The organism is Caldisericia bacterium (genome assembly GCA_030018355.1).
GTDB lineage: Bacteria > Caldisericota > Caldisericia > B22-G15 > B22-G15 > JAAYUH01.
The window spans coordinates 57,672-288,357 of the sequence record JASEFN010000001.1; the positions used below are offsets into that span (position 1 = coordinate 57,672).

At 28.1% G+C, this 230,686-nt stretch carries 211 protein-coding genes, 6 tRNA genes and 1 riboswitch (2 of these 218 only partly in view); of the genes, 105 read left to right on the forward strand and 112 right to left on the reverse strand.

What is annotated here, in order from left to right; genetic code table 11:
• The 3 genes from QMD25_00300 to QMD25_00310 form a co-directional block, all read left to right on the forward strand.
• Positions 1–624, forward strand: the 3' portion of a protein-coding gene (locus QMD25_00300) for a Ni/Fe hydrogenase subunit alpha (GenBank protein ID MDI6860444.1). Its footprint begins 804 nt before the window's first position; 624 of the gene's 1,428 nt are visible here — the last part of the coding sequence; its start codon lies beyond the left edge, outside the window; it ends in the stop codon at positions 622–624.
• Positions 608–1,051, forward strand: a complete 444-nt coding sequence (locus tag QMD25_00305) for a hydrogenase maturation protease (protein ID MDI6860445.1) — start codon at positions 608–610, stop codon at positions 1,049–1,051. The genes QMD25_00300 and QMD25_00305 overlap by 17 nt, the downstream gene beginning before the upstream one ends.
• 97 nt (positions 1,052–1,148) lie before the next feature.
• Positions 1,149–3,512 carry a phosphoketolase family protein gene (locus QMD25_00310; protein MDI6860446.1) on the forward strand — a complete coding sequence of 788 codons (2,364 nt, stop codon included), beginning with the start codon at positions 1,149–1,151 and terminating at the stop codon, positions 3,510–3,512.
• On the opposite strand, the gene QMD25_00315 is transcribed toward QMD25_00310, so the two are convergent.
• Genes QMD25_00315 through murJ form a run of 7 tightly spaced genes read right to left on the reverse strand, consistent with a single transcriptional unit; the run spans position 3,509 to position 11,275 of the window.
• Positions 3,509–4,804 (reverse strand): nucleotide sugar dehydrogenase, encoded by a 1,296-nt coding sequence (locus tag QMD25_00315; protein MDI6860447.1) that lies wholly within the window; start codon positions 4,802–4,804, stop codon positions 3,509–3,511. The two genes, QMD25_00310 and QMD25_00315, sit on opposite strands and share 4 nt — an antisense overlap.
• Positions 4,804–6,087, reverse strand: a complete 1,284-nt coding sequence (locus QMD25_00320; protein MDI6860448.1) for a hypothetical protein — start codon at positions 6,085–6,087, stop codon at positions 4,804–4,806. The genes QMD25_00315 and QMD25_00320 overlap by 1 nt, the downstream gene beginning before the upstream one ends.
• Positions 6,084–7,154 carry a glycosyltransferase family 4 protein gene (locus tag QMD25_00325; protein MDI6860449.1) on the reverse strand — a complete coding sequence of 357 codons (1,071 nt, stop codon included), beginning with the start codon at positions 7,152–7,154 and terminating at the stop codon, positions 6,084–6,086. The genes QMD25_00320 and QMD25_00325 overlap by 4 nt, the downstream gene beginning before the upstream one ends.
• Positions 7,151–8,446 carry an O-antigen ligase family protein gene (locus tag QMD25_00330; protein ID MDI6860450.1) on the reverse strand — a complete coding sequence of 432 codons (1,296 nt, stop codon included), beginning with the start codon at positions 8,444–8,446 and terminating at the stop codon, positions 7,151–7,153. The genes QMD25_00325 and QMD25_00330 overlap by 4 nt, the downstream gene beginning before the upstream one ends.
• Positions 8,439–8,849 carry a hypothetical protein gene (locus tag QMD25_00335; GenBank protein MDI6860451.1) on the reverse strand — a complete coding sequence of 137 codons (411 nt, stop codon included), beginning with the start codon at positions 8,847–8,849 and terminating at the stop codon, positions 8,439–8,441. The genes QMD25_00330 and QMD25_00335 overlap by 8 nt, the downstream gene beginning before the upstream one ends.
• Positions 8,830–9,729, reverse strand: coding sequence for an LCP family protein (locus QMD25_00340; protein ID MDI6860452.1), 900 nt, complete (start codon positions 9,727–9,729; stop codon positions 8,830–8,832). The genes QMD25_00335 and QMD25_00340 overlap by 20 nt, the downstream gene beginning before the upstream one ends.
• Positions 9,716–11,275 carry a murein biosynthesis integral membrane protein MurJ gene (murJ, locus tag QMD25_00345; GenBank protein MDI6860453.1) on the reverse strand — a complete coding sequence of 520 codons (1,560 nt, stop codon included), beginning with the start codon at positions 11,273–11,275 and terminating at the stop codon, positions 9,716–9,718. Before murJ ends, QMD25_00340 begins: the two co-directional genes overlap by 14 nt.
• Before the next feature lie 313 nt (positions 11,276–11,588).
• Between murJ and QMD25_00350 the strand changes: the two genes are divergently transcribed.
• Positions 11,589–15,881 (forward strand): pre-peptidase C-terminal domain-containing protein, encoded by a 4,293-nt coding sequence (locus tag QMD25_00350; GenBank protein MDI6860454.1) that lies wholly within the window; start codon positions 11,589–11,591, stop codon positions 15,879–15,881.
• Here the strand turns inward: QMD25_00350 and QMD25_00355 are convergent.
• The 4 genes from QMD25_00355 to QMD25_00370 all read right to left on the reverse strand — a co-directional run bounded on the left by QMD25_00355 (position 15,856) and on the right by QMD25_00370 (position 22,127).
• Positions 15,856–19,965, reverse strand: a complete 4,110-nt coding sequence (locus QMD25_00355; protein MDI6860455.1) for a stalk domain-containing protein — start codon at positions 19,963–19,965, stop codon at positions 15,856–15,858. The genes QMD25_00350 and QMD25_00355 overlap by 26 nt on opposite strands.
• 3 nt (positions 19,966–19,968) lie before the next feature.
• Positions 19,969–20,802 (reverse strand): stalk domain-containing protein, encoded by an 834-nt coding sequence (locus QMD25_00360; GenBank protein ID MDI6860456.1) that lies wholly within the window; start codon positions 20,800–20,802, stop codon positions 19,969–19,971.
• Positions 20,803–20,850: 48 nt separating this feature from the next.
• The gene (locus QMD25_00365; GenBank protein MDI6860457.1) at positions 20,851–21,363 is read right to left on the reverse strand and encodes a hypothetical protein; all 513 of its coding nucleotides are present in this window, start codon (positions 21,361–21,363) and stop codon (positions 20,851–20,853) included.
• A 77-nt stretch (positions 21,364–21,440) separates the two neighbouring features.
• On the reverse strand, positions 21,441–22,127 hold the full coding sequence (locus QMD25_00370) for a nuclease-related domain-containing protein (GenBank protein MDI6860458.1): 687 nt from the start codon (positions 22,125–22,127) through the stop codon (positions 21,441–21,443).
• 86 nt (positions 22,128–22,213) lie between these two features.
• Between QMD25_00370 and QMD25_00375 the strand changes: the two genes are divergently transcribed.
• From QMD25_00375 to QMD25_00410, 8 genes are all read left to right on the forward strand, one after another.
• Entirely contained in the window at positions 22,214–25,150 is a 2,937-nt protein-coding gene (locus QMD25_00375) for an AAA family ATPase (GenBank protein ID MDI6860459.1), read from the forward strand.
• A 34-nt stretch (positions 25,151–25,184) separates the two neighbouring features.
• Positions 25,185–25,352, forward strand: a complete 168-nt coding sequence (locus QMD25_00380; GenBank protein MDI6860460.1) for a hypothetical protein — start codon at positions 25,185–25,187, stop codon at positions 25,350–25,352.
• Positions 25,349–27,094 carry a clostripain-related cysteine peptidase gene (locus QMD25_00385; protein ID MDI6860461.1) on the forward strand — a complete coding sequence of 582 codons (1,746 nt, stop codon included), beginning with the start codon at positions 25,349–25,351 and terminating at the stop codon, positions 27,092–27,094. Before QMD25_00380 ends, QMD25_00385 begins: the two co-directional genes overlap by 4 nt.
• 26 nt (positions 27,095–27,120) lie before the next feature.
• Positions 27,121–28,020: an FHA domain-containing protein gene (locus QMD25_00390; GenBank protein ID MDI6860462.1), complete on the forward strand. Its 900-nt coding sequence runs from the start codon at positions 27,121–27,123 to the stop codon at positions 28,018–28,020.
• The gene (locus QMD25_00395; protein ID MDI6860463.1) at positions 28,020–28,802 is read left to right on the forward strand and encodes a protein phosphatase 2C domain-containing protein; all 783 of its coding nucleotides are present in this window, start codon (positions 28,020–28,022) and stop codon (positions 28,800–28,802) included. The genes QMD25_00390 and QMD25_00395 overlap by 1 nt, the downstream gene beginning before the upstream one ends.
• Complete coding sequence (locus tag QMD25_00400; GenBank protein MDI6860464.1) at positions 28,799–31,072, forward strand: PEGA domain-containing protein; 2,274 nt, start codon at positions 28,799–28,801, stop codon at positions 31,070–31,072. Before QMD25_00395 ends, QMD25_00400 begins: the two co-directional genes overlap by 4 nt.
• 11 nt (positions 31,073–31,083) lie before the next feature.
• Positions 31,084–33,246 (forward strand): stalk domain-containing protein, encoded by a 2,163-nt coding sequence (locus tag QMD25_00405; GenBank protein ID MDI6860465.1) that lies wholly within the window; start codon positions 31,084–31,086, stop codon positions 33,244–33,246.
• Positions 33,247–33,332: 86 nt separating this feature from the next.
• The gene (locus QMD25_00410; protein ID MDI6860466.1) at positions 33,333–34,193 is read left to right on the forward strand and encodes a DegV family protein; all 861 of its coding nucleotides are present in this window, start codon (positions 33,333–33,335) and stop codon (positions 34,191–34,193) included.
• Positions 34,194–34,197: 4 nt separating this feature from the next.
• On the opposite strand, the gene QMD25_00415 is transcribed toward QMD25_00410, so the two are convergent.
• Together QMD25_00415 and QMD25_00420 are read right to left on the reverse strand one after the other, a co-directional pair.
• Positions 34,198–34,602, reverse strand: coding sequence for a HEPN domain-containing protein (locus QMD25_00415; protein ID MDI6860467.1), 405 nt, complete (start codon positions 34,600–34,602; stop codon positions 34,198–34,200).
• The gene (locus QMD25_00420) at positions 34,602–35,084 is read right to left on the reverse strand and encodes a nucleotidyltransferase domain-containing protein (GenBank protein MDI6860468.1); all 483 of its coding nucleotides are present in this window, start codon (positions 35,082–35,084) and stop codon (positions 34,602–34,604) included. The genes QMD25_00415 and QMD25_00420 overlap by 1 nt, the downstream gene beginning before the upstream one ends.
• A 107-nt stretch (positions 35,085–35,191) precedes the next feature.
• Here QMD25_00420 and QMD25_00425 point away from each other — a divergent pair, with 107 nt between their 5' ends.
• The 3 genes from QMD25_00425 (at position 35,192) to QMD25_00435 (ending at position 36,581) form a co-directional block, all read left to right on the forward strand.
• A complete protein-coding gene (locus tag QMD25_00425) occupies positions 35,192–36,019 on the forward strand; it encodes a hypothetical protein (GenBank protein ID MDI6860469.1) in 828 nt (275 codons plus the stop codon).
• 72 nt (positions 36,020–36,091) lie between these two features.
• On the forward strand, positions 36,092–36,397 hold the full coding sequence (locus QMD25_00430) for a hypothetical protein (protein MDI6860470.1): 306 nt from the start codon (positions 36,092–36,094) through the stop codon (positions 36,395–36,397).
• Between the two features lie 40 nt (positions 36,398–36,437).
• Positions 36,438–36,581 (forward strand): hypothetical protein, encoded by a 144-nt coding sequence (locus QMD25_00435; protein ID MDI6860471.1) that lies wholly within the window; start codon positions 36,438–36,440, stop codon positions 36,579–36,581.
• Positions 36,582–36,709: 128 nt separating this feature from the next.
• Here the strand turns inward: QMD25_00435 and QMD25_00440 are convergent, their stop codons facing one another.
• Positions 36,710–37,180 (reverse strand): hypothetical protein, encoded by a 471-nt coding sequence (locus QMD25_00440; GenBank protein ID MDI6860472.1) that lies wholly within the window; start codon positions 37,178–37,180, stop codon positions 36,710–36,712.
• 129 nt (positions 37,181–37,309) lie between these two features.
• Here QMD25_00440 and QMD25_00445 point away from each other — a divergent pair, with 129 nt between their 5' ends.
• Genes QMD25_00445 through QMD25_00465 form a run of 5 tightly spaced genes read left to right on the forward strand, consistent with a single transcriptional unit; the run spans position 37,310 to position 41,795 of the window.
• The gene (locus QMD25_00445; protein MDI6860473.1) at positions 37,310–37,810 is read left to right on the forward strand and encodes a hypothetical protein; all 501 of its coding nucleotides are present in this window, start codon (positions 37,310–37,312) and stop codon (positions 37,808–37,810) included.
• 10 nt (positions 37,811–37,820) lie between these two features.
• Entirely contained in the window at positions 37,821–39,329 is a 1,509-nt protein-coding gene (locus QMD25_00450) for a nitrilase-related carbon-nitrogen hydrolase (GenBank protein MDI6860474.1), read from the forward strand.
• 26 nt (positions 39,330–39,355) lie between these two features.
• Positions 39,356–40,555 (forward strand): sensor histidine kinase, encoded by a 1,200-nt coding sequence (locus QMD25_00455; GenBank protein ID MDI6860475.1) that lies wholly within the window; start codon positions 39,356–39,358, stop codon positions 40,553–40,555.
• Positions 40,552–41,205, forward strand: a complete 654-nt coding sequence (locus QMD25_00460; GenBank protein ID MDI6860476.1) for a response regulator transcription factor — start codon at positions 40,552–40,554, stop codon at positions 41,203–41,205. The genes QMD25_00455 and QMD25_00460 overlap by 4 nt, the downstream gene beginning before the upstream one ends.
• Positions 41,202–41,795, forward strand: coding sequence for a 5-formyltetrahydrofolate cyclo-ligase (locus tag QMD25_00465; GenBank protein MDI6860477.1), 594 nt, complete (start codon positions 41,202–41,204; stop codon positions 41,793–41,795). The genes QMD25_00460 and QMD25_00465 overlap by 4 nt, the downstream gene beginning before the upstream one ends.
• Positions 41,796–41,828: 33 nt before the next feature.
• Here the strand turns inward: QMD25_00465 and QMD25_00470 are convergent, their stop codons facing one another.
• The 3 genes from QMD25_00470 to QMD25_00480 are packed head-to-tail and all read right to left on the reverse strand — an operon-like array spanning position 41,829 to position 43,533.
• Positions 41,829–42,818, reverse strand: a complete 990-nt coding sequence (locus tag QMD25_00470; protein ID MDI6860478.1) for a radical SAM protein — start codon at positions 42,816–42,818, stop codon at positions 41,829–41,831.
• A gap of 15 nt (positions 42,819–42,833) precedes the next feature.
• On the reverse strand, positions 42,834–43,220 hold the full coding sequence (locus QMD25_00475) for a DUF4760 domain-containing protein (GenBank protein ID MDI6860479.1): 387 nt from the start codon (positions 43,218–43,220) through the stop codon (positions 42,834–42,836).
• A gap of 46 nt (positions 43,221–43,266) precedes the next feature.
• Complete coding sequence (locus QMD25_00480) at positions 43,267–43,533, reverse strand: hypothetical protein (GenBank protein MDI6860480.1); 267 nt, start codon at positions 43,531–43,533, stop codon at positions 43,267–43,269.
• 92 nt (positions 43,534–43,625) lie between these two features.
• Between QMD25_00480 and QMD25_00485 the strand changes: the two genes are divergently transcribed.
• Genes QMD25_00485 through QMD25_00505 form a run of 5 tightly spaced genes read left to right on the forward strand, consistent with a single transcriptional unit; the run spans position 43,626 to position 47,901 of the window.
• Positions 43,626–44,951, forward strand: coding sequence for a sulfite exporter TauE/SafE family protein (locus QMD25_00485; GenBank protein MDI6860481.1), 1,326 nt, complete (start codon positions 43,626–43,628; stop codon positions 44,949–44,951).
• Positions 44,952–44,969: 18 nt separating this feature from the next.
• Positions 44,970–45,227 carry an SHOCT domain-containing protein gene (locus QMD25_00490; protein MDI6860482.1) on the forward strand — a complete coding sequence of 86 codons (258 nt, stop codon included), beginning with the start codon at positions 44,970–44,972 and terminating at the stop codon, positions 45,225–45,227.
• A complete protein-coding gene (locus QMD25_00495) occupies positions 45,196–45,507 on the forward strand; it encodes a metal-sensing transcriptional repressor (protein ID MDI6860483.1) in 312 nt (103 codons plus the stop codon). Before QMD25_00490 ends, QMD25_00495 begins: the two co-directional genes overlap by 32 nt.
• A gap of 4 nt (positions 45,508–45,511) precedes the next feature.
• A complete protein-coding gene (locus tag QMD25_00500; GenBank protein ID MDI6860484.1) occupies positions 45,512–47,713 on the forward strand; it encodes a cation-translocating P-type ATPase in 2,202 nt (733 codons plus the stop codon).
• Between the two features lie 14 nt (positions 47,714–47,727).
• Positions 47,728–47,901: a YHS domain-containing protein gene (locus tag QMD25_00505; GenBank protein MDI6860485.1), complete on the forward strand. Its 174-nt coding sequence runs from the start codon at positions 47,728–47,730 to the stop codon at positions 47,899–47,901.
• Position 47,902: 1 nt separating this feature from the next.
• Here the strand turns inward: QMD25_00505 and QMD25_00510 are convergent, their stop codons facing one another.
• The 5 genes from QMD25_00510 to QMD25_00530 form a co-directional block, all read right to left on the reverse strand.
• Positions 47,903–49,438: a DAK2 domain-containing protein gene (locus QMD25_00510; protein MDI6860486.1), complete on the reverse strand. Its 1,536-nt coding sequence runs from the start codon at positions 49,436–49,438 to the stop codon at positions 47,903–47,905.
• Positions 49,435–50,040 (reverse strand): glycerol-3-phosphate acyltransferase, encoded by a 606-nt coding sequence (locus QMD25_00515; protein ID MDI6860487.1) that lies wholly within the window; start codon positions 50,038–50,040, stop codon positions 49,435–49,437. The genes QMD25_00510 and QMD25_00515 overlap by 4 nt, the downstream gene beginning before the upstream one ends.
• On the reverse strand, positions 50,027–50,884 hold the full coding sequence (locus QMD25_00520; protein ID MDI6860488.1) for a DegV family protein: 858 nt from the start codon (positions 50,882–50,884) through the stop codon (positions 50,027–50,029). The genes QMD25_00515 and QMD25_00520 overlap by 14 nt, the downstream gene beginning before the upstream one ends.
• 25 nt (positions 50,885–50,909) lie before the next feature.
• Entirely contained in the window at positions 50,910–51,674 is a 765-nt protein-coding gene (locus QMD25_00525; protein MDI6860489.1) for a M15 family metallopeptidase, read from the reverse strand.
• A 64-nt stretch (positions 51,675–51,738) separates the two neighbouring features.
• The gene (locus QMD25_00530) at positions 51,739–52,974 is read right to left on the reverse strand and encodes a DUF819 family protein (protein ID MDI6860490.1); all 1,236 of its coding nucleotides are present in this window, start codon (positions 52,972–52,974) and stop codon (positions 51,739–51,741) included.
• An 80-nt stretch (positions 52,975–53,054) separates the two neighbouring features.
• A riboswitch (Fluoride riboswitch) is annotated at positions 53,055–53,118 on the forward strand.
• Between the two features lie 8 nt (positions 53,119–53,126).
• Here QMD25_00530 and QMD25_00535 point away from each other — a divergent pair.
• On the forward strand, positions 53,127–53,366 hold the full coding sequence (locus tag QMD25_00535) for a hypothetical protein (protein MDI6860491.1): 240 nt from the start codon (positions 53,127–53,129) through the stop codon (positions 53,364–53,366).
• A gap of 2 nt (positions 53,367–53,368) precedes the next feature.
• On the opposite strand, the gene QMD25_00540 is transcribed toward QMD25_00535, so the two are convergent.
• The gene (locus tag QMD25_00540; GenBank protein ID MDI6860492.1) at positions 53,369–53,926 is read right to left on the reverse strand and encodes a flavin reductase family protein; all 558 of its coding nucleotides are present in this window, start codon (positions 53,924–53,926) and stop codon (positions 53,369–53,371) included.
• Positions 53,927–53,974: 48 nt separating this feature from the next.
• Here QMD25_00540 and QMD25_00545 point away from each other — a divergent pair, with 48 nt between their 5' ends.
• On the forward strand, positions 53,975–54,448 hold the full coding sequence (locus QMD25_00545) for a hypothetical protein (protein MDI6860493.1): 474 nt from the start codon (positions 53,975–53,977) through the stop codon (positions 54,446–54,448).
• Positions 54,449–54,583: 135 nt separating this feature from the next.
• Here the strand turns inward: QMD25_00545 and QMD25_00550 are convergent, their stop codons facing one another.
• Genes QMD25_00550 through QMD25_00600 form a run of 11 tightly spaced genes read right to left on the reverse strand, consistent with a single transcriptional unit; the run spans position 54,584 to position 64,722 of the window.
• Entirely contained in the window at positions 54,584–55,126 is a 543-nt protein-coding gene (locus tag QMD25_00550; protein MDI6860494.1) for a 2-oxoacid:acceptor oxidoreductase family protein, read from the reverse strand.
• 1 nt (position 55,127) lies between these two features.
• Positions 55,128–55,880, reverse strand: coding sequence for a thiamine pyrophosphate-dependent enzyme (locus tag QMD25_00555; GenBank protein ID MDI6860495.1), 753 nt, complete (start codon positions 55,878–55,880; stop codon positions 55,128–55,130).
• 1 nt (position 55,881) lies between these two features.
• Positions 55,882–56,946 carry a 3-methyl-2-oxobutanoate dehydrogenase subunit VorB gene (locus tag QMD25_00560; protein MDI6860496.1) on the reverse strand — a complete coding sequence of 355 codons (1,065 nt, stop codon included), beginning with the start codon at positions 56,944–56,946 and terminating at the stop codon, positions 55,882–55,884.
• Positions 56,943–57,179: a 4Fe-4S binding protein gene (locus QMD25_00565; protein ID MDI6860497.1), complete on the reverse strand. Its 237-nt coding sequence runs from the start codon at positions 57,177–57,179 to the stop codon at positions 56,943–56,945. The genes QMD25_00560 and QMD25_00565 overlap by 4 nt, the downstream gene beginning before the upstream one ends.
• Positions 57,180–57,190: 11 nt before the next feature.
• The gene (locus QMD25_00570; protein ID MDI6860498.1) at positions 57,191–57,880 is read right to left on the reverse strand and encodes a hypothetical protein; all 690 of its coding nucleotides are present in this window, start codon (positions 57,878–57,880) and stop codon (positions 57,191–57,193) included.
• Positions 57,873–58,940, reverse strand: a complete 1,068-nt coding sequence (gene buk, locus QMD25_00575; GenBank protein MDI6860499.1) for a butyrate kinase — start codon at positions 58,938–58,940, stop codon at positions 57,873–57,875. Before buk (QMD25_00575) ends, QMD25_00570 begins: the two co-directional genes overlap by 8 nt.
• A 53-nt stretch (positions 58,941–58,993) precedes the next feature.
• Positions 58,994–60,247 (reverse strand): Glu/Leu/Phe/Val dehydrogenase, encoded by a 1,254-nt coding sequence (locus tag QMD25_00580; GenBank protein MDI6860500.1) that lies wholly within the window; start codon positions 60,245–60,247, stop codon positions 58,994–58,996.
• 16 nt (positions 60,248–60,263) lie between these two features.
• Positions 60,264–61,163, reverse strand: a complete 900-nt coding sequence (locus QMD25_00585) for a bifunctional enoyl-CoA hydratase/phosphate acetyltransferase (GenBank protein MDI6860501.1) — start codon at positions 61,161–61,163, stop codon at positions 60,264–60,266.
• Positions 61,164–61,178: 15 nt separating this feature from the next.
• The gene (gene buk, locus QMD25_00590) at positions 61,179–62,237 is read right to left on the reverse strand and encodes a butyrate kinase (protein ID MDI6860502.1); all 1,059 of its coding nucleotides are present in this window, start codon (positions 62,235–62,237) and stop codon (positions 61,179–61,181) included.
• Positions 62,230–63,951 (reverse strand): DNA repair protein RecN, encoded by a 1,722-nt coding sequence (gene recN / locus QMD25_00595; GenBank protein MDI6860503.1) that lies wholly within the window; start codon positions 63,949–63,951, stop codon positions 62,230–62,232. Before recN ends, buk (QMD25_00590) begins: the two co-directional genes overlap by 8 nt.
• 42 nt (positions 63,952–63,993) lie before the next feature.
• Entirely contained in the window at positions 63,994–64,722 is a 729-nt protein-coding gene (locus QMD25_00600; GenBank protein MDI6860504.1) for a 3-oxoacyl-ACP reductase family protein, read from the reverse strand.
• Positions 64,723–64,784: 62 nt separating this feature from the next.
• Between QMD25_00600 and QMD25_00605 the strand changes: the two genes are divergently transcribed.
• The 7 genes from QMD25_00605 to QMD25_00635 all read left to right on the forward strand — a co-directional run bounded on the left by QMD25_00605 (position 64,785) and on the right by QMD25_00635 (position 73,367).
• Positions 64,785–65,708, forward strand: coding sequence for a MoxR family ATPase (locus QMD25_00605; GenBank protein ID MDI6860505.1), 924 nt, complete (start codon positions 64,785–64,787; stop codon positions 65,706–65,708).
• 116 nt (positions 65,709–65,824) lie between these two features.
• Complete coding sequence (locus QMD25_00610) at positions 65,825–66,565, forward strand: DUF58 domain-containing protein (GenBank protein ID MDI6860506.1); 741 nt, start codon at positions 65,825–65,827, stop codon at positions 66,563–66,565.
• Complete coding sequence (locus tag QMD25_00615; GenBank protein ID MDI6860507.1) at positions 66,558–68,468, forward strand: DUF3488 and transglutaminase-like domain-containing protein; 1,911 nt, start codon at positions 66,558–66,560, stop codon at positions 68,466–68,468. Before QMD25_00610 ends, QMD25_00615 begins: the two co-directional genes overlap by 8 nt.
• 100 nt (positions 68,469–68,568) lie before the next feature.
• Positions 68,569–70,098: a carbon starvation CstA family protein gene (locus tag QMD25_00620; protein MDI6860508.1), complete on the forward strand. Its 1,530-nt coding sequence runs from the start codon at positions 68,569–68,571 to the stop codon at positions 70,096–70,098.
• On the forward strand, positions 70,079–71,416 hold the full coding sequence (locus tag QMD25_00625; GenBank protein MDI6860509.1) for a TrkH family potassium uptake protein: 1,338 nt from the start codon (positions 70,079–70,081) through the stop codon (positions 71,414–71,416). The genes QMD25_00620 and QMD25_00625 overlap by 20 nt, the downstream gene beginning before the upstream one ends.
• Positions 71,417–71,420: 4 nt before the next feature.
• Positions 71,421–72,080 (forward strand): TrkA family potassium uptake protein, encoded by a 660-nt coding sequence (locus QMD25_00630; GenBank protein MDI6860510.1) that lies wholly within the window; start codon positions 71,421–71,423, stop codon positions 72,078–72,080.
• 57 nt (positions 72,081–72,137) lie between these two features.
• Entirely contained in the window at positions 72,138–73,367 is a 1,230-nt protein-coding gene (locus QMD25_00635) for a trypsin-like peptidase domain-containing protein (GenBank protein MDI6860511.1), read from the forward strand.
• A gap of 2 nt (positions 73,368–73,369) precedes the next feature.
• On the opposite strand, the gene QMD25_00640 is transcribed toward QMD25_00635, so the two are convergent.
• The 5 genes from QMD25_00640 to QMD25_00660 are packed head-to-tail and all read right to left on the reverse strand — an operon-like array spanning position 73,370 to position 79,237.
• A complete protein-coding gene (locus QMD25_00640) occupies positions 73,370–74,161 on the reverse strand; it encodes an SDR family oxidoreductase (protein ID MDI6860512.1) in 792 nt (263 codons plus the stop codon).
• A 14-nt stretch (positions 74,162–74,175) separates the two neighbouring features.
• Positions 74,176–75,270, reverse strand: coding sequence for a DUF362 domain-containing protein (locus QMD25_00645; protein ID MDI6860513.1), 1,095 nt, complete (start codon positions 75,268–75,270; stop codon positions 74,176–74,178).
• Positions 75,239–77,617 (reverse strand): DNA topoisomerase 3, encoded by a 2,379-nt coding sequence (locus QMD25_00650; protein ID MDI6860514.1) that lies wholly within the window; start codon positions 77,615–77,617, stop codon positions 75,239–75,241. Before QMD25_00650 ends, QMD25_00645 begins: the two co-directional genes overlap by 32 nt.
• Entirely contained in the window at positions 77,610–78,377 is a 768-nt protein-coding gene (surE, locus tag QMD25_00655) for a 5'/3'-nucleotidase SurE (protein MDI6860515.1), read from the reverse strand. The genes QMD25_00650 and surE overlap by 8 nt, the downstream gene beginning before the upstream one ends.
• Entirely contained in the window at positions 78,374–79,237 is an 864-nt protein-coding gene (locus tag QMD25_00660) for a hypothetical protein (protein MDI6860516.1), read from the reverse strand. The genes surE and QMD25_00660 overlap by 4 nt, the downstream gene beginning before the upstream one ends.
• Before the next feature lie 112 nt (positions 79,238–79,349).
• Between QMD25_00660 and QMD25_00665 the strand changes: the two genes are divergently transcribed.
• The 15 genes from QMD25_00665 (at position 79,350) to QMD25_00735 (ending at position 90,512) form a co-directional block, all read left to right on the forward strand.
• A tRNA-Val gene (locus QMD25_00665) sits at positions 79,350–79,424 on the forward strand.
• A 17-nt stretch (positions 79,425–79,441) separates the two neighbouring features.
• Positions 79,442–79,518: transfer RNA gene (locus tag QMD25_00670), tRNA-Asp, on the forward strand.
• Between the two features lies 1 nt (position 79,519).
• A tRNA-Gly gene (locus QMD25_00675) sits at positions 79,520–79,594 on the forward strand.
• 38 nt (positions 79,595–79,632) lie between these two features.
• A tRNA-Thr gene (locus QMD25_00680) sits at positions 79,633–79,704 on the forward strand.
• A 24-nt stretch (positions 79,705–79,728) separates the two neighbouring features.
• On the forward strand, positions 79,729–81,759 hold the full coding sequence (locus QMD25_00685; GenBank protein ID MDI6860517.1) for a sodium-translocating pyrophosphatase: 2,031 nt from the start codon (positions 79,729–79,731) through the stop codon (positions 81,757–81,759).
• Positions 81,760–81,773: 14 nt separating this feature from the next.
• Entirely contained in the window at positions 81,774–83,168 is a 1,395-nt protein-coding gene (gene rho / locus QMD25_00690) for a transcription termination factor Rho (protein ID MDI6860518.1), read from the forward strand.
• Positions 83,165–83,749: a thymidine kinase gene (locus tag QMD25_00695; protein ID MDI6860519.1), complete on the forward strand. Its 585-nt coding sequence runs from the start codon at positions 83,165–83,167 to the stop codon at positions 83,747–83,749. The genes rho and QMD25_00695 overlap by 4 nt, the downstream gene beginning before the upstream one ends.
• A 2-nt stretch (positions 83,750–83,751) precedes the next feature.
• Positions 83,752–84,228, forward strand: coding sequence for a hypothetical protein (locus QMD25_00700; GenBank protein ID MDI6860520.1), 477 nt, complete (start codon positions 83,752–83,754; stop codon positions 84,226–84,228).
• Between the two features lie 2 nt (positions 84,229–84,230).
• Complete coding sequence (prfA, locus tag QMD25_00705) at positions 84,231–85,292, forward strand: peptide chain release factor 1 (protein MDI6860521.1); 1,062 nt, start codon at positions 84,231–84,233, stop codon at positions 85,290–85,292.
• Positions 85,273–86,091 carry a HemK/PrmC family methyltransferase gene (locus QMD25_00710; GenBank protein MDI6860522.1) on the forward strand — a complete coding sequence of 273 codons (819 nt, stop codon included), beginning with the start codon at positions 85,273–85,275 and terminating at the stop codon, positions 86,089–86,091. Before prfA ends, QMD25_00710 begins: the two co-directional genes overlap by 20 nt.
• A 25-nt stretch (positions 86,092–86,116) precedes the next feature.
• Positions 86,117–86,755 (forward strand): uracil phosphoribosyltransferase, encoded by a 639-nt coding sequence (gene upp / locus QMD25_00715; protein MDI6860523.1) that lies wholly within the window; start codon positions 86,117–86,119, stop codon positions 86,753–86,755.
• The gene (locus tag QMD25_00720; GenBank protein MDI6860524.1) at positions 86,752–87,717 is read left to right on the forward strand and encodes an MraY family glycosyltransferase; all 966 of its coding nucleotides are present in this window, start codon (positions 86,752–86,754) and stop codon (positions 87,715–87,717) included. The genes upp and QMD25_00720 overlap by 4 nt, the downstream gene beginning before the upstream one ends.
• Entirely contained in the window at positions 87,714–88,817 is a 1,104-nt protein-coding gene (gene wecB, locus QMD25_00725) for a UDP-N-acetylglucosamine 2-epimerase (non-hydrolyzing) (protein ID MDI6860525.1), read from the forward strand. The genes QMD25_00720 and wecB overlap by 4 nt, the downstream gene beginning before the upstream one ends.
• Complete coding sequence (gene murA / locus QMD25_00730) at positions 88,804–90,066, forward strand: UDP-N-acetylglucosamine 1-carboxyvinyltransferase (protein MDI6860526.1); 1,263 nt, start codon at positions 88,804–88,806, stop codon at positions 90,064–90,066. Before wecB ends, murA begins: the two co-directional genes overlap by 14 nt.
• Positions 90,042–90,512, forward strand: a complete 471-nt coding sequence (locus tag QMD25_00735) for a DUF4330 domain-containing protein (protein MDI6860527.1) — start codon at positions 90,042–90,044, stop codon at positions 90,510–90,512. Before murA ends, QMD25_00735 begins: the two co-directional genes overlap by 25 nt.
• On the opposite strand, the gene nadE is transcribed toward QMD25_00735, so the two are convergent.
• Both nadE and QMD25_00745 read right to left on the reverse strand, forming a co-directional pair.
• On the reverse strand, positions 90,502–91,440 hold the full coding sequence (nadE, locus tag QMD25_00740) for an NAD(+) synthase (protein MDI6860528.1): 939 nt from the start codon (positions 91,438–91,440) through the stop codon (positions 90,502–90,504). The genes QMD25_00735 and nadE overlap by 11 nt on opposite strands.
• Positions 91,440–93,014 (reverse strand): NAD(P)H-hydrate dehydratase, encoded by a 1,575-nt coding sequence (locus QMD25_00745; protein ID MDI6860529.1) that lies wholly within the window; start codon positions 93,012–93,014, stop codon positions 91,440–91,442. The genes nadE and QMD25_00745 overlap by 1 nt, the downstream gene beginning before the upstream one ends.
• A 49-nt stretch (positions 93,015–93,063) precedes the next feature.
• On the opposite strand from QMD25_00745, the gene QMD25_00750 reads away from it, so the two are divergent.
• The 7 genes from QMD25_00750 (at position 93,064) to QMD25_00780 (ending at position 99,405) form a co-directional block, all read left to right on the forward strand.
• On the forward strand, positions 93,064–94,026 hold the full coding sequence (locus QMD25_00750; protein ID MDI6860530.1) for a metallophosphoesterase: 963 nt from the start codon (positions 93,064–93,066) through the stop codon (positions 94,024–94,026).
• Positions 93,992–94,999, forward strand: a complete 1,008-nt coding sequence (locus tag QMD25_00755) for a DNA double-strand break repair nuclease NurA (GenBank protein ID MDI6860531.1) — start codon at positions 93,992–93,994, stop codon at positions 94,997–94,999. The genes QMD25_00750 and QMD25_00755 overlap by 35 nt, the downstream gene beginning before the upstream one ends.
• Entirely contained in the window at positions 94,996–96,765 is a 1,770-nt protein-coding gene (locus tag QMD25_00760; GenBank protein ID MDI6860532.1) for an ATP-binding protein, read from the forward strand. The genes QMD25_00755 and QMD25_00760 overlap by 4 nt, the downstream gene beginning before the upstream one ends.
• On the forward strand, positions 96,755–97,924 hold the full coding sequence (locus QMD25_00765) for an AAA family ATPase (protein MDI6860533.1): 1,170 nt from the start codon (positions 96,755–96,757) through the stop codon (positions 97,922–97,924). The genes QMD25_00760 and QMD25_00765 overlap by 11 nt, the downstream gene beginning before the upstream one ends.
• 3 nt (positions 97,925–97,927) lie before the next feature.
• Positions 97,928–98,206, forward strand: a complete 279-nt coding sequence (locus QMD25_00770; protein ID MDI6860534.1) for a hypothetical protein — start codon at positions 97,928–97,930, stop codon at positions 98,204–98,206.
• Positions 98,178–98,849 carry a hypothetical protein gene (locus tag QMD25_00775; protein MDI6860535.1) on the forward strand — a complete coding sequence of 224 codons (672 nt, stop codon included), beginning with the start codon at positions 98,178–98,180 and terminating at the stop codon, positions 98,847–98,849. Before QMD25_00770 ends, QMD25_00775 begins: the two co-directional genes overlap by 29 nt.
• A gap of 76 nt (positions 98,850–98,925) precedes the next feature.
• Entirely contained in the window at positions 98,926–99,405 is a 480-nt protein-coding gene (locus tag QMD25_00780; GenBank protein MDI6860536.1) for a GerMN domain-containing protein, read from the forward strand.
• Between the two features lie 108 nt (positions 99,406–99,513).
• Here the strand turns inward: QMD25_00780 and QMD25_00785 are convergent, their stop codons facing one another.
• The 9 genes from QMD25_00785 to dnaX form a co-directional block, all read right to left on the reverse strand.
• On the reverse strand, positions 99,514–108,318 hold the full coding sequence (locus QMD25_00785) for a stalk domain-containing protein (GenBank protein MDI6860537.1): 8,805 nt from the start codon (positions 108,316–108,318) through the stop codon (positions 99,514–99,516).
• Positions 108,319–108,410: 92 nt separating this feature from the next.
• On the reverse strand, positions 108,411–109,820 hold the full coding sequence (locus QMD25_00790) for a sigma-54 dependent transcriptional regulator (GenBank protein ID MDI6860538.1): 1,410 nt from the start codon (positions 109,818–109,820) through the stop codon (positions 108,411–108,413).
• A 22-nt stretch (positions 109,821–109,842) separates the two neighbouring features.
• Positions 109,843–111,528, reverse strand: a complete 1,686-nt coding sequence (locus QMD25_00795; GenBank protein ID MDI6860539.1) for an ATP-binding protein — start codon at positions 111,526–111,528, stop codon at positions 109,843–109,845.
• Entirely contained in the window at positions 111,529–112,548 is a 1,020-nt protein-coding gene (locus QMD25_00800; GenBank protein MDI6860540.1) for an ATP-dependent 6-phosphofructokinase, read from the reverse strand.
• A 15-nt stretch (positions 112,549–112,563) separates the two neighbouring features.
• The gene (locus tag QMD25_00805; GenBank protein ID MDI6860541.1) at positions 112,564–115,956 is read right to left on the reverse strand and encodes a DNA polymerase III subunit alpha; all 3,393 of its coding nucleotides are present in this window, start codon (positions 115,954–115,956) and stop codon (positions 112,564–112,566) included.
• Positions 115,953–117,353: an Asp-tRNA(Asn)/Glu-tRNA(Gln) amidotransferase subunit GatB gene (gene gatB / locus QMD25_00810; GenBank protein ID MDI6860542.1), complete on the reverse strand. Its 1,401-nt coding sequence runs from the start codon at positions 117,351–117,353 to the stop codon at positions 115,953–115,955. Before gatB ends, QMD25_00805 begins: the two co-directional genes overlap by 4 nt.
• 2 nt (positions 117,354–117,355) lie before the next feature.
• A complete protein-coding gene (gene argS, locus QMD25_00815; protein ID MDI6860543.1) occupies positions 117,356–118,951 on the reverse strand; it encodes an arginine--tRNA ligase in 1,596 nt (531 codons plus the stop codon).
• Complete coding sequence (locus QMD25_00820; protein MDI6860544.1) at positions 118,952–119,836, reverse strand: BON domain-containing protein; 885 nt, start codon at positions 119,834–119,836, stop codon at positions 118,952–118,954.
• Between the two features lie 24 nt (positions 119,837–119,860).
• On the reverse strand, positions 119,861–121,351 hold the full coding sequence (gene dnaX / locus QMD25_00825; protein MDI6860545.1) for a DNA polymerase III subunit gamma/tau: 1,491 nt from the start codon (positions 121,349–121,351) through the stop codon (positions 119,861–119,863).
• Between the two features lie 87 nt (positions 121,352–121,438).
• On the opposite strand from dnaX, the gene QMD25_00830 reads away from it, so the two are divergent.
• The 13 genes from QMD25_00830 to QMD25_00890 all read left to right on the forward strand — a co-directional run bounded on the left by QMD25_00830 (position 121,439) and on the right by QMD25_00890 (position 131,025).
• Positions 121,439–121,840 (forward strand): cobalamin B12-binding domain-containing protein, encoded by a 402-nt coding sequence (locus QMD25_00830; GenBank protein MDI6860546.1) that lies wholly within the window; start codon positions 121,439–121,441, stop codon positions 121,838–121,840.
• Positions 121,812–122,714: a GTP-binding protein gene (locus tag QMD25_00835; protein MDI6860547.1), complete on the forward strand. Its 903-nt coding sequence runs from the start codon at positions 121,812–121,814 to the stop codon at positions 122,712–122,714. The genes QMD25_00830 and QMD25_00835 overlap by 29 nt, the downstream gene beginning before the upstream one ends.
• On the forward strand, positions 122,701–123,552 hold the full coding sequence (locus QMD25_00840) for a radical SAM protein (protein ID MDI6860548.1): 852 nt from the start codon (positions 122,701–122,703) through the stop codon (positions 123,550–123,552). Before QMD25_00835 ends, QMD25_00840 begins: the two co-directional genes overlap by 14 nt.
• Positions 123,553–123,569: 17 nt before the next feature.
• Positions 123,570–124,661 carry a hypothetical protein gene (locus tag QMD25_00845; GenBank protein ID MDI6860549.1) on the forward strand — a complete coding sequence of 364 codons (1,092 nt, stop codon included), beginning with the start codon at positions 123,570–123,572 and terminating at the stop codon, positions 124,659–124,661.
• On the forward strand, positions 124,654–125,235 hold the full coding sequence (locus QMD25_00850) for a sigma-70 family RNA polymerase sigma factor (GenBank protein MDI6860550.1): 582 nt from the start codon (positions 124,654–124,656) through the stop codon (positions 125,233–125,235). Before QMD25_00845 ends, QMD25_00850 begins: the two co-directional genes overlap by 8 nt.
• 31 nt (positions 125,236–125,266) lie before the next feature.
• Entirely contained in the window at positions 125,267–125,950 is a 684-nt protein-coding gene (locus tag QMD25_00855) for a hypothetical protein (GenBank protein ID MDI6860551.1), read from the forward strand.
• Positions 125,947–126,375 (forward strand): hypothetical protein, encoded by a 429-nt coding sequence (locus QMD25_00860; protein ID MDI6860552.1) that lies wholly within the window; start codon positions 125,947–125,949, stop codon positions 126,373–126,375. The genes QMD25_00855 and QMD25_00860 overlap by 4 nt, the downstream gene beginning before the upstream one ends.
• Before the next feature lie 21 nt (positions 126,376–126,396).
• Entirely contained in the window at positions 126,397–126,885 is a 489-nt protein-coding gene (locus tag QMD25_00865; protein MDI6860553.1) for an HIT domain-containing protein, read from the forward strand.
• Entirely contained in the window at positions 126,869–128,092 is a 1,224-nt protein-coding gene (locus QMD25_00870) for an endonuclease Q family protein (GenBank protein ID MDI6860554.1), read from the forward strand. Before QMD25_00865 ends, QMD25_00870 begins: the two co-directional genes overlap by 17 nt.
• 61 nt (positions 128,093–128,153) lie before the next feature.
• Positions 128,154–128,912 (forward strand): basic amino acid ABC transporter substrate-binding protein, encoded by a 759-nt coding sequence (locus QMD25_00875; protein ID MDI6860555.1) that lies wholly within the window; start codon positions 128,154–128,156, stop codon positions 128,910–128,912.
• Between the two features lie 8 nt (positions 128,913–128,920).
• On the forward strand, positions 128,921–129,586 hold the full coding sequence (locus QMD25_00880; GenBank protein MDI6860556.1) for an amino acid ABC transporter permease: 666 nt from the start codon (positions 128,921–128,923) through the stop codon (positions 129,584–129,586).
• Complete coding sequence (locus QMD25_00885) at positions 129,583–130,332, forward strand: amino acid ABC transporter ATP-binding protein (protein ID MDI6860557.1); 750 nt, start codon at positions 129,583–129,585, stop codon at positions 130,330–130,332. Before QMD25_00880 ends, QMD25_00885 begins: the two co-directional genes overlap by 4 nt.
• Positions 130,333–131,025 carry an amino acid ABC transporter permease gene (locus QMD25_00890; protein ID MDI6860558.1) on the forward strand — a complete coding sequence of 231 codons (693 nt, stop codon included), beginning with the start codon at positions 130,333–130,335 and terminating at the stop codon, positions 131,023–131,025. It abuts the gene before it with no gap.
• 2 nt (positions 131,026–131,027) lie between these two features.
• On the opposite strand, the gene ftcD is transcribed toward QMD25_00890, so the two are convergent.
• The gene (gene ftcD, locus QMD25_00895) at positions 131,028–131,927 is read right to left on the reverse strand and encodes a glutamate formimidoyltransferase (protein ID MDI6860559.1); all 900 of its coding nucleotides are present in this window, start codon (positions 131,925–131,927) and stop codon (positions 131,028–131,030) included.
• Positions 131,928–131,978: 51 nt separating this feature from the next.
• Between ftcD and QMD25_00900 the strand changes: the two genes are divergently transcribed.
• On the forward strand, positions 131,979–132,830 hold the full coding sequence (locus QMD25_00900) for a patatin-like phospholipase family protein (GenBank protein MDI6860560.1): 852 nt from the start codon (positions 131,979–131,981) through the stop codon (positions 132,828–132,830).
• 1 nt (position 132,831) lies between these two features.
• Here the strand turns inward: QMD25_00900 and QMD25_00905 are convergent, their stop codons facing one another.
• From QMD25_00905 to QMD25_00915, 3 genes are read right to left on the reverse strand one after another with little or no spacing between them, the layout of a single operon-like run.
• The gene (locus QMD25_00905) at positions 132,832–135,558 is read right to left on the reverse strand and encodes a UPF0182 family protein (GenBank protein MDI6860561.1); all 2,727 of its coding nucleotides are present in this window, start codon (positions 135,556–135,558) and stop codon (positions 132,832–132,834) included.
• Positions 135,559–135,912 (reverse strand): metallopeptidase family protein, encoded by a 354-nt coding sequence (locus QMD25_00910; protein MDI6860562.1) that lies wholly within the window; start codon positions 135,910–135,912, stop codon positions 135,559–135,561.
• Positions 135,909–136,613, reverse strand: coding sequence for a DedA family protein (locus tag QMD25_00915; GenBank protein ID MDI6860563.1), 705 nt, complete (start codon positions 136,611–136,613; stop codon positions 135,909–135,911). The genes QMD25_00910 and QMD25_00915 overlap by 4 nt, the downstream gene beginning before the upstream one ends.
• On the opposite strand from QMD25_00915, the gene ssnA reads away from it, so the two are divergent.
• Together ssnA and QMD25_00925 are read left to right on the forward strand one after the other, a co-directional pair.
• Positions 136,588–137,919: a putative aminohydrolase SsnA gene (gene ssnA / locus QMD25_00920; GenBank protein MDI6860564.1), complete on the forward strand. Its 1,332-nt coding sequence runs from the start codon at positions 136,588–136,590 to the stop codon at positions 137,917–137,919. The genes QMD25_00915 and ssnA overlap by 26 nt on opposite strands.
• Positions 137,920–139,128, forward strand: coding sequence for a DUF401 family protein (locus QMD25_00925; GenBank protein ID MDI6860565.1), 1,209 nt, complete (start codon positions 137,920–137,922; stop codon positions 139,126–139,128).
• Here the strand turns inward: QMD25_00925 and QMD25_00930 are convergent.
• The 3 genes from QMD25_00930 to QMD25_00940 form a co-directional block, all read right to left on the reverse strand.
• Complete coding sequence (locus QMD25_00930) at positions 139,125–142,388, reverse strand: S-layer homology domain-containing protein (GenBank protein ID MDI6860566.1); 3,264 nt, start codon at positions 142,386–142,388, stop codon at positions 139,125–139,127. The two genes, QMD25_00925 and QMD25_00930, sit on opposite strands and share 4 nt — an antisense overlap.
• Positions 142,389–142,505: 117 nt before the next feature.
• On the reverse strand, positions 142,506–142,709 hold the full coding sequence (locus QMD25_00935) for a cold shock domain-containing protein (GenBank protein ID MDI6860567.1): 204 nt from the start codon (positions 142,707–142,709) through the stop codon (positions 142,506–142,508).
• A gap of 65 nt (positions 142,710–142,774) precedes the next feature.
• Complete coding sequence (locus QMD25_00940; GenBank protein MDI6860568.1) at positions 142,775–143,296, reverse strand: DUF5698 domain-containing protein; 522 nt, start codon at positions 143,294–143,296, stop codon at positions 142,775–142,777.
• Positions 143,297–143,365: 69 nt separating this feature from the next.
• Between QMD25_00940 and QMD25_00945 the strand changes: the two genes are divergently transcribed.
• From QMD25_00945 to QMD25_00965, 5 genes are all read left to right on the forward strand, one after another.
• Positions 143,366–143,809: a hypothetical protein gene (locus QMD25_00945; protein ID MDI6860569.1), complete on the forward strand. Its 444-nt coding sequence runs from the start codon at positions 143,366–143,368 to the stop codon at positions 143,807–143,809.
• Between the two features lie 16 nt (positions 143,810–143,825).
• On the forward strand, positions 143,826–144,308 hold the full coding sequence (locus QMD25_00950; protein ID MDI6860570.1) for an adenosine-specific kinase: 483 nt from the start codon (positions 143,826–143,828) through the stop codon (positions 144,306–144,308).
• Positions 144,305–144,643, forward strand: a complete 339-nt coding sequence (locus QMD25_00955; GenBank protein ID MDI6860571.1) for an MTH938/NDUFAF3 family protein — start codon at positions 144,305–144,307, stop codon at positions 144,641–144,643. The genes QMD25_00950 and QMD25_00955 overlap by 4 nt, the downstream gene beginning before the upstream one ends.
• 65 nt (positions 144,644–144,708) lie before the next feature.
• A complete protein-coding gene (locus QMD25_00960) occupies positions 144,709–145,005 on the forward strand; it encodes a hypothetical protein (protein MDI6860572.1) in 297 nt (98 codons plus the stop codon).
• 11 nt (positions 145,006–145,016) lie between these two features.
• Positions 145,017–146,585 carry a CTP synthase gene (locus QMD25_00965; protein MDI6860573.1) on the forward strand — a complete coding sequence of 523 codons (1,569 nt, stop codon included), beginning with the start codon at positions 145,017–145,019 and terminating at the stop codon, positions 146,583–146,585.
• Here QMD25_00965 and QMD25_00970 read toward each other — a convergent pair.
• From QMD25_00970 to QMD25_01045, 16 genes are all read right to left on the reverse strand, one after another.
• The gene (locus QMD25_00970) at positions 146,556–147,467 is read right to left on the reverse strand and encodes an RluA family pseudouridine synthase (GenBank protein MDI6860574.1); all 912 of its coding nucleotides are present in this window, start codon (positions 147,465–147,467) and stop codon (positions 146,556–146,558) included. The genes QMD25_00965 and QMD25_00970 overlap by 30 nt on opposite strands.
• Positions 147,449–147,892, reverse strand: a complete 444-nt coding sequence (gene lspA / locus QMD25_00975) for a signal peptidase II (protein MDI6860575.1) — start codon at positions 147,890–147,892, stop codon at positions 147,449–147,451. The genes QMD25_00970 and lspA overlap by 19 nt, the downstream gene beginning before the upstream one ends.
• Positions 147,893–147,912: 20 nt before the next feature.
• Complete coding sequence (locus tag QMD25_00980; GenBank protein ID MDI6860576.1) at positions 147,913–148,170, reverse strand: DUF167 domain-containing protein; 258 nt, start codon at positions 148,168–148,170, stop codon at positions 147,913–147,915.
• A gap of 37 nt (positions 148,171–148,207) precedes the next feature.
• On the reverse strand, positions 148,208–149,179 hold the full coding sequence (locus QMD25_00985; GenBank protein ID MDI6860577.1) for an ABC transporter ATP-binding protein: 972 nt from the start codon (positions 149,177–149,179) through the stop codon (positions 148,208–148,210).
• Between the two features lies 1 nt (position 149,180).
• Entirely contained in the window at positions 149,181–150,179 is a 999-nt protein-coding gene (locus QMD25_00990; GenBank protein ID MDI6860578.1) for an ABC transporter ATP-binding protein, read from the reverse strand.
• 14 nt (positions 150,180–150,193) lie between these two features.
• On the reverse strand, positions 150,194–151,099 hold the full coding sequence (locus QMD25_00995; GenBank protein ID MDI6860579.1) for an ABC transporter permease: 906 nt from the start codon (positions 151,097–151,099) through the stop codon (positions 150,194–150,196).
• A gap of 17 nt (positions 151,100–151,116) precedes the next feature.
• Entirely contained in the window at positions 151,117–152,085 is a 969-nt protein-coding gene (locus tag QMD25_01000) for an ABC transporter permease (protein ID MDI6860580.1), read from the reverse strand.
• Positions 152,086–152,174: 89 nt separating this feature from the next.
• The gene (locus QMD25_01005) at positions 152,175–154,385 is read right to left on the reverse strand and encodes an ABC transporter substrate-binding protein (protein MDI6860581.1); all 2,211 of its coding nucleotides are present in this window, start codon (positions 154,383–154,385) and stop codon (positions 152,175–152,177) included.
• A 119-nt stretch (positions 154,386–154,504) separates the two neighbouring features.
• Positions 154,505–156,088: an NADH-quinone oxidoreductase subunit NuoF gene (nuoF, locus tag QMD25_01010; GenBank protein ID MDI6860582.1), complete on the reverse strand. Its 1,584-nt coding sequence runs from the start codon at positions 156,086–156,088 to the stop codon at positions 154,505–154,507.
• On the reverse strand, positions 156,085–156,543 hold the full coding sequence (gene nuoE / locus QMD25_01015) for an NADH-quinone oxidoreductase subunit NuoE (protein ID MDI6860583.1): 459 nt from the start codon (positions 156,541–156,543) through the stop codon (positions 156,085–156,087). The genes nuoF (QMD25_01010) and nuoE (QMD25_01015) overlap by 4 nt, the downstream gene beginning before the upstream one ends.
• Positions 156,544–156,567: 24 nt before the next feature.
• Complete coding sequence (gene nuoF, locus QMD25_01020; protein MDI6860584.1) at positions 156,568–158,211, reverse strand: NADH-quinone oxidoreductase subunit NuoF; 1,644 nt, start codon at positions 158,209–158,211, stop codon at positions 156,568–156,570.
• A 2-nt stretch (positions 158,212–158,213) separates the two neighbouring features.
• The gene (locus QMD25_01025; GenBank protein MDI6860585.1) at positions 158,214–158,579 is read right to left on the reverse strand and encodes a (2Fe-2S) ferredoxin domain-containing protein; all 366 of its coding nucleotides are present in this window, start codon (positions 158,577–158,579) and stop codon (positions 158,214–158,216) included.
• A gap of 1 nt (position 158,580) precedes the next feature.
• Positions 158,581–159,123, reverse strand: a complete 543-nt coding sequence (locus QMD25_01030; GenBank protein MDI6860586.1) for an ATP-binding protein — start codon at positions 159,121–159,123, stop codon at positions 158,581–158,583.
• On the reverse strand, positions 159,116–159,628 hold the full coding sequence (gene nuoE, locus QMD25_01035; GenBank protein MDI6860587.1) for an NADH-quinone oxidoreductase subunit NuoE: 513 nt from the start codon (positions 159,626–159,628) through the stop codon (positions 159,116–159,118). Before nuoE (QMD25_01035) ends, QMD25_01030 begins: the two co-directional genes overlap by 8 nt.
• Before the next feature lie 3 nt (positions 159,629–159,631).
• Entirely contained in the window at positions 159,632–160,354 is a 723-nt protein-coding gene (locus tag QMD25_01040; protein MDI6860588.1) for a PHP domain-containing protein, read from the reverse strand.
• A 4-nt stretch (positions 160,355–160,358) separates the two neighbouring features.
• The gene (locus QMD25_01045; protein ID MDI6860589.1) at positions 160,359–160,691 is read right to left on the reverse strand and encodes a DRTGG domain-containing protein; all 333 of its coding nucleotides are present in this window, start codon (positions 160,689–160,691) and stop codon (positions 160,359–160,361) included.
• A 95-nt stretch (positions 160,692–160,786) separates the two neighbouring features.
• On the opposite strand from QMD25_01045, the gene QMD25_01050 reads away from it, so the two are divergent.
• Positions 160,787–161,596 (forward strand): formate/nitrite transporter family protein, encoded by an 810-nt coding sequence (locus QMD25_01050; GenBank protein ID MDI6860590.1) that lies wholly within the window; start codon positions 160,787–160,789, stop codon positions 161,594–161,596.
• Positions 161,597–161,598: 2 nt separating this feature from the next.
• Here the strand turns inward: QMD25_01050 and QMD25_01055 are convergent, their stop codons facing one another.
• The 3 genes from QMD25_01055 to QMD25_01065 are packed head-to-tail and all read right to left on the reverse strand — an operon-like array spanning position 161,599 to position 163,637.
• Positions 161,599–162,843, reverse strand: a complete 1,245-nt coding sequence (locus tag QMD25_01055; GenBank protein MDI6860591.1) for a [Fe-Fe] hydrogenase large subunit C-terminal domain-containing protein — start codon at positions 162,841–162,843, stop codon at positions 161,599–161,601.
• Positions 162,833–163,273 carry an ATP-binding protein gene (locus QMD25_01060; GenBank protein MDI6860592.1) on the reverse strand — a complete coding sequence of 147 codons (441 nt, stop codon included), beginning with the start codon at positions 163,271–163,273 and terminating at the stop codon, positions 162,833–162,835. The genes QMD25_01055 and QMD25_01060 overlap by 11 nt, the downstream gene beginning before the upstream one ends.
• The gene (locus QMD25_01065; GenBank protein ID MDI6860593.1) at positions 163,248–163,637 is read right to left on the reverse strand and encodes a DRTGG domain-containing protein; all 390 of its coding nucleotides are present in this window, start codon (positions 163,635–163,637) and stop codon (positions 163,248–163,250) included. The genes QMD25_01060 and QMD25_01065 overlap by 26 nt, the downstream gene beginning before the upstream one ends.
• A 115-nt stretch (positions 163,638–163,752) precedes the next feature.
• On the opposite strand from QMD25_01065, the gene ileS reads away from it, so the two are divergent.
• From ileS to QMD25_01100, 7 genes are all read left to right on the forward strand, one after another.
• Positions 163,753–166,866, forward strand: a complete 3,114-nt coding sequence (gene ileS / locus QMD25_01070; protein ID MDI6860594.1) for an isoleucine--tRNA ligase — start codon at positions 163,753–163,755, stop codon at positions 166,864–166,866.
• 19 nt (positions 166,867–166,885) lie between these two features.
• Positions 166,886–168,469, forward strand: a complete 1,584-nt coding sequence (locus QMD25_01075) for a methylmalonyl-CoA mutase family protein (protein ID MDI6860595.1) — start codon at positions 166,886–166,888, stop codon at positions 168,467–168,469.
• 12 nt (positions 168,470–168,481) lie between these two features.
• The gene (locus QMD25_01080; protein MDI6860596.1) at positions 168,482–169,468 is read left to right on the forward strand and encodes a 2-hydroxyacid dehydrogenase; all 987 of its coding nucleotides are present in this window, start codon (positions 168,482–168,484) and stop codon (positions 169,466–169,468) included.
• An 82-nt stretch (positions 169,469–169,550) separates the two neighbouring features.
• Entirely contained in the window at positions 169,551–170,735 is a 1,185-nt protein-coding gene (locus tag QMD25_01085) for a BMP family ABC transporter substrate-binding protein (GenBank protein ID MDI6860597.1), read from the forward strand.
• 58 nt (positions 170,736–170,793) lie between these two features.
• The gene (locus QMD25_01090; GenBank protein MDI6860598.1) at positions 170,794–172,320 is read left to right on the forward strand and encodes an ABC transporter ATP-binding protein; all 1,527 of its coding nucleotides are present in this window, start codon (positions 170,794–170,796) and stop codon (positions 172,318–172,320) included.
• Between the two features lie 18 nt (positions 172,321–172,338).
• A complete protein-coding gene (locus QMD25_01095; GenBank protein MDI6860599.1) occupies positions 172,339–173,415 on the forward strand; it encodes an ABC transporter permease in 1,077 nt (358 codons plus the stop codon).
• On the forward strand, positions 173,408–174,343 hold the full coding sequence (locus tag QMD25_01100; GenBank protein ID MDI6860600.1) for an ABC transporter permease: 936 nt from the start codon (positions 173,408–173,410) through the stop codon (positions 174,341–174,343). Before QMD25_01095 ends, QMD25_01100 begins: the two co-directional genes overlap by 8 nt.
• A 59-nt stretch (positions 174,344–174,402) precedes the next feature.
• Here QMD25_01100 and QMD25_01105 read toward each other — a convergent pair whose 3' ends face one another.
• The 12 genes from QMD25_01105 to QMD25_01160 form a co-directional block, all read right to left on the reverse strand.
• The gene (locus QMD25_01105) at positions 174,403–174,948 is read right to left on the reverse strand and encodes a biotin transporter BioY (protein MDI6860601.1); all 546 of its coding nucleotides are present in this window, start codon (positions 174,946–174,948) and stop codon (positions 174,403–174,405) included.
• Between the two features lie 7 nt (positions 174,949–174,955).
• Complete coding sequence (locus tag QMD25_01110) at positions 174,956–176,083, reverse strand: sodium ion-translocating decarboxylase subunit beta (GenBank protein ID MDI6860602.1); 1,128 nt, start codon at positions 176,081–176,083, stop codon at positions 174,956–174,958.
• A gap of 1 nt (position 176,084) precedes the next feature.
• On the reverse strand, positions 176,085–176,498 hold the full coding sequence (locus QMD25_01115) for a biotin/lipoyl-binding protein (protein ID MDI6860603.1): 414 nt from the start codon (positions 176,496–176,498) through the stop codon (positions 176,085–176,087).
• Complete coding sequence (locus QMD25_01120) at positions 176,491–176,865, reverse strand: OadG family protein (protein ID MDI6860604.1); 375 nt, start codon at positions 176,863–176,865, stop codon at positions 176,491–176,493. The genes QMD25_01115 and QMD25_01120 overlap by 8 nt, the downstream gene beginning before the upstream one ends.
• Positions 176,866–176,875: 10 nt before the next feature.
• Positions 176,876–178,423: a carboxyl transferase domain-containing protein gene (locus tag QMD25_01125; protein MDI6860605.1), complete on the reverse strand. Its 1,548-nt coding sequence runs from the start codon at positions 178,421–178,423 to the stop codon at positions 176,876–176,878.
• Between the two features lie 89 nt (positions 178,424–178,512).
• Entirely contained in the window at positions 178,513–179,934 is a 1,422-nt protein-coding gene (gene gatA, locus QMD25_01130; protein ID MDI6860606.1) for an Asp-tRNA(Asn)/Glu-tRNA(Gln) amidotransferase subunit GatA, read from the reverse strand.
• Entirely contained in the window at positions 179,935–180,348 is a 414-nt protein-coding gene (gene gatC, locus QMD25_01135) for an Asp-tRNA(Asn)/Glu-tRNA(Gln) amidotransferase subunit GatC (GenBank protein ID MDI6860607.1), read from the reverse strand.
• A complete protein-coding gene (gene madM / locus QMD25_01140) occupies positions 180,306–181,064 on the reverse strand; it encodes a malonate transporter subunit MadM (protein ID MDI6860608.1) in 759 nt (252 codons plus the stop codon). Before madM ends, gatC begins: the two co-directional genes overlap by 43 nt.
• Positions 181,065–181,085: 21 nt before the next feature.
• Positions 181,086–181,445: a malonate transporter subunit MadL gene (locus QMD25_01145; GenBank protein ID MDI6860609.1), complete on the reverse strand. Its 360-nt coding sequence runs from the start codon at positions 181,443–181,445 to the stop codon at positions 181,086–181,088.
• Positions 181,446–181,447: 2 nt separating this feature from the next.
• The gene (locus QMD25_01150; protein MDI6860610.1) at positions 181,448–182,677 is read right to left on the reverse strand and encodes a CaiB/BaiF CoA-transferase family protein; all 1,230 of its coding nucleotides are present in this window, start codon (positions 182,675–182,677) and stop codon (positions 181,448–181,450) included.
• A gap of 213 nt (positions 182,678–182,890) precedes the next feature.
• Positions 182,891–183,304, reverse strand: coding sequence for a HutP family protein (locus tag QMD25_01155; protein MDI6860611.1), 414 nt, complete (start codon positions 183,302–183,304; stop codon positions 182,891–182,893).
• 37 nt (positions 183,305–183,341) lie between these two features.
• A complete protein-coding gene (locus QMD25_01160) occupies positions 183,342–184,232 on the reverse strand; it encodes a DUF4349 domain-containing protein (protein ID MDI6860612.1) in 891 nt (296 codons plus the stop codon).
• Between the two features lie 114 nt (positions 184,233–184,346).
• Between QMD25_01160 and QMD25_01165 the strand changes: the two genes are divergently transcribed.
• From QMD25_01165 to oraE, 7 genes are all read left to right on the forward strand, one after another.
• Positions 184,347–185,042, forward strand: coding sequence for an ABC transporter ATP-binding protein (locus QMD25_01165; GenBank protein MDI6860613.1), 696 nt, complete (start codon positions 184,347–184,349; stop codon positions 185,040–185,042).
• A 1-nt stretch (position 185,043) separates the two neighbouring features.
• Positions 185,044–187,734 carry a CARDB domain-containing protein gene (locus tag QMD25_01170; protein MDI6860614.1) on the forward strand — a complete coding sequence of 897 codons (2,691 nt, stop codon included), beginning with the start codon at positions 185,044–185,046 and terminating at the stop codon, positions 187,732–187,734.
• Positions 187,734–189,011 carry an ABC transporter permease gene (locus tag QMD25_01175; protein ID MDI6860615.1) on the forward strand — a complete coding sequence of 426 codons (1,278 nt, stop codon included), beginning with the start codon at positions 187,734–187,736 and terminating at the stop codon, positions 189,009–189,011. The genes QMD25_01170 and QMD25_01175 overlap by 1 nt, the downstream gene beginning before the upstream one ends.
• A gap of 68 nt (positions 189,012–189,079) precedes the next feature.
• Positions 189,080–189,373, forward strand: coding sequence for a 2-amino-4-oxopentanoate thiolase subunit OrtA (gene ortA, locus QMD25_01180; protein MDI6860616.1), 294 nt, complete (start codon positions 189,080–189,082; stop codon positions 189,371–189,373).
• A 3-nt stretch (positions 189,374–189,376) separates the two neighbouring features.
• Entirely contained in the window at positions 189,377–190,792 is a 1,416-nt protein-coding gene (gene ortB, locus QMD25_01185; protein MDI6860617.1) for a 2-amino-4-oxopentanoate thiolase subunit OrtB, read from the forward strand.
• Entirely contained in the window at positions 190,785–191,162 is a 378-nt protein-coding gene (locus QMD25_01190; protein MDI6860618.1) for an ornithine aminomutase subunit alpha, read from the forward strand. Before ortB ends, QMD25_01190 begins: the two co-directional genes overlap by 8 nt.
• Complete coding sequence (gene oraE / locus QMD25_01195; protein MDI6860619.1) at positions 191,146–193,338, forward strand: D-ornithine 4,5-aminomutase subunit OraE; 2,193 nt, start codon at positions 191,146–191,148, stop codon at positions 193,336–193,338. The genes QMD25_01190 and oraE overlap by 17 nt, the downstream gene beginning before the upstream one ends.
• 1 nt (position 193,339) lies before the next feature.
• On the opposite strand, the gene acpS is transcribed toward oraE, so the two are convergent.
• Both acpS and QMD25_01205 read right to left on the reverse strand, forming a co-directional pair.
• On the reverse strand, positions 193,340–193,678 hold the full coding sequence (gene acpS / locus QMD25_01200; GenBank protein ID MDI6860620.1) for a holo-ACP synthase: 339 nt from the start codon (positions 193,676–193,678) through the stop codon (positions 193,340–193,342).
• Positions 193,679–193,800: 122 nt separating this feature from the next.
• Positions 193,801–195,408 carry an ATP-dependent DNA ligase gene (locus QMD25_01205; protein MDI6860621.1) on the reverse strand — a complete coding sequence of 536 codons (1,608 nt, stop codon included), beginning with the start codon at positions 195,406–195,408 and terminating at the stop codon, positions 193,801–193,803.
• A 42-nt stretch (positions 195,409–195,450) separates the two neighbouring features.
• Here QMD25_01205 and QMD25_01210 point away from each other — a divergent pair.
• The 6 genes from QMD25_01210 to QMD25_01235 all read left to right on the forward strand — a co-directional run bounded on the left by QMD25_01210 (position 195,451) and on the right by QMD25_01235 (position 200,087).
• Positions 195,451–195,535: transfer RNA gene (locus tag QMD25_01210), tRNA-Leu, on the forward strand.
• Positions 195,536–195,549: 14 nt separating this feature from the next.
• Positions 195,550–196,680, forward strand: coding sequence for an HD-GYP domain-containing protein (locus QMD25_01215; GenBank protein ID MDI6860622.1), 1,131 nt, complete (start codon positions 195,550–195,552; stop codon positions 196,678–196,680).
• The gene (locus tag QMD25_01220) at positions 196,667–198,142 is read left to right on the forward strand and encodes a ribonuclease J (protein MDI6860623.1); all 1,476 of its coding nucleotides are present in this window, start codon (positions 196,667–196,669) and stop codon (positions 198,140–198,142) included. The genes QMD25_01215 and QMD25_01220 overlap by 14 nt, the downstream gene beginning before the upstream one ends.
• A gap of 13 nt (positions 198,143–198,155) precedes the next feature.
• Positions 198,156–198,239, forward strand: a tRNA-Leu gene (locus QMD25_01225).
• A gap of 10 nt (positions 198,240–198,249) precedes the next feature.
• The gene (locus tag QMD25_01230; GenBank protein MDI6860624.1) at positions 198,250–199,374 is read left to right on the forward strand and encodes an alanyl-tRNA editing protein; all 1,125 of its coding nucleotides are present in this window, start codon (positions 198,250–198,252) and stop codon (positions 199,372–199,374) included.
• Positions 199,356–200,087 (forward strand): metallophosphoesterase family protein, encoded by a 732-nt coding sequence (locus QMD25_01235; protein ID MDI6860625.1) that lies wholly within the window; start codon positions 199,356–199,358, stop codon positions 200,085–200,087. Before QMD25_01230 ends, QMD25_01235 begins: the two co-directional genes overlap by 19 nt.
• Here the strand turns inward: QMD25_01235 and QMD25_01240 are convergent.
• Positions 200,070–200,732, reverse strand: coding sequence for an HAD family hydrolase (locus QMD25_01240; GenBank protein ID MDI6860626.1), 663 nt, complete (start codon positions 200,730–200,732; stop codon positions 200,070–200,072). The genes QMD25_01235 and QMD25_01240 overlap by 18 nt on opposite strands.
• 69 nt (positions 200,733–200,801) lie before the next feature.
• Here QMD25_01240 and cdaA point away from each other — a divergent pair, with 69 nt between their 5' ends.
• Genes cdaA through hutU form a run of 6 tightly spaced genes read left to right on the forward strand, consistent with a single transcriptional unit; the run spans position 200,802 to position 209,042 of the window.
• Positions 200,802–201,638 (forward strand): diadenylate cyclase CdaA, encoded by an 837-nt coding sequence (gene cdaA / locus QMD25_01245; protein MDI6860627.1) that lies wholly within the window; start codon positions 200,802–200,804, stop codon positions 201,636–201,638.
• Positions 201,625–202,815: a CdaR family protein gene (locus QMD25_01250; protein MDI6860628.1), complete on the forward strand. Its 1,191-nt coding sequence runs from the start codon at positions 201,625–201,627 to the stop codon at positions 202,813–202,815. The genes cdaA and QMD25_01250 overlap by 14 nt, the downstream gene beginning before the upstream one ends.
• A gap of 4 nt (positions 202,816–202,819) precedes the next feature.
• Positions 202,820–204,817 (forward strand): NAD-dependent DNA ligase LigA, encoded by a 1,998-nt coding sequence (ligA, locus tag QMD25_01255; protein MDI6860629.1) that lies wholly within the window; start codon positions 202,820–202,822, stop codon positions 204,815–204,817.
• Entirely contained in the window at positions 204,804–207,020 is a 2,217-nt protein-coding gene (locus tag QMD25_01260; GenBank protein ID MDI6860630.1) for a C25 family cysteine peptidase, read from the forward strand. Before ligA ends, QMD25_01260 begins: the two co-directional genes overlap by 14 nt.
• Before the next feature lie 9 nt (positions 207,021–207,029).
• The gene (locus QMD25_01265; GenBank protein ID MDI6860631.1) at positions 207,030–207,371 is read left to right on the forward strand and encodes a roadblock/LC7 domain-containing protein; all 342 of its coding nucleotides are present in this window, start codon (positions 207,030–207,032) and stop codon (positions 207,369–207,371) included.
• A gap of 15 nt (positions 207,372–207,386) precedes the next feature.
• The gene (gene hutU / locus QMD25_01270; GenBank protein MDI6860632.1) at positions 207,387–209,042 is read left to right on the forward strand and encodes a urocanate hydratase; all 1,656 of its coding nucleotides are present in this window, start codon (positions 207,387–207,389) and stop codon (positions 209,040–209,042) included.
• On the opposite strand, the gene QMD25_01275 is transcribed toward hutU, so the two are convergent.
• Both QMD25_01275 and QMD25_01280 read right to left on the reverse strand, forming a co-directional pair.
• Positions 209,039–210,463 (reverse strand): radical SAM protein, encoded by a 1,425-nt coding sequence (locus QMD25_01275; GenBank protein MDI6860633.1) that lies wholly within the window; start codon positions 210,461–210,463, stop codon positions 209,039–209,041. The two genes, hutU and QMD25_01275, sit on opposite strands and share 4 nt — an antisense overlap.
• A 71-nt stretch (positions 210,464–210,534) precedes the next feature.
• Complete coding sequence (locus QMD25_01280) at positions 210,535–211,767, reverse strand: PLP-dependent aminotransferase family protein (protein ID MDI6860634.1); 1,233 nt, start codon at positions 211,765–211,767, stop codon at positions 210,535–210,537.
• A gap of 168 nt (positions 211,768–211,935) precedes the next feature.
• On the opposite strand from QMD25_01280, the gene QMD25_01285 reads away from it, so the two are divergent.
• Positions 211,936–212,670, forward strand: a complete 735-nt coding sequence (locus QMD25_01285) for an N-acetyltransferase (protein MDI6860635.1) — start codon at positions 211,936–211,938, stop codon at positions 212,668–212,670.
• A 26-nt stretch (positions 212,671–212,696) separates the two neighbouring features.
• Here QMD25_01285 and QMD25_01290 read toward each other — a convergent pair whose 3' ends face one another.
• The 19 genes from QMD25_01290 to QMD25_01380 all read right to left on the reverse strand — a co-directional run.
• Positions 212,697–213,770 (reverse strand): lipoate--protein ligase family protein, encoded by a 1,074-nt coding sequence (locus QMD25_01290; protein ID MDI6860636.1) that lies wholly within the window; start codon positions 213,768–213,770, stop codon positions 212,697–212,699.
• Entirely contained in the window at positions 213,718–214,410 is a 693-nt protein-coding gene (locus QMD25_01295) for a DUF5714 domain-containing protein (protein ID MDI6860637.1), read from the reverse strand. The genes QMD25_01290 and QMD25_01295 overlap by 53 nt, the downstream gene beginning before the upstream one ends.
• The gene (locus tag QMD25_01300) at positions 214,400–214,723 is read right to left on the reverse strand and encodes a hypothetical protein (GenBank protein ID MDI6860638.1); all 324 of its coding nucleotides are present in this window, start codon (positions 214,721–214,723) and stop codon (positions 214,400–214,402) included. The genes QMD25_01295 and QMD25_01300 overlap by 11 nt, the downstream gene beginning before the upstream one ends.
• Positions 214,724–214,765: 42 nt before the next feature.
• Positions 214,766–217,138, reverse strand: a complete 2,373-nt coding sequence (locus QMD25_01305) for a molybdopterin-dependent oxidoreductase (GenBank protein ID MDI6860639.1) — start codon at positions 217,136–217,138, stop codon at positions 214,766–214,768.
• A 12-nt stretch (positions 217,139–217,150) separates the two neighbouring features.
• Entirely contained in the window at positions 217,151–217,609 is a 459-nt protein-coding gene (locus QMD25_01310; protein ID MDI6860640.1) for a (2Fe-2S)-binding protein, read from the reverse strand.
• A 9-nt stretch (positions 217,610–217,618) separates the two neighbouring features.
• A complete protein-coding gene (locus QMD25_01315; GenBank protein MDI6860641.1) occupies positions 217,619–218,515 on the reverse strand; it encodes a xanthine dehydrogenase family protein subunit M in 897 nt (298 codons plus the stop codon).
• 64 nt (positions 218,516–218,579) lie between these two features.
• Positions 218,580–220,217, reverse strand: a complete 1,638-nt coding sequence (locus QMD25_01320) for a cyclase family protein (GenBank protein MDI6860642.1) — start codon at positions 220,215–220,217, stop codon at positions 218,580–218,582.
• Positions 220,218–220,245: 28 nt separating this feature from the next.
• The gene (locus QMD25_01325) at positions 220,246–221,490 is read right to left on the reverse strand and encodes a DUF1116 domain-containing protein (GenBank protein ID MDI6860643.1); all 1,245 of its coding nucleotides are present in this window, start codon (positions 221,488–221,490) and stop codon (positions 220,246–220,248) included.
• A 25-nt stretch (positions 221,491–221,515) separates the two neighbouring features.
• Positions 221,516–222,328, reverse strand: coding sequence for a cyclase family protein (locus QMD25_01330; GenBank protein ID MDI6860644.1), 813 nt, complete (start codon positions 222,326–222,328; stop codon positions 221,516–221,518).
• A gap of 11 nt (positions 222,329–222,339) precedes the next feature.
• Entirely contained in the window at positions 222,340–222,519 is a 180-nt protein-coding gene (locus QMD25_01335) for a fdrA domain protein (protein ID MDI6860645.1), read from the reverse strand.
• A gap of 2 nt (positions 222,520–222,521) precedes the next feature.
• Positions 222,522–224,075, reverse strand: a complete 1,554-nt coding sequence (fdrA, locus tag QMD25_01340) for an acyl-CoA synthetase FdrA (GenBank protein ID MDI6860646.1) — start codon at positions 224,073–224,075, stop codon at positions 222,522–222,524.
• Entirely contained in the window at positions 224,053–224,922 is an 870-nt protein-coding gene (locus tag QMD25_01345; protein MDI6860647.1) for a DUF2877 domain-containing protein, read from the reverse strand. Before QMD25_01345 ends, fdrA begins: the two co-directional genes overlap by 23 nt.
• 15 nt (positions 224,923–224,937) lie before the next feature.
• Positions 224,938–225,387, reverse strand: a complete 450-nt coding sequence (locus tag QMD25_01350; GenBank protein ID MDI6860648.1) for a HutP family protein — start codon at positions 225,385–225,387, stop codon at positions 224,938–224,940.
• Positions 225,388–225,441: 54 nt separating this feature from the next.
• Complete coding sequence (locus QMD25_01355) at positions 225,442–225,933, reverse strand: hypothetical protein (protein ID MDI6860649.1); 492 nt, start codon at positions 225,931–225,933, stop codon at positions 225,442–225,444.
• On the reverse strand, positions 225,920–226,330 hold the full coding sequence (locus QMD25_01360; protein ID MDI6860650.1) for a hypothetical protein: 411 nt from the start codon (positions 226,328–226,330) through the stop codon (positions 225,920–225,922). The genes QMD25_01355 and QMD25_01360 overlap by 14 nt, the downstream gene beginning before the upstream one ends.
• A 65-nt stretch (positions 226,331–226,395) precedes the next feature.
• Positions 226,396–227,943: a solute carrier family 23 protein gene (locus QMD25_01365; protein MDI6860651.1), complete on the reverse strand. Its 1,548-nt coding sequence runs from the start codon at positions 227,941–227,943 to the stop codon at positions 226,396–226,398.
• Between the two features lie 142 nt (positions 227,944–228,085).
• Complete coding sequence (locus QMD25_01370) at positions 228,086–229,030, reverse strand: M23 family metallopeptidase (GenBank protein ID MDI6860652.1); 945 nt, start codon at positions 229,028–229,030, stop codon at positions 228,086–228,088.
• 13 nt (positions 229,031–229,043) lie between these two features.
• On the reverse strand, positions 229,044–230,066 hold the full coding sequence (locus tag QMD25_01375) for a transporter substrate-binding domain-containing protein (protein MDI6860653.1): 1,023 nt from the start codon (positions 230,064–230,066) through the stop codon (positions 229,044–229,046).
• On the reverse strand, positions 230,063–230,686 hold the end of the coding sequence (locus QMD25_01380; GenBank protein MDI6860654.1) for a hypothetical protein. Its footprint extends 1,461 nt past the window's final position; only the last 624 of its 2,085 coding nucleotides appear in the window; its start codon lies off the right edge, out of view; the stop codon is at positions 230,063–230,065. The genes QMD25_01375 and QMD25_01380 overlap by 4 nt, the downstream gene beginning before the upstream one ends.

The window sequence follows — 230,686 nt, forward strand, 5'->3', positions numbered from 1 at the left end:
GAAGATTGGAGTTACCTTAAATTCCCATATTATAAACCCTTTGGATGGCCAGAAGGAGTCTATAGAGTTGGACCATTGGGAAGATTAAATGCTTCTGATAAAATATCAACTCCACTAGCAAATGAAGAGTTTAAGAAATATAAAGAAATGGATAATGGTAAACCAGTTGAAGGTTCAATTTACTATCATTATGCAAGATTAATTGAAACAATTTATGCACTTGAAAGAGCAAGAGAAATTTTAGAAGATCCAGAAGTGATGTCGAAAGACACATTTGTTACTGGAAAACCAACAAATGAGGAAGGAATAGGAGTTGTTGAGGCACCACGTGGAACACTTATTCACCACTATTGGGTTGATGAAAAAGGAACAATTGAAAAAGTAAATCTTATTGTTTCAACAGGACACAACAACTGGGCAATGAGTAAAGCAGTTGAACTTGTTGCAAAAGGTTTTATTGATGGTAAAAATTTAACTGAAGGAATGTTAAATAGAGTTGAAGGTGCAATTAGATGTTATGATCCATGTTTATCTTGCTCTACTCATGCAATAGGAAAAATGCCAATTGTTATTGAACTTTATGATAGTAAAGGAAATTTAATAAATTTTGTTAAAAGAGACTAAAAGAGTAATTTTAGTCGGATTTGGAAACGAATTTAGGAGAGATGACAGTTTAGGAATAAGGCTCCTGGACCTTATAGAAGATGAGAGAGTAGAAAAAATTAAGGTTCAGGAGCTTTCATATTCTATAATTGATGAGATAAAAGATTTTGACATTGTAATTTTCATTGATGCAAGCATTGAAGGGAATGATATAAATTTTAAAAAAATAGAAAAAAAAGAAAAATTTTCTCCATTAACACATCATATACCTCCGGAAGAACTTTTAATTTGGGCAGAATTTATAAATAAAAAAAAGTATGATTTTTATGTTTTATCAATAAGGGGTTATGATTTTGATTTTGGTGAAGAGTTATCGGAGAATGCAAAAAAAAATTTACAAAAAGGAGTCATATTTTTAAAAAATTTCTTAAAAAGTTTAAACATTTAATTTTAATAGATCCAAATCTTAAATATTAGATAAAATTAATTTAAGAAGATTTAGATTTATAATTTATTTGATTTAATTCTTTTTTTGGAGGATTTAGATGATTAATAAAATTAATGATTATTTTAAAGCGTGTTGTTATATAGCAGCAGGAATGATATACCTTCAGGATAATCCTCTTCTAAAGGAGCCATTAAGAAAAGAACATATTAAAAATAGATTACTTGGACATTGGGGAGCAAGTCCAGGTTTAAGTTTTGTTTATGTTCACTCAAATAGAGTCATTAATAAATATGAGATAAATGCTATCTTCATTCCAGGGCCTGGTCATGGCGCACCTGGTGTAATTGCGCCAGTTTATCTTGAGGGAACCTTAAGTGAAATTTATTCTGAATTTAGTCAAGATGAAAGAGGTCTTAAAAACCTATTTAAAGCATTTTCTTTTCCAGGAGGCTTCGGTAGCCATTGCACACCAGAACTTCCGGGATCAATTCAAGAGGGTGGAGAGTTAGGATATTCACTCTCACATGCATTTGGCGCAGTATTTGATAATAAAGATCTTATCGCTATAACTGTTGTTGGTGATGGAGAAGCAGAAACAGGGCCTCTTGCAACTTCATGGCATTCAAATAAATTTTTAAATCCAGTTACAGATGGAATGGTTTTACCAGTTTTACTTTTAAATGGTTATAAAATAAATAATCCAACTGTTTTATCAAGAATTGAAAATGAAGAACTTTTGTCTTTATTCAAAGGTTATGGATATGAACCTATTTTAGTGGAAGGAGTAGAAATATTAGATCTTCATGAAAAAATGATTAAAGCAATGGACTATTCAATTGAAAAAATTTTTTCAATTTGGGATTCAACAAGAAAAAGTGGAAATCCTAAAAGATATCCATATCCTATGATAATTTTAAAAATTCCTAAAGGTATTACTGCTCCAAAAAAATATAGAAACTACTTTATTGAAGGGTATTGGAGATCACATCAAGTTCCATTCCAAGACGCAAAAGAAAATGAAGAAAGTTTAAAAAAGTTAGAAGAGTGGCTTTTAAGTTATGAACCAAATAAATTATTTGATGAGAAGGGATCTTTAAGAGAAGATTTAAAAGAGTTATCACCAAAAGGAAACAAAAGAATGAGTGCAAATCCGATTACAAATTGTGGATTAATTCGAAAAAGTTTAATTTTACCAGAAGTTTATAATTTTAAAGTTGATGTAAAAGAAAGGGTTAAAGACACATTTGAAAATACAAAACCTCTTGGTTTATTTTTAAAAGAGGTGATAAATTTAAATAGAAATAATTTTAGAGTTTTTGGACCAGATGAAACAAAATCAAATAGGTTAGATGCAACTTTTGAATTTGGAAAAGTTTGGATGGCAAAAACTCTTCCAGAAGATTTAGATGAAGGATATCTTTCACCTTATGGTAGAGTTATGGAATATCTTTCAGAACACACTATTGAGGGATGGCTTGAAGGATATCTTTTAACAGGAAGACATGGTTTTTTAAACACTTACGAAGGTTTCTCTCAAATTATCTCTTCTATGGTTAATCAATTTGGCAAGTGGATTGATATATCAACTGATGTATCTTGGAGGGCACCAATTTCATCTTTAAATTTACTCCTAACATCTGTTGTTTGGAGGCAGGATCATAATGGTTTTACTCATCAAGATCCAGGATTTATAAATTCAATTGTGGATAAATGGCCAAATGTTGTGAGAGTTTATTTTCCACCAGATGCAAACACTCTTTTATGGGTTGTATGGCATGCACTTCAAACAACAAACAGAATTAATATTATAGTTATTGATAAACAAAAACACCCTCAATATCTTACAATTGATGAAGCAAAAAAACATGCAACAAAAGGTATTGGAATTTGGGATTTTGCATCAACTTATCCAAATGAAGAACCAGATGTTTGCATTGCAAGTTGTGGTGATATACCTACAAAAGAGGCAATATACGCAGTAAATATTTTAAAAGAGAATTTTAAAGATTTAAAAATTAGATTTATTAATGTTTTAAATCTTTTTACTCTAACCCCTAATTCAGAACATCCAGATGGACTAAGTGATAAAGAGTTCGACTCATATTTTACAAAAGATAAGCCAATAATTTTTAATTTTCACGGTTATCCATGGTTAATTCATAGGTTAACTTATAGAAGAACAAATCACAAGAATCTACATGTAAGAGGATATAGAGAAAATAGAAAAATTGGAATTGACTCATCATATCTTGCCTCATTTCTAAAAGGAAGAGGAGGAATTACAACTCCACTTCAACTTGCAATTTTAAATCAAATAGATAGATATAGTATCGCAATTGATGTTATTGAGAGAGTAGAAAAAATTAGGGAAAAGGGTGCAAATTTAAAAGACAAATTAAAAGACATGCAAATAGAAGCACTTGATTATGCATATAAAAATGGAATAGATAAAGAGAGTTAAAAAATAATTGAATCAAAATTTTCTTGAAGTTCTTTTTTGTTGAATAAACCTTTTATATCAACAATTAAAGCATCTTTTTTTATAAAGTTTTTTAAATCTTCTATTTTTAAATTTTCATAATCTTTTTGAATTACACTTATTACAACAACATCTGCATCTTTAATTGCTAAATTTAAATCACTTATTTTTTCTTTTAGATCAATTTCAACCATATTATCATAAGCAACTATCTCTTTGAAATATTTTTTTGAAATTTTTAAAAATTTTAAAGATGGACTCTCTCTTGTATCTTTTGAATAATCTTTCATTGCAAGACCAATAAGAGCAAGTTTTGAATTTTTAGGATCTTTTCCTTTTTTATTTAATTTATCAATAATCAATTTTAAAACTCTTTTTGGCATATTATCATTTATTTTTCTTCCTAATTCAAAAATAGAAAGGTCTTTTTTATTTATTTTTACGCTCTCTTTTAAATAGTAATAAGCATAAGGTAGGCAATGACCTCCAACTCCAAGTCCAGGAGAAAGAAGACTTTTCACTCTTTTATGAGTTTTTGCAGCCTCAATAACTTCATTTGGAATTATATCCATATTTAATAAAATATTTGCTAAAGAATTTACCATAGCAATATTTAAATCTCTTTGAAGATTTTCAATTATTTTTGATGCTTCTGCAATTTCAACTTTGTTAACAATATGATATTCTCCATTAAAGTTTGACTTAAAGAAATTAAGGGTTTTTTCAATGCTCTTTTCTCCTATACCACCAATCAATGTTGTCATATTAATTAATTCCTCAAACGCTTTTCCTTCTGCCATTCTTTCAGGAACATAAGATAAATAAAAATCTTTCTCAACTTTTAATCCAGAATAACCTTCAAGAAGGGGTAAAACCAATTTTCTTGTTGTGCCTATTGGAACTGTGCTTCTTAAAATAATAAGAGTATCCTTTTTTAAATTTTTCCCAATATTTTCAATTCCATTAATTAAAAAATCATAATTAATCTCTTTGTTTCTTTTTAAAGGAAGAGGAATTGTTATCATAATAATTTCAGAATTTAATATTGCTTCTTTAAAATCTATTGTTGGAATAAAATTTCCTTTTTTAATTTCATCTAAAACTATCTCATCAATGCTTTTATCATTATAAAATTCAAAAAGTGAAGTTTTTCCAGATTTTATATCTTCAATTCTTTTCTTATTTATATCAACTCCATATACTTTAAGACCCTTCATACTTAAAATAAGCGAGAGTGGAAGACCAACAGCGCCAAGACCAAAAACAGAAATCATTAAAGAACTCCTCCTTCTTTTAAAGATTCTATAAAAATTTTTGATAAGTTTTCCATTGAAAATTTATCTATCTCTTCTTTATTATATTTAACTTCAACTCCATTTAAATAATCTAAATAGATTTTTTTCAAAGTCTCCTTTATTTTATCAACATCATCGGGTTCAACAATATCTTTTACGCCACATCTTGATAAAATATCTTTACACTCTCCATCTGGTACAAGTGCAATTATTCTTCTTCCACTACCTAAATATTCAAAAGTTTTTTGTGGAACAGTTACCTCACCGCCTCTTCCAAGGAATAAGAAAAGTAGGCTTGATCCAAGAATATAACTTATTGCATCTTTATGTGGAAGAAACCCAGAAATTTTAACAAAATCACTTAAATTCATCTCATCTACAATTTTTTTAACATTCTCTTCAAATGGCGAAAGTATATAAACTTTTGCATCTTTTTTAAATTTTTCATTTTCATTGATTAGAAGTTGAAATGCTTTTAAAAAGAAAACTGGAGTTTGCAAAGAGTAAAAACTTCCAATGTAAGAGATTGAAAAACCATCTAATTTTTTACTTTCAACTTCAAAATCTTTTTTATCAAACCCTCCATAAACAATTTTTATCTTATTTTCATTTAGAAATGCAAACTCTTTGAGTAAAACTTTCTTAAATGATTCTGTTACAACAACTATTAAATCACACTCTTTCAAACATTTTTCTTCAACTTTTCTATTTTTAATTTTTGATGATAGAGAATATTCTATAAATGGATTCTCAGACCAAAGATCTCTTAGATCCATAACCCATTTAATATTTATTCTTTTCTTTAAATTTAAACCAATAAGATGAGTTGAGTGTGGAGGACCAGATGTTATAACAATATTAATTTTCTCTTTTTCAATAATTTTCTTTGCTTCTTTAAAAGCATCTTTTACCCATTTTATCTTATCATCTGGGATAAATAATTTTAATCTTAACTTTGTTAAAAGAGAACTCTTTAATACTCTATATTTATCCAAGATATCTTTCTCTTCCTTTTTTTCTCTTTTTAAAACTCTATATAAAAATTTAGGTATAAAAATTCGTGGATCTTTAAATTTAACTCTAATCACCTTTACATCTTCTGGAATTCTTGAAGAGTCATCTCTATATTTATATGTTGGATAATCGCTTGTTAAAAGATATTTTTCATAATCTTTTATATATTTTAAAAGTTTTATGACTCTTTCACCACCACCACTTCCAATTGGGGGAGAAAAAAATGAAACAAAAAGAATTTTTTTCATCTAATAACCTCTTTATAAACATTAAATGTTTTTTCAATCATATTTTCTTTTGTAAATTTTTCTGATACCTTTTTTCTATTTCTCTCTCCAAACTCCTTTCTTTTATCTTCATCTAAAAAATATAATATCTTTCCAACAAAATCCTCTTTATTCAACTTTTTTATTATAAATCCATTTATTCCATCTTCAACAATATCTCTTACACCTAAGGAGTCAAAAGTGATAACTGGAAGAGAAGATGACATTGCCTCAAGAGTCACGATTGAAAAACCCTCTTTAATTGATGGAAGAACAAATACATCAAAAATTCCATAAATTTTTCTCACATCACTTCTAAATCCAAGCAAAAGAACATTTTTAGATAAATTTAACTTTTCGATTCTCCTTTCAACATCTTTTCTTAAAGAACCATCTCCAACAATAATAAGTTTTGCATTTTTAATCTCTTTTGAGATCAAAGAAAAGATTTCAATTAAAAAGAGTGGATTTTTTACTCTCTCAAGCCTCATAACAGTTCCAATAACAAAATCACTTTTTTTCAAACCAAAATCTTCCTTTTTATAAAAATTATCATTTAATTCTATACCAAGATTAATTAATTTAATTTCTTTTTTATATCCTCTATTTAAAATATATTCTTTTAATGAATTAGAAGGAACAATTATCAACTCTGCGACTTTAAGAGTAAGATCATCAATTTTTTCAAAAAAGAGACCTTTAATTTTTGTGCTATAATCTTCATTCATAAAACTTGTATAAGATGAAATAGATTTTATATTTAATTTTTTAGATATAACTCTTCCATAAAAATTTCCTCTAAAACCATAAGTGTGAATTAGATCAAGTCTTTCATCTTCTACTACTTTTCCTATTTCTTTAAAATTTAAAATTTCCTTAAATAAGTATTGTCTAAAACCACTCTCCTTTATTTCATTAAAAAGAACCCCTTTATAAAAATTAAAAAACACAAATTCAAATTCTTTTCTTAACTCTTTTGCTATAGACATAACTTGATATCTTGACCCCCCTTTTTCACCACCACTTATAAAAATTCCAATTTTTTTCATTCTTTTTTAAATGAAAATAAAATAGAAACTAAACTCCACATTGTCGCACTTAATATTGGAATTTCCCATAGGTTTTCTGTAATATTGTTTAAGAAAAACGCAACTAAACCTAAAAAAATCCCTAAAGAAATCATCTTTTCTTTTTCATTTTTTAAGTTTATCAAATTTGAAACTCCTTTTCTTAAAATTGAAAAAATAAGATAAATAAAAGATATAAAACCAACAAATCCTGTTTCAACAAGTGTTTTTAAATAGTAGTTATCAACATAAAGACCTTCAAACATTCCTAACCTACTTGCAACTGCTCCTCCAAATCCACCTGGACCAACACCAAAAATTGGTTTTAATGAGAAAATCATTATTGCAAGATTCCATCTAAAAAGTCTCCCATAAGTTTTTGCTTTTTCAAGATAAATTGGAGATAAAAGATTTAAAAATCTAATTCTAATTTGGGGTATGGAAAATGCAATTATAATAAAAAATATTAAAACAAGAAAGTATCTTTTATCTTTATACAAAAGGGTAAAAAGTAAAAATGAAAATATAATTGAGATTTGTGCTGCCCTTGTTAATGTGAAAAGAAGAGCAAATAAAGATAAACCAAGAACAAAAAGATAATATAATTTTTTAATAAGTTTTTTTTCTGAAAGAAACATTGTAAATATAAGAGGAATTAAAAGAATCAGATATCCTGCAAAAGCATTTGGTGAACCAAAAATTGAATATGCCCTTGTTGAAATTGTAACCTCAAGATCTTTGTCAACCCAAGACGAAGGAATTGGAACTCTTGCAATATATTGATAAATTCCATAAAGAGAAAGAAAAAGGAGTGAGATTGATGATAAATTAATGAAAATTTCAACATCCTTTTTATCATCTATAAAATTAACTACAATTAAAAAGAAAAGAAACATTTCTAGATAACTTCTTATTCCATCGAAAGCAATTCTTGTATCAATTTTTGTAAAATAAGAGGATAAAAGAAGAACAAAAAGAAAAACAAATACTGGATAAATAATTTCTGTGAATTTTATCTTTTGAGTTTTGGATCTTAGTAAAAAAATTAAAATTAAAAGAAAAATGAAGGCTTCATCCCATATAGATGAAAATGGGGGAAAAGAGTTTCTTATAAAAAAATCAAGTAGAGGATAGAAAGGAATTAAATAAAATAAAAATTTATATGGAAAATAGTAAAAAAGAAGTGGTAGCGAAAAAACAAATCCAAATTGAGGTTTAATTAAAAAAGAAATAACTGTTAAAAAGGTGAAAAAAATTGTTCCTATTTCAATCATTCTTGCCGCCAAATAATCTAAAGATAAAAGAGTTCTTTATTAAATCTTCATTTATAAAAATAGAAATAAAAATAAAATACAAAAGAAAAAGAAGTAAAAGTTTTATCATAAAAGATTGAATCTTTAAAATATATGGAATAGATAAGATTATAAAAAATATTAAAACACTTTTATAATTACCATTATATTTAATTTTAAAAATATTTAAATTTAAAGAGAGATCTTCGTCTTCTTTTTTTAAAATTTTAAATATAAAACTTTCATAATAAAAATCCTTAATTAAATTAAATACCTTTGATATAAAACTTTCACTGTATAACTCTCCTAAAAGTGTCAAAAATTTATTGATAAAACTCTCATCTATTAAATTTCTTAAATTTTCATTAATCTTTAAGGTATTCATCTACTATATTTTTTATTTTATCATAGTCTAAAATATAATATGAAAGACCGTTTTTCCAATCAATAGTTCCTGGAAGAGTAAAAGATATCATGTCTTCTTCCTTAATATTTTTAACAATAAGACCCAATTTTATTATTTGAGTTGGCTCAAGATTCGTTTTAACCCAATTTTTAAGTTCTAGTAAAGCCTTTTGAAGTCTTAAAGTATTTGAAAGTCCAAGTGCTTGTTTTATTAGTGCCTTTATAAATTTCTGTTGTCTCTCCATTCTTCCAATATCTCCAGTTTCATCCATTCTGAATCTAACATATTCAAGTGCTTTCTCGCCATTTAAATGTTGCAACCCCTTTTTAAGATGAATTTTTACATCTCCAAGATAAGATTCATAATCCATATCTTTTTCTACATCAATTGTTATGCCACCAATTAAATCTATCATTTTTACAAACCCTTCAAAGTTAACTTCAACATAATATGGAATTTCTATACTTAAAATAGATTCTACTGTTTTAATTAAAAGTGGAACTCCTCCATAAGAGTGAGCATGAGCCAATTTTTCATCTCCTTCATAACCTGGAAGTGTAACAAGAGAATCTCTTGGAAGAGAAATAAGAACTAACTTTTTATTGACTGGATCAATAGATAAAAGTAAATTAGTATCAGATCTTGACATCTCATCTTCATATCTTTGATCTATTCCAACAAGCAAAATATTAATTTTTTTACTCCAATCAATTTCTTTTGGAGGAACTATATTTTCATCATTTTCATCAACCTTTGGATTTATTGAAGATAAAATGTAATATGTGTAACCAATAAATGACACAATTAAAACAATTAAAACTATTAAAATAATAGTTAATATCTTTTTAACTTTTTTCATCTATTCCACCTCTAATTCTATCAAGTTCTAACTTTAAACTTTTATAATCTTTAAAATATAATACTGAAAAATATATTAAAAGTGTTACAAAAATCACTATTCCAACTTGCATAAGTTGTCCATATTTTGAAATTGTATAACCATTTTTATCTAAATAGTTTGATATTAAAAGGGAAATTAAAGTTGCTATTAGAGAGTATGCTGAAATTTTTATAAAATTTATTAAAAACTCTTTTAAACTTAATGTTTTAAGTTTTTTAAATAAAATTCCAAATAAAAGAATAAATTGAAATATGCTTGCAAGAGATGCTCCAAGCGGAATTCCTGAAAGACCAATTATTTTTGAGTTTAATAAATATAAAGAAATCTGTATAATAATTGTTATGATGCTTATTATAACTGGTGTTATTGTGTCTTTAAATGAATAATAAACTCTTACAAGAAGCGATGTCATACCCCAAAATGGTAGACCTATTGAATAAAAAATAAGAAGAGATGAAACAACTTTTGTTGCGTTTTCAGTAAACATGCCTTGTTCAAAAAGAAGTCTTATAATAGGATATGAAAATAAAATTAAACCAACTGATGATGGAATCATAAGATAAAGAATAAATTTTAAACCAAATTGTATTGTTTTTGAAAGTCTCTCGAACTCTTTTTTTGACACAAGTTGAGAAAGTGTTGGAAAGATTATTAATGATACAACGAAAGCAAAAATTCCAAGAGGAAGTTGAGATACTTTAAAAGCATAATCAAGCGAAGATATTGCTCCTTCGCCAAAATATGAACCAATTGATTTTTCAAAAATTGGAGTTATATATCCAAAAGTTGAATTTATTAAAATTGGAACTGCAAGAATTCCAATTTTTCTTACATATTGATTCTTTAGATTAAATATTAATTTATATTTCCAACCCTTTTTTATAACAAAAGGAACTTGTATTAAAAGTTGGAGTATTGCACCAATTATAGCACCATAAATAATTGCATATGGACCATAAAATTTAGTTAAAAAAATAAGAGATGCAACTATTGAAATATTATAAAGGACACCGCCTATTCCAGGAATTATAAAAGATTCATAAGTGTTGTGAAATCCACTAAAAAGTGATGCCCATGCAAGAATTAACATTTGAGGTATAAGATATAAAAATAAAGAATTTGCTAAAGTTTTCATTTCTTCACTTGCATGTGGTGCCATTAGATGAATTAGCTCTTTTGAAAAAATAAAAAATAAAAATGATAAAATAACAAAAATAATTCCAATAACATTAAACAAGATATTGAAAGTTTCCCACATATCTTTTTCTTTTTTCTCAATAAGAAAATCTGTAAAAACAGGAATGAATATTGCAGACAAAAGTCCTGCCACAAGAAGGTGAGAGATTGTTAAAGGAATGTATGTTGAAATTTTAATTGCATCAGATTGAAAGGTTGTACCAAAAAAATAAGCAATAACTTCTTCTCTTATAAAGCCTAAAATTCTTGTAATTAGGGTGATAAGAATCATTATGAAACTAATTGAAATTAACCTTTTACCTCTCAAAAGTGACTTCCTCCAAAAATTTTTGGATAAAAATAATCAATATCTTTTTCTCTCTATTCATCACTCATAAAATTTTATTCAATTTCTCCCCCTTTGTCAAATAATATAAAAACCTAATATAAATTATTTAATATTCTATAACACTAAAAGATAAAACGAGCATCTATTAATTACAAATCAGAATCACAAATCAGATGACACAATATATGATAGATTATTTTAAATTTTCAAATATGTTATGGATTTATATATTTGCTTGACAAATTTTAAAAATTTTATTAAAATATTTAAAATAAAACATTGGAGGTATAAAATGAATAAAAAATTAATTTTTGTTTTGATATTATTAATAATTTTAATAACTTTTAATTTTTATTTTATTAATGCAGAAAATACTAAAAATTCTGTTATTGCAAAAAAAAATGATAATATAGAATATATTATATTACGACCTCCATGGGATTTTACGAAATATTATTTACATCCCTCAACATATGATAACCATAAAGAAGGTACTAAGGACAAAGCAGTTGATTTTTATTTTAAGCCTGATTATAATAAACCAAATATATATATATATGAAAGAGAGGGTGAGTCAGGTATTGAAGTTTTATCTTCAAATAAAGGTAAAGTTTATATTAATTTATATGTACAATTTACAAAAAATGAAAACGAATATCAAGGAGGAAAATGGGATGATATTCAAATAATTAAACAAAACGATAATTTATTAAGTATTAATAAGTTTCCAGAGGGTTCATTTAAATTTAAAAAAGATAATAAAATTTATTATATAGATATGGAATTATTTGTTGAAGATGAAAGTTCAAACCTTAGAACTTATTATGTTCATTTAAAAATAGATCCCAAGTTTTTTGAGTATATTAAAGAAAAAATAAAATCAAAAATAATAGAATGTTTTATAAATAATGGGAAATTTAGTAATTTACAAAATTATATTAAAATTTATACAGAGAAAGATATAAATAGTGGTGAAATTTTAGGTACTATTGACAAGTTTGGTAATGCAGATAAGCCTCATTTACATTTTGAAGTTTGGACAAAGACAGATAATTATTCTATTTCTGCTATTTCTTTAAATAAAATAAAATTTAAATATACTGATCAATATTATGAAAAAATTTTTGAAAATGAAGAAAAAAAAACTATTAATAATAAAAATTATTATTTTTATCCTTCTATGCCTCGTAAATATCAATTATTTATATCCTCAAATTTTACAAGCCAAATTAAAGGTTATCCATTAACTATAACTGCAAAAGTTGTTGATTTTAAAAATCAAGGTATCCCAAATGTAAAAATATATTGTGATGATCCAATTATGCAACAATGTGGTATTTTTGGAATAACGAATATAGATGGAACTATTACTAAAACATATATTACTTCTATTATTGAACCAGGTATATATACTTTTAAATTTTATTCGAATATTACTAATGAAATTTTTTATACAATTAATATTAAAAATTATTATTCTTTATATAATACTAATAATACAAAAATTTGCAATTCTAATGATAATGAAATAATTTTACCCAATATAAAAATTACTTTAGGATCTTATTCAAATTTGACTGAAGATAATATTATTTATAGCAAAAAATGTGGTAGTGTACCAAGACCTAATTCTAATCAAATGAGAGATTCTTTATTTACTAATATATTACCCTTTTTAGATGATTGGATGAAAAATTTTAATAAAAATCCAGCAAATAATGTTGCAGTTGCACTTGCTATTACTGCTTGTGTCTCAGAACCTGTAAGTATACCAATATCTTGTCCTGCTGCTGTTATAATGGCTATAAAAGCAGGTATAAAAAATACAATAATTACTTATGGAAATAGAATTATAGATAATTCAAATCTTTCTAATGAAGAAAAAAATAATATTAAATTATTTTTATCAACTCAAACAACATTACTTTCTCTTATAACTCTTGATCCCGATTCTGTAATAGCACCTTTAGGTGTAATAGGTTCAAGTTGGTCTGCAGTTCAATCAATTGTTGAATATAAGAAAGATGATTTTGGTAAAATTATATCTTTAATATTAATTGGTATTACTAAAAATGATGGACCGCCCAATTCAGTTATTGGTATAAGAGCAATATCAACTACTTCAAATATATCAACTCAAATAACAACGCTCTCCAATAATACCCCTATACCTAATTTATCTGATAGTAAAGATGGTAAGAAATATTTTAAAATTACTGTTCCATCAGGTTCATCTAAACTTGTAATAAAAACATCAGGTGGCTCAGGGGATGTAGATCTTTATGTTAAATATGGTTCAATTCCTGATTTAAATAATTATGATAAAAGACCATATTTAAATGGGAATGATGAATTGGTTGAAATAAACAATCCTCAGTTAGGCGATTGGTATATAATGCTTCATGGTTATAAAGCGTACTCTGGGGTAACACTTGTGGCTTATTATTCTTCTACTACTAATTATGGTATTATGTCAGTATCACCACCATCTTGGTCACCAACGGTTAATTCTGGAACTTCAACTTATCAAACATTTAATGTATCAGCATCCAATGGAAATTTAGTAAAAGTTACTATTGAGAAAATAGAAGGTCCTAACTGGTTAACAATATCAAATGTAGATCTTGGAGACATTATAAGTGGCACAAATAAAACATTTAATTTAATAATCTCACCACCTATAGGTTTGAGTGGAAATTATCGGTATAAAGTTGGAGTAAAATGTTTGTATGGAACACCAACAAATATTGATATAACTGGAAATATAAATGTAGTATCTCAAAATCAAATACAAATAACAACGCTCTCCAATAATACCCCTATACCTAATTTATCTGATAGTAAAGATGGTAAGAAATATTTTAAAATTACTGTTCCATCAGGTTCATCTAAACTTGTAATAAAAACATCAGGTGGCTCAGGGGATGTAGATCTTTATGTTAAATATGGTTCAATTCCTGATTTAAATAATTATGATAAAAGACCATATTTAAATGGGAATGATGAATTGGTTGAAATAAACAATCCTCAGTTAGGCGATTGGTATATAATGCTTCATGGTTATAAAGCGTACTCTGGGGTAACACTTGTGGCTTATTATTCTTCTACTACTAATGTGACACTTGGACAGGTTCAATTATTAAGCCCTGCAAATGGAGTAACGCTACCACCTGGTAATATAACTTTTAAATGGAGTTCAGTTAATAATGCAACAAAATATGAATTTATACTATACAATCACTTAGGACAAATTGCATTAGATACAACCACTACTAATTTGTATATAACTGTTACCCTTAATATTGAAGAAACAGTTACTTGGAAAGTGAGAGCAGGTGATAATAGTGGTAATTGGGGACCCTGGTCTAATATATGGAGCGTGATTATAAAATCTAATGTGACACTTGGACAGGTTCAATTATTAAGCCCTGCAAATGGAGTAACGCTACCACCTGGTAATATAACTTTTAAATGGAGTTCAGTTAATAATGCAACAAAATATGAATTTATACTATACAATCACTTAGGACAAATTGCATTAGATACAACCACTACTAATTTGTATATAACTGTTACCCTTAATATTGAAGAAACAGTTACTTGGAAAGTGAGAGCAGGTGATAATAGTGGTAATTGGGGACCCTGGTCTAATATATGGAGCGTGATTATAAAATCTAATGTGACACCTAATGTTACACTAACACTTTATATTCATGAAAATAGTGTAAATGGTCCTATTTTAGCAGGAGCTAGAGTAACTGGTAAAGACGGAGGAGGTAACTATTTTGACCAAACAACAAATTCAAATGGTTATGTGAAAATAACAGGAGCTCCTGGTAATTGGACTTTTACAGCATCTAAAAGTGGTTATAAAACAACTACTTGGAATCAGGATATAACTACTGATTGTGAGAAACATGGTTATTTAGTGAAAGATGTACAAATAACCAAACCATCACCTCCTCAAAATTTAACTGCTGAAGTAGTTTATGATAAAACAACAAGAAAAGCGGGTATTAAAATTTCTTGGAGCCCACCGTCAAATGATGGCGGCTCGTCAATAATAAAATATAAAGTGTATAGAAAAGAAGAAAATGGATCTTATGTATTTATAAAAGATATAGATTCTCAAGATATATATTTTAGGGATTGGGGTGTAACTCTTGGAAAAAAATATTTTTATAAAGTAACTGCTGTAAATTCTGCCGGTGAAAGTGAACCTTCAAATGAAAAAGATATTTATGTTGGTGTTTTAGTAAAGACAACAGCAAATTTAAATGTAAGATCTTCTCCAAGTTTAAATGGTTCAATTATAATTACATTGCCTCCAAACTATTACGGTTTAGTTGTGGGTGGTCCAATTTTTGCAGATAATTATTGGTGGTGGTATTGCTTATGGGTGTATAATAATAATACATATTACGGTTGGTCTGTAGAAAACTATTTATGGTTTTATAGCGGAAATTTAAATAAAATCTTATACATAAATAAAAATTTTATTATAATAACTTATATTTTAAATAAAAAGAGTAGAGATTTTCTCTGTTATAATAATAAAATTACTCTTTCGGATATATTATTTTAATTGTTTTTGTTATTGGATCCCAACTTACATCACAACCAAGGTTTTCTGCAACAAAACGCACTGGAAGCATTGTTCTGCCATTAACAATTAAAGGTGTAACTTTTGGATTGTTTGGATCAATTGGTGTATTAAATCCATTAACTTTTGCAATGTTTTTTCCTATCCATAGTTCAATTAAAATATCTTTAAATAAAATTGTAACTTTTTTCTCTTGAGAATCCCATAAAGTTTCACCACCAAGTGGTTCCACTATATATCTTATTGGTAGATAAGTTCTTCCTTCTATTATTTTTGGCGCAACATCTATCTCTTTATCTAGACCATTAATATTTATGTATCTATTTCCTACTTGTAATATAATAGTAATTCTCTTAATATATTTTATTGTATATTTTTTACTTATCTTATTCCCTGCATTATCTTCTGATTCAATTAGAATATTATTTGTTCCTTCAGATAGATTTAAAGAATATGAGAATTTATTATCTAAAGAGATTGAGATGTTAATATTGTTGATTTTAAGATATTTTACTCCAGAAATGTTATCTACTATTGAACCAGATATAAGAAGAGTTGGTTCATTTGTCTCATTTGGTATATTAACTGAAATTTGAGGAGGGGTAAGATCACAGATTATTTTAATTATCTTTCTTGTTTCATTGTTCTCTTTATCTGTTGAGATTATTAAGAAACTATTTTCTCCTTCATTAAGATTTGCTTGATAATTGAAGTATCCTTGTTGGTTTATAGGAATTTCATTGTTGTTTATCAATAATTTTTTTATTCCAGATTCATTATCAATTGTTTTTCCTGATATTGTTATTTTAGAGTTATTTGTTAGATATGTTTCTGTTTGAGGAGAAGTGATTTCTAAGAGAGGAGGGGTAGTGTCTTTAAGAGTTATATTAATAGTTATTATATTTGATTTTTCTGAAAGATTACCTTGAGTATCAAATGATTGGATATAATATGAATATGTTTTTCCAGGCTCAATGTCGAAATCTTCATATTCAAAAGTATCTTTACTAAAATTTCTTAAAAGGTACCAATCGAAATTTTCTTTTTTCTTATAAAGAGAATAACCTGAAACTGGATAAGAACCATCTTGAGATTTAGTCCATTTAAGTAAAATAGAATTGTCTTTTATTTGATAATCCAGAGTAGGAGAAGAAGGTGGAACTAATTCTTTTTCTGTCTCTAATACACTGTATTTATAAATTCCACAACCATCAGTGCCAATATATACTGAGTTTGGATCATTAATATCAATTGAGAGATAGGTTATTTTTGAAAATTTAATAAAGTTAATTGAGTAATCCCATGTTATATATTTCCAAGTTAAACCATTATCTTCAGACTTTATTAAATTTCTTCCTCTATTTGCAAAAATAACTGGTTTGTTTGGATGGAAAGTCATTGTATCAACATTTTCATTAAACAAATTCTTCCAAGTTAAACCTCCATCATTTGATCTTTTAAAACCCTTATTTGTAGAAACATAAACATTTTTACTATCCTTTGGATCAATAAAAATTTTATAAATACCTATCTCTTTCAAAGAGATCAATTTCCAATTTTTTCCTGAATCAGTTGATTTATAAAGACCTCCTCCCTTGATCACCCAATTTCCGCTTGAATCTCTATCCCAATATGTTTCCATCCCAATATATAAAATTTGGGGATTGTTTGGATCTATTGTAATAAACATATTATAAGGTGGATAATTTAAAGGTAAGTTTTGTGGCTCAATTTTTTGCCATTCATTGAATAGATTAACTTTATAAAGTATAAATTTTCTATTCTCCCAATTATAAACAATAGCATATATTAATTTATTACCAAAATCAACAGTGAATGAAATAATATAAGTATTCTCTGGTGGATAAATTGGTTCAAACCAACTAATTCCTGAATTATTGGAATAATAAACATTATAATCATTAAAATAATAAAATTCGTCAGGATATTTAATATTTATAAATAAATTTCCATAATTGCTATATTCTTTATTTATTTTACTCCAATTTTTTTCCTCAAGTTTATATAAACCACTATTTGTCTGAACAAAAGTATCTTTAAAATTTGAAATACCTAAAATTTTGTTTGAGTTTATACCAATATTTGCTACATTCCACGATAAACCATTATTTTCAGATACGAATAACCCCTCATTACAATTTTTCACTAAGTAGATAAAATCCTCGTTCTGAAAATCATTAATAAAATCTCGTATATTATCTGAACTATTATATATTGTAATCCAACTATCTCCATTATTTTTACTTATCCACAATTGAGAATAAGAACTACAGTATAAAATATTTGTATTTATTGAATTTATTTTTATTTTTTCTAACCATTTATATGGAGAATTTACACTATTAAAACTTTTTCCACCATCATTTGATTTAAATAATCCATCTCCATCAGTTGCTAAATAAATAATATCTGAATTATTTGGATCAATGATTATAGAGTCTATATCACTATATTTAGATAAATTTATTTTAATCTCACTCCAAGATGAACCACCATTATTTGTTTTAAATAACTTTGATTTGCTATCATTATAAAAGTAACCACTTAAAAAAATTATATCTTTATTTTTGAAATCAACACAAAATTCAAGAAAGTAGTAATTATAATCACTAAATTTTGGTGTTATATCTATCCATGTTTTCCCATAATCACCTGATTTATATAAATTATAAGAAGATAATGCAAAAATTGTTGTGCTATCATAGGAAATTTTAATTTTTTTGATGTTTGATAAACCATAATTTGTCCAAGAGTTTCCTCCATTAAAAGATATATAAACTCCACCATTTGTTGCTGCTAAAATTATATTTGTATTATTTTTATCTATATCAAGTGAATTAACATAAAGGGATTCAAGCCCAAAAGATGCTCTAAACCATGTCTTTCCTTTATCAATTGATTTATAAACTCCTCCACCATAACTCCCTATATATAAAATATCAGGATTTTTGGGATCTTGAACAATTGAAGTTAAATTTCCACCATATAAATTATAATTTATATCAATAAATGAATAGATCTTTTTACTTGAGTCTTTCAAAAAAACAACAATATCTGACCAGTCACTCTCTTTATACTCTTCTTTTGCTTTTGCCCTTAAATAATAAGTCACTTTTTCTTTTGCAAATTTGAATTCATATTCATTTGTTTCGCTTTCTTGATCAACTAAAATATTTGAGAAATCTTCTTTATCACTTATTTGAAATTTAATTTTTTTGCTATTTGATAAAAATTTAATTAAAGGATCACCTACAAATATTTGTTGATTTTTCGGTGATATTATCACTGGAGGAGTCAAATTTGAAATAATATTTATGTTACTACTCTCAGCCTGAATAACTTCTAATGTTTGAAAATCTTGAATCCAAACTGCAATTCCAAAATCGTTTGGATTTACATTTTGTTTTAACTTGAATGGAAAATTAAATTTTAAAATATCACCCTTTTTTAAATTTAAAACCTCTCCAGCATCATCATAAATATAATCTCTAATAACAAATTTATGAGTTTTTTCTTTGTTTGGCCCTTCATAGTTTACTAATTTTTCATAAAGAGTAACTAAAAGATGAGGTTCCTTTAAATTAATATTATCAAGAACTTCAATTGTAATATATAGGTTTCCTAATGTTGCACCAGAAGTGATAATAGGATTCAATTTAATTGAAATTGGAGAATTTGTTTTTAAAATATCATCAATTTTTTTTCTATAATCTTGATAATTTGCAGGATGATATTCATATTTTCCATTAACATATAAAGTTGGAACACCATCAACTCCATAAAAACTACATCTATTGTTTGTTTCTTCTGTATCTAATCCATCATTCCAAACTTGATTTCTCAATAAAATTACTTTATCAGAACCATAAATATTATATGTTTCATCTGCATAAGGTCCATATTTAGCACATGGGCCACACCAAGTTGCAGTAAATAACTCAAGAAGAACTTTTCTTTTTGTTCCACTTTCAATTCCAAGAGATAAATTTAAAAAAGATGTTAATGTTAAAAAGGTTAAAAGTAGAAATAAAATTAATTTTTTCATATTTTAACCTCCATTTATATTAAATTTTATACATTCCATATAATCTAAATATTTTAAACAAAAAATAAATTCTCCAAATCCCCTTTCTCTGATATAAAAATATATTTCTAATTCAATTTCTTCTTTCTCTTTTAACTCAATTTCAGCCTCATTAAAAAAACATACATCTTTTATGCAAAATTCTGAAAACCAACTCTTTGGTTTATTAATTGTATTAAGTGTGATTTTTAGTTTAATTTTCTCATTTAATGGATTTTTAATTTTTATTTTATATACTCCCTGTTCCTCAAGATTAAAAGATAAATTAACCTCATTTTTATAATTCAAAATAAATTTTTTATTATATGTTATTATAATCATTTTATCTTTATTTATCCATTCAACTTTACATCCGATATTCTCTGCAACAAATCTAATAGGAAGCATAGTTCTTCCATTTATAATTAATGGCATAACAGAGTGATTATTTTCATCAATCCACTTTATTTCATTATTAACTTTTGCTTGTGGTTTATTTATCCATAGTTCAATTATATTCTCATCAAGAACTACTTTTACTTTTCTCTCATCTTGATACCAAAAAACTTCACCACTTAAATTTTCAATTATACTTCTTATAGGCAAAACAACTCTCCCCCACTCTTTAACTAAAATAGGTTTTGTTCTTCTTCCAGGGTCTATCTCTTTTTTAATACCATTAACTATCATATATTCTGAATTAAGTTGTAAAATTATTTCATAATTTAATTGGAAGGTGTGAGAGTCTAAAATTTTAAAATTAAAATTTAAATTTAAAAAATATAAAAAAATTAATAAGAAAATTATTAATTTTTTCATTATTTTATTTCAAATAAATTATATTTTATTTTTTAAATTTGGTCAAGTTTACACATTAAAGGCTTGATTTAGAGCACCTCTTACTTTTCCAAAATTTGTATTAAATGTAAAAACCATTTTGCCAGTTTTTGTTGTAATTATAAGTTCATGAGGAGTTTCTAGATCATCTATATCTCCACCTCCACCAATATTTACTCCAACCTTTACATTTATTATTGCTCCACCCTTGCCCCTTCCTTTTTTCATATCAACTTTTACTATATCTTCTGGTGTAAGAGCAAAGTTTTCATTATGTTCATTAATAATTTCATCTGGTGTCATCTCATAATATTTCTTATAATATGTAAAGCTTGTTCCCATCTGAGAAAAAAATTGTTTTAATTTTCCTCCTCCTGCCTCTTTTGTTTCTTCTTTTCTTTTTTCAGACTCTTTTTTAAAAAGTTCCTGAGTCCACTTTGCAAATAATAATCTTCTATCTGTAATAATAAGTGCCCAAGGTTCTTGTTTAAACATACTTTTTTTCCAGTTGGCTGGAATTACTTCAATAATTTTTTCATTCATAATAATCCTCCAAATATTTTCAATCAAAAATTTTTCAAATTTTTGATTTATCGACTTATTGCCTATTATAACACTTTTTAAAAATTTTTAAATAAATTGTATATTTTTTCAATATAATCTGAATCTATTTTTGTTTTTTGATTTAATAAATAACTCTTTAACATTCTTATTGAAATAGTTTTAACACCTTTTACTTCATAAGACTTAACATAAGCTTTTGGATTTGCGAAAACAATAACAGGTTTAACAAAAATATTTAAATTTAATGAACTCTTTATTTTATCTTTTATATAATATGACTCATCTAAAGTTTGTTTTATTATGTCTTTTTCAAACAATCTATTATTGATCAACAATGTATCTCCGATATTTGTAATAACTCCTTTATGATTTTTTGTCTCAATTACAAATACGCCAGTTGGTCCAATTACTAAATGATCAATGTTAAATTTATCTTCAACATTGATATCATTTATCACTTTAAAATCTTTTGGAAGTTCATTTAAAACTTTTGCTACATCTATTTCGCCTTTATAACCATAATCAATCCTATCTACTTTATTTAATTGAAAATTACCAAAAATATAATAAATTAAACTTAAAACCATAGTGAAACCTCCTAATGATTTTAAAAAGGATACTTTTTGAGTGACTAGAATTACTCCAACTATAAAGATAATTGAACCAATAATAAAATTTTTAAAACTTAATTTCAAGACTCTCTTTCTCATTTTTTTTAAACTTTTTCCTGCTTCGTTTGTCATACTTTGGCCTCCGTATTAAATTTGTGATAATATCTAACATTAATTATATTTTAATTTTTGTAATAAAATAAAAGTAATAAACTAAAATGAAAACTATTAGATCTTCTTTTAATTTTAAAGTTTTTAAGACAAAGAGAATTTTAGATAAATTAAATCTTTTGTTAGATAAAAAATTAATTTTTATTGAAGGTAGAGCAGGTTCAGGAAAAACTACTTTAATAAAATTACTTTTTGAATCAAAAGATAACTTTATATATTTTTCTTTTAATGAAGAACAAAAGGATTTTAGATTTTTCTTAAATAGTTTATTAGGAAAATTAACAAAAGATAATTTTTCTATACCAGAGAAAGATAAATTAAATTTTATATTGAATCTTTTAGAAGACTATGAAGAAGAGTTTATCATCATTTTAGATGATGTCCATTTTATTTATGAAAACAAAGAATCTATTGAACTCATCAAAAAATTAATTGAAAATACAAACCAAAATATAAAGTTTATTTTAGCATCAAGATATAAATTAAAAGAAAAATTTTATGATCTGATTTTAAAATTTGAAGTTGGAATAATAGATGATAAAGATTTGATGTTAAATGAAAAAGAGATAAAAGAGTTTTTTGAATTTTATAACATAAAAATAGATAAAAGAAAATTAGATGAAATATATAAAAAAAGTTCTGGTTGGATTTTATATTTAAATCTTATATCAAAATATTACAAAGGAGATTTAAAATTATATGATTTAAATCTTATTGAGAAATTTTTTGATGAACAAATCTTATCAAAATTAAGTGATAAAGAAAGTGATGCATTAAAAATATTTACTTTAAATGAGACATTAAATAAATATATCATTCAAAATTACAACTCAAATATTTATGAAATTATTAAAGAAATTGTTTCTAAAAATCTTTTTATAGAAGAGGTAGATGATAGTTTCAAAATTCATCCTGTTTTAAAAGAGATTCTAATTAAAAAATTTGGCTTATTAGAAAAAAATTTTGCTTTTAAAATAGGAGAATTATATGAAAATAATAACCTTTTTATAGATTCCTTAAATATATATTTCAAATATAACGAATTTTATAAAGCAAAAGAAGTTATAAAGAGATGGGGAAGACAACTTTTTGTAAAAGATGAAGTTAATTTAATTGAGAATTATTTAAATAAATTACCAACAAATATTTTTGATGATGATCTCTTTTTAATAAAAGTAGAGATTGAAAAAAATAGAGGAAATTTAAAAGAGGCGGAAAATTTAATTAAAAAAATTAATACTAAAAATTTAAATTTAGACTTCAAAAAATTTTATTTTATTACAAAAGGGGAACTTCTATATAAACTCGGAAATTATAAACAAAGTTTAAAATTGCTAAAAAGATTTAAATTTGAAAACAACCTTGAAATAAAGAGAATGCATCTCTTGGCTGTTGTTAATTTTTTTCTTGAAAAAATTCAAGATTTTGAAAAATATATAAATAAAGCAATAAAATTAGCAAAAGAGACAAAAGAGGTATATAGAGAAATAAAACTTCTTAATGATATGGCTGTTGGTTTATATGAACCAAGAGGAATGATTCATGAATTTGATTTAACTTTCAAAAAAATAGAATATTTAATGAATAAAAATAATATCCCAGGTGATCCTATTATATTTGGAAATATTGGATATATAAATCTTATTTTAGGAAATTTAAATTTAGCAGAAAAATATGCTACTCATGGTTTGAAATTTGCAAGAAAAGAAGATAATAAATTAAAAATTATATTTAATCTAAGAGTACTTGGGACTATTTATATAAGAAAAAAAGAGTTCAATAAAGCAAAAAATTGTTTAGAAGAGGCTCTACTTTTATCAGAACAGTCTCCAGATCCTTCAAGAAAAATTGGAGTTTTATATATTCTCTCTATGTTATATGAAAAATTGGGTGATTTTGATAAATCTATATATTATGCAATGGAGGATTATAAAATTGTAAATAAGTTATCAAATAGTCTTTTTATTGCTCAATCAAATCTAAATTTAGGAAGAATATACTTTAGTTTTAAAAAGTTTGAGGAATCAAAAAAACATTTAAAAGAAGCAGCAAAAATATTTGAAAAATTAAATGCAAATTTATATTTGTTTGAAACCTATCTTTATCTTTTTTTGAACCCACTCAATTTTCCTGCAGAAAAGGAAATATATAAAGAAAAAATCATAGAAATGATTAAAACTTATGGTTATGGTTTTTTCATAAAGTCTAATTTTGATAAAGATTTATCTAATTTAATTTTGAAAGAGATCGAAAGTGATCTTAAAAAATGTTATGTTGTACAAACTTTCGGAACATTTAAACTCATAGTAGATGGAATTGAAATTAAAGATAAGGAGTGGAAAAGAGAAAGAGTAAAAAATCTCTTTAAATATTTACTTATAAAAGGTGGGAAAGCGCTTAAAGACGAAATTTATGAGGAACTCTTTTTAGATTTACCATCAAAAACAAGAGAAATTAATCTCAGAGTTTCTCTCTCTATACTAAGGAAAATACTCGATAAAGAATCAAAAAAGCCATACATTCTTTTTCAAAAGAGAGACTTAATATACCTTAATCTTGATGAATTTTACATTGACTTCTATATTTTTGAAAAGTTAGGCAATGAAGGTCTTGAGGAAAATAATAAACAAAAAATTCTTGAAGCATTAGATATTTATAAAGGAAAATTTTTGTATGAAGATAGATATAAAGACTTTGTTATTTATAAAACAAATAAGTTAGAAGATCTTTATGTTAAATTACTGAATCGGTTGGCTTTTATTTTAGAAAATGAAAACAAAATCGAAGAATCAATTAATTTACTAAAAAAATCTTTAGAAATTGATCCATTTCAAGATGATATATTAAAAAGATTTTTTGATCTTTTGAAGTTAAAAAAGAAAAAATTTGAGTATTTAAAAATTTATAAAGAATTTTATGAAAAATATAAAACAAATTGGGATATAGACATAGACGAAATAATTAAAAATTCCAAAATTTTGTAACAAATTTGTAACAAAATTTCAATTCAATTTAAGTATGAAAAATCAAATTAAGAAAAATTTGTTAATAAAGATTACAAAAATGGGTGATAAATATTTTGGTTATGTTGAAGATTTAAATATGAAAACTAAATTTAATTTTAAAAATTTAGAAGAGATTAATATTTTAATAAAAGAGATCTTAGAAAAAGGAGATGAGAAATGAGTTCTAAAAAGTTTTTAATTTTGATTTTTTTATTAATAATAACTTTTTCAATCATAGGATGTAAAAGAAATGTTACTAATCCTGTTGGTGTTCAAACAGAACCCATTGCAAATTGGACTCTTTTATTTTATATGGGTGGAACAAATAATTTAGAGGATTTAATGTTCTATAATATAAATCAACTTGAAAAAATTGGATCTAATCCAAAATTTAACATTCTTGTTCAATTTTCAAAACTTTCTGAAAATGGAAAAGCCACAAGATATTACATAACACAGGATAATGATATGGAAAAAATTAACTCAAAGCCAATAGAAATTGGAGAAGTGGATTCAGCAGATTATAGAGTTTTAAAAGATTTCATAATTTGGGGAATAAAAAACTATCCTTCAAATCAATATGCCTTAATAATTTCATCACATGGTGGAGGATGGACTGGAATTATTGAAGATGAAATTCACAAATCTTTTATGTCTGCGATTGACCTTCAAAAAGCGTTAAGAGAAGCAAGATTTGAAACTGGAAGAAAATTTGATGTTATTCATATCTATTCTTGTCTTATGGGTATGACTGAAATTTTATATCAATTGAGAGACGAGGCCAATTTTATAATTGCATCTGAAATATCACAATATGTTTTTATTAATTTAGATAAAGCAATTAAACCTTTAAGTGAATTTCCAGGAGTTACTCCAAAAGATTTTGCAATCTCATTAGTAAAAAATTTCATTGAAGGATGGAAAAATCCACCATTTGGTTTAGAGTCAAAACCACAAATTTATACTGCCTTTAATATGTTGGAAATTAAAAACTTAAAGGACACTATTGATAGACTATCAACTGCTATTCTAAGAAATTTTCTTTTTTATGGAGATTATATAATTGAAGATATTTTATCAGTTCCTCCAATTGAAAAAGAGGGTCTTTATTCAACATATCTTGATCTAAAATATGTTTTAGAGACTTTAAATAAAGATATAAGAATTACAAGTTATGAAATAAAAAGCTCTATAAATGAAGTTTTAAATGTCCTCAATAGATTTATTCTTTATAAAGAGATAAGTCCAGGTTATGTTCATAAAGATCCAAAACTACTTAATCTCCAAGATGCAAGTGGTTTATCAATTTGGTTACCCATTCAAAAATTTAGTACACAATTTGTAATTGATTATTCTAAACTTGACTTCTCAGTTGATACTGCTTGGCTACCAGTGTTACATAATTTAAACCCAAACCTTCCAAGATTTTTGCAAAAAGCAAGATTCAGAAATTGGGCTCTTTATAGTGACGATGAATTTAGTTTTGAATTTAAATATCCAAATGATGAAGATTTTAAACCAATAAAAGAAGGGAATTTTATTTATATCTTTGGTGGAGAATTTGTTGGATTTAGTGGAGAAAGAAGATATTTTGGTGGAGATGCATATATGTTTATTGAGATACAAAAAAATTTAGCAGAAAATGATATTGAGTTATGGGCAAAAAGAGAAATAGCCAAAATTGTACCTCTTTATGTTGAATATAAAGATGTACATAAAGAGGTAACAGAAATTAATGGACAAAAGGCATTTATATCAATTTCATCTGGAATTGATAGAGTTGGAGAAAAAATAACTGAGGCTCATTTCTATTTCTTATCAGATAGAACAGGATATAATCTTACATATATAGCAGATAGTGCTCTATTCCCTGAATTTATTGATATTTTTATTTCAATTGCTAAAAGTTTTAAAATTTATTAATTTTAATAATTTTTTAGGAGGTTAATATGTTTAAAAAATTTAGTTTAATTTTAGTGTTGATTCTTCTTGCATTGGGTTTATTTTCTTGTAAGGCTTATCCAGAAAATCCAAGTATTGTGAAAACAGCAGATATTAATAACAATCCGTTAAATTATGATCAACATTTTATAGCAGTTAAGGGTAGAGTTGTTGCAAATGGAACACAACCATCACTTCAACTTGGATGGTATGATCTTGCAGATGAAACAGGTACTATTGCAATTTTAACAACTCCAGATGTACCAAAAGTTGGGCAGGAGTTATGGGTATCTGGAACAGTAATATATGCTACTAAAGTTGTTGGTGCAAGAACACTTTCTATTGTAATTCAAGAAAAAGAAAGAAGAGTAATTGGTGGAATTAACACAACTTTTATAATAATTATTGCAGTAATTGTATTAGTAGCATTAACCTTACTCTATCTCTTTGTTTTCCAACAAAGAGTTAAGCCAACTTATATACCAATTAAAAAGGAGACTCCAAGAAGAGAACAAGTAAGATATGAAGAACCTATAAAACAATCAACAATTATCTCTGAACCACCAGTATCAAAAAAAGCAAGTGAAACTATTATAGATGAAGGAGCAACAGAACCCGTTTTAGCATATTTAATAGTTAAAAGTGGAAGAAGAGTTGGAGCATCATATCCACTTAGAAAGAAGGTTATAAATATAGGAAGAGAAAGTGATAATGATATTGTATTAGATGATCCAAAAGTATCGAGACAACATGCTAAAATGAAAATTGAAGGCGATACTTTTGTTATTTATGATCTTGCTTCATCTAATGGAACTTTTGTAAATAATCAAAAAATCACAAATGAACTTCTTCATGATGGAGATGAAATTAAAATTGGTGATACAATCTTTGTTTTTAAGAAAATTTGATGAAATTAAAAGTTGAAGTTTTTGGAAACACAGATAGAGGTAATTTAAGAGAAAATAATGAAGATAGTTTTAAGATAATAGTTAAAGATGATTTTTATGCATTTGCTGTTTGTGATGGTATGGGTGGTCATAATGCAGGTGAGGTTGCATCAAGTTTAGCAGTAAAATATTTTGAAGATTATGTAAATCAAAAAGGAGATTTTGCTATTACCCTAGGTGATGGAACGCTTCCATCACCTAGGGATTTATTAAAAAATGAAAATTTAAAAGAATTTATAACTAAAACAAATTATAAAATATTTAAAGAATCTATCAAAAATGAAAATTATATCGGAATGGGAACAACATTTACAGGTGTCTTTATTTATGGAAATATTGCAAAATTTATTAATATTGGAGATTCAAGAGGCTATTTAATCAGAGATAAAAATATTTTAAGAATTACAAAAGATCATTCTCTTTTACAACAAGAGATAGATAAAGGATTAAGTGAATTAGATGCAAAAAAGTATATTCCAAAAAATGTAATTACAAAGGCATTGGGAATAAAAGAAAGTGTTGATGGTGATATTTATGAAATTGAATTGTTAGATAAAGATAAAATAGTGCTTGTAACAGATGGAGTTCATGATCTTTTAAGAGATGATGAAATTTTAAAAATTTGTAGAAAAAATAAAGTAAAGAATGCTGTTGAAAAAATTATAAATAGAGCAAAAAAACTTGGTGGATTTGATAACATAACAGTCATAGTTTCTGAAATTAGGTTGGAGAAAGAAACATGATTGGAAAAATAATTAAAAATAGATACAAAATTTATGATAAAGTTGGAAGCGGTGGTGTAGCAACTGTTTATATAGCAAGAGATTTATTAACAAATGAAGTTGTAGCAATTAAAATTTTAAAAGAAGAACTCACAACTTCACCAAATTACGTAAAAAGATTTCTCAGAGAAGCAGAGATTGTTTATAATATGAACCACCCCAATATTGCAAAAGTTAAAGATTTTGGGGTAGAAGAAGGAATTTATTTTATTGTGATGGAATACATAGAAGGTAAAACTCTCTCTCAAATCCTCGAGGAGAAAGGTGTTTTTTCAATAGAAGAGGCAATGAAAGTTATAATTCAAGTTCTTGAAGCGCTTCAATATGCATATGAAAAGGGGGTTGAGGCACATAGAGATATTAAACCTCAAAATATAATGATTGATAAAAATCAAAATGTAAAAGTAATGGATTTTGGGATTGCAAGAGTTTCATTTTCTCACACAATGACACAAGAAGGATCATTTCTTGGCACACCATATTACATTTCTCCTGAGCAAGCACAAGGTAAAGATGTAGATATAAGGAGTGATATATATTCTGTTGGCATAACTCTATATCAATTAATAACTGGAAAACCGCCTTTTGATGCAGATACTCCTTGGGCTGTTGTTAATATGCATTTAACTAAAGATGTGCCAAAAATAAAATTACCTGAAAAATATGAAAAATTGAATTTCATTTTAAAGAAAGCATTAGATAAAAATAGAGAAAATAGATATAGAACTCCAAGAGAATTTATTGAAGATCTTAAAAAATTAATCGATTACAAAGTAGAAGAGAAACCTATAATTGAAAAGGCAATAATAGAAGAGGGTAAAGGAGAACTATTTGTAGAGACAGAACCTTCCCATGCTGATATTTTAATTAATGGAGAAAAAAGAGGTATATCTCCAATACTTATAGAAAATTTACCTAATGGAAAATATGAGATAACAATTTTTAAAGAAGGATATGAGAAAAAAGTAGTCAATATTGACATAATTGAAGGTAAGAGAGCAGTTGTAAAGTTAAAATTAAAAAGAAGTTCTATTGAAAAAAAACCTAAAAAACTTTCCTTATTACCTATTTTTGCTTTATCTATATTTATTATTGTAACTTTATCAATTTATTTTATAAATAGATCAAAAGGCCCTACAAATAAAAATTCAAATATAGTTACTTTAGGCTCAATAACAGTAAAATCTGATCCGACTGGACTTGATATATATATTAATGGAAATCCAACCGGAAAAAAGACACCTTTTACATTTTCTTCTCTTGAACCAGGAAATTATAAAATTGAAGTTTTCTATCAAAATGAATCAAAAAGTGAATCAATTAATTTAAATAGTGGAGAAAATAGAGAGATTTATTTTAATTTTTTAATTTTTGGAAAATTAATTATTGAATCTGAACCAAGGGGGGCAAAAATTTTTTTAGATGGAATAGATACAAATATAACTACTCCAGGTGTTTTAGAAAATGTAAAATTTGGTAAACATCAAATAAAACTTGTTTTAACTGGTTATGAAGATTATTTAATTAATATAGATCTCAATCAAAAAGAGAAACAAATAAAGGCTAAATTAAATAAAATTTTAAGTCAAAACGGAACTTTAGAAATATCAACAATACCAGAAGGAGCAACTGTTTTTATAAATGAAGAAGAAGTTGGAGAAACTCCTTTAAAATTAAGTTTAGAAAAAGGGATATATAATATAAAAATCTCATTAGAAGGATATAAAGATTATATAACAGAAGTGACTATTGAAGAAAATAAAGTAACTAAACTTGAAGTTAAAATGGAAGAAATAAAAAAAGAGGGTGTTTTGATAATAAAATCAACACCTTCAGCAAATGTTTATATAAATGGAAAATATAGAGGCACCACACCATTAAAAATAAACTTACCTGAAGGTGAATATACTCTTTCATTAATATTGGAAGGTTATGAAAAGTATGAAAAAGTGGTAAAAGTTTATAGTGAAAAGGAGGAAGTGATTGAAGTTAATTTAAAAAAACTACCTATTACTAAAAAGAGTTATGTTGTTATAAATTCAACTCCTTCAAAAGCAGAGGTATACATTGATAAAAAATTTGTTGGTTTATCAAATGGTAAATTTGAAGTAACCCCTGGAAAACATGAAATATTACTTAAATTAGAAGGCTATCTTGATTATTTAATAGATATAGACATAAAAGAAGGTGAAACAAAAGAATTAAATATTATTTTAACTAAAAATCCATAAAGGAGAAAGAAATGAAGAAAGTTATTTTATTTTTGCTAATTTTAACTTCATTATTTTTAAATATTTTTAATATAAACTCACAAGAGACAACTCAAGTAGTTGGAAAAGGAGTTTCTTCTTCTAATTTAATTTTTCCAACTGGAATATATTATGCTTTCAATAAAGTTTTTATTTCAAATTATTATGGTAATACAATAACTATTTATGATCTTCCAACTGGAACATATCAAGAGTTTGGTTGTTTTGGTAGTGAAAAAGAAAAACTAAACCATCCGAACTCTCTTTTAGTAACCACAAATGAAAAAATAGTTGTTATAGATAGCGGAAATAATGCTGTAAAAGTTTTTGATTTTATGGGTAACTTCGAATTTTCTTTTGGAGAAAATGTATTACATGCACCTGTAGATTTAGATCTTTTTGGAGGTTTCTTTTATATAACAGATTATGAGGATTCGAAAATATATATTTTTGATACAACAAATTTTAATTTATATGATTCTTTTGGTAGTAGAGGGACAAATCCCAAAGAATTTAATGGACTCCTTGGTATATTTATTGATAATAATGGTTATATATATGCATGTGATTCAGAAAACAAAAGGGTGCAAATTTTTGATATAAATTTTAATTTTATAAAAGCAATAAATATAAGTGGTAAACCTTCAGATGTCTTCGTTGATAGAGATGGTAAAGTTTATGTTTCTGATTATGATACTTTGAAAATTCATGTTTTTGATAGAATGGGTGTATCCAAAATTAAAGAAATAAAATTAAATACTGATGCTGATTGGTTTTTCTTTAAAGCGATACCATCAATTTTTATAACAGAGGATAATTATTTAATGTATTCTATACCTTGGGAAAATAGAGTTGAAATTATTGATGAAAATGGAAAATTGATAAGAGTAATTGGAGAAGAAGATAAAGTTGGAAATTTATGTTATCCAATTTCAATATCAATTTCAAATGATAAAAGAATTTTTATTGTTGATAATATGTCAAATTCCGTCAATATTTATAACCAAAATGGCTCTTTTTTAAACAAAATCAATTACGCTTTTGAACACCCAAATAAAATCTTCATTGATGAAAATGATAACATCTATGTTATATCAAGATATTCAGGTGAAATAGTCTGTTTTGATAAAAACTTAAATTTCAAATTTAAAATAAAAAATTTCTCAAATTCTGATTCATTTTATTTTCCATACGATATTTTTATAAAAAATGACAAAATTTATGTAGTAGATACATTAAAAGATAGAATTGTTATTTTTTTAAGAGATGGGAAATTTTTGAGTTCATATGGAAGTAATGAGAAAAATTATTTAGCATTAGACAAACCGATTTCTATTTTTATAGATGAAGATAACTCTATTTTTATCTTAAATTATGGAGATAAAACAATAAATTATTATGACTCATCTTTTAACTTAATAACTTCCTATAAAGATTCAAATCTTAAATCACCCTCATCAATTCAAAAATATTTAGATTACTTGTTTATCTCTGATGATGAGGAAAATAAAATTTATGTTTATAGATTAAATAATAATAAAATAGAATTTTTAAAAACTTTTGGTGAAACTGGTGGTCCTCACCATCACTTTTGCACATTAAGAAAAACAATTGATAACTATAATTTTGAAACTGAAAAGTTCTTAGGAATTTCTGATATATACATAAAAGAAAATCATTTATATGTTGTTGATTCATTTAATAGACGTGTTCAAATTGTAGATATAAACAAAATAATTGGAAATAGTTATAAAAAATTTGTAATAACTCTTTGGATAGATAAACCAAAAGCACTCATAAATGAAAAGGAAGTATACATAGATCCTCAAAATCCTAAAGTTGTTCCTTTTGTTGTCCCACCTGGAAGAACAGTTGTTCCAATTAGATTTATCTCAGAATCTTTTGGAGCACAAGTAACTTGGGAGGGTGACACAAAAACAATAAGAATTTATTTGAATTCAAAAAATATCAAAATAACACTTCAAGTAGGAAATAAAATTGCAAGAGTTAATGATAAAATTATAACTCTTGATGCGGCGCCATTGATAAAAGAAGGAAGAACTTTTGTTCCTTTAAGATTTATTTCTGAATCTTTTGGTGCAGATGTTAAGTGGTTTGGAGAAGAAAAGAAAATTGTTATAGAATTTACTCCCTAAGTAGAAGTCAAACAAGAAAAAAGACAAAATAAAAATTATTTAAGAAATTTTTAGATTTTTATAAAATTTTTGATAAAATTTTGAATATGAATATAAAAATTGTAACTGATTCAACATGGGATTTTGACGAGGAGACAAGAAAAGAACACGACATTGAAGTAGTTCCTCTATATCTAACAATTAAAGGAAAAAGATACAGAGAAGGAGTTGATATTTCAAATGAAGAATTTTATGAAATAATGAAAACAAGCGAAAAACTCCCACAAACATCTCAACCAACACCTTTTGATTTTGTAGATGTATATAAAAAACTTCTAAAAGAATTTGAAAAAATAATATCAATTCATATATCATCAAAACTTTCAGGGACATATAATTCTGCACTTATTGCAAAAAATGAAATAGATAAAGATAATAGAATAACTGTTATAGATTCGAAAAATGCTTCAGGTGCTTTAGGTCTTATTGTTTATTTTGCATCACTTTTAAAAAAAGAGGGTAAAGCATTTAATGAAATAGTTGAAGGAGTTAAGAAGGCAATAGATAAAATAGTTACTATTTTTGTTCTTGATAACCTTAAAGCACTCGAAATGGGTGGAAGAATTGGAAAAGCTAAGTATCTTATTGGTACAATTTTAAATTTCAAACCAGTTTTATCTTTAAAAAATGGAATAATTGAACCTTATGGTTCAGGAAAAATTATGGGTACAAATTATATTATTCCCACATTATTAAAATTTTTAAAAGAAAACTATAAAGGTGGAGAATTTATTGGTGGAATAGCAAATAATATTGTAAATAATGTCTATCTAAAAAAAATGAACATTCTTAAAGATGAAATTTTAAAATATGTAAAACTTGGAACATTTTTATCACTAAAATTTGGCGCAACTATAACATCACACATTGGACTCAATTCAATTGGTTTCAGTTTTTTAGAAAAATAAATTTTTATTTAATCACAATTTCCCCTATAGAAACAACAAATTCTGCATCTTTTAAAGCTTTAAGAGCATCTTCTTTTGTGTATTCTTCAGTTGGTATAAAATCAACATCTCCATAAAAAGCAAACTCCCTTTCTTTTCTTAAATATTTAGATATCTCTCTTATTTTTTCGAAATTTTTTGAAATTTCGTCATCAAAAAAATCTTTGTATTCAATTAATAAATCACTTACATCATGTTTTTTTGGGACATCTACACCTTTGTATCTCAAAATTCCTTTAACTACCAATTCAACAATTTCTTGAGCTTCTCTAATTACGTCTGAATATGCCTCTTCTTCAAATAAAACTTTTAAAGCCTTTAACCTTTTTTTTGATTTAATTAAATAGCTTTTTGCAAGATCAATGTTCATTAAATTTCCACACCGTCTTTTTTGTTAACTTTCTCTTTATAAACCCAGTATCCATTCTTTCTAATTGATTTCAACTCTTTAAGTTTTTCATCTAATTTTTTTAAATAATCATTAAAAAAGTTATCTTTATCATAAACAATTTTTACTCCTCTAAGCATTTCAATATATAAAGGACTTCCATAAAGAACCTCATCTTTTGATCTAATAATTGGTGAAATAAAAGTATCAATAGAGTAATTTTTGAGATTTTTTATTTTATCTTCGATCTCCTTCTCAATATTTTGATAAAATTCTTCCATCCTTTTTAATCTATTTATTTTTATCTCATTTAAAATTATTAATATATCAATATCTGATTCATTCGTTGGAGTACCTCTACCACATGAACCAAACACAACAAAAGATACTAAGTTTTCTTTATAAAATTCCTTTGTTTTTTCAAAAATTAAATTAATTAGCTCATCAAATTTTTCTCTTATCACAATTAAATTATATCATCAACTTTTTTCTAAAAACAGCTTAATAATTCCTTAACAATGTTTTTTTATAGTTTTTAAAGACACTTTAAGATAAAGAAAGGAGGTGTCAAGTGAAAAGAGGATTAAAGATTTTAGTGGTTTTACTTGTTGCTGGAGTGCTTATTTTTGGAGGTGTAGTTTACACAATTCTCTCTCAAAAAAATATAACAACTTTGTCCTTTATGAAAACTACTTTCGCAGAAGAAGTGCTTCAATGCAATAACCATCCTAAAGGAATATACTTTAAAATTTTAGGACCAGGAATAATAGAAGAAGTTTTAAAAACATTAAATCTTTCAGAAGATGAATTAAAAACATATTGGGATCAAGGAAAAACTTTGCTTGATTATGCACAGGATAAGGGAATAACAAAAGAAAAACTTATTGAAGCATTTAAAAAAGTAATAGTTGAAAAATTGAATCAACTTGTTTTAGAAGGAAAAATTACTGAAACAGAAAAAGAGAATTTTCTTTCAAATATTGAATCAAGAATAGAGGAATTTATAACAAAAACACCACCCTTTAAAAATGGAAAAGGAATGCCAAAAGATAATCTACCATTTGAACAAAAATTTCTTTGTGATGGTAAAAATTTAATTGAAGAGGTTCTTACAAGACTTAATCTCTCTTTAGATGAATTTCAAAATGCAATGAAAGACAAAAAATCACTTCTTGAGTTTGTAGAATCAAAGGGAATCACAAAAGATGAACTAATAAAAGTTGTTAAAGAGGTTGTAATAGAAAAAGTTAATCAACTTGTAAAAGATGGTAAGATTACAGAGGATCAAAAAACAAAATTTATTGAAAGGCTTGACGAATTTGTTGAAAGATTCATAAATGGTCCTGGTCATAGAAGAGGTAGAAAAGGAAATAACTCAATCTTTACCCCAGATATTTAGGAAAATTTTAAATTACCTCACCTCTAAGGGGTGCAATATTGCACCCCTTTTTTATTAAATTTATAATTAAATATGGATACATTCAAAATAGTTTTGGGATTAATTAGTTTTGTTTTATTGTTTATATTTTATTTTCTAATCTCAACTTTTATTAAATTTATAAAAAGAAAAGAGAGTTTTAAGAATTTATTCACTTCATTTATTACTTTTTTCATTATTTTATTAATCTCAATTATTCTTCTTCTCTTTTTCTCTCCTCTTCAAACTTTTTCAAGATTTTCTTATGAAGAGAAAATTGGTGAAGTTTATGCAACAAAAACAGATAATTTAATAAAAATAATTTATGCTGAGTTAAAAACAACAAAAATATGTGTTTGATTTAAATGGTGACCAGTGGATGATTGGGGGAGAAATTATTGTGTTTGAAAAATGGTTAAGATGGCTTGGTGCAGAAAGTTATTATAGAGTTTCAATATTTTCTGGAAGATATGAAGAAAATTTAAATGAAGTTCCAACAATTTATGTAATAAATAAAAAAACTCTTTTTGGAAATTTATTTTAAAAAATTATGAAAAGTTATCCTTTTATTGACACTGCATATGGAATAAGAGCATTTCAATATGCTGGGTCAAATTTTGAAATTTACTTTTGCGATACAGGTTTTATAATTAGAAAAATTAAAAAATAGATCTATCTTATTCTTCTATTATGTACCTTAAGATAAGTTTTATAATCTTCTTCTTTGTTCATTCTCCAAGAGTAAATCTCTTCAAATTCATCATCATCAAGAATTTTTATAATAATTTTTGCTTCAAGAGTTTCTGGCAAATTTGCTGAATCTTTAAGTTCAAATTCAAATTCTTGCTTTAATGGATTAAAATTGCCAATATATTTTTCAATATAACCTTCACTCATAAAAAGAGTTAAAACAAAATTCTTTTTAACTTTATCAAAATTTATAAAACCAACTCCTCTAACAAAATCTCCAAGAGGGTTTTTTTCTTGTCTTGGATAAGAAATTTCCCATTCAAGTTTTATAAAGTTTCCACTTAAATTAAATGGATATGTAAAGGTAGACCTTTTATTACAGTATCCCCAATCGCTATTTCCTTCTCCAGAAAATTCTCCTAAAAAATATCTAAAAATATTCAACTCTTTCATAAAATCTCCTTATAAAAATTATAAATCAAATAAAAAAATTATATGACCCATAATATGACTTTTGGCACTTGTGAATATGACTAGTCAAATTTTATTCTTATTCTGAAACTTAATTTAAGGAGGTTTAAGATGGAAAAGAAAGATTTTGGCAAACTTTTTTTAGGAAGCATACTTATTATAGCTGGTTTATTTGCGGTTTTAGCAAACTTTTTTAAATTAACAATTTTTGGAGTTCTATTTCTTCCCACACTTGGTTTACTTTTTATAATTTGGTCAATAATTTTAAAAGAGGAAGAATTAATAATTCCTGGTGGAATAATAGGAGGTGTTGGATTAGGAATTTTGTTTATTAATTTATTTGAAAATGTTAATGATATATCAAAAGGTGGTTTATTTTTTATTGGCTTCTCAATAGGTTGGATTTTAATTACTATTATATCAAAATTGATTTTCAAAAAAACAATATTATGGCCACTTATTCCATCTTCAATTTTATTTATCTTAGGAATTATTTTGTTTCTTGGTGATAAAGGTATAATATTTTTGCAAAATTTTAGTTTAATATGGCCCTATCTATTGATTATTGGTGGATTTTTCATTATTTTAAAAAGTTTCATAAGAAAAAAATAGGAGGTTCAAGATGAACAGTATTAAGTTAAGAATAATTTTAGGAATTTTTTTATCAATTTTAAGTGCGCTTCTTATATTGCTTTCTTTTTCACCTTACAATTTATCTTTTTTAATTTTAATAAGTTTTATTCCAATGGTTATTTCTCAATATCTTCTTTTTCCAGAAAAAATTTCAAGTTTAGCTAAAGCAATAACAATTGGAGGGTTTTTATTTTTATATCTAAATGGTCTTTTTTCAGGTTTTGGACCGAAAGCTTGGCATATGAAATATCTTCCTATAATTATAGGTTTTTTAACATTTTTTATTGATAAAAATTTAAGAAAAAGTGATGAGAAGACAAATTTTAAATATTTTGTAATTGATGGAGTTTTCTCTTGGGTTGGAGTTGAATTGATAAGATCATTTATACCTGCATTTGGTACATGGGCTTTCCTTTCTTATACATTTTATAACATACCTTGGTTTATTCAACCTATTAAAATTTTTGGAATATTTGGTTTAAGTGTATTAATTGTTTTAATTAATTTCTCCTTAGGTTTTTTTATACTTAAATGGTTAAATAACAAATGGAGATTAAATGAAAAATTAATGGAAGTTTCTTTTTCTTTTGTAAAAAAATGGGTATCTATTTCTATCATAATTTTAATTTTTTGGGGGTTTTTAAGCTTAATTTTATGTAAAAAACCAAAAGGGGAGAGTATTAAAATTGGTATAACTCAAACAAATCCATTTGATTTAATTTCTTTAAAAAATTTATGGAGTGGTAATTTTACTGAAGAAGAGTTTGAAAATTTTAAATCAGAGAGTTTTAAAAGATTAATTGAAGATACAAAAAAAGCGAAGGAGTTTGGTGCTAAAATTGTAGTTTGGCCTGAAGGTGCTTTAAGTTATGATCCAAAAATTGAAAATAGCGAGACTTTTAAAAATCTTGTTAAGGAACTTAATATATATCTTGTTATTCCGTATGGAGTTATTGAAAAAAATGGTTATAGAAATGAAGTAACAATATTAACACCAGATGGTGAATTTTTAGGAGTTTTTGGAAAAGATCATCCTGTTGTTTTTGCACAAGAAACAAGTATAACTCGAGGAAAATATCCAGTTTATGAAACAGAACTTGGTGGTCTTGGAACTATAATTTGTTATGATCTTGATTTTACTGATACAGCAAGAAAAGTTGCAAAAAATGGAGCTCAAATTCTTTTAATTCCTTCTGCAGATTGGCCTCAAATTGCTAATAAACATTATACACATGCAATCTTTAGAGCAGTTGAAAATGGTGTTTCAATTGTAAAAAGTGAATGGGCTTATGATTCAGCTTTTATTGATCCATTTGGAAGAGTTTTAAAAAAGAGCGTAAGTTTTGATGGTTTAAGAAAAGTCATAGTTCAAGATGTTCCTCTTGGAGGATTAAAACCAATTCAAGTTTATCTTGGAGATTATATAGGATGGTTTTCTTTTATAGGAATGATTGTTATTATGATTTTAAAGTCAAGAAAAGATAAAAAAATTATATAATTTAAATGTAAATTATTGAGGCTTTAATGGAAAAAAGAGCGGAAACAGAATCTAAAAAAATAAATAAAATAACAAATCTTGTAGCATACATAACAATATTGATTTTCATAATTTTACAAGTAAATATTGTTCAAAGCATTAGAGAAAAAATAATAAGTTTTGTTATTATGGTTTTATTTGTAATTTTATGGAGATTTTGGCTTCCAAAAATTGAAAATTCAAAATTCTATTTGAATCTTTTTATTTTAGTTGAAACAATATTAATTCTAACTCCTTTAATTTTGAATATAAATTGGGGCATATTTCCTTATATATTTTTTGTTTTAAGTGTATTTTCTCTTATGGAACTCTCTTTTCAAAATGGAATAATATGGATATTAATTTTTTCTATTATTTCTTTTTTTGTTTTTTCTTATCAACTTGGAGTTTATCAAGGTATACTTTTTGGTTTACTTTATGGAGCAGGATCACTATTTTTTGGTGGATTTGGTTATGCTTTATCAATTGTTATAGAATCAAAGAGAAAACAAGAAGATTTAGTAAATGAATTAAGTGAAGCTAATAAAAAATTAAAAGAGTATGCTTCAAAAGTTGAGCAATTAACACTTATAGAGGAGAGAAATAGATTATCAAGAGAAATGCATGATTCTCTTGGACACCATCTTGTTTCTGCATCCCTTCTTTTAGAGATAGTTAAAAGGATGATTAAAGAAAATCCAGATGAAGCATATAAAATAATAGAAACTATTAAAAAGGAGATTAGCGAATCACTTGATGAATTAAGAAATGTTGTAAAAACTTTAAGAAAACCATATGAATTTGATATTCCTTTAGAAGAATCTATTAAAAATTTAATTAATAATTTCTCAAAAATAGAAAATATAAAATTAGATTTTGAAATGGATGAAGATATAAAAGATTTAACATTTGATTATAAAATAACAATATTTAGGGTTTGTCAAGAAGCATTAACAAATATAGAAAAACACTCTCATGCAACAGAAGCAAAAATCAGTTTGAAAAAGATAAATAATGAAATTGTTCTTATAATAGAAGATAATGGTGTTGGATTTCCAAAAAATATAAAAGATGACTCTTTTGGTCTTAAAGGAATAAAAGAGAGGGCAAAAATTTTAGGTGGGAGGGTGAGTTTTGAAAATAGAGAAGAGGGTGGTGCAAAAATTATCTTTTCTCTTCCTTTAATTCAAGGAGGAAACTCACCTTGAGTGAAAAAATAAAAATTTTAATTGTTGATGATCAAAAACTAATAAGAGAGGGTCTTAAAGTTCTTCTTGAATTAGAGAAAGATTTTTTAATTGTAGGGGAAGCATCAAATGGATTAGAAGCATATGAAGCTTATATTAAATTAAAACCAGATGTTGTTTTGATGGATATCCAGATGCCAGTTATGAATGGAGTTGAAGCAATTAAAAAAATAAAAGAGTTTGACGAGAATTCAAAAATAATAATTCTTACAACTTTTGATGATGACCAATATGTATATGATGGATTAAAAAGTGGTGCTTTAGGTTACATTTTAAAAGATACTTCAATTGAAAAACTCTCAGAAACAATAAAAATTGTTTATAGTGGAGGGGCTTTAATTGAACCATTCATTACTAAAAAAATCCTTTCAGAACTATCTAAATTTGAAAAAACCAAAAAGAGCAAAGATGAATTAATTGAAGAGTTAAATTTAAGAGAATTGGAAATTTTGAGGTTAATTTCAAAAGGTTATACAAATCAGGAAATTGCCAATAAATTAAATCTTTCAGTTGGAACAGTAAAAAATTATGTAACTACAATTTTACAAAAAATTGGAGCGAAAGATAGAACTGAAGCAGCAATTTTAGCAAAAGAGATCGGAATTATATGAAATCTAAAGAAGAGATAAGAAATTTTGTTTGGGATAAAATGGAGAGAGAAAATGTTGCATCTTTTCCAAGACCAGTTTTTGGAAGAATTCCAAATTTTGTTGGTTCAGATAAAGTATGTGAAAAAATAAAAGAGTTAAATGAATTTAAAATTGCTAAGGCTATTTTTGTTGCACCTGATTCCCCGTTAAGAAGAGCAAGAGAAATAGTTCTTGAGGAAGGAAAAATTTTAGTTGTTGCTCTTCCACATATAAAAGATATTGTTGAAATTCATGAGAGAGTTAATATAAAGGAAGCATCAATTATTCGTGGATTTGAAAAGTATGGGAAACCTTTAAAATCAAAAATTGATCTTATGATTGAGGGAAGTGTTGCAGTTGATCTTAAAGGAAATAGAATTGGAAAAGGAAAGGGTTATGGAGATAAAGAGTATGAAATTTTAAAGAATAGGAGGTTTTTGAAAGAGAGTTTAAAAATAGTAACAATTGTTCATGAGTGTCAAATTTTTGAAGATTTCTCATATCTTATGAATGAAAGGGACATCAAGGTTAATTATATAATCACAAATAAAAGAATAATTAAAACTTTTTAACATGTTAAAAAGGTGTCAGACACATTTGTAACATCATGGTAAAAAACATTGAGGGTCTTCATTATAAAGGTCGCCTGAAATAGCATAAGTTAATGCTCTGCATCCAATACAATTTTCTACATTACATTTACTACATTTTCCCTTGAGTCTTTCTTTTACCCCATTTCTAAAATCCTTTAGTTTTTTTAAAATCTCATTAAAATCATCATTTAAAATATTTCCATAAGATATAGGTAGTCTTCTACACGGAAAAATTGTTCCATCTGGCATAATTGCCATTGACTCATCTCCAAGATTGCAAAGTGCTCCTTTTATTTTATTATTTTTAAGATCAATCCAGAAGGCTTTGTATGGAAGGAGATCAATGGGTGAGATATTTAAATCAAGAAAATAAATTATCTCTCTCATAACCTCCTTCCATTCTTCTTTTTTTAAATAATAATTAAATAGACTCCTTCCTCTTCCAAGTGGAACAAACCTTTCAATGATAACTCCGTCAACATTTAAATCTTTTGCAAATTCAAAAAAGGATATTAAATCTTTATAATTTAGAGAGGATAATGTGATCATAATCAAAATTTTTTTGTTTAATAACTTAAGGAAATATTTTATATTCTCAGTGACTTTTTTAAAATTTCCTTTTCCTCTTATAAAATCATTTTTGATCTCATCATATGATTCAATTGAAACCTTAAGATACTTAAATTTATCTGTTTTATTTAAAAAAATTATAATCTCTTCATTTAATATTGTTCCATTAGTTATTATATTTATTTCTTTAAAATTTTCTTTTTCATTTATATAAGAGATTATATTTAAAATATCATTTCTTAAAAATGGCTCTCCACCAGTTAAATTTACTGAAATTTTTTTATCTTTTAGAGTTTCGCTTATTTTATCAACAATAAAAATAATTTTTTCAAAAGAAAGTTCATTTTCCTTATTAAATTTACTTTGATAACAATGTTTACATCTTAAGTTACAGAAATCTGTTATGTGCCATTGAAAACCAAATTCTTTCACAAAAAGAATTATATACTATTTTAATTTTGGTGGATTTCTCTTTAACCATTCCTCATGTTTTTGGTATAAAAGTTCAAAATTTTCATACATTCTTACATTTGTCTCTTTTCTAAAACCTTCCATCATTGGCTTTACCTTTTTCCACATAACATCAAGACCAAAACTAAGATCAAAAAATAGATCTTCATCTAAATGTCCTCTTAAAACAAGAACACCACACAATTCAAAGAAATTACACACTGTTGTGAAATATTTTCTTTCCTTTGTACCTCTTGGATATTTTTCTTTAAACTCTTCATATGAATCTGCTTTGAATTGAGTGTACATCCATATGAAAGCATCATCGATTTTTTCCCACATTCTCATTTCAGTTAATTTTAAAATGATTTCGGCTTGACTCATAAAATTTCACCTCCCTTATTTTTTAATATATTTATTTTATCAATTTTTAAAAATTTTTTAACTCTTTATACAAAATCCACTCTCTTTTTCTAAAACCTAAAGATTTGTATATTTCAAAAATTCTTCCTTCAGTTGTTTTAACTATATAAATTTTTTTATGTCTTCTTTGATACCACTTTCTTTTTAAATCAATTTTTCTCTCTTCATATAAAATTTTATCTATTAAAAATTTTTCATTCTTCCAAATAAAACTAACAGGAACACCAATGTTATTCAACTCAACTAAAATTTTTTCACTAATAAAAATATCCATTTTAATTTAATTATAAATTACCTATTGACAAAATTTAATATTTCTATATAATGTTATTATCCTACCCTATAGGGTAGGATTAAGAGGTGAATATGAAAGTAAAGAAAGTTTTTATTGATGGAATGCATTGTAGTGGTTGTGTGAATTTAATGGAAAAAGAATTAAGTAAAATTAAAGGAGTTAAAAAGGTCGAAGTATCTCTTTCTGGTGGTTTTGCAAAAATTTATTATGATAATCTTGAACCTGATTTTGAAGAGATCCAAAAAATTGTTACAAATAATGGTTATAAGGCATATGATAGTTTAGATGATAAAAAAAGGAATCAAAAATTGAAATACAGAGAATGGTTGATAACTTTATCTATTTTCTCAATAATACTTTTAATATTCATCTTTTTAAAGAAAACTAATATTATAAACAATATAAGTTTTTTAAATAAAGAAATCTCTTATACTTTTTCTTTTATGATGGGAGTTGTTGCATCTATTAGCACATGTTTTGCAGTTGTTGGTTCAGTAGTATTAACTTTTAACCAAAGACATAATTTTTCAAATAAAAATAAAACAAGTGATATTTTATTACCAAATATACTTTTTCAAATTGGAAGAGTAGGTGGATTCTTTATATTAGGTGGACTTCTTGGTATGATAGGTGGAACTCTTAAATTAGAAAATAAGTTTTTCTCAATTTATACTATTTTAATAGGTGTAATACTAATATTTCTCTCTTTAAATATGATTGGCATAACACTTCCTTTTAAAGTAAATATATTTAAAAATTTTACATTAATAGAAAAAACAAAAAAATCTAAAGGCATTTTTTCACCATTATTATTGGGAATTTTTACTTTCTTTCTTCCATGTGGCTTCACACAGAGTATGCAAGCCTTAGCACTATTAAGTGGAAGTTTCTTAAAAGGAGGCCTTTTGCTTTTTCTTTTCTCTTTAGGAACTTTACCTGTCTTATTATTACTTGGAATATTTTCAAGAACTGTGAAAGTAGGTAATTTTAAAATTTTACAAAAAACTTTAGGATTAATTATAATATTAATGGCATTTTATACAATTTCTTCTGGAATAACTATTTATAAAAATACATTGATTTCAAATTCTTTGAATAAAGAAAATATAGTAGAAAATATTGAAAGTTTTAAAGATTTTCAAATTGTAGAAATGCATATAAAATATAGTGGCTTTGAGCCAAATGTTATTAAAGTTAAAAAGGGTATTCCAGTAAAATGGATAATTTATGGAGACGAAGTAACTGGTTGCACTGATAGAATAATTGTTCCAAGTTTAAACATAAAAAAAGACATCACCTCTTACGAAACAATAATAATATTCACTCCAAAAGAAAAAGGGGTAATACCTTTTTCATGTTGGATGGGTATGGTAAGAGGAAAATTTATAGTTGAATAATTTAAAAAGGAGGTTAACATGTGTCACTTATTTTATTGGTTCCCATTTTTTATGGGTGGTTTTGGATGGTTATGGATAGTAATAGGATTAATTTTGATCGTTGGTTTAATAATTCTTTTTACAAGAAAATTTGATTTTGGCTGCATGATGCACGATTCTGGGCACACTCATCGTATACATGATGAAGATCCTATAACAATTTTAAAAAGAATGTATGCTAAAGGAGAAATTAGCGAAGAAGAATATGAAAAGAGAAGAAAAAACATCGAAAAATAATCATCATTTACATCATAAACACGAAGGTGTTTTAAAGTTACTAAATATTGCAAAAGGGCATATTAGTGGAATTGAAAAGATGATTCTTGAAGATAAATATTGTATTGATATTTCAAAACAGATTCTTGCTGTAATCTCAATTTTAAAGAAAGTGAATCTTGAAGTTTTAAAAAAGCATATTGAGACATGTGTAAGAGAATCAAGAGAAACTGAAAAATTTGAAGAAAAACTTGAGGAATTAAAAGGTGTTATTGATTATTTGACAAAAGGAGTGGATTAAAAATATGAAAAAAAGAGTAAATATAGAAGTTGAAGGGATGCATTGTGCATCCTGTGTAAATACAGTTAAAAAAGCAATTGAAAGTGCACAGGGAGTTTCAGATGTTGATGTTAATTTAGTAACAAACACTGCTACTTTTTATTATGATCCTGAAATAATAACTTTAAAGGAAATTCAAGAAAAAGTAAAAAAAGTTGGATATTCACTTAAATTAAATATTGAAGAAGAGGAAAAAGAACTTAAAAAGGCGAAAAATCTTTTAATTTATTCAATTATTTTTCTTATTCCAATAGTTACAATAATGGTAATTCATATGTTTAATATTTTTATGATTCCACAAATATCAATCATTGAAACAACTCTTTCTTCTTTAATTATTTTTGGAATAGGATACAGAATACATAAATCTGCTTTTTTCTCGCTTTTAAATAAAACAATAAATATGGATTTACTTATTTCTCTTGGAACAATTTCAAGTTTTATTACTGGTATTTTTGAATTGTTTGGAATTAAAATTTCAAATTTCTCTTTTGTTGGTGCAATGATAACATTTTTCTTCCTTCTTGGAAAATATCTTGAGGCACTTGCCAAAGGAAAAGCATCTAAAGAAATAAAATCTCTTCTTGAAATTGGAGCTAAAAAAGCAAGAATAATAGTTGATGAAACCGAAGTGGAAGTAGACATTAACCAGATAGAACCAGGTGATATTATGGTTGTAAAACCATTTGAAAAAATTCCAACAGATGGAGTAATAATTGAAGGCAAAACAACCATAAATGAATCAATGGTAACCGGTGAATCTAATGAAGTGTTTAAAAAAGAGGGAGACGAAGTAATTGGTGGAACTTTAAATGGAAGTGGAAAAATTTTAGTTAAAGTTATTAAAAGAAGCGATGAAACATTTTTAGCAAATCTAATTAAACTTGTTGAGGAAGCACAAAAATCAAAAGTTCCTATTCAACAACTTGCAGATAAAATAACAACTTATTTTGTTCCTTCTGTTTTAATAATTTCTCTTTTATCATTTCTATTTTCTTTTTTCTTCTATGAAACATCAAGGACAATTCTTATTAATGCATCAAAATTTATTCCTTGGATAAATCCTGAAATTAATAGAATTTCGTTATCTATCTATTCGATGATTGCAACCCTTGTTATTGCATGTCCATGTGCGTTAGGCCTTGCAACACCTACTGCAATAATGGTGAGTAGTGGTATAAGTGCAAAAAGAGGAATTTTTATAAGAAATGGTGAAGCAATTCAGAGAATGAAGGATATTAACACAATTGTTTTTGATAAAACAGGAACTTTAACTTATGGAGAACCTGAAGTTATAGATATTTTTGATTTTACATCACAAAATGATGGATTTAGGATTTCTGCTTCTTTAGAAAATAATTCAAGTCATTCACTTGGGAAAAGTATCATTAAAAAATATTTAGAGACAGAAAAAGACTTTTTCTCTGTTTTAGATTATGAAGAAATTCCAGGAATTGGGGTTAAAGGAAAAATAGAAGGCAAAGAATATATTTTAGGCAAACCAAAAGAAATTTTAAAATTAATTAAAAATGGTAATGACAAAATTAATTTAATTGAAAATTTAGAAAAAGATGGAAAAACTGTAATACTTTTAAGTGATTTCAAAGAAATCTTAACAATAATTTCATTGAGAGACAAATTAAGAGAAGAATCAAAAGAACTCATAAATGAATTAAAGAGAATGAATATTGAACCAATACTTGCGACAGGAGATAACATAAATTATGCTTTATGGGTAAGAGATGTACTAAAAATAGATAGATTTTTTGCAGAAGTTCTTCCAGAAGATAAATTAAAAATTATAAAAGAGTTACAGAATGAAGGAAGAATTGTTGCAATGGTTGGTGATGGAATAAATGATGCACCAAGTTTAAAACAAGCAGATGTAGGAATTGCAATGGGAACAGGAAGTGATACTGCTATAGAAACAGGCGATATTGTTCTTCTAAAAGGATCACTTTCTAATGTTATAAAAGCGATTAAAATATCTAAAGCAACATTTAAGAAAATAAAAGAAAATTTATTTTGGGCATTCTTCTATAACATAATAGCAATTCCACTTGCTTTTTTGGGTCTCCTTCATCCAATCATTGCGGAAATTGCAATGGCTTTAAGTTCAATAAATGTGATAACAAATTCTTTAAGATTGAATAAAATAAAAATTTAAAAAGGAGGTTATTTATGAAGCATATTGATCCTGTATGTGGGATGATAGTTAAAGAAGAAGATAGCATAAGTTTTGAATATAAAGGTAAAATATATTATTTTTGTAGTGAATTTTGTTATGAAAAGTTTAAAGAGAATCCTGAAAAGTATCTAGATTCAAATTATAAAAAAGACATGAAAAAAGATTAATTTATTTTATGCTATATATGATAGTATAAATTTTCTGTCCGCCATCATAGGCTATTAAATCAACTAAATTATATTCATTCAATATTTTAAATCTTATCTCTTCTTGAGAGTTATAATGTAATTCTTCTCCAAATACAACAACAATTTCTTGTATTTTTGAATTAATCTTTTTTAAAAGTGAAATAAAAAGTTTAGATGGATCATCACCCTTTAAAATAATTTCATTATTTAGCGTTGCAAAAAATTCTCCTCTCGAAATTTCCAAATTATTGAATTTTGTGTCTCTATCTGACCTTGCTATATAACCTGATTTAATGTTTTCAATAGATTTCATCATATTAATAATATTTTCCTTAAAACTTAAAGAACCATCAAAATTCAAAAGAGCAATAATTCCTTCTGTAATAAATTTTGTTTCTAAATATTCTAATCTTTTAAAAGTTTTATCTTTTAAATTCTTAATTGTTAAAATCAGATCCTTATCATTAGGAAGAATTATAATTTTTTCACTTGGTATATCATTCACAGTTTCAAGAATTTCTTCTAATGATGGCTTCTCATTTATATCCATAACAATAGTTGATCCAAGAGAATAAAAGAGATCTGTTATTTTATCGCTTAAAGAAAATGTTACAATTCCAATATCAATATCATATAAAAACCTCAGTTGTTGTTTTCTCATATCTCTTGATATTACTTCTTTTACTTCTCCTAAATTTTTGAAGAATTCATTTATTTCATTTAGTTTATTTGTATGAATGTGAATTTTTAATTCACTATCTTCTTTTAAAACAATAATTGAATTACCAAATTCTTTTAATTTTTTCTTTAATTGAGGTAACTCAATAAAATTTGTTATGTATGCTTCTACACAATATCTAAAACTGGGCTTTCTTCTCCACAACGAAGGAATAAGTTCGTCAAATTTTATCATTTCTCTTTGATAAAATTCATTATTAAAAGTCTTAAGGAGTGCCTCAAGAAACAAAACAAAACCCTCTCCACCCGCATCAACAACATGTGCATCTTTAAGAATTGGAAGAAGATCCGGAGTTTTCTTTAAAGCCTCAACCCCCTTAAAATAAGCATTTCTAATCATCTCATTTATATCATTACCTTTCTTTAAACCTTCAAGTGCTTCCCTAATTACTGTTATAATTGTTCCTTCAACTGGATTATCTATAATTTCATAAGATAATTTATATCCTTTTTCAAAACCCTCTTTAATTTTTCTAATTTCATCACAGTCCTCTTTAAGTATCTCTTCCAAAAAACCTTTTATAAATTGGGAAAAAATTATTCCTGAGTTTCCGTGTGCCTTTAACACTATTCTTTCTTTTACAAAATTCAAAAATTCTTTATCACTTAAATTTTCTTTTGATTCAATTGTCTCTTTTAAGGTTTTACACATGTTTGTTCCAGTATCACCATCTGGAACAGGGAAAACATTTAAATTGTTTATATATGCCTCTTTTTCTTCAAGTTTTCTTAAAGTCAAAAAGAGTGTTTCTTTTATTTTTCTATAAATTTCACTCATCTCATTCTCTTTTTTTGAAAAAGTATTACTTGAAGACCTCTAAAAAGCAAAAGTATACCTGCAATTATTACAAGTAAAGGAAATGGATAGAATGGATATTTTCTACTTAAAATAATAAACATGGTTATTAATCCAAATACAGCACCAAATGGAACTGCTCCCATAAATTTTATTAGCCTATTTAATTTTAAAAATTTATATAGAATTGCAAAAAGTGAGCCAACTAAAAATGAAATAAGTGTCTCAAAAGGGAAAAGAGTCAACGCAAATCCTATTGTTGCACCAACTCCTTGTCCTCCTCTAAAACCAAAATAGATTGGATAATTATTTCCAAGAATTAAAAAAATATACGAAAGAATAATTGTGATTTCATTTTTACTAAATGAAATAACAAGAAAAGCAATAAATGCACCTTTTAAAATATCAAGTAGACCAACAAGTGATCCAAAGCCAATTCCATATTGTCTTACTGCTCCTGATCCTCCTGGAAAATCTTTGTTTCTTATATCTTCTTTTTTTATTAATTTCGCTAAAATAATTCCAGATGTTAGTGAACCAATAAAATATGAAAGAGTAATTAATATAAAATCAATGACCCTCATTCTCTTTTTCACCTCCTATAAATGAAACACCAAAGGCACCAGTTAAAACTGCATAACCCATAATCGGAGTGAATGGTACAGTATAAATTTTTTTCTCTTTAAATACTTTATTTATTTCATTTTTAAAAAACTCAATTTCTTCATCTTTAAAATTTATATGCATGCAAAAAATTAAATTTTCTTTTATCTCTCTTTTTATAATTTCAATTAGTTTTAAAATTCCATCAAATCTATCTTTTGAAAGTGTCACTTTTTTTATTTTTCCAAAGTCAATTGAAACAATAGGCTTTAAAGATAAAAGTGCTCCAAAATCAGATAAAATTTTTGGAATTCTTCCTGTTCTATAGACATCCTTTAAAGAATCAATGTAAACATAAGTTTTAATTTTATTAACCAAATCTTTGATGTTTAAAATTATTTCATTAAAAGGTATATTATTTTCAATTAATTCAATAACTTTATAAGTTAAAATACCTTCACCACTTCCTGCATTTAACGAATCTATAACTTCTATTTGTTTATTCAAAACTAAATCTTTTGCGATTAAGGCATTTTTATAACACCCACTAATTGTTGAGGATATCGTTATACATATAATTTTTTCTTCCTCAATTTTATTGTAAGTGTCTAAAAAATCTTCAACTTTTGGAGGATATGCTTTAAATTCTAAAAATTTTTTACTCTCAAATATTTTAAAAATTTCTTCATTTGTTATATCAATTGAATCTCTATAAACTTTATTTTCTATCTCAAAATAAAATGGAACTTGTATAATATTATATTTCTTTATTAATTCTTTAGGTAAATTAGCAGTTGAATCAGTTATAACTCTAATCCTTTCCATCAATTACATTTTATCACCTACCATTTTAAACATGCCAAAAGAATTTTGGTTTTGTTCTACCATAAATTGCAAAACTTTTTCCCTTATGATATGCCCAAAGTTGGTCACCATAATCATAATGCCACCATTCATTAGAAAAATTTGAAAAATCAAAATAATTCATTAAATGAAAAAGGAGTCTTCTATTTTTTAATATTTCAAATTCTTTTTCATTTAATTCTTCTCCTCTTTCTAATTTTTCTTCAAAATATCTTGTTTTTGCAATATCACTCATTTCATCAAAATATGTTCCCATTTCAAGCATTCTTCCTTTATCATCACATATAGAAAGATCTATTGCGCCACCTGTATTATGTGGAGATGGTTTTGTTTCATCAAAAGAAGGTAAAGCAACAAAATTTAAAGTCAATTTTATTAATTCTTCTTCGACCAAATCTGGATTCTCTTTTCTTAATTTTTCTTTGTATGTATCAAAAAGAGATTGTTGTAATTCGACAGGTCTATAGGCATCAAAAATGACAAATTTATAACCTTTTGGTAATAGTTCACTTGCCTTAATTAGTTTTTCATATATAGATATCCTTGTATAACAAACAGATATTGCATTTTTTAATCCTTGGATAAAATATTCTGGGTGATTTATTATTTTTTCTGGGTAAAGATCAAGAGATACAAGATCTTCATTACATTCAATAATTTTTATTTTTCTTATCTCTTCCCAATTTTCCTTTTTTAAGAGAGGTATTGGAGTTTCAATAAATTTTAAAATTAATTCATTTGAATTATTCATAGTTGACTCCTTAAAAATAAAAAAGCCCTCAGCTCTCTGCTGAGGGCATAAATTTAAAATTTGTTTAGAAGTGGAAAATACCTTTTAATAGATACCCAACAAATGTGCCTAAATAATTCCCTATAATATATCCCCATATCCCAACAAGAATTGCAGGAACAATTAATTTTGTCCATCCTTTTGCTATAGCCATACCTGCAGCAGTTGATGGTCCACCAAGGTTTGCATTTGAAGCGAGAACACACTCTTCAACACTATATTTAAATGCTTTTCCGACTCCTAAAGTAAAAACAATATTTATAATTGCCATAACAAGGCAGAAAAGAAGCAGCACGGGTGCTTTTGTAATAATCTCATATAAACTTGCTGGAATTCCTATAACTACAAAGAATAAATAAATCATAAACATTCCAATTTCATTTGAACCCGGAATTTTTGGTAAGAAATTGGGGAAAAGGGTAGCAAGAATGAGTGTAATAATTGGTATTATCAAATAAATCTGTCCAAAAATTAATCTTATAATAAAAAGAAAACCAGTAGCATCTCCAGGGATAACTGTTTTAACCCATGTTGTAAATTTAACAGAAATAAAAACAATAACAAATGCTATTGCAAGGTTTTTTGCAATATCAAGTAAAGAAATTTCTTTTCTTTTCCAATACATTGCTGCTCTTGTTTTCTCTTGCAAATCTTTTGACTCATTTTCTAATTTTTCAACTTCATCTTCATATGGATGAGGAAATCTTTTCCTAAAGAAGGTCCATGATGGAATTGCAAGAAGAATTATGAATGCAATTGCCATATTTAAATTATCCGCAACAGTTAGAGCACCTATTAAATTTTCACTTGCTTCAAAAATTTTAGAAAGAGCAACAAAGTTAACTCCTCCTCCAATATAAGATCCAGTCATCATTCCTGCAGCCTTAAAGTACTCAGGAATAAATGTCCCGAAAAGAAGGGTTGCAATAAAAGCACCAAGAATTGTACCAACTGCAGAAATATTGAAAATCCCAAACATTCTTCCAGATTCTTTAAGAATTTTTTTTAAATCTGCTTGAAAGAGAAGTAATGTTACAGCAAGAGGTAAAATATAAGTCCAAACATTATCCCATACAGGTGAATCCGTTGGAACAATTCTTAAATTTGTTGCAGCAAGACCAAAAATTAAAGCAATAACTGCTCCACTAATTTTTGATGCCCATTTGTACTTCTGTTCAAGATAAATTGAAAGAGATGCAGCAACAACAAGAAATGTCCATAGAGCCCATGTGTCATCAGGTTTAAACAATGTTGTCACTATCCACCTCCTTAAGATTTTGAATTGTTTATATTATAACAAATTTTAAGTTGACAATTAAATCTTTGGGTATAAAATTATATAAAAATTAAGGCAATGGAGTCTGCCTTATAAATCTCTTTTAAGAGTGATGACTCCTATTAAAAGGAGTGTATATGGAAAAAGAGACTCTTTCATATGAAGAACTTAAAGAAAAAGTTGAAAATTTAATTCAAGAAAATATGAAATTATCAAAACTGAATGCAACACTTAACTTTAAATTATATTCTGCTCTGAAAGAGATAGAAAAACTTAATTTTGAAATAGGAGCACTTAAAGGAGAAATACTTTTTTTAAAACAAGCACTTGAAAATGCAAAAAACAAATTAAAGAAATATAATGAAGAGATATTTTAAATTTAAATTTTTATTTTCTTTATCTCATTTTTATTTGTTGTAAATAAATTTCCGCCAACATGTAAAAGTAAATTAATTTTAGTTAGATCCCAATGTTTATCAAAAAAATCCTCTTCTACTTTAACATTTAAAACTTCACCTAAAATAATTACATGATCTAACTCTTTTTTATCAATAATATCAATAACTTTACACTCGATGTTTGCGATACACTCTTTAATTGATGGCACACTCACAAAATCAGATTCAATTGGTGTAAAACCAGTTAATTCAAATTTATCTTTTTCTCTTCCACTATAAGTTCCACAAATAAGAGACTCTTTTGAATATCTTATATCTGGAATATTTACAACAAATTCTTTATTCTCAAGAAGAAGTTTATATGAATATCTTTCTCTTCTTAATGCAAAAGTTAAAACTGGTGGCGTTATGCTTAAAGGAGTAATCCATGCAATTGCTATAATATTTGGTTTTTTGTCATTTCCCATTGTTGTTATAAGTGTTGTCGGGTAAGGATGAAGTATTGATGTAAAATTATTAACTTTTATAACTTTTTTCATATTTCCCTCCTTATTTAAATTTTATTATCATTATATAAGGAGGTAAAGATGAAAGGAATAATTTTATATTATTCAAGAACAGGAAATAATAAAAAATTAGCTAAAATTTTAAAGGAAAAATTAAGTTTTTCTTTAGAAGAAATTATTGATAGGAAAAGAAGAGATGGAATCATTGGTTTTATCATTTCAGGGTATGATGCTTTAACCAAAAAATTAACTAAAATAGAAAAATTAAACTCTAATATCGAAAATTTTGAACATATTGTTATTGGAACCCCAATTTGGGCAGGGAACATAACTCCAGCAATCAGAACTTTCCTTTTAGAAAATAAAGATAAAATAAGAAGTTATTCAGTTTACTCAGTTTCTGAATTTGGAGAGAAAAATTTGAAAATTCTGGATGATTTTGAAAAAATTATTGGATTTAAAGCGAAATCTTATCTTTTCTTAAAAGATAGTGAGTTAGAAAAAAATATATTTGAAAATAAAGTAAATAAATTTATAGATAATATTTTGAAATGAAAATTATTTCACAAATGAGATACATGAAAAAATTAAAAGTTAACTATGTTAAAGGTGTAATTATTGATAGGGTTATTTGAAAGTATTATAAATTTTTTAAAAAATTTGGGAGGCCCGGGTTGGCCTCCCAAAAGTTTATTTAATTAATTTTGCTCCTTCGTCAAGTGCCTTAAGGTTTATCTCAATAAGTTCCTTTTTTCTTTCACTTAAAAATTTCTCAACAACCTCTTTTATTGTATCAATTGGAAGAAATTTTGTTTTCTCAATAAATGCTCCTAACATCACCATATTTGCAACAACTGTCTTTCCTAATTTATCTGCAATTTCATTGGCTGGAATTTTTATTATTTCAATATCATTTCTTGTTGGCTCTTTATCAATCAAAGAGGAATTCATAAAAAGTATCCCTTTTTCTTTAACTCTACTTTCAAATTTATCAAGAGAAGGTTTATTCATAACAATTATATTTTGACTTGTGGCAAGTACAGGAGATGCAATTGGTTTATCTGAAACAATAACATTACAATTTGCAGTTCCACCTCTCATTTCAGGACCATAAGATGGAAAGAACGTCGCAAAGAGATTCAATTTAGTTGCTGCTTCACAAATTAGTTCTCCCATTAACATAACACCTTGGCCACCAAATCCAGCAATTATCGCCTCAAGCCTTCTCTCCATATCACTCTACCCCCTCTTTTACTTTAAATTCTCCAAGAGGATAGTATGGAATTAATTCATTTTCAATTCTTTCAAGTGCCTTAAGTGGTGTCATATGCCACTGAACAGGACATGCTGATAAAAATTCTACAAGAGAGAATCCTATTTCTTTAAGTTGAGCATTAAATGCTTTTTTCAAAAATTTTTTTGCCTGAGTTATTCTTGTAGGTTTATTTACTGCTGCTCTTGCAATGTACGCAGCACCTTCAAGGTTTGATAAGAGTTCTGCAACTTTTATTGGATAACCAGAAACCTTTGGATCTCTTCCATAGGGTGATGTTGTTGTTTTCTGTCCAATAAGGGTTGTTGGTGCCATTTGTCCTCCAGTCATTCCATAATTTGTGTTATTTATAAACACAACTGTTATTTTTTCACCTCTTGCTGCTGCATGAACAATTTCTGCCATACCTATTGAAGCAAGATCACCATCTCCTTGATATGATAAAACAAAATTTTCTGGATTTGCTCTTTTAATACCTGTTGCCATTGCTGGTGCTCTTCCATGTGCTGCTACACATGAATCAACTTTAAAATATTCATAGCCTAAAACAGAACAACCAATTGGCCAAACAATAATTGTTTTTTCAAGTAAATTCATTTCATCAATAAGTTCTGCAATTAATTTATGTATTATTCCATGATGGCAACCAGGACAGTAGTGAGTAACTTTCTTCTCAAGAGAATCTGGATATTTATAAATTGTTTTAACTTCCATTTTATCCTACCTCCTTCATTTTCTTTTCAAAAAATTCCTTTATCTCAACTGTTGTTGGAACAACTCCTCCTGTTCTTCCATAGAAAAAGGTTGGTTTCCTATCTAAAATAGAAAGACGAGTATCTTCCAACATCTGACCTAAACTCATTTCAACATTTATGAAAAATTTTGCTTGATCAACAAATTTTCTTAATTCTTCATATGGAAAAGGCCACAATGTTATTGGTCTAAAAAGACCAACTTTAATTCCTTTTTCTCTTTCTTCATCAACAACTGTTTTTATAATTCTTCCAACAGTACCATAAGCAACAAAAATATACTCTGCATCTATTAATTTATACTCTTCCCACATCTTTTCATTCTTTTCAATCTCATCATATTTTTTCTTAAGTTCCAAATTCATCTGTTCAAGTTTTTCAGGATCAAGATTAAATGAAACAATTGTGTTTTTCTTCCTTCCTTTTGCACCAGTTAAAGCCCAAGGTTTTTCAGGAAGAGAGTTAGGATCTATATCATAATTAAATTCAACAGCCTCCATCATTTGACCAAGAACACCATCCAAAAGAAGTTCAACAACAGTTCTATATTTATCTGCAATTTCAAATGCTTTAGGAACAAGATCAACTATCTCTTGTACTGATGAAGGTGCAATTACAACAACTTTATAATCACCATGTCCTCCACCTTTTGTTGCTTGAAAATAATCAGATTGTGCAGGCGAAATTCCTCCTAAACCTGGTCCTCCTCTCACTACATTTGCAACTACAACAGGAACATTAGAACATGCAATATAAGAAATGCCTTCCTGCATTAGAGAAAATCCCGGAGAAGATGTTGAAGTAAAAACTCTTTTTCCAGCACATGCAGTTCCATAAACCATATTTATTGCAGCAACTTCACTTTCTGCTTGAAGGTAAAGACCACCAACTAAAGGAAGTTTTCTTGCAAAATATTCAGGTGTTTCATTTTGTGGAGTTATAGGATATCCATAAAAAAATCTACATCCAGATCTAATTACTGCTTCTGCCAACGCTTCTGCACCTTTCATAAAAACTCTTTCGCTCATTTCTTAACCTCCTCTTTAATTCTAAATACCTCAATTGCACCTTCTGGACAAACTTGAGCACATATTCCACACATAATACAACCATCTTCATTTACTAGTTTTGCAGGATGAAAACCTCTTGAATTAAATTTAGTAAGATCACTTTCCAATACATGAGTTGGGCAAAAATTAATACAGTAAAGGCACTCTTTGCAAAACTCTTCATTAATTAAAACCTTTGTGATTTTATCCATAATACCTCCTCTTAATCTACCTCATATGGGTATCTTATAAAAATTTTTACAGGCAAAATTAATTTTTTTAAATTTTCATCTTCAATTTTATCAATCAAATCTTCTTTAACTCCCACATATTTTATTGGTATTTTTATCTTTTCTGAAATTTTTTTTGCAATTAAATATCCCTCTATTATATTTTCAACTTTTGTCTCAAATCTCAAATTTGTGTTTGAAACTAAGCCTGTAATTGAAAAACCAGAGGCAATTTCTATATCTTTAATGTTTTTTTCAATATCTTTTAAAGTTCTTGTAAAAGGTCTATAAACATTTAAAACATAAAATATATCATAATCAAAATCTTTTATTTCAGGAAATTGTCTTAAAACAAAAGTTGAATTTTCGCCACCTCCTATATCATAAATACAAATTTTATTCTCTTCATAAATACATCTTTTTGAAGCATGAACTATAAGTGGAAGATCAGATTTTGAAATTTCTTTTGGAGGAGCAACAATATTTACTCCAAATTTCTCAACTTTATCTTTTAAATCTCTTAATCTTATATATGGTTTATAAATATCTAAATCAATAATATCTATACTTTTGCCATCTTTTCTTATATTTATTCCAAAATTTATTGATATTTCTGTTTTTCCGCTTCCAATCTCTCCGATGAAAATATTTATCTTTTTAATTCCATCTATTCCATCACTCATAAATCTTTGGTTCCTCTTCTTTTCTTAAAACTCTCAACGCTCCAAGGGCTAAAGCCTCCATCTCATCTTCACCAGGATAAATTAAAACTTTTCCAAGAAAACTCACTCTCTCTTTAATTAAATTTGTAAGCATTTCAGAATAGGCAATACCACCTGTTAAAACTATCGCATCAATTTCACCCTTTAAAACTGCTGCCATCTCACCAATTGTTTTTGAAACTTGATAAGCCATTGCTTCATAAACAAGTTTTGCATAACTATCTCCTTCTTCAATTCTTTTCTCTACTTCTCTTGCGTCATTTGTTCCAAGATGCGAAACAAGACCACCCTCACCTGCTAATTTCTTTTTCATCTCTTCAAAAGTGTATTTTCCACTAAAGCAAAGTTCAACTAAATCTTGAGTTGGAAGTCCACCTGCTCTTTCTGGTGCAAATGGTCCATCTCCATTTAGAGCATTATTTACATCAACAACTCTTCCTTTTCTATGTGCTCCAATTGAAATTCCACCACCAAGATGTACAACAATTAAATTAACTTCCTCATATTTTTTTCTGAGATCACGGGCTGCTCTTCTTGCAACTGCCTTTTGGTTTAGTGCATGAAAAATACTTTTTCTTTCTATTCCCTTTAAACCAGAAATTCTTGCAATATCATCCATTTCATCAACAACAACTGGATCAACTATAAAAGCAGGAATTCCTAATGGTTTTGCAATTTCATAAGCAATTATTGCTCCAAGATTACTTGCATGTTCTCCTCTCTTTGCCTCTTTAAGATCTTCTATCATTTGTTCATTAACTAAATAAGTTCCACTTTTAAGAGGTTTAACAAGCCCGCCCCTTCCAACAACACATGACAAAGTTTTAGGATCTATATTTTTATTTTTAAGAAACTCTAAAACACTATTTTTTCTAAATTCATATTGATCAAAAATTCTTTTAAACTTTTTTAACTCTCCTGAATTATGTCTTAAAACTTCAATAAAAAGAGGTTTTTCTCCTTCAAAAATTCCTATTTTTGTTGAAGTTGAGCCAGGATTAATAACAAGGATTCTCTCCATGCATTTCCTCCATATATTTCAAGGGGCCCATCTACAGGGCCCCTTTTTAGGTTTTATACCCATCCTCTTAATTTCATTGCTTCAACTACTCTATTTATACTAACAGCACCTGCGGAAGTTCTCATATCTATTTTTTTCTCTTTATGCATCTCATATACATTCTTAAATGCATTTACCATTATTCTTTCGAGTCTCTCTAAAACTTCTTCTTCGCTCCAGTAATATCCATAATTATTTTGTACCCACTCAAAATAAGAAACTGTAACTCCTCCTGCATTTGCTAAAATATCTGGAAGCATAAGAATACCCTTTTTAACAATAACTTCATCTGCTTCTGGAGTTGTTGGTCCATTTGCAGCCTCAGCAATTATTTTTGTTTTAACCTCATTAACATTTTCTGTTGTTATCTGATTTTCAAGAGCAGCAGGAACAAGAATATCACATGGAACTGTTAATGGATCTTTAGGACCAATCTCTTTTGTACCAGGATAACCTACAACACTTCCTGTCTTTTGTTTATATTCAAACACTTTATCTGGATCAATACCATCTTCACAATATATTCCACCTTTTGAATCACTCACTGCAATAATCTTTGCACCATCCTCATAAAGAAGTTTTGCAGCAAAATATCCAGCATTTCCATATCCTTGAATTGAAACTGTTGCTCCTTTAAGTGATAAACCAATTGCTTTCGCTCCTTCTCTAATTGTGTAAAGTGTTCCCATTGCAGTTGCCATATTTCTTCCTAAAGAGCCACCTAAAAGAATTGGCTTTCCTGTAATAACTCCAAAAACATTATGACCTTTTAATTTTGAATATTCGTCCATCATCCATGCCATAATTTGAGGATTTGTATATACATCAGGAGCAGGAATATCTTTTTCAGGGCCAATTATATGTGCTATTGCATCAATATAACCTCTTGATAATCTCTCTAACTCACCCTCACTCATCTCTTTGGGATTACATCTGACTCCTCCCTTTCCGCCACCATAAGGAATTCCAACAACACCACATTTAAGAGTCATCCAGATAGATAAAGCAATAACTTCATCCATTGTTGTTTCAGGATGAAAACGAATTCCACCTTTTGTTGGTCCTAAAGCATCATTATGTTGTGATCTCCATCCCAAAAAAGTTCTTACACTTCCGTCATCCATTCTAACTGGAATTGAAACTTGTAGAACTCTTTTTGGCCACTTTAAAACTTCAATTAACTCTTTTGAAAGATTAAGCACTTCTCCTACTTTTTCGATCTGCTCCTGAGCAATTTTAAATGGGTTTAATGTTAACTCTTTCTCCATAAACACTCCTCCTTATTTATTTAATTTCTGATACTAAACAACCCAATGCTATTGAATAAAATTTTGACTCTTTTGTATCTGATCTTGATGGTAAAATAACAGGTGCTTTTGCACCAATTACAACACCTGCACTAACTCCATCAGAAAGATAGTTTAAAATCTTAAAGAAAATGTTTCCTGCTTCGATATTTGGTACAATAAAAACATCTGCATCACCTGCAACATCTGATTTTATTCCTTTAACATCGGCAGCCCATTTTGAAATAGCATTATCAAAAGCAAGAGGCCCATCAACAATTGCTCCTTTGATTTGGCCTCTTTTAGCCATCATTGTAATAAGTGCTGCATCAAGAGTTGATGGCATATCTGGATTTACAATCTCAATTGCAGAAAGAAGTGCAACTTTTGGCATATCAATTTTTAATGCTTTTGCAACAATTAAAGCGTTTTTTAAAATTTCGACCTTCTGCTCAAGTGTTGGAGCAATAACCATGCCTCCATCACTCATGATTATTAACTTTGGATATCTTGAACATTGTAAAACTCCAACATGAGATAGAAGTTTTTCTTTCCTAATACCTTTTTCTTTATCAAGAACTGCATGAAGAAGTTCAGGTGTTTTTACTAAACCTTTCATAACTAAATCTGCTCTTCCATCTCTAATATATGAAATTGAGAGTTCAATTGCTTTAAAGTAATCTTTCTCATCAACTATTTCTGCTTGTAATTCTATGTTCTCTTTCTCGAGAAATTTATTGATCTCCTCTTTGCTACCAATTAATATTGGTTCAATAATTCCCTCGTCTTTTGCAAATTTAATTGCTTTTAAATCTTCGGCTTCATATGGATTTGCAATTGTTAATCTTTTTTTACCAAGTTTTTTAACTTCAACTAATAATTCGTTGAAATTTTTAATCACTTTAAACCTCCTTTAATACTCCTTTGGCTTTTCTTCTCCTCTCAATACACTCAATGCACCAAAACATAGTGCTTCTTGCTCCATCTCACCTGGAAATACAAAAATCTTTGAAATGAAAGAAACTCTTTCTTTTATTAAATTTGTTAACCTTTCAGACTTTGATGCGCCTCCAGTTAGAATTATTTCATCCACTTTTCCCTTTAAAACAACAGCACACGCTCCTATATCTTTTGAAATTTGGTATGCCATTGCCTCATAAATTAATTTTGCATAAGAATTTCCTTCATCAATCATTCTCTCAACTTCTTTTAAATCATTTGTACCAAGATATGACACAATTCCGCCCTCTCCCATTAAAAGTTTTTTGATTTTCTCTTTTGTGTATTTACCACTATAACACATTTCAACAATATCAATTGATGGAAGACCGCCTGGTCTTTCTGGAGAAAATGGTCCAGATGAACTTGGATCATTAACATCAACTGCTCTTCCCGCCTCAAATGCAACAACAGAAATACCCCCACCAATATGAGCAACAATGAAATTGAAATCAGTAATCTTTCCGCCTAACATTTCTGCCCTTTTCTTTGCAACATATCTTGTGTTCAAAGCATGAAATCTAGATTTTCTTTGAATCTCTTTTAATCCACAAATTCTTGCAATACTAGGAAATTCATCAACAACAACTGGATCAACTATAAAAGCAGGAATTCCTAATGGTTTTGCAATTTCATAAGCAATAGGTGCTCCTAAGTTTGATGCATGTTCAATTTGAGCATTTTTTAAATCCTCAATCATTTTTTCATTTATAATGTAGGTTCCTGCAGGGATTGGTCTTAGTACCCCACCTCTACCTACAACTGCAGAAAGTTCTTTTTCATCTATTAAATTTTCTTTTAAAAACTCCAAAACTGCCATTTTTCTAAATTCATATTGATCAAAAATTCTTTGAAACTTTTTTAACTCTTCAATTGAATGTTCAATTTTTTTTGTTTTAACTTCCCTCTCATCTTCAAAATATGAAACTTTTGTTGAGGTTGAGCCAGGATTTATAACAAGAATTTTATACACCCTTTACCTCCTTTCCTTTAATTAAAAGTTCTTTTGCATGATTTATTGCACTTTCTGTTATTTCAATTCCTCCTAACATTCTTGCAATTTCATAAACTCTCTCATCCTCTGAAAGGACTCTTGCTATAAGATAAGTTCTTTCATTTATTACATTTTTTGAAAGCACTATATGATGATCACCTAAACTTGCAATTTGTGGAAGATGAGTTATTGATATAACTTGTACATTTTTTGAGAGTTCAAGAAGTTTCCTTCCAACCATCTCACCAACTCTACCACCTATACCCTGATCTATTTCATCAAAAACAATACAAGGCATTTCATCTAATTTTCCAAAAATTGTTCTTAATGCAAGCATAACTCTTGAGAGTTCACCGCCTGATGCAATTTTAATTAATGGTTTTTCAGATTCACCTGGATTTGGAGAAATATAAAATTCAACTGATTCAAAACCAAACTCATTGGGTTCTAATTTTTTACCATCAAAGAAAATGCCTTCCTCACTCTCCTTTTCAAAAAATTTGATAAAAAATTTTGCTTTTTCCATTGCAAGAGATGAAAGTTCATGTTCAATAAGTTCTTTAAGTTTAAGTGATGCATCTTCTCTTTCTTTTCTCAAAATTTTTCCAATTTCAACTAATTCTTTTTCTATCTCTTCAAATTCACTTTTGAGTTCTTCAAGCCGCTCAAAACTTGTATCTATATTTTTTAATTCTTCTTTCGAAGTTTCAAGGAAATTTAAAATATCCTTGACACTTTTTCCATATTTTCTCTTTAAATCTTCATATGTTTTTAATCTACTCTCAATAAAATCTAAATCTTCAGGAGAAAAATCAATTTCACTTTTTCTTTTCTTAATCTCTTGAGAAAGTTCACTTATTTTAACCTCAATTTCCTCTATTTCTTTTTTGAAATTCTCAGCAAAGGAATCTATTTTTGAAATCTCACTTAACTTTTTTTCAATTAAAACTATTCTATCAATAATGCTTAAATCGCTACTTTCGCCTTCAATTAGATTATATGACTCACTATACACTTCTTTTAATTTTGACACATTTTTTAATATTTCTCTCTTTTTTGTTAATTCTTCTTCTTCCTCTTCGCTTATTTTCGCTTTTTCAATTTCGTTTATAACATAACTTAAATAATCCTTTCTTCTTTCTCTTTCCTCTTTTTTATTTATTATTTCTTCAATTTCTTTTTTTAAATTTTTTGCTTTTTCAAGTTTTGCTCTAAAGATTTCTCTTTTCTTTAAAAAATCTTCTCCTATAAATCTATCTAAAAGTTCTAAATGTTTTGACTTATCAAGAAGAGATTGTGGTTCATGTTGGCCATGAATATCAATTAGTTTTTCACCAATTTCTCTATAAATTGAAAATGGAACAACCATTCCATTTATTTTTAATTTCTGTTTTCCATCACGTGTTATTTCTCTTTGAAAAAATAAAATATCTTCATCAATTCCTTTTTCAATTAAAAAATTTTTAATTTTTTGGTTTCCACTAATATCAAAAGTTGTAGTTAAATAAACTTTATCCTCACCCTCCCTAAACATTTCTTTGGAAAATTTATTTCCTAATGCTACTCCAAGTGCTGTTATTAAAATTGATTTGCCCACCCCCGTTTCACCTGTAATTACATTTAAACCCTTATCGAATTCGATCGATAAGTCCTCAATAATTGCAAAATTTTTAACGGTAAGATTTTTAAGCATTCAATTTTATTTTATCAAATTTTTGAATATTTAGTAGTTTTATTAATCCATATATCTTCCACCATTAACATCAATAACTTCGCCATGTACAAAATCATTTTCAATTAAATAAATTATTGTATGAGCAATCTCATATGGTGTTGCTATTCTTTTTAATGGAGTTAACTCACTCAATCTTTTCTTCACATCTTCACTTACAAGTTCTGTATCAACAGGTCCTGGTGCAATTGCATTTACATTAATTTTTCTTGGAGCAAGTTCACTTGCAAGTGCAAATGTAAAACCAATAATACCTGCTTTACTTGCAGCATAATGGGGTCCTATTGTTCCACCCATTTTACCAGCAATTGATGAAAGATTTATAATTTTACCACCATCTGGAATAAAAGGAAGTGCCTCTTTTGTAACAAGAAACATACTTTTTAAATTTACATCTATAATTTCATCCCATTCTTCTTCACTTATTTCAAGAAGTTTCGTATGAGGTGGTGCAATTCCAGCATTGTTAACAAGAATATCTATTTTTCCAAATTTATCAACAAAATCTTTTATAATTTTTTTAACATCATGAGATTTACTAACATCTCCTTGTAATAAAATTCCATTCACACCAAAACTTTCACAAATTTCCAAAACTTTTTCTGCTTCATCTCTTCTTGATCTAAAATTAATCCCAACATTTCCTCCTCTTTTCGCTATTTCAATTGCAGCCTCTCTTCCGATTCCTCTGCTACCTCCAGTAATCAAAGCACATTTTCCCTTTATTTCCATATTGACCTCCTTTATCAAATCAATTAAAATTATAATACTCATAAAACAAAAAGGAGAATATTATGAACCAAAAAATAAGTTTAATCATAGATTTTCTTTTAAACTATCTACAGGGAAAGAAAAAAGCAATTGAACTTTCTCTCATAACTTTACTTTCAAATGGACATCTATTAATTGAAGATTTACCAGGTTTAGGTAAAACAACACTTGCAATAGGGCTTGCAAAAACACTTGGACTCTCTTTTGGAAGAGTGCAAGCAACTTCTGATCTTCTTCCATCAGACATAACAGGACTCTCTGTTTTTAACAAAAATACAGGAGAATTTGAGTTTCATCCTGGGCCAATTTTTAATAATATTCTTCTTGTTGATGAAATAAACAGAGCAACACCAAAAACTCAATCTGCACTTCTTGAGGCAATGGCAGAAAGACAAGTAACTATTGATGGAAAAACATATGATCTTCCTAAACCATTTTTTGTAATAGCAACACAAAATCCATATGAACTATTTGGAACATTTCCTCTACCTGAATCACAACTTGATAGATTTATGATGAAAATTTCTTTAGGTTATCCTCAAAAAGAAGAATTAAGAGAAATTTTAAGAATTGGAAGTACAAGAGAAGAAATAATTAAAATAAACCCAATATTATCAAAAGAAGAAATACTAAAAATTCAAGATTTTATAAAAATTGGAATTTATATATCAAGTAAAGTTATAGATTATATTATTGATATAGTTGAGGCAACAAAAAGGAGTAAATTTTTATATTCAGGAATTTCAACAAGAGGCTCTCTTTCTCTTCTTCTTGCAGCAAAGGCAAATGCTTTTATAAAAGGAAGAGACTATGTAATACCTGAAGATGTAAAAGAACTTATTGAATACATTATTCCTCATAGGGTTCTCTTTAAAGAAGAGTATGAAAATATAAACAAAAAGGAGATTATAAAATCAATAATAGAAGAAGTACCTACCCCAGTGTAATTAAAATCACTGGGTCAGGTTATTTTTATATTTTAATTACAATATTTTTAGGTGTATCAGCAATTAATACAGGAAATAATCTACTTTTTTTAATTACTTCTTTTCTATTGAGTTTTATGGCAATTTCGGGTTTTTATGGAAGATATAATATTCAAAACCTAGATTTTGATATTGAAATTCCTCAGGAAATTTATGCGAAAAAGGAGACTCCTTTTATAATTAAACTGATAAATAAGAAAAAATTTCCCTCATTTTTAATAAAATTAAAAATATTTGATAAAGTAATTCTATTTCCATATTTTGAAAAAACTATTTCAAAAAGTGAGATCTTTTTATTTCAAAAAAGAGGTCTTTATAAAATAAAAGATATTCAAATCTCATCTCCTTTTCCATTTAATTTTTTTGTTAGATTTTATAATTTTAAAAAAGAAGTAGAGTTTTTTGTTTTTCCAGAACCAAAAAGATTTTTATTTTATGAAGATCTATCTAATCAAAAAGAAAAAAACGGAGAATATGAATCTCAAATTAAAAGTGGATATGATGGAGATATAAAATCAATAAAAGATTATATTGACGGAACTCCAAAAAAGTATATAGATTGGAAAAGTAGTGCAAAAACAGGTTCACTCAAAATAAAGGAATTTGATTCACTCTTAAATAAACCAGTTATAATTGAATTTGATAAAATCAGAATAAAAAATATTGAAGATAAAATATCTTTTATAACTTTTCTTATAATTGATAATTATAAAAAAGGTGTTCCGGTTGGATTAAAAATAAAAGATAAACTTTTTAAACCAGAATTTTCATACACACATAAATTAAATTTATTAATGGAACTTGCTCTATATGAATAGAATTGAGATTAAAAAAGTTTTAAACATATTAACATATTTAATTGGATTTGAAATGTTTATTTTCTCTTTTAAAAATATCTCTTATCCATATTTTTTAATTTCATCTTTTATTTTTTTAATTTCAATATATAGAGATTTTATAAAATATTTTAGATTAAATAGAGTTCTATTAAATATAGTTGCAATAATTTTTATAATTCTCATTTTTTTAAGAGTAACACTACAAGACATAATAACTCCAGCGCTTGAATCTCTAATTGTTCTTCTTTCAATTAAATTTTTAGAAGATAAAGAGAAAAGAGACTATCTTCAAATTTTTCTCATATCAATTTTAATATTTACTGGTGCAACAATTTTTTCTTTTGAAATATCATTTCTTGTTTTCTTTTTAATTTTTATTCTATTAATAAACTTTTCAATAATATTTTTGACATATTATTCTGAAGATAAAAATCTTAAACTTAAAACAAATGAAGTGATAAAAATAGTAAAGAAAGCAATTTTAATACCAATTATTGCTCTTCCATTTTCAGCAATTTTATTTTTTGGTCTCCCAAGATCTCCAAATCCGCTTTTCTCATTCTTTGGATCAACATTAACAGCAAAAACTGGTTTTTCTGAAACAGTAAAACTTGGAACTGTTTCAGAAATTCAAGAGGATGATTCAGTTATATTTAGAGTTTCAACTGAAAAGTTAAATGACTCTGAACTATATTTTAGGGGAATTACATTGAATTATTATGAAAATAATGAATGGAGTTATGTTAGGGGTTTTGAGAATACAAAAAATATTGAAATAACAGGTAAATTAGTTGAACAGACAATTTATCTTGAACCGTATGGCGGAAATTATCTTTTTTCTTTAGATAAACCTATTGCAATTTATTCATTTTTAAGATATGAAACTGAAGGGTTAAATTTTAAAACAAGAGAGATAATTTCAAATAAGGTTAAATATGAAGCAAAATCAATTATTTCAGATGTTATTTATGAAAAAGGAATTGATAAAAATTTTTACACACAACTTCCAAAAAATCTTTCAAATAAATTTTATGAACTTGCCAAAAGTTTCAATGGAAATGAAGAATTAGAGGTCATTAAAAATGTTCAAAATTATTTTTTAAGTGGGGAATTTAAATATAATTTAAAAAATTTACCAGTTTCAGAAAACCCTATTGAAGATTTTCTTTTTAAAACAAAAGAAGGGAATTGCGAATATTTTGCAACCTCAATGGCTTTAATTTTAAGAGCACTTCAAATTCCATCAAGGGTTGTTGCAGGTTACAAAGGAGGGATTTATAATGAAATAGGAAAATATTATATTATAAAGCAATCTGACGCACATCTTTGGGTTGAAGCATACATTGATAATATTGGATGGATAAGACTTGATCCAACCCCATCATCTCAAAGAGATTTTGCCCTTTTAAAATCAAGAAAGATTTCCAAATTTAGAATTTTTCTCGACACAATAAATTATTACTATAATACTTTTGTCATAAATTATGATCTCGAAAAACAAATTGCATTACTTAATAAAATAAGAGATATAAGGTTTGATTTTAAATTAAAATTTAATTTGATAACACTTTTTAAAAATTTAAATTTATTCTTGATAGTGGCCTCGATGCTACTTGTTATCTTTTTATTAAAAGGATTTAAATTTGAAAGGATCCAATTTGAAGATAAAATAATAAAACTCTTTTATAAAAAATTAAAAAAACTTCACATAAAAAAAGAAAAATATGAGGGGCTTCATGAAGTGATGGAAAAAATTAAAGATGAAAGAATAAAATCTAAAATAAAAGAATTTATAATAAATTTTGAGGAATATTATTATAAGGATGAAAAATTTGATAAACTCATTTATTTAAAATTAAAAAGACTATTAAATGAGATTTAACTTAATAAGAAATGTTTAAAATTTTAAAATTTCTTGACAGAAATCATAATTGATTTAAAATTTATGATTGTATGAAAACATTATTATTAAGGAGAGGATTATGAAATTGTATATTTTATCAACATTTGTTTTTATTTTAGTATTTGTTTTATATTTTTTATCTAAAATCTTCTTTGAAAAAAATTTTAAAATCAAAAGAGAGGCAGGTGAATCCCTTATACCTTTTGGTGAAAAATTAGGTGCAATTGGTGGAATTTATCTTTTCCTTGCTCCTATTGTTGCAATGGAGTGGGGGTATGTTCCAACTATTTTAATAACTCTTGCTATGATGATCTTTTTAGGATACCCTCTTTCTTTTCTTTCAACCCTATTAGGTTTAAGAGAAAATCTAAAAGAAAAATTGACAAATAACAAATATTTTAAAAATATAATTTTGATTTTTTTAATTATTTTCTCACTAATAATTTCGATTTCATTTATTCACTACACTACAGAACTTTTAGGACAAAATAGAGGTATCTCAACATCTTTTCTTTTACTCATTTTTTTATCTTTTATATTCTCTTATTTCTTAATGAAGAAAAAAGAAGAAATAATTCCATATACAATATTTTTCCTTGTTTTTCTCTTTTACATCATTTTTCTTGGTGGATTTTATCCATTTTCTCTTCCGTTTAAAGTTGTAACTGAAAAGTTTACTTTTGGCTTAATAGTTATAGGTTTAATTATACTTTTTGTGTTTTTAAAGGATGAACTTCTTTCAAAACCATTTTCATATCTCTCCTCTTATCTTTTGTTTGTGATTCTTTTTGCTGGATTTTTTGGACCATTTATTGGTCTAAGAATACAAAGAGAAGAGTTTATTTTTGTAAGTTCGAGAGGTTTAATGATTCCGTTAATTTTTGGTACTCTCTCTTTTGTTGTATTCTCTGGATTTGAGTCTCTCTTTTCAATTTTATATACATCCAATGAAGTAAAAGGTGAGAAAAGTGTTTCTAAAGTATCACTTTTGCCTTTATCTATTCTTTCACTTACTGGAATAGTTTCTTCTTTCTCATTAATAATTTATGCAAAAACTGAACCACTTATAAAAGGAAAAGATCCTTTAACTTTATTTCAAGAGGGTATGGCAAAATTCCTTCGTTTCGCTGGATTAAGTGAAAGTTATAGCAAAAATTTTGTTCTATTTTTGACTGTTGTTTTTATGTTTTCATTTATTGTTTATTCATTAAAATCTCTAAAAAAGTGTATAGGATATATTGAATTTAAAAGAGGAAATTTAATTGTTCCAATAATTATTATTTTAACTTTCTTAACCTTTTTCCTTCCAAAAGATTTTTTAGGCGGAATAACAAACTGGTGGCTTAGATTAATAAATGTGAACACCTCTGCAAATTTCTTACTTGCATCAATTATGCTTCTTTTTATTTCATTTTTATTGAAATTAAAAGAGTATATTTTCATATCCAAAATTTTAAATATCTTATCAACTTTACTTTTTATCTACCTTATATTTATTAACTTAAAAGATTTTGTTTCACTTTTCCTTTCAATTATATTCTTATCAATTTCTCTTTCTTCTTTATATTTATCTTTTAAAATTAAAGAATATGATAAATCATCTATCTAACATAAGAAAAGAACCAGGAAGATTTATTATTTTTTCATATTTATTAATAATTTTAATAGGAGCAATTCTTTTAATTTTTCCTTTTTCTTCAAAAGGAAAAAATTGGACAAATCCAATCGATGCTCTTTTTACTGCAACATCAGCAACTTGTGTAACTGGACTTGTGGTTCTTGATACAGGAAATTACTACTCAACTATTGGTCAAATAATAATTCTTTTATTAATTCAAATTGGTGGCTTGAGTTATATGACAATTTTCACTTTTCTATCTTTACTTCTTGGAAGAAAAATTCCTCTTTTAGATAGAATCCTTTTAAAAGAATCAATAAGTTTTTTCAGTATTGGTGGAATAATAAAACTTGCAAGAAGAATTCTTTATGTAGTATTAATATTTGAAGGAACAGGTGCTGTTATTTTAGCAAATGTTTTTGCAAAAGATTACCCATTTCCAAAATCTATCTTTTATGGTTTATTTCACTCAATTTCAGCGTTTTGTAATGCTGGATTTGATTTAATTGGTGGATTCAGAAGTTTTACTATTTATAGAGGAAATCTTCTTTTAAATATAACCATAATTTTACTAATTGTGTTTGGAGGAATAGGTTTTGGAGTTATAAGTGAATTAATTGATTTTCCAAAATCAAAGAAACTTTCAACACATGCAAAACTTGTTCTTTTAACAACAATTATTTTAATAGTTTTAGGTGCGATTCTTTTTTATCTTTTTGAAATTTCTAACCCGAGAACACTAAAATTTTATTCAATAAAAGAGAGAATCCTTTCTTCAATTTTCCATGCTGTAACACCAAGAACTGCTGGATTTAGTACAGTGAATGTAGGTTATTTAAATTTACCAACTCTTCTTTTAACTATAATTTTAATGTTTATTGGAGCCTCTCCTGGAGGAACAGGAGGTGGTATTAAAACCACAACATTTGCTCTGATTTTACTTAATATTAAAAATTGGATAAAAGGAAGAGAGGGTGTTACAATTTTTGGAAGGTGCATTGAAACTATCTCAATTAAAAAATCATTTCTTATTTTTACAACTGCAATTTTTCTTATTTCTTTATCAACATTTTTACTTTCAATTACTGAAAAGTTTGGTTTAACTTCAATATTGTTTGAAGTTGTTTCAGCATTTGGAACTGTTGGACTCTCAACAGGAATAACACCAGAACTTTCACCTATTGGAAAATTCATAATAATCTTCACAATGTTCACTGGAAGAGTAGGAATTTTGTCTTTTTTAACAAGCATAATTGTAAAAAAATCTCAAAGAGTTTATTTACCAGAAGACAAAGTTATGGTAGGATAAAATTATGAAGAAAACTTTTGGAGTTATTGGACTTGGTAGATTTGGATTTTCAGTTGCATTAAATATAGAAAAAAGAGGTTTTCCTGTTCTTGCAATAGATAATAATAGAGAAATAATTGAAAGAGTAAAAGATAAATTAAGTCATGTTATTCTTGCTGATGCAACAGATGAACTTGCTCTTGAAGAGGCGGGTATTAAAAATTGTGATACAGTTATTATTGCAATTGGAGACAATAAGGAGCATAGTATACTTTCAACTATGATTGTTAAAAGTATGGGTATAAGATATGTAGTTGCAAAAGCTGTTGATGAGTTGCATGGAAAAATTCTTGAAAAAATTGGTGCAGATCTTGTAGTTTATCCTGAAAAAGAAAGAGGTGAGACACTTGCAATTCAATTAACATCATCTTCTTTACTTGATTTTATTGAGATATCTCCTGAATATAATCTTGAAGAGGCAAAAGTTCCTAAAGAGTTTGTAGGAAAAACAATAAGAGAATTAGATTTAGGAAATAAATATAAAATTATTATTCTTGGTATTAAAAGAGGTGATGAATTTATTGTCGCACCTTCATCTGAAGAAATGTTTAGACACGATGATATAATTGTTTTTATAGGAAGAACAAAAGACATATCTAAATTTACAAAAGAATTTATTGAATAAAAATTTTGTAACAAAAACCCAATTCTAATGTATTAAATATAAAGGAGGTAATTAAACATGAATGATTTTGAAAGAAAGGATGAAGAGTTTAAAGATAGTGAGATAAAAGAGGTTGAAGAGGAGATAAAAGAACGCCTTATCTCTCAAGAACCAAAAAAGAAAAAAGGTACAACTTTTATTATTTTTGTTATGTTTCTTATTGGAGCACTTATTGGTGGTGGTTTAGGAAGTTTAATTACTTTTAAATATATAAAATCAAATTTCTATATACCAAATACACAAAATCCAACAAAAATTCAATATTTAAATGTGAGTGATGTTATAAAAGTTGAAGAGTCTCAAATCATTAATGTTTCTGAAAAAGTCAGCCCTGCAGTTGTTAGAATATCAACAACTCAAGTTGTTGAGGATTTCTTTTTTACTTATGAAACTCCTGGTCTTGGTTCAGGATTTATTATTTCCCCAGATGGTTTAATTGTTACAAACAATCATGTTATTTCAGGAGCAAAAAAGATAACAGTAACTCTTAGTGATGGAACAGAATATGATGGGTTTGTTGTTGGAACAGATCCATCTTCAGATGTTGCTCTCCTTAGAATTAATGCTAAGGATCTTCCATACCTCACCTTTACTGATTCTTCAATGCTTAAAGTTGGCCAAACTGTCATAGCAATTGGTAATCCATATGGTTTTGATCACACAGTTACAACAGGAGTTATTTCTGCTTTGGAAAGGACACTTACATTTGAAGATGGAACTACACTAGTTGGAGTGATTCAGACTGATGCAGCAATAAACCCTGGAAATTCAGGTGGACCCCTTTTAAATCTTTCAGGTGAAGTTGTTGGAATGAATACTGCAATATACGCAGCAGGACAAGGAATTGGATTTGCAGTATCTTCAAATACAATTCAAAAAGTTATATCTGACCTACAAATTTATGGAAAGGTAAAATGGCCCTTCCTTGGAATTAGTGGAGTTTCAATAACAGATGAAATTGCAAAAAGAAATAATCTTCCTGTAAATAAAGGAATTCTTGTTGTTCAAGTTTTTAGTGGAACAAGCGCAAGTGAAGCAGGTTTAAAACCATTTGATATAATAACAAAATTTGATGGGAAAGATGTAACTTCAGTTCAAGAATTAACAAAATATATAAGACAGAGAAACATTGGAGATAAAGTTAAGGTGGAAATTATAAGAAATGGCAAAAAAATTGAATTAGAAGTGACTCTAAAAGAAAGACCTCAAGGTTTAAGTGCTACAAAGGGCTCAGGAATTTTAATTTAAATTTACATTAAACCTCTAAAGGCACCACCATCTATCAAAAGAGTAACACCTGTTACATAACTTGCTCTTTCAGATAAAAGAAATGTAACAACATCAGCATACTCTTCAGGATCTCCAACTCTACCTAAAGGTATCTCTTTCGTTAATTTATTTAACTCTTCTTCAAAAGTTGTCCCATTTTTCTTACTTCTATTTTCAATCACTTTTCTTAACCTATCTGTCATTGTATATCCAGGTGCAACACAATTTGCAGTTATATTATACTTTCCGACTTCTCTTGATAAACTTTTAATAAAAGCAACAACTGGTGTTCTTGAAACATTAGAGAGAATGATATCTTGAAGTGGCTCTTTAACAGAAATTGATGTTGAAGCAACAATTCTACCATATTTTTGATTTATCATATACTCTATAAATGCATAAGTTAAGTTAATTGTGCTCATTAAATTCAAATTGATAGCATCAAGATAATCTTTTTCTTTAAAATCAAAAAAGCCACCCGTTGGTGGACCACCACAATTTATAAAAAGAAGATGAATTGTTCCATAAAATTTAATAACTTCTTCTTTAAATTTCAAAATATCATCTTTTTTTGTTAAATCACATGGATAAACAAAAATCTCAGTTGTGAAACTTTCCTCGATTTCTTTTTTTAAATCATTGAGATCTTTTTCACCTCTCGCACAAACTGCAAGGCGTGCCCCTTCTTCAGCAAGGGAAAAAGCTACCGCCTTTCCTAAACCCTTGCTTCCTCCTGTAACAACTGCAATTTTGCCTTTTATTCCAAGATCCATAAAAACCTCCTTTTTTATGTTTTTAAAATTTTTGAAATAATGCCTCTTTTTAAATAAATTGCTCCCTCTGGACATAGTTCATGACAACAATAACATAAGACACATTTTTCTCTATTAAAATTAGGATATGGATTTAAAGTTATCGCTTTTCCAGCACATACAGATGCACAAACTCCACACTTGACACATTTGTTTTTATTAACATATGGTTTTGGTTGAATATAATCACCTAAATATCTGTAAATGAGGGAAGCAATTTTTGAGGTTCCTTTTAAAGTCAAAAGAAATGTTTTTGGTTTTTCAGATTTCTTTATAAATTCATTAATATTTCCATCTAATTCATAATTTAGAGGAATCTCATTTTTAAAAAGAGGAACATCATTTATTTCAAAATCCATAATTTTACTCATTATTAAATCAGCAATTAGTGGATCATCTGAAATAATTAAACAATTATAAGTAACTGGATTTCCAAAAGACGGACCATCTCCTTCCATTCCTAAAATTCCATCCATCAAAATAATTTGAGGAACTGGTAAAAATTTATTAATATCAATTAAAACTTTTGAAAATAAAATAGGATCAGAAATTGAGTGAATAGTCAATCTATCTTTTCTGGGTATTAAACCAAAAAGATTTTTTGTTGCTCCACTAATAAAAGTTAATGAGTGTGTTTTCATTTTTGGAAGATTAAAAACTCTTTTAACTTCCCAAAGAACTTGGGAGAGTTTTATCTCTAGCCCATTTACAGATTTACCTGCAACTCTAAATCCATAAATTCCAAGATCTTCAATTTTTAAATTTTCACCTTCTAAATCTAAAACTCCAGAAAGTTCTTTAAGTTTTGCTCCACTCATTGATCTTCCAGGAATATCTCCAATAATTACATTTAGATTATTTTCAAGAAGAAATTTCACGAATGCTTTTATAAAAATTGGGTGTGTTGTTACTGCTCTTTCAGGTGGATTATAAGATAAAAAATTTGGTTTAACAAGAACCTTATCCTGTGGCTTAAGTCCATTTAAAATAAAATTTTTATTTTCTAAAAAAACACTCTTTATTAAATCTTCATTATATTCATTTACTTTTCTTATTATTGCTTTTGCCATAACTCTTTTCCTCAAAAATAAATTTTAGTTTATCATCTTGAAGCATAAGTTGTGCGTTAAATTTTTTTCCTTTTGATTTAAATTGATACATTTTTGTTTTTTTCCCATTTAATAAATCAATCATATCTTCTCTTTTTAATTCTCTTCCAAGAATAAATTTATTTATTGAAAATGAACAATTTTCATTTTCACATCTAAATTTTGTCTCCCTCTCAATAACTTTTGATCCACAAATAGGACATTTTCCAAGAGACTCTTCATCAATTATTTTATCTTCTGGAAATGTAAGTGTAACTTTTCCATCTTCTCCAATAGATAAATAACTTGAAAACTTTTTTTTGTTTTTTGAAATAAATCCATGTAAAAGTTTTGTTTTTCTATTGTTGATCAATTCCAAAACTTCATCCTTTGTAATTTTTCTACCGAGAAAAATTTTTGGTATATAAAAAGAGCAATTTTTTTCTTTGAAATTTTTACAATAGTAACCTCTCTCTCCTTCAACAACTTCACTGTCACAATTTGGGCATTTACCAATAACTTCAGTTATTTCATCTTTAATTCTTTTACCTTCTCTTTTTATAACTTTATCAACAATCTCTTTTGTAAAATCTATTATTTCCTTTATAAATTTTTCATATTTCAGTTTTCCCTTCTCTATAAGTAAAAGTTTTCTTTCCCACTCTCCAGTTAATTCAGGAGAAAGAAGTTCCTCAAGTGGAATTTTTTTAAGAGTTTCTATTAGTTTCATACCTTTTGGAAGTGGTTTTAAATATTTTCCTTCTCTCTCAACATATCCTACTTCAATTAATCTTTCTAAAATTTGTGCTCTTGTTGCAGGAGTTCCAATTCCTTTCTCTTTCATAATCTCTCTTAATTCTTCATCCTCAATTAATTTTCCGCATGTTTCCATTAAAGAAAGAATTGCACCGTCAGTAAATCTCGGAGGTGGCTCTGTATATTTTTCAACTTTCTCAATTTTGTATGTTTTAACTGAATCTTTTATTTTTAAAGGAACCTCTTTATATAACTCTTCTTCTTTTCCATAAACTTTCATCCATCCTGAAAAGATAAGATACTTTTCGTCTGTCTTAAATTTTTCATCCACAATCTTCGTTATAATTGTCAATTTGAGTTCTTCTGCTGGAGGATAAAAAACAGATATAAATCTTTTTACAATAAGATCAAAAATCAATCTCTTATCCTGAGAAAGAGTTTTTAGTATAACTCCTGTTGGAATAATTGCAAAATGATCTGTTACTTTAGAATCATCTATAATTCTTGAATTAAATTTAATTCCATCTTTTAAAATATTTTCTATATTTTGTTTATAAGTATTAACTTGGGTAAGTTTTTTCAAAATTTTAGGTACTTCAACTTTCATTGAAGATGGAAGATACCTTGAATCTGTTCTTGGATATGTAATTACCTTTTCTTGTTCATAAAGAGATTGTGCAATTGACAATGTCTTTTGAGCAGTAAAACCAAAAAGTCTATTTGCTTCTCTTTGAAGTTCTGTAAGATCATAAAGAAGTGGAGGTAAAATTTTATTTTTCTTTAAATCAATTGAATCAATTACACCGTCTTTTCCTTTTATTTTTTCTAAAATTTTATTTAATTTTTCTTCGTTAAAAATTCTCTCATCCTTTTCATCAAACCACTTTCCTTTATATTTAAATTTCTCTTTTTCAAAATAGGCGAAAATTTCAAAATATTTTTCTTTTTTGAAAGAGATGATCTCATTTTCTCTTTCAACTATCATATAAAGAGTTGGAGTTTGAACTCTTCCTATTGAAAGAAGAAGACCTTCTTTTCTTGTAAAGGCTCTTGTTGCATTGATTCCAACAAGCCAATCAGCCTCTGCTCTTGCCTCTGCTGCAATTCCTAAATTATCAAACTCTTCTCCATCTCTTAAATTATTTAGTCCATTTATAATTTCCTCTTTTGTTAAAGCATTTAGCCACAATCTCTTTACTTTAAGATTTGAATTTGAAAGTTTATAAATGTATCTAAAAATTAACTCCCCTTCTCTTCCTGCATCACAAGCATTAACAACAAATTTAAATGATTTATCTTTAATAAACTTTTTAATAAAAATAAATTGATCTTTTGTCTCTTCAATGGGCTTTAATTTAAACTCTTTTGGAATTATTGGCAAATCTTTAATTGTCCAATATTTTAACTTTTTTTCATAATCTTCTGGTTCGCAAAGTGTTACAAGATGTCCTAATGCGAAAATAATTGTATACTTTTCATTTTCAAAATAATTACCCTTTCTTTTAGCATTAAGTACTTTAGCAATATCTTCTGCTACTGATGGTTTTTCGGTGAGTATTAAAATTTTATCCATTTTTTAACAAACTTAGAAAATCCCTTTCTTTTTTTATTAAAATTTCATATGTCTCATAATCAATTAAATCAAGATGAAGTGGAGTAATTGAAACAAAACCATTTTTAACTGCCCAAGTGTCAGTATCTTCTTCACCTTCCCAAACGGGTTCACCAATTATCCAATAGTAGGGTCTTCCAAGAGGATCAATTCTTTTAACTGTTCTATTCTTGTACCAAACTCTTCCAACTTTTGAAATCTTAATACCCTTAATTTCTCCTTCACCTGGAAAGTTTACATTTAAAAATGTCCCTTTTTTAAGAGGATTTTTAATTAAATATTTTACAAGTTCTTTTGAAAATTTTGCTGCAAGAAATAAATTTTCTTTAAATCCAAGAATTGAAACAGCAATAGATGGAACTCCATTTATAACTGCTTCCATACTTCCAGAAATTGTCCCAGAATAAGTAATATCATCACCAACATTAGGAAGTTCATTTATTCCAGAAACTATAAAATCAATTTTTTTAACAAAAACATCAACTCCTAAAATAACACAATCTGCAGTAGTACCATTTGTTGCATAAATTTTTAAATTTTGTTTATTTGACTCAATCTCTTTTACTCTTAATGGTTTATGTGTAGTTATTGAATGCCCTAAAGCACTCCTCTGTCTTTCAGGAGCAATAATAAAAGTTTCAAAATCTTCAGCAAAAACTTCTCCTAAAACTTTTATTCCAGGAGAATCTATACCATCATCATTTGTAATTAAAACTCTCAAGTCTCTTCCTCCTTTATTAAATCATCTAAAACAATTCTAATACTTTCTTCAATACTTCTTTTTGAATTAAAAACATATAAACCTTGACTTACTTTGTAAAAGCCATTTCTTATCATTTTACCAATAAATTTTCTTTTAACTCTTCTCAACAAGAATTCCATATTATCTATTATATTCCTTTTTATATTAAGTGTTGTATCTATAAATAAAATTGATACATTTGTACCAACCGAAACAACTCTTTTTATAAAATTCTCTATTTCCTCAATAGATATATTATTTGGTGGTGATGATTTTATTTCAAGATATGAAAGGTTTCCGAGAAGTAGAAAAAATATGTCAAAATCACCACCTTGTTTTATGTTTTTAATTTCAATATTTGAAACAATAGGAATTGAAAATTCTCTTTTTAGCACCTCACCAATATACCATTCAAGCGTATTACCAATATTATCAATTTCTATAAAATTTGAAATATAATTTGAGTTATCTTTTAATAAAATTTCATATTGTACTAACTTAGTTAAATATTTATCAACAACTTTACTTCCCCATTTTTCTTTTAGTTTTGAAATAAAGTCTAAGGAAAATTCTTTCTTTTTAATTGTGTCTTGCAATATTCTTCTAAAGTAATAACTTTTCAAATTTTTAAAATATTCTTCAAAATAAATTTCATTTTTTGGTAATATAATTCTTTTATCTATAATTTCTCTAACTTCAAAACCTCTTTCTTTAAGAAGAGAAATAATAATCTCTTTTCCATAATTTTTATCAATAAAATAAATTATTTTAGATAAATTCTCTTTCAAATTCTTAAATTCAATTTCAAGTTTTTTTAATCTTTTATTTAAATTGTCCATCTTTTTGAATTTTACCATTTATTTTTTGTTATTTTAATCTTATAAAATTACAAAAATTCTATCTTATTCACCCACTTGACAAAAAAATAAATTTTATTAGAATAATAAAGCAGGGCGAATGGCTCAGCGGTAGAGCACTTGCTTCACAAGCAAGGGGTCACAGGTTCGACTCCTGTTTCGCCCACCATAGGGAGCGAAATGAGCGGGGTCGTGGTGTAGCGGTCCAACACGCCAGCCTGTCACGCTGGAGATCGCGGGTTCGAATCCCGTCGATCCCGCCATGCGGGAGTAGCTCAGTGGTAGAGCACCACCTTGCCAAGGTGGCCGCCGCGGGTTCGAGTCCCGTCTCCCGCTCCAATAAGAATTTCATTTTTATCATTTTCCATACAATTTTTGCCAGCGTAGCTCAGTGGTAGAGCGGCTGATTCGTAATCAGCTGGTCGCCCGTTCGAGTCGGGTCGCTGGCTCTTAAAAATTGAGGAGGTTAAATAATGGAGTCTTTAGCACATTCTCTTTTATTTCTAACATTTTCTATTTTAGTTAGTATTATTGGTATTCTTTTTGCAATTTTTTTAATTTTTAATGTTCTCAAAAATCCTGAAGGAGAAGAAAAGATTAAAAAGATCTCTCTTGCCATAAGGCACGGTGCTGAGGCTTTTTTGGTAAGAGAGTGGAAAGTAATGGGTGTAATTGTTGTTATTTTTGCAATTATCGTTTCAGTTTTGATTTCTCCTTATGTTGCATTATCATTTATTTTTGGAAATTTCTTATCTGCATTCTCTGGCTTTATAGGAATGAGTGTTGCAACAAGAGCAAACGGTAGAACAACATTTGCTGCAAAACAAAGTGGAGGAAAAGCAATCGATGTCGCATTTACTGGTGGAGCAGTTATGGGAATTACAGTCACCTCCTTAGGAATACTGGGTTTAGTTATAGTTTATATTGTTGGAATTAAATTTCTTACAAACATTGGTCCATTACCTCTTATTACTGGCTATTCTATGGGAGCAAGTTTCGTTGCTCTGTTTGCAAGAGTTGGTGGTGGAATTTTTACGAAAGCGGCTGATGTTGGAGCAGATTTAGTTGGAAAAATTGAAGCAGGAATTCCAGAAGATGATCCAAGAAATCCTGCAGTCATAGCAGATAATGTTGGAGATAATGTTGGTGATGTTGCTGGCATGGGAGCAGATCTTTATGAATCATATGTAGGATCAATTGTATCATCAATTGTTATTGCCTATGCTTTAGCAATAAAATCATCTTCTCAATCAATTCTTGTCTACTATCCATTTTTAATAGTATCACTTGGCTTAATTTCCTCTTTATTAGGTGTTTTGTTTGTTAAATTTTCTTCAAGAATTTTTAAAACAATAACTCCTCAACTTGCATTAACTGGTGGTACAATTTTTAGTGCAATTATTTTTGCAATCTTGGGATTTATTTTTACTTTAATATATATAAAAAATTTATCTCCATATTTTGCAACATTTTTAGGTTTAATAAGCGGTGTTATTATTGGTCTTATAACTGAATATTATACTGGTGGAAAACCAATAAAAAGAATTGCAGAAGCAGCAACAACTGGAACAGCAACAAATATCTTAGCAGGTTTTTCAGTAGGAATGGAATCAACAGTATTGCCATTGATAATTTTAGCCTTATCAATATATGGTGCATATCTTTTTGCAGATATATATGGAATTGCTCTTGCAGGGGTTGGAATGCTTGCAACTTTAGGAATTTCTCTTTCAGTAGATGCTTATGGTCCAATTGCAGACAATGCAGGTGGAATTGCAGAAATGTCTCATCAAGATCCTTCTGTAAGGAAAATTACAGATTCACTTGATGCTTTTGGAAATACAACTGCTGCAATGGGTAAGGGTTTTGCAATAGGTTCTGCAATTTTAACTGCTCTTGCTCTTTTTGTTGCTTATTCACAAGTAGCAGGTATAGATAAAATTGATCTTTTAAAACCAAATGTTGTTTCTGCTATGTTTATTGGTGGTGTTTTACCATTTCTTTTCAGTGGATATGCAATCTCCGCAGTTGAGAAAGCAGCATTTAGAATGGTTGAGGAAGTAAGAAGACAATTTAGAGAAATTCCAGGACTCCTTGAAGGTAAAGCAGAACCAGATTACAAAAAATGTGTTGATATTTCAACAATAGGCGCTTTAAAAGAAATGATATTACCATCTTTAATTGTTATTATATCTCCATTTATAATTGTATTTATCTTCGGTAAAGATGGTCTTGGTGGATTTCTTGCAGGTTCACTTGTTTCAGGTGCTCTTATTGCAATTCTTATGGCGAATGCAGGGGGTGCATGGGATAATGCAAAAAAATTAATCGAAAAAGGTCTTTATGGTGGAAAAGGTTCTCCTGCTCACAAAGCAAGTGTAGTAGGTGATACAGTTGGTGATCCATTTAAAGACACAGCAGGACCATCAATTAATATTTTATTAAAACTTATGAGCATAATTTCTTTGGTATTTTTGCCATTTTTCTTAAAAATTTTAAAATAAAAAGGAGGTGCTGATTGACGAGAGAAGAAGAGTTAAAGAGTAAATCAATGAAAGAACTCTACAAAATTTCTCAGGCACTAAAAATAAAAAACTATTCTCACTATAGAAAGGATGAGTTAATCAAAAAGATTCTTGAAGCAGAAGGTAGTAAAATAGAAGACAAAATTGAAGAAGAGGAAGAATTTAAAGAAATCTTACCAAAAGAAGAGTTAGTAATTGTAAAAGAGAGACCATCTTTTTCAGAACTACTTGATAAAAGGTTAGATTATTTTCCAGGAATACCACCAGAGGAACAGTATATTGATAAAGGAATTCTTGAAATTTTACCAGAAGGGTATGGGTTTTTAAGAGCAAAATATACTCCTTCTCCAAAAGACATTTATGTTGCACCTTCTCAAATTAAAAAATTTAATTTGAGAGTAGGAGATCTTGTTGAAGGTTGGGTTAGAAAACCACCTGAAAAAGATAAATACCCTGCACTATTAAAAATAATTTCTATAAATGGTCTCTCTATAGAAGAAGCTAAGACTCGACCTATTTTTGAAAATTTAACCCCAATTTTTCCAAACAAGAGAATAAAGTTAGAAATTCCAAATGCAGATTTAGCAATAAGATTAATTGAACTTATTGCACCTCTTGGAAAAGGACAAAGAGGATTAATTGTATCCCCTCCTAAAGCAGGAAAAACAACATTAATTAAAAAAATTGCTCAATCAGTAGAGATAAATCACCCTGAAATTCACCTTATTATACTTCTTGTTGATGAAAGACCTGAAGAAGTTACAGATATGGAAAGATCAACAAAAGGGGAAGTTATATCATCTACATTTGATCTTCCACCTGAAAATCATATAAGAGTTACAGAGCTTGTTGTTGAAAGAGCAAAAAGACTTGTTGAATTAGGAGAAGATGTTATGATTCTTGTTGATGGAATAACAAGATTAACTAGAGCATATAACTTAGTCACTCAACCATCTGGTAGAACACTTTCAGGTGGTCTTGATCCTGCTGCAATTAGAGGACCAAAGAAATTTTTAGGTGCTGCAAGGAATATTGAAAATGGTGGAAGTTTAACAATTATCGCCACCGCTTTAATTGAAACTGGTAGTAAAATGGATGAGGTAATTTATGAAGAGTTTAAGGGCACTGGAAATATGGAACTTGTTTTAGATAGAAGAATTGCAGAAAGAAGACTATTTCCTGCAATTGATGTTAAAAGATCTGGAACTAGAAGAGAAGAACTTCTATATGATCCAGAAGAGTATAAAAGAATTTGGGTCTTAAGAAAAGCACTTGCTAATGCTGATACATTTGAAGCACTTCAGAAACTCGCAGATATGCTTGCAAAAACAAAAAATAATAGAGAATTTTTGAAAACAATAGTTCCAGAGGAGAATGGATGGGTATGAAAAAAGGAATAATAGAAGTAATAACCGGATGTATGTTTTCTGGTAAAAGTGAGGAACTAATAAGAAGAATAAAAAGAGCGAGAATTGCAAAACAAAAAGTTCAAGTTTTTAAATCAACTCTTGATACGAGATATGATGAAAAAAGTATAGTTTCTCACTCAGGTGCAAAAGTTGAAGCAATTAGCATTGATCATCCTGAAGAAATAATTTTGAAAATTGAAGATGACACTCAAGTTGTTGCAATAGATGAAGCACAATTTTTTAATGATAAAATTATTTATGTTATAGAATTTCTTGCAGATAAAGGTTTAAGAGTAATTGTTGCAGGACTTGATACAGATTTTAGAGGTGAACCATTTGGACCAATGCCTGCAATATTAGCAAGAGCAGAAAAGGTTGATAAATTAACTGCAATTTGTGTTGTTTGTGGAGAAGAGGCAACAAGAACTCAAAGAATTATAAATGGAAAACCTGCATCATATTATGATCCAATTATTATGGTTGGTGCATCTGAAAAATATGAACCAAGATGTAGAATTCATCACATAGTTCCAGATAAACCAGATATCCATCACAGATAAAAATGTTTAAATTAGAAGAAAGAGTTTCTTTTTGGAAAGAAATTAAAAATAAATACAATTTTCATTTTATTAAAAGAGAAGATTTAAAAGATATAAAAGAGAAAACAAAAGATAACTTTTTAATTCTTCCATCTATTTTTTATCTTGAATATTTAGAAATAATCAAAAAGTATTTTTTTGGAGAGATCTTTTCAGAAACTTTAAATTTATTCTATTTTATTAAAAGAGATGTTGAAATTATAAATGATGAAATTTTTAAATATGAACTCAATCCTATATCTCAGAGCATTAAAATTAAAGTTTTTAATATTCATACAAAAGAGATGTATGAGATAGAAGAAAAATTATTTACTCCAATTGGAATTGTTGAGTTTCTACAGTTTAATGGTTTTAAGGTAAAAGAGATAGCAGGTGATAAGTTAGGGAGTAAAATAAAAGAGAGTTCAAGATATTTAGTTGTGAGGTTTGAAAGATCATGAAAATTGAGAAAAAACTTGAAGAACTTGAAAAAAAGTATGAAGAGATTCAGAAATCTCTTTTTGATGAAAACATATATAAAAATAGTGAACTTTTAAATAAATATCTTAAAGAAAAAAGTGAAATTGAAGAAAGTGTGATTCTTTATAGAGAATTGAAGGAAATTAGAAAAAATATTTTAGAAACAGAAAAACTTCTTAATAATGAAGAATTAAGACCCCTCGCAGAAGAGGAATTAGAAGATTTAAAAAAGAAAGAAGAAGAACTTTTAAATAAAATTGTTCAATCTTTAATTCCCAAAGATGAAAGAGATGAAAAAGATGCAATTATGGAAATTAGGGCTGCTGCTGGAGGAGAAGAAGCAGCACTTTTTGCGGCTGATCTATTTAGAATGTATTCATATTATGCAGAAAAAAGAGGTTGGAAAATAGAAATAATTGATTCACATCCAACAGATTTGGGAGGATATAAGGAGATAATTTTTTCAATTAAAGGAAAGGGGGCTTATGGTGATTTGAAATTTGAAAGTGGAGTTCATAGAGTTCAGAGGGTTCCTATAACTGAATCATCTGGAAGAATTCATACATCAACAGTTACAGTTGCAGTTCTTTCAGAAACAGAGGAGGTTGAAATCGAAATAAATCCAGAAGATTTAAAAATTGATGTTTTTAGAGCAAGTGGTCATGGAGGACAATGTGTTCAAAAAACTGAATCAGCAGTAAGAATAACTCATATACCAACAGGTTTTGTTGTTACTTGTCAAGATGAAAGGTCACAACTTAAAAATAAAGAAAAAGCCCTCAGAGTTTTAAGAGCAAGACTATATGATTTTTATCAGAGAAAAAAACAGGAAGAGTTAGGAGAAGAAAGAAAAAGACAAATAGGATGGGGCGAAAGAAGTGAAAAAATAAGAACATATAATTATCCTCAAAATAGAGTTACAGATCACAGAATTGGTTTAACTTTATATAATCTTCCAGAAATAATGGAAGGAAATATTGATGAAATTATAAATGCTTTAAAGGAAGAAGATAGAAAAAGAAAAATTGAATCCCTTGAAGTATGATATAAAAACCCTATTTAAATATGGAAGAAAATTATTGAATAGTGATATTGAGGCTGAGTTAATTATAAGAAACTCACTTTCATTAAAAAAAGAAGAATTTTATCTAAATTTAAATAAAGAAATTGATAGAGAAACATTTAAGAAAATTTTCAAAAATTTTTGTTTAAGAAAAAGAGGTTTTCCACTATCTTATATAACTCATAAAAAAAATTTTCTTGATCTTGAAATTGAAGTTTTAGATGGAGTTTTTATTCCAAGATTTGAAACAGAAGAAATTGTTTATCAAATATTAAAAAAATATAATAGAGTTGAAAGAACACTTGATATATGTGCTGGTACTGGGGTTATTGGTGTCTCACTTCTTTATTATGGTTTTACAAAATTTTGCACTTTTGTAGATATAGATGATAGAGCAATTGAAAATATTAAAATTAATTTAAAAAAATTTAATTTAAATGGTGCAATCTTAAAAAGTGATATGTTTAAAGAAATTTCAGAAAAATTTGATTTAATTATTTCTAATCCTCCTTATATAAAAGATTCTGAATATATATATTTGCCACAAGAAGTTAAAATGGAACCAAAAAGTTCCCTTCTTGGAGGAGAAGATGGTTTAAAATTTATAAAAATTTTATTTCAAGAATCACAAAATTTTCTAAATGAAAACTCTCTTCTTATTGTTGAAATGGAAAAAAATGAATTAATAAAAGCAGAAAGATTTTTGATTAATTTAAAACTTGTAGATATTTTAAAAACTGAAGCAGAAAATATAATTGGAGTTGTTCTTCAAAAGATGTGATATAATTTTACCGAAAGGAGGAATGATGGATTATAAAAATATAAAACTTCTTGATCATGCATTGATAAAACATAAGTTAACATATCTAAGAGATAAAAATACAAATCCAAAAGAGTTTAGAGAACTTGTTAAAGAAGTTTCAATGCTTATGGCTTATGAAATAACAAGAAATTTACCAGTTGAAGAAATATATGTTGAAACTCCACTTGGAAAAGCAAAAGGCTATATACTATCAACAAAAATTTCTGTTGTTTCAATTTTAAGGGCAGGACTTGTAATGAGTGATGGAATTCTGAATTTAATTCCAAATGCTAAGGTTGGACATATCGGAATTTATAGAGATCATGAAACATTAAAACCTGTAACTTACTATGTTAAACTTCCAGAATCTCTCTCTGAATCAAAAATTTTTCTCTTAGATCCAATGCTTGCAACTGGTGGTTCTATTGTTAGAGCAATAGAAATTTTACTCGAAAGAGGTGCAAAATTAGAAAATATTGATGTAATTTCTCTTGTTGCAGCACCAGAAGGAATTGAATTTGTTCAAAAACATTTTAAAGACACAACAATATACACTATTGCAATTGATGAGAAATTAAATGATAAGGGTTATATTGTTCCAGGTTTAGGTGATGCTGGAGATAGGTTGTTTGGAACAAAATGATTAAGAATCTTTTACCTAACTTTTATTATTTAATAATTTTCTTTTTTATATCACTCTTTTTAACTCCTATTTCAATTTATATTGGAAGAAAGTTTAACATAATAAGTAAACCTCATGAAGAAAGAGGAGACAAAAAGAAAATTAAAGAGATAGAAATGCCAAGAAGTGGAGGCATAACAATCTACTTTTCTTTTCTAATTCTTCTTCTTTACATATATTTTAGATTTAATTCAAAAGAATTTTTATCTATTTTTCTTGGAGGAACTGTAATTTTTATAGTTGGTCTAATTGATGATAAATTTAAACTAAAGCCTTGGATGAAATTTTTAGGAGAAATTTTAGGCGCTTTAATTCCGATTATTTATGGAGTTAAAGTAAATTTTATTACAAATCCTAAAGGAGGTTACTTTTATCTTAAAGAATTAAGTATACCTTTTACTCTTTTTTGGGTAACAGGTATTACAAATGCAATAAATATTGTAGACGGACTTGACGGTCTTGCATCAGGAATTGTATCAATTGTATCAACAACACTTGGTCTTGTTGCATTACTTAAAGGATATTTTTTGATTTCTCTTATTTGTTTTGCAATTGCAGGTATTGCATTAGGATTTCTCGTTTTTAATTTTTATCCTGCAAAAATCTATCTTGGAGATTCTGGTGCACTGCTTTTTGGTTTTATTCTTGGAGAAATTGCAGTTTGGGGTGCACTTAAAACTACAACATCAGTAATTCTTCTTGTTGCAATTTTAGCCCTTGGTTTTCCAATTTTAGATACATTTTCAGCAATTTTAAGAAGAATTCTAAAAAGAAAGAGTATTTTTGAGGCTGATATGGATCACATTCATTATAAACTTTTATACAGTGGATTTAAAGAAAAGGAGGTTGTTATTATTTTGTATATATTAACTCTTTTTTTCTCCCTTCTTTCATTTTTATTGATTAAAGGATTTTCTTTATGAAAAAAATCAAAACTCTTATTATTTTTGGAACAAGACCTGAAGTTATAAAACTATTTCCACTAATTTATGAACTCAAAAAAGAGGATACATTTGAAGTAAAAATAGTAAACACTGGTCAACATAAAGAAATGGTTGATGAACTTCTTGAACTATTTAAAATAGATGTTGATTATTCACTTAAAATTATGATTGAGAGACAAACACTTGAATATATAACTGAAAAAATCCTTGAAAAATTATCCTTAATTATTAAAAGTGAATCACCAAATTTAACAATAGTTCAAGGTGATACAACAACTGCTTTTGTTGCATCTCTTGTCTCTTTTTATAATAAAATCCCAGTTGCACATGTAGAGGCTGGTTTAAGAACCAAAAATATCTATTATCCTTTTCCTGAGGAGATGAATAGGACTTTAATTGGAAAACTTGCAACTTTTCATTTTGCACCAACAGAAGAAGCGAAAAAAAATTTATTGAATGAAGGAGTTAAAGAAGAAAATATTTTTATAACAGGAAATACAATAGTTGATGCTCTTCAAAAGATTTTACACCTTGAACCAAAAATCACAATTCCTATTCCTCAAGACAAAAAACTCATTGTTGTTACAGCGCATAGAAGAGAAAATTGGGATGAGGGAATTATAAGAATTGCAAATGCTATAAAAACACTATGTGAAAAATATGATGATCTATTTTTTATTATTCCAGTACATAAAAATCCTATTGTTAGAGAGAAATTTAAAAAAGTTTTAAAAGATGAGAAAAATGTTTTATTTACTGAACCATTAAATTACATTAATTTTATACATTTACTTAAAAAATCTTTTCTTATTTTATCTGACTCAGGAGGGATCCAAGAAGAAATTCCAACACTTAAAAGGCCGCTTCTTGTCTTAAGAAATGAAACTGAAAGAGAAGAAGCAGTAAAATTTGGTTTTGTTAAACTTGTTGGTACAGATGAAAAGAGAATAATCGAGGGAGTTGAGGAGGCTTTAACTAATGGATTTAAACCAAAAATCGATTATAATCCTTTTGGTGATGGAAAAGCGTCAGAGAGAATAAAAAATATTCTAAAGGAGAAACTCTATGGAAGTATATAAAATAAGAGGAGGTAAAAAACTTAAAGGTGAAGTAAATATTCAAGGTTCAAAAAATGGATGTTTACCTTTAATTGCAGCATCACTATTAACAGATGAACAGGTTTTTATAAAAAATGTTCCCAAACTTCTTGATATTGTAATGCTTCTTGATGTTATAAGATCAATTGGAGTTAAAGCAAAATTTATAGATGAAGACACAATTTTAATTGAGGCATCAAATTTAAATCATGAGGTTAAAAATGAAAATGCAAGCAAGTTAAGAGGAAGCATAACCCTTGTTGGTGCCCTACTTGGAAGAGTTGGAAAGGTTAAACTTCCATATCCTGGAGGTTGCCATATTGGTTCAAGACCAATTGATCTTCATCTAAAAGGTTTCTCTTTTCTTGGTGCAGAAGTTAATGCAATAGGTTCAATTGTTGAAGGAAGTGTAAAAAAACTAAAAGGCGAAAAAATTTATCTTGATTATCCTTCAGTTGGAGCAACTGAAAACATTATGATTCTTGCATCAGTTTCTCCTGGAGAGACAATAATTGAAAATGCTGCACAAGAACCAGAAATTGTTGAACTTGCAGAATTTCTAAACTCAATGGGAGCAAGGATCGAAGGAGCAGGAACAAGATGTATAAGAATTGAGGGTCAAAAAAAACTTCATGGAACAACTCATACTCTTTATCCTGATAGAGTTGAGGCAGGAACATTTGTGATTGCAGTTGCAGTAAATGGAGGAGATGTTACTCTTAAACCAGTAATTTTCGATCATCTTGTTCCACTTATTTTTAAATTAAGGGAAATTGGTGTGGATTTAAGAATTGAAAATGGAAAAAGATTAAGAGTAATTGCAAAAAGAAGAACAAAAAGCTTTGAGATAAGAACCATGCCATTTCCTGGCTTTCCAACTGATCTTCAATCTCAAATGGTAACTCTTGCCTCTGTTTCAGAGGGAGTAAGTTTAATAACTGAAACTGTTTTTGAAAATAGATTCAATGTAGTTCCTGAGTTAAGAAAAATGGGTGCAAAAATTAAAGTTGAAGGTAATACTCTTTTTGTAGAGGGAGTAGACAAATTATATGGAACTGAGGTGGTTGCACCTGATTTAAGAGCAGGTGCAGCACTTGTTATTGCAGGTCTTTTTGCAGAAAATGAAACAGTTGTAAAAAAAATATATCATATAGAAAGAGGATACTTTAAATTTGATGAAAAATTAAGAGCATTAGGAGGAGATATATGGAAAGAAGAGATACCAGATTAAAAAGTTTTAAATTATTTGGACTCTTTAACCTTTTTGATATAGTTGTATTTTTGTTAATCATATTGGTTCTATTTTACTTTTTAAAACCAATTCTTGTGAAAAAACAAGTTACATATAACAATTACATTATTACTATGAAACTTCTTGAAGTCCCACCAGAAATGGCAAGTGCAGTTAAAAAGGGAGATAGAATAGTAGACAAAAGTGGAAGAGTTTATGGTTTTATTTTAGAAGAACCAAAAGTTGAACCCTCAAAAAAATGGGTTGAAACTTCAGATGGAAGAGTTGTAATTGCAGAACAGCCAGTTTTAAAAGATATAACAATTAAATTCTCATATAAATCTACAAGTTTAAAATATGGAACAGATGTCTTTAAAATTGGATATGAACTTGTTGTTGAATCTGACTTTTGGGCTTTAAAAGGGGTTGTTTTATCTATAAATTAAAATTCAAAACATTAGGTGGGGGATTTCTTAAAAATTCTGTGTTTATATGAGTTTTATATAAATTTATAATACTATCTAAAGGAATATTTAACTCTTCACTAATTTTTTCAAAAGGAACATTTTTTATAAATCTTACAATAATTCGATCAATTTCTAAATAGTTTAATCCAATTGAAAACTCATCTTCTATTCCTGGTAGCAAATCTGGACTTGGCTTCTTTTTTAAAAAAACTTCTGGTAAATTTAAATATTCTCCAAATTTAAAAATTTGAGATTTAAAAAGATGAATTATTGGTTCAAAATCTGATGCATAATCTCCATATTTAACAAAAAAGCCCAAAAATTCTTCTGTTTTATTTGTTGTTCCTGCAACAACTCCATTTAGAAGATCTGCATAGTAATATAGTGTAACCATTCTAATTCTATGTTTTATTCTTAAGTAGGAGATACCTTTAAAAAACCAAGTATCTCCCTTTAACTCATTTGGTATATCATATTGAAGGTAAAACGGAGATTTACCATAATTTTCTTTATATTTCTCATAAAGTTTTTTTGTATAATTTTCCCTTAATTTTCTTGTAGGAAGTATAAAATAAGGAACAGAAATGTATATGCCAAATTTTGAAAGAATTTTTGTTATGTTGATTATTTTATATTTAACACCTAAATCTTTTGCGAGGCTAATTGCATGAATAACATTTTTTTTATCTGTGTCCTTTTCTGGTAAAATTAAAGCAAAAATATTCTCTTTTGGAATTGAAAGAGTTAAAAGTTTAAGAACTATTGCTGAATCAATTCCTCCAGATAAACCTAAAACAACTCTTTCCTTGTTAACTTTTTTTAAAAAAGAATTTATAAAATTTTTAATTCTTGTGAGTTCAAATTGAGGGTCAAAACTTAATTCTTGAGGCAAAAGATCTAATTTCATTATAAAACCACCTCAATTGAATACCTTTTTTTAATTTCTTCAAAATTTTCTTTTATCTCCTTTAAAGCCAATGGTAAATATTCAATCATCTGTGTTGCAACAACACCATTCTCTCCAAATTTTTCTTTAATAAGATCACCACAAAATCCATGTACAAAAACACCCATACGTACACTTTCTTCAATATTAAACCCAAGACCATACATTGCTGGAATTATACCATCAAGAATGTCACCCATTCCAGCAGTTGCCATACATGGATTTCCAGTTAAATTAATAAAAATTTTCCCATCTGGAGTTGAAATTAAAGAGTGGTAGCCCTTTAAAACAACATATGATTTAAATTGAGAAGAAAAATCTTTTAAAATTTTAATTTTTTCTTTTCTTATTTCATCTTTTGGAATTTCTGTTAATTTAGAAAATTCACCTAAATGAGGAGTTAAAATAGTAGGTGCCTCTCTATCTTTTAATAGATCTTTATTTTTTGAAAGCAAAGTGAGTCCATCTCCATCAATTAAAACTGGTTTTTTAATTTTTTTAATTAAGTTCTTTATCAATTCTTCTAAATCTTCATTTATGCCAATTCCAGGACCCAAAACAACAAATTTAACCTCATCTGACAATTTAATTAGAAATTCTTCATTCTCTTTTGACATAGTTCCATCCCTATTCTCTTTTAAAGTATAAAATATAACTTCTCTTGCATTTAAACTAACTGATTTTATTACATCTTCAACAGTTGCAAGTCGGGAATAACCCCCACCACTTTTTAGAAATGAATAAGATGAGAAAAATGGGGCACCAAAATATTTTTTTGAACCAGAGATAAAAAGAGTATCTCCAAAATCTTTTTTATGTGTGTTCTTTTTTCTATCTTTAATTTTTAATGGTTCATTTAAAAAAATAGAGGAATTTACATTTTCATATAACGCTTTTGGATATGAGATATAAGAGAGATAAAGTTTTTTTGTTTTTTCAGCACCATCTTCAATTAAATTTCCAATTTTTGGTAGACCAAATGTAACAACAATTTGAGCATTAACTGATATACCCATTTCAATTCCATTATCTCCATTTATTCCAGATGGAATATCAACACTTAAAACAAATTTATTAGAATTATTTATTAACTGAATTACTTCTTTTATATAACCCTCAATTTCTCTTTTTAAACCAGTCCCAAAAATAGCATCAATAACTATTTCTGAATCATCTAATTCTTTTTTAATAATTTCAATTTGAGGATTAGATAAAATTGGAATTTTAATTTTTTTAACTCTTTCAAAATTCAATTTTGCATCAAAACTTAATTTACTTTCATCTCCAAGCAAAATAAATTTTACATCTCCTCCAAGTGAATGAATCTTCCTTCCAATGGCAAATCCATCTCCACCATTATTTCCTATTCCACAAAAAATTAAAAAATGCTTCCCTTTTAAGCAAGAAAATTCCTTTAAAAGAGAAGCAACAACACTTAAAGATGCATTTTCCATTAAAACTTGAGAACTTATCCCAAACTCCTCTTCAGCCTTTTTATCTAACTCTTTTATTTTTTCTGTATCAACTACTTTCATAAATTCCTCTAAATTTATTTTATCTTATTTTATAAGTTATAATTAAATTATGAAAAAAATCCTTTTCTTTACAGATACACATCTACAGGAAGACCCTATTTCTTCAAGAAAAGATGATTATCTTAAATCAATTTTAACAAAAATAGAAGAGGTGTCTCAAATTGCAAATGATGAAAATGTAGATTATGTTTTATTTGGTGGTGATTTTTTTACAAGACCTTCTCCAAGTTATGAAGTTACAATCTCTTTAACACAAGTTTTGAAAAAGTTCAATTCAAGACCAATAATAGGAATTCTTGGCAATCATGACATTGAAGGAAGAAATCCTGAAACATATAATAGAAAAGCAGTAAAAATGCTTGAAGAGGCAAAAGTTTTAAAAATAATTAAAGAAGGGGAAATTTTTCCACAATTTGATGAAGAAATTGAAATTGTGGGTATAAATTATAAAAATGGTATTGATGATAACATTGAACTACATAAAATAAAAAAGAGGGATAGAAGTAAAATTTTAATTGTACTTGTGCATGCATATCTTCTTCCTTTTAAAGCAAATTTTCCACATATTCCAATTGAAGAAATCTCAAAAATAAGCGAAGGAGATATTTTTTTAGTTGGTCACTATCATGATGGATATGGGATAAGAGAAATAAATGGAAAAATTTTTGTATCTCCAGGAAGCATTGCAAGAGATTCAAAAACTCAATTTGATAGGATACCACAAATTGCTCTTTTAAATATAAATAATGGAAAAATTGATATTAAGTTGGTAAAATTAAAAAATGTAAAAAGAAGAGAGGAAATTGAATTAAAAGAAGAGAGAGTTTTAAATTCTGAATTTTCTTTTCTTGAATATTTTAAGGCTCTTAAAGATGAAAATTTAGGTGCTTCAATTGATCCTGAAAAAATTTTAAATGAAATATTAAGTGATAGAAATATAGAAGATGAAGTAAAGGAAGAAGTTAAAAAAAGATATTATGAAGCAAAAGAGAGAATATATAAAAAATATTGATTATTTTAAGGAAAAATTTAATAAACTAAATAATAAAATAGAGAGTCTCTTAGATATAGAAAATAATAAAATTTTTATTGATTATATTTTAAAAAATAAAGAAAAAGTACCCATAGACACTTCAAATTTTAAATTTAATACTTTTTTTGTTGATGGCTCTATGTCAAAAATTGGAGAAAGTTTTCCAAATTTTTTCTATATTTTTAGATCTCTTTCATATTCTCCAAATTTAGATATTAAAATTTTTATCTATGATCTTTTTTCTCCTCTCATTGATGAAGATAGATTACTTTTTGAAGAAAAATTGCTTTATCTTCAAAATAAAAAAAATCAAAATGAAATTGATTTAAATATATTTGACATAAATTATGTTGAGGAATACTTAAGATATATTTTGATGGCTAAACTTGAGATAGAGGCAGCGAAGGAATCAATTAATTATCTTAATAAAGGAGATATGCTTTTTATGGATGGTTCTTTAAACCATTTTAAAGGTGAAGTGCCTCAAGAATTTAACTCTCTTCTTAAAATATGTTATGAAAAGGAAGTTTTGATATGCGGAGTAGTAGAAGACATTGGAAGTATGGTAATTTCAAATATTGTTAAAGAAAATGGAAATACAATGAAACCACATGATAAGGAACTTCTAATTGGAAATCTTAATGAGGGAGAAATGATTCATATAAAAGAACCATTTAGAAAAGAGGGATTTTCTATAACATTTTTAAGAATTTCTTCTGATCCAACGCCAATATCTTTCGAAATTCCAGTAAAGTGGGAAGATAAATATAAAGAAGTTGCTCAATTTCTAATGTTTATAACTGAAAAATATGGTAGAGGAGTTCCTATTTTCAGAGATTTCGCACATGAAGATGTAAAATTAACTGATAAGGAGAGTTATTTAATTTCAAAAAATTTTATAAAAAATGAATATTTAGAAAAACTTTTTAAACTTAAAAGGTGGCTAAGATGAGTGAAATATATGTAGTTGGGGAAAGTAATCAATTTGAAGTTTACATTGCTTCAAGAGAAGAAAGATTTTCATTAAGAGATTACTTTTTCATAAAGGATGAAAAAGAGTATCTTGGAGAAATTGTTGAATCATATACAATAAATAAATTTTTTCCAAGACCAGACACATTTTCAGAGAGAGATGAAAAAATAATTGAACATCTTAAAATTCTTGGTTTTGATATTGAAAAAGAAGATATTAATATTGCTAAAATTAAACTTCTTGATGAACCACCATATCCTATTAGAGTTGGAAGTAAAGCAAGAAGAGCCAATTTTTCAGAGATAAAAAACATTTTTAAAGTTGAAGAAAAGGGGTTAGTCCTTGGTGGAATTAAAAATAGCGAAAGATTTTATGATGAATTACCTCATAAACTCAAAAATTTATATAAAATAATTGAAGATGGAAAAGAGAGAGAACAAAGAGAGATCCCTTTTATTTTTACAATTGAAGAAATGATTCAATATCCACACATTGGAATTTTTGGTGGTTCTGGTTCTGGAAAATCTTTTCTTGTAAGAGTTATGATTGAGGAAATAGCAAAATTTGGATATCCTGCAATAATTTTTGATCCTCATTTTGAAATGAGTTTTTCAAGTTTAAATAAAGATGAAAAAGGATTATCTGATTTTATTAAAAATATTAGGGTTTTTACAGTAGGAGAAGATACTGGAATCGAATTTTCTGAAATTTCAGAAAGAGAACTTGAAAATCTTTTTAAATCAATTGGAGAGGTCGAAATTCCACAAGAAGATGCAATTTATAATGCATACCTAATGATGGGAAATGAAAGAAGTTTAACAAATTTTAGAGAAAATTTGATTTTCCTCTCACAAAAAAGTAAAGATGAGAGTGATAAAAATATTGTAAGTAGAAGCAGTGCGAGAGCAGTTTTAAGAAAATTAAGTCATCTTGAAAGATTAAACATATTTGGAAAAAGTGATAGAGAGCTTTTGAACTGGGTAAAAAGCGAAAAGATTGCTGTAATTCAAGGCTCTCTCGAAACTCTAAAAACTTTTGCATCATTTTTCTTAGAAAAAATTACTGAAAAAAGAAGAGAATATAAAGATGGAGAAAAGAAAGGTGAAAGAAAAGAATATTTCCCTCCTTTTTTTGTGATTTTGGATGAGGCTCATAATTTTGCTCCAAAAGAATCAATATACTTTATTCCATCAAAAAGAGTTTTAAAGACAATTTCACAAGAAGGAAGAAAATATGGAATTTTTTTAATTCTTTCAACTCAAAGACCTTCTCTACTTGATGACACAATTTTAGCACAACTCTCAACAAAATTTATTTTAAGAACAGTAAGAGAGACAGATCTTGATACAATTAGAAAAGAGACTGATCTTTCAGGAGTTGATATTGGAAGACTCCCATATTTAAAAACTGGAGATGCTTTTGTTTCATCAGCAATTTTTCAAAGATCAATTCCAATAAGAATTAGAAAAACTTTCACAAATCCACCACCCTCTAAAAACCCATTCCTTGAACTTAAAGAGAAAAAAGAAGACAAAAAAGAACAAATTCTTAATTATTTAAAGAGAGAAGGAGTTATTGAGGAAATTTTCTTTGAAAGAGTTATAAAAGATTTTGAGGTTGAAGGAGTTATTTTTAAAGATATTAATGAGATTAAAATTGTATTGAATGAACTTGAGAGAGAAGGATTAATAGAAAAAGAAGAAAATCCAATTACCACAATTTGGAGAATGAAAAATGCATATTAAAGAAATAGTTATTAAAAATTTTCAATCACACAAATATACAAAGATTACTCTTTCAGATAAAATAAATGTTTTTCTCGGAAAAGGAAATAGTGGTAAAAGCGCAATCATAAGAGCCTTAATTTGGGTCTTTTTCAATGAACCTCAAGGAACAAGTTTTATAAGAAAAAATGAACAAAGTGCTTTTGTATCAATAACACTTGATAGTGGTTTTAAGGTTATAAGAGAAAGAGGAGTTAATATAAATAAATATATTTTAATAACTCCAGAAGGAGAGAAAAAAGAATTTTCAAATTTTGGAAGAGAAGTTCCAGAAGAAATAAGAAAAGTTCTTGGAATAAAAACCCTTCCACTTGAAAATGGAAAAAAACTTAACCCTCAAATAAAAGATCAAATTGAAAATATTTATCTACTCGATGAACCACCTTCAACAATCCACTCTACTTTACTTACAATTTCAGGTGGACAAGTTTTTGACGAAGCAATAAATTCAATTCTTGTTGACCTTCAAAGATTAGATAGAAGAGAAAAAGATATCAAAAAGGAAATTGATGAAAAAAACAATTTACTTAAAAACTTTGAAGGAATAGATGAAAAAAAGGAAGAATTAGTTAAGATAAAAAACGAAATAGATGTTTTCAAAAAAATTCAAGAAAAGAAAAATATTTTTGAGAAATTAAAACTTGAATTAGAAAACATCAAAAAGGAGAAAGAAGAAATTGAACTAAATATTAACTCATTAAAAAGGGTAGAATTAATTGAGAAAGAGTCTGATTCTCTCAACTCTAAAAAAGATAAATTGATAAACTTAATAGATCTAAATCAAAAAATAGAAAAAGTAAGAGAAGAAATTAATAAAATTTCACATGATTTAAATTTGCTTAAGAAAAGCAATTTAAGTGAAGATTTATCTTTTGAATTAAAAATTAAAAATGAAAAATTAAATAATCTTAAAAATTTAAAAGTTAATCTTTTAAGAGTCAAAAATGATATTTTCAATTTGGAAAAGGAGTCTAAAGAAATTGAAAAGAAAATAATTGAGGATAAAAATCTATATGTTGCCTTAATATTGAATAGTAAAGTTTGTCCTATCTGTACAAGGGAAATTGATGAAAATATGAAAGAAAAGATCAAAGAGAATTTAAATAAAATGTGGAGGTAAGGTATGAGTAATGAGGATATCATTGCAAAAATTGATTTGATTCATCAAAAAATAAAACAGTATATAAAAAAGAGAGATGAGTTAACTGGAAAACTTGAAGCACTTAAAAAAAGGGAAGAAGAGATTTTTTTAGAACTGAAGGAAAAGTATGGTATTGAATCTATTGAAGAATTAAATGAAGAGATAAATAAACTTGAGAGAGAAATAAAAGAGAAAATAACAAAACTTGAATATTCAATAAAAGAGATAGAAAATGAACTCAATAGAAAGTATAGAGAATAATTTTTTCAAAATTTATCAATTTGTTGAAAGAAAATTAGGGGAGAGAGAAAGAATTAAAAAAGAAATTATAGAAAAAGAAAATGAATTAAAAAAAATTGAAAAAGATAAAATTATTTTAAAAAAAAGTGAAGAGATATTAAAAAATGCGTATGAGAGAATAAGAAAAAACACAATGGAAGGAATAGAGATACTTGTTAATAAAGCGCTACAAAAAATTTTTGATGATTTAGTATTTAGAATAGAACTTGAGGATGAAAGAAATAAAAAAGTTGCAAAACCTCTTATTAAAAAGATAACCCAAAATTTTGAGTTTGAGGGAGATCCACTTAATTCAAGTGGTGGAACTGTAAGTCAAATAATTTCTCTTGCTTTAAGAATAAGTATTCTTGAGAAGAGTCTTAATCCCAGATTTGAAGGTCCATTAATTTTAGATGAACCGCTTACTTTTCTTGATGAGGGAAGTAAAAGAAAAATTGGGGAGTTTATAAAATCAGTAAGTGAATATTTAAGAAGACAAATTATTTTAATAACTCATGATAGAATTTTAATGGAAATTGGGGATAAAACTTTCTATGTGACACAAGAGAATGGTGAAAGCATAGTTAAAGAGATTGAAAATATAGAAGAGATAGAGGAAATTTAAAAATTTGAAACTTTCCCCTTTTTTATTAGTTTAATATATTATACAATTTATAAGAATAGATATGAAAGGAGGTAAAATGAAATTTATTAAAATTGTTTTATTATTAATTGCTTTGTTGAGTCTACTATTTTCATTGAGTGCGTGCGCTATAAAAGAAAAAGAACAAATTGTAAAACTTTTTTATTACAATCCTGAACTTGATAAAGATCAAGAAGGTAATATTTTATGCAGTGAAAAAGGACTTGTTCCAGTTGAAAGAAAGATTAAAAGTGATAATGTAATTGAGAATACTATTAAACTTCTTTTAGATGGAAAATTGACAGATGAAGAGAAAAGCAAAGGAATTACAACAGAATATCCTCTTGAAGGTGTTAAATTAATTAAAAGTGAATTAAAAAATGGGACACTTATTTTAACTTTTGAAGATCCATATTTCAGAACATCTGGTGGTGCCTGTAGATCAAAAATATTGTGGCTTCAAATTGAATATACAGCAAAACAATTTGATGAAGTTAAAGAGGTAAAATTTTACCCAGAAGACCTTTTCCAACCATAAATGTTCTGTCATAAAAATTAATGTTACAAAAGTGTCTGACACTTTTGTAACATATTAAAAAGGGCTCCCAAATTTGGGAGCCCAAAGTTTTTTATCAAATAAAACCCTTTATGGATAGTAGGTGATTGTTACTTTCTGTAAAACCGGATCCCAGTCAACTTTTGCTCCAAATGCTTCTGCTATAAATCTAATTGGAACTACTGTTCTTCCTTGTGGTTCAACAGTAAATGGAGCAACATCTAATACATATGGTTTTCCATTTACATATGCAATTTTATTTCCAAGTTGCATATCAATAATAACCATTGATCCATCGCTCTTCTTAAGTTCAATATGAATTCCTTCAGTTTTTGGATCCCAATCAACTTTTGCTCCAAATGTTTCAGCAATAAATCTAAGTGGAACCATTGTTCTTCCAGGTGGCATTGTGAATGGAGCAATCTCATAAATAACTGTAGTTGTAACACCATCTTTTGTTACCTTTATAACTGGTGAGTCAATTATCATTTCAATTATTATCTCTCTTCTAAATTTAACTGTCTTTGAAACAGTTGATACATTTCCTGCTTTATCTTGTGCTTTCACTACAACCTGAATTTCATTTTCACCGACAGGAATTGTTAAGGTGTATGAGAACGATCCATCTGGATTTACTAAAACAGGTTCATCATTTATTGTAACTGTTGCACCAACTTCAGTTGTTCCCTTAATCTCAAATATCCTTTCTAAAACATTTTCTGGAATAATTACTTGAAGTTTTGGTGGAGTTGTATCAAGTGTAACTGAAATTCTTTTTGTTTTTGTTAGAGTTCCTTTTTCTGCTTTAATCACAATTGTATTTAATCCTTCAATTAATGTGTAAGAAGTTTCGAATTTTCCTTCTTCATCAACATCTATCTCTTCATCATTTATGTAAACAGTTGCACCCTTATCAGTTGAACCCTTAATTGTTATTACTGGAGTATTTACAAATGAAGGTATAGGTTCAACATTTAATGTTAGTGTTGGTGGTTTATAAGTTACATATATTTCTTTAATACCAATATTTCCAAATTCATCAACAGCGATAACTCTAATTCTATTTGTTCCTTCATCAAGTGTTACATAAGTCATAAATGTGCCGTCTGGAAGAAGGTCAACTCTCATTCCATTTACATAGACTGCTGTCACTGAAGATTCATCTGATACTTTTCCTATAACTTCAATTTTTGTTTTTTGAGTTTCGCTTCCATCCTCTGGTTCAAGTATAGTTATTTCAGGAGGAGTTGTATCTTCTGTTACCTCTCTTGCATAGAAATAGTCATAGAAAACATACTCCTTATCTTGTTTCTTTACTACAATATCATATCCACCTGCATATTTTGGTTTAAAGTCGGTAAAAACAACTGTGCCTGAATTGTCAGTATATCCTTTCAAGTCATATACTGTTTGAGCATAGTTATATGCAAATGTTATTCCCACTTCTGCACCTAAAATAGGATTATTATGAGCATCTACAACAGTTATCTTAATTCTATTTGGTTTATTAACAATTGCCTTATCAATTATTGTTCCTTGAGGTGTTGAAATTTCTACAGTCACCTTTACTGATACAAGATCAAATTCATTTAAAATGACATATTTTCCAACTGGAGTATCATTTGTTGTGTAGTAAAGAATAACTTTTGGTGAATCTTTTAGTGTTGGATTTTTGTTATCTCTTCCATTAACTGTTAATGTTCCAGACGAAACTCCACTTAGTGAAACCTTATTCATAATTACTGTTCTAAATCCAAATGGCGCACCATAAGAATCAAGTTTTCCATCTGCTCCAACCTCTTTTGCATAGAATGGTGCATTTGTTATTGGATCAAATAGTGAGAATGTTACAACTTCATTTATTTCAGCAGAAAGAATATTATCTTGTGGAGTTATAACCAACTTTGGTTTAACAATTGGGATATCAATTTCTCCGTATGTATCTCTATTTGGTCCAATTGCAACAATTTTTGCTTCTCCTTCTTCAAGATATGGTTCACCAAGAGTAAGTGTAAATGTACCATTCATATTATTTACAAATGTTGAGCCTTTCGAACCAATTGCTATCATCTCTGAACCATTAGGAACACCTGGCGCATTTATCAAAAGTTGATGTTTTCTTCCAGCAAGAATCTTGTTATAGGTTGTTATTCCATCTATAGAAAGAAGAGATATATTAAGAGTTTTCTTTGGTTTAATAACAAATGCATAAGGTAAATATCCCATAATTTTTGAAGTTGGAATACTTGGATCACCAGTATAAACTTTAACAAGAGTGTATCTTCCAACTTCAAATGGTGTTCTTTCTTTTTCAGGATCTGCTGCGTGGTTAAATCCTACATTGAGTTGAGTATAAACTCCATTAACAATATTTTGATTAAGAGGATCAAGGTGGGATGCATCAATTGTAATTTTTGGTGTTGCTCCACCTACATTAAACATATCTCCTACAGGTGAACCATCTTTGTTATATCCCCAAATCTCTACCCAAGCATTATTTCTTGGAACACCATTCTCATCAAGAACTGTAACACTTATACTACCTACTCCACCTTGAACAATCTCTTGTGGTGCTGTTTCAACTTTTATCTTAAATCCTAAAATATTTGTGAATTTATTGAATAATTTAAAGTTAATTTCACTATCAGAAACTTTTCCATTTTCTTCATCACTTCTATTATCAACACCTCTTAAGGTAAATTTTAGATTAATTGGAAGTTCAGTGTACATACAAGGTATAAATTTAAGTTTAATTTCAGTATCGCTTCTTGAAATCTCCTCAACAAATATTGTGTCATCTTTATCAATTTCATATCCTTTTGCTGGATCAAAAACAACAAGGCCAGGTGTTGGTGGTTGATGGAATCCGAAAACAAGAATATACTCTTCTCCTACAACTGCTGGAATCATCTCTCTATCTAATCTTACAGATTTTAGATCAATGTAAGCATATGGATTATAAAGAGATAGTGGTTGAATTGGTAAAGATAAAAGAACCGCACCAGCAACTTTAACAAGTAGTGACCCACTTCCTGTTCCAACTGGAGTTAGAGAAATAAGATATGTTCCTTTTGTTATTGGTTTAACTAACTTATTTTGGAGTGTCCAACCTGGTGGAAGTTCAAACGTGAACTTATCTTTAAGATTTAAAGACAATTCATCAAGAGGATTTCCTGATGAATCTGTAACAAAAATTGTGAAGTAATTTAATTTATTTGCATAAAGAACTGTTGGTTCAACAAGAAGAGTGGCTTTATAATTTGGAGCACCAATTGTGAAAGGTCTATATGGAACAGGATTACCTATCTGATTGTAATATCTTCCATATTTATAATCACCTAAACCACTTTTCTCATTTCCAACTCTTGTAAAGATAGCATAACTTCCAAGTTCATCAATTATTGCATAAATCTTAAAATATCCATTTGGACCAAGTTTTACAGGTGCATATGTTTGAGGTGGAAGATTTGCTCTTACTATTTCGTTTATAGGTCCATCTGAAATATTTACTCTTTCATAACCTTTAACTGGATCAACCTTCCAAAGTTCAACATAAACATCATTATTTCCTGGGGTAAGGCTTCCTGGAAGTTGAAGTGTCCCTTCTATAATTTGTGGAGTTGAAAGATCAACAGTTAGTTTAGATAAATCAGTTGTAATTGTATCTTTATATTTAAGGTAAATATACATATAAACTTTTGGATTGGTTTGTGCTTCAATAATATAGATCCCATCATACTTTGCGCCTTGATAACCTGTAACAGAATTAAAACTCCCTGTAACAATAGAGAAAAGACCATTTATATCAGTAGATGTTGTATAAACAACTGAAGACCAAGGTTCAAGATAAAAGTTACCATATTCATCAAATCTTCCTGGACCTGTCATAGTTATAGTTACAAAATTTAATGGATCAAGTTTACCATCAAAATTCAGGTCTGATAATGTAGTAAGAGTTCCAGGAAGAGTATCGCCAATTGTTGCTATTAATATACCATCACATCCTGTTTGTCCACCCACTGTCATTAAAGGAGTTGCTTTGAATTCAAACTGTTCATAATCTTCAAGCCACCATTTTGTTGAAGGATAAGAAGGCACAACATCACCCCTTATAGTTACAGTTGTAACTTGTCCAACATTTAGACCAAGTTCTTGTGCTGAAATATAAATTGGAATATTAACCCATTGCCCTGGAGTTGAAACAGGAGGTGATTTATCAATAATTTTTGCATATCCAGTATTTGTTGTAATTGTAACTTTTAATTTATCACCAAGTTGATCAATATACCACTTAATATTTACCAAAAATCCAGATCCACATAATTTAAATGAACTTTTAACAACATCAACAAGAGCATTTACTCTTACAAAACCCGAAGTTATCGCCCAATCTGGTGGCATCAATGGAGGAACAGTTGAAGAAATAGTTCCACAACAAGAAGTATATACTGTTGCAATTATATAACCAGTTGGATGATAGTTTGAAGATGCAGTAAATAGACCTGTTTCAGAATCAATTGTACCAATAGGAATGGCTGGATCATTATTTAAAATACTCCATTTTGGAGATGGAGTAATAACTGTATGATATAAAGCATCTTCGGTTCTTGCAAAAAATTGTTGTCTTTCCCCAGAAATCAAACTTATACTATCAGGAGTCACCCAAACTTTTATTCCCATTGTTACTTGGGCAAAAACTGGATTTGAATTATATACAATAGAAAATCCACCACATGCATTTCCTGGACACCCATCATTGTAATTAAATGAAGCCCATATATTGTATGTTCCACCACCACATGAAGGTGAATAGAAGGTCCCATTTTTATCAATTGTGGCATTTATATCTTCATAATCATTTAATCTTATATCACCTATCTCAACTATGCCATTTCCATTAGTATCTATATAAAGAGGCTCACCAGGGTTCCAGGCTACATCTCCATTATTATCTACAAATTTTATTGGTGAACTTTGAAAAGAATTTAGAGAATGTGTTATATCTGTATCAGTAGGGCCAACTATTGAATTTGGTTTATAATTTGAAACCCATGCTAACCTTATATCACCAGAAGATACAGTACCAGAATTATCAACATCTATATATATAGGCTCTCCCCAATCATATAAACCATTTCCGTTTGTATCAACAAATTTTTCTGAAGAAGTAAAAGAAATTAAATTAATTGAATCTGCAGGCGTATCACCTGCTAAAGATAAATCTTTATCACCAAATTGTACTTTAGAACCTGATGGATATATTATCCAATCATTTATTGATGTATCAAATATTTTTACTTCACTTACTCTAATATCTCCGATAGAAATTGTACCAGAACTATCCATATCTTTATATATATATTCATATAACTCAATTAAATTATTGTCACCAGCAAGAGGAGCAATATCTGTTCCTGGATCAAATAGTCCATTTCCATTAACATCTGTCCATTCAATATCCACTCCAGTAGGTGTATATTTTCCATCACTACTTAAATTCTCAGCATGAAGGGGTTCAAATGAAACAAGAGGTGTTCCAATATCACCATCACCATTTGAAACATCTCCAGGGGCAAGACCACAAGCACATGAAACTAATCTTTTATCATTTTTACTTACTTTATTATCAACATCTATATCTATATATAAATATTCACCTAAATCATAAGTTCCATTCCCATTTAAGTCAACAAATTTTACATTGGTTAAGGAAATTAATGATTTACCTGAATCTTTATCACCAACGATAGAGTTTGCAGGGAAGATGTTTCCTTTACCATCTTTTACATCTGTTAATCTAATATCACCTTCACTTACTTTTCCATCGCTATCAACATCTCTATAAATATTCTCTCCAATATGGTATACAATTGGAATAGAAGATACCTCTTCTGTATGTTTTTCATTTGGTTTAAAATCGATTAATGTTCTTCCCATATCTGCTTCACAGGTTGGACATAGTGTACCAACAATAGAACCAGCAGGATAAGTTATCGTGCCTATCTTAACAAGAGTTAATCTTACATCTCCATAAGACACTGCACCATTTGAATCCATATCTTTATAAATCCATTCACCAGCATCATAAAGACCATTTATTGATACATTTTCAGTGTGTCTTTCAATTCCAGGTACAAAATTAAATAAATTTTTATCTTTATCAGGTGAAAAGTCAACCTTTGAGTTCTTTGGATAACCCACTCCCCAATTCACAAAGTTTTCAGCAAATGGAATTGAATTATTATTTTTATCTGTAACAGTTGCTTTAAATTGATAATTTGTACATGGTGCTATCCAAATTATCTGTGGTGAAATAACTACCTTTGGTGGTCCTAAAAATACTACAACTTTACTTGTTACTGTTCTTGTAATTGCTCCAATTGTTAAATTACAAGTTATTGTATGTTGTTGTGGTGGTCCAGTTATTACAGGTGATGTGTAAAAACCATTTCTATCAATAGTACCACCGCCAGTTGAGATAGACCAACTCATAAAGAATGGTTGTGAAATTCTTAAATCACCACTATCAACAATTTTATTGCTCTTAAAATCTATATAAAATTGTACTGGTTCATTATCATCCCAAACTTTGTTGTTATTATCATCATAAAATCTGTATATAATTGGGTAATAAGATAAATATGATTCACCATTATATATTGATATATCTTTTAGTTCAAAAAATTTATACTGTTCTATATATGGATTATATGGTTTTGCATCAAAATCAGTATTAAATCCATCATCTTTAACTGTTGTTCCTGCCTCATAGTGATAAAATTTTCCATCTTTTGTCCAGAAAGAGATTGGTGTCATTCTAACATCACCAGGAGTTACACTTCTTGAATTATCAAGATCAAGATAGATAAAATCACATGCATCAAACACATCATTTGTATTTGTATCCAAAAATCTTAATGAAGGAGTAAAAAGTCTTGTATCATTTGTATCAACTAAATTATTAGTATTATTGTCTATATAAATCCTTTCACCAGGTGAATATGAACCAGATGAATCTTTATCAACATATTTTAAATTACCACCAAATGCTGTTAAACTTAATCCAACATCTGCATCTATCCCTAAAACAGTTGTTCCTGCTTTATAATATTTTCCACCAAAATTTACATTTGATAATCTTTTATCACCAGCATTTACTGTTCCATCTAAACTATAATAAATCCAATCAGCAGGGCTATAACTTCCGGAATTATCTCTATCAACAAATCTTTCATTTGCAGAAAAAACACTTAAAGCATTACCATCATCTTCATCGCTTAATTTAACTATTGTTCCATTAGTTGGATTTGGAAATGTATATAGATATTCAAGAGGTCTTCCTAAATCTGGATCTAAAGTTTTAACAACTGTTCCTGGAGTGCTACCAGCATAAAATGAACCAGAAATTCTAATATCTCCTCTTGATACAGTTTTTGAATTATCAGTATCAAAATATATACAATCTAACTGGTCATAAAATCCATTTCCATTTGTATCACAATATCTAAAATTAGCATCATGACCATCTTCAGGTGGATCTTGAGGTGCTGCTATTTTTCTTTCAAAATCATCAAAAAATAGAGTAGTTCCTGTTAAAGTTTTTATATAAAAATCATCCCAATAAGTTTCTCTTGCAGTTGCATCACCACCATATTGCCAAACACCAAAAATTCCTGTAAGAATAGGTGAAGGATCTGTATAATCAATATATAAAGTATTATCAACATAAACTTTTATATTTGAACCTGATGCAACAATTTTTAAGTTATAAAATGTATTTGCTAAACCAATCGTAAAAACTTGTGTTGTCAAGACAGTGTTAACTCCGTTAACAACTTTTACAAGTCTTATATTTCCACCCCAAAAATCAACATAATAACCATTTGCTTTTGGATTATTTCTTGTAAGGTAATCATTAAATCTAAATTTTACACCACCATGGTAATTTGAAGTACTACTAAATGCTATTTTTGTTTCGAGAATAAAATCTGATAGATTTTTATTGTAAAGGGGGTGAATGAATAGAGATGTATCATCAGGACCAACTACATTTGGATGTGATAGATAAATAAAATTACCTGTTCCAAATGGTGTATCCCATCTCCACCCTGCTGGATTACCTGTATCACTTATTCTAAACCATCTTGCAGTGGGTATAATTTTCGAAGGATCATTAGTTGCATTAATTCCGCAATCATCATCTGCATCTCTTACAAATGTACCAAATCCATGGGTAAAACCCTCATAAATTGTATTTCCATAAATATCTTTAGGCTGTGGAACAAGTATAGTGTTATTACCAAAACTTGCATTAATACCCCCTGTAGGGTAATAGTTTGATTCTACAAATGCTGGATCTGGTATTAATACCATATGGTCAAATAGTCCAGGTTTAACATAAATTGAGAATAAGGATTGAATATGTTTATTTGTTTGTAATTTTATTTGATAGAATCCAGATTTTGTTGGGTTTTTAATTCCACATGGTAATAAAAATGTAAGTGTGTGATTAAGATCTTTAGGAAGATTAATTGAAGTTATAACAGCAATTCTTTTATTTAATAAATCAACTTGAACATCTGAAATATTATTACTTCCATCAATTAAAACTTGAGTTTTTGGAATTACATTTGGAATATAAAATTCTTTTTGTGCATCTCCGGTTGGGTCAGTGGGGAAAATTACTTGAATATTATCTGTATTTGCTAATAGATCTACAGTTTTTAATTCAAAAATTATATCTATTCTTGTAATCTCACCAACAATATCTGGAGTTAAAGTGATTTCTTTAATAATTGTTTCATTAGCAAGATTTAATCCTAAAGATAAATTAAATTTAGGAAGATAAACAAAAATTAATAGTAGAGTTAAAAAAATCCCTAAAAATTTTTTCATTCTTTCCTCTCCTTTCTTCCTTTTTTTAATTAACATAACTCCCTATTACACCTCTCTATTTATAAAAAATTTTATAATAAAATAAAAATAATTTACTCTTCGCTTACATTTTCAAAGTTTTCTATGATTATATTATAATCTCTAATTTTATTAAATAAAGATTTTCTTGATATCCCCAATAGTTTTGCTGCTTTAGTTTTATTGCCCTTACACTGTTTGAGTGCTTTAATAATCATTTCTTTTTCCGCCTTTGCAACAACTTCATTAAGTGGTAAAATCTTATCTCCGTTTATGTTATTAGATACTAATTCTTCTTTTTTGTTCCCAATAATTGTTTGAGGAAGATAATCTTTTAAAATTATTTGACCATGTGAAGCAACAATTGCATGTGCAATTGCATTTTCAAGTTCTCTTACATTTCCTGGCCAAGAGTAGTTCATAAAAATTTCCATCACTTCAGGATCTACTCCTGTTACAACCTTTTGATATTTATGGGAATATTTAAATATAAAATATTCAACAAGATCAGGAATATCTTCTTTTCTTTCTCTTAATGGTGGAAGTGTTATTGTAAAAACATTTAATCTATAATAAAGATCTTCTCTAAATTTTTTTTCTTCAACAAGTTTTAAAAGATTTTTATTTGTTGCTGCGATTATCCTTGCATTTGTATAAATTGTTTCTGTTCCTCCAACTCTCTCAAAAGATCTCTCTTGTAAAACTCTCAAAATTTTTGCTTGAAGTGGTAAACTCATATCACCTATTTCATCTAAAAAAATTGTTCCATCTTTCGCTTGCTCAAATTTTCCAATATGTCTTTCTTTTGCATCTGTAAATGCACCTTTTTCATGACCAAAAAGTTCTGATTCAAGTAATCCCTCAGGAATTGCTGCACAATTAACTGTTACAAATGGTTTATCTCTTCTTGAAGAATTCTTATAAATTGATTTTGCAACAAGTTCTTTACCTGTTCCACTCTCTCCTAAAATTAATACTGTTACATCAGAGGAGGCTGCTCTTCCAATTTGTTTATAAACTTCTTGCATGACTTGAGATTTTCCAATTAATCCCTCTGCTTGAAAATCTCCTTCATAAATTCTCTCTTTTTTCTTAATTCTCTCTGATAGTTTCTTAAGTTCTATCGCTTTTTTTAAAGTAACTCTTATTTCATCAAGATCAAGTGGTTTTGTAACATAGTCATATGCTCCTTCTTTCATTGCTTGAATTGCAACTTGACTTGTGCCATATGCTGTCATTAAAATAACAGGAAGATCTTTATCAATCTCTTTTATTTTTAAAAATGCCTCCATCCCATCCATTCCAGGCATCTTGTAATCCATTAGTACAACATCAGGATAAAACTCACTTACTTTTTTTAAAGCCTCCTTACCATTTTTTGCTTTAATTATAATATATTCATCTTTAAGTGCTTCATTTAAAAATTCAAGAATATTTTCTTCATCGTCAACAATTAAGACTGTTACTTTATCATTTTTCCTCATATTCATAAAACAATTATACCATTTAATTTATTGGTAAATACACAAAAAAACTTGTACCATTTTGATCTGAGTTAAACCAAATCTTCCCATTATGCATTTCAACAAGTTTTTGTGAAATAGGCAATCCAAGACCTGTTCCTTTCTCCTTTGTTGTAAAAAATGGAGTAAATATTTTTTCTTTATCTTCTTCTTTAATTCCAAATCCAAAATCTCTCACTTCTATTAAAATTCCATCTTCATATCTTTTTGTTTTTATTATAATTTTTCCATTATAATCAGAACTTTCAATTGCATTTAATATTAAATTTAATAAAACTTGCTCCATCTGTTTAGGATCAAAGTTAAACTTTGGATCAAAATTTATATCTAATTCAATATTCATATTTTTTTCACTTATTTTTTCTTGAAGAAGAGATATTGAATCTTTTATTACACTTGAAATATGTGATAAAACTTTATTTGGAGGAGAGGGTCTTCCATACATAAGCAAATCTTTAATTATATCCTCTAATCTCTTAACTTCATTTAAAATTGTTCTTGTATATTTTAATTCATCACTATCTTTTTCAAATTTCTTTTCAAGAATTTGTGTAAATCCTTTTATTGCAGTAAGAGGATTTCTAATTTCATGAGCAACACCTGTTGTAAAAATTCCAAGTGTTTTAAGTGCTTCTGTTCTTCTTTTCTCTTCAAGAAGTTTGACCTCTTCAGTTACATCTTCAAATGTTATCAAAATCTCATCTGTATTAAATGTAGTTGAGAATATATTAAAGATTTTCTCTTCCTTTTGAATTTTTACTCTTTTCTCTTTAAGTTTTCCCTTATTAAAAAGTTCTAAAATTATTTCTTTTAAAATAGGAATAGAATTTATATTTTTTTCAAGAATATCTTTTTTCTTCAAATCTAAAAGTTTTTCAAAAGCCCTGTTTAGGTCTTTTATAATTCCATCTTTTGTAATTACAAGAACTCCAGTATTAATTGTTTCAAGAATTTTTTCTGAGTTACTTCTTGTTACAAGAAGAGTCTGAGCAAGATCATTTATTGCAAAACTTATCTCACCCATCTCACCTGTCATTTTAGGAAGTTTATATGAAAGATCTAATTTTAAATTTTCAAGACCTCTCTTTATAACAGTAACTTTTCTAACAAAAATTGCTGAAATATAAATTGCAAAAATTCCTGAAATTAAAACTACAACATAAAGAATATTTCTTTGAGTTAATTTCAATTGACTAATTTTTGAGGTTACAATTTCTTTAGGTTCTTCTACCCAAACATATCCAGCCTCTTCACCAAATTCATAAAGAGTTAATATAACTCTATATTTTTCTGAAAAGGTAGAAGAAGATTCATAAAACGCCACAGGTCTATTAAAATAGTCTCCATATATAAAATATCCAACGCCATACATAGGATTTTGCTCATGAATTGTATATGTGTAATCTTCTAGTGATCTTTCAAGATATAACCTTTTAGCAGTGTTTAAATCTATTTTTTGAATTGAAGCGGTTGTTATTAATCTTTCTATAATTCTTGTATATGCAATTTCAAGTTGTTTTGCAACAGTGGTTAATTTTTCTTCTTCTGCTTTCCAAAGGTTATCTTCCATTGTTTTAATCATTATTGAACCAAGTAGAAATGTTGATACAATAACAACTATAAAGAATGAAATAATTACTTGAAACCTTAATGAATTAAAAAATTTCATTTATAACTCAAAAACATTTTTAATTGAAATCCAATATTCATCAACTCTCTTTGTCTTATTTAAAACCTCTTTTAGTGGAATTGATGTAATTTCACCATTAAGAAGTGTTGCCATTCTTCCGAATTCACCATTTTTAACCATATCAACAGCCTTTATTCCAAGTCTTATTGTCAGAATTCTATCAAAAAGAGTTGGTGCTCCACCTCTCTGAATATGTCCAATTTGTGCAACTCTTGTATTTATATTCAATTCATCTTTTATAATTTTTCCAAGATAACTTCCAACACCTCTTTCCTGTAAAAGTTTATGACCAAAAGCATCAACTTCAACATCTTCTCTCTCTGCAACCTCAACTCCTTCAGATACACAAACCACTGCGTATCCTTTTCTTTCAAAAGCCCTTTTTACTTTCTCAATAAACTTATCTTTATCAAATTTTTCTTCTGGAATCACTGTAACATCTGCTCCACCTGCAAGTCCAGTAAAAAGAGCTACCCATCCTGCTTCTCTTCCCATAACTTCAAGAATTAAAATCCTTTTCATTGCTTTTGCTGTGTCTTTTAATTTCTCAAGAGCATCCATTGAGATTGTTGTGGCTGAATCAAAACCAAATGTGTAATCTGTGCCAAAAACATCATTATCCATTGTTTTAGGAACTCCAACTGTATTAACCTTATACTCTTCATATAATTTTGCAGCAACACTCAATGTATCATCACCACCAATTGCAATAAGAGCATCAATTTTTTCTTTTTTTAAAGTTTCCAAAATTCTTTCGACTCCTTTTTCTTCTTTAAAAGGATTTGTTCTTGATGAATACAAAATTGTACCACCTAAATTTAAAATATCTTCTACATCTTGAAGATTTAAAAATTTTCCATTATCTTCAATTAAACCTTTCCACCCATCAAAAAAACCAAAAACTTCAAACCCATATTTTAAACTTCTATAAAAAACCGCTCTTATTGTTGAATTTAATCCAGGGCAATCTCCTCCACCAGTTAAAACACCAATTCTCATATTTAATACCTCCTTTTAAGATATCTCTTTATAATAAAAGTTTTCAATTCCTATTAATTTAGATAAATTTGATAGAAGGGATGGAGTAAGAGTAACCATAAATTTTTCTGAAAGTGAAATCTCTATTTTCTTTCCATTAATTAATAAATAAATAGTAACAGGAGTTGTTCCCTTGCTTTCTTTAAGAAAATTTGATAATTTCTCAAGAAGGTCCTCCTTTAGTTCCTCTTTTTTAAGTTTTATATAAAGATGAAAATTTGATCTATTTTCTTCTTTTATTTCTAAATCTTTAATTTTTTCATCAAGTTCACTTTTATGAATAAACTCTATAAATTTTGTTAATCTCAAAGAAATTCTCTCATCTTCAATTTTTAATTCACCCTCAATTTTTATAATTCCCTCTTTTCTTAAATAGTTTTCAATAACATCAATTTGTGAATTAAAAACTAATATATCAACCTTTCCACTCTCATCTTCAAGAATAAATTTAAGAAAACCTTCGCCTTTCTTAGTTGAATGATGTTTAAATGAAACAATAGTACCAATTAAATTTACAATTTTCCCACTTTCTAAAAGTGGTAGGTCTGAAATTTTTGTTTCACTTTTTCTCAATTTTTCAAGATAGAATTTAAGTGGATGACCTGAAAAATAGAAACCAAATGCCTCCTTTTCCCACTCAAGAATTTTACTCTGATCTATTTTTCTTCTTTTTTGTGGAATCTCATTAAATAAAAGGGGCTTTGTTTTTTCTTCACTTTGAAGTTCTTCAAGAAGTGATGCTCTATCTTTTGAAAATTCATCAAAAGCACCTGCTTTAATTAATGCTTCAATAACTTTTTTATTTATTCTTGTATTTTTACATCTTGATAAGAAATCATAAAAAGATCTAAAATCTCCTTTTTTTCTTTCATTTATTATCTCAACTGCTGCATTTTCTCCAACATTTTTTATTGCAGCAAACCCAAATCTAATTCCTTCATTTTCAAGTGTAAAATATATATCTGATTTATTAATATGAGGTGGTAAAATCTTTATTCCAAAACTTTCAATGTCTTTTATATACACCTCTTCTTTATCTTCGTTTCCAGCAACCGAAGATAAAAGAGAAACAAAATATTCCTCTGGATAATTTGCCTTAAGATATGCTGTTTGATAAGAAATTATTGCATAAGCAGTACTATGAGATTTGTTAAATCCATATTCTGCAAATTTCTCAATATAGTTAAAAACTTTTTCTGCAGTATCCTTGTCAATTCCATTATTTATACATCTTAATATAAAATCTTCTCTCATTTGTTCCATAATATCTTTTTTCTTTTTACCAATTGCTTTTCTTAATAGATCTGCTTCAGCAAGTGTATAACCTGCCAATTTTTGTGCAACTTGCATGACCTGTTCTTGGTAAACCATAATTCCATATGTTGGTTTTAAAATATCTTCAATTAAGGGATGAAGAACATCGTACCTTTCATTTGAATTTTTTCTTTTAATGTATTCTTCAACTTGGCCAGATTTAAGAGTTCCAGGTCTATACAAAGATAAAACAGCAATTATATCTTCAATATTTGTTGGTTTTAAACTTGAAAGAACTCTTCTCATTCCAAAAGATTCAAGTTGAAAAACTCCAATTGTTTTACCATCTCTTAAAAGGGAAAAAGTTTTTTCGTCATCAAGAGAAATATTATCAATATTAATATCTACTCCTTTTCTCTCTTTTATTAATTTTATTGTCTCATCAATTACAGTTAGAGTTCTTAAACCAAGAAAATCGATTTTAAGAAGTCCTAAATCTTCTAAAGAATCTTTATCATATTGAGTTGTAATCCCTCTATCTTTTGTATATTGAAGAGGAACAATTTCAGATAAAGGTCCATCACCTATTACAACTCCAGCAGCATGAGTTGAAAAGTTTCTATTTATTCCTTCAAGTTTCATTGCAATTTCAAATAACTCCCTCTTTTTTTCATCAGCATTCATTTCTTTAAGCAAAAGTGGTTCTTTCTCAAGTGCTTCTTTGAAACTTGAACCAAATGGAATAAGTTTTGCAATTCTATCCATTTCTGAAACTGGATAATTTAAAACTCTTCCAACATCTCTAATTGTTCCTCTTGCCTCCATTTTTCCAAATGTTGCAATTTGAGCAACTCTATCTTCACCATATTTTCTTCTAACATAATTTATAACTTCATCTCTTCTATCATCCGCAAAATCTATATCAATATCTGGAAGAGAAATTCTTTGAGGATTTAAAAATCTTTCAAAAAGTAAATTATATTTTAGTGGATCAACATCTGTTATTCCTAAAAGATAAGAGACAATACTTCCTGCAGCACTTCCTCTTCCAGGACCAACTCTTATTCCATTTCTTTTAGCATAAGAAACAAAATCGCTCACAATCAAAAAGTAATCTGAAAATCCCATATCTTTAATTGTTTTAAGTTCCATGCTTAATCTATCTAAAATTTCATCACTTATTTTTTCATATCTTTTTGGAAGTGCATTTTCACATAAATTTTTTAAAACTTCGAATGGCTCTTCTCCTTCTTTTAGTGGAAATTTTGGAAGTTTTGGAATTTGTAAAGGTATTTCTAAATTGCACTTATCTTTTATCTCAATAGTTGTATAAATTGCATCTGGAATTTCTTTGAATAAATTCCACATCTCTTCAAAAGATTTAAGATAAAACTCATCAGTTTCAAATTTTAATCTATCAGGATTATCAATTGTTGTTTGTGTCTGTACACATAGCAATATTCCATGAACTTTAGCATCTTCTTTGTTTAGATAGTGAACATCATTTGATGCAAAAAATTTTGTATTTGTCTCTTTTGCAAGTTGAACCAATTTTGGTAAAACCTCTTTCTCTTCTCTTAAATTGTGGTCTTGTAACTCAATATAAAAATCGTCTCCAAAAATTTCTTTAAATTCATACACTCTCTTTTTTGCATCTTCATATCTTCCTTCAAGAATTAAAGATGGTATTTCGCCTTTAATACATGATGTTGTAAGAATTAATCCTTTGTGATATTTTCTTAAAACCTCAATATCAATTCTCGGTTTATAGTAAAAACCTTCAAGGTGGGCTATTGTTACTAGTTTTGATAAATTAGAATACCCTTCATAATCTTTTGCAAAAAGTAAAATGTGATAATTTTCTCTATCTTCTTTTCCCTTTTTTTCATGTCTTGAGTTTGGAGAGAAGTATAGTTCAACTCCAATTATTGGTTTAATTCCAACCTCTTTTGCTTTTTTATAAAATGGAATAACTCCATAGAGACCACCATGATCTGTTATTCCAACTGAGTCCATATTAAGTTTTTTTAATTTTTCAAAAAGATCATCAAATTTAATCAAACCATCAAGAAGCGAAAATTCAGTATGTAGATGAAGATGCACAAAACTACTCATTTCTTTAACTCCTCAATAAAAACTTCTTTTAATAAATCTGGATCCAGTCTTCCTCTACTTTTGGCCATAGCCTGTCCAATTAAGAATTGAATAACTTTCTCCTTTCCCTTTTTGTAATCATCAACTACTTTACTATTTTCTTTTATAACCTCCAATACATATTTTCTTATCTCTTCTTTTGAGGTTATTGGCATAATATTTTCATTTTTAATTATATACTCAAGTGATTTACCTTCAAAAAAAAGTTCAATTATTCTTTTTAATAATTTTGAAGAAATTCTTTTTTCATTAAACATTTTAAGAGATGTTGCAAAATCTTCCGGCGAAAAAGGTATTGTTGCTAAATTTTTATCATTTAATATACCCAAAACATCTGTCAAAAGCCAATTTGAAATAACTTTTGGTTCATTAAATAAAGAGAGTGTTTTAAAGAAAAACTCTTTTAAAGAAAGATTTGAAACAAGAGTCATAATTTCAGTTTCTGTAAGAGATAGATCTTTCAATTTTTCTCTAACATTTTGTGGAAGTTCACCTATACTCTCTCTCGCTTTTTTTAAAATTTCGTCATCAATACATAAGGGTGGAAGATCTGGATCTGGAAAATATCTATAATCTTCTGCCTCTTCTTTTCCTCTCATTGAATATGTTTTACCATCGCTCTCATTAAAATGTCTTGTTTCTTGAAGCACCTCTTCACCATTCTTTATTAACTCTTTTTGTCTCTCTATTTCGTACAAAAGTGCTCTTTTTACAGATCTAAAAGAGTTCATATTTTTCACTTCGCATCTATTGTGTCCTTTAATTGAAACATTTGCATCACACCTTAATGCTCCTTCTTCCATATTTCCAGTTGAAACTCCAAGATAAATTAAAATTAGTCTCAACTCTTCAAGAAATTCAACTGCCTCATCAGGAGAAGATAAATCAGGATAAGTAACAATTTCAACAAGTGGAACACCCGATCTATTATAATCAACATAAGAATAATTTGCTTCAATTATATCTTCTGGATGAATTAATTTTCCAGCATCCTCCTCCATATGAACTCTTTTTATTCTTACTTTTTTACCACTTTTTGGAAGAATAAGAAAACCATCTTCAGCAAGAGGTATATCGTATTGTGATATCTGATATCCTTTTGGTAGATCTGGATAAAAATAGTTTTTTCTATGAAATAGTGATTTTCTATTTATACTACAATTCAATGCTAATGCAATCATAAGAGAATAAAGAAGCGCTTTTTCATTTAAAGATGGTAATGCACCAGGTAGGCCAAGACAAACTGGACATATATTTGTATTTGGAGGAGAATTAAAATCAATTTTGCAAGGACAAAAAAGTTTTGTTTCTGTATTTAATTGCGCATGTATTTCAAGTCCAATTATAACTTCCTCCATAATTACATCTCCTCTGGTGTTGATACACCCATTAAATTTAACAAAATATTTAATATAATTTCAACTCCTTTAACAATTAAGTATCTTCTATTTCTTATTTTCTCATTTTTCTCTGACAAAACTGGAAAATCATGATAAAATGTGTGAAATCCTTTTGAAATTTCAAGGGAGTGGAAAGGCAGAAGATGAGGAGCATATTTATTTATAACTTGATATAATATTTCTTCTGTGTAAATCAATCTATTTAAAATTTCTCTTTCAATATCTGAAAAAGAGAGGTCTAAATTTTCGATATTAATCTCAACTCCTTTTTCTATTCTCTTTTTTTCAATTGATTTTGCTCTTGTGTATGCATATTGTATGTAATAAACTGGATTCTCCATGTTTCTCTTTTTTGCTATCTCAATATCAAAATCAAGTGGGCTCTCAGATGCTCTTGATAAAAATATAAACCTTACTGTATCTTTACCAATTTCATCTATCAATTCTCTTAAAAGAACAAACTCACCACTTGTTTTACTCATTTTTATCTCTTTTCCACCAGATTTTAAATGGACAATCTGATAAAGGATAACCTTAAGAAAATCTTTAGGAATTCCAAAAAGAGTAAGCGCGTTTTTTAATGGTTCTATATGTCCTATATGATCCCATCCCCATATATCAATCACTTCATCAAATCCTCTTCTCCATTTATTTATGTGATATGCTATATCTGTTAAAAAATAAGTATATTCTCCATCACTTTTTACCAAAACTCTATCTTTCTCATCTCCATAAAGAGTAGATTTAAACCAAATAGCGCCGTCTTTTTCATAACTCATATCTTTATCTTTAAGAAATTTTAAAACCTCCTCAACTTCTCCTCTGTCTCTCATCTCTTTCTCTGAGAAAAAGTTGTCAAAATAGACACCAAAGTCAAGAAGATCCCTTTTTATCCAATCAATTATAATACTTAAAATCTCTTCTCTTAATTTTTTTCTATCATTCAATAAATAAATTTTTCCATTTTCAATAAGATTTTTTGCAATTTGAATAACATATTCTCCTCTATACCCATCTTCTGGAAAGGTTGTCTCTTCTCCTATAATTTCTTTCATTCTTGAAATAACAGAATCAACTAAAAGTTCAACCTTTTTTCCAGCATCATTAACATAATATTCTCTATAAACATTAATTCCTAAATATGAAAAAGTATTTGCAAGAACATCACCTATAACAGCATTTCTTCCATTACCAAGAGTAAGAGGACCAGTTGGATTTGCAGAAACAAATTCAATTTGAATTTTTTTATCTGATTTAAATGAATTCTTTAAATAGTTTACTTCATCTTTTAAAATTCTCTTTATAAAAAAGATATAAAAATCTTCAGAAAAAAATAGGTTAAGAAAACCAGGCTCAATGATTTCTACCTTTTTAAAAAATTTATCTCTTTCAAACTCTTTTTTAATTTCTTCTCTAATAAATTTATCTTTTAAATTTATTAAAAAATCAGTAGAAATATCTCCATAATTTTTATTTTTAGGTAGATTTAAATTAAAATCTCTACCCTCAAGATTAAATTTACTAAACTTCTCCTGAAAAAGATGTCTTAATATCATCTATCTTACAACTCCTATTATTCTATTTATAACTCTTTTAACATTTTTTATTTTACTTACTTTTTCTTCAATTGAATAAAGTGTATTGGGATTATAAGCCTCACCATCAAGAAACACATTTCCAGAAATTGATATGAAATTGATTTTGTCACTTAAATATTCTGGCTCTTTTAAAATTTCTCTAATCTTATTCTCAATTTCTATATCAATACTTTTTTCGTCTCTTAATGTTATTCCGTTAATAATTTCTATAATACCAGGAATTTCAGATGCTTTTTCTAAGACCTCTTCTCTTTCCTTCTCATTTTCAACATTTCCTTTAATATATAAAACTCTATTTAAGGCTTTAATTTTTAAATTAAAAATTTTACTTTTCTTTAAATAGTCATATGCAAGACTTTCAATTATAAAATCATTAATATTTTTATTTTGTTTAATTTTAATAAAACTATTTATTTTATTTATATTTAAACTTGAGAGAATTTTTTCAACCAATTTTTTCTCTTTTAAATTATTAACATTTCCATATACATTAAGAATTCCGCCTTTATAAGTTAAATTTAGATCTTTAAAACCCTTTTCATTAAGCAATTTCAATCCCTCTTCAACAATATTTACATCAATACTTCTTTTTACTTCAATTGAGAGATTATTAATAATCTTTTTTATACTCTTGATCTCTTTTAATAAATTTTCTATTTCAGATATTACCTTTTCATTTGAAACCACTCCGTCAAGAAAAACTTCTCCACCCTTAACAGTTATATTTATTTTTTCTTTTTTAAGATTATTATTTTTATCTATTAAATTTTTAATTTTTTTTAAAATTTTTAGATCTTTTAATTTTAAGCCCTTCTCATCTGAAGAGGCTAATTTTCTCTCCATCAATGCCCTCCTTTCTTTTAATTATTAAATATTCTCATCCTCTATATTCTCCTCAATTCTTTCAACTTTTCCCTCAAAAAACTTAAATAAAGTCTGAAGTTCTTGAGATCTTTCAATTTCTTCTTTCTCTTTTAAATAATCCTGTTCACTTTGAAGAGAAAATATAAGATCATTTATTCTGTACCCTAAATCTGATAAAAATTTTTTAATTTCATCTTTTTTTTCTTCAACCCTATCTTTATGAAATTTATAAGGAAATGGATATTCAACAAAAATCTTATCATCTTCTAATTTTATAAATTTTCCAAATCTTAACATTGCATAAAGGGCTTTGTTTGATTTTTTTAACTCCTCAAGAAAATCATCCCACAAAAAACTCCTTTTCTCCTCTTTTTTTGTCTCCACTACTTCAGTTATAACTTTCTCATGAGGTTTAATAACTATTTCTTGAGGAACTTTTTCTTTTGAAAATTTTAATAGAGTTTTTAAAAGTTTAACTTCAAATAAAAATCTTGGATAGTGTGAGTATCTTAATTCTGAACTTAAATTTATCAAAAGATCTAAAATCTCAACAAGAAAATCTTTTTTAAACAATGAAATTGTTTCATCTTTTTTCTCATCAAAAATCTTTAAGAAAAGTGCCTTTCTACCAAAATTAATTAAACCTCTTAAAATTTCGTTAACCTCTTTTCCCTCCTCAATCAAATTATGAATTAGTTTAAGAAGTGTTGAATCATCTCCTTGTAAAATTGAAAGGTAAAATTTTTTATATATCTCTTCTTCGCTTTCTCCTAATAGAGAAAGCAAATCTTTTAAACTGATTTTATTTCCACTGAAAAGGACTATTTCTTCAAGTGTTGAAATAAAATCTCTTAATGAACCATCTGAATAATTTGCAATTTTCTCTAAAACTTCATCCTCAATCTCAATTTTTTCGTTTGTTGCTATCATTTTACCAGTATCAATAAGATCTTTTAAACCAATGCGTTTGAAATTAAATCTTATACATCTTGAAATTATTGTTAAAGGAAGTTTTTGCGGGTCAGTTGTTGCAAGAATAAAAACAGTCTTTTCTGGTGGTTCTTCAAGAGTTTTTAAAAGAGCATTAAACGCTTCTTGAGTTAACATATGTGCTTCATCAATTATAAAAACTCTATATCTTCCAAAAGTTGGTGCAAGATTAACTCTCTCTTTTAGACTTCTTACTTCATCTATTCCTCTATTAGATGCACCATCTATTTCAATAACATCAATATGCGTTCCATCATTTATACTTATGCAGTTTCTACACTTATTACAAGGTTTTGATGTTATTCCTGTCTCACAATTTAACCCTTTTGAAAAGATTCTTGCAATTGTTGTTTTTCCTGTTCCCTTAGGACCAGAAAATAGATATGCATGTGATATTTTTTTCTTTTCTAAAGAATTTATTAAAATTTTTACAATATGTTCTTGCCCTTTTATTTCACTAAAATCTTTGGGTCTATATTTTCTGTATAGGGTAAGATATTCCATTTCCTTTTTGCCTCAAAAAATTGAGTTTCATAATAAAATTATAATAGATATTTCTTTAATTTTTTATATAATTTTTTTGGAGGATTTATGAAAAAAATTAGAGTTTTGATTGCAAAACCAGGCCTTGATGGACATGATAGAGGAGCAAAAGTTATCTCAAGAGCACTTATGGATGAAGGTTATGAGGTGATTTATACAGGAATAAGAAGAACTCCTGAAGAGATTGTAAAAATGGCAATAGAAGAAGATGTTGATGCAGTAGGTCTTTCTTGTCTTTCTGGCGCACATCTTGAACTTTTCAAAAGGGTTAGTGAACTTTTAAAAGAGAAAGGTAAAGAAGTGCTTCTTTTTGGAGGAGGAATTATTCCAAAAGAAGATATTGAAATTCTTAAGTCTTATGGATTTAAAAAAATATTTACTCCAGATTCAAGTATAAAAGAGATAGTGGAATTTTTAAATAATGAATTCAAAAATAGAGTCCTTAATTAATGGTGTTATTGAGGGAGATAGGTTAATAATTGGAAAAGTTATCTCTCTTATTGAAAATGGAGAAGAAGATGGTTTTAAAATCCTTAAAAAAAGTTTTCATTTAAGAAAAAAAACCTTTATTCTTGGTATAACTGGACCGCTTGGGGTTGGAAAATCAACACTTATTGATAAAATACTTTTATCTTTTGAAGATGAAAAAATTGCATGTCTTTTATGTGATCCATCAAGTCCAATTAGTGGTGGTGCATTTTTGGGTGATAGATTAAGAATGAAATCTAAAAGTGAAAATTTTTTTATAAGATCAATGGCAACAAGAAATTTTCCTTTTGGAATATCACCTTCTCTTCCTTTTGTTCTTGATTTACTTTCTATTTCACCATACAGATCAATTTTTGTTGAAACAGCAGGAATTGGACAAGGAGATTCAAGTATAAAAAATTTCTCTCATCTTACAATTGTACTTCTTGCTCCATATCTTGGAGATGAAATTCAATTTTTAAAAGGTGGAATTATGGAAATTGGAGATATGTTTGTTGTTACAAAAGGTGATTATGAAAGTGCAGAAATTTTTTATACATCTTTAAAGGCAAGTTTTAACTTTTATTTTAAAGAGGCACCAGAAACATTTCTTGTGAGTGCAATTAATGGAACAGGAATAGAAGAGGTGGTTAACTATATAAAAAGAAAAAGAGAAGAAATTTTAGATAGCGAAATATATGTAAAAAGGGAAAAAATAAGAAGAAGAGAGACATTCAAATATTTAATAAGAGAAAGATTTTTAAATAAATATATCCAAAAGTTAGAAGATGAAAAATTAAAAAAAATTGAAGAAGGTGAATTTAATATCTACGAGTTGGAAATTGAGAGTAATTAAAGAATTTGACCCATGGAAAGGAAAGTTTTGCACATGTCCTAAAAAGTTTAGTTTAAACCCTTATACTGGATGTTCATTTAATTGCATCTACTGCTATATAACATCTTACATTAAAGAACCATATAGAGTTAGATTGAAGAAAAATTTAATTGAAAATGTTAAAAAAGATTTAAAAAATTTTGACAAAAGTTACTATATTATGCTTTCAAACTCATCTGATCCATATCCATATATAGAAAAATATTTAAATTTAACAAGAGAAGTATTAAGAATATTTAAAGAAAATGGAATCAAAGTTTTAATTGTTACAAAAAGTGATATTTTATTGAAAGATATAGATATATTAAAAGAGATGAATGTAGTTATAACAGTTACTATTACAACACTCGATGAAGAATATAAAAAGATTGAACCATTTGCTCCTCATCCTGAAAGAAGAATAAAGATGCTTGAAATTTTAAAGAAAAATGGAATTCCAACCGCTGTAAGAATTGATCCTATAATACCTTTTTTTAATGATGATTTAGAAAAAATCGAAAAATTAATTAAAAGGGTTTCAAAATATTCAAGTCAAATAATAACATCTACTTTAAAATTGAAATATGATTCAATGAAAAGATTTAAAGAGAAAATAAGAGATCTTTATGATAAAATATTGCCCCTTTATAAGGAAAGATATGGAAATTCTCTATATATTGAAAGAGATAAAAGAGAGAAGATTTTAAAAAGCATAAAAGAAATTGCAACCTCTTACGGTCTTTATTTTTCAACATGTAGAGAAAATTTGGATTATTTAAACACTAATATTTGTGATGGAAGTGGTTTATTTAAAAAATAGTATATAATTTATGAATTATGGAAGATAGATTTAAAATTAAGAGAAAAAGAGAGTTTAAACTTTCTAAAAAAATTTTAAAGACTTTAAATTTTATAATTTTCATTCTCATATATATTATTATTTTATTTTCTTTTTCACAAAAAGGAGTCTATCTCAATCAAGGAATTGATGTTTTACCATTGAGTTTCAAAATTGGAAAAATTGATAACACGCTCTTTTACTCCACATCAAAATCAATTTATTTACTCAATGAAGACAATTTCATACCAATTTCATATTTTATAAGAAACTTTAAAGTTGATGAAGATAAAATATATGTTCTTTCTGATAATTTAATCATTTTAAATAAAGAGTTTAAAATAATAAAAGAAATTAAAAAAGAGGGGTTTTATCCTTATGATTTATATTTCTTTAAAGACAAATTTGCTGTTAAATATATGAAAAAAGATTCTCTTTCAATTTACTTTTCACTTTTTGATAAAAAAAGTTATAAAGAGATTAGAAATATAAAATTTGAAAATTTAACAAGTATGCCTTTCTCAACTGTCTTCTCAAATGGTGAAAAAATTTTGATTTTTCAAAATGATGGTGATCTTTTAATTGTTAATTTTAATGGAGAAATAATTCTTCAGAAAAATATAAGACCTAAAAATGAAATTTTATTTAATCCAAAGGGTTTAATTGATAATGAAAGAGAAAATATAGTTCTTTATTGGCAAAATTATTCATACTTAACAAATTCTGTTCTTTTTTTAAAATATGATGGAGATATAAAAATAAAATTTGACATAAAAAGCAACATTGATGAGATAATAAAAATTAATAATAAATATTATATTCTATTAAACAATGAAATTATAGAAATTGAAAATGAAAAAATAATAAAAAAAATTTCTATTCCATTCTTTAAACCAGTTGCTATTTTTAATATAAACAACAAATTTGTATCAATATGGGAAGTTAAACTCTTTAATAGTGAATATAAAATACTAAAAATAGAAGGAAAAAATTTTATTTTTAGAGGAAAATTTAAAGATATATTTTTTGATGATGATAAATTTTTAGTTTTAATAGATTCAAAAATTTATATTTTAAAGTATTATGAATGAAAAAGAGTTAATAAATGAGATTTTAAAAGGTGACATTGAAAAATATTCTTATTTTATAAAAGAGTACCAAAATGAAATTTACAATTTATGTTTTTCAATTGTAAAAAATAGAGACGATGCATTAGATTTAACTCAAGAAGCATTTTTAATTGCTTTTAAAAATCTTAAAAATTTCAGAGGAGAAGCATCTTTTTCAACATGGATTTATAGAATTGCTTATAACTTATCAATAAATTTTGCAAAAAGAAAGGGTCAAATATTAACAATATTAGATAGAGATGAAGATGAGATAGAATTTCAAATTGAAGACAAAAAATCTTCAATTTGGGATGAAATTGAGAGAGAAGAGAGAATAAAAATAATAAATAAATGTTTAAATAGATTAAAGGAATTTGATAGATTAATAATTGAGTTGAGAGAAGTTAATAATCTTACTTATGAAGAAATGTCCCAAATACTTTCTTTACCTATTGGGACAATAAAGTCAAGGCTTTTTAGAGCAAGAGAGAGACTAAAAAGAGAAATAGAAAAGGAATTTATGAAAAAAGACAATGAGTCTGAAACAAATTTTTAATTTTTTTCTCTAAAAAATGATGAAGAAAGATTTGAAAGATTTAATCAATAGATATTATGATAATGAACTTTCATCAGAAGAAAAGGAAGAACTCTTTAAAATATTAAACGAGAATGAAGAGGCTTTTTATTATTTTAAAGAATTAGAAATTTTAAAACATGATTTAGAAGAAATAAAGAGAAGGAGAGAAAAAATTTCTTTAGAAGATAAAATATTGAAAAAAATTAAAAAAGATCTAAGAGAAAGAAAAATTTCACTCTCATTAGGTTTTGCATTAAGTTTAGTAATTCTTATATTAATGTTTACTCCATTTAAATATATGGATAACTCATCTAAATTTATTATTTATAACAAAACAAATCATAAATATTTAATTTCAAATATAGCAAATAGTTCAAATATAAATGAAATAGAATTAACTCTTTTCGTAAAAGATGAAAAAATCGAAGAAAAGAGAGGTAATTTAAAAATTCCAAAAAATGAATTCAATCTTCTTTATGAAACACTCAATGATAAAGGCGATGTTGTTATAGAAAAAATAAAAGGAGGGGACGAAAAAAGTGATTATATTTTAGTTAAAATAAACTATAAAAATTACCCAGAAAGAGGCATTTTATATTATTTGGGAATTTATCTACCATATGCATTAATTGGAATTATATTTTCTCTTCCACTCATCTATATTTTAAGGAAGAAAAAGAGATATTTAAAATGAAAAAGTTGCTTTTTATTTTATCTTTTTTAATTCTTTTCTCTTTAGCCTTTAAAGAGATAAATGTTCAAAGTATTATAGATATTTTAAATATATTTGATGAAGGAGAGAAACTTGGTTTAGTAAAAATAAATGATATTTCATTTGAAAGAAAAGAAAATATAATAAGAGGCTATTTGGTTTTTAGTATTGAAAAAGACAATATTGTTCCTTTTGAAAATTTTTTAAAAAGTAAAAATATTAATTTTATAAATTTAAAAGAAGGGGAAAACAAAGTTTATTTAAAAGAGAATATTAAAAACCTAATAACAAATGATTTTAAAACAACTTTTTTATCAACTTTTTTTGAAATCTTTTCATCAAAATTTTTTTACTTTATCTTTCTTATATTAATTATATTTTATCTTCTAATTTTACCTAATATCTAAATTCTTGTATAATTAAAAAATATGAGAGTTTTATGGGCTCCATGGAGAATAAAATATATATTGTCATCAAAGAAAAAAAGTGGTTGCTTTATTTGCCAAATTATAAATGAAAAAAAGGATGAAGAAAACCTTGTATTAAAAAGAGGACAATTTTCAATAATTATTATGAATAGATACCCATACAATTCAGCACATCTTATGATCTCTCCATTAAGACATATAAAAAATATTTATGAGTTAAATGATGAAGAAAAAAAAGAGATAATAAATTTTTTAAGTTTATCACAAAAGGTAATTGAAAAGATATATAATCCAGATGGTTTTAACATTGGAGTTAATATTGGTAAAGCAGCAGGTGCAGGAGAAGAGCATTTACATTTTCATATTGTTCCAAGATGGTCTGGAGATACAAACTTTATGACTGTTTTTAGCAAAACAAGAGTAATACCAGAAGATTTGGTTGAAATATATAAAAAATTAAAGGAGGCGTTTATTGAAAATAATTGCTGATTTACACATTCATTCAAAATATTCAAGAGCAACAAGTAAAGATATGGATATTCCAACTCTCTCTAAATGGGCAAAAATAAAGGGTATAAATCTTCTCGGAACAGGAGATTCCACTCATCCTGAATGGGAAAAAGAGATTAAAATGTATCTTAAAGAGAAAAACGATGGAATTTATGAATATGATGGAACAAATTTTATAATAAGCGGAGAGGTTGCCTTAATTTTTTCACAAGGTGGAAAAACAAGAAGAGTTCATTTATCTCTTTTAATTAAGAAAATTGAAGATATGGAGAAAATAAATAAAACACTTTCAAAATTTTCTGATTTAAGCATAGATGGGAGACCTGTTCTTCCATTGAGTTGTAGTGAATTTGTAAAAATTGTGTTAGATTTAGCAGAAGATACTTTTATCTATCCAGCACACGCTTGGACACCATGGTTTGGTATTTTTGGGTCTGAAACTGGATTTGATTCTTTAGAAGAAGCATTTCAAGATGAAATTAAAAATATATACGCTATTGAAACTGGTCTTTCATCAGATCCTCCCATGAATCATCTAATTTCAAAATTGGATAAAATAACTCTACTCTCAAATTCTGATGCACATTCTCCATCAAATATTGGCAGAGAGGCAAATGTTTTTGAATGTGATTTAAAATATAATGAAATTATTGAAGCAATTAAAAAAAGAGATAAAAGCCGCTTTCTCTTCACAATAGAATTTTTTCCAGAAGAAGGAAAATATCACTATGATGGACATAGAAATTGTGGAGTATCTTTAAGTCCAGAAGAGTCTATAAAGTTAAATAACATTTGTCCTGTTTGTAAAAGACCTTTAACTCTTGGAGTTCTTCATAGGGTTTATGAATTAAAAGATAGAGATAATTTTAATGAAAAAGATTTTATACCATTTGTTAATTTAATCCCTCTTATGGAAATTATTTCTCAAGCATTACAAAAAAATAAAAGTAGTAAGTTAGTTGAAGATGAATATATGAAAATGATACAGAAATTTGGAAATGAGATGAATATTCTTTTCTTTCTTCCATTAAATGAAATGTTAGGAAGAGTTGATGAAAGAATTTTTAAACTTATTAAAAATATGAGAGAAGGAAAGGTAAAGAAAAAACCAGGATTTGATGGAGAATATGGAGTGATTGAGGTTATAGAAGATTTTGAAAAGGAAACACCTCCATCTCTTTTTTAATAAACAAAAATTAATTGAAGATATTTAATTAAATTGATAAAATTTTAAAGAGGAGGTTCGTATGAATAAAAATAAAATTATTTTATCAGTTCTAATCTTATTATTAGGTTTCACTTTTTTAGTTTCATGTAAAAAGGAGCCAAAAGTTTTAAATGTTGGAACATCAGCAGATTACCCCCCATTTGAGTATGTAGATGAAAAAACAGGAGAGTTTGTTGGTTTTGATTTAGATTTAATTAGGCTATTGGGTAAGAAATTGGGTTATGAGGTTAAAATTGTAAATATGGATTTTGATTCAATAATTCCTGCACTTGAAAAGAAAAAAATTGATGTAGCAATTGCATGTATAACAATTACTGAGGATAGATTAAAAGTTGCTCCTGCAATTCCATATTGGGATACAGGTCAATCAATAATTGTCAATGCAAAAAGTGATTTTAGACCAAAGTCTTTAGGAGATCTTTCAAATAAAAAGGTTGGTGTTCAAAAAGGAACAACAGGAGAACAAATTCTTGATGAAGGAATTGAAAAAAAGGAGGTTATTAATGTAGATGTAAGAAGATATACTTCTGTTATTCTTGGAATGCTTGATCTTCAAAATGGAGTTATAGATGCTATGATAATTGATACACCAGTTGCAAAATTATATGAACAAAAATATAACTATGTTGTAACTACTGAACTTGCTCCAGAAACTGCAGGAATATTTGTGCAAAAAGATAATGAAAAACTCTTTAATGATCTTAAAAAGGCTTTAGAAGAAGTCAAAAATAGCAAAGATTGGCAAGATTTAATACAAAAATATTTTTCAGGTGAATAGAAAGCAAAATGAAAATTTTTGACATTACAATTTTTTATAATGTCAAAGCTATATCATATATACTTTCAGGAATATTTAACACAGTTTTACTAACTTTATTGGGCATTGGATTGGGTTTTTTAGTAGGATCTATATTAACATTTGGGGAGGTATATCTTGCCTCCCCAATAAATTATATTTTTAGAATAGTAGGAGAAATAATAAGAGGAATTCCTCTTATGGTTCTTTTTTTAATTTTATATCTTGGTTTTAATCTTGATCCTCTCCCTTCTGCAATTTTGGGTCTTGGAATAAGAAGTGCAGCATATCAAAGTCAAATATTTAGATCTTCTCTTGAAGCAATTCCAACTGGACAAATTCTTGCAGCATTGAGTATTGGAATGAATAAAACTCAGGTTTTTTTAAATATACTTTTACCACAGGCAGTAAGAATTATGATTCCCTCATGGACAAATGAATTTATTACGCTTTTAAAGGACACATCTATTGCATTTGTTCTTGGAGTAACAGAAATTATGACAAAAGCAGAACTTATTTCACGATCAGTTGGAAGATATTTTGAAATTTATATTTTTATTGCAATTTTATATTTTATTATGGTAAGATTTTCAAATTATATTTTTTATTCAATTTATGAGAAAAATAGAATACCTGGCTTAGGAGAGAAAAGGTGAAAGAAGTTTTAAGAGTAGAAGATTTAAGAAAAAGTTATGGAAAACATGAAGTATTAAAAGGAGTCTCATTTTCTATAAATGAAAATGAAATAAAAGTTATTATAGGACCAAGTGGTGGAGGAAAAAGCACTCTTCTTTATTGTATTAACTTTTTAACAAAGCCAGATTCTGGAAAAATATTTCTTGACAATGAAGAGATAACAAAGAGCAAAATTAACCTATCGAAAATAAGAGAAAAAATTGGGTTTGTCTTCCAGCACTTTAATCTATTTATGCATTTAAGCGCAATTGATAATGTAATCATAGGTTTAACTAAAGTTAAGGGTATGAAAAGAGATGAAGCAGAAAGTATAGCAGAAAATGCTTTAAATCTTGTAGGTATTGATAAAAGATTATGGAAACTTTTTCCTGCACAACTTTCAGGTGGACAACAACAAAGAGTTGCTATTGCAAGAGCAATAGCCATGAACCCAAAAATAATTTTATTTGATGAACCAACAAGTGCTCTTGATGTTGAATTAATTGGTGAAGTTTTAAAAGCAATAAAAAATTTAGCAGAAAAGGGGATGACAATGCTTCTTGTTACTCATGAACTTGATTTTGCAAAAGATATAGCAGATGAAATAATGTTTCTTGATGAAGGAAAAATAATAGAAAGAGGAACTCCAGAAGAAATAATTTTTGATCCTAAAAGTGAAAGAATTAAGAAATTTCTTGGAATAATAAAAAAAGAAGAAAGGAGATAGATGGAAGCATATATTATAATTTTTGAAAGATTCGGAAATCTTATTTTAAATGGTTTCTACTTAACCCTTTACATAACTTTTGTTTCAATAATTTTTGGTCTAATTTTAGGTCTTATACTTGCAGTTTTAAAACTTTATGGTCCAAAATTTTTGAGGATTCTTTCAACTTTTTACATTGAAATTATAAGAGGAACACCAATGGTTGTTCAACTTTTTATTATCTATTTTGGATTGCCTTCAACTGGATTGATAAAATTTACACCACTTACTGCTGCAATTTTAGGAATGGGACTTAATAGTGCTGCTTATCAAGCAGAATATTTTAGAACAGCATTTTTAGCAATTCCAACAGGTCAAACTGATGCAGCATTAAGCATAGGTATGAATAGATTTAAAGTAATAAGGTATATTCTTTTGCCTCAAGTTATAAGAATTGTTATTCCAGCATGGACTAATGAACTCATAGCACTTACACAATATTCAAGTTTGGCAATGATTTTAACTGTCATGGAACTTACAAGTGTTGCAAAATTTATAGGAAGTAAAACTTTTTATTACATTCAATCATTTACAATTATTGCTTTTATTTATGTTGCTATTTCAATTATTTTAACAAGATTCATGTTATTTTTTGAAAAGAAGTTAGAAATTCCTGGCGTTTCAGCAGCAAAGGGTAGAACTTTTAGTTTTTAAAACTATTCACTAAAAATTTTGTATTCAATAACTTTGTCTAAAGAAAGTTCAGGTAGTTTTAAATAAAAAGAAAAGGTATCAAGTACAGCCTTTAGAGGAATTAAACCAATAAGTTCACTCTCTTTTATGTATGTTCCATAACGTTCTGCTTCCATTTTAACAATTTCATAAATTCTATAAAGTGGTGCTTTCTTAAAATTTAAAATATTCATTGAGACTTGTGCGCACTCTTTTTCTTCAATGTAAAAACCTTTTGCTTGAACATACATAAGACCGCCAGAAGATTCTCTTATAGATTTTGCAATTTTTTCAGCAATTTCTATATTATTTGTGCCAAGATTAATATTATATGCAATTAAAAATTCTCTGACTCCAATTACTGTTGCACCAGCAGTTATATGTGGTCTTGGCTCTCCAATATCTGGATACCAATTTGGATCTTTCATTTTCTCCTCTAAACCTTCAAACTCGCCTTTTCTTATATTTGGAAGTTTTTTTCTCTCTTCACGTGTTGCAGAATCTGCATAAAAGTAAATAGGAACTTTAAGTTCATTCCATATTCTTTCACCAAGTTTTTTTGCATATTCGTTTAACTCTTTTTTATCAATTCCAGAAATTGGGACAAGTGGTATTACATCTACCGCTCCAATTCTAGGGTGTTCTCCCTTATGAAATCTTAAATCAATAAGTTCAATAGCCTTTTTTGTAAAATAAAAAAGTGCATCAATTACATCTTCAACCTCTCCTACAATTGTGACAACAGTTCTATTATGTGATTCATCAGATGAAACTTCTAATAATTTTACATTTGGTCTATTTATAACCTCTTTTACAATTTCATCAATAACTTCTCTTCTCCTTCCTTCACTAATGTTTGGAACAGATTCAACAATTTTCGCCATAAACTACCTCCAATTAGAATTATTATATCATCTCTGATATACTTTATTTTGATGAAAAAATTAGGTCTCTTTAAAAGAAAATTAGGTTTAGTTTTAATGGGAGGAGGAGCAAGAGGTTTAGCACATATTGGAGTTTTAGAAGCATTAATTGAAAATGGAATAAATTTTGATTTAATCTGTGGAACTTCAATGGGAGGAATAATTGGTGGACTTTTTGCATATGGATATACTCCTAATGAAATAAAAAACATGGCTATAAATTTTGATTATTCAAAATTATTAAAAATACCAAAAATTTCACTTTTTAAAAATTTAAATAACATTTTTGAGATAATATTACTTTCGACTTACGAAAGACTTTTCGAAAAAAAGGATGAAGAAGACAAAGTTGAAGAAATTTTAAAAGATCTTACAAATGATGCTTTAATAGAAAATCTTAAAACTCGTTTTTTCTGCACAGCAGTTGATTTGCTTTCTGGAAAAGAAATTATTTTTGATAAAGGACCTCTTTATAAGGCACTTAGAGCAACTATGTCTTATCCATTTATTTTTAAGCCAGTAAGTTACAATAGAATGCTTCTTGTTGATGGAGGTGTTCTTGATAATGCTCCAGTTATTAAGGCAAAGGAGTTTGGTGCAAAAAAGGTTCTTGTTGTTGATATTCATAGAGGTTTAAAAAGAGAGAGTATAAAAAATTTAAATTCTGATTTTGCAATATTAAAAAGAATATACAATGTTATGTCTGAAAAACTTGTTGAAATAAATTTAAATAAAGCAGATTACATTTTAAAAATTGACATTGAAAAAAATATGTTTGATTTTACAAATGCTCAAGAAATTATCTCTTTAGGTAAAGAAAGAACCATAAATGAGATTAAAAAAATAAAAAGAGCCCTCTTTTAATCTAAGGTTTTATTTCTTCAAGAACTTTCAAAATTTCATCAATTTTTTTCAACTCTTTACCCGCTAACTCAAAATTACCTTCGCCAGAATATTTTTTATAATTCTCAAATGCCTCTTTAAGATTTTTCAATAGTTCTAATAAATTTGTCTCCTTCTCAACACCTTTTTCATATTTAAAAAGTTCAGATAATGCATCTAATACAGTATCACCCCATGTTAGTCTATCTAAAGTTGCGCATATTACCTTTTTAAGTTGGGGAATTTTCCCTTGGGTTGCTTGAAGATAAACTGGTTCTATATATAAAATAGAATTATCAATTAAAAGAAGAAGAGTGTTTCCTCTAATTACTTGAGAACCTTGTTGATTCCAAAGTGTTAATGTTTTTGAAATTTCTTCATCCTGGTCAACTCTTGCTTCTATTTGTTGAGGTCCATAAATTAATGTTTCTTTTGAAAATTGATAAACTATCACCTTTCCATAATTTTCACCATCACACCTTCCAACAAAAAGAGAAATTAAATTACTTTTTCCAACTGGTGTCATGGGTAGAATATTAACAAATTCAACATTTCCATCTATATTCATAAAAATGAAATAAGGGATTATCTCTTGAATATTTTGAATATATTTTTCTTTTGCTTTATCCCATCTATCTTCTCTATTATAAAAAACTTGAACATCTTTCATATGATAATCTCTTAAAATATATGATTGAATTTCAACAAGATCATCAGGATATCTTAAATGTTTTTTAAGATCATCTGGCATTTCACTCATTGGTTTAAAAAGGTCTTTATAAATTTTTCTATATACATTAATTATTGGGTCTAATTCATCTACTACATAAAAATTGACATCTCCAGTATAGGCATTTACTGTGAATTTTACAGAATTTCTTATATAATTTAACGGAATGTCTCCATATCTTAATCTTTCAGAATATGGAAAATTATTGGAAATTGTAAATCCATCTCCAATCCAATACAGTTCTCCATTATCATTTATAACAATATATGGGTCATAGCCATAAAGGAGAAACGGGGCTATTTTATCAACTCTTTCAATAACATTTCTAAAGTAAAGAATTTTTGAACCTTGAGTTAAATATTTTGAAAGAAGTATATTTATATCTTTAAAATACATTGCAAAAATTGTCTTTCTTAAAAAATTATCAATTTTTACTCCACCATAAGCCTTATATTTTGTATAAACATTTTCATTTCCTTTTGGATAATCAAACTCCTCAGTTGATGTATTAACAAATATATAATCATTTGTTAATTCTCCAAAATATATTTCAGGTCTTGTTATTTTAATTCCCTCGACTTCAACTTTTGGTGGTATATCTTTAATTAAAAGAATGGGCAAACCTTCAGGCGTACTCTCATCAACTGCACTCAAGCATACTCCATAACCATGTGTAAATTTTAAATGTAAATTAACCCAACTTCTTGAATCAGAGGGCAAAAGATCTTTATCAAGTTCTCTTGCTGAAACCATAACTTCTCTTAATGATCCATTTATGATATACCTATCAATATCAACATCATTAAACTTATAATATGGTCTTATTCCTTGAATTTCTTTATATGTATCTTTAAGCGCTCTTGGATCCCAAATCCTTGCACTATTAATAACTGTTTGGTTCTTTTCAATTATTTCTTTAGTTACATTTGTCACTTTGCTTATTTCTACAAAATTGAAATTCTCTATTCCATATGCCTTTCTTGTATATTTTATATTGTATTCAAGGAAGGTGCTCTCCTTCGAAAACTCATTTGGATTAACAACAAATCTTTGATAAATTGATGGTAATATAGAATATAAAAATAAAATTGTTATTAATAAAAAGGAAATCAAAACAACAAGAGTTTTTCTTTTTCTATAATATATTTTGCTGTAATAGAAGAACAAAAGAGATCCCAGTATTACTAAAACAACTATCAAAACATAATAAATTGGTATTCTTATATAGTAATCTGTATATCCAATTCCATATACTGCTCCTCTTTTTGAGAACATAAAATTAAATATTGCAAGATATGTTTTAAAGGCAATTCCAAAAATTATAAAAGAGAAAATTTTTAAGAGTTTTCTTTTTATATCATCTTCTTTTAATTTAATTGATAGAACATATTTTAATTTTGAAAGTATTAAAAAGAAAATAAAGGAGAATAAAAGAACAAAAAATAAAATAGCAATAGTAATATTTGAAAGATCATTTAAAAAGGGAAGAGTAAAAAGATAAAATGATAAATCTTTATTTAAAATTTCGGTTTTAATTTGAGTTGGAATTTTATTTAAAAATAATAAAAGATTGTTGTAATTAAAATTAAGAATTGCTGTAAAAGTGACGCAAGAAATAAGAATTAAAATAAAGTGAATTATTTTAAATATAACTTTTTCTCTTTTTCTTTCTGGTGGTTCAAAAGGAGTAAGAATATATTCAAATCTTGTAATAAAGTAAAGAATTATAAATGTAGTCAAAAATATTACGCTATTTGCCACTAAATTGGTAAAGAATCTGATTAAAAAGACACTTTTATAATTTAAACTATCGAAGAAAAAATAATCTACAAAAATACCTGATAAAAGGTTTAAGAGAACAAGAACAATAAAAGGAATAAAGATTATAATAACAATTTGTGGTTTAATTTTTGATTTAGATTTGGATAAAACATAAAGAATAAAAGCAAGAAATAATAAAATAACTATTAATTGTCCCATCTAATATACCCCCAAATCTCTTAATTTCTCTTCATTAAATCCTAAATAATGGCCTATTTCATGTAACAAAACCTTTTTTATTTTCTCTCTAATTGAAATATTTTCTTGATTTGCAGCATTTTCAATCTCTTCTTTAAAAAGAACAATCTTATCTGGTAATACAAAATTATAATATGGACCTCTTTCTTTATATGGAACTCCTCTATAAAAACCTAAAAGATATCCTTTATCTTTTTCTTCAACTGTTATTTCTATATTCTCAAGTAATAATTTTATATCCTGAGGCAAATTATTAAATATCTCCTCTACTAAATTAAAAAACTCATTAAGTTCCATATATTTATTATATATCAAATAAACTTTTCTCTTTCTTTTCTTCCCTTAAATAGTTTATAAAAAATGTAAGAAACTAAAATTAATAGAATAAAAGAGATAATGGCGATGTAAATTTCATTTAAATATTGTTTTACAATATGTCTATATTCACCAAAAAAGTATCCAATAAAGGTCATAAATGAAACAACAAAGATATCTCCTAATAAAGAAAAAATGATAAAATTAATAATATTCATTTTTAATATTCCAGGTAGAATTGTTATATATTGTCTTATTGTTGGTATAAATTTTGTAAAAAAAACTGCATAGATTCCATAATGCCTAAACCATTCTTCCCCTCTTTCAACTGCTTCTTTTTTTATTCTAAAAATTTTTCCATAATTTTCTATAAAAGGTCTTCCAATTTTATAACCAATAAAATAATTTATAAGAGAACCACACAAACTTCCAAGTGAACCAGATAAAATAACGAGAAAAAGATTAAGATCACCTTTAGAAGCAAGGTATCCTGCTGGTATTATAAAAATTTCTGAAGAAATAGGTATAAATGAGCCATTTAAAACCATTGCAAAAAATAGTCCTAAATAACCTAATTTATCTATTAATTTTAAAATAAATTGAAAAACTTCACTCATCCATTTAATTATATATTGTGATAAAATTTTTATAAAATTTCTTTTTGGAGGAAAAGGAATGAAAGCAATAAGAAATATAAACATTTTTACGGGTGGAGAATCGCCAAAATTTATTAAGAATGGGTCGATTATTTTTAATGATAAGATTGTAAAAATATTGGAAAAAGACGATGATTTAAAAAAGTTTGATGTTGAAATAATAGATGGTAAAGGAAAATTATTGATTCCTGGTATGATAATTTCTCATGATCATCTTTATTCTTCTCTTGCAAGAGGAATTGGACTTAAAGATAGTTCACCTAGAAATTTTTATGAAATACTTGATAAATTATGGTGGAAACTTGATTTAGCCCTAGACAGAGAATCGGTTTATTATTCTGCATTAATTGGTCTTATTGATGCAATTAAGAATGGGGTTACATCAATAATAGATCATCACGCAAGTTTTGGATATATTAAAAATAGTTTAGACGAAATTGAAAATGCCCAAAACCAAATTAAAATAAGAGTTTCAACTTGCTTTGAAGTATCAGATAGATGGGGTGAGGAAAAAGCAAAAGAAAGTATCGAAGAAAATTTAAGATTTATTGAAAAACATAAAAAAAGAGCCAATAAATTTATTGTTCCAACCTTTGGGCTTCACGCTCTCTTTACACTAAGTGAGGAAACACTTAAAATGTGTAGTGAAATTGTTAAAGAATATCAAATACCAATTCATGTTCATCTTTCTGAAGATAGATTTGATAGAGATTATAATATAAAATTTTTTGGTCTCTCACCAGTTGAAAGATTATACAAAGAGAATATGTTAAATGATAAAACCCTTCTTATTCATTGTGTACATATTGATGAAAAGGATAGAAATTTAATTAAAGAGAGAAATTCAATTGTTATTCATAATCCTGAATCAAATATGAATAATGCTGTTGGTTTACCAGATATTTTTTCTTTACTAAAAAGGGGAGTTCTTGTTGGTCTTGGAACAGATGGATTCACGCATGATATGTTTAGAGAAACTCAAGTTTTATATATTGCTCATAAACATGATAAAAAAGATTCAAACATAGGATTTTTTGAATCTTATAAACTACTTTTCGAAAATAATCCAAAAATTGTATCTTCTATTTTTGATGAAAAAGTTGGTGAAATAAAAGAGGGTTTTGTAAGTGATTTTGTTATTTTAGATTACACCCCTCCAACACCATTAAATGAAAATAACTTTTTTGGCCATTTTATTTTTGGAATGTCAAGTAAGTTTGTAACTCATGTTTTTGTAAATGGAGAGTTAATAGTTAAAGACAGGGAGATTTTAGGTATTGATGAAGAAAAAATTTTTGAAGAGAGTAGAAAGATAACTCAAAGACTTTGGGAAAGGTTTGAATCTATCTAAATGGTCATTTTAAAAATTGCTTTATCGTTCGCAATAATTGTTTTTCTTATACAAAAGAAGGTTAAACCAGGACTTTCACTTATATTAGGTGCAACTTTACTTGGTATATTATACCCTTTTAAACCAACTTTATTAATAAAAAGTTTTTATAGTGCAATAATATTAAAAGATACAATTGAATTAATAATAACTTTAATTTTAATTTATCTTCTCTCATATTTACTTCAAGGAAAAGAAATATTGTCAAAAATGATTAAAAATCTTAACTCACTATTTCCAAAAAGAAAAGTAACTATTTTTCTCTCATCTATGCTGATAGGTCTTTTGCCAATGCCAGGTGGTGCTCTTTTTTCTGCTCCTCTTGTAGATAGTTTAACAAAAGATATAAATACAACTAATGAAAGAAAAGCATATATGAACTATTGGTTTAGACATGTCCTTGAAGGTGCTTTTCCAACATATCCAGGTATAATTCTTGCTGCAAAATTTTTAAATGTATCAATTAGAAGCGCTCTTCTTGCTCATATTTTTATTCCATTTGTACTTGTTTTTGTTGGTATATTTATAGGATTTAAAGGAATTTCAATACCACAAAACAAAAGTGAAGACGGAAATTTTAAAGATTTTTTGAAATATTTTTCTCCAATTTTATTAATATTAATTCTTATTTTTGTTTTTAATCTTGAAGTAGTTTATGCTATTTTGGTTTCTCTTACTCTTTCAATTTTATTTTTAAAACCAAGTAAAATCCAGTTTTTAGATTATATAAAAAAATCAATTAATTTAGATAACATACTTTTACCAATAGGAGTATATTTTTTTAGAAATCTTTTATCATTAGGAATTGCAAAAGATGTTTCAAATTCATTAATGCTTCTTGCAATTCCATCAATTCTTTTAATATTTTTTATGCCATTCTTAAGTGCATTTCTTACAGGACTAACATCAATGGGAGTCGCAATTTCATATCCAATAATTCTAAATCTCTTTTACCCAAAAGGGGCTCTTTCTTTTGCATTAATGGGTCTTGCTTATAGTGGTGCAGTTTGTGGAATTCTTTTTTCTCCACTTCATCTCTGCTTAATAGTTACAATAAATTATTTCAAGTGTGAATTATCAAAAATATATAAAAATTTGACTCTTTCAGTATCTTTATCTTCTTTTATTTTAATATTAATTTATTTTCTTCTTTTTAAATTAAATATTTAGGGAATACTAAAACCTGAATCTTCAATTTCAATTTCAACTTCTTTTAAATCTCCAAACAAAAAGGGAATTGAAACTTTTATCCTATCCCCACTTTTTAAAATTTTTATAATAGAATTTTCCTTTTCAATAAAAATGGGCAAAATCCTTGGTCCTATTTTTATATCTTTTAACTTCTGAGGATTGATTAAAATATGAGGGATTGTTGCTTCAAGAATATATTTGTAAGCCCAATGATTTTTATTCAAATCCACAAATTTATTAATATCCCCAAAATTACCACCTCTTCCAACTGCTTTAAGAATCATTGTTATAAATTCTGCCCTTGTAACTTTCTTTTCACCTCTAAAAGTTTTATCTTGATAACCAGAAATTATTCCACTTTTATAAACTGCACCAATAATTCCCTTTGCCCAGTAAGAAGAAGGTATGTCAATGAAATAATTACCATAATCTTCGTTTAAAGAAAGAATTTTAAAAATAATTGCAGCTGCTTCAGATCTTTTAAGTGGCTCCTCAGGTTTAAATGTTCCATCCTTATATCCACTCATTAAACCATTTGATATAACATTTAAAATATAATCTTTACCCCAGTACCCATCTTTTACATCTTTTGGTAAATTTAATGAATCATATCTACTTAGTAGAAATGTATTTGATAAAATTACAGCAACTTCTACTCTTTTTATAGGATTATCTGGTTTAAAAGTGCCATCTGGATATCCTGAAATAATTGGATTATGGAAAATTTTTAGGCATTTTATTAAAATATCCTTCTTTATAACCATCTCATCAAGGTAAAATTCAAAAGTGGTTGTTGTATCACAAGTAGATATAGATTTAAATTCTAAATTTATTTTTAATTCCTCATTTATTCCAATTTTATCTATTTTTATCTCAACAATATTCTCTTTTGTATAATATTCTCCTAAAATTTTAAAATCTTTTGGAACTTTTATTTTAAGAATCTTTTCTTTTGCTTCTTTTGTTCCACTATTATTAATAATTATGTTAAAAATTATATTTGAATATAAATAAACCTCATCTTTACTTTCAACTCTCATTGAAAGTTTTGGCTCACCTTCTCCTTTAATAAAAATATCGATCTCCTTCTTAACATTTGTTGTCTCACTTATATATTGAAGGCTCATCTTTTCTTTTTTATCAAAAATAGTTTCTTTTACTTTAAATTCAATATTTATGTTAAAACTCTCATTTTCTTTTATTGAATCAAAATTTAGATAAAAAATACTTTCTTCTCTTTTAAATTGACCTAGATTTGAAGAAAGATATTCTAAAGAATTTGGAATTGATATTTTAACAGAAACATTTTTATCAGGATAATTACCAATATTTTTAATTAAAAAGTTCAAATTAAATGTTGAATTTGAATTTATATTAAGAGTTTGTGGTAAATCTATAACAATTTGAGGCTTTCCAGTAATAACCAATTCAGTAGGCTCATCTAAAATAAAACTCGAGGGAATTTCATCATCTATTCCATCTTTATCACTTTTTTCAATTATTCTTAATTTTCCATAAATATTATACTCAATCTCTCCTTGAAGGGAATATTTTGAATTTACTAAAATGTTTTCTCCTATTAAAAAAGAAAATTTAATAAACTCACTTGAATTTTTACCCACCTTTATATTTTCAACTAATATTAAATTGTCTTCGATTTTATAAATGGATCCTTTTGGATTTGATAGAACTTTTATATCTTTAAACTCCTTAGGAATTTTTATTTTATATATTACATTATCAATATCTTCATCTCCTTTATTTTTAATCTCTGCCAAAAACTCCACATTTTCTCCTTTTTCTCCTTGTGTTGTTCTTTTTAAAATAAGATCTAGAAAAGGAGCCCTTTTTTCAACAAGAACTTTTTGAAATTCAGAGGTGTTTAATTTAGTATCAGTAAATGTTGTAAGAATATACTTTCCAAGGAGATTTTCATCTGTTAAAACAAAAAAGATCTCTTCATTTTTTTCAATTTTTTTATCTCCTAAAAAGTTGTAAGAATTTTTACCTAAAATATCTGAAGAAAAAATTTCAATTTTTCCATTTTTATCACTTTTAATCCAAAGAAGAAGACTTTTCCCAAAAATTTTACAAAAAGAAATTTCTATAGGAGTTATATCTTCGTTTCCTCCATTTAAAATTATATTTTCGTCATTATCTATAAAAATATTTTTTGAAAAACTATTGTATTTATTACTTTTATCTTCAAAGAATATTCCTTTCTTATTTTTTTCAAATCTATTTTCATTTATTGAATTTTTTTCACAAGAATTAAAACATCTTATTCCATATTCATTTTCTTTAAAAATATTTTTAAATATAAAATTATTTGAGGAAAAGAATTCAACATTTATACCATAACTATTTTTAATGAATTCATTTGTGTAAATTCTTGATGCTGTTCCATAATAAAGATGTATTCCATTTAAATTATTTGAAAAAGAATTTTCAAAAATATCATTATTCTCTTGAAAACTATCTCTTAAAAAAATCCCGTCTTCATTTCCAATAAAAAAACTTTTAGAAATTTTATTTTTAGTTGAACTATAAAAAACTCTTATTCCTGTTTGATTGTTTAATATATTTGAATTTTTAATCTCATTAGAGGATGAAAAATAAAATCTTATGCCAAAAGAACAATTTTCAATTTTAACACCATCAATTAGATTATAATTTGAATAGTAAAGGTAAATACCATAATTTAAATTTTTAAATGTTGAGTTAAAAATTTTTATATTACTTGACTTAAAAAGATGAACTCCTGTGTCTCCTTTTTCAATTGAAATATTTTTAATAACACCTCTTGTTGTTTCAACTCTAATGTAATCTTTATTTTTAAAATTTTTTAAATATAATCCAGAGATTTCAAATTCGCTCTTAAAAATAAAAAGAGAATCTGAAGTTAAAAAGGATGCATCAATTATAATAAGTGGTTTATCTTTTTCTAACTCTGGGGCTCTTTCATTTTGTGATAATCCGTCAATTATAATTTTCCTCTCTATTATTGGTAAATTGCTTCTTAACTCAATTGTCCAACCCTTCCCATTAAAATTTTTATCCTCCTTAGGAATATCAAATTTTATGGTTCCACCAAATTTATTTGCTTCTTCAATTGCCCATAAGAAAGAACCATCTCCTGATGGATTTGTATTTTTTACAACAAAAATATTTTCTCCTTTAACTAATTTTATTTGTAAAACCAAAAAAATTAAAATTAAAATAACAAAAATTTTCTTCATGCCTTAATCTCTCCTTTCTTTTTTACATAATTTATATTTTACACTAACCCTAAAAATAAAAAAGCCCCGGATTCTCTCCGGGGCTAATCTTTTAGAAACCTCTTAAATCCTTATCTATTAAGAAAGTTTCCTAACATTCTTTGCCTGTGGTCCCTTTTTTCCTTCTTGTACTTCAAATTCAACTGCATCGCCCTCTTTTAATGTTTTGAAACCTGAACCCTCAATAGCGGTGTAATGTACAAAGACATCTTCACCACCATCATCTCTTGTAATAAACCCATAACCCTTTGAAGAGTCAAACCACTTTACTTTACCTTTAATCATGCTAATGCTTCCTCCTAAAAATCGTTTAGTACCTTTAAGGCACGATTTGAGTTTAACAGAAATTAATGTTTTGTCAAGTATGTAAATTTTCTCGCTCTTTTAGTTTCGAGTGTAAAATAGAATGCATCTTTATCAATTTCTTTTATTAATCTTTCAAATTTTTTGATGTCTTTTCTTTTTAAAGTAACATAAAGTATATCTTTCTCACCCTTTAAACCTTCTCCTTTAACATTTGTTACAATATAACCTTCGTCTCTTAAAAGTTTTATTATTTCTCCATCACATTTTGTTGGAATAACAATAAATGTCTCATAACCAATTCCGAGGTGTTCATCAATAAGCATTCCAATGTAATTACCAACTGCAAACCCAAGAGAATAAACAGAAAGATTTAAAAAGTTATCAAGATGTTCAAGAACAAGGTTTAAACCAATAACATAAAGAATAGTTTCAAGAAATGATGTAATAAATGTTAGAAACTTTTCTCCTTTAATCATTAAAATTGTTCTAAAACTTGAAATTGTTATTCCAACAACTCTAATTAAAAAAATTATAATAGCAATCTTTATTACTTCAAAATTCATATAGATACTCCTAATATTAAATAATATAGATATATTTATACCATAATAAATGATATAATGTTAATGATTATGAAAAAAATTATCATTTTAATCATTATTTTTATAATTTTTTATGTTTTTCTTTTCTTTTTATCAAAGAATTTTGATAAAAATTATTTACTTGGTTGTGGATGGAAAGTGTATTTAAAAGAAAGTGAGAACACAATAAAAATTATAAAAGTTGGTGTATTAAAAGAAGGGGACGAGATTTTTGTTAAAAATGTAAAAATTTATCCTGAAACAAATGGAATCCTTTCTTTTGATTTAATAAAAGATTTAACTAAAATAAATCTTGAGACACCTTTTATAGATTTAATAAAAATTGTTTCAAAAAAAAGCGGCTTAATTTTAATAAAAGTTCAATTTGAAGAAAAGAAGTATGATTTTATAAATTATCTTTTTGGACTTCCTATAAGAATAGATGAAATAAAAATAAAAGTTCCTTTAAATATTTTAGAAATTTCGATTGAGTAAGGAGGTGTTATAGTTTATGGAAATTAAAACAGTAAAAATTAATAATCCAGAAAATTTAAATGTAATAATTGGTCAATCGCACTTTATTAAAACAGTAGAAGATCTCTATGAAGCATTAATTACGAGTTCTACATCAATTAAATTTGGAATTGCTTTTAATGAATCATCCGGCCCAAGACTTATTAGATTTGCTGGAAATGATGAATCATTAATTGAACTTGCAAAAGAGAATGCAATGAATATTGGTGCAGGCCATATATTTGTTATATTTCTTAAAGATGCTTATCCAATAAATGTCTTAAATAGAATAAAAATGGTTCAAGAAGTTGTAAGAATTTTTGTTGCAAGTGCGAATCCAATCGAAGTGATTATTGCTGAAACAGAGCAAGGAAGAGGAGTTTTGGGCGTAATTGATGGTGAAACGCCTTTAGGATTTGAAGGCGAAGAAGATAAAATAAAAAGAAAGGAATTTTTGAGAAAAATAGGATATAAATTATGAAAATTGAGAGTTATGAATTTGGAAGAATTATAATAGACGGAAAAGAGTACACAAGAGATCTTATTATATTAGGAGATAAAATAATTTCAAATTGGTGGAGAGAGGAGGGTCATTTTCTTCAAATAGTTGATGCCTTATATGTTTTCGAATTTAAACCTGAGGTTTTAATAATTGGTACTGGTGCTAATGGATTAATGAAAGTCAGTGATGATTTAATTAAAAAACTTCAAGAAGAAAAAATTGATTACTATATTTTAAAAACAAAAGATGCAGTAAAAAAGTTTAATGAAATTGAAAACAAAAAGAAAGCTGCTCTCTTTCATTTAACCTGTTAATTTGAAAAAGTTATTAAAAAATGGATAATTAAATTAGAAGATAAAATAAAAAGGAGGTGAGGAAAATGTATTATATTATTTATAAGGACAAATTAAGAGAAGGAAAAACAATTGATGATTTTAAAGCATGGCTTAATGAATTTATGCCTATTCAAAGAGAATGGGGAGCAAAAGATTATGATATCTATAAACCACTTTATGGTGAAGCAAACATTTTTTATGTAAGATATACAGTTGAATCTCTTGATAGATGGAAAAAGGGGTTAGAATCTGAAATGGGTAAAGCACTTATTGAAGCAATAAGTAAAATAATTGATATTGCTCATGTTGAAGTTGAGGTGATGGAGAAAATAGAGATATAATATAAAAATATATGGCAAAATATATTTTTCTCACAGGAGGAGTAATGTCCTCCTTGGGTAAAGGAATAATTGCTTCATCTCTTGGACTTATTACAAAGAGTATGGGTTATAAAGTCTCTATGTTAAAGTTTGATCCCTATTTGAATGTTGATGCAGGATCAATGAATCCCTACCAACATGGCGAAGTTTTTGTTACAAAAGATGGAGGAGAGGTGGATCTTGATATTGGTCATTATGAGCGATTTTTAAATCAAAATTTTTCAAGATATAACAATATAACAAGTGGATATCTCTATAAAACAATTATTGAAAAAGAGAGGAGAGGAGATTTTTTAGGTCAAACAATACAAGTTATACCCCATTTAACGCAAGAGATAATTAATTTTATAAAAGATGTTCAAAGAAAAGACGATGCCGAAATTATCATTATTGAAATTGGTGGTACAGTTGGTGATATTGAATCTCTTCCATTTATTGAAGCATCATCAGAATTAAAAATGGAAGAAAAAGATGTATTTTTTATCCATGTAACTTATGTTCCATATCTTGAAACAACAGAAGAACTCAAAACAAAACCAACACAACACTCTGTTAAAGAGTTAAGAAGTTTAGGAGTTTACCCTGATATTTTGTTTTTAAGAAGTAAAAAAGATATTGGAAAAAGTGAGAGAGAAAAGTTATCCCGCTATCTTGGATTATCAATTGAAAAAATAATACCAGTTAAAGATCTTGAATCGCACTATTTTGTGCCTGAAGTTCTTTTAAATTCAAACATTAAAAATATTTTAGAAAGCCTTTTTAATGAAAAAAGGTGTTTAGAAATTTCAGATTGGTTAAATTTTACATCTAAAATTAATAAAGGTAATAAAACTAAAAAAGTTGGAATTTTAGGAAAATATGTTGAATTAAAGGATGCATACCTTTCTTTAAAAGAAGCACTTATTCATTCTAGTGTTGAACTCGGAATAAATGTTGAAATTAGTTGGATATCTTCAGAAGATAAAGAAAATTTATATAAAAATCTTAAAAATGTTGATGGAATTATAATACCAGGAGGTTTTGGAAAAAGAGGAATTGAAGGAATGATTGAAGGGGCTTTCTTTGCGAGAGAGAACAAAAAACCACTTCTTGGAATTTGCCTTGGTCTTCAAATAATTTTAATTGAGTTTTTTAGAAATGTGGTTGGTTATAAAGAAGCAAATTCAACTGAATTTGATAAAGACACTCCCTATCCAGTAATAGATCTTCTCTCTTCACAAAGAGAAGTGAAAACTCTTGGAGGAACAATGAGATTAGGAGAAAGTGAAATAGTAATTAAAGAGAATACAAAGGCATATTCAATTTATAAACAAGGATTTATAAAAGAGAGACATAGACATAGATACACCTTTAATCTTGATTTTATAAATGAATTGACACATGGAGGATTTATAATTTCTGGAAGAAGTAAAGATGGAGAAGTTGAGATTGTTGAACTTAAAGATCATCCATTTTATATTGGTGTACAATATCATCCAGAATTTTCATCAAAACCACTTTCACCAAACAATTTATTTACTGAATTTTTGAAGAGTCTTTAAAAAGTTTTCAAAATGTTCTGGAAGGGGTGATTCAAATTCTAATCTTTCACCAGTCCTAGGATGGTTTAAAATTAATTTTTTTGCATGAAGAAGTTGTCCAGATAATTCTTTAACTGGAACACCATAAATCTTATCTCCAACAATAGGATATCCTACATAACTTAAATGAACTCTAATTTGATGTGTTCTTCCAGTTTTTAAAGAAACCTCAAGTAATGTATAACCTTTATATCTTTCTAAAACCTTAAAACTTGTTTCTGCTTCCTTTCCAAGAGAAGATGGTTTAACAAATTTTTTTGATTTAAAATTTTTTATTAGAGGTATTGAAATTTTCCCTTCATCATCTACAACTTCACCTTTAACTAAAGCATAATATATTCTTTTAATTTTTCTCTCTTTTAGATCTTTAGATAAAACTTGATGGGCAAAATCATTTTTTGCAACAACAAGAAGACCTGAGGTATCTTTATCTAATCTATGAACAATACCAGGCCTTAAAACTCCTCCAATTTGTGAAAGATGTTTAAGATGATAAAGAAGTGCATTTACAAGAGTTCCATTTTTTCTCTTACCTGTTGGATGAGTTAGCATTCCTTGAGGTTTATTTACAATTGCGATATCATAATCTTCATATAAAATTTCAATATTGAGTTCTTCTGGTTTTAGTTGAAGTTCTTTTGGCTCTGGAATTATAACTTCAATGAAATCTTTCTCTTTTACCTTATAAGATGGTTTTTTTACTTCTCCATTAACAAGTACATTCCCTTCTTTTATTAAATTTTTAATATATTCTCTACTATACTCTATTAAATTTTTCTTAATAAATGTATCTAATCTTTCACCCTTTTCATTTGAAATAAATTTTATAACTCTTTTTTCCATAAATAAACTACAATTAAAACAACTCCAACAGTTATATATGTATCTGAAAGATTAAACACAGGAAAGTTTTTTACGCTAATAAAATCAACTACAAATCCATAAAGAATTCTGTCGATTAAATTTCCAACTATTCCTGAAAAAATTAAAGAAATAAGAAAAATTAAAAAACAAGAATTAAATTTATATTTAAATAAAAATATAAAAATTAAAAAAAGAGCTAAAATAGAAAAAACTATAAAAAAAATTTTACCATCAGGAAAAATTCCAAAAATTCCACCCCTATTGTCAACTCTCTCAAATTTTAAAAAATCACCTAAAATTTTTATACTTTCCCCATATTTAATATTTTTAATAACAAAAATTTTTGATAATCTATCTAAAAATACAAAAATACAAGAAAAAATTATAAAAATTATAAACTTCATAAAATATATATTATCAAATTTTAATTTAAAATTTCTTTTATTTTTTCAAAAAGTGTCTTTTCATCAATTGGAATTTCTACTAATTTGTCCCTCCCCCTTTCTCCATAAACAATTTTTACACCCTTAATTTTAAATGTTTCTTCAAGAAATTTTATAAGTTCTGAATTTGCTTTATTGTCAATTGGTGGTTTAGATATTTTTATAAATAAAGTGCTCTCTTTGTATGAGGTAATTTTGTTAATTTTAGAATTTGGAGATACCTTTACTTTAATTTTCATTATAAATTAAAGGGGCTCTTTTCAGAGCCCCTTTACTCTATTTCACAGCATGACACGACACAAAGTGTCCTGGTTTAATTTCTCTTTGTTCAGGCACAACTTCTTTACAAACTGGCATTGCTACTGGACATCTTGTATGAAATACACATCCTTTTGGAGGATTAATTGGAGAAGGAATATCTCCTTGAAGAACAGCTCTTTCTTTTTTAATTTCTGGATCTGGAATTGGAACTGCTGAAAGGAGTGCTTGAGTGTAAGGATGAAGTGGATTATCAAAAAGTTCATCATTTGGTGCAATCTCCATAATTTTTCCAAGATACATAACAACAATTCTATCACACATGTGCCTTATAACAGCCATATCATGCGCAACAAAAAGATACGTTAATTTCAACTTTTCTTGTAATTCATTTAAAAGATTTATGACTTGAGATTGAATTGAAACGTCAAGAGCACTCACAGGCTCATCACAAACAACGAATTTTGGATTTAAAATTATTGCTCTTGCAATACCAATTCTTTGTCTCTGACCACCAGAAAATTCATGAGGATATCTATTTATATATTCTGGCCTTAAGCCAACCATTTGCATTACTTCAACAACTCTATCAATCATTTCTTTTTTATTTTTTACTAATCCATGCACTACAAGAGGTTCACCAATTATTTCTGAAATTGGCATTCTTGGATTAAGAGAACCATATGGGTCTTGAAAAATAATCTGCATATTTCTTCTCATTCTTCTTAACTCTTCGCCCTTAAGTTTATTTATTACTTGCCCTTGAAATCTTATTTCTCCAGACGTAGGTGGATAAAGCATTAGAATTGTTTTTCCAACTGTTGTTTTTCCAGAGCCTGACTCTCCAACAAGTCCAAGGGTTTCTCCTTCATATATATCAAAAGATATATCATCAACTGCTTTTACATATGCAATAACTCCACCAAGTATTCCACCATGAATGGGGAAATACTTTTTTAAGTTTTTTACACTAACTAAAGGTTCAGCCATCTTATACCCCCATGTTTGGTTTTAAATAGTTCCAGCATTTAACAAAGTGATTTGGAGCAATTTCTTCAAGATGAGGTTCCTCTTCTCTACAAATTTTTGTTGCATATGGACATCTTGGGTGGAAATAACATCCTTTTGGTAAATGATATGGATTTGGAACAACGCCTTCAATAATAGGTAATCTTTCGCCTTTTTTTCTTCTTTTAGTTACAAGTGGAATTGAATTTAAAAGACCATATGTATAAGGATGTTGAGGAGATTTAAAAATAGTTTTAACATCAGAATATTCAACAATTTTTCCAGAGTACATAACTGCTACATTATCTGCCATTTCAGCAATTATTGCAAGGTTATGTGTAATCATAAGAATTGCCATTCCAATTTTTCTTTTAAGATCTTTCATAAGTTCAAGAATTTGAGCCTGGATTGTAACATCAAGAGCTGTAGTTGCTTCATCTGAAATAAGTAGATCAGGATTGCAAGATAGTGCCATAGCAATCATTACTCTTTGCCTCATACCACCTGAGAGTTGATGAGGATATTCATTGTATCTTTTATCTGGATCTGGTATTCCAACTAAATTTAACATCTCAATTGCTTTCTTTTTTGCCTCTTCTTCTGTTACATCTTGGTGAATTAGAATTGCTTCACTTATCTGATAACCAACAGTAAATACAGGATTTAAAGATGTCATGGGTTCTTGGAAAATCATTGAGATTTGGCTTCCTCTAATTCTTCTCATCTCTTCTTCTGATTTTTTAAGTAGATCCTCACCTTTGAAAATTATCTCTCCACTAACAATTTTCCCTGGGGGCCAAGGGACAAGACGCATAATTGAAAGGGAAGTTACAGATTTTCCACAACCTGATTCACCAACTAAACCAAGAGTCTCTCCAACATTTATTTTAATATCAACTCCATCAACTGCCCTAACAATTCCCTCATCAGTATAAAAGTAAGTTTTCAAATTTTTTGTTTCAAGTAAAACTTCATTCTTCATTAAACTCTCCTCAATTAAATCTTTAATCTTGGGTCAAGAGCATCTCTCAACCCATCACCAAGAAAATTAAAAGATAGAACTGTTATAAAAAGAGCTAGTCCAGGAAACCATATAAGCCAAGGAGCATTAAACATTGCGCTCTGGGCATTTTGAAGCATATTTCCCCATGAAGGTGTGGGTGGCATTATTCCAAAACCAAGATAACTTAGGGAAGCTTCATAAATTATATTTCCACCAATTGCAAGTGTTGCTGAAACAATTATTGGCGCCATGGAATTTGGAAGGAGGTGCCTCCAAATTATTCTTGAATTTGATGCGCCAATTGCTCTTGCCGCTTCAGTAAACTCTTGTTCTTTTAAGGAAAGGTACACCCCTCTTACAAGTCTTGCATCCGTCATCCATCCAAAAATTGCAATAACAAGAACAATTTTCCAAACTCCGCCACCAGGAATTACTGCTGCTAAAACAACAAGGAGAGGCAAAACAGGAATAGAAAACATTATATCTGTAAATCTCATGAGAATTGTATCAAGTATTCCACCATAATATCCAGCAAGAGCACCAATTATAACACCAATAACAATTGCAGAAAACATTGCTGCAAAACCTACAAAAAGGGATATTCTTCCACCAATTAATAATCTTGATAAAACATCTCTTCCCAATTCATCTGTTCCAAGTGGATGATATTTAGAGGGTGGTTTATATTCCCCACGATAAGGATTATCTGGATCATACCCTTCCATATAGTTATAATGATATTTAACAAAAAATGGACCAATAAGACATGTCAAAATTATTATTATAAGAATGACAAGAGAAATCATTGCTAATTTATGTTTTTTTAATCTTCTAAATACAATTTGCCAATAAGATTCTGCTTTATATGTAGTTAATTCAGTTTCATATGATATAGCCATAGTTTCACCTCACAAATTTATGTATATTTTATTCTTGGGTCAACTACTGCATATAAAATGTCTGCTACAAGGTTACCAATAATTAATAGATAAGATTGTAAAAGAAGAGATATCATTGCAAGGGGATAATCATTATTTAACATTGCATTAAGAGTCAGTCTTCCCATACCAGGAATTCCAAAAACAGTTTCAGTTATCATAGCGCCTGAAATTATTCCTGGCAATGCAACACCAAGAAGAGTAATAATTGGAATTAAAGCATTTCTTAAAGCATGCTTATAGATAACTAATCTTTCTGGTAAACCTTTTGCTCTTGCAGTTCTAACATAATCTTGTCTTATAACTTCAAGCATTGAACTTCTTGCATATCTCATCCATGAACCCATACTATATAGAGAAAGCATAACTACTGGTAAAATAAAATATTTTAATTGGTCAAAAAATCTTACCCAAAAAGGAGCGGTCTCCATTCCTGGAGTCATAACTCCTCCAATTGGAAGCCAACCAAGTTTTACTCCAAAAATCATAAGAAGAATAAAAGAAAACCAAAAAGTAGGCATTGACATTCCAAAAAAGGCAAATCCTGTAAAAAGATAATCAAAGAAACTGTATTGATGAAGTGCTGAATATATTCCAATTGGGACAGCAATAACAAAAGAAAGAATAAAGGAGGCTACAGAAAATTTTAATGTCCAAGATAGAGCGTTTTTAATAAGTTCTGCAACAGGTCTTCCACCTGTAAAAATTGAAACGCCCCAATTTCCAGTAATCATTGACCAAAACCATTTAAAAAATCTTAAATGAATTGGAAGATCAAATCCCCATGCATGTCTCATACGAGCAATATCTTCGGGTCTTATTCTTGGATTAAGTGCATATTGAGCAAATGGATCTCCAACCAAATTTAAAACAACAAAAGTAACTAAGGCAACCCCGATTGCAAGGGGTATCATTTGTAAAATTCTTCTAATTAGATAATTCCTCAAGGTTTAAATCCTCCTCTTTGTAAAATTCCCCCCAGAGAGAGTCTGGGGGGAATTAAATAAAAATTAAATTAATTAATTTTTAATCTTATCTACTTCTTTTCCCAATACCAAAGTTCTGAATTATATGTATAACCGATTGATGAAGAAACAGAATAGTCAAATCCAGCCATTGCAAGGTTTGCTTTTGGAGTATAAATATCTGTCCACCAGTTTAGAGGTATATATGGTAATAATTCTGTAAGTCTTTCATAGGCTTTATAATATGCACTTTTACGAATTTCGGGATCAACCTCATGAGTTGCAATATAAATGTTTTCATCAATTACAGGATCGCTAATTCCTGAATAATTTTGCCCTTGCCAGTTATTTTCTTCTGTTGGGATTTGTGATGAATGGAAGAGAGTGAATCCTCCGGGATCAAGTGGATCTCCGCCCCAAGCAAATAATGCAAGTTGGAACATTCTACGGGTGGTATATGTTCCAAAGAAGTAAGATGCTGATAAGAATTTTAGTTGTAAATCTATTCCAACATCCTTTAAGTTCTTTTGAATAACAGTTGCTTCATCCTTTCTATCCTGTCTCGTTGTAGTTGAAAGTTCAAGTGTAAGTCTCTTTCCGTCTTTATATCTATATCCATCTGGTCCAAGTTTCCATCCTGCTTCATCAAGAAGTTGTGCTGCTTTCTTCGGATCATATCCTGGGACTTTAATATTTGGAGGAGTATAGAAATTACCTGGTAATGCATAGATAGTTTCAGCAACTCTTCTTGTACCCCTATGAACTTTATTGTTTATCTCGTCTCTATTAATTGCCATTAATATTGCCTTTCTAACTCTAATATCACTCAATATTGGATCTGTGACATTCACTTCCAAGTGTTCGTAGAATGTTGATGGTATATACTGGAATTTTACATTCTTTGCTGCTTTTCTTGCATTTTCTGCTTCAGTTGCACCAAGACCAATAAGAGATACATCAACTGCGCCAGAAATAATGTTCATCATAAGAGTATTTGTATCTGGATACCACTTATATTGGAACTCTTTAATGAGTGGCTTTGATCCAGCCCAACCAAACCAATATGGGTTGGGTTCAAGAGTAATATAGGCTCCTTCTACCCATGCTTTAATTCTAAATGGACCAGCATGAACTGGTTTCTTTACAGCATCAGATGCAGTAAGTTGTTCTGTTGGTATCTTTGAATAGATATGTGATGGATATATTGGTAGACCCATATTAGCATATGGAGTTTTCTCTTTCCAATATACAACCATTGTGTATGGATCTGGCCACTCAATTTTTGTAATTTTATCATATGGATCAGTTGTTGGAACTTGTGGAACTTTTCCAGAAAGATAAATTTCATAAACAGAATATTCAACATCTGCCTTATAATTTACTGGTGTTCCATCACTCCACTTTACACCTTTTCTAAGGTAATATGTTGTTACCATAGTTCCATCTGGATTAACCTTCCATGTTCCATCCTTGAAGTTTGGAACATTAAGTGCCATTCTTGGGAACAAAGTCCCATCTGGCCAAGCACCGATTAATACATCTTCATATTGCATTGCAATGTTTCTTTGTGCCATCATGGATGTTGCAAAGGAAACAAGTGCATCTGGTTCCTGTGTTTGAGCAACAATTACTCTTTGACCTTCTGTTGGTGGTGAAATAATTCCTCTATATACTGCATATGCGCACTCTGCTCTTGTACCAGGAGATTTTGGAGCAACAAGAACGCCTTTTCTATACGTTAAAACTTGAACATCAGGTCTATATGCAACAGTTACAACTCCAACAGCCCAACTTGAAATTTGTTTCCAGTCATTACCCCAAACAATTGGCTCAGTTATTTTTGCTGCCTCTGCACTAAGACCTCTCACATTCACCATAACTGCTGCAATCTCTTCACGAGTAATTGTTTTGCTTGGTCCAAATGTTCCATCTGGATAACCTTTAAGATATCCTGCTCTTACTGCTGTTTCAACATATTTATATGCCCAATGTGTTGTTGGAACATCTTTAAATGTAGGTGTTGCTGGAGAAACAAGTGTTAATTTCTTTGCGAGAACAACCATCGTTGCAAATTCTGCTCTTGTAACTGGGTTCTCAGGTTTAAAAGTTCCATCAGGATAACCTTTTAAAATACCAAGTTCAACCAGTTTTACAATCTGGTCATAAGCCCAATAATCACTTGGTACATCGGGGAATTTTGCTTGTGAAAATACTTTACCCCATGCACCAAAACCTACTAAAAGCAGTAATACTAAAACAACTGCTAAAATCTTTTTTAACATCTAAACCCTCCTTTGTAAGGTTTTTTTAATTTTTTGTTTTTTGTTATATTCTCTCACCTCCCTTTTTTCTTTTAAATTTTATAATTTATTTTCTAATTTGTCAATAAATTTTAAAAAAATTACACTTTAACTACTTTTAAAAAATCTTCTTTAAAATTTTCTGTTGCAGTTTTAACAGGTAAAATAAGAGATTGACCAAGTGGACATAGTGATGTTAAGTACATTGTTTGAGATATAGTAACCATTCTATTTAAATCACTCTCTTTACCTTCTCCTCTTTTGAATCTCGAAATAATTTCAAATAACTCTTCTGTTCCAATTCTACATGGCGAACATTGACCACAAGATTCGTGTTTAAAGAATCTTATTATTGAATAAAGCATATCAACTATATCTGTATCTTCATTCATAACTAGAATTGCACCAGATCCTAATACAGCATTATACTCTTTTAAATTGTCATAATCCATTTTGACATCAAGAAGATTCTCATTTAAAAATACTCCTGCAGCACCACCAACAAGTGCTGCTTTAAATTTTTTACCATTTTTAATTCCACCACCATAAGAAAATATAATTTCTTTTAAAGTTGTACCCATTGGAACTTCAATTAACCCAGGGAAATTAACATGACCTAAAATTGTGTAAACTTTTGTACCAGGACAAGTTGGTGTTCCAAAACTTCTGAACCATTGAGCACCCCATAAAACAATTTTTGGAATATTTGCGAGTGTTTCAACATTATTAACAACTGTTGGTTTACCCCATAAACCAAATGTTACAGGATAAGGTGGTTTTATTCTTGGTTCACCTCTTTTTCCCTCAAGAGATTCAATAAGAGCAGTTTCTTCACCACAAACATATGCTCCAGCTCCCTTTTTTATTTCAACATCAAATGAAAAGTTTGATCCTAAAATATTTTCTCCAAGTAACCCATATTTTCTTGCATCCTCTATTGCTTTGGAAATTCTTTGAATAGATAAAGTATATTCACCTCTTATATAAATATATCCTTTATTTGCTCCAATTGCATATCCACACAAAATCATTCCTTCAAGAAGTTTATGTGGATCTCCTTCAAGAATCAATCTATCTTTAAAAGTTCCTGGTTCTCCTTCATCAGCATTACATATTACATATTTTATATCTGATTGCGCTTTTCTTGCTCCTTCCCATTTAATACCAGCAGGAAATCCAGCGCCGCCTCTTCCTCTTAAACCTGATTTCTTAACTTCTTCAATTACATCTTCAGGTTTCATTTCAAATAGTGCTTTCTCAAGTGCTCTATAACCATCTCTTCCAATATACTCTTCTATATTTTCTGGATCTATTATTCCAGCATTTTCAAGAACAACTCTTGTCTGTTTTCTTCTAATTCCAATTTCCTCTTTTTCCTTTTCTATTAGAGGAAATTCTCCCTTATAAATAAGCTCCCTTACAGGTCTTCCTTTTATTAAATGTTCTTCAACAATTCTTGAAATATGCTCCTTTTTAAGATTTACATAATAGACTCCCTCAGGATAAACAACCATAACTATTCCCATTCCCCTTGGACCAAGAGAGCCAGTTTCTAAAACTTTTACCTCATCTTCAAGACCATTCTCTTTTATTTTCTTTTTAAGTTCATCTATAAAAGAATAGACCCCATTTAAAACTGATTCAGGGTCAATTCCAACAAGTATATGTGCTCTTGCAATTCTCATTTTTCCCTCCTTAAATTTTCAATGATATCTTTTATTTTTTCTTTTGTTAAATTACCATATACTTCATTATTTATCATAATTGCTGGAGCAACACCACAAACTCCTAAACAGGATGATAATTCGAGAGTAAAAAGTTTATCATCTGTTGTTTCTCCAATATCAATTTTTAAAATTTTTTTAAGTTCTTCTAAAATATTTTCTGCACCCATTAAATGACATGGAGGAGATTCACAAACTCTAATTATATATTTTCCTCTTGGTTTTAAAGAGAACATAGAATAAAAAGAAGCAACACCATAAACAAAACTATAAGGGAGATCTAATCTTTCTGCTACATCTCTTATATCTTCTTCTGTTAAATATTTATAAGGATTCTCTTCCTGAATTTCATGCAAAATTAATAAAATATTTTCTGGTTTATTTTCATAATTTTTAAAAATCTCCTCTTTTCTCATAATATTAACCTCCTTAATTTATTCTTAAATTTTTTCTTTTACCCTTTCTTCTTTAAATTCGAATTTACAAACATTAGCCCTACATTTTTTATCTATAATATGCTCTAAATATTCATCTTTAAAATATCTTAAAGTTGATAATACTGGGTTTGGTGCAGTTTGACCAAGACCACATAAACTTGTTGTTTTAACGGTTTTTGCTAACTCTTCGAGTCTTTCAAGATCTTCTATTGTTCCATAACCTTTTGTAATTTTATCTAATATGTTGTACATCTGTTTTAATCCTACTCTACATGGAATGCATTGACCACAAGATTCATCAACTGTAAACTCTAAGAAAAATTTTGCCATACTTACCATACAATTATCTTCATCAAGAACTATCAAACCACCTGAACCCATTATTGCTCCTAAACTTGTCAAAGACTCATAATCAATTGGTGTATCAAGATGTTCTTCTGGTATACATCCTCCAGAAGGTCCACCAATTTGTACTGCTTTAAATTTCTTATCATTTTGTATTCCTCCGCCAATATCAAAAATAAGTTCTCTTAAGGTTATACCAATTGGCACTTCAACAAGACCAGTGTTTTTAACTTTTCCAGATAAAGCAAAAACCTTCGTCCCTTTACTCTTTTCTGTTCCATAAGATGCAAACCATTCTGGACCTTTTAGAATTATATGTCTTATATTTGCAAGTGTTTCAACATTATTTATTACAGTTGGCTTTCCCCAAAGGCCTTTTTGTGCAGGAAAAGGTGGTTTTGGTCTTGGTTGACCTCTTTTTCCTTCAATTGAAGCAATAAGAGCAGTTTCTTCTCCACACACAAATGCACCAGCACCCATTCTTATTTCGATATCAAAGTTAAAACCTGTTTCAAAAATATTTTTTCCAATTAAACCATATTTTTTTGCTTGTTTAAGCGCTATTTGTAATCTTTTAACTGCAAGAGGGTATTCTGCTCTTATATAAATATATCCTTTGTTTGCTCCAATTGCATAGCCTGCAATAGCCATACCTTCCAAAACCGCATGAGGATCACCTTCACAAATTGATCTATCCATAAAAGCACCTGGGTCTCCCTCATCTCCATTGCATATAATATATTTTTCGTCTCCTTTTGCATCTCTTGCAAATTTCCATTTAAGTCCAGTAGGAAATCCAGCGCCGCCTCTACCTCTTAAACCTGATCTTGTAACAATGTCTATTACTTCTTCAGGTGTCATTTCAGTTAAAACCTTACCAAGTGCTTCATAACCTCCTTTTCCAATGTACTCATCAATATTTTCAGGATCAATATTTCCACAATTACTTAAAACAATTTTCAATTGCTTTTCAAAAAATGGTATAATCTTTTTCTCTTCGACCTTTTTCCTTGCTTCTGGAGTCTCCCATAGAAATTCTTTAACAGGTCTTCCTTTAATAAAATGTTCATTTACAATTTTTTCTATTTTATCCTCAGTAAGATGAATATAATAAGAACCATCTGGATAAACAATCATAACAGGCCCATATTGACATGGTCCCATACATCCTGTTTCAATTATTTTTACATCACCTTCTAAATTTTTATCTTTAATTAATGATATTAATTTATTCTTTACCACCTCCTCTCCTGATGAAATGCAGGCAGCACCACCACAAATTAAAACTGTAAATATAGGCATATTTATTTTCCTCCTACTTCAATTACATAATCTGATACAGGATTTCCATTTACAATATGCTCAACAACAATCCTTCTCGCAATATCAGGAGTAACATTCCCATATACTATATTTGGTTTTCCCTCTTCTTCAATTACTACAATTGGTTCTTTAGAAGCAAAACCTTTTTCTCCTGTTTGAGTAACTATAACATCTTTTAAATTTCTCTTTTCTATTTCATCAAGAAATGTTTTTAAAACTTCTCTTGCTCCAGCCGCAATACCACTTGTTCCCATTCCAACAACAATTTTTACTCTTGCTTTACCCTCTCTTAATTCAATCTCTTTTTGAACCTTCTCTCTTATTTTTCTTAAATCTTCAAGTTTCACTTTACACCTCCAAATTTAAAAAATTCTCTTCTAAATAATTCTTAAAAAATTTAATAACTTCTGGATGATTTAAAGGAATATCACCCAGAATATTTTTTATTTCTTTTGTATCTAATTCAAAAAATTTATTATCTTTTCTATAATGAAATTTTATATCAAAATTATTTGAACTTAAAATTATTGTTAAAATAGTATCTTTTAAATTGCCAATTGGTGGTACATCTGGATGACTTTTTTTAAACGAAGCATATACTCTTGTAAATTCTCCTTTTTTACTCTCTATTTTAAATTCACCATTACAAGATAAAGCCATCTGCTTTAAAAGTGGAATTCCAAGTCCAACTTTTTTAAAATTCTTTGTTGTATAAAATGGATCTTGTACTTTTTTTATCTCTTCTTCATCCATGCCAACACCATTATCAAAAATTTCTATCTCTATCTTATCATTTTTTGAATCATCTATAAGTTTCACTTCAATTAGTGTTGCTTTTGCAGAAATTGAATTTTGAACAATATCAAGAATATGAAGCGAAAGTTCATCCATTTATTATTTTCTCTTTCTCTCTGTCTCTATATTCTTTTATTATTTCTTTAACTCTTTCTTCATTTAAATTACCATACACATCTTCATTGATCATAATAACAGGTGCAAGACCACAGCATCCAAAACATCTCGCAGTTGAAAGTGTAAAAAGTTTATCTTGAGTTGTTTCACCAACCTCAATATTTAACTCTTTTGAAATTGATTTTAAAACCTTCTCTGCACCTTTTACATAACATGCTGTGCCAAGACAAACATTAATTAAATATTTTGCAACTGGTTCAGTTCTAAAAAAGTGATAAAATGTAACAACTCCATAAATTTTACTTAATGGAATATTTAACTCTTTTGAAATAAAACATAAAACCTCTTTTGGAAGATAACCAAAAACTTCTTGTGCTCTATGAAGTGCTTCAATAAGAGGTCCTTTGTCTTTTTTTAAAACTTTTAGAGTTAATCTTAATGCTTCATACTGAGGGTTCTTCTCAGGAATTTTACATTTTTCCATAAATTACCTCCTCTTTATAAAGATCTTTTCATTGTCAATGTTTTTTAAAGAAAGAATAGAAGGAGAGTTGGTTTCAAATATTGTTATGCTCCTTCCAATATCTTTTAAAAAATGTGCATCTGAAAAAGATACATATTTGTATTTTGAATACTCTTTTTTGTTTTCCAAAAATTTATCTTTATCTTTTTGATATGTTAGTTCTAAAAAATCAATTTCTAAATCATCTGGTATAAAACCAATTTGAGAAATTATACTAAATAGTTCACTATCTATATGGGCGGGAATAAATAGACCCCCTTTTCTTAATACAATTTCATTTAACTCTTTTATAGATAAATTTGTTGAATTTAAAAGCATTTTTTCTTCAAATTTAATTATATTTTCCTCTTCATCAACGACCACTTGATCACCAAATAACTCAGGATTATTTTTTACATTAGGGAGATTTTCATAAACTATACGATAAACATCATAAAGATCCTCAAATCTATCAAAATAAATTAAAATATGAATCTCTTCTTTCGTTTGAACCTCCATTCCAAAAAGATAGTTTATATCTAATTTTTTTGCTAATTTTTCAGCGACTAAAGAATTTTCTATTGAGTTATGATCAGTAATAGATATTAAATTTAAACCAAGAGAATGTGCTCTCTCTAAAATTTTCTTTGGAGACATCTCTAAACTTCCACAAGGAGATAAAACAGAGTGTATATGAAGATCTGCCATAAATTTACCCATTTTTTAGAAGTTTATAGATTTCACCTGAAAGAGTAAAAGAGTCCAGATTTGAACCAAGTAAATAGATGCCCTCTTCTTTTGCTTTTTTTATCACATCCTCTCCTGGTTCAAATCCCTGAGATATAATTATTCCACTAATTTCTCTTAGAGTTGCTACAGCAATTATGTTTACATGTCTCTGAACAGTTATCCATATTGAATCTTTTGGTGAATTTGCTAAGACAACAGATAAAAGATCACAAGTAAAACCTGATGTGAAACTCTCTTTCTTCCCCTCAGAATATACTTTTAGAGAAAGTTGTTGAATTAAGAATTTAATATCCATAACAAAAACATTATAAATTTTTTTTGTTAAGTTGTCAACGATTAGAAAGATTTTCTTTTTTTATATATAATTATTAAAAACTATGGGAGGTTATAATGGAGGATCTTAGACCAAAAGAGATTTTTGAAAAGTTAGTAGAAATTGGTAAAAATAAAATGAATCTTAAAATTTACAAAATGTTAATTCTTTCATTTCTAGCAGGAATTTACATTTCAATTGGTGGATCACTTTATACTATGATAACTCAAGATATAAAAATTGGAACTGGATTTTCTCAATTTTTAGGAGGATCAGTATTTTCTGTTGGATTAATTTTTGTTGTTTTAACTGGTGCTGAGTTATTTACTGGAAACAATTTAATTTTAGTTACTATTTTAAAAAGAGAGGAGGCGTTCTTTAAACTTCTTAAAAATTGGTTTTTTGTTTTTTTTGGAAATTTAATAGGAAGTCTTTTTTATGCATATTTAATTTATTTAAGTAAAATATACGTGTATAATTCGTATTCATGGGGTATAAAAGCAATTTCTATTGCAAATAATAAAATAAATTTAAGTTTTTTAGAAGCATTTTCAAGGGGGATCTTATGTAATATTCTTGTTTGTCTGGCAATTTTAATGGCAATTGGTTCAAAAAGTTATATTTCTAAAATTTTTTCAATTTATTTTCCAATTATGGCTTTTGTTGCATTAGGTTTTGAACACTCTGTTGCAAATATGTATTTTATACCAATAGGCATTTTTTTAAAAAATGACACATATTTAGTTAATTTAATTAATTTTAATATTTCAAACTTGAATTTTGTTAATTTCTTAATTAAAAATTTATTACCTGTTACAATTGGAAATATTATTGGAGGAGCGATAATTATTGGTTTTTTGTATTATTTTGTCTATCTAAAAGATTAAAATTATCTTTCAATAAATTTACAATCATTAATATTTGCTCTGTTTAAAACCACATCTTCTGCAAAGGCTTTACAACTTGGTGCTCCACATGAACCACAATCTAATTTTGGCAAAATTTCATAAATTAAATCTATTTCTTGTAAAATTTTTGCAGCAGTATCCATATTTTCTGAAAGAATATAAGTAGGTCTTGGTTTTATTTCTTCATTTAAATAAACGATATCTTGAGAAAGCACTTCATCAATATTTTTATCTTTAAAAAAATCACTAATGGTTTTTCCTTCTAACTCTTTTTCCTTTTGTTTCAGTGAATATATATTCAAATTTATGTTTTGATTAGGTAAAAGAATTCCATTTACACAACCATATTGACAAACTCTACTCTCTATATAATCGAAATTTGGGACTCTCTCCTCTTCAAGTGCCTCAAAAAATTTTTTAAGATTCCAAATCCCATCAATAAATAAAACTTTAAAATTTTTCAAAAACTCTTCTTCACCACCAATTCTTGCCATCCTCGTACCAAATTTACCGCCTCTATATAAAATTCCTTCTTTTAAATTTTTCTCAATAATTAATTTTTTATAAATTGAGTTTAATAAAAAAACACCATCATAAGGAGAATTTTTAAGACCAAGTGGATTTTTTATTGCTGTAATTTTACAAGGATATGTTGCTAAATAAAAAAGTCCCAAATTTTCCTTTTCTTTATGGTATTTTTTAATATAATTTCCTAAAATATCAATTGGCAAATTTATTTTAGAGAGGTTTTCAATTAAAGATGGATAACTTACTTGAATTAATCTTACAGAAGATGGGCAAGCAGTTGAAATTACAGGTCTTTTAAGATTTTTATTTTCATTTAAAAATTTTTCAGTTGATATTAGATACATTTCATTCGCTATACTTTCTTCCCATATTTCATCAAAACCAAAAGAGAAAAGTTTTTTAATTATATCAGTATATGACATTCTTCCAAAATTAATGGAAGATAAATTATCAGAAATAACAAGAATTTTGTATTTATAATTTTTTAAAATTTCTAAAAGATCGTGATTAACAAAAATTGCTTCTGTCGGACATACTCTAAAGCACTCTCCACAATCTATACATTTTAAATTATAAATTTCACTTTTTCTATTTCTTACTCTTATAGCCTCAGTTGGACATGCTCTTAAACAGTGTGTACATCCTATACAAATATTATAATTTATTCTTATTGAATGAAAATATAACTCATCTTTCATTTTTTAAATCCACTTCTATTATTACTTTTGTCCCTTTATTTACTTCTGTTTCAATATTCATTCTATCTGAATTATTTTTCATATTGGGTAGTCCCATTCCGGCACCAAATCCAAGTTCTATGGCTTCTGGTGGTGCAGTTGAATACCCTTCTTTCATTGCCAACTCAATGTCTGGAATGCCTGGACCAATATCTTCAGCAATTAATTTAATCATATCATTATAAACCATAAGAGTTAATGTTCCTTCATAAGCATATATTATTATGTTCATTTCGGCCTCGTATGCACATATACTAACCCTTTTAATAATATTTGGGTCTATTCCTAATCGTTTTAAAATAGATTTTATTTTAGAAGAGGCCTCCCCTCCATGCTCATAATCTCTTCCTTTAATTTTAAATGTTTCAGAAAGAATGGGTGTCTTCTCCACGAACTCTCAATTTTGCAGGTTTTATTCCATTCATATATAATATTCCAGAAGTTGTAAATACAATATGTTTTGTAGCAATTATAATTATTCCTTTTTCTTCAGCAAGTTTTATTGTTTCTTCTGGCACTTTTTTTCCACGAGCAACAATTATAACAGGAATATCAAGCATCTCAGCAGTTCTTACAATTTGGGGATTGGTAATTCCTGTTATAAGTATCACATCGTTTTTCTCAGATTCGACATATGCAAGAACATCACTCATAAGATCAGCAGCAAATGCAGTTTTAACTTCTACATTGTCCAATAAATCTTTTCCTGAAAGAATCTCTCCATCAATAAGTTCTGCAACTTTTCTTGCTTTCATTGTTTTTAATTTTAAATTAAACCAGAATATTTGTCAAATTTTAAAATTTTTATATACAAATTTTTACATACTATGATATAATAAACTATAATTTTAATTTTAAGGGAGAATGTTCATGGCTTTTAAAAAGTTTGATATAAACATTAATATACCGAAAAAAGAGGAAGAGATTCTTTCTTTTTGGAAAGAGAATAAAATTTTTGAAAAAAGTATTTTACAAAGAGAAAAATCTCCTCGTTTTGTTTTTTATGAAGGTCCTCCAACAGCAAATGGTAGACCTGGAGTTCATCATGTCTTAGCAAGAATTTTTAAAGACTCAGTTTGTAGATACAAAACAATGCAGGGCTATCTTGTGGAAAGAAAAGGTGGTTGGGACACTCATGGTCTTCCAGTTGAAATTGAAGTTGAAAAAAGTTTGGGGTTAAAAAATAAAAGAGATATAGAAAAATATGGAATAGAAAATTTTATAAAAAAGTGTAAAGAGAGTGTGTTTACATATAAAATTGAATGGGAAAAATTAACTGAGAGAATCGCCTTTTGGCTTGACATGGATAATCCTTACATAACATATGAAAATTATTATATTGAAACAATATTTTGGATTCTTAAAGAAATTTACAATAAAGGACTTTTATATAAAGGATATAAAACTGTGCCTTATTGTCCAAGATGTGGAACCACTCTTTCATCACATGAAGTTTCTTTAGGCTATAAAGATGTATATGATCCAAGTGTTTTTGTAAAATTTAAAGTAAAAAATGAAGAGAATATCTATTTTTTAGTTTGGACAACAACTCCATGGACTCTTCCATCAAACCTTCTTCTTGCAGTGAATAAAGATTTTGATTATGTGAAAATTAAAATTCAAGATGAATTCTTAATTTTATCAAAAGAAAGATTAAATGAAGTTTTAAAAGACAAGAAGTATGAAATTGTTGATGAGTTTAAAGGAGAAAAATTAATAGATTTAGAATATGAACCTTTATTTAATTTTGCGAAAATAGATAAAAAAACTCATTTTGTTGCTCATGGAGATTTTGTAAGTTTAGAAGAAGGAACAGGAATAGTGCATATTGCACCAGGTTATGGAGCAGATGACCTTGAATTAGGTAAAAAATACAATTTACCAGTTTTACAACTTGTAAATGATTCTGGTTATTTTGTAGAGGAGAGTGGTTTTTTGGCTAATAAATGGTTTAAAGATGCGGATAAATTAATAATAAAAGATTTAAAAGAAAGGGGGATTTTATTTAAAGAGGAAAAATATCTCCACTCATATCCACATTGTTGGAGATGCGATACCCCTCTTCTTTACTTTACTAAATCAAGTTGGTTTATAAAAACAACAGAAAAAAAGGAAAATTTAATAAAAAACAATCAGAAAATCAATTGGTATCCAGAACATATAAAAGATGGAAGATTTGGAAATTGGCTTGAGAATCTTGTTGATTGGGCACTTTCAAGAGAAAGATATTGGGGTACTCCACTTCCTATATGGGAATGTAAAAATTGTGATCACATTGAGGTTATTGGAAGTATAGAGGAGTTAAGAAATAAGGCTATAAATTATAAAGAGAATCTTGATTTACATAGACCTTACATAGATGAGATTAAATTAAAATGTCCTAAGTGCGGAAATGAAATGGAAAGAGTAAAAGAAGTAATTGATGTATGGTTTGATTCTGGAGCAATGCCATATGCTCAATATCATTATCCATTTGAAAATCAAGAAAAATTTAAAGAGTGCTTTCCTGCTGACTACATTTGTGAAGGAATAGATCAAACAAGAGGATGGTTCTTTACTCTTCATGTGTTGGGCACTCTTCTTTTTGATTCACCTGCGTTTAAAAACTGCCTATGTCTTGAACTTGTACTTGATGAAAAAGGTGAAAAGATGAGTAAACACAAAGGAAACATTGTTAATCCATGGGAAGTTTTAAATAGTGAAGGTGCAGATGCAATAAGATGGTATTTATTTACAGTAACTCCACCTTGGATTCCAAGAAGATTTTCAAAAAATACTGTTAGTGTTTCAATTAAAAATTTCATAATTCCTTTAAGAAGCAGTACATCATTTTTTACCCTCTATGCAAACATTGATAATTTTGACCCAGAAAAAGTAGAATATGTTCCAGTAAAAGAAAGAGATTTAATGGATAGATGGCTTATATCAAAATTAAATTCTCTTATTAATTATGTTAATAAAAATCTTGAAGTCTACAATATTACTGAAGCCACAAGAAGTATTGAAAAATTTATTGATGATCTAACGAATTGGTATATTAGATTAAATAGAAAAAGATTCTGGAAAGGCGAAATGGATAAAGATAAAATAGCAGCATATTTCACTCTTTATGAAACTTTACTTACTCTTTCAAAATTAATTGCTCCATTTGCACCATTTATAGCAGAGGATATTTATCAAACATTAAAAACCTCTCGCTCAAAAGAAAGTGTTCATCTTGAAGATTACCCTAAGGGAGATAGTTTACTTATTGATGAAAAATTAGAGGAAAGAATGGAATTTGCAAGGAGTTTAGTAGAACTTGGAAGAGCGGCAAGAAAAAAAGCACAGATTAAAATAAGACAACCATTAAGAAAACTTTTTGTATATGCTGATAAAACTGAAGATATCAATGATTTTATTGAAGTAATTAAAAATGAATTAAACATAAAAGAAATTGAATTTATAAACAATGAATTAGATTTTGTAGATATTGAACTAAAACCTAATTATGAAACTCTTGGAAAAAAATTAGGAAAACATCTTAAAGATTTTGAGGAATATTTATTAAAAGAAAAATACAAAATTTATAAAGAATTAAAAGAAAAGAATTTCTTCATATTTAAATTTGATAATATTGAAGAAAAGATTATTGATGAGGATATTATAATTAATAAAAAAGCAAAAGGAAATTATTCTGTTGATTTTGAAAAAGATAAAACCATTATACTTGATTTAACTCTTGATGAAAATCTTAAAAAAGAAGGCTGGGTTAGAGAATTTTTGCATTTCATTCAAAATTTTAGAAAAGAGTCGAATTTTGAAGTTATAGATAAAATAATTCTTGGAGTTAAATTAGATGAAGAAAAAGAAAAAATAATAAAAGAATATGAAAATTATATAAAAGAGGAGGCTCTTATAGAAGAAATTAAATTTGGTGAATTACAAAATGCTTATTCAAAAGAATTTGAGGGTGGGTTAGTTTTTGTTAAAAAGTTAATTTAAAATAAATTGGGAGGTAGATATGGAAGAAAAAAAGTTTTTCTCATCTTCTGGGATAGAGATAAAAGAACTATATTTGCCTCAAGAAAATTTTAATTACAATGAAAAATTAGGTTTTCCTGGAGAATATCCTTTTACACGTGGAATTTACAAAAATATGTACAGGGGAAGACTTTGGACTATGCGGCAATATGCTGGTTTTGGAACAAGTAAAGAGACAAATGAAAGGTATAAATATCTTTTATCACAAGGACAGACAGGTTTATCTGTTGCCTTCGACCTTCCAACTCAAATTGGATATGATTCAGATGATCCAATTGCTCAATCTGAAGTAGGAAAAGTTGGTGTTTCTATATCAACTATAGATGATATGGATGAACTTTTTGAAGGAATACCACTTGATGAAGTTTCAACTTCTATGACAATAAATTCAACTGCAACAATAATTCTTGCAATGTATGTTGCTGTTGCAGAAAAAAGAGGAATAAAAAGAGAAATCTTAAAAGGAACAGTCCAAAATGACATTTTAAAAGAGTATATAGCAAGAGGCACATATATTTTTCCACCTGAACCATCATTGCGTCTAACTGCTGATTTAATTGAGTGGTGTGCAAAAGAGATTCCTAAATGGAATGGAATAAGTATTTCTGGTTATCACATAAGAGAAGCGGGTTCTAATGCAGTTCAAGAGATTGCATTCACTCTTGCAGATGGAATTGAGTATGTAAAATTGTTAATTAATAGGGGTCTTGATGTTGATTCATTTGCTGGAAGACTTTCATTTTTCTTTGCATCTCATAGTGATTTCTTTGAGGAAATTGCAAAATTTAGAGCAGCCAGAAGAATGTGGGCGAAAATAATGAAAGAGAAGTTTAACGCTAAAAAACCAGAATCAATGATGTTAAGATTCCATACACAAACTGGAGGTGTCACTCTTACTTCAATTGAACCAATGAATAATATTATAAGAGTAACACTTCAAGCACTTGCAGCGATTTTGGGTGGAACTCAATCACTTCATACTAATTCATACGATGAGGCTCTATCCCTTCCAACAGAAGAGTCAGTTAGAATTGCATTAAGGACTCAACAAATCATTGCTTATGAAAGTGGAGTAACAAAAAGTGTGGATCCTCTTGGTGGGAGTTATTTTATTGAAGAATTAACTGATGAAATAGAGAAAAGAGCATTTGAATTAATTGAAAAAATAGAAAATTTGGGTGGAATGAAAAAAGCAATTTTAATGGGAATTCCACAAAAAGAGATTCTTGATAGTGCTTATAAAATACAAAAAGAGATTGAAAACAAAGAAAGAATTATTGTTGGGAAAAATATGTTTAAAGTCGAGGAGGAAAAAGATATTAAGAGATTTAAAGTAAGTGAAAAAGTACTTGAAGAAAGAATTGAAAAATTAAAAGAGTTTAGAAAAAATAGAGATTTTAATGAGGTGAAAGATTCTCTTAAAACTCTAAAAGAGAGAGCAAAAAGTGACGAAAATTTAATGCCTTATATTCTTGATGCAGTTAAAAAAAGAGCAACACTTGGCGAAATTGTAAAGGAACTTAAAGATGTTTTTGGAGAATATGAAATAACTACAATTTTATAAAGGAGGAGAAAAGTGAAAGCACTTTTTTATCAAAATCCACCAAAAAATTGGGAGGAGTTATATAAAAAAGCGAAAGAAGAAGAAAAATTTAATGGTTTAATTGATTTTGTTTTTAAAGAAAACTTTGAGAATGAAAGGGATAAAATTGAAGTCTTTATAGGTGGTTTTATTAATAGAGAATCAATTGAAAAGGCGAAAAATTTAAAATTAATTCAAGTTCCATATGCTGGAGTTGATACATTACCATTTGATATTATAAAGGAAAAGAAAATTCTTGTTTCAAATGCACATGAAAATGCCCTTACAGTTGCAGAGCATGGTTTCGCTCTTTTACTTGCACTTTCAAAAAATATAGTTTTTCATGACAAAGATTTAAGAAAAGGAATTTGGCATGGATGGTTGGCAAATGAACCAAATTTTGAAATATTTGGTAAAACTTTGGGAATAATTGGACTTGGTGCAATTGGAAGAGAGATGGCAAAAAGAGCAAAAGCATTTGGCATGAATGTTATAGGTTCAAAAAAAGATATAAATAAAGATAGAGAACTCTTCAAAGATTTTGTTGATGAAATATACCCAATGGAACAACTTGATAAGGTAATTAAAAAATCTCTATTTATTTTTATTTCTGTTCCCTTAACAAAAGAGACTGAAAATTTAATTTCTGAAAGAGAATTAAGTTTAATGAAAGATAAATATTTAATAAATATAGCAAGAGGAAAGGTTGTAAATGAAGAGGCTCTTTATAATGCGCTGAAAAATGGAATTCTTAAAGGTGCAGCAATAGATGTTTGGTATGTATATCCACAACATAATGAAAAAATATATCCATCAAAATATCCATTTCATGAACTTGATAATATAATTATGACGCCACACTCTGCTGGATTTACAGTTGAAAGTGTCCAAAGAAATTGGCTTTTTACTTTTAAAAATGTAATTAAATTTGCAAAAGGTGAAAAAATAGAAAATATAGTTGATCCTGATAAACAATATTAAAATTCAGTTAAGAATAGTATTGACAAAAAGGAGTTGTTCTTTTAAATTTAAAAATTGAGTATAATTTATGAGGAGGTGTTAAATGAAAAAATTGTTAGTGTTTGTGTTAATGGGGTTACTTCTTGTCTTATCCTTTTCTATTTCATGTGCACCAAAAGAGGAAAAACCCACAACTGTGACTGAAGAGAAAAAAATCAAAGCAGGATTTATTTATGTTGGACCAGTTGGAGATCTTGGATGGACACATGCTCATGATGTTGGAAGAAAAGTTGTTGAAGAAAAATTCCCATGGCTTAAAACTGTTTATATTGAATCAGTTGCTGAAGCAGATTGTCCAAGAATTATAGATAGATTAATTAATGAAGAAAAATGTGATATTGTTTTTACAACAAGTTTTGGTTATATGGATGCAACTGTTGAAGCGGCTAAGAAATATCCAGATAAATTATTTATGCATTGTTCAGGGTATAAACGTGAAAAAAATCTTGGTACCTATTTTATTGATTTTTATGAACTTTATTATCTTAATGGCTTAATGGCAGGTGCTTTAACAAAAACAAACAAAGTTGGATATGTTGGTGCACATCCAATTCCTGAGGTTGTAAGACATATAAATGCATTTGCCCTTGGTGTAAAAGAGGTTAATCCAAAAGCAAAAGTTTATGTTACCTGGCTTTTTTCATGGTATGATCCAGCAAAAGCAAGAGAGGCTGCAGAATCATTAATTGCTCAAGGTGTTGATACATTAGCATTTACAGAGGATTCTGCAACAATTGTTGAAATTGGTCAAGATTATACATCAAAAGGAAAACAAATTTATACATTCTCTCATTATAGCCCTATGCTAAAATATGGACCTGATTCATGTGTATCAGGACAACTTGTAAAATGGCAAGTTGCATATGAAGAAATTTTAAGAAGAGTTTATACAAATACATTTGAAAGCAAAGATTATCTCTATCTTTTAGGAAATGATGGATGTGAACTTGGATGTGATTTTGGAGTTCCAATTAATCCTAAATTTGAAAATGAACTCAAGTCAAAAAAAGTTAAAGATAAAATTTTTGGTGAAATTTCCATATATGATCTTATATTTAAGAGGATAGAACAATTTAAAGATCCTGTTGGAAAATTTAATCCATTTGTTGGTCCACTTTATGATAATAAAGGTAATTTAAGACTTAAAGAAGGAGAAGAGGCTACTTATAATTTACTTTGGAGCATAGATTGGTTTGTTGATAATATAGTTGGAGAGGTTCCAAAATAAATTTTCATTTGAATGAATATTATGGGGTCAGGAACACTGACCCCTTTTTTAATATAATATGAAAACAAATATCCCTTTAATTGAAACGCTTGAGATGCGTAAAATTTATAAGGAGTTTCCAGGTGTAATTGCTAATAATAATATTGATTTCACTATAAGAAAAGGAGAAATAGTTTCACTTCTTGGAGAAAATGGTGCAGGAAAAACAACTCTAATGAATATTCTTTATGGTTTATACAGAATGGATAGAGGAGAGATATTTATAAATGGAAAAAAAGTAAATATAAAATCTCCAAGAGATGCAATAAATCATGGAATTGGAATGGTACATCAACATTTCATGTTAATTGACAACCATACTGTTCTTGAAAATTTATCTCTATATTTGGATGATGTACCTATTATTAACCCAGAAAAGGTAGCAGAGAAAAAATTAAATGAATTTATAGAAAAATTTAAATTTAAAATTAACCCAAAAAGCAAAGTTTATGAATTATCTTTAGGTGAACAACAAAAATTAGAAATTATAAAAATTTTATTAAGGGGTGCATCGCTAATAATTCTTGATGAACCAACAAGTGTTTTAACTCCTAAAGAAGCAGATGAACTCTTTGAACTTCTTTTTAAACTTAAAGAAGATGGAAAATCAGTTATATTTATAACTCATAAATTAAATGAAGTTTATAAAACTTGTGATAGAGTTGTTGTTTTAAGGAATGGAAGAAAAGTTTATGATGGGGTTATAAAAAATGTAACTAAAGAGGATCTTGCAAAACTTATGGTTGAAAGGGAAGTTTCTTTTGTAATTACAAAAAAAGATGTTAAACCTAAAGAGGTGGTATTAAGTGTTAAAGATCTTTACGTAAGAAATGATAAGGGCATGCTAACAGTTAAAGGAGTTTCATTTGATTTAAGAAGATATGAAATATTAGGTATAGCAGGAGTTTCTGGAAATGGTCAAAAAGAGTTAATTGAATCATTAACTGGTTTAAGAAAAATTGAAAAAGGTGAAGTATATTTTTTTGGTAAAAAAATAGGAAATTTAAATTCAAAGATTTTTAGAAATTTTGATATAGCGCATATACCTGAAGAAAGGACAAAATTTGGAATTGTTCCAAATCTTCAAATTATAGAAAATTCAGTTTTGAGAGTTTATGATAAAAGACCTTTTTTAAATAAATTTTCACTTAATTTTAAAATTATAAAAGATTTTTCAGAAAAAATTGTAAAAAACTACAATGTTTCAACTCCTTCTGTATCAATTAAAGTTAAAAACCTTTCAGGAGGTAATATTCAAAAATTTATTTTAGGTAGAGAAATTGAAACAAAAAAAGATTTGATAATAGCAGCACATCCAACATATGGACTTGATATATCTGCAACAAGATATATTAGAGAGTGCCTTGTTAAAATGAGAGATGAAGGTAGTGCAATCCTTATTGTTTCAGAAGATCTTGATGAGATACTAGAAATATCAGATAGAATCGCTGTAATGTATGAAGGAAAATTTATGAAAATTGGTGATATAAAAGATTTTTCAATAGATGAAATAGGTCTTTTAATGGGTGGAGTTTCAATATCATAAGATAAAGAGGAGGGTGATTTGATTTTAGTTGAAAGAAGAAAAACTTTTACTCCTATTCAAAATTTTTTACTAATTATTATTTTTATTTTTTTAAGTTTAATAATCTCAAGTTCCATTTTTACTTTAAAGGGTTTAAATCCATTTTATGTTCTATCAAAAATTTTATTAAGTTCTTTTGGAAGTCTTTATGGAATAAAAGAAACTATAACAAAATCAATACCATTAATATTATGTGGAGTGGGTCTTTCAATTGCTTTTAAAGGAAAGTTCTGGAATATTGGTGCTGAAGGTCAACTTCTCATTGGGGCAGTAGTTGCAACTTGGTTTGGCCTTTTCATTGGAAAAGATTTACCGTCATTTATATTAATACCAACCCTTTTTATTTTAGGTTTTATAGGGGGAGGATTAATTGGTTTAATTCCTGCTTTTCTAAAAGTCAAATTTAATATAAATGAGGTTATAACAACTTTAATGTTGAATTACATAATAGAAAATTTTGTTTCATATCTTGTATACGGACCGTGGAAAGGAAAAACACAATATGGGTTTCCATATACAGATAATTTACCTCAAAATGCACTTCTACCAATTATAAAAGGTTCACGAATACATTATCCAACTCTTATAATTGGAGTAATTTTAGCATTTTTAGTTTACCTTCTTCTTTTTAAAACAAAAATTGGTTATGAAATAAGAGTTGTTGGAGAAAACCCACTTGCTGCAAAATATAGTGGTATTGATTTTTTAAAGGTTACTCTTTTTATAATGTTTTTAAGTGGAGGACTTGCAGGGATTGCAGGCGTGGGCGAATTGACAGGAATACATAAACATTTAACATATCCGTTTCAAATTTCTTCTGGTTATGGATACACTTCAATTATTGTTGCATGGCTTGCAGGCTTAAATCCTCTCGTTGTTATTTTTTCATCTCTATTTTTTGGTGGAATTTTAGTTGGTGGAGATATAATTCAAACTTCTTTTGGATTTCCATTTGCAACAATAAATATTTTTAATGGTCTCATGTTATTTTTTATTTCAGCAAGTTACTTTTTTGTAAATTATAGAGTAAGATTTGTGAGGGTTAAACATGAATGACGCAACTCTTTTAATTTATTCAATTTTAAAAAGAGCATTAATATCAGGTACACCTCTTCTTCTAGGAACACTTGGAGAAATTTATACAGAACGTTCTGGTGTTTTAAATCTTGGAATTGAAGGTTTAATGGCAATAGGTGCAATTAGTGGATTTGGAATAACATACGCAACAGGAAATATTTTTTTAGGATTTATATTTGCTATTTTGTTTGGAATCGGTCTTTCTTTGATTCATGCATTTATTTCAATAACCCTTAAAGGCAACCAAACAATATCTGGTCTTGCTTTGACTATGTTTGGATTAGGTGTTAGTGGATTTTGGGGAAAAGCATATATTGGTAAATCAATATCAATAAGAATTAAAGAAATCGAAATTTTTGTATTAAATAAAATTCCATTTTTAGGAGATCTCATATTTAAAAATGACATAATTATATATACTTCTTGGATTTTAACCTTTCTTTTATGGTTTATTTTATATAAAACAAAGTGGGGAATTATTATTAGATCATGTGGAGAAAATCCTCTTGCTTCTGATTCAATGGGAGTTAATGTAAATTTAGTTAGATATATTTCTGTTATGATTGGTGGTGCTTTATCAGGTCTTGCTGGAGCATACCTTTCTCTTGTTTATACTCCAATGTGGATTGAAGGAATGACAGGTGGAAGAGGATGGATTGTTATTGCACTTACAATATTTTCACTTTGGAATCCTTCAAGGGCAGTTTTAGGAGCATATCTATTTGGTGGAATATACATACTTCAATATATTTTACAGTTAAGATATAAAATTTCACCAAATTTACTTCTTATGCTTCCATATTTTGTAACTTTAATTGTTTTACTTCTCTCTGCCGAAGAAACAATCAAAAAGAGAATTGGAGCACCAAAATTTCTTGGTGAACCTTATATTAAAGAAGAGAAATAAAATAATTAAGGCACCCTCATTTAAAAGGGTGCCTTAATTTAAAGTTTTTTTAAAAAAATTTAAAAACTTTTTATAAAAAATAATCTTTTTATATAACTATTTTTTAGAAGAATAATTGAAACAATATATGTAAGTAATCCCTTGATTATATCAATTGGAATAAAAGGAAGAGAACCCAATGTAAATGCTTTAAAAAAATTTATAGATAACACTTTAGAAAGATAAAGAATACCAAGTAGATGCACTATGAAAATTCCTGAAAAAATTGCAAGTATTAGTAGTTTTTTATTCAATCTAAAAAGATTTCCAACAATAATTGGAGAAATAAGAAAACCTAAGAGGTATCCACCAGTTTTTCCAAATAGATATCCCAATCCACTTCCTCCACCAGCAAAAACAGGAAGGCCCATTATTCCTAAAATTATATAAATTAAAATTGATAAAAAACCATAAAATGGACCCAAAAGGATTCCTGAAAGAAGAACAAAGAAAAGTTGAAAAGTTAAAGGAACTGGTGTAAAGGGCAAAGGAAGATATATGTAACTTCCAATAGAGATTAAAATTGCGAAAAGTGAACTAAATATTAAGAATTTTAAGTTTTTCATAATAAGTTTACTTCCCTAAAATAGTAATAATAACTCCAGCTGCTATTGCTGTACCTATTACTCCTGCAACATTAGGACCCATGGCATGCATTAGTAAAAAGTTACCTGGATTTTCTTCTTGACCAACCCTTTGACTAACTCTTGCTGCCATAGGTACAGCAGAAACACCTGCTGAACCAATAAGAGGATTTACTTTACCACCTGTAATCCAATAGAATATTTTTCCTATAATTAGTCCTCCTGCTGTTCCACCTGCAAAAGCCACAACTCCTAAAGCAATTATTCCTAATGTTTTTGGTGTTAAAAATGTCTTTGCGTCCATTGTAGAACCAACTGTTAATGCAAGAAATATGGTTACAATATTAATTAGTTCATTTGCTGCAGTATTTTTTAATCTTTCAACAACTCCACTTTCTCTAAATAAATTTCCAAGCATAAGCATACCTATAATTGGTGCAATTACCGGAAAAATAATACTTACTACAATTGTTGTAACAATAGGAAAAACTATTTTTTCTGTTTTCGAAACAGGCCTTAATTGTTCCATTATAACTTGTCTCTCTTTTTTTGTTGTTAATGCTTTCATAATGGGAGGTTGAATAAGAGGAACTAAAGACATGTAAGTATATGCTGCAACAGCAATTGGTCCAAGTAAATGTGGTGCAATTTTAATAGTAGTATAAATTGCAGTTGGACCATCAGCGCCACCAATAATTCCAATTGCACCAGCCTCTTTAACTGTAAAACCTAAAATCTTTGCAAGAGATAATGCTATAAAGATTCCAAGTTGAGCTCCACCACCCATAAGAATTGTCCAAGGATTTGCGATAAGTGGACCAAAATCTGTCAAAGCACCAAGACCCAAAAATATAAGTAAAGGCAAGAGTTCAGTATCAAGTAAATATTTTCTAAATATAAATAGAATCCCTGGAAATGGTTCCCCAGGTGAAGTTAATCCTGCAAGAGGTAAATTTGCAAGGAGCATTCCAAAACTTATTGGTAAAAGAAGAAGTGGTTCAAACTCTTTTACAATTGCAAGATACATTAAAACAAGGGAGATTCCTATCATTAGAATCTCCCCCCACGTAATATTTACAATACCACTTATTTTAATTAGATCAGTTAATGCAGACATATTAGTTTCCAACCTCCAAAAGAAGTAAACTTCCACCAGTCTCAACACTTTGACCAGGTGTTACATATACCTCTTTTACAACTCCATCTTCACTTGCAAAAAATTCATTTTCCATTTTCATTGCCTCAATTGTTAGAAGAAGATCTCCTTTTTTAACCTTACTTCCAGGAGAAACAAGTACCTTTAAAATTTTTCCAGGAAGTGGCGCTGTTAAAACTCTTTGTCCTGGTTCAATAATAGGAACCTTTTTCTCAACCTTTGGTGTAACTGGTGATGGAGTTGGTGTAACTATCTTTTCAACCACTTTCTCTTCTTTTACCTCTGTAATCTTTTTTATAACTGGAGTCTCTTCTACCTCTTCAACTAAAACTTCATATGTTTCACCATCAATTGTTACTCTAAATTTTTTAGCCATTTCTCCATCTCCTTTCTTTAATACTGTTCACTCTTTTCCCTATTATCCCTTTTAATCTCCAAATATTCTTTTCTTCTCCTCCCGCTAAAGTGGGAGAGAAGGCAAAACTCACTTTTCTCTTTGATGATAAATACATATTTATTGCAGCAATAATTGCTGCAACCTTTTTATTTTCTTTCTCTTCTTTTTTTACAATTTCAATTTTTTCTTCTCTTTTCTTTTCTAAAGGTGGTGAAATTTTAGATTCTTTATAAAAAATGTATTTAAAGAGATAGATTATGAAACCTAAGAAAGCAAGTACACCCATTACTATACTCATAGCAAAAATTCCAAAAACAATGGTATCCCAAAGCGTTTTAACTTCCATTTATAACCTCCTATAGTGGAATATTTCCATGTTTTTTATTAGGTATTTCCTGAGATTTTGTTTTTAAGAAAATAAGTGCTTTTGCAATCTTTTCTCTTGTTTCTGCAGGATCAATCACATCATCAATATATCCTCTTTCTGCTGCTCTATATGGATTTGCAAACATATCTCTAAATTCTTTTATTTTAAGTTTTCTCATCTCTTCTTTATTTTCTGCACTCTGAATCTCTTTTCTAAATATTATTTCTGCAGCTCCTTCTGCTCCCATAACTGCAATTTCAGCAGTAGGATATGCATAAACAACATCTGCTCCAAGATGTCTTGAAGACATTGCAATATACGCACCACCATATGCTTTTCTTAAAATAATTGTGACTTTTGGAACAGTTGCTTCAGAATAAGCAAAGAGGAGTTTAGCACCATGTCTTATGACTCCACCATGTTCTTGAGCAACACCAGGAAGATAACCAGGACAATCTGAAAAAGTAACAATTGGAATATTAAAGGCATCACAAAATCTTACAAATCTTGCTGCTTTATCTGATGAATTTATATCTAAAACTCCTGCTAAATATTTTGCTTGGTTTGCAACTATTCCAACACTTTGACCACCTATTCTTGCAAAACCTACAACAATATTTGGTGCAAAGTACTTTTGTACTTCTAAAAACTCTCCATTATCAACAACTTTTAATATTATATCAAGCACATCATAGGATTTTGTAGGATCAGTTGGAACAACATCTCTTAAAGATATATCTTTTCTATCAATTGGATCATTAGTTTCTACATATGGTGGATCTTGAAGATAGTTATCAGGAATATAAGAAAGAAGTTTTTTCAATATATCTAATGCTTCTTTATCATCACTTGCAAGGAAATGAGCAACCCCACTTTTTTGATTATGAACAAGTCCTCCGCCAAGTCCTTCATGTGTTATTTCTTCACCAGTAACTGCTTTTACTACATTTGGTCCAGTTATATACATAAATGCTTTTTCTGTCATAATTACAAAATCCATAATTGCTGGGGAATAAACAGCACCACCTGCAGTTGGGCCCATATTTACTGCAATTTGAGGAATAACTCCAGATGCTTTAGTGTTTCTATAAAATATTTCTCCATAACCAAACAGAGAATCAACCCCTTCTTGAATTCTTGCACCTCCTGAATCATTAAGTCCAATTATTGGAATTCCAAGTTTCATTGCAAGATCTTGCATCTTTACAATTTTTAAAGCATGCATCTCTCCGAGAGATCCACCTAAAACAGTAAAATCTTGTGCATATAGTGCAACTCTTCTTCCATTAATTGTTGCAATTCCTGTGATTACACCATCTCTTGGAGCAAAAATTTTATCTAAACCAAAATATGTTGAACGAGTTTTCACAAATTGATCAAATTCAACAAAAGAACCTTCATCGACAAGATACTCTATTCTTTCCCAAGCAGTTAAACTTCCTTTTTCATGTTGTTTTTTTATTGCTTCTTCTCCACCTGATTCTTGAATTTTCTTTTTCTTTTCATTTAACTCATTCAATAATTCATCAATTCCCATAAATTAACCTCCTTTTGGGGACTCTCAAATTTCTCTGACACAAGTTATTAATAATATATGTTATACCTCACTCAATCAATCAAATTATATCAAAGTTTTCTTACAAAATTCACTTCTCTTTCTATATCAAGTGAAACTTTATAAAGTTTTGATTCTTCAAGATAATTAGAAAGAATTTGTATTCCAATAGGCAAATTGTTGCTTGTTCCAACTGGAATATTTATACCTGGTATTCCAGCTAAATTAATAGGAATCGTCATAACATCAGCAAGATACATTTGAATTGGATCTTTTATTCTTTCTCCAATATTAAATGGAAGCACTGGAGAAGTTGGTAAAATAATTGTATCAATCTCTTTAAATGCTTCAATAAAATCATTAGTTATTAATCTTCTAACTTTTGATGCTTTAAGATACCATTGTTCATAATAACCAGAAGAAAGTGCAAAAGTTCCAAGAAGAATTCTTCTTTTAACTTCTTTACCAAAACCTTCTTTTCTTGTTTCTGTATACATCTTTTTTAAACTATCTCTTTCGATTCTTAAACCATATCTTACACCATCGTATCTTGCAAGATTACTTGATGCTTCTGCAAAAGCAATAAGATAATAAACTGGTAAAGAATAAGAAATATTTGGCAACGAAATCTCTTTTATTTCGTAACCTAATTTTTTTAATATTTCAATTGTTTCATTAAAAACTTTTAAAATATTTTCATCTATTCCAAATGTATTTAATTCTTTTATAATTCCAATTTTTATTTTTCCTTCAAAAGGAGTAATTTTATTATAGTTTATATTTAATGATGTTGAATCTCTTGGATCATAACCCATAATATGGTTTAAAATGTAAAAAGTATCATCAACACTCTTTCCAAAAATTCCAATTTGATCTAATGAAGAGGCAAATGCGACAAGCCCAAATCTTGATAAAAGTCCATATGTTGGTTTTATTCCAACAACTCCACAAAAAGATGCAGGTTGTCTAACACTACCTCCAGTATCTGAACCAAGAGATGCAATTACCATATCTGATGCAATAGATGCAGCAGAGCCACCCGAAGATCCTCCTGGAACTTTTGATAGATTCCAGGGGTTTTTTGTAATTTTAAATGCAGAGTTTTCTGTTGAAGAACCCATTGCAAATTCGTCCATATTTGTTTTTCCAATTATAATTGCACCCAATTTTTTTAATTTTTCTATAACAAAAGCATCATAAGGCGCTATAAAATTTTCAAGAATTTTTGAACCACATGTATTTGGAAGATCTTTCACTAAAATATTGTCTTTTATAGAAAAAATTATACCGTAAAAAGGAAGATCTCTTTCTTCTTTTTCAAGTTCTTCTGCTCTTTTTAATGCACCATCATAATCAATAAACAAAAACGAATCAATATCTTTTTCTTTTTCTTGAATTCTATTTAAATAAATATTTAATAATTCTTTTGGAGATAATTTTTTATCTCTTAATAAATTCAATGTTTCTAAAAGAGACAATCTGTATATTTCCATTTATTCTCCCACTATCTTTGGAACTTTAACAAATCCATTTTCAAAATCTGGAGAAATAGACTCTAAAACTTCTCTATTAAAAGTTTTTATGTTTTTATCTTCTCTTAAATATAATTTTTGAATTGGTGGATGAAACATTGGTTCAATATTTTTTGTATCTATTTTATCAATAACTTTAAAATGACTTAAAATTTCTTCAAGTTGAGGAATAATTTCATCTTTTTCATCTTCTTTTAAATACAACCTTGAAAGAGTTAAAATTTTTTCTACTATTTCTTTATCAATAATTCTCATAACTAATAAATTATAACAAATCTTTTCATTTTTAAAAAGGAAGAGGTCTCTATAACCTCTTCCTTTTAAATTTTCAATTAAAGTATTGCTCTTGTAATAATATAAAGGATCGACGGACAAAGAAAACATCCAAGACCTGTATAAAATGTTGCAGTCATAGCACCATAAGGTACTAATGCAGGATCAAGGGCTGTTAAACCTGCAACGGTTCCACTTGTTGTACCTACAAGACCACCTACAACCATTGCTGCTTGAGGAGTATTTATTTTTAATACTTTTCCTAAAGTGGGTATTAATATCATAGCAAGAACAGATTTGACAACACCTGCAGCAACAGAAAGGGCAATTGCTTCAGAACTTGCTCCAATTGATTCGCCAGTTACTGGACCGACTATAAAAGTACATGCACCAGCACCAATTGTTGTGATATCTTTTACATCTTTTATTCCAAAAGCAATGGCGATTATAACACCAATTATATATGAACCAACCACACCAATTATAAGCGATACAACTGCCATAAGACCGCCTTTTTTAATTTCTTCGATTTTTGCACCATATGCAGTTGCAACAATTGCATAATCTCTTAACATAGAGCCACCTAAAATGCCTACACCAGCAAAAATTGGAATATCAGCAAGACCTTTTGTTTTGCCTGTATAAGCACCAACAATTCCTGAAATTGCCATTGCAATTAACATAGCTATGGTAAATGTGTTTAATTTACTTCTAAAAAGATATTTATTAATGTACATAGCTAAAACATAAATCACACCCACTACTAAACATGCCCAAATTAACCCATTTTTAGTTAATAAATCTTTTATTATATCTATTAACCACATTTTTAACCTCCTTTACTTTTTAATTTTTGCATATTTAGATAGAAATGGTGTTAATAAAAGCATTCCAACTACTGCTATACCACCCGCAAGAAATGCAATTAATCCACCCTTAAACGCACCTATTATATTTGATTGAAGAACCATTGCGACGATTATTGGAACATATATTGCACCAATAAATTTTATTCCTAGTTTTGTTTTATCTGAAACCTTATTATTCCAATATTTTGTATTTGTCAAAAGAATTAGAAATAGCATCGCAAAACCAACTCCTCCGACATCACCCACATTTAAAAGTTTCCCCAAACTATATCCTATTGTTTCACCAAGTAAAAAAAGCCCTGTTAAAATCGCAAGGCCATAAATTTCCATTTTTATTTCCCTCCTTTCATGTTTTGTATATCTTCATAAGTTAAAACTACCCCTTCTTTTCTTAATTCATTTATTTTTTCTTCAGGGTAGTTTAAAAGATCTTTTAAAACCTCTATAGTATGTTGCCCTAAAAGAGGCGCAGGAGCATAAACCTCTCCAGGTGTTTCATTCATTTTAAATGGAGATCCTACAATTCTCATTTTTCCAACTTTTGGTTGTTCTATTTCAACAATCATTTTTCTATAATTAACAACAGGGTCATTTACAACTTTATCAATTGTATTTATTGGCGAATACGGAAGGTTATATTTTTCGAAAAGTTCTGCCCATTCTGAATATGTTTTTGTTAAGAAAATCTCACTCAAAATTTTATTTAATTCTTCCCTATTTTCAGTTCTTAATTTATTTGTTTTAAATTTTGGATGATCAATGAGATCTTTTCTTCCAATCATCTCGCAGAATTTTACCCAAAGTTGATCGTTTCCAATGGGAACAATAATCCAATCATCTTTTGTTTTATAACCTTGAAATGGAGTAATTGTTGGATGCATTGTACCAAGGGGTTTTGGTACCTCACCTGTAACTGTATATCTTACCACAGCATTTTCTAAAATATACACAAGACCATCAACCATTGAAATATCTATTTTTTGCCCAACTCCACTTTTCTCTCTATAAATAAGCGCAGCAAGGATTGCAATAGCACATTGATGTCCTGCAACAATATCACCTACTGATGTTCCAACTCTACAAGGTGGTCCACCGTATGGTCCTGTTATACTCATAAGACCACTATATGCTTGCGCAACCATATCATATGCAGGTTTATCCTTGTATTCTCTCAAAGTATCATGACCAAACCCACAAATTGAAGCATATATAATTTTAGGATTAATTTTTTTAACCTCATCATACCCAAAACCAAGTTTTTCCATTGTTCCAGGACGAAAGTTTTCTAAAATTACATCAGAAATTTTAATGAATTCTTTTAATAATTCTTTTCCTTTATCTTTTTTAAGATCAATTACGACACTTTTTTTATTTCTATTAATACTTATAAAATATGCACTTTCATCTTTGATAAATGGTCCAAATTCTCTTGCATCATCTCCTCTTGGTGGTTCAATATGGATTACTTCTGCTCCAAGGTCTGCTAAAATCATAGATGTTGTAGGAGCCGCAAGAACATGACTTAAATCACATATTCTAATACCTTCAAGTGCTTTTTCCATTTTATTTTATTCTCACCTCCTTATTTCTCACTAAACCCCTAAATCACAATATTAGTTTAGTATAATATATAGATACAAAATTTTCACTTATTCACCTTTTTTAATTTCATCTCACCTCCCTTCATAATAAAAAAAGTGACCTAAAAATCAGGTCACTAATACACAAAAATCACTTTTTAAAAATTATAATAAAAGTTTTTAAAAAAGTCAATACTATTTAGTAAGATGCATTATACTAAGAGAACCCCTCTCGTGATTTGTAAGAGGATAAAAGGCGGAATCTCCATAAAGTGCAACAGCAATCCAATGGCCATCAGAAGCAATTCCAACTTTCATTCTTATACTTGCGTCTACTGGGACTTGATGTAAAATACCCTGAAGGGCATCAAGAGAAGCATGAACGACTCCATGAATAAGTACTGAATTTTTTTCTACTATGTTATTTTGAATAGCACATCCAATTATTGATTTAACAAAGTGCTCTTTTACATTTGATGCAAGACCTGCAACAACAGTAACAGCTAATTTTATTCCAATCTTCACTGCTTTCTCTTTTATTACCTTTTCTTCTTCATCATCTGATAGAGCAGCAAGCATTGCAATTTTTCCAATTCTCTCTAATTTCATTTCAATTTTTTCCATATTGTATTAAATTATAACAAATTTAACTATTTTTTGTGCTTTTTACAATATATTTTTTAATTATAAAATATAAAAGATAACCAAATAGAACCCAAGGAACTATTATTGCTAGAAATATAATTAGAATTAATAATGAATTTATTATGCTTTTTATTGCAAAAGTCAAACCATCTAAAATTCTTTTTAAAATTTCAGATTTTTCCCACAATGGAACGCCTATACTTTTTTCTGTTAATAAAACACTTATCTCAGAATATTCGCTATGATAATTTATATAGTTCATTCGCCCTTTTATTTTTTCAATTTCTGTTTCTATATTTTGTAGTTCAGATCTTATTGAGAGTAAATCTTTTATATCTTTTGCCTTTTCTAACCATGATAAAAGAAGGGTTCTTTGGGACTCAAGAATTTTAAGTCTCCCCTCGAGATCAAAATATTCTTCACTAACATCTTCTGTTGATATAGATAAATTTTTAACCTTTCCAAGTTCATTTAGTCTATTTAAAAAATTATCAAAATTTTTTGAAGGTATCATAAAAGTAAGATATCCAGAATTTTTTCCATCTTCTTCGTAAATTTGAGAATTAATCAAATTCCCATTGAATTGTGATGCTAAAGTTATCAATTTATTAAGAGTTTCATAAAACTTATCTTTTTCAACTTCAATATTTGCGTTACCCCTTTTTATTAACTTTAAACCACTCTCATAAGACGGGGTAGAGGTTTTTTCAAAAAAATTTTGTTGTAATTCTGTAAAACTCTTATTATATTCTTTAGTTAAATTTAAATTTCTCATAGACATAAAAATTGTGGCGACTTTCGACAAGAGAAAACTTGATAAAATTAATCCAACAATAATAATTAAAACAATTGTTGTAATTATTAATATTTTTTTATTCAAAATCTTTTTCATTGTTTCACCTCCTATTATTATAAACTTTAATTTAGAAAATAAGTTTCAAATAAAAAGGTGAACATAGTTCAACATTTGTAACAAAATGATTTTTTGGTTGTATAATAAATTGAAATGGGAACAATAATCGAAACCAATAATCTTATTGTTGAATATCATCTTGGAAAGGTAGTTGTTTATGCATTAAGGGGTATAAATTTAAAAGTTGAAAAAGGTGATTTTATTGCAATTATGGGAAAATCAGGTTCTGGAAAGTCAACTCTTCTCCATGTTCTTGGAGGTCTTCAGAAGCCTACAAAAGGTGAAATATTTATAAACGGAAAAAATTTAATTAAATTAAGCGAAAATGATCTTACATTCTTTAGAAGAAAGTATATTGGTTTTGTTTTTCAATCATACAATCTTATTCCAACTTTAACTGCATTAGAAAATGTTGAATTACCAATGATTTTCTTTAATAAAAAATCAAAAGAAAGAAGGGAAAAGGCAATTTCACTTTTAACAAAATTTAAACTTGAAGACAGGTTAAATCATAAACCTACTGAACTTTCAGGAGGAGAACAACAAAGAGTTGCAATTGCAAGAAGCTTAGCTAATGATCCAGAAATTGTCCTTGCAGATGAACCAACAGGAAATCTTGATTCAAAAACTGGTGAAAGTATTATGGAAGAGTTTGTAAATATAAACAAAAATTTCAAAAAAACAGTAATAATTGTAACACATGCAAGAGAGGTGGCTGAATATGCAAATAAAATAATTCATATAAAAGATGGATTGATTGAATCAATAGAAGAGTTAAGGAGGATATGAAATGAAAAAAATTTTATTATCAATTTTAACAATTTTTCTAATTTTCTCTTTTATTAAATTTTCTTTTGGTGAGCCACAAATTGAAATAGAGGGGTATAGTATAAACCCAAAAGAGGTTTATCCTGGTTGTGAATTCACATTAAGTATGAATATTAAAAATAATAGTTTAAAAGATAAAGCAAAATCTATAACAATAGAGATAAAAAGAATAGAAAACAGAAATGATCTTTACATTTTTTACCCAAAAAACAAAACAACTACAAGAAAAATTGAGGAATTAGACGCAAATAAAGAAATAAAAGTTGAATTTTCTTTTGAAGTTGATAAGAATGCCCAAACTGGTTTATATAGATTAGTAGTAACTATTTCATGGAGAGATGAGAGTAATAAGACATATTTAAGTGAGGAGATAATAGGTGTAAGTGTTTCACCACCTTCCATTGAAAATAGACCACTTTTAACAATTAAACTCTTTACTTACTCTCCAATTCCTGTTGAAGGTGGTGGAACTTTTGATTTAAATTTAAATATAGAGAATATTGGAGGCAAAGATGCAAAAAATATAAAAGTTGAAATAAAAAGAGTTGAGGGTAGTACTGCACTTCTTTATTTTTCTCCAAAAGAATCTGGAAATGTGATTTATTTAAATAGAATTCAAAAGGGAGAAAGATCGAGTATAAAATTTTCCTTTAATGTAGATGAAAATATAAAAACTGGACTCTACAATCTTGAAGTTCAAATGAATTATGAAGATGAAGCAAGATTATTTTATAGTAATCAAGAAATTGTAGGAATAAATGTAGTTGAAAAAAGGGATAAAGCAAATGTTGATATTATAAGTTCTAAAGTAGTTCCTGAAAGAATTTTACCAGGAGATACATTTGAATTAAATTTAAAAATTAAAAATGATGGCAATCTTCTTGCTAAGAAGATAAAAATATACCCTTCAAACATTGAAGGGGAGGGTTCTTTAAAATATTTTTCTTTGCATGGGGAAGGAGTAAAAATAATTAATTATTTAAATATTAATGAAGAGACGGAAATAAAATTTAATTTTATAGTTGACAAAAAGATAGAATCAAAGTTATACAACATTGTTTTTAATATAACTTACGAAGATGAAAAAAATAAAATTTACTCAAACGCAAAATCAGTCGGAATTTTAATATCATCAGATGCTCCAGATTTAATTCTTTCTAACTACTCATTTGATCCTGAAAGTATAAAACCAAACACAACCTTCAAATTGAATCTTATAATTGAAAATAGAGGAAATCTTAGTGCAAAAGATATAAAAATAACACTACAAAATTTAGAGAATAATACATCTTTATACCCATTTTCTATATTTAAAGGATCAGGTAGTCAATATTTAGAAGAAATTAAAGAAAATGAAAAAAAATATGTAATATTTGAACTAAAAGTCGATAAAGATGCTCAAAGTAAAAATTATACAATAATTATTTTGATAGACTACAAAGATAAATCTTTAAGGAGTTACACAAAAAATGAAAGAATAAATATTTTTATAGGAGAAAAAGAAAAATTAACAAAACCTATAGTTTTAATTGAAAATGTTTCAACAGAGCCTAAACTAATAGGAATTGGAACTAATTTTAAATTAAATCTCACACTTTTAAATAATGGAGGAGAGGTCGCTAGGAATGTAAAAATTCAATTTAGTGGAGTTGGCGTGTCGGGCGATCTATATCCATTTACAATTTTAAATACAAGTAACACTATTTTTATCGGAGATTTAAAGGAAAATGAAAGAAAAAATGTAGAAGTCAACTTTTCTGTATCATCAGAGGCAAAAGAGGGACCCTATAATTTAATTATTAATATAACTTATGAAAATAGTGAAAATTTTTCTGACTCACAAAAAATTGGTATAGTAGTTAAAAAAATCGAGCCACAAAAAAGTTTGAATTTAATATTGTCAAATTATAAAGTAAACCCTAATATTGTTAATCCCGGAGATATTGTTGAAATAGATTATACAATTACAAACATTTCAAAAGAAAATGCATATAACATCACTCATAAAATTGATAAATTAGAAAATTCAAACTCACTTTATCCATTTTCACCTATTTATTCCACAAATATTAATAAAACAAATTTAATTTTAGGTGGTAATTCAATCAGTTATAAAATTAAATTTTTTGTATCACCAGATGCAGAATCAAAAACATACAATCTTTCTCTTTCAATAAAATATGAGGATATAAATGGAGTATCTTATGAAACTTCCGGAACAATTGGAGTTGTTGTATTAAGAAAACAAATTCTTGCAATATTCAACTTTTTGTGCCCTGAAAGGGTAAAAACAAATCAATCTTTTACTCTTTCTTGCGAAATTGGAAATATAGGAAATTATCCTGTTAAAGGTGTAATTTTGTATCTTAAAGGATTACCAGTTTTTGGTGGGGATAAATTTATTGGAACACTTGAAAGTGGAAATTATGACACCTATGAATTTGAAACAAAAATTGAAAGAGAAGGAGAATATAAAGGAGAAATAATTCTTCAATATGTGGATGATACTAATGAAATACATGAAATTAAAAAAGAATTTAAAATAGTTGTCGAAGAATATGAAGAGAGTCAGTTAGAAAATAAAACTCAAAAATTATCCTTTTGGCAGAAATTATGGAGATTTATATTAAGACTTTTTGGAATAATTAAATAATGAGACTAAAAGATACAATAACAATTGTTTCAAGAAATTTAGGAAGATCTAAAACAAGAACAATTTTAACATCAGTGGGCGTTTTAATTGGTGTTGCAGCAATAGTAACATTAATTTCAATATCAATTGCATTAAATAGAAGTGTTGTAGAACAAATTGAAAATAGTGGAGATATAAAAATTTTGACTATTTATCCAGTTTCTTTTAAATTTGGTGGAAGGAATCCTTTTAGTGGTAAAGGATCTACACAATCTGAAATAAAAATAATTGATAGAAATGCATTAAAAAATTTTGAAAAAATTGAGGGTGTTATTGCAGTTTCTCCAATATATGAATATTCTGGAATCAAAGTTGAAATAGGAAAGGCTTATAGTATTTCTACTTTTACAGGAATTGAAATAAATAAAATAAAAGAAATAGCTGGTGAGTTAGAAAAAGGGAGGTATTTTACAAAAGTTGACAAATATTCTGCTATTGTTGGAGCAAAATTTGAAGAAACATTTCTTGATAAAAATACAGAAAAAGAAGTTAAACTCGATCCATTTGGAAAAATTTTTAAATTCACTATTCAAAGAATAAAAGATGGAAAAGTTGAAACAAAAACATACTCTTTCAAAATAGTCGGGGTTCTTAAACAAAAAGGGACTCAAGAAGATTACGTGGTTTATGTCCCAATAGATACAATTATTTCAATAAGAGAGTGGATTACAAATTCAAATATTAATCCTGAAATAAATGGATATCAGAGAGCAATTGTAAAAGTAAGGGATGTTAGTAGTGTTAATTATGTAACCAAAAAAATAGAAGAAATGGGGTTTACTGTTTTTTCAATTCAAACATTAATTAATGCAATTTCAAATGTTTTCAGCATCTTACAATTCATATTAGGTGGTATCGCTGCAATCTCCCTAATTGTTGCAGGTGTTGGAATAGTAAACACTATGACAATGTCTATTTATGAAAGAACAAGACAAATTGGCATCATGAAAGCAATTGGTGCATCAAATAAAGATATATTGTGGATGTTTTTAATTGAATCTGCTACTCTTGGATTTTTTGGGGGAATTGGAGGTATAATTTTATCTTTTATTTTAAATTCTATTATAACAATTATCTCCCCCTTTATAACCCAAGGTGTTAAATTAAAGGTTTTTGCTCCTTTCTATTTAATATTTTTTGCAATAATTTTTGCAGTTGTAATTGGATTAATAGCAGGATATTTTCCATCAAAAAGAGCAGCAAATTTAAGCCCAGTTGAAGCATTAAGATACGAATAAAATATAAGTTTGACAAATTTTGCTTAATTCAATATAATTTCAATTTGGTATGAGATGGAGGGATTATGATTCTTAAAAAAGGAGATTATGTTGAAATAAAAATCACCATTTTAAAACCAGATGAGCGAGCAGAAAATTTACCACAAGACACAAAGTTAGTCCCATATGAAGGAAAGGTAAGAGGTTATCTCACCTTTGATGGAGAGATTGGAAAAGAAGTAGAGATTGAAACACCAATTGGAAGAAGAGTAAAAGGGATACTCCTTGGTTTAGCTAAAGAATATATTCATAATTTCGGTGAACCAATTAGAGAACTTATTGATATTGGAAAAAAAGTAAAAGAAAAATATCTTAAGGAGTAGTTTATGGGAAAGGTTGAAGAGTTATTTAAAAGAAGTAGCGAAATAATGAAAAAATCTCTTGCTGGTCTTGATTATGATAAATTTGAAATAAAAAATATCTCTTTTGATTATGATGCACTTCTTAATTCAGTGCCTTATGATATTTATGAAATTTCAAAAATTCAAAAAGAGTTTAAAGTTGGAGGAACTCCACTTTATGAATTAAAGAATATAAATAAAATAGTTAAAAAATTATCTAAACCAGGTTATGGTGCTAAAATTTTACTTAAGGATGAAGCAAATAACGCATCTGGATCATTTAAAGCAAGAAGGGCATCACTTTCAGTTTTTCATGCAAAAAAAATGGGGTTTAAAGGAGTAGTTGCAGAAACAAGTGGAAATTATGGTGCAGCAGTTGCGTCTCAAGCAGCACAAATGAATTTAAAAGCAATAATAGTTCAAGAAGTCTTTGATTCAAAGTGGATTGGACAACCAGAGATTCTTGAAAAAGGCAGAGCATGTGAAGCATATGGTGCAGAAGTTTGGCAAATGACAGTCGGTCCTGAACTATTTTATATGACTCTTCTTATTTTAAATGAAACAGGCTATTTTAATGCCTCGCTTTATACTCCTTATGCAATTAAAGGTATTGAAACTTTAGGTTATGAAATTGCTTTAGAAGTTAAAGAAAGATATGGAAAATACCCAGATTATGTTCTTGTAACTCATGCAGGTGGTGGAAATGTTACTGGAACAAAAAGAGGACTTATTTTAGGTGGTGCAAAAGATACAAAAGTGATTGGAGTATCAGTTGATTTAAGAGGATTACATATGGCAAGTGATAGAGATTTTAATAGAAAATCTTTTACAACTGGTCACACAGGTTTTGGTGTCCCATTTATGGTTAAACCAGATAGAACAGATGTTCCAAGAAATGCCGCACGACCTTTAAGATATATAGATGATTATTTAATTGTTTCTCAAGGTGAAGTTTTTTATACAACTATTCTTCTCGCTCAAATTGAGGGACTTGAAAGAGGACCTGCAGGAAACACATCTCTTGCAGCAGCAATTCCGCTTGCAAGGGAATTACCCGAAGATAAAATAATTGTTGTTCAAGAAACTGAGTATACTGGGGCTGGAAAACATCCTTTTGCACAACTTACTTTTGCTAAAAAAATGGGAATTGAGATTGTTAAAGGAAACCCAGAACAAAATGTTCCAGGTAAAAAAATTGTTATCCCAGAAGATGTAAGTGAACTTAGATATGAAAAAGTTGATTTAGAAGAAATTAAAAAATCTTACCTTAAAAATGCTTTAAAAGATATAAATGAAATAACAAAAGAAGATCTTAAGTTTCTAAAAGAAGAGATAAATGAAAAAGATAGTGATTTTGTTGAAAGATATCTATATGAGAAAGGAGTAAAAATTTATGGTTAGAGAAGACGATTTTGAGAAAAGAAGAGAACATCTTAAAAATATGAGTGAGGAAGAGTTAATTGACTATTTTTGGAAATTAACAGAAAAAATAGTTAATCCCCTTGTTGAACTTTCTTATACCCACACTTCGCCTTCGATTGAGAGAAGTGTTTTACTTAGAATGGGATTTTCAAGTATTGAGGCGAAAAATATTGTTAAGCATATGGTTGAGCATAATCTTTTATCACATGGAGCAGGAAGAATAGTTCTTCTATATAGTGAAATGAAAAAAATTAACTACCTTGAAGCAGGAAGAGAACTTGCTAATGGAATTGGATGGGATGATATTTTAGATTATTATAGGAGGATGGAAGATGCTATCACCGAATGAAAAAATTAATATAAGAGAAATTTTAAAAGATCTTGATAAATACAAACCAAAAAGATATGGTTGGACATTTAGAAAAAAAATAGAGAAACAAAATTTTTTAAATCTTCTTTATTTTGAAACAAGTGAACCACTTAAAAATTCAATTCCTCTTCCAGCAAGTAGACAGATGGATTATATAGATCCTCAACCAGACATAACTATTACTGTAGAAATTGCATCTGGTAGATTTGAAGATGATATAAGAAGAATGAGAATGGCTGCATGGCATGGTGCAGATCATATCATGGTAATAAGAACTTTAGGTCAAAGTCACTTTGATGGACTTATTGAAGGTACTCCTGAGGGAGTTGGGGGGATTCCTATTACAAGAAAACAAATTAGAGCAACAAGAAAAGCGCTAGACCTTATTGAAGAAGAGGTTGGAAGAGAAATTAATTTACACTCATATGTTTCTGGAATTGCAGGTCCTGAAATTGCAGTATTATTTGCTGAAGAAGGTGTAAATGGGGCTCATCAAGATCCCCAATACAACATTCTATATAGAAACATAAATCCAGTAAGATCTTTTGTTGATGCAGGAGTTAGTAAAAAAATAATGGCTGCATTTAATATGTTACAAATTGATGGAGCACACAATGCAAATGCAACTGCAAAATATGGATATAAAGTCATGCCTGAACTCTTAGTTCAACATGCAATAAATTCACTATTTTCTTTGAAAGTTGGGATGAAAAAAGAATATATTGCTCTCTCAACTGTCCCTCCAGATGTAGCTCCATTTCCAGCATTAAGATTGGATATTCCTTATGCAAATTTATTAAGAAAAGTTTTTAAAGGCTTTAGATTTAGAGCACAAATGAATACAAAATATGTAGAATCTTGCACAAGAGAAGCAACAGTAAATCACACACTTAATGCTTTAATATCACGAATAACTTCTGCTGATATTCAATCAACAATAACTCCAGATGAAGGAAGAAATGTTCCATGGCATTATAATTCAATTCATGCTGTAAACACTGCAAAACAAGTTTTAATTGCAGCAGATGGATTAAAGAAGGTTTTAAAAATTAATGAAGATGAGTATGAAAAAGAAAGGGAAAGAGAACTTCTTGAAAGAGCAATTTTGTTTTTAGAAGAAATAATTGAAGTTGGTGGATATTTCAAAGCGCTTGAAGAGGGATTTTTTGTAGATTCTGGTTATTATCCAGAAAGAGTTGGAGATGGAATAAAAAGACCACAAGATGGAGGAGATGAAGCTCATACAGTTGTAAAGAGAGCAAAAGATTATCTTGCTCCAGTTTGTCACCATTTTGGATATAACAACCTTCCTCAAGGATTAAACAAACCTTGTGATTTAATTGATGGTTGTACTTTTTGTAAAAGAGAAAAAATAGTTTATATAGATGAACTTGATCCAGAAGATAATGTTGAAGTAAGACTAAAAAAAATTGAACCTTATGAAAAAGAAGGAATGTTTAAACCAGAAGTTCAATGGAAAAATGATGGAGTAATTCTCGTTTCAATGTTTTTGCCAATTGATAAAGAAAAAGCACCCTATGCTGCAATTGAGATTGGAAAAAGGTTAGGACTTTTGAATGTAGAAGTTATACATCAACAAGTTCTACATCCAGCAGAAGGTAGTTATATTGAAATAAAAGGTGAAGTTCCATTTTTTATCAAAGAAAGCGAAATTAAAATTCCAGAAAAAATTTTGCCACTTAAAGATGAAGAGATAACATATGAAATCAAAAAAAGAGGTGGTATTAAATGTGTTGCTGCAACCTTAGGAGAAGATGAACATAATGTAGGACTTAAAGAGATAATTGATATTAAGCATGGTGGAATTGAAAAATGGGGTTTTCAGGTAACATATCTTGGAACAAGCGTTCCGCCAGAAAAAGTTGTTAATGCTGCAATTGAAGTTGGAGCAAAGGTAATTCTTGCATCAACAACAGTAACTCACGGAAATGTTCATAAAATTAACTTAAAAAAATTAAATGATACTGCTATTGAAAAGGGTGTAAGAGACAAACTTATAATTATTGGTGGGGGAACACAACTTTCTCAAGATACTGCAAAAGAAGTAGGAATTGACGCAACTTTTGGAAGAGGCACAAAAGGAATTGATGTTGCTTCATTTATAATAAGAAGACTAAGAGAAAAAGGAATGTAAATTATTCTTCAATTACAACTACAGATACAACATAATCTCCATCATGAGATAAAGATATAAAAATTTTGCCTTTGGGTTTTATAATAATTGGTTTATCCATTTCATCTTTTAAAATTTCAATATCTTTGAAACTCTTAATTTTCAAATAATCTTTTCCTGCTTTTATAATTGCTTCTTTAAGAGAAAATCTACCTGCAAGATGAATATATTTTTCCCTATAACTTTCAAATAAATTTAATTCATTTTCAGTAAAAATTCTTTTCAATATCTCTCTATTATTTTCTACAATTTTTTTAAATCTTTTAATATTAACAATATCTATTCCAATTCCAATAATCATAAATAAATTATATCTTAAATTTTTAGAGTGATAAGATGCCTTATGTAATTATATCAATCTTTTCTTTTTATAAAAGGTCAAAATATCTCGTCTTTATTAAAATTCATCCTAAATTTATATAATCATAAAATATGAAGTTTATTATAAATTCTTTTAATATCTTCTATTGTATTTATGTCCATTGGAGATTTATCTTCTCTTATTCTTAAAATTCTTGCAAATCTCAAAGCAAACCCACTTTCATATTTTTTACTTTTCTGAATATCTTCAAAGCCAACCTCAACTACAATTTCTGGCTTAACTACTACTCCACCATCAATATCTTCTATCTTTATTTCAATTAACTTTTTTGTCATCTCTTCAAATTCTTCATCTGTTAAACCTTTAAATGTTTTTCCTAGAGGAAGAAAACTTTTTTTATCTTCTGAAAGACAATAAAGCATGTAATCCGAAAGCCAATTCAATCTTCTTCCATAGCCCCAAAATGCTTTAAGAATAACAAGATCAAGAGTTTCAACTTTTTTTAACTTAAACCAAAGTTTTCCCCTTCTTCCACTTTGATAAACACTTGATAATCTTTTTGCCACTATCCCTTCAAATCCATCTCTTATTGATTTTTCATAAAAATTTTCGCCCTCATCAATATCTTTTGGTATTATATATTTTACCCTCTCAAAATTTCCTTTTACTTTATCGAGAATCTCCATCCTTTTGAAATAAGGGGTTAAAGTTAAATCTTTGTTATTTAGAAAAAGAATATCAAAAAGAAAAACTCTTAAATCTAATAAATTTTCTTTTCTCTTTTTAAAAATAACACTCATTAGATCTTGAAATGGAACAATTTCTCCACTTTCTTTAAATCCAACTAACTCTCCTTCTAAAATTAAATTTTCATAAGAAGAGAAGTTTTCTTTTATTTTATTAACTAAATCTATCAAATATTCTGTTATATCATTTAGGTTTCTTGAAAAAATTTTTATCTTTTCTTTATCTTTATGTATCTGAACTCTTATACCATCGTATTTATATTCAAAAGAGAAAAAATCACCTTCATTAAATATGTCTTTAACTGAATCCACCTTTTCAGCAAGCATCATAGGAATTGGTCTTAATGGTTCAATTTTTATATCACCCTTTTTATAATTTTCAAAAAATTTTCTAAAACTTCCAGATTTCAAAAAGAGTTCCTGAAATTTTTTATCATCTATATTAAAATAAAGAGAAAGAGCCTTTTTAAATAAACCCTCTTTAATACCACCTCTTATCTCTTTTAAAACTATTTTTGTGAAATATTTTGCTTCAATATATGAAAGTTTTTCATAAATTGATTTTAATCTCTCAACTCTTTCTCTTTTCACCCCTTCCCCTTTTAATTCTTTAAATTTTAAAATTTCTGTGTAAATATCTTCTAATTCAAATTTTGATGCTTCATTTTTATTATTTTGAATAAATATTAATTTTATCCACTCACCAAAATCTTCAGCATTAGAAAAGCCACTTAATTTACAATATGGAAATAAAGTTTTTATAGTCTCATAAATGGTACTTATTCCAATATTTAAATCTTTTTTCGAAAAATTTTCAAATTTTCCAAGTGAAAGTTCTATAAAAAGCGGAATCCTTTCATATTCAATATTCAAAAATAATTCTTTTATCTTTTGAACAATTTCATTTCTACTTTTTATCTTAGAAATAGATTCGTGAAAATTTGAAAAATCAAAGAATTTCATATTATAATTAAATTATATAATAATTATATTATTATAAACTCTGCCGAAGTGGCGGAACTGGAAGACGCGGTAGACTCAAAATCTACTGGGGGTAAACCCCATGAGGGTTCAACTCCCTCCTTCGGCACTATTATTAACAAAATGAATTTGAAAGAGAGAATAAAAGAAGAGGTTCAAATTTTAACAAATTTAATCGATGAAGTATTCACAGGAAAGGAAAAAAATGAAGAAAAATTAAATACTCTTGTAACTTTACAAGGAATAATAAGAGGTATTAATCAACTTCTTTTAAGAATTAAAAATAAAAATGAACTTTTACAAGAAATTATCAATTTAGTTACAATTCAACCAAATATAATTGGTTCATTTATAAAAATTTTAGAAGATAATGAAATTAAAACTTATTCAAATTTTAAAGAAGAAAATTTAATTAAAGAAATTTTAACTTCAAAAGAAATAGAACTTTTTGAACCATATTATAGTGGAGAAATTAAAAAATTTGAAATAAATAACCATAAAAATATTTCTGTGGTTTCAATTCCTATTTCAGATGAAAAAGGAAGAGTTGGAGTATTTGTTTTATTTTCTAATAAAAGAAGCTTTTTTGATAAAGAGGAAATGGATTATCTAAAAGAAGTAACAAGTGATATCCTAGTTGGACTTAGAACAATAAATTATGAAAATAGAATAAAAGACTCACTTTTAAATTTAGCAAGAGGAATAACAAAAATTGTTGAATTAAGAGATCCAAGCACAAAAGGCCATGGAGAGACGGTTGCAAAACTTTCATATGAAATTGGGAAAAACCTGGGTTTTGATGAAGAAAGACTTGATATGTTATATATAGCAGCACTTATTCATGATATAGGAAAAATTTCTATTGCGATAGAAATTTTAAATAAACCATTTAAATTAAGAGATGTTGAATATGAATGGGTAAAGCAACACACATATTATGGTTACGAATATTTAAAAGATTTAAATTTTCCAATACAAATTCCAGAAATAATACTTCAACATCATGAAAGAGTAAATGGAAGTGGATATCCAAAAGGGTTAAAGGGAGAAGAAATTATGATTGAAGCAAAAATAATTGGAGTTGCAGAAGTTTTTCATGCTATGATATCACATAAACCATATAGACCTGCACATTCAATAGAAGAAGCCCTTGATTACATAAAAACAAACAGGGGTGTTCTTTTTGATGAAAATGTTGTAGATAAATTTTTTGAAGTTATAAATGAAGACTTTCAAATAAATGATAAAAATTGAAGTTTTAGATGGGAAAAATACAATAGGTGGGACAAAAATTTTAATAGGTGATAAGGAATTTTCATTTTTTCTTGATTTTGGAAAAAATTTTAAAACATATTCATTGTATTTTGAAGAGTTTTTGTCTCCAAGAACTTTAACTGGTATTTATGATTTATGGAAACTAAATTTGATTCCAAAAATAAATAATATCTATAGAGAAGATATATTTCCTCCATATTTAAATGAAGAGAAAAGAGTTATTAATCTTTCAGGGGTTTTTTTATCGCATGCACATCTTGATCATAGTGGATTTATATCTTTAATTAAAGAAAATATTCCAATTATAACATCATCAATAACAAAAAAATTTTTAGAAGCAATTGAAGTTATTAATCCAGAACTCTTTACACAATTCACATTAGTTAAAAAAAGATATTGGAATGAAGATTTTGGTGAAAAAGTATCTTTAAGTAATAAAAAGAAAAAGAAGGATGGTGATTTTAATGAAATCGAGGAGAAAAATAGAAATTTTATTGAAATTTGCGATGAAAAGTATGAAAATAAATTAGACAATATTAAATTTATATCTTTTAAAACAGATCACTCTATTTTAGGCTCCCTTGGTTTTTTTATTGAAATGAATGGAATTGGAATTGCATATACAGGAGATATAAGATTTCATGGAAAAAATTCAAAATATTCTTATTTATTTGTTAATGAATTAAAAAAATTGAAACCAACAATTTTAATAACAGAAGGAACAAGAGTGCGAAGTGAAAAAGGGAACAAAAAAGAAGAAGACGTTTTCAAAAGTTCTTTAAAAGTTATAAATGATTTTAAAGGAAAGGTTGTTATTTCAGATTTTGGTCCAAGAAATATTGAAAGGTTAGAGACCTTTTTAAATATTGCAAAAGAAACAAAAAGATATCTTTTAATAACATACAAAGATGCTTTACTTCTTGATCTATTAAAAGATCATTTTAATTTAATTGATGATGATCATATTTTAATTATTCATGAGAAAAAAAGTGATGATAGAAAATATCTTAGAGAGTTAAAAGAAAAGTATAAAAATAAAATTGTTACTCCTAAAATTATTAATGATAACCTTGGAGATTTTATTATCTGTTATAGTTTTTACGATTTTGTTAATTTAATTGATTTAGAAATAAACGATGGAGCATACATATATTCAACAAGTGAAGCATACACAGAAGAACAGGAAATTGATATAAAAAGACTCTTTAATTGGTTAAAATATTTTAATTTAAAAATCTTTGGAGTAGAAATAAATGGTGATAAGCCAATTTTTTCTGGAGATTATCACTCTTCGGGTCACGCATCCTTTGATGATATTATTTGGATGATAAATGAAATTAATCCTGAGTTTATTTTGCCAGTTCATACTGAAAACTTAGAAGAATTTGTTAAAATTTTTGGCGAGGGAAGAGTTATAAAAGAAGAGACTTTTGAATTATAATTTTAATTGATTTGCGGAAGTGGCGGAATGGCAGACGCGCTGGATTCAGGTTCCAGTGGGTTATCCCGTGAGGGTTCAAATCCCTCCTTCCGCACCAAGAGGTTTTAATGGAAAACCTTAACTTTAGGGCAAAAATTGTTGAGAAAGGCAAAGAGAATGATAAATATTTTGTTATTCTTGATAATACGGAGTTTTATCCAGATGGAAAAGGTGGGCAACTTGGAGATAGGGGTCAAATTGATGGAAAAGAGGTTCTTCTTGTTAAGGAAATTAATGGTAAAATTCTTCATTTTTTATATGAAATCCCTGAGGAAAATGAAGTTATTTGTAAAATAGATAAAGAGAGAAGATTAGAAATTTCCAGGGAGCACACTGCTCAACATATTCTTTCAAGAATTCTCTTAAATTTATATAATTTAGAAACCTTAAGTTTTCACATGGGAGATGAGTATTCAACAATAGATATACCCTATTTTAATTTTAAAGACGAAGAATTAGAAAAAATTGAATTAAGTGTTATGAAAATTATTGATGAAGGAAGAGAGGTAAAAAAATATTTTATTGATGAAAGTGAATTGAAAAATTATAAATTAAGAAAAGAGGAGGAAATAAGAGAAAAAAAGATAAGAATAGTTGAAATAGAAAACTTTGATATAACCATGTGTGGAGGAACTCATGTTGATAATACTAAAGACATCCTCATTTTTAAAATAACAAAAATTGAAAAAATAAAAGGGAATAATTTAAGAATTTATTTTAAAACTGGATTCAGAGCATATTATGATTTTTTAAAAAAGGATTCCATTTTAAGAAAAATATCAAAAGAAAACAATGTAGGAATTGAAGAACTTGATAACTTTATATTTAAATTAAAGGATGAGAAAGAAGAAAATTATAAAAAACTTAAAAGTGTTAAAGAAGAGTTTTTAAAGATCTACTTGAAAACAAAAATTAATAAAAAAGTTTTTGAAAGCATTGAATTTTTAGATCAAGAAGATCTTATATATCTTGGAAAGGAATTTATTAAAAATGGAGCCAATTTTGTATATTTATATAATAAAAATTTTGGTGTAATATTTCTAAATGAAATTAAAAACTTGAATTATGATATCATTTTAAGTAAACTAAAAGATAGTTTTAATATAAAAGGAGGAGGAAAAGATTTCATTTCAATAAAACTAAATGAAAATGGAAAGGAGATTGAAAAATTCTTATGGAAGATGATAGAATAGCAATCATTTCAGATATTCATGCTAACATTGAAGCACTTAATGCTGTTTTAGAAGATATTAAAAAAGAAGATATTAAAAACATAATTTGCTTGGGTGATATAGTTGGTTATGGACCAAATCCACATGAAGCAATTGAAATAATAAAAGATAACGCTGAGTATATTATTAGAGGAAATCATGATGAAGGTCTAATTGATGAATCTATAACCTTTGATTTTAATTCCTATGCAATTGATGCATTGAAATGGCAAAGAAAAGTTTTAGATGAAAAAGATAAACTTTTTTTAAAAAATCTTCCATATTTTCTTAAATTTGACACATTTGAAATTGTTCACGGGGCATTATCTGATTTCTTTAAATATATAACAAATATTGATGAGGCTCTTCTTGAAAAGAGTTTTATGAAAAGAAATATTTTATTTATAGGACATACTCACAGAGCAGGAGTTTTTGATTTATATGAAAAAAAATTTATTCCATTTACTTATGGAGGAGAATTTACAATTTTAAAAGATAGATTCTACATTATAAATCCTGGAAGTGTTGGTCAGCCAAGAGACTTTAACCCTCTTTCATCTTACCTTATCTATTTTAAAAAAGAAAATAAAATTAAATTTAAGAGAATAAATTATCCTTCAGAAATAACAAGAGATAAAATTATAAAAAATAATTTGCCACAATTTCTTGGAGATCGATTAATTGTTGGATATTAAATTTATAATTTCTTTTATTTCTTTTATATCAACTCCAAAATGAACTGTTTTAATACCTAATTTTTTTGCTGGTAATATATCCATTTCTAAGTCATCCCCAATCATAATTGAATCTTCTGGTTTTGAATTTAGTTTCTCAAGAATTTCAATATAATACTCAACATTTGGTTTTGCATAATGCATATTTTCCATTGTTGTAACTAAAGAAAAGTTTATGTCACTCAAATTTGCCCATTCTATTCTTTGCATTATTGCAATTTCAGGAAAAATTGAATTTGTAGCAATAACTACTTTATATCCCATTTTAATTAAATTTAAAACTGTTTCTCTGCCACCTTCTCTTGGTTTTCCATAAATTTTAAGTTTTGGAAAATCATTAATATAAAAATCTAAAAAAACTTCTTTTAAAATCTTTCGATCAACCTGAGAAAGTTCAACAAATTTTTTATAAAATTTATCAACATTTAACTCACCATTTTTTTCATAAATCATATAATCAACTGATACTTGAAGTATTTTTAATGGATCTTTATCTTTTAAAACTCTTACAAGTTTTGGTATAAGTAGTGCAAAATAAGATTTTAGAAATTCATCAAAATTTATATCAAGTAGGGTTTTATCTAGATCAAATAAAATAAGTTTCATATTTTTATTATAATTTATGTTGAAATAAAAAGCAAAAAGATTTAGAATTAATTAAGGATGTTAAACTATTTGATAGAGTTTTTTAAAGGTTTCAGTATATGGAACTATTTGGTAAGTTTATTTGATATTTTAATTATTACAATTATTTTATATTTTATAATTTCAGCACTTCAAAAAACAAGAGTTTGGCAATTAATACAGGGTTTAGTAATATTTTTTGTTTTTGTTTTAATCGCATCTAGAATTTCAAGTATGCTTGGTCTAATAGCATTAAATTATGTTTTAAGAGGAATTTTATCAATTGGTAGCATGTTACCTATTATAATTATTGTTTTATTTCAACCAGAAATAAGAAAATTTATGGGTTCTCTTGGTAGAAGAAAAATATTTGGTGAATCATTTGATTTTTTTACTGGCACTGAAGTAAATCCAATTAAAATAATTGATGAAATTGTAAAATCAATAAAATATTTATCTTTAAATAAAATTGGTGCATTAATTGTAATAAAAAGAAAGGATAATTTAAATGAAGTAATTGAGACAGGTATCCCAATAAATTCAAATGTTACATCAGAACTTATATCAACAATTTTTTATCCAAATTCACCCCTTCATGATGGAGCCATTGTTATTGAGGAAGACAAAATAGTTGCAGCAAGATGTCTTCTCCCACTTTCAGAAAATGAAGCACTTGAAAAAGAGTTAGGAACAAGACATAGAGCAGGAGTTGGAATAACAGAGGTAACTGATGCAATTTCAATTATTGTTTCAGAAGAAACTGGTATAATTTCAATTGCAATTGAAGGAAAAATAACAAGGTATCTATCTGTACTTGAATTAAGAGGAATGTTAATTCTTCTTTTAAAGAAAGAAAAAGGAGGGAAAATAAAAGTTGGAGAGAAATAAAATAACAATTTTTCTTATATCATTTCTACTTGCATTTGGGTTTTGGTTATATGTAAGTTTGGGTGAAGGACCTGAAAGTGAAAGAGTTTTTCTTGTTGATCTAACATATAGAAATATGCCTCAAGATCTTACAATCCTTGAAGGATTTGGAAAGATTGAAATCAAAGTTGTTGGCTCAAAACAGAGAATCTCTACATTAAGAGAAAGCAACATTATTGCTTATGTTGACCTATCAAACCTTGAAGAAGGTGCACATAATTTGCCTGTAAATGTAGATATTCCTTCCTTTTTCAAAGTAACAGAAATTTATCCTTCAAGAGTTAATGTTTATCTTGATAGATTAATTACAATAGAAAAAAATATTAGAGTTGAATTTATAGGAACATTGAAACCAGGACTTATAATAGATGAACCTGAAGTTTTTCCAAAAACACTTAAAATAACAGGTCCATCAAAGAAGATAGAAACTATAAGGGATGTATCAATTACAATTGATTTATCAACTATAAACTCAGATGTAACTTTAACAATTATTCCAAATGTGAAAGACGGACTTGGTAATTTAATAAAAAATTTATCAATTGAACCATCTATCATAAAAGTTGATATAAAAGTGAAAACAATTTTATCAACAAAAGTTGTACCAATTATACCAAAATTTATAGGTGAACTTTCTGGTGATTATGGAATAGTGAGAGTTTCTCTAAAACCCTCAATAATGACTATTCTTGGTAAAGTTGAGGTTTTAAATAAAATTGATTCACTCTCAACCCAAGAAATAAATATAACAAATTTAAAAGAGTCAAAAATATTTACTACAAAAGTTATAATTCCTCAAGATGTGGAATTAAAAGAAGAAAATTTAGTTACAATTCAGATTATTGTTGAGAGAAAAATATCTAAATTAATAAATAACATTAAATTGGATATAATTAATAAAAATGATTATTTTGATTACATATTAGACCCTCAAACCATAAAAATTGAAGTTTATGGTTTTGAATCAATTATTAAAGATTTAGGTTCATCTGATTTTTTAGGAACAATTTCTGTTATTAATTTAGATGAGGGAGTTTATGAGATTGAAGTTGAGATTATATCCAACAAAGAAGGTTTTAATATTATAAAAATAATTCCAGAAAAAGTTAAAGTAACTATTAAAAGAAAGGAGGGGTAAAAAGATGGAAGAAAAAGAAAAGATTAAAAGAAAGATAGAAGAATTAAGAAAATTAATTGAATATCACAATTATAGATACTATGTTCTTGATTCTCCAGAAATTTCTGATGAAGAATATGATAAATTGTTTAGAGAACTTGTTGAACTTGAAGAAAAATATCCTGAGTTTAAATCAGAAACTTCACCAACAATGAGAGTCGGTGCTCCTCCTTTAAAAGAGTTTAAAACAGTAAAACATGAAGTTCCTATGTTATCACTTGATAATGCATTCAATGAAGAAGATTTAATAAATTTTGAAAAAAGAATTAAAAGAATTATTGGAGATATTGAGATTGAATATACAGTTGAACCTAAATTTGATGGTTTAAGCATCACACTAATATATGAAAATGGAGAATTAAAAAGAGGGGCAACAAGAGGAAATGGAATCGAAGGTGAAGATGTAACTCAAAACTTGCTAACAATAAAAACAATTCCAATTTATATTGAAAATCCACCAAAATTATTAGAAGTCAGAGGCGAAGTTGTAATGTTTAAAAAAGATTTTGAGGAGTTGAATCTTGAAAGAGAAAAAAGAGGAGAACCTCTTTTTGCTAATCCAAGAAATGCAGCGTCAGGTTCTGTAAGACAACTTGATCCTAAAATAACAAAAGAAAGAAAGTTACACTTTTTTGCATATTATATAGCAAAAGCAGAAGGTATAAACTTCAATACACAAGATGAAGTTTTAAAATATTTAAAAGATAAAAAATTCATTGTACCACCTGACTATGAGGTTTGCAAAGGGATAGAAAAGGTGATTGAAAAATGTTTATGGTATCAAGAAAAAAAGGATGAATATCCTTTTGATATGGATGGAACAGTTATAAAAGTGAATAAATTGGATTTACATGAAGTCCTTGGTACAACAACTCATGCACCAAGATGGGCAATTGCTTATAAATTTCCAGCAGAGGAAAAAGAGACAATTGTTGAAGATATAATTGTTCAAGTTGGAAGAACAGGTAAATTAACCCCTGTTGCTATTCTTCAACCAGTTTTTGTTTCTGGCTCTACTGTATCGAGAGCAACTCTTCATAATGAAGATGAAATAAAAAGATTAGATGTAAAAATTAAAGATCATGTAATTGTTAGAAAGGCTGGTTCTGTAATACCAGAAGTTGTAAGAGTTTTAAAAGAGAAGAGAACTGGTAATGAAATAGTTTTTGAGTTTCCAAAAAGTTGTCCTGTTTGTGGAGGAGAAGTTGTAAGATTACCTCAAGAAGTTGATTATAGATGTACAAATGCATCTTGTCCTGCACAAATAAAAGGAAGAATAATTCACTTTGTATCAAGAGATGCAATGGATATCGAAAATATTGGAGAATCTCTTGTTAATCAACTGGTTGACAAAGGTCTTGTTAAAGATATAGCAGATCTTTATTATTTAAAATATGATGAATTAATTAAATTAGAAAGGATGGGGCCAACTCTTGCAAATAAAATTTTAAGAAATATTGAAGCATCAAAAGATAGACCACTCTCCAGACTTCTCTATGGTTTAGGAATTTTTCATGTAGGTAAGCATATAGCACAAATATTGACAAAAAAATATAAAAATATTGAAGATTTCTTTAATCTTAAACCCGAAGATTATATGGAAATTGAAGGAATTGGACCTGAAATTGCTCAAAGTTTATACTCTTTCTTTAAAGAAGAAAAAAATAGAGAACTCATTGAAAAACTTAAAAAAGCAGGAGTTAAAACAAGTGAGATTAAAGAAGAAAAAGAAGGAAAATTTAAGGGATTGAGATTTGTGTTTACAGGCGCTCTCGAAAGTATGTCAAGAAAAGAAGCAGAAGATCTTGTCAAATCCTTAGGAGGAGAGGTTGCTTCTTCTGTTTCAAAAAATATTGATTTTGTTGTTGTTGGTAAAGACCCAGGTTCAAAGTTTGAAAAAGCAAAAGCACTTAATTTAAAAATAATAAATGAGGAGGAATTTCTAAAACTTGTTAAAGAATAAAATATTTTTAATAACTATACTTTTCTTTTTACTTTTACCAAAAATAACTTTTTCTCAAGAAATAGAAAAAATCTGTTCATTTAATGAAAATTTTAAAATTATTTCCCAAAATTCAATTTTAGTTAACATAGATGGAGAATTTGAAAAAGATCTTGTTGGTCTTTTTTATAAAAACATTAAAATTTACTATGAAAGTAATTTAGAGTTATCAAGTTTTAAAATTTTATACAAAGAGATTAAAAAAGTGGACCTAAAATTAAAACTTGACATTAAATATGGAAATAGCATTCTTGTTGAGAAAATATTTTCTTTTTTACCTAAGGAAAATGTAATTTTTGTTGGAAATTTTAAAAAAGGTGAGGAAAAATTTTTATTATTTAAATATTATCCTTTTATATATAATGAAACAACAAAAGAAAGTTTTATATTAAAGAGTTTTGATATAAAAATATATTTTAAAAGAAAATATGCTCCTTATTTTTATAAAAAAACCTTCCAACCCGAAACATATGTAATTATTGGTAAAAGTAATTTAAAAGATGCTATTGACTTTTTTATCAAAAAAAGATCTCAAGATGGCTTCAATGTAATATATAAACCTCTTGAAGATTTTTTAAATGGCGATGTAAAAATAAATATAAGAAATTATTTAAAAGAAAATTACAAAAGCCTTAACATAAAATATCTTTTACTTATTGGAGAAAGCAATGTTATTCCTTATTTTAAAGTGTATCCATATAAAAACCAATCTGTTTTAACAGATTTTTTTTATAGTGAATTAACAAGTGATATTGATTTAGACAAAGATGGAAGACAAGGAGAACCTATTGAAGACAAAATCGACTTTTATTCTGAAATTATGGTTGGAAGAATACCATCAAGTGAAATAAATTTTGTTAAAAAGGTTCTTGATAGAACTCTACTCTTTGAAACTTTAAACAACAAAAAGAACATTCTTATGGCTGGTGCAATTTGGAATTTTGAAACGACTCTTTTTCCTTTTACAGATGGGGCAGAATCATTAAAAACAATTTTTAATGAAATATATAAAATTAATGGTTTCTCATCGATTCTTCTTTCAGAAAAAGAGGGTATTAAAAAATCTGTAGCCTCAGATATTTCACTCTCTTATGAAAATTTAATATTATATCAAAATGATTTAAAGCCTGCCATACTTTTATGGCAAGGTCATGGTTATATTAATTCAACATTTAGAAAAATTTGGTTAGAAGATTTAAATCAAAATGGGATTTTTGAAGATAGTGAAGGAAGAGAGATTAAGTTTGTTGATATAGATTCCTTAATTTCATTTAATAAAGATTATCCATCTATTATTTTTATGGGCTCTTGTGATAATATGAAGGGAATAGAAAATTCTCTTGCATATTCATTTATAAAAGATTATGCTGTGTCGGTTATTGCCTCAACAGATACAGCATATTATGGTATAGGGTGGAATGGATTTAATGGAGGATGGTTACAAAGTTTAATGTATTCATTTTCAGATTATGTAAAAGATGGAAATTCTGTTTCATTTTCACTTGCTAAAGCAAAGGAGATCTATTTTGAAAAATTTATAAGCCCAATTCAAGTAGAAGAAAGTTTTGCAAATATATATGTTTTCAATATCTTTGGTCCACCAGAAATAAATTTAAAGACTGAAAATAAATTGATAAAAACAAATAGCATAATAACAAAAGAAAATCAAATATTTAAAGTTGATTTTAAAATTACTAACAATTTCAATACAATTAAAGGTTTAATTGAATTTAATAAAGATCTAATAAAACTTTTTAAAATTGAAAGCAAAAACTCCTTTAACTATTCATTTATTGATGAAAATAAGATAATGTTTAAAATAGATAAAATTTTAGATAAGGATCTTTTTTCAATGATCTTTTTTGGTAAAAACCCTGGAGAAACAAATATAATTTTAAGGGGTATTGTTGTAGATGATAAAATTTATTATGATATTATTGAGTCAAACAAAATTTTTATTTTAAAAAAGAAATTTTCAAAATATGATTTAAATGATGACGGAAAGGTGGACGGTGTTGATTTAATTGAATTTTCAAAATCTTTTGGGTCTCGTTTTGGTGATACTGATTACAAAGATTTTTGTGATTTTACAATGGATGGAAGAGTTGATGGATTAGATTTAATTGAATTTTCAATAAATTTTGGAAAAATTTTTAATTTTTAAGGAGGAGAAATGGAAGAGATTTTAAAAAAATTAAAATCACTACCTGGAGTAATTGGAGTAATGATTGTTGAGGCTGATGGACTTCTTATAAACAGTTTAGTTGATTCAAATATAGATCCTGAAGCAATATCAGGATTGTGCGCCTCAGTATTTAGAAATTCAAGATCAATTCTTTCAACTACTAATTTAGGAGACCTTGAAATTGCAATGCTTGAAGCAGATAATGGTAATTTATTTATAAAAAGAGTGGAAGAAGTTTTTCTAGCACTATTAACAAAAAAAGACATTAATTTAGGACTTATAAGATTATCTATTAAAAATGCATCGAAAGAATTAATCTCCTTTTTATAAAAAGGAGGGATAATTATGAATGAGTATAAAGAGATAAGAGCACCAAGAGGAAAAGAATTAAACACTAAAGGTTGGGGGCAAGAAGCAGCATTAAGGATGCTTATGAATAATCTTGATCCTGATGTTGCAGAAAAGCCAGAAGAACTTATAGTTTATGGTGGAACTGGTAAAGCAGCAAGAAATTGGGAGGCATTTTGGAATATTGTAAAGGCATTAAAAACACTCGAAAATGATGAAACTCTTTTAATTCAATCTGGAAAGCCAGTTGGTATTTTTAAAACCCATGAATTTGCGCCAAGAGTATTAATTTCAAATGCAATGCTTGTTCCAAAATGGGCTACTTGGGATGAATTTAGAAAACTTGAGGCAATGGGTCTTACAATGTATGGTCAAATGACAGCAGGAAGTTGGATTTATATTGGTACTCAAGGAATTCTACAAGGGACTTATGAAACTTTTGCTCAAGTTGCAAAAAAACATTTTAATGGTTCTCTAAAAGGAAAATTTGTCTTATCTGCAGGTCTTGGAGGAATGGGTGGAGCACAACCGCTTGCAATTACAATGAATGAAGGAGTTTGTATAATAGCAGAAGTGGATAAAAATAGAATTGAAAGAAGAATTAAAACTAATTATCTTGAATATTATACAGAGTCTATTGATGAGGCGATTAAATTAATGGAAGAGGCGAAAAATAAAGGAATACCAAGATCAATTGGTGTATTAACTAATGCTGTAATTCTTTATAAAGAACTTTTAAGAAGAGGAATAATTCCAGATGTTGTTACAGATCAAACATCTGCACACGATGAATTAAATGGCTATGTTCCATATCAAATTGATTATAATGAGGCTCTTAAATTAAGAAAAGAAAAACCAGAAGAATACATTAAACTCTCTTATGAATCTATAATTGAACATGTTAATGCTATGGTTGAATTTCAAAAAAGAGGTGCAGTTGTATTTGATTATGGAAATAATATAAGAGGACAAGCCTTTAAAGCAGGGTATAAAGATGCATATTCTTTTCCAGGTTTCATCCAAGCCTATATTAGGCCATTATTTTTTGTTGGTAAAGGACCTTTTAGATGGGTTGCTTTATCTGGAGATCCTAATGATATTTATTTAACAGATGAAGTTGTAATAAAAGAGTTTAGTTATGATGAACATCTCGTTAGATGGATAAAAATGGCGAGAGAAAAAGTAAAATTTCAAGGACTTCCTGCAAGAATCTGTTGGCTTGGTTATGGAGAAAGAGAAAAGTTTGGTTTAATCATAAATGACCTTGTAAGGAAAGGTAAAATATCAGCACCAATTGTTATTGGAAGAGATCATCTTGACACAGGATCTGTTGCATCACCAAATAGAGAAACAGAAGGAATGAAAGATGGATCAGATGCTATTGCTGACTGGCCAATCTTAAACGGACTTTTAAATGCTGTTTCAGGTGCCACATGGGTTGCAATTCATCATGGTGGAGGGGTTGGAATTGGTTATTCAATACATGCTGGAATGGTCATTGTTGCAGATGGAACTGAACTATCTGATAAAAAACTTAAACTTGTTTTAACTTGTGATCCTGGAATTGGTATTGTAAGACACGCAGATGCAGGATATGAAGATGCTATAAAATTTGCAAAAGAGAAGGGTATAAAACTTCCAAGTATCTATTAGAATAAAGAGTTTTTTACCAGTTTAAATCCATAATAAATATAATTTTTAAGAGTTCTTGGATTTTGTCTAATTAATGTTTTAAATATGTAATTTGGTCTTAAATAAAATTTTAGAAGAGCCTTTTTTCTTAAAGAAAGAACTTTTTCTCGAGTTAAATATTTTGTTCCACCAATTGGATTTGAGAAATAGTTGTGACCTTCTATATCATTTTGAAGCAAATTTTCTTCTTTCATCATTTTATAAAGTTCTGTTCCATAATAAGGAGTTGCAATATGAAATTCAACAAAATCAGATGGAATTTTTAAAGAAAAGTTAATAGTTTCCATTATATCATCTTCATTCTCCCATGGAAATCCTATTATAAAAAAAGAATAAATTTTAAAACCAATTTCTTTTGCTAGTTTAACAGCATTTAAATTATCTTCTACACTCACTCCTTTTTTCATAAGTTTTAAACTTTTTTCACTACCAGATTCAAGACCAAATGCAATTAAATAACAACCCGACTTTCTCATCCACAATAACATCTCTTTATCAATTGGTTTTGTTCTTGAATTTGCAACCCACTTCACTTTTAAATTTCTTTTTATTATTTCCTTTGAAATCTCAATAACCCAATCTTTATCAATAGTGAAAGTATCTGCTCTTAAAAAGAAATTATCAATTTTATATTTTTTAACACACTCTTCTATTTCATCCACTATATTCTTAGGACTTCTTTTTCTAACAATTTTGCCAGAAACTATCGGAGCAAGACAATAGATACAATTTCCAGGACAACCTCGAGATGCTTGAATTGTTGCAATTGGTTTATCTGTATCGGGGTTTTTATAAAGTTCATTTCTAATAAGATCCCTTGCAGGAAAAGGGAGAGAATCAAGATCTTCTATAAATGGCGGGTTTTCGTTTTTTATCCAAAATCCATTTTTTTTATAAATTAATCCCTTAACTTTTTCTAAATCTTTGCTTCCTTCATAAACTTCTAAAAAATTTTTCAAAACATATTCACTTTCACCATAAAAAGCAAAATCTAAATATTTATAAATTTCTTTATTAAAAGAAGACAAGGGTGCTGTTATAAAATGAGCACCTTCTGCAATTGTAATTATATTTTTGTCATACTCTTTAACAAGTTTAAAAATTTCTAAATCCTTTTCAATTGTTCCTGTGGTTATACTCATTATTATCATTTGAGGGTTAAATTCTTTCAAATCTTTTTCAAAACTTTTATCTTTTTCAACTGGATAATCTCTAACAATTACTTCCTTTTTGTATAATCTCAAGATAGAAGCAAGATATAGAAGATTATTTGGAGGTCTTATAGAAATTGCACTACCCCCTTCAATGTCTGCCTGACACCTTTCTTCTCCTCTTTGAAATTTACCAATTGGGGGATTCATTAATAAAACTTTTTTAATCATTATTTAAATTATATAAAAAATTAAAAAGAGGAGAGTTTTATCTCTCCTCAAAAATTAATTTAATTTTAAAATTATTTACCTAATTTTCTTTTAAGTAAATTTCCTAATCTTTTTATACCTTCTTCAATCTGTTCAAGTGTTGGAAGTGAGAAGTTAATTCTCATACAGTTATGTATATTTCTATAAGCATAAAATGATGCACCTATTACATACGCAACCTTTTCCTCTATTGCTTCATAAAATAGTTCCTCAGTATTTATTGATTTTGGACATGTGACCCATATGAATAACCCACCTTCTGGTCTTGTAAATTTTACTTCTTCTGGAAAATATTTTTCCATACATTCAATCATTACATCTCTTTTCTTTTTATAATGAACTTTAACTTTTTCAAGATACGGCTCAAGATAACCTCTTTTTAAAAATTCATTAACAATATACTGAGTTATTGATGGTGAACATAAATCTGCCGCTTGTTTTGCAATAACAATTTTCCTTATTACTTCAGGATCTCCAACAATCCAACCTAATCTTAAACCAGGTGATAAAATTTTTGAAAAAGTTCTTAATGTAATAACATGTGTCCTATTCATTGAAATAAGTGATGGTATGGAGACGCCTTCAAATCTTACCTCACCATATGGATCATCTTCTATAATTGGTATTTGATATTTTTCAGAAATTTCAATCAATCTTTTTCTTCTTTCATAAGATAAAGTAACTCCAGTTGGATTATGGAAATTTGGAACTGTATAAATAAATTTTGGCTTAATTCTTTTTTTAAAAATTAATTCTTTTAAAGTTTCTTCAAGAATTTCTGTATCCATTCCATCTTTATTTATTCTTATATCAACATATTGAGCCTCAAATGCATTAAATGCTTGAAGGGCACCAAGATATGAAGGAGACTCAACTATAATAGTATCTCCTGGATCAATAAATACTTTTGCAACTAAATCTAATCCTTGTTGTGATGCAGTTGTAATAATAAGATTATCTATTCCAATATCAACTCCTTCATTTTTCATTCTTGCAACAAGTGTTTCTCTTAACTCTTTTAGACCTTCTGTAACTCCATATTGAAGAGCATCTTTTCCATAATTTTTTAATACAAAATCTGTAACTTCATTAATCTCATCTGCTGGAAATAGTGTCGGATCAGGAAAACCACCTGCAAAAGAGATCACTCCTGGCTGTTTTGCGACTTTTAAAAGTTCTCTAATCTCTGAGGCCTTCATACTCTTTGCTCTTGTTGCATAAACCCTCTCCCACTCAATGCCAATCTCGTTAGGTGTTACCCCCATAGGTCACCTTCCTTTCAAAGATATTGTGATTCATTAATGCCTATAAAATTTTATCTAATTGAAAATAATTTGTCAAGAGAAAAATTTTCTCTTGAAATGTTAATTTTTAAACATATAATAATTTTTAGTGTTATATTATATTATATTTAAAAACTTAAGGAGGAACATATGAAAAAGCAAGTCCCAACAAAATTAAGAAAGTCTGAGTACACATTTGATGCTGAGTGGCTTGAGGGAATGTTACAAGCACCATTAAATGCACCCCCAATGAAACCATATTACACAGAGATTACAAATAAAGAGGGAAATAAATTTCAAGTTTTAATAAGACCCATTAAAGAGGAAGAAATTGACCCAGTTTTAAATTTCCTCAAATTAACACTTGATGCAGAGTATGATTTTTATGATATTGTAGGTGCAAGAGTTTTTGCAGAACTTCTTGCAATAAAAAGAAAGAGAATGAAAGATGAGTATTTCTTTGTAGGTCTTCATGACGGAAAACTTCTAGGAATTGCAAATGGAAGACTTATGAATGAAGATATAAATATTTCACTTCATACAATGACATTTGAAAGACAAATTAATGCTGGAGCAGTTCTTTTTTATTCAAAAGCATGGTATACTTTTGAGGTTTGCCATCAGCAAGAATTTTGGGCAACATTCGAAAGTTACAATGGATGGGTTTTAGGTGGACTCAGAATGGCTCTTCCAACATATCCATGGCCAGACTATCAACATGAATTAGGTGGAGCAAAAATTTATTATCTTACAAAAAAGATGTGGGAAGAAGAGATAAGAGATAACTATCTCCAACAAGTAATGAGAGGATTCTTTAAGGAAGCACCAGAAGAATTGATTAAAAGAAACGAAAAACTTATTGTTCCAGATAAACTTGAAATTTAAAAAAAGTAATTTAAAAGGGGGTAGTTCTACCCCCTTTTATTTTTTATTTCGTTTATAATCTCAATTAGTCCATTTTGCAACTCTGAATTTAAATTTAAACTTTTTATTATATTTATTGCCTCATCATAACTTCTCATATTTAAATTATTTTCTAACTCTTCAATTTTTTCTCTTTCAGCAATTAAAAAATCTCCATAAATTTTTATTTTCTCTATCTTTTCTTGGAAATTTCCTCTTAATATAATTAAGCCACTCCTAATTTTTTTAGTATAAATCTCTTCAAATTCTTTTTCTTCTCCAAAAGTCCATTCCCAATTTTTATACTTTTTATTATAAAGTTCAAACATTAATTTTTTTTCTTTTTTTGTAATTTTTCCTTTAAATAAACTTACATTGAATTTTTCTTTAAAAGCATCTATAAAATTTTTATACGCTTCTTTTATTTTAACTTTTCTATTCAACTCAATTGAAATAGTTGTTAAAGCATCTTTTAAACTCTTAAAATTTTTATCAGAAAATTTAGGTTTAATAAATTTTAAAACTTTTGATAAAAACTCGAGATCCATATCAACAAGAATTGTACCAGTATAAGATATAGAATCTCCAATCTTTGTAAAAGAGGAGCCAAAAATTTTTTTATCATTCACTACTACATCATTTAATCCTCTCCTTTTTCCTTCAATTCCAAATTTTTTTAAAAATAATATAATTAAATTACTAAATTCATTATAAGTTTCTTCTTCACTCAATTTTGATAAGAAAGTACCGTTTCTATATAAACATGTAAACATAAAACTTCCTAAATCTTGATAAACTGTACCACCAAGATTATGCCTTCTAACTATCTTAACTCTATTTTTTAATGCAATATCTACATTTACAGTATCATATGGATTTTCTAAAAATCCAATAAGAACACTTCTTTTAACTCTTCTCAATCTAAGAGTATTTGGAAAAGAGTCATTTTCATCCATTAGTCTCATCATTGCTTCTTCTAAAGCATAATGTTTTGCTGGATCAAAAATTTTATCAATTATTAATCTAAAATTATCCCCCATAAAATTCACATCTTTCTTTCTTACACTCTTTATTATCTTCACTAAATTCACATATAATTTCTTTAGGTAAACCTAAATCTCTATTAAACAACTCTTTAAAATATTTTTCTAAAATTTTTAAACCAACATAAATTGATTCTTTACAACACCTTGGGCCACCTCTTTTTCCTAATTCTTCAAGACACTCTCCTGTTGCTCTCAAAATTATACTTCTTTCTTTATCACTTAAATATGTTGCTTTAAGTAAAGTTGATAGAGTAGCTCCAACACTTGAACAAACCCCACATGTTCCAATAGTTCCACAAATTCCGTATGGCATAAATGAAGTCCTTTTTATCAATGCAACATTTCTTCGTGAATCCCATTTTAACATCCCTTTATTATTTAAAGAAGTTAAAACAACTGGCCCTAGAACAAAATGGTGCTCTTTTCCAAAAAAATTAAATGATGGATGTCTTAATAAAAGGTTCAAATTTTTTAAAATATCTCCCTCTTTAGTATAATTTAAAAATTTAATAGTTATATCTTCTTGGTTTAAAATTCTACAATCTTCACAAATATAGTGTCCATTTGGACAGATATACTCACTTTTTTCTTCTTTTCCACAATAAATACACTTATAAACTCCTTCTTTTTCTAAAAGTTCACTTTTACAGAGAGGACAATAAAACTTAACTTCCATGTTTTTCAAAATATTCATCAATCATTTTTATGTGTTCACTAACAATGTCTCTAACTTTTTCATATGGAGGAGGATTAGTTGAGGCAACCCATATTCCATCAATAAAAATTGTAGGAATACCAATTGATTTTAAACTTGCTCTAAATCCAGGAGATGAGTCTTCTGGTATAGGTTGACCTTTATAATATATTCTAATTAAAACTCTTTCAGGAAATTCTTCGCTAACTTCCTCAGCAATTCTTAACATCTCCTTACATTTAAAAGTTGGGGGAGATGCAAGATAAAGTTCAATAATTATTTTTGGTTTTTCCATAATATTTAAAATTTTTAAGGGGTCCTTAGAGGACCCCTTGTTTTATTTCATTATGTGCCAGTAATAATCTGGCTCCTTTTCACCCTTTGCTAAAGCAAGAGCAATTTTCTCTGCTGTAATTGGAAGTGCTTTTATTCTAACACCAACAGCGTCTTCAACTGCATTCGCAATCATAGGAGCAGCAGGGATCATTGGATGCTCTGCCATACCTCTTGCACCAAATGGTCCGTCTGGTTGAGCAACCTCAACAATTATTGGTACAACTTCCTCAGGAATATCAAGAGATGTTGGAATCTTATAATCTGTAAAGTTTGGATTTAGTATCTTTCCATTTTTATCAAATCTCATATCCTCATAGAGTGCTGTTGCAAGTCCTTGTAATAAACCTCCTATAATTTGATCTTTGACATTGAGAGGATTTATTGCTTTTCCACAATCTATTGCTTCCACAGCCTTAAGAATTTTAACCTTTCCTGTCTCTTTATCAACTTCAATTTTTACAGCAGCAGCACCAACTGTATAATGAACATTTGGATGTCCTCCTTGGCTTGTTTCTGGATCTTGTAATGCTGAACAAAAATCTACAAAGAATTGACCACTTGCAACAATATTTTGTCCCACATAATATCCATCTTCTTTCATAATTCCATTAATAACAAAATCTTTTAGATCTAATTCAAAATCTGGTTTTAAGTAACATTTTACCTTACCATTTTCAAGATAAAGTGAGTCTTTATTAAAATGATATGCTCTTGATACTACTTCAAATATTTTGTCTCTTGCTTCAAGTGCTGCTCTTTTAACTGCATTACCACTAGCCCATGTAACATGTGATGCAACAGTTTGCCAGTGATATGGATTTCTATCTGTATCAGGAAGTTCTACTCTAATTTTTTCAATTGGAATTGTTAAAATTTCTGCAGCAATTTGAGCCATTGCTGTATGATATCCTTGCCCAATTTCCATACCAGAAACAAGAATATTAACACTTCCGTCCCCGCTAAACTTTAAAAATGCTGTTGTTGAAACGTTTGGAGGCATCGCAGGTGCCTTCCAGAAAATAGCAAATCCTTTTCCAATAGCCTTTTTAGGATCCTTAGACTCCTCTTTTTTACCCCATTCAATCTCTTCAGCAACCTTATCAATTGCCTCAATGAGTCCATTTGGATTCATTGGAGCGCCATAGGCAAGAGAATCTCCTTCTCTTATAGCATTCTTTCTTCTAAATTCAACTGGATCCATGCCAATTGCTTTTGCAATTCTTGTCATATGTGATTCAACTGAGAAAAGCATTTCAGAGTATCCAAAACCTCTATAAGGTCCTGCTGCAGGTAGATTTGTATAAATACAATAAGAATCTATTTTTACATTTGGAATTCTATATGGTCCTGTTGCAGAAAGACCTGAAGCATTAACAACATTAGCACCATATTCTACATATGGACCAGCATCCCAGAAATTCTCAATTTGAAAAGCAGTTATAGTTCCATCTTTTTTAACCCCAACTTTTATTTTCGAAATTACCTGTTGTCTCATGTATGTGTTATAAAATTCTTGATCTCTCCTCCATCTAACTTTTACAGGATTTCCTTTGCAAGCAACTGCAAGAGCAGCAGCAATAACTTCCATTGTTACTCCTGCTTTACCACCAAATCCTCCTCCAACATATGGTGTTATTACTCTTACATCTTTTTCTGTAATACCAAGAGGTGATAATGCATCTGCAATAAGAGCCTTTTGCACATGAGGAGATTGTGAAGAATTCCACAGTGTAAGTCTTCCTGAAAGATCATAATATGCAACTGAAATATGAGTTTCCATACAACAATGAGCATATCTTGGAATTTTATATGTATCTTCGAAAACATAATCTGCTTCTTTAAAACCTTTCTCAACATCTCCTTTTCTTACTTTTCTATGATGTGCAATATTAGTTCCACCCTTAGGGAAAAACCATGGAACATGAGAATATTGACCAAGTTCTGGATGAATAATTGGTGCTCCTTCTTTAATAGCCTCAAGTGGATCAAATACTGCTGGAAGGGGTTCATATTCAACTTTAACCAACTTTGCAGCCTTTTGGGCTATTTTTGGATCTCTTGCAACAACAGCAGCAACTTGCTCTCCAACAAATCTAACTCTATCTTGAGCAAAAATGTATCTATCTTTCATGTATAGACCAAATTTGAATGGAAAATCTTTTCCAGTAACTACCTTCACAACTCCTTCAACTTTTTCTGCTTCACTTGTATCAATCTTTTTTATTAGAGCATGTGGATAAGGTGATTCAACTATTTCTGCATAAAGTAGATTTGGTCCAAAATCAAGATCATCAACATATCTTGCTGCTCCCGTTATTTTTTCTTTCTCATCTATTCTTGGTATATCTTTTCCAACAAATTTTAATTCTTCCATCTTTAACCTCCTCTATTTATTTTTTACATAATCCATAACTGCTCTAATAATTGGAACATAACCTGTACATCTACATAAATTTCCTGAGATTGCCTCTTTAACTTCTTCTTCATCTGGCTTTGGATTTTTCTTTAAAAATTCTTCTAATGTTACAATCATCCCTGGAGCACAGAATCCACACTGAAATGAATTGTGTTTTAAAAAGTATTTTTGAAGTTCTGTTAAACCACCCTTTGAAATTCCTTCAAGAGTTGTAATTTCTTGTCCATCAACCTCAACTGCTAAAATAAGACAACTTCTAACAGATTTACCATTTAATAAAACTGTACATGTACCACAATCGCCTCTTCCACAACCATATTTAGGAGTTTTATCTCCGAGTTTATCTCTTAAAACATCCAATAATAAATCATTAGGTTCAACATAAACACTTCTCTTTTCTCCATTCAAAATAAAAGATATTTTTCTCATCTTCTCCTCCTAAATTAATCTCTCTCCATACTTTGGACCTTTACCATTTAATCTATCAACTGCTGCCTTAAGTCCTCTTTCAAGCATAATCTTTGCCATATGAATTCTATATTCTTTTGTTGCTCTTATATCTGTTATTGGTGAAATTTCTTCAACAATTAACTTTTTTGCTTCTTCAATCAATGAGTCATTCAAATCTTTTCCATTTAAAAGTTGTTCAACTTTTCTTGCTCTTGCAGCAACTGGACCCACAGCACAATGTGCAACTCTATATTCTTTTCCTTCAACAACAAGAATACCAATCCCAACTTGAGCAAGATCTTCACCATTATATCTTCCTAACTTTACATACGCACTACCATTTTTTCTATTTATAAAAGGAATCAAAACACCATAAACAAATTCATCCTCTTTTAAAACTGTCTTCCTTGGCCCTAAAAAGAATTCATTTATATTTACTTTTCTTTCTCCATTTCTGCTTTTTAAAATAACCTCTGCCTCATAGTCTAAAAGTGCAGGGCCAGAATCAAGAGAAGGTACTGCAGAACAAATATTACCAACAAGTGTTGCCCTATTTCTTATTGCAGTTGATGCTACACTCTTTGAGGCCTCCCATAAAAGTGGATAGCGCTCTCTTACAACTTCTGAATCGATTAATTCATTAAAAGTCACAGATGCACCAATAAAGAGTGAGTTTCCATTAAATTTTAACTCTTTGAGTTCGCCTATTCCTTTAATATCAATTAAAACTTCTGGAGATTCAAAACCATCTTTAATTCTCACAATTAAATCTGTTCCACCAGAAAGAATTTTTGCTTTTGTTTTATATTGAGTAAGAAAATCAACTAACTCATCTAAATTTTTAGGTTTTAAATATTCAAATTCATGTGAAATTACTCCTGACATATCTCCTCCTTAAAAATAAAAAAAGCGGAAGGATTTGTATAATCCTTCCGCTTTACTTTTTAAATTATTTCATCTTCCAAGCAATAAACCTACCCCACATTGATTCTGCTTCCATTGCTTTTGCAAGAAAACAGCCAAGATAATATCTACCACTTGGGAGGTGAGCAATATCACCTGCAAGATTTTCTGCATGAACAAGATGTTTTGGAAATAGTTTAAGGTGCATCACTTGATAAAATTCATCAATTGGGTACATTTCATCCCAATCTTTACCAAATTGTTCTTTGAGTTTTCTATTTGCTTCTTCAAAAGTTTTTGGATGCCATATTCTCATAATGGTGTTCATAGGATGATCTGCACTTACTGCATCAACTCCAATCCATTTAATTTTCATATCTAATGCCCATTGAGCAAAATCTGGTGATGGTCCAGGGTGTCTTACCATATATTTAAATTCGTCAGAATCTGGTGAATTCCATCCATATTTATGCCAACCAGTTTTAATTATTAAAATATCGCCTGGCCTTATATCAACGACCTTCTTTATCATTTCTGGTGTATAAACACTGACATCACTTACCATATCTGAAATATCTGCAATTACACCTGGTCCAACCCATTCTTCAAGCGGTGTTTCACCAATTGTTCTTCCAGCTGGATAGAAATGTTTTTCTCCATCCATATGTGTTGCAAGGTGAATACTTGCATTGCAAATTGATGTATTTCTTCCTAAACCAAATTGTTGTTGTCCAACTCTCTTAAAGAACCTAACACTTAGTGGTTCATAATTTAACCATTGTGGTGTTCTAACAGAAAATGGAATTGTAAGATCATATTGTTCCATCTCTTCCATCATTTTAATGAATTCTTCATTATCCATTCCTTCTGGTGCTTGATATGCAACAACTCTTGCCCATGATGCCTCTGTTTCCATAAATGGAATTACACCTGCAAATATCCATGCTCTTTGATTAAGAAGTTTATCTACATCACCACCAATGCTTTCAACAAAAACAAGATGTGATTTTGGAACTTTAATGTGCATTAATTTATAATATTCATCTGGTGGAAACATCTCATCCCACTCTTTACCCCATTCTTTTCTTAACTTTGCTTTTGCTTTTTCAAATTCACCTGCATGCCAATATCTTATTGGGGTATTCATAGGGTGTTCTATACAACCAGCATCAATTCCAACCCATTTAAGCTTCATCTTCATTGCCCATTCGAAAAATTCCATATTTGGTCCTGGATGTCTTACAAGATATCCAAATTCAGAAGATGTTGGTTTTTCCCATGAATATTTGCTATAACCAGTGTAAATAATAAGAATATCTCCTTCTTTTACATTTACTTTTTTCGTGATCATTTCTGGAGTAATTATGCTATAATCTGATACCATATCTGAAATATCAACAATCACTCCTGGACCCGAAAGTTCTTTAAGTGGAATATCTGAAATTGCTCTACCACCTGAATGATATGCTGTTTCGCCAACAAGATGAGTACCAGTTGTGTTACTCCAGTTTAAAATTTGACCATTTGCACCCTGTCCTCCACCATAAGCACCTGTTACTCTTTTAAAGAAATGAACTTCAAGTGCTTTATCATGGGGCCACGGTGGAGTAAAAATACTTAAAGGTTGAGTTAGATCATAAAGTTTTGCTTTACTTAAAGTTTCAATAAATTTTTCATTATTCATATAAAACCTCCTTTTATTTTAATAATTTTTAACCAGCATATTTTTTAGCAAATGCAATGAGAGCCTTCTTGAAACACTCCATTGGAGCATCAAGAAGTCCTGCACCAACTTGACCAACTCCAGGATCTTTATGAGCAACACCAGTATCAATAAATGGGGTTAAATTTTTCTCAACAACTTTTCTTATATCAATTCCAGTTGGAGTACCTCTGAAATCAAAATATGGAATAAGATATGAATTATTTTCACCTATTGTTATTTCATACATCTCAAGGTTTTTCTTAATAGCAAGTTGAGTTGTTCCACCAACAAATTTAATTATTGCTGGTGCTGCAGCAATTGCTAAACCTCCAAGACCTATTGTCTCCATAATAGCACTATCACCCATATCACGACCAACATCTTCTTTCTTAAATCCAGGGAAAAGAAGAACATCTGGAATAGGTGATTCAGTTATAAACCATTCATTCCCCATTCCTGAAACTCTTATTCCCCAATCAGTTCCATTTCTTGTCATAACTGTTACCATTGTGCTTCCTTCAATCCCTTCACATGGCTCAATGCTTGCTTTACAACTTGCCATAATAAAAGGAAGGTAAGCGTGAATATTTTGCTGAATAAATGTTATTGAATCATTTGTATTTTTCAAGTCTTCCATAGTCGCAAGAAGATATGGAACAAGTTTCGAAAATAGAAGATATGAAGCAGCCCTTGTTCTATTATGAAGTTCATCACCCATTGTTAATGCTTCTGCGTTTATAGGTTTTAATTCAATCTTTCCTGCTTTTCTTATTGCTTTTTGTAAAACTGGGAAAAACACATTCTCCATCCACTTAAGTCTTGCTATTACATCTTCTGAATATGCACCCATTCTTAAAACTTTTCCTATACCTTCGCTTAAGTTACAGAAAGCCTTATTACCAAATGCTTCATTTTCTACAACAATAACTGGCATTGACGGAGTAATTATTCCAGCCATTGGTGCAACTGCACTATGATGATGATTAGGCTCAAATATAATTTCTCCTGATGCTGCTAATTTTTCTGCTTCTTCTGGAGTTTTTGCCCATCCTTCATAAAGGATACCACCGATAACAGCTCCCCTTTGAGCTCCACACATTCTATCCCATGTTATTGGAGGACCTGCATGAAGAAACATGTTTTTCTTCATCCCAGGTATTACATCAATTGCTCTCTGAACATCAACCCATACAGGTTGAGCATCAAGAAGTCTCTTAAGAGCCTCTTGATTTGCCTTTTCAATGTCTACCATTTTAACCTCCTTTTAATTTTTGTTTTTATGGTTCAATTGCAATAATTCTACATTGAGAGGATTCAAATTCCATCCCTTTCAATGGAAAGCACCCAATCCAAACTCTTTTATTTTTAACTTTATCTATATCACCACCAAGGTTTTCTGCATGAACTAAACCTTTTGGGAAAAGTTTGAGATGCATAATTTGATAATATACTTCAGGTGGAAACATTTCATCCCAACTTTTTCCATATTTTTCCTTTAGTTTTTTTTCTGCCTCTTGAAACGCTTTTGGGTGCCACTGTCTTATTATTGTATTCATGGGATGATCTGCGCTTCCGCAATCAACACCAATCCATTTAAATTTCATTTTAAGAGCCCACTCATCAAATCCAGGACCTGGCCCAGGATGTTTAACAAAATATCTTACTTCATCTGCTTCAGGTTCATACCATGCATATTTATGATATCCAGTGTTTATAATCAAAATATCACCTGGTCTAATTTCAACTTTTTTCTCAAGCATTTCTGGAAAATACAAATCATAATCACCAACTTCATCAGATATATCAACAACAACTCCAGGACCTATCCACTCTTCAATTGGAACTTCTCCTATTGATCTTCCATGTCCATAAAAATGTATTTCACCATCCATATGAGTTCCGACATGATGACTCATAGTAATTATTTGACCATTTGCACCTTGTCCCATATGTGCACCTGCGATTCTTTTAAAATATTGAATAGAAAGGGGAACATAACTTGGCCATGGAGGTGTATGAACACTTAAAGGTTGAGTCAAATCATACACTTTTACCTTGCTCATTAAATCTAAAAATTCATTTATATTCATCTTTTACCTCCTTATTTTCCTAAATTCATGAGTTTCTTTAGTGCCTCTAGTGCTTCTTCATCACCACCTGCTGGTGGTTTCCAGTCCACTTGAATCACTTTAAAACCCGTTTGTTCTAAACTCTCTTTAAACGAAACTAACCCAACATTTATAACTTTTAATTCTTTTTTAAATAAATCACTAACCGCCATAATTAACCTCCTATTTTCTTTAATACATAACCTGCAAATTTTGTTGCAGATGCATTTGATTCAAATACAATGGCACCTACATCTTTTAATCCTTGAATTAAATCCTTTTTATTTTGTGGATCTTTATCAGTTGCACAAACAGTTATAACAAAAAGTGCATTTGAGTTTTTCATCGCTTCTTTTAATGCGGGAACAAGATCTTCTTTTGGTTTTGGATTTGTACCATAACCAACCACTACATCAAGGTAAAATATCGCGACATCAGGTAGTTTACTTTCTTCAATTAATCTTTTGTTTCTTAAACTAAAATCAATTTGAGGATGTGGTCTACCAACAGTAAATTCATCCTCTCCAAAATCAATGACAGTATGGCCCTCGCTCTTCCAAGAATCTTTTAATTTGTATTTCTCATCAAGAGGAACATTTGAATTGACAAACCCAATAAAATCTTTAAGAATAACCTGAGTCTCGTAGGTGAGGGTACCTCCTTGGAAGAAACCTCTAAAATATTTCTGAGTTGGTTTTAATTTTTTAGATAACTCTTCTGCAAGTTTTTTGATCTCTTCTTCTTTTTCTTGTAATTCTTTTTTAAATTTATCCATTGGTATACCCTTAGATATGCTAACTGCAAGAAGCGCTCCCTCTTCTAATGTTGGGGCAGGAATTGCCCCAATTGATTTAACTAATTCTGGATCTGCACCTAATAAAATTCCAACTATTGGTTTTTTAATTGTTTTTGTTAAACTTCCAATCTTTTCTAAAATTTCTGGATGTGGTGGTTTTGAAATTAAAACAATAACTTTTGTCTCTGGATCATCTTTTAATGCTTCAATACCTTTCATAAATGAGAGTGCACCATACTCTTTTTTAACATCAATTCCTCCAGTTCCAATTCCTTGAGAAATTCCGCCTCCATTATTAGAAATTATTGTGCTAACCTCTTGAAGGCCTGTTCCTGCTGCAGAAACAATCCCAATATCTCCTCTATTTACAACATTTGCAAAACCCAATGGAGCGCCATTTATAATTGCAGTTCCACAATCTGGACCCATAACAAGAAGGTCATGTTCATAACCATATTTTTTTACTTCAATTGCTTTTTCTTTTGGGACATTATCTGAAAATATCATCACATGAAGTCCTCTTTTAAGAGCATCCATAGCTACATCACCTGCATACCTTCCTGCCACTGAGATCAAACATAGATTTGCATCTGGCATAATTTGAAGAGCACCTTCAATACTTTTTGGTAGAAATTCAGTAGTTGCTGAGATTCTCTCCTTACTTTTCTTAAGCATCTCAACAATTTTATTTACACTCTCCTCAGCCACTCTCTCGTCTTCACTTTTCACTGCAATAATTAAATCTGTATCTTTTGCATTTACAAACTCTGGAAGAAGCATTTGAGAGTCTTGAAGTATAGATTTATTTTCTTTTGTTCCCATAACAACAGCTGCTTCAATAACTCCAGGAAGTGATGAGGCATCCTTTGAAACAAGCATAAGAGTTACTGAATCATAATATTCACCACTTTTAATTAAACCTTTTACATACATCTTCTCCTCCTTTTTTAAGCGTTAAAATTAAACCTACACTAAAATCTACTCCAGATGTTTCACCAATCTGGAGTATATCTCTAGTACGCTCTAAAATCTCTCTCTCATCTTCAAAAAAGAGTGAATAAATCAATTTTTTTGTTTTTTCAAAAAACATTCCCCTACTTGCTAAAAAAAGAAAATTATTTGAAATTAAATTTTCTCCTTTGGCGCTCTCATATATTAAATTTTTAAGATAATCCAAATTTTTATTATATAGAATCTCTATTATGTTTACTCCAGTAATGAATCCATAAATAAAATCATCACCGCTTGGTGTCAAACCAACTCCTACACCTTTTATTTCATTTATTCCATCAATTAAATCACCATTAAAAATTTTTTCACTTCCACTTTTAATTTTAAGTATAAATTTATAAAATAAAGAGTTATCATCTGAAAAGTTATTAGTTAATAAAGGAGAAAGTCCTTTTCCATTAGAAATTAATATAAGATAAGTCTCAAACAAATTTAAATTATAATAAAACTTTTTATAATCAAATTTTTCAACTTTGAGTCGCGAATTATAAATTTTATCTTCTTGAAGTGTAAATTCTAAATCACAAATAAAAAGTTTTTTATTTTCTTTTATAATAGATTTACATCTTTTAAATAGAGAGATATCGTTAAAAATTATATTTGTTGGACCATTTCCAATACTCTTGTTTCCAATTGTTAAAATTTTATCATTATTATAAAAATTAATTGAATTCTTAAAAGTAGAATGCAAAAAATATTCTCCATCAAAAATATAATCTCCAAAACCAACAATTATTAATTGTCTCTCTTTTCCTTCAATTACTTTCAAGATAACCTCTTATTATTATTTAATGTGCATTATTCCTAATGCACTTTTTTCATGATTTGTAATAGGATAAAATGCAGAATCACCAAAAATACCAACACAAATCCATTTTCCATCAGAAACAACAGAAACTTTTAATGAAAGAGAGGAATCAAGTGATTCGCTATGAATTATTGCATTTAATGCTTCAAGAGATGCATGAAGTAAAGCATGAACTTCGGGTGTTGTTTTATTTATTACATTACAATTTAGTGCTGCACCTAAAACTGCTGGTGCAAATTTTCTTCTAATTTCTGAAGCAAAACCTGCGACCCTTGTTACTCCTACCTTATAATTTGTAGACTCAAGAATTTTTTTCTTTATTTCATTTTCTTCTTCATCTGATGACATTGAAAGAAGAAGCGCAACCTTACCAATTCTATCTATGTCCATTTTAAACTCAATTTCTTTTCTCTCTTTTTTCTCCATACTATACTCCTTAATAAATTAATTATAATTATTAATCGTTTAAATGTCAACAATTTAATACAAATTTTCTTCACTTAAAATTTCTCTTCTGATGCTAAAAAATTTATCTAAAATAAGGTTTTCTTTTATTCCTTTTACCCAAATTTCTGGATATGGAATGGAAAAAGCTGCTCTATCTATTTCTCCATTTTCATTTTCAAAATAGAAGGCAAGGCATTCTTTTTCAAGAATTTCACCCTTGTGATGATCTGTAATTGCTATTGAAAAAATTTTCCCTTTTGGAATAAAAACTTCTCTTTTATCAAAACTTCCAACATAATAAAGTCCATTTTTAAGTAAAATCATGAAGCCTTCTGAATTTAATATTTTCCCTTTTTCTGACTCTTTCCCAAAATATTTAACACCAAAAGTTTTAAGAAGAATATCTTTTTCATTAAATTTTGAAATAATTTTTCTGTAATCTTTTTGTTTTAACCAGTTGTAAAAAACAAGTCCAAATAAAAAAATACCGGCAATTAAATAATAATAGAAATTAAGATACTTCATCTTTTTCTAATTTAATTTTATCAAGTTTTGATAAAAGATAAATTAATTTTCTATATGCATAATTGTATCTATAACCCTTTTTTATATTTAATGCCTTTAAAATATCTTTTGCAATATTCTCATCACTCCATCCTTTATCTTTAAGTTTCTTTATTTTTTTTATATTTAATCTAATAATTTCTTCAAATCCTTTTGTTTCAATTAACATTGAATAATAAAAACTCATAAAAAGAACTGTTGCACCACTTAACAAAGCAGCAATAATATCAATCCATATATTGTCAGTAAATTTTCTAAAAGGTGATTTATCTGTTCCTGCAGTAAATATTAAAAATACAGTTAGAATTGTGAAAAAAATCATAAAAAAGGTAAAAATTCCTTGACTTCTCTTATCCAAATCTCCCTCCTAAAAATAAAAAGGGCAGGGATACTTACTCCCTGCCCTTATAAAACTTTTATACTTTATTGTTGTGATGCTTCGAATCCAGCAAGTTTTCTTTCTTCACCCTCTTTCATCTTTGCCCATTCAGCTTCTGCTTTCTGCCATGCTTCTTCTGTTGCTTCTCTCTCCCAATATCCAAATCCTCTCTCTTCTCTTGTTGCACCAGGAAGCAGGTTATCAAGTAAAATACCAATTATTGCAGAAACAGCCATTGGTGTTGAAAGAATTGTGAAGACAATTAAACCTAAAACTACTCCAAAAGATGCACCTTGTTCTGCTAATTTCTTTGAAAAACTATCTCTAATTGGAGAGAAGGCTGCTGGGAATGAAAGACCACCAAATAGTGATAATCCTAAAATAAAGAGGTTTCTTGAGTTATTAAGATTAACATATTGAAGGTTATTTAATCCAACTGCTGCAATTAAACCAAATAGTCCAACATACATTGCACCAACAACTGGTTGTGGAAGTGAAGCAAAGACTGCAAATAGTTTACCAATAAGTGGTAATATAAGCATTATTATTGCTCCTGCTCTAATAACTCTACGAGCAGCAACTCTTGTTAATCCTATTGCTCCAATGTTTTCAGAGTAAGATGTAGAACTATTTCCTGACTGAAGTATACCTGCTATTAAGCATCCAACTCCTTCTGCACCAAGACCACGAGAAATCATTCTTTCAGTTGGAGGTGGTGCCTCTGAAATTTTTGCACAAGAGTGATAATCTCCAATTGATTCAACCATTGATGCAAGATATGCAGCAAGCATTCCAAATGAACCTGCAACTAAAATACCTGTATTTGATGGGAAACCCCATCTAAATGGAATATATGGTTTAATTGTGAACCAAGGTGCTTCTGCAATATTTTTGAATGCTTGAGTTAAGTTTGCAGCATTACCTTCTGGAATTAATCCTGTCAATGTTCCAATAACTGCTGCTATCCAACCAGTTGCAATTGCTGATATAACTGGAAAGAGAAGGAAGAATCTACTCTTTCTTGAGAAAACTTGAGAATAAACAATTAACGCAATAAGTGTAATTAATGAAATTGTCCAGTTAGTTGCCATATATGGAGCACCTACTGAGTAAAGAGCAAGTCCTATCATTGTAATTGTTGGACCAATTGAGAGAGGACCAATAAGTCTTTTAACTTTACCCATAATTCCTGAATAACCAAGAATAATTTCAAAGAAAGAAGCAAACATAATTGCGCCAGCAACATGCTGAATACACATTTTCCAGTCTCCACCTTGTGCTTGAACCATTCCAATAATTGCAAATGTTGGACCTAAAAATGAGAATGAACCTCCTTGGACAATTGGTAATTTATTACCAATTAGTTGCTGACACCATGTTGTGATTCCTGAATTTAAAAATACTGCTGCAATAAGAATTGCAAGTTGATCTGGTGGAAATCCCATTGCATTTCCTACAAGAAGAGGAATTGAAATTGTTGCGCCAAACATTGTTAAGAAATGCTGGAAACCCAAGAAAAATGCAAGACCCCATCTTGGCTTACTGCCAATTGGGTAAATAACCCAACCTACTTGTTGTGTACCATTTGACATAGCAATACCCTCCTTTTAAAAGTTTTTAAAATTTTTAAAGTTTAAAATAATAATTTTTATTACTTTTTCACCTCCTTTTAGAAAAATTAATTAATAAAAATATATAATTTTATATAAAACAAAATTTCTCGATTGTCAATCTTTATCTATTTTCAAGTCCAGGAAGATAAGATGTTGGATCTACTGGAACACCGTTTATTCTTACTTCATAATGTAAATGTGGATCTGTAGCAATTCCTGTCATTCCAACAAGAGCAATAACTTGACCTTTTTTAACTTCATCACCTACATTTACCAAAACTTTTGAACAATGAGCATAAACAGTTACTATTCCATCTCTATGATAAATTTCAACTTCTAATCCATAACCACCATTCCATCCAACTTTTGTAACAACCCCTGATGCTGCAGCAGCAATTTGAGTTCCCTCAACTGCATCAATATCTATTCCTTTATGAAAATCTGGCTTCTTTGTAATTGGATGTATTCTCCAACCATAATATGACATAATTGGACCTACAACAGGCCAAATGTTTGGTGTATGCTCTAAAATAGAATTGTATTCTTTTGTTGACTCTCTTAGAACAAGGAGAGTTAATTCTACACTTTTAGATTTACTCTCAAATGCTTTTATTTTTTTATCATTTTCATCCACTTTTGCAGCTAAAGATTCTAATGTATATGTGTATTCTTTTTTCTTTTCTTCAATTAATTTGTTTATGTTAACAGGAGCACCTGGTATCATTGCAAGTTTTCTTATCTCAGTATCAAGAGATGAAAGATAAGCAATATATTCAAAATAGGCATCTATTTTTGCTGATTGTTCATTTACTTTTTTCTCTAAAATTTCAATCTGTTTATCCTTAACTTCAGAAAGATTATATAGATTTTTTGAAGCAAGAATATTAAAACTCTCTCTTAATTTAGTGTAATCGATTATAAAATAAGTTAAAGTAATTGAAAATGATACGATAAAAAATATAAAAAGGAAATATAAAATTCTATTTAATTTTATTATTTTAACTTTACCTCTTCCATGAGGAACAATTATAATTGATATATCTTTATCCTTCCTCTTATCAACCATTTTTTTTATTTTACTAACTCACTTTAAATTTGTCAAGAGGATAAAACCATCTATTATAAATCTTATAGAATTCTTGAGTTTCAATTAAATTTGAAATAATTTCATCAATTTTTTTTAATATTTCTTCATCTTCTTTTCTTAAGATAATAGAATAGCCTTTCATATCATATACAAAATCAACTATTTTTATTTTTTTATATCTTTTAGCATAATAGGAAGCAGTTGAAAATTTTGTAATAATTGCATCAGCAACAACTCTCTCTAAATCTTCAAGACAATACTCTAAACATGTTTCAACTTCAATTTTTTTTATATTTGGAGAAAAATTTTTAACTACATCTATTAAATTTTTTTCTGTTAAATAAACCCTTTTTCCGTTTAGTGTTGAAAGGTCTTTTATTTTTTCTTCATTATCCCTAACTATAATCACATATCCATCAATAAAATATGGTCTAGAAAATATCAATTTTTCTTTTAATTCAAAATTTATGTCTTTCTCTGATATTCCAGATATCACTAAATCAATATCTCTATTAATTAAACTTTCTAAGAGTTTGTCTTTATCAATTCTCAAAATTGTAGGAGATAATGCAAGCATTTCTGAAATTTTTCTTATTAAATCAACCTCAAAACCAAGTTTTTTACCACCCTCACTATAAGAAAGAGGTTTGTCATTCAATGAGGTACCTATTAAAATTGTTCCTTTTTTTGTTATCTTCTCGAATGTATTGTATGTTAACACAACCTCTATTTCTTCTTCAGAATCAATTAAATCAACCTTTTTCTCTTCATCCACAAATCCTTCTTTATGAAATAAAAGTGTGTATGTTCTTTTTTCAAAAGGATAACTTATATAAAATGTTCCATCTTCATGAGTTTTGAAACTTAATCCATTCTCTAAGATTAAGATTTCAACATCAGAAATAGGTGAACCATTTTCATCTAATACCCTTCCCTTTAAAACACTATCTTTGGGCTTCTTTTCACATGAAATAAAAAGAAGAAATAAAATTAATAAAATTACCAGTTTTTTCATTGAATACTATATGGATTTGAAATAGTTGGATTTGGTGTTTTATTTGTTGTTACTATTAAAGTATAATTTCCAGGAGATGAAGGATTTCTTATATTCGCAAAATACGATATAGCAATATCTACTCGTCCATTTGGTGGAACATTTGTTGGAAGATACAAAAGAATAGATCTAGATGATAGATAAATTATTGGGTATGAGTTTAATTGAATTCCATTTATTGTGATATATTGAGGTGAAATAAAAGAAGGAAGATATGTATCATTTGGAAATGTTAATAAAATATAATCTCCTAAATTTAGTGAATATGAAGAAATATTAAATGAAATAATATATGAGGCTATATAACCTGCAATAGGGGGATAAACAGATACATTCACACCATAAATTGGAGGAGTTAATGGAACATAAGAATTTATATATGCATATCCAGTTAAACCTAAAGAGATAACTTCACACTTAAGAGTTACAGATGTGCCACCTGTTAATGTAAAATAAATTGTTGACGAATCTGATGATGGTGTTATAAATCCACTTCCTGAGATAATTGTCCAATTGTATGTTAAACCATATATAGGATTTCCAAAATTGTTATATGCTTGAGCAGTAAAAATTTTTGTTTC

Excerpts from the sequence above, each read along its gene's own strand:
- QMD25_00310 (MDI6860446.1), top strand. The coding sequence starts at position 1,149 with ATGATTAATAAAATTAATGATTATTTTAAAGCGTGTTGTTATATAGCA.
- QMD25_00315 (MDI6860447.1), bottom strand. The coding sequence starts at position 4,804 with ATGATTTCTGTTTTTGGTCTTGGCGCTGTTGGTCTTCCACTCTCGCTT.
- QMD25_00320 (MDI6860448.1), bottom strand. The coding sequence starts at position 6,087 with ATGAAAAAAATTCTTTTTGTTTCATTTTTTTCTCCCCCAATTGGAAGT.
- QMD25_00325 (MDI6860449.1), bottom strand. The coding sequence starts at position 7,154 with ATGAAAAAAATTGGAATTTTTATAAGTGGTGGTGAAAAAGGGGGGTCA.
- QMD25_00330 (MDI6860450.1), bottom strand. The coding sequence starts at position 8,446 with ATGATTGAAATAGGAACAATTTTTTTCACCTTTTTAACAGTTATTTCT.
- QMD25_00335 (MDI6860451.1), bottom strand. The coding sequence starts at position 8,849 with ATGAATACCTTAAAGATTAATGAAAATTTAAGAAATTTAATAGATGAG.
- QMD25_00340 (MDI6860452.1), bottom strand. The coding sequence starts at position 9,729 with ATGAAAAAAGTTAAAAAGATATTAACTATTATTTTAATAGTTTTAATT.
- QMD25_00350 (MDI6860454.1), top strand. The coding sequence starts at position 11,589 with ATGAATAAAAAATTAATTTTTGTTTTGATATTATTAATAATTTTAATA.
- QMD25_00355 (MDI6860455.1), bottom strand. The coding sequence starts at position 19,965 with ATGAAAAAATTAATTTTATTTCTACTTTTAACCTTTTTAACATTAACA.
- QMD25_00360 (MDI6860456.1), bottom strand. The coding sequence starts at position 20,802 with ATGAAAAAATTAATAATTTTCTTATTAATTTTTTTATATTTTTTAAAT.
- QMD25_00365 (MDI6860457.1), bottom strand. The coding sequence starts at position 21,363 with ATGAATGAAAAAATTATTGAAGTAATTCCAGCCAACTGGAAAAAAAGT.
- QMD25_00370 (MDI6860458.1), bottom strand. The coding sequence starts at position 22,127 with ATGACAAACGAAGCAGGAAAAAGTTTAAAAAAAATGAGAAAGAGAGTC.
- QMD25_00375 (MDI6860459.1), top strand. The coding sequence starts at position 22,214 with ATGAAAACTATTAGATCTTCTTTTAATTTTAAAGTTTTTAAGACAAAG.
- QMD25_00380 (MDI6860460.1), top strand. The coding sequence starts at position 25,185 with ATGAAAAATCAAATTAAGAAAAATTTGTTAATAAAGATTACAAAAATG.
- QMD25_00385 (MDI6860461.1), top strand. The coding sequence starts at position 25,349 with ATGAGTTCTAAAAAGTTTTTAATTTTGATTTTTTTATTAATAATAACT.
- QMD25_00390 (MDI6860462.1), top strand. The coding sequence starts at position 27,121 with ATGTTTAAAAAATTTAGTTTAATTTTAGTGTTGATTCTTCTTGCATTG.
- QMD25_00395 (MDI6860463.1), top strand. The coding sequence starts at position 28,020 with ATGAAATTAAAAGTTGAAGTTTTTGGAAACACAGATAGAGGTAATTTA.
- QMD25_00400 (MDI6860464.1), top strand. The coding sequence starts at position 28,799 with ATGATTGGAAAAATAATTAAAAATAGATACAAAATTTATGATAAAGTT.
- QMD25_00405 (MDI6860465.1), top strand. The coding sequence starts at position 31,084 with ATGAAGAAAGTTATTTTATTTTTGCTAATTTTAACTTCATTATTTTTA.
- QMD25_00410 (MDI6860466.1), top strand. The coding sequence starts at position 33,333 with ATGAATATAAAAATTGTAACTGATTCAACATGGGATTTTGACGAGGAG.
- QMD25_00415 (MDI6860467.1), bottom strand. The coding sequence starts at position 34,602 with ATGAACATTGATCTTGCAAAAAGCTATTTAATTAAATCAAAAAAAAGG.
- QMD25_00430 (MDI6860470.1), top strand. The coding sequence starts at position 36,092 with ATGGATACATTCAAAATAGTTTTGGGATTAATTAGTTTTGTTTTATTG.
- QMD25_00440 (MDI6860472.1), bottom strand. The coding sequence starts at position 37,180 with ATGAAAGAGTTGAATATTTTTAGATATTTTTTAGGAGAATTTTCTGGA.
- QMD25_00445 (MDI6860473.1), top strand. The coding sequence starts at position 37,310 with ATGGAAAAGAAAGATTTTGGCAAACTTTTTTTAGGAAGCATACTTATT.
- QMD25_00450 (MDI6860474.1), top strand. The coding sequence starts at position 37,821 with ATGAACAGTATTAAGTTAAGAATAATTTTAGGAATTTTTTTATCAATT.
- QMD25_00455 (MDI6860475.1), top strand. The coding sequence starts at position 39,356 with ATGGAAAAAAGAGCGGAAACAGAATCTAAAAAAATAAATAAAATAACA.
- QMD25_00465 (MDI6860477.1), top strand. The coding sequence starts at position 41,202 with ATGAAATCTAAAGAAGAGATAAGAAATTTTGTTTGGGATAAAATGGAG.
- QMD25_00475 (MDI6860479.1), bottom strand. The coding sequence starts at position 43,220 with ATGAGTCAAGCCGAAATCATTTTAAAATTAACTGAAATGAGAATGTGG.
- QMD25_00480 (MDI6860480.1), bottom strand. The coding sequence starts at position 43,533 with ATGGATATTTTTATTAGTGAAAAAATTTTAGTTGAGTTGAATAACATT.
- QMD25_00485 (MDI6860481.1), top strand. The coding sequence starts at position 43,626 with ATGAAAGTAAAGAAAGTTTTTATTGATGGAATGCATTGTAGTGGTTGT.
- QMD25_00490 (MDI6860482.1), top strand. The coding sequence starts at position 44,970 with ATGTGTCACTTATTTTATTGGTTCCCATTTTTTATGGGTGGTTTTGGA.
- QMD25_00495 (MDI6860483.1), top strand. The coding sequence starts at position 45,196 with ATGAAAAGAGAAGAAAAAACATCGAAAAATAATCATCATTTACATCAT.
- QMD25_00500 (MDI6860484.1), top strand. The coding sequence starts at position 45,512 with ATGAAAAAAAGAGTAAATATAGAAGTTGAAGGGATGCATTGTGCATCC.
- QMD25_00505 (MDI6860485.1), top strand. The coding sequence starts at position 47,728 with ATGAAGCATATTGATCCTGTATGTGGGATGATAGTTAAAGAAGAAGAT.
- QMD25_00510 (MDI6860486.1), bottom strand. The coding sequence starts at position 49,438 with ATGAGTGAAATTTATAGAAAAATAAAAGAAACACTCTTTTTGACTTTA.
- QMD25_00515 (MDI6860487.1), bottom strand. The coding sequence starts at position 50,040 with ATGAGGGTCATTGATTTTATATTAATTACTCTTTCATATTTTATTGGT.
- QMD25_00520 (MDI6860488.1), bottom strand. The coding sequence starts at position 50,884 with ATGGAAAGGATTAGAGTTATAACTGATTCAACTGCTAATTTACCTAAA.
- QMD25_00525 (MDI6860489.1), bottom strand. The coding sequence starts at position 51,674 with ATGAATAATTCAAATGAATTAATTTTAAAATTTATTGAAACTCCAATA.
- QMD25_00535 (MDI6860491.1), top strand. The coding sequence starts at position 53,127 with ATGGAAAAAGAGACTCTTTCATATGAAGAACTTAAAGAAAAAGTTGAA.
- QMD25_00540 (MDI6860492.1), bottom strand. The coding sequence starts at position 53,926 with ATGAAAAAAGTTATAAAAGTTAATAATTTTACATCAATACTTCATCCT.
- QMD25_00545 (MDI6860493.1), top strand. The coding sequence starts at position 53,975 with ATGAAAGGAATAATTTTATATTATTCAAGAACAGGAAATAATAAAAAA.
- QMD25_00550 (MDI6860494.1), bottom strand. The coding sequence starts at position 55,126 with ATGGAGAGAAGGCTTGAGGCGATAATTGCTGGATTTGGTGGCCAAGGT.
- QMD25_00555 (MDI6860495.1), bottom strand. The coding sequence starts at position 55,880 with ATGGAAGTTAAAACAATTTATAAATATCCAGATTCTCTTGAGAAGAAA.
- QMD25_00560 (MDI6860496.1), bottom strand. The coding sequence starts at position 56,946 with ATGAGCGAAAGAGTTTTTATGAAAGGTGCAGAAGCGTTGGCAGAAGCA.
- QMD25_00565 (MDI6860497.1), bottom strand. The coding sequence starts at position 57,179 with ATGGATAAAATCACAAAGGTTTTAATTAATGAAGAGTTTTGCAAAGAG.
- QMD25_00570 (MDI6860498.1), bottom strand. The coding sequence starts at position 57,880 with ATGAGTGATGGAATAGATGGAATTAAAAAGATAAATATTTTCATCGGA.
- buk (MDI6860499.1), bottom strand. The coding sequence starts at position 58,940 with ATGGAGAGAATCCTTGTTATTAATCCTGGCTCAACTTCAACAAAAATA.
- QMD25_00580 (MDI6860500.1), bottom strand. The coding sequence starts at position 60,247 with ATGGAGAAAGAGTTAACATTAAACCCATTTAAAATTGCTCAGGAGCAG.
- recN (MDI6860503.1), bottom strand. The coding sequence starts at position 63,951 with ATGCTTAAAAATCTTACCGTTAAAAATTTTGCAATTATTGAGGACTTA.
- QMD25_00600 (MDI6860504.1), bottom strand. The coding sequence starts at position 64,722 with ATGGAAATAAAGGGAAAATGTGCTTTGATTACTGGAGGTAGCAGAGGA.
- QMD25_00605 (MDI6860505.1), top strand. The coding sequence starts at position 64,785 with ATGAACCAAAAAATAAGTTTAATCATAGATTTTCTTTTAAACTATCTA.
- QMD25_00610 (MDI6860506.1), top strand. The coding sequence starts at position 65,825 with ATGGCAATTTCGGGTTTTTATGGAAGATATAATATTCAAAACCTAGAT.
- QMD25_00615 (MDI6860507.1), top strand. The coding sequence starts at position 66,558 with ATGAATAGAATTGAGATTAAAAAAGTTTTAAACATATTAACATATTTA.
- QMD25_00620 (MDI6860508.1), top strand. The coding sequence starts at position 68,569 with ATGAAATTGTATATTTTATCAACATTTGTTTTTATTTTAGTATTTGTT.
- QMD25_00625 (MDI6860509.1), top strand. The coding sequence starts at position 70,079 with ATGATAAATCATCTATCTAACATAAGAAAAGAACCAGGAAGATTTATT.
- QMD25_00630 (MDI6860510.1), top strand. The coding sequence starts at position 71,421 with ATGAAGAAAACTTTTGGAGTTATTGGACTTGGTAGATTTGGATTTTCA.
- QMD25_00635 (MDI6860511.1), top strand. The coding sequence starts at position 72,138 with ATGAATGATTTTGAAAGAAAGGATGAAGAGTTTAAAGATAGTGAGATA.
- QMD25_00640 (MDI6860512.1), bottom strand. The coding sequence starts at position 74,161 with ATGGATCTTGGAATAAAAGGCAAAATTGCAGTTGTTACAGGAGGAAGC.
- QMD25_00645 (MDI6860513.1), bottom strand. The coding sequence starts at position 75,270 with ATGGCAAAAGCAATAATAAGAAAAGTAAATGAATATAATGAAGATTTA.
- QMD25_00650 (MDI6860514.1), bottom strand. The coding sequence starts at position 77,617 with ATGGATAAAATTTTAATACTCACCGAAAAACCATCAGTAGCAGAAGAT.
- QMD25_00660 (MDI6860516.1), bottom strand. The coding sequence starts at position 79,237 with ATGGACAATTTAAATAAAAGATTAAAAAAACTTGAAATTGAATTTAAG.
- QMD25_00685 (MDI6860517.1), top strand. The coding sequence starts at position 79,729 with ATGGAGTCTTTAGCACATTCTCTTTTATTTCTAACATTTTCTATTTTA.
- QMD25_00695 (MDI6860519.1), top strand. The coding sequence starts at position 83,165 with ATGAAAAAAGGAATAATAGAAGTAATAACCGGATGTATGTTTTCTGGT.
- QMD25_00700 (MDI6860520.1), top strand. The coding sequence starts at position 83,752 with ATGTTTAAATTAGAAGAAAGAGTTTCTTTTTGGAAAGAAATTAAAAAT.
- upp (MDI6860523.1), top strand. The coding sequence starts at position 86,117 with ATGGATTATAAAAATATAAAACTTCTTGATCATGCATTGATAAAACAT.
- QMD25_00720 (MDI6860524.1), top strand. The coding sequence starts at position 86,752 with ATGATTAAGAATCTTTTACCTAACTTTTATTATTTAATAATTTTCTTT.
- wecB (MDI6860525.1), top strand. The coding sequence starts at position 87,714 with ATGAAAAAAATCAAAACTCTTATTATTTTTGGAACAAGACCTGAAGTT.
- murA (MDI6860526.1), top strand. The coding sequence starts at position 88,804 with ATGGAAGTATATAAAATAAGAGGAGGTAAAAAACTTAAAGGTGAAGTA.
- QMD25_00735 (MDI6860527.1), top strand. The coding sequence starts at position 90,042 with ATGGAAAGAAGAGATACCAGATTAAAAAGTTTTAAATTATTTGGACTC.
- nadE (MDI6860528.1), bottom strand. The coding sequence starts at position 91,440 with ATGAAATTAGATCTTTTGCCTCAAGAATTAAGTTTTGACCCTCAATTT.
- QMD25_00745 (MDI6860529.1), bottom strand. The coding sequence starts at position 93,014 with ATGAAAGTAGTTGATACAGAAAAAATAAAAGAGTTAGATAAAAAGGCT.
- QMD25_00750 (MDI6860530.1), top strand. The coding sequence starts at position 93,064 with ATGAAAAAAATCCTTTTCTTTACAGATACACATCTACAGGAAGACCCT.
- QMD25_00755 (MDI6860531.1), top strand. The coding sequence starts at position 93,992 with ATGAAGCAAAAGAGAGAATATATAAAAAATATTGATTATTTTAAGGAA.
- QMD25_00760 (MDI6860532.1), top strand. The coding sequence starts at position 94,996 with ATGAGTGAAATATATGTAGTTGGGGAAAGTAATCAATTTGAAGTTTAC.
- QMD25_00765 (MDI6860533.1), top strand. The coding sequence starts at position 96,755 with ATGCATATTAAAGAAATAGTTATTAAAAATTTTCAATCACACAAATAT.
- QMD25_00770 (MDI6860534.1), top strand. The coding sequence starts at position 97,928 with ATGAGTAATGAGGATATCATTGCAAAAATTGATTTGATTCATCAAAAA.
- QMD25_00775 (MDI6860535.1), top strand. The coding sequence starts at position 98,178 with ATGAACTCAATAGAAAGTATAGAGAATAATTTTTTCAAAATTTATCAA.
- QMD25_00780 (MDI6860536.1), top strand. The coding sequence starts at position 98,926 with ATGAAATTTATTAAAATTGTTTTATTATTAATTGCTTTGTTGAGTCTA.
- QMD25_00785 (MDI6860537.1), bottom strand. The coding sequence starts at position 108,318 with ATGAAAAAATTTTTAGGGATTTTTTTAACTCTACTATTAATTTTTGTT.
- QMD25_00790 (MDI6860538.1), bottom strand. The coding sequence starts at position 109,820 with ATGAGGAAAAATGATAAAGTAACAGTCTTAATTGTTGACGATGAAGAA.
- QMD25_00795 (MDI6860539.1), bottom strand. The coding sequence starts at position 111,528 with ATGAAATTTTTTAATTCATTAAGGTTTCAAGTAATTATTTCATTCTTT.
- QMD25_00800 (MDI6860540.1), bottom strand. The coding sequence starts at position 112,548 with ATGAGAATTGGTGTTTTAACTGGTGGAGGAGATTGCCCTGGATTAAAT.
- QMD25_00805 (MDI6860541.1), bottom strand. The coding sequence starts at position 115,956 with ATGAGTAGTTTTGTGCATCTTCATCTACATACTGAATTTTCGCTTCTT.
- gatB (MDI6860542.1), bottom strand. The coding sequence starts at position 117,353 with ATGGAGGAAGTTATAATTGGACTTGAAATACATGCGCAATTAAATACA.
- argS (MDI6860543.1), bottom strand. The coding sequence starts at position 118,951 with ATGATATTAAGACATCTTTTTCAGGAGAAGTTTAGTAAATTTAATCTT.
- QMD25_00820 (MDI6860544.1), bottom strand. The coding sequence starts at position 119,836 with ATGGAGAGAAAATTAGCCTCTTCAGATGAGAAGGGCTTAAAATTAAAA.
- dnaX (MDI6860545.1), bottom strand. The coding sequence starts at position 121,351 with ATGGAATATCTTACCCTATACAGAAAATATAGACCCAAAGATTTTAGT.
- QMD25_00830 (MDI6860546.1), top strand. The coding sequence starts at position 121,439 with ATGAAAAAAATTAGAGTTTTGATTGCAAAACCAGGCCTTGATGGACAT.
- QMD25_00835 (MDI6860547.1), top strand. The coding sequence starts at position 121,812 with ATGAATTCAAAAATAGAGTCCTTAATTAATGGTGTTATTGAGGGAGAT.
- QMD25_00845 (MDI6860549.1), top strand. The coding sequence starts at position 123,570 with ATGGAAGATAGATTTAAAATTAAGAGAAAAAGAGAGTTTAAACTTTCT.
- QMD25_00850 (MDI6860550.1), top strand. The coding sequence starts at position 124,654 with ATGAATGAAAAAGAGTTAATAAATGAGATTTTAAAAGGTGACATTGAA.
- QMD25_00860 (MDI6860552.1), top strand. The coding sequence starts at position 125,947 with ATGAAAAAGTTGCTTTTTATTTTATCTTTTTTAATTCTTTTCTCTTTA.
- QMD25_00865 (MDI6860553.1), top strand. The coding sequence starts at position 126,397 with ATGAGAGTTTTATGGGCTCCATGGAGAATAAAATATATATTGTCATCA.
- QMD25_00875 (MDI6860555.1), top strand. The coding sequence starts at position 128,154 with ATGAATAAAAATAAAATTATTTTATCAGTTCTAATCTTATTATTAGGT.
- QMD25_00880 (MDI6860556.1), top strand. The coding sequence starts at position 128,921 with ATGAAAATTTTTGACATTACAATTTTTTATAATGTCAAAGCTATATCA.
- QMD25_00890 (MDI6860558.1), top strand. The coding sequence starts at position 130,333 with ATGGAAGCATATATTATAATTTTTGAAAGATTCGGAAATCTTATTTTA.
- ftcD (MDI6860559.1), bottom strand. The coding sequence starts at position 131,927 with ATGGCGAAAATTGTTGAATCTGTTCCAAACATTAGTGAAGGAAGGAGA.
- QMD25_00900 (MDI6860560.1), top strand. The coding sequence starts at position 131,979 with ATGAAAAAATTAGGTCTCTTTAAAAGAAAATTAGGTTTAGTTTTAATG.
- QMD25_00905 (MDI6860561.1), bottom strand. The coding sequence starts at position 135,558 with ATGGGACAATTAATAGTTATTTTATTATTTCTTGCTTTTATTCTTTAT.
- ssnA (MDI6860564.1), top strand. The coding sequence starts at position 136,588 with ATGAAAGCAATAAGAAATATAAACATTTTTACGGGTGGAGAATCGCCA.
- QMD25_00915 (MDI6860563.1), bottom strand. The coding sequence starts at position 136,613 with ATGTTTATATTTCTTATTGCTTTCATTCCTTTTCCTCCAAAAAGAAAT.
- QMD25_00925 (MDI6860565.1), top strand. The coding sequence starts at position 137,920 with ATGGTCATTTTAAAAATTGCTTTATCGTTCGCAATAATTGTTTTTCTT.
- QMD25_00930 (MDI6860566.1), bottom strand. The coding sequence starts at position 142,388 with ATGAAGAAAATTTTTGTTATTTTAATTTTAATTTTTTTGGTTTTACAA.
- QMD25_00940 (MDI6860568.1), bottom strand. The coding sequence starts at position 143,296 with ATGAATTTTGAAGTAATAAAGATTGCTATTATAATTTTTTTAATTAGA.
- QMD25_00945 (MDI6860569.1), top strand. The coding sequence starts at position 143,366 with ATGAAAAAAATTATCATTTTAATCATTATTTTTATAATTTTTTATGTT.
- QMD25_00950 (MDI6860570.1), top strand. The coding sequence starts at position 143,826 with ATGGAAATTAAAACAGTAAAAATTAATAATCCAGAAAATTTAAATGTA.
- QMD25_00955 (MDI6860571.1), top strand. The coding sequence starts at position 144,305 with ATGAAAATTGAGAGTTATGAATTTGGAAGAATTATAATAGACGGAAAA.
- QMD25_00960 (MDI6860572.1), top strand. The coding sequence starts at position 144,709 with ATGTATTATATTATTTATAAGGACAAATTAAGAGAAGGAAAAACAATT.
- QMD25_00965 (MDI6860573.1), top strand. The coding sequence starts at position 145,017 with ATGGCAAAATATATTTTTCTCACAGGAGGAGTAATGTCCTCCTTGGGT.
- QMD25_00970 (MDI6860574.1), bottom strand. The coding sequence starts at position 147,467 with ATGGAAAAAAGAGTTATAAAATTTATTTCAAATGAAAAGGGTGAAAGA.
- lspA (MDI6860575.1), bottom strand. The coding sequence starts at position 147,892 with ATGAAGTTTATAATTTTTATAATTTTTTCTTGTATTTTTGTATTTTTA.
- QMD25_00980 (MDI6860576.1), bottom strand. The coding sequence starts at position 148,170 with ATGAAAATTAAAGTAAAGGTATCTCCAAATTCTAAAATTAACAAAATT.
- QMD25_00985 (MDI6860577.1), bottom strand. The coding sequence starts at position 149,179 with ATGGCTGAACCTTTAGTTAGTGTAAAAAACTTAAAAAAGTATTTCCCC.
- QMD25_00990 (MDI6860578.1), bottom strand. The coding sequence starts at position 150,179 with ATGAAGAATGAAGTTTTACTTGAAACAAAAAATTTGAAAACTTACTTT.
- QMD25_00995 (MDI6860579.1), bottom strand. The coding sequence starts at position 151,099 with ATGGCTATATCATATGAAACTGAATTAACTACATATAAAGCAGAATCT.
- QMD25_01005 (MDI6860581.1), bottom strand. The coding sequence starts at position 154,385 with ATGTTAAAAAAGATTTTAGCAGTTGTTTTAGTATTACTGCTTTTAGTA.
- nuoF (MDI6860582.1), bottom strand. The coding sequence starts at position 156,088 with ATGAGAATTGCAAGAGCACATATACTTGTTGGAATTGACCCTGAATCA.
- nuoE (MDI6860583.1), bottom strand. The coding sequence starts at position 156,543 with ATGAGAAAAGAGGAGATTTTTAAAAATTATGAAAATAAACCAGAAAAT.
- nuoF (MDI6860584.1), bottom strand. The coding sequence starts at position 158,211 with ATGCCTATATTTACAGTTTTAATTTGTGGTGGTGCTGCCTGCATTTCA.
- QMD25_01030 (MDI6860586.1), bottom strand. The coding sequence starts at position 159,123 with ATGGATGAACTTTCGCTTCATATTCTTGATATTGTTCAAAATTCAATT.
- nuoE (MDI6860587.1), bottom strand. The coding sequence starts at position 159,628 with ATGGAAAAATGTAAAATTCCTGAGAAGAACCCTCAGTATGAAGCATTA.
- QMD25_01040 (MDI6860588.1), bottom strand. The coding sequence starts at position 160,354 with ATGGCAGATCTTCATATACACTCTGTTTTATCTCCTTGTGGAAGTTTA.
- QMD25_01045 (MDI6860589.1), bottom strand. The coding sequence starts at position 160,691 with ATGGATATTAAATTCTTAATTCAACAACTTTCTCTAAAAGTATATTCT.
- QMD25_01050 (MDI6860590.1), top strand. The coding sequence starts at position 160,787 with ATGGAGGATCTTAGACCAAAAGAGATTTTTGAAAAGTTAGTAGAAATT.
- QMD25_01055 (MDI6860591.1), bottom strand. The coding sequence starts at position 162,843 with ATGAAAGATGAGTTATATTTTCATTCAATAAGAATAAATTATAATATT.
- QMD25_01065 (MDI6860593.1), bottom strand. The coding sequence starts at position 163,637 with ATGAAAGCAAGAAAAGTTGCAGAACTTATTGATGGAGAGATTCTTTCA.
- ileS (MDI6860594.1), top strand. The coding sequence starts at position 163,753 with ATGGCTTTTAAAAAGTTTGATATAAACATTAATATACCGAAAAAAGAG.
- QMD25_01075 (MDI6860595.1), top strand. The coding sequence starts at position 166,886 with ATGGAAGAAAAAAAGTTTTTCTCATCTTCTGGGATAGAGATAAAAGAA.
- QMD25_01085 (MDI6860597.1), top strand. The coding sequence starts at position 169,551 with ATGAAAAAATTGTTAGTGTTTGTGTTAATGGGGTTACTTCTTGTCTTA.
- QMD25_01090 (MDI6860598.1), top strand. The coding sequence starts at position 170,794 with ATGAAAACAAATATCCCTTTAATTGAAACGCTTGAGATGCGTAAAATT.
- QMD25_01100 (MDI6860600.1), top strand. The coding sequence starts at position 173,408 with ATGAATGACGCAACTCTTTTAATTTATTCAATTTTAAAAAGAGCATTA.
- QMD25_01105 (MDI6860601.1), bottom strand. The coding sequence starts at position 174,948 with ATGAAAAACTTAAAATTCTTAATATTTAGTTCACTTTTCGCAATTTTA.
- QMD25_01110 (MDI6860602.1), bottom strand. The coding sequence starts at position 176,083 with ATGTCTGCATTAACTGATCTAATTAAAATAAGTGGTATTGTAAATATT.
- QMD25_01115 (MDI6860603.1), bottom strand. The coding sequence starts at position 176,498 with ATGGCTAAAAAATTTAGAGTAACAATTGATGGTGAAACATATGAAGTT.
- QMD25_01120 (MDI6860604.1), bottom strand. The coding sequence starts at position 176,865 with ATGGAAGTTAAAACGCTTTGGGATACCATTGTTTTTGGAATTTTTGCT.
- QMD25_01125 (MDI6860605.1), bottom strand. The coding sequence starts at position 178,423 with ATGGGAATTGATGAATTATTGAATGAGTTAAATGAAAAGAAAAAGAAA.
- gatA (MDI6860606.1), bottom strand. The coding sequence starts at position 179,934 with ATGGAAATATACAGATTGTCTCTTTTAGAAACATTGAATTTATTAAGA.
- QMD25_01145 (MDI6860609.1), bottom strand. The coding sequence starts at position 181,445 with ATGGAAATTTATGGCCTTGCGATTTTAACAGGGCTTTTTTTACTTGGT.
- QMD25_01150 (MDI6860610.1), bottom strand. The coding sequence starts at position 182,677 with ATGGAAAAAGCACTTGAAGGTATTAGAATATGTGATTTAAGTCATGTT.
- QMD25_01155 (MDI6860611.1), bottom strand. The coding sequence starts at position 183,304 with ATGAAATTAGAGAGAATTGGAAAAATTGCAATGCTTGCTGCTCTATCA.
- QMD25_01160 (MDI6860612.1), bottom strand. The coding sequence starts at position 184,232 with ATGAAAAAGATTTTGAATAAAAAAATATTAATAATTACAACAATTGTT.
- QMD25_01165 (MDI6860613.1), top strand. The coding sequence starts at position 184,347 with ATGGGAACAATAATCGAAACCAATAATCTTATTGTTGAATATCATCTT.
- QMD25_01170 (MDI6860614.1), top strand. The coding sequence starts at position 185,044 with ATGAAAAAAATTTTATTATCAATTTTAACAATTTTTCTAATTTTCTCT.
- QMD25_01175 (MDI6860615.1), top strand. The coding sequence starts at position 187,734 with ATGAGACTAAAAGATACAATAACAATTGTTTCAAGAAATTTAGGAAGA.
- ortB (MDI6860617.1), top strand. The coding sequence starts at position 189,377 with ATGGGAAAGGTTGAAGAGTTATTTAAAAGAAGTAGCGAAATAATGAAA.
- QMD25_01190 (MDI6860618.1), top strand. The coding sequence starts at position 190,785 with ATGGTTAGAGAAGACGATTTTGAGAAAAGAAGAGAACATCTTAAAAAT.
- oraE (MDI6860619.1), top strand. The coding sequence starts at position 191,146 with ATGCTATCACCGAATGAAAAAATTAATATAAGAGAAATTTTAAAAGAT.
- acpS (MDI6860620.1), bottom strand. The coding sequence starts at position 193,678 with ATGATTATTGGAATTGGAATAGATATTGTTAATATTAAAAGATTTAAA.
- QMD25_01205 (MDI6860621.1), bottom strand. The coding sequence starts at position 195,408 with ATGAAATTCTTTGATTTTTCAAATTTTCACGAATCTATTTCTAAGATA.
- QMD25_01215 (MDI6860622.1), top strand. The coding sequence starts at position 195,550 with ATGAATTTGAAAGAGAGAATAAAAGAAGAGGTTCAAATTTTAACAAAT.
- QMD25_01220 (MDI6860623.1), top strand. The coding sequence starts at position 196,667 with ATGATAAAAATTGAAGTTTTAGATGGGAAAAATACAATAGGTGGGACA.
- QMD25_01230 (MDI6860624.1), top strand. The coding sequence starts at position 198,250 with ATGGAAAACCTTAACTTTAGGGCAAAAATTGTTGAGAAAGGCAAAGAG.
- QMD25_01235 (MDI6860625.1), top strand. The coding sequence starts at position 199,356 with ATGGAAGATGATAGAATAGCAATCATTTCAGATATTCATGCTAACATT.
- QMD25_01240 (MDI6860626.1), bottom strand. The coding sequence starts at position 200,732 with ATGAAACTTATTTTATTTGATCTAGATAAAACCCTACTTGATATAAAT.
- ligA (MDI6860629.1), top strand. The coding sequence starts at position 202,820 with ATGGAAGAAAAAGAAAAGATTAAAAGAAAGATAGAAGAATTAAGAAAA.
- QMD25_01265 (MDI6860631.1), top strand. The coding sequence starts at position 207,030 with ATGGAAGAGATTTTAAAAAAATTAAAATCACTACCTGGAGTAATTGGA.
- hutU (MDI6860632.1), top strand. The coding sequence starts at position 207,387 with ATGAATGAGTATAAAGAGATAAGAGCACCAAGAGGAAAAGAATTAAAC.
- QMD25_01275 (MDI6860633.1), bottom strand. The coding sequence starts at position 210,463 with ATGATTAAAAAAGTTTTATTAATGAATCCCCCAATTGGTAAATTTCAA.
- QMD25_01280 (MDI6860634.1), bottom strand. The coding sequence starts at position 211,767 with ATGGGGGTAACACCTAACGAGATTGGCATTGAGTGGGAGAGGGTTTAT.
- QMD25_01285 (MDI6860635.1), top strand. The coding sequence starts at position 211,936 with ATGAAAAAGCAAGTCCCAACAAAATTAAGAAAGTCTGAGTACACATTT.
- QMD25_01295 (MDI6860637.1), bottom strand. The coding sequence starts at position 214,410 with ATGGAAGTTAAGTTTTATTGTCCTCTCTGTAAAAGTGAACTTTTAGAA.
- QMD25_01300 (MDI6860638.1), bottom strand. The coding sequence starts at position 214,723 with ATGGAAAAACCAAAAATAATTATTGAACTTTATCTTGCATCTCCCCCA.
- QMD25_01305 (MDI6860639.1), bottom strand. The coding sequence starts at position 217,138 with ATGGAAGAATTAAAATTTGTTGGAAAAGATATACCAAGAATAGATGAG.
- QMD25_01310 (MDI6860640.1), bottom strand. The coding sequence starts at position 217,609 with ATGAGAAAAATATCTTTTATTTTGAATGGAGAAAAGAGAAGTGTTTAT.
- QMD25_01315 (MDI6860641.1), bottom strand. The coding sequence starts at position 218,515 with ATGTCAGGAGTAATTTCACATGAATTTGAATATTTAAAACCTAAAAAT.
- QMD25_01320 (MDI6860642.1), bottom strand. The coding sequence starts at position 220,217 with ATGAATAATGAAAAATTTATTGAAACTTTAAGTAAAGCAAAACTTTAT.
- QMD25_01325 (MDI6860643.1), bottom strand. The coding sequence starts at position 221,490 with ATGGTAGACATTGAAAAGGCAAATCAAGAGGCTCTTAAGAGACTTCTT.
- QMD25_01330 (MDI6860644.1), bottom strand. The coding sequence starts at position 222,328 with ATGAATATAAATGAATTTTTAGATTTAATGAGCAAGGTAAAAGTGTAT.
- QMD25_01335 (MDI6860645.1), bottom strand. The coding sequence starts at position 222,519 with ATGGCGGTTAGTGATTTATTTAAAAAAGAATTAAAAGTTATAAATGTT.
- fdrA (MDI6860646.1), bottom strand. The coding sequence starts at position 224,075 with ATGTATGTAAAAGGTTTAATTAAAAGTGGTGAATATTATGATTCAGTA.
- QMD25_01350 (MDI6860648.1), bottom strand. The coding sequence starts at position 225,387 with ATGGAGAAAAAAGAGAGAAAAGAAATTGAGTTTAAAATGGACATAGAT.
- QMD25_01355 (MDI6860649.1), bottom strand. The coding sequence starts at position 225,933 with ATGAAGTATCTTAATTTCTATTATTATTTAATTGCCGGTATTTTTTTA.
- QMD25_01365 (MDI6860651.1), bottom strand. The coding sequence starts at position 227,943 with ATGTCAAATGGTACACAACAAGTAGGTTGGGTTATTTACCCAATTGGC.
- QMD25_01370 (MDI6860652.1), bottom strand. The coding sequence starts at position 229,030 with ATGGTTGATAAGAGGAAGGATAAAGATATATCAATTATAATTGTTCCT.
- QMD25_01375 (MDI6860653.1), bottom strand. The coding sequence starts at position 230,066 with ATGAAAAAACTGGTAATTTTATTAATTTTATTTCTTCTTTTTATTTCA.